At 64.4% G+C, this 217,148-nt stretch carries 234 protein-coding genes and 2 tRNA genes (2 of these 236 only partly in view); 104 read left to right on the top strand and 132 right to left on the bottom strand.

Going from position 1 to position 217,148, the window contains the following annotated elements; genetic code table 11:
• Together ACFPFW_RS02005 and ACFPFW_RS02000 are read right to left on the bottom strand one after the other, a co-directional pair.
• Positions 1–1,352, bottom strand: the 5' portion of a protein-coding gene (locus ACFPFW_RS02005; RefSeq protein WP_114955546.1) for an ArnT family glycosyltransferase. It extends 322 nt beyond the left edge of the window; the window shows 1,352 of its 1,674 coding nt (coding positions 1–1,352); its start codon is at positions 1,350–1,352; its stop codon lies off the left edge, out of view.
• Positions 1,353–1,401: 49 nt separating this feature from the next.
• Entirely contained in the window at positions 1,402–1,590 is a 189-nt protein-coding gene (locus ACFPFW_RS02000; RefSeq protein WP_114955545.1) for a hypothetical protein, read from the bottom strand.
• A 185-nt stretch (positions 1,591–1,775) separates the two neighbouring features.
• On the opposite strand from ACFPFW_RS02000, the gene ACFPFW_RS01995 reads away from it, so the two are divergent.
• Both ACFPFW_RS01995 and ACFPFW_RS01990 read left to right on the top strand, forming a co-directional pair.
• Positions 1,776–1,988 (top strand): cold-shock protein, encoded by a 213-nt coding sequence (locus tag ACFPFW_RS01995; RefSeq protein WP_114955544.1) that lies wholly within the window; start codon positions 1,776–1,778, stop codon positions 1,986–1,988.
• Positions 1,989–2,019: 31 nt separating this feature from the next.
• Positions 2,020–2,625, top strand: coding sequence for a glutathione S-transferase family protein (locus ACFPFW_RS01990; RefSeq protein WP_114955543.1), 606 nt, complete (start codon positions 2,020–2,022; stop codon positions 2,623–2,625).
• 76 nt (positions 2,626–2,701) lie between these two features.
• Here ACFPFW_RS01990 and ACFPFW_RS01985 read toward each other — a convergent pair whose 3' ends face one another.
• From ACFPFW_RS01985 to ACFPFW_RS01975, 3 genes are all read right to left on the bottom strand, one after another.
• Positions 2,702–3,310, bottom strand: coding sequence for an outer membrane protein (locus tag ACFPFW_RS01985; protein WP_162799576.1), 609 nt, complete (start codon positions 3,308–3,310; stop codon positions 2,702–2,704).
• Positions 3,311–3,516: 206 nt separating this feature from the next.
• Positions 3,517–4,155 (bottom strand): outer membrane protein, encoded by a 639-nt coding sequence (locus ACFPFW_RS01980; RefSeq protein WP_114955541.1) that lies wholly within the window; start codon positions 4,153–4,155, stop codon positions 3,517–3,519.
• 192 nt (positions 4,156–4,347) lie between these two features.
• Complete coding sequence (locus tag ACFPFW_RS01975) at positions 4,348–5,004, bottom strand: outer membrane protein (protein WP_114955540.1); 657 nt, start codon at positions 5,002–5,004, stop codon at positions 4,348–4,350.
• A gap of 242 nt (positions 5,005–5,246) precedes the next feature.
• Between ACFPFW_RS01975 and ACFPFW_RS01970 the strand changes: the two genes are divergently transcribed.
• Together ACFPFW_RS01970 and uvrC are read left to right on the top strand one after the other, a co-directional pair.
• Positions 5,247–5,861 carry a LysE family translocator gene (locus tag ACFPFW_RS01970; RefSeq protein WP_114955539.1) on the top strand — a complete coding sequence of 205 codons (615 nt, stop codon included), beginning with the start codon at positions 5,247–5,249 and terminating at the stop codon, positions 5,859–5,861.
• Between the two features lie 70 nt (positions 5,862–5,931).
• Positions 5,932–7,956: an excinuclease ABC subunit UvrC gene (gene uvrC, locus ACFPFW_RS01965; RefSeq protein WP_114955538.1), complete on the top strand. Its 2,025-nt coding sequence runs from the start codon at positions 5,932–5,934 to the stop codon at positions 7,954–7,956.
• On the opposite strand, the gene ACFPFW_RS01960 is transcribed toward uvrC, so the two are convergent.
• Positions 7,953–8,384, bottom strand: coding sequence for an anthrone oxygenase family protein (locus tag ACFPFW_RS01960; RefSeq protein ID WP_379769190.1), 432 nt, complete (start codon positions 8,382–8,384; stop codon positions 7,953–7,955). The genes uvrC and ACFPFW_RS01960 overlap by 4 nt on opposite strands.
• 119 nt (positions 8,385–8,503) lie before the next feature.
• Between ACFPFW_RS01960 and ACFPFW_RS01955 the strand changes: the two genes are divergently transcribed.
• From ACFPFW_RS01955 to ACFPFW_RS01930, 6 genes are all read left to right on the top strand, one after another.
• Positions 8,504–8,938, top strand: a complete 435-nt coding sequence (locus tag ACFPFW_RS01955) for a carboxymuconolactone decarboxylase family protein (protein ID WP_114955608.1) — start codon at positions 8,504–8,506, stop codon at positions 8,936–8,938.
• On the top strand, positions 8,907–9,800 hold the full coding sequence (locus ACFPFW_RS01950; protein ID WP_379769187.1) for a sigma-70 family RNA polymerase sigma factor: 894 nt from the start codon (positions 8,907–8,909) through the stop codon (positions 9,798–9,800). The genes ACFPFW_RS01955 and ACFPFW_RS01950 overlap by 32 nt, the downstream gene beginning before the upstream one ends.
• Positions 9,801–9,873: 73 nt before the next feature.
• Positions 9,874–10,470: a CDP-diacylglycerol--glycerol-3-phosphate 3-phosphatidyltransferase gene (gene pgsA / locus ACFPFW_RS01945; RefSeq protein WP_114955537.1), complete on the top strand. Its 597-nt coding sequence runs from the start codon at positions 9,874–9,876 to the stop codon at positions 10,468–10,470.
• 8 nt (positions 10,471–10,478) lie between these two features.
• Positions 10,479–10,730: a MoaD/ThiS family protein gene (locus ACFPFW_RS01940; RefSeq protein WP_114955536.1), complete on the top strand. Its 252-nt coding sequence runs from the start codon at positions 10,479–10,481 to the stop codon at positions 10,728–10,730.
• A gap of 1 nt (position 10,731) precedes the next feature.
• Complete coding sequence (locus ACFPFW_RS01935; RefSeq protein WP_114955535.1) at positions 10,732–11,178, top strand: molybdenum cofactor biosynthesis protein MoaE; 447 nt, start codon at positions 10,732–10,734, stop codon at positions 11,176–11,178.
• 282 nt (positions 11,179–11,460) lie between these two features.
• Positions 11,461–13,131 carry a methyl-accepting chemotaxis protein gene (locus ACFPFW_RS01930; RefSeq protein WP_114955534.1) on the top strand — a complete coding sequence of 557 codons (1,671 nt, stop codon included), beginning with the start codon at positions 11,461–11,463 and terminating at the stop codon, positions 13,129–13,131.
• A gap of 122 nt (positions 13,132–13,253) precedes the next feature.
• Here ACFPFW_RS01930 and ACFPFW_RS01925 read toward each other — a convergent pair whose 3' ends face one another.
• Positions 13,254–13,652, bottom strand: coding sequence for a RidA family protein (locus ACFPFW_RS01925; protein WP_114955533.1), 399 nt, complete (start codon positions 13,650–13,652; stop codon positions 13,254–13,256).
• A gap of 132 nt (positions 13,653–13,784) precedes the next feature.
• Between ACFPFW_RS01925 and ACFPFW_RS01920 the strand changes: the two genes are divergently transcribed.
• Complete coding sequence (locus ACFPFW_RS01920; protein ID WP_114955532.1) at positions 13,785–14,357, top strand: TetR/AcrR family transcriptional regulator; 573 nt, start codon at positions 13,785–13,787, stop codon at positions 14,355–14,357.
• Positions 14,358–14,445: 88 nt separating this feature from the next.
• Here ACFPFW_RS01920 and ACFPFW_RS01915 read toward each other — a convergent pair whose 3' ends face one another.
• A complete protein-coding gene (locus tag ACFPFW_RS01915) occupies positions 14,446–15,093 on the bottom strand; it encodes a TIGR02594 family protein (RefSeq protein ID WP_114955531.1) in 648 nt (215 codons plus the stop codon).
• A 489-nt stretch (positions 15,094–15,582) separates the two neighbouring features.
• Between ACFPFW_RS01915 and ACFPFW_RS01910 the strand changes: the two genes are divergently transcribed.
• Positions 15,583–15,924 (top strand): hypothetical protein, encoded by a 342-nt coding sequence (locus ACFPFW_RS01910; RefSeq protein ID WP_114955530.1) that lies wholly within the window; start codon positions 15,583–15,585, stop codon positions 15,922–15,924.
• A 9-nt stretch (positions 15,925–15,933) separates the two neighbouring features.
• Here the strand turns inward: ACFPFW_RS01910 and ACFPFW_RS01905 are convergent, their stop codons facing one another.
• Positions 15,934–16,824, bottom strand: a complete 891-nt coding sequence (locus tag ACFPFW_RS01905) for a branched-chain amino acid aminotransferase (RefSeq protein WP_114955529.1) — start codon at positions 16,822–16,824, stop codon at positions 15,934–15,936.
• A 189-nt stretch (positions 16,825–17,013) separates the two neighbouring features.
• Here ACFPFW_RS01905 and ACFPFW_RS01900 point away from each other — a divergent pair, with 189 nt between their 5' ends.
• The 3 genes from ACFPFW_RS01900 to ACFPFW_RS01890 are packed head-to-tail and all read left to right on the top strand — an operon-like array spanning position 17,014 to position 19,561.
• Positions 17,014–17,541: a MarR family winged helix-turn-helix transcriptional regulator gene (locus tag ACFPFW_RS01900; protein ID WP_114955528.1), complete on the top strand. Its 528-nt coding sequence runs from the start codon at positions 17,014–17,016 to the stop codon at positions 17,539–17,541.
• The gene (locus tag ACFPFW_RS01895) at positions 17,538–18,251 is read left to right on the top strand and encodes a response regulator (RefSeq protein WP_114955527.1); all 714 of its coding nucleotides are present in this window, start codon (positions 17,538–17,540) and stop codon (positions 18,249–18,251) included. The genes ACFPFW_RS01900 and ACFPFW_RS01895 overlap by 4 nt, the downstream gene beginning before the upstream one ends.
• On the top strand, positions 18,248–19,561 hold the full coding sequence (locus ACFPFW_RS01890; protein ID WP_114955526.1) for an ATP-binding protein: 1,314 nt from the start codon (positions 18,248–18,250) through the stop codon (positions 19,559–19,561). The genes ACFPFW_RS01895 and ACFPFW_RS01890 overlap by 4 nt, the downstream gene beginning before the upstream one ends.
• Before the next feature lie 12 nt (positions 19,562–19,573).
• Here ACFPFW_RS01890 and ACFPFW_RS01885 read toward each other — a convergent pair whose 3' ends face one another.
• From ACFPFW_RS01885 to ACFPFW_RS01865, 5 genes are all read right to left on the bottom strand, one after another.
• The gene (locus tag ACFPFW_RS01885; protein WP_114955525.1) at positions 19,574–19,930 is read right to left on the bottom strand and encodes a tRNA-binding protein; all 357 of its coding nucleotides are present in this window, start codon (positions 19,928–19,930) and stop codon (positions 19,574–19,576) included.
• A gap of 20 nt (positions 19,931–19,950) precedes the next feature.
• Complete coding sequence (locus ACFPFW_RS01880; protein ID WP_114955524.1) at positions 19,951–20,646, bottom strand: TetR/AcrR family transcriptional regulator; 696 nt, start codon at positions 20,644–20,646, stop codon at positions 19,951–19,953.
• 83 nt (positions 20,647–20,729) lie between these two features.
• Complete coding sequence (proC, locus tag ACFPFW_RS01875) at positions 20,730–21,548, bottom strand: pyrroline-5-carboxylate reductase (RefSeq protein WP_114955523.1); 819 nt, start codon at positions 21,546–21,548, stop codon at positions 20,730–20,732.
• Positions 21,549–21,554: 6 nt separating this feature from the next.
• Positions 21,555–22,055 (bottom strand): type III secretion system chaperone family protein, encoded by a 501-nt coding sequence (locus ACFPFW_RS01870; RefSeq protein ID WP_114955522.1) that lies wholly within the window; start codon positions 22,053–22,055, stop codon positions 21,555–21,557.
• Between the two features lie 179 nt (positions 22,056–22,234).
• Positions 22,235–22,510: an accessory factor UbiK family protein gene (locus tag ACFPFW_RS01865; RefSeq protein ID WP_114955521.1), complete on the bottom strand. Its 276-nt coding sequence runs from the start codon at positions 22,508–22,510 to the stop codon at positions 22,235–22,237.
• A gap of 98 nt (positions 22,511–22,608) precedes the next feature.
• On the opposite strand from ACFPFW_RS01865, the gene lgt reads away from it, so the two are divergent.
• From lgt to nfi, 10 genes are all read left to right on the top strand, one after another.
• Positions 22,609–23,424 carry a prolipoprotein diacylglyceryl transferase gene (gene lgt, locus ACFPFW_RS01860; RefSeq protein WP_114955606.1) on the top strand — a complete coding sequence of 272 codons (816 nt, stop codon included), beginning with the start codon at positions 22,609–22,611 and terminating at the stop codon, positions 23,422–23,424.
• Entirely contained in the window at positions 23,421–24,500 is a 1,080-nt protein-coding gene (locus tag ACFPFW_RS01855) for a class I SAM-dependent methyltransferase (RefSeq protein WP_114955520.1), read from the top strand. Before lgt ends, ACFPFW_RS01855 begins: the two co-directional genes overlap by 4 nt.
• Positions 24,497–25,273 (top strand): peptidoglycan editing factor PgeF, encoded by a 777-nt coding sequence (gene pgeF / locus ACFPFW_RS01850; RefSeq protein WP_114955519.1) that lies wholly within the window; start codon positions 24,497–24,499, stop codon positions 25,271–25,273. The genes ACFPFW_RS01855 and pgeF overlap by 4 nt, the downstream gene beginning before the upstream one ends.
• 142 nt (positions 25,274–25,415) lie before the next feature.
• The gene (locus tag ACFPFW_RS01845) at positions 25,416–26,348 is read left to right on the top strand and encodes a ribose-phosphate pyrophosphokinase (protein WP_114955518.1); all 933 of its coding nucleotides are present in this window, start codon (positions 25,416–25,418) and stop codon (positions 26,346–26,348) included.
• Positions 26,349–26,406: 58 nt separating this feature from the next.
• Entirely contained in the window at positions 26,407–26,661 is a 255-nt protein-coding gene (locus tag ACFPFW_RS01840) for a type II toxin-antitoxin system ParD family antitoxin (protein ID WP_114955517.1), read from the top strand.
• Positions 26,648–26,995: a type II toxin-antitoxin system RelE/ParE family toxin gene (locus tag ACFPFW_RS01835; RefSeq protein ID WP_379769174.1), complete on the top strand. Its 348-nt coding sequence runs from the start codon at positions 26,648–26,650 to the stop codon at positions 26,993–26,995. Before ACFPFW_RS01840 ends, ACFPFW_RS01835 begins: the two co-directional genes overlap by 14 nt.
• A gap of 92 nt (positions 26,996–27,087) precedes the next feature.
• Positions 27,088–27,723 (top strand): 50S ribosomal protein L25/general stress protein Ctc, encoded by a 636-nt coding sequence (locus ACFPFW_RS01830; protein ID WP_114955516.1) that lies wholly within the window; start codon positions 27,088–27,090, stop codon positions 27,721–27,723.
• 15 nt (positions 27,724–27,738) lie between these two features.
• Positions 27,739–28,353: an aminoacyl-tRNA hydrolase gene (gene pth, locus ACFPFW_RS01825; RefSeq protein ID WP_114955515.1), complete on the top strand. Its 615-nt coding sequence runs from the start codon at positions 27,739–27,741 to the stop codon at positions 28,351–28,353.
• Between the two features lie 5 nt (positions 28,354–28,358).
• The gene (gene ychF / locus ACFPFW_RS01820) at positions 28,359–29,456 is read left to right on the top strand and encodes a redox-regulated ATPase YchF (protein ID WP_114955514.1); all 1,098 of its coding nucleotides are present in this window, start codon (positions 28,359–28,361) and stop codon (positions 29,454–29,456) included.
• Positions 29,456–30,121 carry a deoxyribonuclease V gene (gene nfi / locus ACFPFW_RS01815; RefSeq protein ID WP_114955513.1) on the top strand — a complete coding sequence of 222 codons (666 nt, stop codon included), beginning with the start codon at positions 29,456–29,458 and terminating at the stop codon, positions 30,119–30,121. The genes ychF and nfi overlap by 1 nt, the downstream gene beginning before the upstream one ends.
• A gap of 32 nt (positions 30,122–30,153) precedes the next feature.
• On the opposite strand, the gene ACFPFW_RS01810 is transcribed toward nfi, so the two are convergent.
• The 4 genes from ACFPFW_RS01810 to petA all read right to left on the bottom strand — a co-directional run bounded on the left by ACFPFW_RS01810 (position 30,154) and on the right by petA (position 33,570).
• Entirely contained in the window at positions 30,154–30,687 is a 534-nt protein-coding gene (locus ACFPFW_RS01810) for an adenine phosphoribosyltransferase (protein ID WP_114955512.1), read from the bottom strand.
• Between the two features lie 126 nt (positions 30,688–30,813).
• Positions 30,814–31,656 (bottom strand): cytochrome c1, encoded by an 843-nt coding sequence (locus tag ACFPFW_RS01805; protein WP_114955511.1) that lies wholly within the window; start codon positions 31,654–31,656, stop codon positions 30,814–30,816.
• A gap of 32 nt (positions 31,657–31,688) precedes the next feature.
• Positions 31,689–32,969 carry a cytochrome b gene (locus tag ACFPFW_RS01800; protein WP_114955510.1) on the bottom strand — a complete coding sequence of 427 codons (1,281 nt, stop codon included), beginning with the start codon at positions 32,967–32,969 and terminating at the stop codon, positions 31,689–31,691.
• A 34-nt stretch (positions 32,970–33,003) separates the two neighbouring features.
• Positions 33,004–33,570 carry a ubiquinol-cytochrome c reductase iron-sulfur subunit gene (gene petA / locus ACFPFW_RS01795; protein ID WP_379769167.1) on the bottom strand — a complete coding sequence of 189 codons (567 nt, stop codon included), beginning with the start codon at positions 33,568–33,570 and terminating at the stop codon, positions 33,004–33,006.
• Between the two features lie 247 nt (positions 33,571–33,817).
• On the opposite strand from petA, the gene hemF reads away from it, so the two are divergent.
• Positions 33,818–34,687: an oxygen-dependent coproporphyrinogen oxidase gene (gene hemF, locus ACFPFW_RS01790; RefSeq protein ID WP_114955508.1), complete on the top strand. Its 870-nt coding sequence runs from the start codon at positions 33,818–33,820 to the stop codon at positions 34,685–34,687.
• 4 nt (positions 34,688–34,691) lie between these two features.
• On the opposite strand, the gene ACFPFW_RS01785 is transcribed toward hemF, so the two are convergent.
• Genes ACFPFW_RS01785 through ACFPFW_RS01775 form a run of 3 tightly spaced genes read right to left on the bottom strand, consistent with a single transcriptional unit; the run spans position 34,692 to position 36,737 of the window.
• Positions 34,692–35,192, bottom strand: a complete 501-nt coding sequence (locus ACFPFW_RS01785) for a DUF3016 domain-containing protein (protein ID WP_114955507.1) — start codon at positions 35,190–35,192, stop codon at positions 34,692–34,694.
• Between the two features lie 58 nt (positions 35,193–35,250).
• Positions 35,251–36,462: a CCA tRNA nucleotidyltransferase gene (locus tag ACFPFW_RS01780; protein WP_114955506.1), complete on the bottom strand. Its 1,212-nt coding sequence runs from the start codon at positions 36,460–36,462 to the stop codon at positions 35,251–35,253.
• The gene (locus ACFPFW_RS01775) at positions 36,459–36,737 is read right to left on the bottom strand and encodes a DUF6111 family protein (protein ID WP_114955505.1); all 279 of its coding nucleotides are present in this window, start codon (positions 36,735–36,737) and stop codon (positions 36,459–36,461) included. The genes ACFPFW_RS01780 and ACFPFW_RS01775 overlap by 4 nt, the downstream gene beginning before the upstream one ends.
• Positions 36,738–36,941: 204 nt before the next feature.
• On the opposite strand from ACFPFW_RS01775, the gene ACFPFW_RS01770 reads away from it, so the two are divergent.
• From ACFPFW_RS01770 to ACFPFW_RS01750, 5 genes are read left to right on the top strand one after another with little or no spacing between them, the layout of a single operon-like run.
• Positions 36,942–37,946, top strand: coding sequence for an AAA family ATPase (locus ACFPFW_RS01770; protein WP_114955504.1), 1,005 nt, complete (start codon positions 36,942–36,944; stop codon positions 37,944–37,946).
• Positions 37,947–37,954: 8 nt separating this feature from the next.
• On the top strand, positions 37,955–38,869 hold the full coding sequence (locus ACFPFW_RS01765) for a DUF58 domain-containing protein (RefSeq protein ID WP_114955503.1): 915 nt from the start codon (positions 37,955–37,957) through the stop codon (positions 38,867–38,869).
• A complete protein-coding gene (locus ACFPFW_RS01760; RefSeq protein WP_114955502.1) occupies positions 38,866–41,673 on the top strand; it encodes a DUF4159 domain-containing protein in 2,808 nt (935 codons plus the stop codon). The genes ACFPFW_RS01765 and ACFPFW_RS01760 overlap by 4 nt, the downstream gene beginning before the upstream one ends.
• Before the next feature lie 10 nt (positions 41,674–41,683).
• Positions 41,684–43,765 carry a hypothetical protein gene (locus ACFPFW_RS01755; RefSeq protein WP_114955501.1) on the top strand — a complete coding sequence of 694 codons (2,082 nt, stop codon included), beginning with the start codon at positions 41,684–41,686 and terminating at the stop codon, positions 43,763–43,765.
• A gap of 54 nt (positions 43,766–43,819) precedes the next feature.
• A complete protein-coding gene (locus ACFPFW_RS01750; RefSeq protein WP_114955500.1) occupies positions 43,820–44,035 on the top strand; it encodes a hypothetical protein in 216 nt (71 codons plus the stop codon).
• Here ACFPFW_RS01750 and ACFPFW_RS01745 read toward each other — a convergent pair.
• Positions 44,020–44,526, bottom strand: a complete 507-nt coding sequence (locus tag ACFPFW_RS01745) for a GNAT family N-acetyltransferase (RefSeq protein WP_114955499.1) — start codon at positions 44,524–44,526, stop codon at positions 44,020–44,022. The genes ACFPFW_RS01750 and ACFPFW_RS01745 overlap by 16 nt on opposite strands.
• A 284-nt stretch (positions 44,527–44,810) precedes the next feature.
• On the opposite strand from ACFPFW_RS01745, the gene ACFPFW_RS01740 reads away from it, so the two are divergent.
• Positions 44,811–45,764 (top strand): glutathione S-transferase family protein, encoded by a 954-nt coding sequence (locus ACFPFW_RS01740; RefSeq protein WP_114955498.1) that lies wholly within the window; start codon positions 44,811–44,813, stop codon positions 45,762–45,764.
• Here ACFPFW_RS01740 and ACFPFW_RS01735 read toward each other — a convergent pair.
• Positions 45,754–46,233, bottom strand: coding sequence for a YbaK/EbsC family protein (locus ACFPFW_RS01735; protein WP_114955497.1), 480 nt, complete (start codon positions 46,231–46,233; stop codon positions 45,754–45,756). The two genes, ACFPFW_RS01740 and ACFPFW_RS01735, sit on opposite strands and share 11 nt — an antisense overlap.
• Before the next feature lie 122 nt (positions 46,234–46,355).
• On the opposite strand from ACFPFW_RS01735, the gene ACFPFW_RS01730 reads away from it, so the two are divergent.
• Positions 46,356–46,934, top strand: a complete 579-nt coding sequence (locus ACFPFW_RS01730) for a hypothetical protein (RefSeq protein ID WP_379769157.1) — start codon at positions 46,356–46,358, stop codon at positions 46,932–46,934.
• A 12-nt stretch (positions 46,935–46,946) separates the two neighbouring features.
• Here ACFPFW_RS01730 and ACFPFW_RS01725 read toward each other — a convergent pair whose 3' ends face one another.
• Positions 46,947–47,621 carry a class I SAM-dependent methyltransferase gene (locus tag ACFPFW_RS01725; protein WP_114955496.1) on the bottom strand — a complete coding sequence of 225 codons (675 nt, stop codon included), beginning with the start codon at positions 47,619–47,621 and terminating at the stop codon, positions 46,947–46,949.
• Between the two features lie 98 nt (positions 47,622–47,719).
• Entirely contained in the window at positions 47,720–48,658 is a 939-nt protein-coding gene (locus tag ACFPFW_RS01720; protein WP_114955495.1) for a metallophosphoesterase family protein, read from the bottom strand.
• A 74-nt stretch (positions 48,659–48,732) separates the two neighbouring features.
• Here ACFPFW_RS01720 and ACFPFW_RS01715 point away from each other — a divergent pair, with 74 nt between their 5' ends.
• Complete coding sequence (locus ACFPFW_RS01715) at positions 48,733–49,200, top strand: NUDIX domain-containing protein (RefSeq protein ID WP_379769153.1); 468 nt, start codon at positions 48,733–48,735, stop codon at positions 49,198–49,200.
• On the opposite strand, the gene ACFPFW_RS01710 is transcribed toward ACFPFW_RS01715, so the two are convergent.
• Both ACFPFW_RS01710 and ACFPFW_RS01705 read right to left on the bottom strand, forming a co-directional pair.
• Entirely contained in the window at positions 49,201–50,625 is a 1,425-nt protein-coding gene (locus ACFPFW_RS01710) for a UdgX family uracil-DNA binding protein (RefSeq protein WP_114955494.1), read from the bottom strand.
• The gene (locus ACFPFW_RS01705) at positions 50,615–51,838 is read right to left on the bottom strand and encodes a putative DNA modification/repair radical SAM protein (protein WP_114955493.1); all 1,224 of its coding nucleotides are present in this window, start codon (positions 51,836–51,838) and stop codon (positions 50,615–50,617) included. The genes ACFPFW_RS01710 and ACFPFW_RS01705 overlap by 11 nt, the downstream gene beginning before the upstream one ends.
• A gap of 179 nt (positions 51,839–52,017) precedes the next feature.
• Here ACFPFW_RS01705 and ACFPFW_RS01700 point away from each other — a divergent pair, with 179 nt between their 5' ends.
• Together ACFPFW_RS01700 and ACFPFW_RS01695 are read left to right on the top strand one after the other, a co-directional pair.
• Positions 52,018–53,703, top strand: a complete 1,686-nt coding sequence (locus tag ACFPFW_RS01700; protein ID WP_114955492.1) for a methyl-accepting chemotaxis protein — start codon at positions 52,018–52,020, stop codon at positions 53,701–53,703.
• 68 nt (positions 53,704–53,771) lie between these two features.
• Positions 53,772–54,170: an endonuclease domain-containing protein gene (locus ACFPFW_RS01695; protein ID WP_114955491.1), complete on the top strand. Its 399-nt coding sequence runs from the start codon at positions 53,772–53,774 to the stop codon at positions 54,168–54,170.
• A gap of 44 nt (positions 54,171–54,214) precedes the next feature.
• On the opposite strand, the gene glyS is transcribed toward ACFPFW_RS01695, so the two are convergent.
• Complete coding sequence (glyS, locus tag ACFPFW_RS01690) at positions 54,215–56,293, bottom strand: glycine--tRNA ligase subunit beta (RefSeq protein ID WP_114955490.1); 2,079 nt, start codon at positions 56,291–56,293, stop codon at positions 54,215–54,217.
• Positions 56,294–56,485: 192 nt separating this feature from the next.
• Here glyS and ACFPFW_RS01685 point away from each other — a divergent pair, with 192 nt between their 5' ends.
• Positions 56,486–58,021, top strand: a complete 1,536-nt coding sequence (locus ACFPFW_RS01685) for a putative bifunctional diguanylate cyclase/phosphodiesterase (protein WP_162799575.1) — start codon at positions 56,486–56,488, stop codon at positions 58,019–58,021.
• Positions 58,022–58,024: 3 nt separating this feature from the next.
• Here ACFPFW_RS01685 and ACFPFW_RS01680 read toward each other — a convergent pair whose 3' ends face one another.
• Both ACFPFW_RS01680 and ACFPFW_RS01675 read right to left on the bottom strand, forming a co-directional pair.
• The gene (locus tag ACFPFW_RS01680; RefSeq protein WP_114955488.1) at positions 58,025–58,618 is read right to left on the bottom strand and encodes a cysteine hydrolase family protein; all 594 of its coding nucleotides are present in this window, start codon (positions 58,616–58,618) and stop codon (positions 58,025–58,027) included.
• On the bottom strand, positions 58,618–59,559 hold the full coding sequence (locus ACFPFW_RS01675; protein ID WP_114955487.1) for a glycine--tRNA ligase subunit alpha: 942 nt from the start codon (positions 59,557–59,559) through the stop codon (positions 58,618–58,620). Before ACFPFW_RS01675 ends, ACFPFW_RS01680 begins: the two co-directional genes overlap by 1 nt.
• A gap of 167 nt (positions 59,560–59,726) precedes the next feature.
• Here ACFPFW_RS01675 and ACFPFW_RS01670 point away from each other — a divergent pair, with 167 nt between their 5' ends.
• Positions 59,727–60,104 carry a hypothetical protein gene (locus tag ACFPFW_RS01670; RefSeq protein ID WP_114955486.1) on the top strand — a complete coding sequence of 126 codons (378 nt, stop codon included), beginning with the start codon at positions 59,727–59,729 and terminating at the stop codon, positions 60,102–60,104.
• 348 nt (positions 60,105–60,452) lie between these two features.
• Entirely contained in the window at positions 60,453–60,770 is a 318-nt protein-coding gene (locus ACFPFW_RS01665) for a hypothetical protein (protein ID WP_379769145.1), read from the top strand.
• Between the two features lie 53 nt (positions 60,771–60,823).
• Here the strand turns inward: ACFPFW_RS01665 and ACFPFW_RS01660 are convergent, their stop codons facing one another.
• Both ACFPFW_RS01660 and ACFPFW_RS01655 read right to left on the bottom strand, forming a co-directional pair.
• On the bottom strand, positions 60,824–61,543 hold the full coding sequence (locus ACFPFW_RS01660; RefSeq protein WP_162799574.1) for a tRNA1(Val) (adenine(37)-N6)-methyltransferase: 720 nt from the start codon (positions 61,541–61,543) through the stop codon (positions 60,824–60,826).
• The gene (locus tag ACFPFW_RS01655) at positions 61,536–61,766 is read right to left on the bottom strand and encodes a putative signal transducing protein (protein WP_114955484.1); all 231 of its coding nucleotides are present in this window, start codon (positions 61,764–61,766) and stop codon (positions 61,536–61,538) included. The genes ACFPFW_RS01660 and ACFPFW_RS01655 overlap by 8 nt, the downstream gene beginning before the upstream one ends.
• Positions 61,767–61,877: 111 nt before the next feature.
• Here ACFPFW_RS01655 and ACFPFW_RS01650 point away from each other — a divergent pair, with 111 nt between their 5' ends.
• Positions 61,878–62,891 carry a polyprenyl synthetase family protein gene (locus ACFPFW_RS01650; protein WP_379769141.1) on the top strand — a complete coding sequence of 338 codons (1,014 nt, stop codon included), beginning with the start codon at positions 61,878–61,880 and terminating at the stop codon, positions 62,889–62,891.
• Here ACFPFW_RS01650 and ACFPFW_RS01645 read toward each other — a convergent pair.
• From ACFPFW_RS01645 to ACFPFW_RS01635, 3 genes are read right to left on the bottom strand one after another with little or no spacing between them, the layout of a single operon-like run.
• Positions 62,872–63,372: a GNAT family N-acetyltransferase gene (locus ACFPFW_RS01645; protein ID WP_114955483.1), complete on the bottom strand. Its 501-nt coding sequence runs from the start codon at positions 63,370–63,372 to the stop codon at positions 62,872–62,874. The genes ACFPFW_RS01650 and ACFPFW_RS01645 overlap by 20 nt on opposite strands.
• 9 nt (positions 63,373–63,381) lie before the next feature.
• On the bottom strand, positions 63,382–64,254 hold the full coding sequence (locus tag ACFPFW_RS01640) for a 4-(cytidine 5'-diphospho)-2-C-methyl-D-erythritol kinase (protein WP_114955482.1): 873 nt from the start codon (positions 64,252–64,254) through the stop codon (positions 63,382–63,384).
• Positions 64,255–64,278: 24 nt separating this feature from the next.
• Complete coding sequence (locus tag ACFPFW_RS01635) at positions 64,279–66,093, bottom strand: tetratricopeptide repeat protein (protein WP_162799573.1); 1,815 nt, start codon at positions 66,091–66,093, stop codon at positions 64,279–64,281.
• Positions 66,094–66,324: 231 nt separating this feature from the next.
• On the opposite strand from ACFPFW_RS01635, the gene ACFPFW_RS01630 reads away from it, so the two are divergent.
• Positions 66,325–67,170 carry a uracil-DNA glycosylase gene (locus tag ACFPFW_RS01630; RefSeq protein ID WP_114955480.1) on the top strand — a complete coding sequence of 282 codons (846 nt, stop codon included), beginning with the start codon at positions 66,325–66,327 and terminating at the stop codon, positions 67,168–67,170.
• Between the two features lie 21 nt (positions 67,171–67,191).
• Here ACFPFW_RS01630 and ACFPFW_RS01625 read toward each other — a convergent pair whose 3' ends face one another.
• On the bottom strand, positions 67,192–67,902 hold the full coding sequence (locus ACFPFW_RS01625) for a glyoxalase superfamily protein (RefSeq protein ID WP_114955479.1): 711 nt from the start codon (positions 67,900–67,902) through the stop codon (positions 67,192–67,194).
• A gap of 358 nt (positions 67,903–68,260) precedes the next feature.
• Here ACFPFW_RS01625 and ACFPFW_RS01620 point away from each other — a divergent pair, with 358 nt between their 5' ends.
• The 3 genes from ACFPFW_RS01620 to ypfJ all read left to right on the top strand — a co-directional run bounded on the left by ACFPFW_RS01620 (position 68,261) and on the right by ypfJ (position 71,618).
• Positions 68,261–69,670 carry a cytochrome ubiquinol oxidase subunit I gene (locus tag ACFPFW_RS01620; protein ID WP_114955478.1) on the top strand — a complete coding sequence of 470 codons (1,410 nt, stop codon included), beginning with the start codon at positions 68,261–68,263 and terminating at the stop codon, positions 69,668–69,670.
• A 2-nt stretch (positions 69,671–69,672) separates the two neighbouring features.
• Complete coding sequence (cydB, locus tag ACFPFW_RS01615) at positions 69,673–70,680, top strand: cytochrome d ubiquinol oxidase subunit II (RefSeq protein WP_114955477.1); 1,008 nt, start codon at positions 69,673–69,675, stop codon at positions 70,678–70,680.
• A 74-nt stretch (positions 70,681–70,754) separates the two neighbouring features.
• Positions 70,755–71,618, top strand: coding sequence for a KPN_02809 family neutral zinc metallopeptidase (gene ypfJ, locus ACFPFW_RS01610; RefSeq protein ID WP_114955476.1), 864 nt, complete (start codon positions 70,755–70,757; stop codon positions 71,616–71,618).
• Here ypfJ and ACFPFW_RS01605 read toward each other — a convergent pair.
• Together ACFPFW_RS01605 and ACFPFW_RS01600 are read right to left on the bottom strand one after the other, a co-directional pair.
• On the bottom strand, positions 71,615–72,238 hold the full coding sequence (locus tag ACFPFW_RS01605) for a LysE family translocator (RefSeq protein WP_114955475.1): 624 nt from the start codon (positions 72,236–72,238) through the stop codon (positions 71,615–71,617). The two genes, ypfJ and ACFPFW_RS01605, sit on opposite strands and share 4 nt — an antisense overlap.
• Complete coding sequence (locus ACFPFW_RS01600) at positions 72,235–73,305, bottom strand: hypothetical protein (protein WP_162799572.1); 1,071 nt, start codon at positions 73,303–73,305, stop codon at positions 72,235–72,237. Before ACFPFW_RS01600 ends, ACFPFW_RS01605 begins: the two co-directional genes overlap by 4 nt.
• A gap of 99 nt (positions 73,306–73,404) precedes the next feature.
• Here ACFPFW_RS01600 and moaB point away from each other — a divergent pair, with 99 nt between their 5' ends.
• Entirely contained in the window at positions 73,405–73,953 is a 549-nt protein-coding gene (moaB, locus tag ACFPFW_RS01595) for a molybdenum cofactor biosynthesis protein B (protein WP_114955473.1), read from the top strand.
• A gap of 57 nt (positions 73,954–74,010) precedes the next feature.
• Here the strand turns inward: moaB and ACFPFW_RS01590 are convergent, their stop codons facing one another.
• Positions 74,011–74,694 (bottom strand): glycosyltransferase, encoded by a 684-nt coding sequence (locus ACFPFW_RS01590; protein ID WP_162799571.1) that lies wholly within the window; start codon positions 74,692–74,694, stop codon positions 74,011–74,013.
• A 110-nt stretch (positions 74,695–74,804) separates the two neighbouring features.
• On the opposite strand from ACFPFW_RS01590, the gene ACFPFW_RS01585 reads away from it, so the two are divergent.
• Together ACFPFW_RS01585 and ACFPFW_RS01580 are read left to right on the top strand one after the other, a co-directional pair.
• Positions 74,805–75,932 (top strand): PA0069 family radical SAM protein, encoded by a 1,128-nt coding sequence (locus ACFPFW_RS01585; protein WP_379769131.1) that lies wholly within the window; start codon positions 74,805–74,807, stop codon positions 75,930–75,932.
• Between the two features lie 104 nt (positions 75,933–76,036).
• Entirely contained in the window at positions 76,037–76,474 is a 438-nt protein-coding gene (locus ACFPFW_RS01580) for a VOC family protein (RefSeq protein WP_114955602.1), read from the top strand.
• 3 nt (positions 76,475–76,477) lie between these two features.
• Here ACFPFW_RS01580 and ACFPFW_RS01575 read toward each other — a convergent pair whose 3' ends face one another.
• On the bottom strand, positions 76,478–76,834 hold the full coding sequence (locus ACFPFW_RS01575; protein WP_114955470.1) for a PilZ domain-containing protein: 357 nt from the start codon (positions 76,832–76,834) through the stop codon (positions 76,478–76,480).
• A 169-nt stretch (positions 76,835–77,003) separates the two neighbouring features.
• Here ACFPFW_RS01575 and ACFPFW_RS01570 point away from each other — a divergent pair, with 169 nt between their 5' ends.
• Positions 77,004–77,702 (top strand): ribonuclease HII, encoded by a 699-nt coding sequence (locus tag ACFPFW_RS01570; RefSeq protein WP_379769128.1) that lies wholly within the window; start codon positions 77,004–77,006, stop codon positions 77,700–77,702.
• Positions 77,703–77,917: 215 nt separating this feature from the next.
• Here ACFPFW_RS01570 and ACFPFW_RS01565 read toward each other — a convergent pair whose 3' ends face one another.
• The 8 genes from ACFPFW_RS01565 to ACFPFW_RS01530 all read right to left on the bottom strand — a co-directional run bounded on the left by ACFPFW_RS01565 (position 77,918) and on the right by ACFPFW_RS01530 (position 85,622).
• Positions 77,918–78,394, bottom strand: coding sequence for a F0F1 ATP synthase subunit B family protein (locus tag ACFPFW_RS01565; protein ID WP_114955468.1), 477 nt, complete (start codon positions 78,392–78,394; stop codon positions 77,918–77,920).
• A gap of 5 nt (positions 78,395–78,399) precedes the next feature.
• Positions 78,400–79,038: a F0F1 ATP synthase subunit B gene (locus tag ACFPFW_RS01560; RefSeq protein ID WP_114955467.1), complete on the bottom strand. Its 639-nt coding sequence runs from the start codon at positions 79,036–79,038 to the stop codon at positions 78,400–78,402.
• A 74-nt stretch (positions 79,039–79,112) separates the two neighbouring features.
• The gene (locus ACFPFW_RS01555) at positions 79,113–79,340 is read right to left on the bottom strand and encodes a F0F1 ATP synthase subunit C (protein WP_114955466.1); all 228 of its coding nucleotides are present in this window, start codon (positions 79,338–79,340) and stop codon (positions 79,113–79,115) included.
• Positions 79,341–79,399: 59 nt separating this feature from the next.
• On the bottom strand, positions 79,400–80,158 hold the full coding sequence (locus ACFPFW_RS01550) for a F0F1 ATP synthase subunit A (protein WP_114955465.1): 759 nt from the start codon (positions 80,156–80,158) through the stop codon (positions 79,400–79,402).
• An 82-nt stretch (positions 80,159–80,240) separates the two neighbouring features.
• A complete protein-coding gene (locus ACFPFW_RS01545) occupies positions 80,241–80,618 on the bottom strand; it encodes an AtpZ/AtpI family protein (protein WP_114955464.1) in 378 nt (125 codons plus the stop codon).
• 187 nt (positions 80,619–80,805) lie between these two features.
• Entirely contained in the window at positions 80,806–84,246 is a 3,441-nt protein-coding gene (locus ACFPFW_RS01540) for a chromosome segregation SMC family protein (RefSeq protein WP_114955463.1), read from the bottom strand.
• Between the two features lie 52 nt (positions 84,247–84,298).
• Positions 84,299–85,036: a DsbA family protein gene (locus ACFPFW_RS01535; protein WP_114955462.1), complete on the bottom strand. Its 738-nt coding sequence runs from the start codon at positions 85,034–85,036 to the stop codon at positions 84,299–84,301.
• 85 nt (positions 85,037–85,121) lie between these two features.
• Positions 85,122–85,622 carry a DUF721 domain-containing protein gene (locus tag ACFPFW_RS01530; protein ID WP_114955461.1) on the bottom strand — a complete coding sequence of 167 codons (501 nt, stop codon included), beginning with the start codon at positions 85,620–85,622 and terminating at the stop codon, positions 85,122–85,124.
• Between the two features lie 108 nt (positions 85,623–85,730).
• Between ACFPFW_RS01530 and mutY the strand changes: the two genes are divergently transcribed.
• Positions 85,731–86,789, top strand: a complete 1,059-nt coding sequence (gene mutY, locus ACFPFW_RS01525) for an A/G-specific adenine glycosylase (RefSeq protein WP_114955460.1) — start codon at positions 85,731–85,733, stop codon at positions 86,787–86,789.
• Here the strand turns inward: mutY and ACFPFW_RS01520 are convergent.
• The 3 genes from ACFPFW_RS01520 to ACFPFW_RS01510 form a co-directional block, all read right to left on the bottom strand.
• Complete coding sequence (locus ACFPFW_RS01520) at positions 86,786–87,682, bottom strand: cation diffusion facilitator family transporter (protein WP_114955459.1); 897 nt, start codon at positions 87,680–87,682, stop codon at positions 86,786–86,788. The two genes, mutY and ACFPFW_RS01520, sit on opposite strands and share 4 nt — an antisense overlap.
• Before the next feature lie 99 nt (positions 87,683–87,781).
• A complete protein-coding gene (locus ACFPFW_RS01515; RefSeq protein ID WP_114955458.1) occupies positions 87,782–88,915 on the bottom strand; it encodes a site-specific DNA-methyltransferase in 1,134 nt (377 codons plus the stop codon).
• A 105-nt stretch (positions 88,916–89,020) separates the two neighbouring features.
• The gene (locus ACFPFW_RS01510; protein ID WP_114955457.1) at positions 89,021–89,653 is read right to left on the bottom strand and encodes a hypothetical protein; all 633 of its coding nucleotides are present in this window, start codon (positions 89,651–89,653) and stop codon (positions 89,021–89,023) included.
• 93 nt (positions 89,654–89,746) lie between these two features.
• Here ACFPFW_RS01510 and ispH point away from each other — a divergent pair, with 93 nt between their 5' ends.
• The 3 genes from ispH to rnhA all read left to right on the top strand — a co-directional run bounded on the left by ispH (position 89,747) and on the right by rnhA (position 92,276).
• A complete protein-coding gene (gene ispH / locus ACFPFW_RS01505; RefSeq protein ID WP_114955456.1) occupies positions 89,747–90,718 on the top strand; it encodes a 4-hydroxy-3-methylbut-2-enyl diphosphate reductase in 972 nt (323 codons plus the stop codon).
• A 146-nt stretch (positions 90,719–90,864) separates the two neighbouring features.
• Positions 90,865–91,830, top strand: a complete 966-nt coding sequence (locus ACFPFW_RS01500) for a homoserine kinase (protein WP_114955455.1) — start codon at positions 90,865–90,867, stop codon at positions 91,828–91,830.
• Entirely contained in the window at positions 91,827–92,276 is a 450-nt protein-coding gene (gene rnhA / locus ACFPFW_RS01495; RefSeq protein ID WP_114955601.1) for a ribonuclease HI, read from the top strand. The genes ACFPFW_RS01500 and rnhA overlap by 4 nt, the downstream gene beginning before the upstream one ends.
• A 102-nt stretch (positions 92,277–92,378) precedes the next feature.
• Here rnhA and ACFPFW_RS01490 read toward each other — a convergent pair whose 3' ends face one another.
• Together ACFPFW_RS01490 and ACFPFW_RS01485 are read right to left on the bottom strand one after the other, a co-directional pair.
• A complete protein-coding gene (locus ACFPFW_RS01490) occupies positions 92,379–92,864 on the bottom strand; it encodes a peroxiredoxin (RefSeq protein ID WP_114955454.1) in 486 nt (161 codons plus the stop codon).
• A 65-nt stretch (positions 92,865–92,929) separates the two neighbouring features.
• The gene (locus ACFPFW_RS01485) at positions 92,930–93,778 is read right to left on the bottom strand and encodes a protein-disulfide reductase DsbD domain-containing protein (protein WP_162799570.1); all 849 of its coding nucleotides are present in this window, start codon (positions 93,776–93,778) and stop codon (positions 92,930–92,932) included.
• A gap of 114 nt (positions 93,779–93,892) precedes the next feature.
• On the opposite strand from ACFPFW_RS01485, the gene ACFPFW_RS01480 reads away from it, so the two are divergent.
• Complete coding sequence (locus ACFPFW_RS01480; protein WP_114955452.1) at positions 93,893–94,504, top strand: YqgE/AlgH family protein; 612 nt, start codon at positions 93,893–93,895, stop codon at positions 94,502–94,504.
• Between the two features lie 144 nt (positions 94,505–94,648).
• Here the strand turns inward: ACFPFW_RS01480 and ACFPFW_RS01475 are convergent, their stop codons facing one another.
• The 12 genes from ACFPFW_RS01475 to coxB form a co-directional block, all read right to left on the bottom strand.
• Positions 94,649–97,573 (bottom strand): putative bifunctional diguanylate cyclase/phosphodiesterase, encoded by a 2,925-nt coding sequence (locus ACFPFW_RS01475; protein WP_379769114.1) that lies wholly within the window; start codon positions 97,571–97,573, stop codon positions 94,649–94,651.
• A 150-nt stretch (positions 97,574–97,723) separates the two neighbouring features.
• Positions 97,724–98,308: a GNAT family N-acetyltransferase gene (locus ACFPFW_RS01470; protein WP_114955450.1), complete on the bottom strand. Its 585-nt coding sequence runs from the start codon at positions 98,306–98,308 to the stop codon at positions 97,724–97,726.
• A gap of 2 nt (positions 98,309–98,310) precedes the next feature.
• Positions 98,311–99,585: a M16 family metallopeptidase gene (locus ACFPFW_RS01465; protein WP_114955449.1), complete on the bottom strand. Its 1,275-nt coding sequence runs from the start codon at positions 99,583–99,585 to the stop codon at positions 98,311–98,313.
• Positions 99,582–100,997: a threonine synthase gene (gene thrC / locus ACFPFW_RS01460; protein ID WP_114955448.1), complete on the bottom strand. Its 1,416-nt coding sequence runs from the start codon at positions 100,995–100,997 to the stop codon at positions 99,582–99,584. The genes ACFPFW_RS01465 and thrC overlap by 4 nt, the downstream gene beginning before the upstream one ends.
• Before the next feature lie 55 nt (positions 100,998–101,052).
• Complete coding sequence (locus ACFPFW_RS01455; RefSeq protein WP_114955447.1) at positions 101,053–101,775, bottom strand: SURF1 family protein; 723 nt, start codon at positions 101,773–101,775, stop codon at positions 101,053–101,055.
• Positions 101,776–101,786: 11 nt separating this feature from the next.
• Positions 101,787–102,164, bottom strand: a complete 378-nt coding sequence (locus ACFPFW_RS01450; RefSeq protein WP_114955446.1) for a DUF983 domain-containing protein — start codon at positions 102,162–102,164, stop codon at positions 101,787–101,789.
• Positions 102,165–102,318: 154 nt separating this feature from the next.
• Positions 102,319–103,158 (bottom strand): cytochrome c oxidase subunit 3, encoded by an 840-nt coding sequence (locus ACFPFW_RS01445; protein WP_114955445.1) that lies wholly within the window; start codon positions 103,156–103,158, stop codon positions 102,319–102,321.
• Positions 103,159–103,169: 11 nt separating this feature from the next.
• Positions 103,170–103,760, bottom strand: a complete 591-nt coding sequence (locus tag ACFPFW_RS01440) for a cytochrome c oxidase assembly protein (RefSeq protein ID WP_114955444.1) — start codon at positions 103,758–103,760, stop codon at positions 103,170–103,172.
• A 4-nt stretch (positions 103,761–103,764) separates the two neighbouring features.
• On the bottom strand, positions 103,765–103,932 hold the full coding sequence (locus ACFPFW_RS01435) for a hypothetical protein (protein ID WP_379769238.1): 168 nt from the start codon (positions 103,930–103,932) through the stop codon (positions 103,765–103,767).
• Positions 103,929–104,858 (bottom strand): heme o synthase, encoded by a 930-nt coding sequence (locus ACFPFW_RS01430; protein WP_114955443.1) that lies wholly within the window; start codon positions 104,856–104,858, stop codon positions 103,929–103,931. Before ACFPFW_RS01430 ends, ACFPFW_RS01435 begins: the two co-directional genes overlap by 4 nt.
• Before the next feature lie 71 nt (positions 104,859–104,929).
• Positions 104,930–106,537 (bottom strand): cytochrome c oxidase subunit I, encoded by a 1,608-nt coding sequence (gene ctaD / locus ACFPFW_RS01425; RefSeq protein WP_114955442.1) that lies wholly within the window; start codon positions 106,535–106,537, stop codon positions 104,930–104,932.
• 21 nt (positions 106,538–106,558) lie between these two features.
• Positions 106,559–107,473: a cytochrome c oxidase subunit II gene (coxB, locus tag ACFPFW_RS01420; RefSeq protein ID WP_114955441.1), complete on the bottom strand. Its 915-nt coding sequence runs from the start codon at positions 107,471–107,473 to the stop codon at positions 106,559–106,561.
• Between the two features lie 287 nt (positions 107,474–107,760).
• Between coxB and ACFPFW_RS01415 the strand changes: the two genes are divergently transcribed.
• Positions 107,761–108,300, top strand: a complete 540-nt coding sequence (locus ACFPFW_RS01415; RefSeq protein ID WP_114955440.1) for an invasion associated locus B family protein — start codon at positions 107,761–107,763, stop codon at positions 108,298–108,300.
• Between the two features lie 160 nt (positions 108,301–108,460).
• On the opposite strand, the gene rsmD is transcribed toward ACFPFW_RS01415, so the two are convergent.
• Complete coding sequence (rsmD, locus tag ACFPFW_RS01410) at positions 108,461–109,015, bottom strand: 16S rRNA (guanine(966)-N(2))-methyltransferase RsmD (RefSeq protein ID WP_114955439.1); 555 nt, start codon at positions 109,013–109,015, stop codon at positions 108,461–108,463.
• Positions 109,016–109,018: 3 nt separating this feature from the next.
• The gene (locus tag ACFPFW_RS01405) at positions 109,019–110,665 is read right to left on the bottom strand and encodes a pseudouridine synthase (RefSeq protein WP_114955438.1); all 1,647 of its coding nucleotides are present in this window, start codon (positions 110,663–110,665) and stop codon (positions 109,019–109,021) included.
• 71 nt (positions 110,666–110,736) lie between these two features.
• Between ACFPFW_RS01405 and ACFPFW_RS01400 the strand changes: the two genes are divergently transcribed.
• Positions 110,737–111,165 (top strand): nucleoside deaminase, encoded by a 429-nt coding sequence (locus ACFPFW_RS01400; RefSeq protein ID WP_114955437.1) that lies wholly within the window; start codon positions 110,737–110,739, stop codon positions 111,163–111,165.
• A 138-nt stretch (positions 111,166–111,303) separates the two neighbouring features.
• Here ACFPFW_RS01400 and ACFPFW_RS01395 read toward each other — a convergent pair whose 3' ends face one another.
• Together ACFPFW_RS01395 and ACFPFW_RS01390 are read right to left on the bottom strand one after the other, a co-directional pair.
• Entirely contained in the window at positions 111,304–112,164 is an 861-nt protein-coding gene (locus ACFPFW_RS01395) for a patatin-like phospholipase family protein (protein WP_114955436.1), read from the bottom strand.
• Between the two features lie 4 nt (positions 112,165–112,168).
• On the bottom strand, positions 112,169–113,185 hold the full coding sequence (locus ACFPFW_RS01390) for a phosphotransferase family protein (RefSeq protein WP_114955435.1): 1,017 nt from the start codon (positions 113,183–113,185) through the stop codon (positions 112,169–112,171).
• Between the two features lie 218 nt (positions 113,186–113,403).
• Here ACFPFW_RS01390 and modA point away from each other — a divergent pair, with 218 nt between their 5' ends.
• Genes modA through modC form a run of 3 tightly spaced genes read left to right on the top strand, consistent with a single transcriptional unit; the run spans position 113,404 to position 115,941 of the window.
• Positions 113,404–114,162: a molybdate ABC transporter substrate-binding protein gene (modA, locus tag ACFPFW_RS01385; protein WP_114955434.1), complete on the top strand. Its 759-nt coding sequence runs from the start codon at positions 113,404–113,406 to the stop codon at positions 114,160–114,162.
• 10 nt (positions 114,163–114,172) lie between these two features.
• Positions 114,173–114,856, top strand: a complete 684-nt coding sequence (gene modB, locus ACFPFW_RS01380) for a molybdate ABC transporter permease subunit (RefSeq protein WP_114955433.1) — start codon at positions 114,173–114,175, stop codon at positions 114,854–114,856.
• Positions 114,853–115,941, top strand: coding sequence for a molybdenum ABC transporter ATP-binding protein (gene modC / locus ACFPFW_RS01375; RefSeq protein ID WP_114955432.1), 1,089 nt, complete (start codon positions 114,853–114,855; stop codon positions 115,939–115,941). Before modB ends, modC begins: the two co-directional genes overlap by 4 nt.
• Here modC and ACFPFW_RS01370 read toward each other — a convergent pair.
• From ACFPFW_RS01370 to ACFPFW_RS01330, 9 genes are all read right to left on the bottom strand, one after another.
• Complete coding sequence (locus ACFPFW_RS01370; RefSeq protein ID WP_114955431.1) at positions 115,938–116,339, bottom strand: OsmC family protein; 402 nt, start codon at positions 116,337–116,339, stop codon at positions 115,938–115,940. The two genes, modC and ACFPFW_RS01370, sit on opposite strands and share 4 nt — an antisense overlap.
• A 26-nt stretch (positions 116,340–116,365) precedes the next feature.
• Positions 116,366–118,156 carry a DNA mismatch repair endonuclease MutL gene (mutL, locus tag ACFPFW_RS01365; protein WP_114955430.1) on the bottom strand — a complete coding sequence of 597 codons (1,791 nt, stop codon included), beginning with the start codon at positions 118,154–118,156 and terminating at the stop codon, positions 116,366–116,368.
• Positions 118,157–118,222: 66 nt separating this feature from the next.
• Positions 118,223–119,536 carry a glucose-6-phosphate isomerase gene (locus tag ACFPFW_RS01360; protein ID WP_114955429.1) on the bottom strand — a complete coding sequence of 438 codons (1,314 nt, stop codon included), beginning with the start codon at positions 119,534–119,536 and terminating at the stop codon, positions 118,223–118,225.
• A 102-nt stretch (positions 119,537–119,638) separates the two neighbouring features.
• Entirely contained in the window at positions 119,639–121,027 is a 1,389-nt protein-coding gene (locus ACFPFW_RS01355) for a M16 family metallopeptidase (protein WP_379769099.1), read from the bottom strand.
• Positions 121,024–122,385, bottom strand: a complete 1,362-nt coding sequence (locus tag ACFPFW_RS01350) for a M16 family metallopeptidase (RefSeq protein WP_114955599.1) — start codon at positions 122,383–122,385, stop codon at positions 121,024–121,026. Before ACFPFW_RS01350 ends, ACFPFW_RS01355 begins: the two co-directional genes overlap by 4 nt.
• A 114-nt stretch (positions 122,386–122,499) precedes the next feature.
• The gene (locus ACFPFW_RS01345; RefSeq protein ID WP_114955428.1) at positions 122,500–123,132 is read right to left on the bottom strand and encodes a hypothetical protein; all 633 of its coding nucleotides are present in this window, start codon (positions 123,130–123,132) and stop codon (positions 122,500–122,502) included.
• Between the two features lie 46 nt (positions 123,133–123,178).
• Positions 123,179–123,685, bottom strand: coding sequence for a signal peptidase II (lspA, locus tag ACFPFW_RS01340; RefSeq protein ID WP_114955598.1), 507 nt, complete (start codon positions 123,683–123,685; stop codon positions 123,179–123,181).
• On the bottom strand, positions 123,682–126,603 hold the full coding sequence (gene ileS / locus ACFPFW_RS01335; RefSeq protein ID WP_114955427.1) for an isoleucine--tRNA ligase: 2,922 nt from the start codon (positions 126,601–126,603) through the stop codon (positions 123,682–123,684). Before ileS ends, lspA begins: the two co-directional genes overlap by 4 nt.
• A gap of 66 nt (positions 126,604–126,669) precedes the next feature.
• Positions 126,670–127,650, bottom strand: coding sequence for a bifunctional riboflavin kinase/FAD synthetase (locus tag ACFPFW_RS01330; protein ID WP_379769093.1), 981 nt, complete (start codon positions 127,648–127,650; stop codon positions 126,670–126,672).
• Positions 127,651–127,863: 213 nt separating this feature from the next.
• Between ACFPFW_RS01330 and ACFPFW_RS01325 the strand changes: the two genes are divergently transcribed.
• The 3 genes from ACFPFW_RS01325 (at position 127,864) to ACFPFW_RS01315 (ending at position 129,234) form a co-directional block, all read left to right on the top strand.
• Positions 127,864–128,247, top strand: coding sequence for a response regulator (locus ACFPFW_RS01325; RefSeq protein ID WP_114955426.1), 384 nt, complete (start codon positions 127,864–127,866; stop codon positions 128,245–128,247).
• A 39-nt stretch (positions 128,248–128,286) separates the two neighbouring features.
• Positions 128,287–128,928, top strand: a complete 642-nt coding sequence (locus tag ACFPFW_RS01320; RefSeq protein WP_114955425.1) for a protein phosphatase CheZ — start codon at positions 128,287–128,289, stop codon at positions 128,926–128,928.
• Between the two features lie 78 nt (positions 128,929–129,006).
• Positions 129,007–129,234 carry a DUF2093 domain-containing protein gene (locus tag ACFPFW_RS01315; protein ID WP_114955424.1) on the top strand — a complete coding sequence of 76 codons (228 nt, stop codon included), beginning with the start codon at positions 129,007–129,009 and terminating at the stop codon, positions 129,232–129,234.
• Here the strand turns inward: ACFPFW_RS01315 and lpxK are convergent.
• From lpxK to ACFPFW_RS01290, 5 genes are read right to left on the bottom strand one after another with little or no spacing between them, the layout of a single operon-like run.
• On the bottom strand, positions 129,224–130,228 hold the full coding sequence (gene lpxK / locus ACFPFW_RS01310) for a tetraacyldisaccharide 4'-kinase (protein WP_114955423.1): 1,005 nt from the start codon (positions 130,226–130,228) through the stop codon (positions 129,224–129,226). The genes ACFPFW_RS01315 and lpxK overlap by 11 nt on opposite strands.
• Positions 130,215–131,519 (bottom strand): 3-deoxy-D-manno-octulosonic acid transferase, encoded by a 1,305-nt coding sequence (locus ACFPFW_RS01305; RefSeq protein ID WP_114955422.1) that lies wholly within the window; start codon positions 131,517–131,519, stop codon positions 130,215–130,217. Before ACFPFW_RS01305 ends, lpxK begins: the two co-directional genes overlap by 14 nt.
• The gene (locus ACFPFW_RS01300; protein ID WP_114955421.1) at positions 131,512–132,225 is read right to left on the bottom strand and encodes a lysophospholipid acyltransferase family protein; all 714 of its coding nucleotides are present in this window, start codon (positions 132,223–132,225) and stop codon (positions 131,512–131,514) included. The genes ACFPFW_RS01305 and ACFPFW_RS01300 overlap by 8 nt, the downstream gene beginning before the upstream one ends.
• 6 nt (positions 132,226–132,231) lie before the next feature.
• A complete protein-coding gene (locus ACFPFW_RS01295) occupies positions 132,232–132,468 on the bottom strand; it encodes a DUF4170 domain-containing protein (protein ID WP_114955420.1) in 237 nt (78 codons plus the stop codon).
• 10 nt (positions 132,469–132,478) lie between these two features.
• Positions 132,479–133,300 carry a 3'(2'),5'-bisphosphate nucleotidase CysQ gene (locus ACFPFW_RS01290; protein WP_162799569.1) on the bottom strand — a complete coding sequence of 274 codons (822 nt, stop codon included), beginning with the start codon at positions 133,298–133,300 and terminating at the stop codon, positions 132,479–132,481.
• 258 nt (positions 133,301–133,558) lie between these two features.
• On the opposite strand from ACFPFW_RS01290, the gene ACFPFW_RS01285 reads away from it, so the two are divergent.
• Positions 133,559–134,134, top strand: coding sequence for a DUF6101 family protein (locus ACFPFW_RS01285; protein WP_114955418.1), 576 nt, complete (start codon positions 133,559–133,561; stop codon positions 134,132–134,134).
• On the opposite strand, the gene ubiA is transcribed toward ACFPFW_RS01285, so the two are convergent.
• Positions 134,135–135,094 (bottom strand): 4-hydroxybenzoate octaprenyltransferase, encoded by a 960-nt coding sequence (ubiA, locus tag ACFPFW_RS01280; protein WP_379769084.1) that lies wholly within the window; start codon positions 135,092–135,094, stop codon positions 134,135–134,137.
• 97 nt (positions 135,095–135,191) lie between these two features.
• On the opposite strand from ubiA, the gene ACFPFW_RS01275 reads away from it, so the two are divergent.
• The 5 genes from ACFPFW_RS01275 to ACFPFW_RS01255 all read left to right on the top strand — a co-directional run bounded on the left by ACFPFW_RS01275 (position 135,192) and on the right by ACFPFW_RS01255 (position 140,038).
• On the top strand, positions 135,192–136,004 hold the full coding sequence (locus tag ACFPFW_RS01275) for a lytic murein transglycosylase (RefSeq protein ID WP_114955416.1): 813 nt from the start codon (positions 135,192–135,194) through the stop codon (positions 136,002–136,004).
• A gap of 11 nt (positions 136,005–136,015) precedes the next feature.
• Positions 136,016–136,753, top strand: a complete 738-nt coding sequence (locus tag ACFPFW_RS01270) for a 16S rRNA (uracil(1498)-N(3))-methyltransferase (RefSeq protein ID WP_114955415.1) — start codon at positions 136,016–136,018, stop codon at positions 136,751–136,753.
• Positions 136,754–136,899: 146 nt separating this feature from the next.
• Positions 136,900–137,604 carry a L,D-transpeptidase gene (locus ACFPFW_RS01265; RefSeq protein WP_114955414.1) on the top strand — a complete coding sequence of 235 codons (705 nt, stop codon included), beginning with the start codon at positions 136,900–136,902 and terminating at the stop codon, positions 137,602–137,604.
• Positions 137,605–137,668: 64 nt separating this feature from the next.
• Positions 137,669–139,039, top strand: coding sequence for a glutamate--cysteine ligase (locus ACFPFW_RS01260; RefSeq protein WP_114955413.1), 1,371 nt, complete (start codon positions 137,669–137,671; stop codon positions 139,037–139,039).
• An 81-nt stretch (positions 139,040–139,120) separates the two neighbouring features.
• Positions 139,121–140,038 (top strand): DMT family transporter, encoded by a 918-nt coding sequence (locus ACFPFW_RS01255; protein WP_114955412.1) that lies wholly within the window; start codon positions 139,121–139,123, stop codon positions 140,036–140,038.
• Here the strand turns inward: ACFPFW_RS01255 and ACFPFW_RS01250 are convergent, their stop codons facing one another.
• Positions 140,039–140,917 (bottom strand): LysR family transcriptional regulator, encoded by an 879-nt coding sequence (locus tag ACFPFW_RS01250; protein WP_114955596.1) that lies wholly within the window; start codon positions 140,915–140,917, stop codon positions 140,039–140,041.
• A gap of 164 nt (positions 140,918–141,081) precedes the next feature.
• On the opposite strand from ACFPFW_RS01250, the gene ACFPFW_RS01245 reads away from it, so the two are divergent.
• Entirely contained in the window at positions 141,082–141,396 is a 315-nt protein-coding gene (locus ACFPFW_RS01245) for a DUF1127 domain-containing protein (protein ID WP_114955411.1), read from the top strand.
• A gap of 40 nt (positions 141,397–141,436) precedes the next feature.
• Here the strand turns inward: ACFPFW_RS01245 and ACFPFW_RS01240 are convergent, their stop codons facing one another.
• The 5 genes from ACFPFW_RS01240 to ACFPFW_RS01220 all read right to left on the bottom strand — a co-directional run bounded on the left by ACFPFW_RS01240 (position 141,437) and on the right by ACFPFW_RS01220 (position 146,261).
• Positions 141,437–143,278, bottom strand: coding sequence for a monovalent cation:proton antiporter-2 (CPA2) family protein (locus tag ACFPFW_RS01240; protein ID WP_114955410.1), 1,842 nt, complete (start codon positions 143,276–143,278; stop codon positions 141,437–141,439).
• 81 nt (positions 143,279–143,359) lie between these two features.
• Complete coding sequence (purD, locus tag ACFPFW_RS01235; protein WP_114955409.1) at positions 143,360–144,640, bottom strand: phosphoribosylamine--glycine ligase; 1,281 nt, start codon at positions 144,638–144,640, stop codon at positions 143,360–143,362.
• Between the two features lie 89 nt (positions 144,641–144,729).
• Positions 144,730–145,353 carry a DNA-3-methyladenine glycosylase I gene (locus tag ACFPFW_RS01230; protein ID WP_114955408.1) on the bottom strand — a complete coding sequence of 208 codons (624 nt, stop codon included), beginning with the start codon at positions 145,351–145,353 and terminating at the stop codon, positions 144,730–144,732.
• A 3-nt stretch (positions 145,354–145,356) separates the two neighbouring features.
• Positions 145,357–145,644 (bottom strand): YciI family protein, encoded by a 288-nt coding sequence (locus tag ACFPFW_RS01225; protein ID WP_114955407.1) that lies wholly within the window; start codon positions 145,642–145,644, stop codon positions 145,357–145,359.
• A gap of 23 nt (positions 145,645–145,667) precedes the next feature.
• Entirely contained in the window at positions 145,668–146,261 is a 594-nt protein-coding gene (locus ACFPFW_RS01220) for a TetR/AcrR family transcriptional regulator (RefSeq protein WP_114955406.1), read from the bottom strand.
• Positions 146,262–146,389: 128 nt separating this feature from the next.
• On the opposite strand from ACFPFW_RS01220, the gene xseA reads away from it, so the two are divergent.
• Positions 146,390–147,979 (top strand): exodeoxyribonuclease VII large subunit, encoded by a 1,590-nt coding sequence (gene xseA / locus ACFPFW_RS01215; protein WP_114955405.1) that lies wholly within the window; start codon positions 146,390–146,392, stop codon positions 147,977–147,979.
• Here xseA and ACFPFW_RS01210 read toward each other — a convergent pair.
• Both ACFPFW_RS01210 and ACFPFW_RS01205 read right to left on the bottom strand, forming a co-directional pair.
• Positions 147,976–148,842 carry a TIGR01459 family HAD-type hydrolase gene (locus ACFPFW_RS01210; RefSeq protein WP_114955404.1) on the bottom strand — a complete coding sequence of 289 codons (867 nt, stop codon included), beginning with the start codon at positions 148,840–148,842 and terminating at the stop codon, positions 147,976–147,978. The genes xseA and ACFPFW_RS01210 overlap by 4 nt on opposite strands.
• A gap of 40 nt (positions 148,843–148,882) precedes the next feature.
• Positions 148,883–150,253, bottom strand: a complete 1,371-nt coding sequence (locus ACFPFW_RS01205; RefSeq protein ID WP_162799568.1) for an EAL domain-containing protein — start codon at positions 150,251–150,253, stop codon at positions 148,883–148,885.
• 211 nt (positions 150,254–150,464) lie between these two features.
• Here ACFPFW_RS01205 and ACFPFW_RS01200 point away from each other — a divergent pair, with 211 nt between their 5' ends.
• Complete coding sequence (locus ACFPFW_RS01200; protein WP_114955402.1) at positions 150,465–151,877, top strand: sigma 54-interacting transcriptional regulator; 1,413 nt, start codon at positions 150,465–150,467, stop codon at positions 151,875–151,877.
• 158 nt (positions 151,878–152,035) lie between these two features.
• Here the strand turns inward: ACFPFW_RS01200 and ACFPFW_RS01195 are convergent, their stop codons facing one another.
• On the bottom strand, positions 152,036–153,316 hold the full coding sequence (locus ACFPFW_RS01195; RefSeq protein WP_114955401.1) for an MFS transporter: 1,281 nt from the start codon (positions 153,314–153,316) through the stop codon (positions 152,036–152,038).
• Positions 153,317–153,549: 233 nt separating this feature from the next.
• Between ACFPFW_RS01195 and hisS the strand changes: the two genes are divergently transcribed.
• A complete protein-coding gene (gene hisS, locus ACFPFW_RS01190) occupies positions 153,550–155,034 on the top strand; it encodes a histidine--tRNA ligase (protein WP_114955400.1) in 1,485 nt (494 codons plus the stop codon).
• Here hisS and ACFPFW_RS01185 read toward each other — a convergent pair.
• Entirely contained in the window at positions 154,976–155,911 is a 936-nt protein-coding gene (locus ACFPFW_RS01185; RefSeq protein ID WP_114955399.1) for a phosphatase PAP2 family protein, read from the bottom strand. The genes hisS and ACFPFW_RS01185 overlap by 59 nt on opposite strands.
• Positions 155,912–156,146: 235 nt before the next feature.
• Positions 156,147–156,419 carry a hypothetical protein gene (locus ACFPFW_RS01180; RefSeq protein WP_114955595.1) on the bottom strand — a complete coding sequence of 91 codons (273 nt, stop codon included), beginning with the start codon at positions 156,417–156,419 and terminating at the stop codon, positions 156,147–156,149.
• 137 nt (positions 156,420–156,556) lie between these two features.
• Here ACFPFW_RS01180 and ACFPFW_RS01175 point away from each other — a divergent pair, with 137 nt between their 5' ends.
• Genes ACFPFW_RS01175 through ACFPFW_RS01165 form a run of 3 tightly spaced genes read left to right on the top strand, consistent with a single transcriptional unit; the run spans position 156,557 to position 159,317 of the window.
• The gene (locus tag ACFPFW_RS01175; RefSeq protein ID WP_114955594.1) at positions 156,557–157,708 is read left to right on the top strand and encodes an ATP phosphoribosyltransferase regulatory subunit; all 1,152 of its coding nucleotides are present in this window, start codon (positions 156,557–156,559) and stop codon (positions 157,706–157,708) included.
• Positions 157,705–158,685, top strand: a complete 981-nt coding sequence (hisG, locus tag ACFPFW_RS01170) for an ATP phosphoribosyltransferase (protein WP_114955398.1) — start codon at positions 157,705–157,707, stop codon at positions 158,683–158,685. Before ACFPFW_RS01175 ends, hisG begins: the two co-directional genes overlap by 4 nt.
• Complete coding sequence (locus tag ACFPFW_RS01165; protein WP_114955397.1) at positions 158,685–159,317, top strand: MarC family protein; 633 nt, start codon at positions 158,685–158,687, stop codon at positions 159,315–159,317. The genes hisG and ACFPFW_RS01165 overlap by 1 nt, the downstream gene beginning before the upstream one ends.
• Here ACFPFW_RS01165 and ACFPFW_RS01160 read toward each other — a convergent pair.
• The 3 genes from ACFPFW_RS01160 to ACFPFW_RS01150 all read right to left on the bottom strand — a co-directional run bounded on the left by ACFPFW_RS01160 (position 159,314) and on the right by ACFPFW_RS01150 (position 161,511).
• Complete coding sequence (locus ACFPFW_RS01160) at positions 159,314–160,189, bottom strand: dienelactone hydrolase family protein (RefSeq protein WP_114955396.1); 876 nt, start codon at positions 160,187–160,189, stop codon at positions 159,314–159,316. The two genes, ACFPFW_RS01165 and ACFPFW_RS01160, sit on opposite strands and share 4 nt — an antisense overlap.
• A gap of 71 nt (positions 160,190–160,260) precedes the next feature.
• Complete coding sequence (locus ACFPFW_RS01155) at positions 160,261–160,443, bottom strand: DUF1328 domain-containing protein (RefSeq protein WP_114955395.1); 183 nt, start codon at positions 160,441–160,443, stop codon at positions 160,261–160,263.
• A gap of 93 nt (positions 160,444–160,536) precedes the next feature.
• Positions 160,537–161,511: a LysR family transcriptional regulator gene (locus ACFPFW_RS01150; protein WP_114955394.1), complete on the bottom strand. Its 975-nt coding sequence runs from the start codon at positions 161,509–161,511 to the stop codon at positions 160,537–160,539.
• A 110-nt stretch (positions 161,512–161,621) separates the two neighbouring features.
• Here ACFPFW_RS01150 and ACFPFW_RS01145 point away from each other — a divergent pair, with 110 nt between their 5' ends.
• The gene (locus tag ACFPFW_RS01145) at positions 161,622–162,485 is read left to right on the top strand and encodes an NmrA family NAD(P)-binding protein (RefSeq protein ID WP_114955393.1); all 864 of its coding nucleotides are present in this window, start codon (positions 161,622–161,624) and stop codon (positions 162,483–162,485) included.
• Here the strand turns inward: ACFPFW_RS01145 and ACFPFW_RS01140 are convergent.
• From ACFPFW_RS01140 to ACFPFW_RS01115, 6 genes are all read right to left on the bottom strand, one after another.
• The gene (locus tag ACFPFW_RS01140; RefSeq protein WP_114955392.1) at positions 162,482–162,766 is read right to left on the bottom strand and encodes a hypothetical protein; all 285 of its coding nucleotides are present in this window, start codon (positions 162,764–162,766) and stop codon (positions 162,482–162,484) included. The genes ACFPFW_RS01145 and ACFPFW_RS01140 overlap by 4 nt on opposite strands.
• 75 nt (positions 162,767–162,841) lie before the next feature.
• Positions 162,842–163,633 (bottom strand): SDR family oxidoreductase, encoded by a 792-nt coding sequence (locus ACFPFW_RS01135; RefSeq protein ID WP_114955391.1) that lies wholly within the window; start codon positions 163,631–163,633, stop codon positions 162,842–162,844.
• A gap of 120 nt (positions 163,634–163,753) precedes the next feature.
• Positions 163,754–164,047, bottom strand: a complete 294-nt coding sequence (locus ACFPFW_RS01130) for a GYD domain-containing protein (protein ID WP_114955390.1) — start codon at positions 164,045–164,047, stop codon at positions 163,754–163,756.
• A 186-nt stretch (positions 164,048–164,233) separates the two neighbouring features.
• On the bottom strand, positions 164,234–165,880 hold the full coding sequence (groL, locus tag ACFPFW_RS01125) for a chaperonin GroEL (RefSeq protein WP_114955389.1): 1,647 nt from the start codon (positions 165,878–165,880) through the stop codon (positions 164,234–164,236).
• Positions 165,881–165,921: 41 nt separating this feature from the next.
• Complete coding sequence (groES, locus tag ACFPFW_RS01120) at positions 165,922–166,209, bottom strand: co-chaperone GroES (protein WP_114955388.1); 288 nt, start codon at positions 166,207–166,209, stop codon at positions 165,922–165,924.
• 180 nt (positions 166,210–166,389) lie between these two features.
• Positions 166,390–168,162, bottom strand: a complete 1,773-nt coding sequence (locus tag ACFPFW_RS01115) for a glucan ABC transporter ATP-binding protein/ permease (protein ID WP_114955387.1) — start codon at positions 168,160–168,162, stop codon at positions 166,390–166,392.
• Between the two features lie 126 nt (positions 168,163–168,288).
• Here ACFPFW_RS01115 and ACFPFW_RS01110 point away from each other — a divergent pair, with 126 nt between their 5' ends.
• Positions 168,289–170,376, top strand: a complete 2,088-nt coding sequence (locus tag ACFPFW_RS01110) for a methyl-accepting chemotaxis protein (RefSeq protein ID WP_379769059.1) — start codon at positions 168,289–168,291, stop codon at positions 170,374–170,376.
• Between the two features lie 47 nt (positions 170,377–170,423).
• Here ACFPFW_RS01110 and ACFPFW_RS01105 read toward each other — a convergent pair whose 3' ends face one another.
• From ACFPFW_RS01105 to yihA, 7 genes are all read right to left on the bottom strand, one after another.
• Positions 170,424–171,608 (bottom strand): MFS transporter, encoded by a 1,185-nt coding sequence (locus ACFPFW_RS01105; protein ID WP_379769056.1) that lies wholly within the window; start codon positions 171,606–171,608, stop codon positions 170,424–170,426.
• A 92-nt stretch (positions 171,609–171,700) separates the two neighbouring features.
• Positions 171,701–172,177, bottom strand: a complete 477-nt coding sequence (locus tag ACFPFW_RS01100) for a hypothetical protein (protein WP_114955385.1) — start codon at positions 172,175–172,177, stop codon at positions 171,701–171,703.
• Between the two features lie 18 nt (positions 172,178–172,195).
• Positions 172,196–172,696, bottom strand: coding sequence for a GNAT family N-acetyltransferase (locus ACFPFW_RS01095; protein ID WP_162799567.1), 501 nt, complete (start codon positions 172,694–172,696; stop codon positions 172,196–172,198).
• An 86-nt stretch (positions 172,697–172,782) separates the two neighbouring features.
• Entirely contained in the window at positions 172,783–173,484 is a 702-nt protein-coding gene (locus tag ACFPFW_RS01090) for a pyrimidine 5'-nucleotidase (protein ID WP_114955383.1), read from the bottom strand.
• 2 nt (positions 173,485–173,486) lie between these two features.
• Positions 173,487–174,374, bottom strand: coding sequence for an acetylglutamate kinase (gene argB, locus ACFPFW_RS01085; protein ID WP_114955382.1), 888 nt, complete (start codon positions 174,372–174,374; stop codon positions 173,487–173,489).
• A 54-nt stretch (positions 174,375–174,428) separates the two neighbouring features.
• The gene (locus ACFPFW_RS01080) at positions 174,429–174,788 is read right to left on the bottom strand and encodes a DUF423 domain-containing protein (protein ID WP_114955381.1); all 360 of its coding nucleotides are present in this window, start codon (positions 174,786–174,788) and stop codon (positions 174,429–174,431) included.
• A gap of 112 nt (positions 174,789–174,900) precedes the next feature.
• Positions 174,901–175,563: a ribosome biogenesis GTP-binding protein YihA/YsxC gene (yihA, locus tag ACFPFW_RS01075; protein WP_114955592.1), complete on the bottom strand. Its 663-nt coding sequence runs from the start codon at positions 175,561–175,563 to the stop codon at positions 174,901–174,903.
• Between the two features lie 65 nt (positions 175,564–175,628).
• Between yihA and ACFPFW_RS01070 the strand changes: the two genes are divergently transcribed.
• Complete coding sequence (locus ACFPFW_RS01070) at positions 175,629–176,045, top strand: hypothetical protein (protein ID WP_114955380.1); 417 nt, start codon at positions 175,629–175,631, stop codon at positions 176,043–176,045.
• Positions 176,046–176,159: 114 nt separating this feature from the next.
• Here ACFPFW_RS01070 and ACFPFW_RS01065 read toward each other — a convergent pair whose 3' ends face one another.
• Entirely contained in the window at positions 176,160–176,888 is a 729-nt protein-coding gene (locus ACFPFW_RS01065; RefSeq protein ID WP_114955379.1) for a protein phosphatase CheZ, read from the bottom strand.
• Between the two features lie 221 nt (positions 176,889–177,109).
• On the opposite strand from ACFPFW_RS01065, the gene ACFPFW_RS01060 reads away from it, so the two are divergent.
• Entirely contained in the window at positions 177,110–177,862 is a 753-nt protein-coding gene (locus ACFPFW_RS01060; RefSeq protein ID WP_114955378.1) for a L,D-transpeptidase, read from the top strand.
• Between the two features lie 68 nt (positions 177,863–177,930).
• Here ACFPFW_RS01060 and ACFPFW_RS01055 read toward each other — a convergent pair whose 3' ends face one another.
• On the bottom strand, positions 177,931–178,713 hold the full coding sequence (locus ACFPFW_RS01055; protein ID WP_379769046.1) for a DUF2076 domain-containing protein: 783 nt from the start codon (positions 178,711–178,713) through the stop codon (positions 177,931–177,933).
• A gap of 124 nt (positions 178,714–178,837) precedes the next feature.
• On the opposite strand from ACFPFW_RS01055, the gene ACFPFW_RS01050 reads away from it, so the two are divergent.
• On the top strand, positions 178,838–179,263 hold the full coding sequence (locus ACFPFW_RS01050) for a low affinity iron permease family protein (protein ID WP_114955376.1): 426 nt from the start codon (positions 178,838–178,840) through the stop codon (positions 179,261–179,263).
• Between the two features lie 3 nt (positions 179,264–179,266).
• On the opposite strand, the gene thiE is transcribed toward ACFPFW_RS01050, so the two are convergent.
• A complete protein-coding gene (gene thiE, locus ACFPFW_RS01045; protein ID WP_114955375.1) occupies positions 179,267–179,902 on the bottom strand; it encodes a thiamine phosphate synthase in 636 nt (211 codons plus the stop codon).
• Positions 179,903–180,007: 105 nt separating this feature from the next.
• Here thiE and ACFPFW_RS01040 point away from each other — a divergent pair, with 105 nt between their 5' ends.
• From ACFPFW_RS01040 to ACFPFW_RS01030, 3 genes are all read left to right on the top strand, one after another.
• Positions 180,008–180,208: a hypothetical protein gene (locus ACFPFW_RS01040; protein ID WP_379769042.1), complete on the top strand. Its 201-nt coding sequence runs from the start codon at positions 180,008–180,010 to the stop codon at positions 180,206–180,208.
• Positions 180,209–180,297: 89 nt separating this feature from the next.
• Positions 180,298–181,854: a peptidoglycan-binding domain-containing protein gene (locus ACFPFW_RS01035; RefSeq protein WP_114955374.1), complete on the top strand. Its 1,557-nt coding sequence runs from the start codon at positions 180,298–180,300 to the stop codon at positions 181,852–181,854.
• Positions 181,855–181,944: 90 nt separating this feature from the next.
• Positions 181,945–182,310, top strand: a complete 366-nt coding sequence (locus ACFPFW_RS01030; RefSeq protein ID WP_114955373.1) for a hypothetical protein — start codon at positions 181,945–181,947, stop codon at positions 182,308–182,310.
• A gap of 44 nt (positions 182,311–182,354) precedes the next feature.
• Here ACFPFW_RS01030 and ACFPFW_RS01025 read toward each other — a convergent pair whose 3' ends face one another.
• Entirely contained in the window at positions 182,355–182,552 is a 198-nt protein-coding gene (locus ACFPFW_RS01025) for a hypothetical protein (protein WP_114955372.1), read from the bottom strand.
• A 218-nt stretch (positions 182,553–182,770) separates the two neighbouring features.
• On the opposite strand from ACFPFW_RS01025, the gene ACFPFW_RS01020 reads away from it, so the two are divergent.
• From ACFPFW_RS01020 to ACFPFW_RS01010, 3 genes are all read left to right on the top strand, one after another.
• Complete coding sequence (locus ACFPFW_RS01020) at positions 182,771–184,144, top strand: NAD-dependent succinate-semialdehyde dehydrogenase (protein ID WP_114955371.1); 1,374 nt, start codon at positions 182,771–182,773, stop codon at positions 184,142–184,144.
• Between the two features lie 114 nt (positions 184,145–184,258).
• Positions 184,259–185,119: a fumarylacetoacetate hydrolase family protein gene (locus tag ACFPFW_RS01015; RefSeq protein ID WP_114955370.1), complete on the top strand. Its 861-nt coding sequence runs from the start codon at positions 184,259–184,261 to the stop codon at positions 185,117–185,119.
• Between the two features lie 381 nt (positions 185,120–185,500).
• Positions 185,501–185,917 (top strand): hypothetical protein, encoded by a 417-nt coding sequence (locus tag ACFPFW_RS01010; RefSeq protein ID WP_114955369.1) that lies wholly within the window; start codon positions 185,501–185,503, stop codon positions 185,915–185,917.
• A gap of 37 nt (positions 185,918–185,954) precedes the next feature.
• Here the strand turns inward: ACFPFW_RS01010 and ACFPFW_RS01005 are convergent, their stop codons facing one another.
• Positions 185,955–186,173 (bottom strand): hypothetical protein, encoded by a 219-nt coding sequence (locus ACFPFW_RS01005; RefSeq protein ID WP_114955368.1) that lies wholly within the window; start codon positions 186,171–186,173, stop codon positions 185,955–185,957.
• A 225-nt stretch (positions 186,174–186,398) separates the two neighbouring features.
• On the opposite strand from ACFPFW_RS01005, the gene ACFPFW_RS01000 reads away from it, so the two are divergent.
• On the top strand, positions 186,399–187,409 hold the full coding sequence (locus ACFPFW_RS01000) for a hypothetical protein (RefSeq protein WP_162799566.1): 1,011 nt from the start codon (positions 186,399–186,401) through the stop codon (positions 187,407–187,409).
• Positions 187,410–187,429: 20 nt separating this feature from the next.
• On the opposite strand, the gene ACFPFW_RS00995 is transcribed toward ACFPFW_RS01000, so the two are convergent.
• From ACFPFW_RS00995 to ACFPFW_RS00985, 3 genes are all read right to left on the bottom strand, one after another.
• Positions 187,430–187,966: a DUF6680 family protein gene (locus tag ACFPFW_RS00995; RefSeq protein WP_114955366.1), complete on the bottom strand. Its 537-nt coding sequence runs from the start codon at positions 187,964–187,966 to the stop codon at positions 187,430–187,432.
• Positions 187,967–187,968: 2 nt separating this feature from the next.
• Positions 187,969–188,310 (bottom strand): hypothetical protein, encoded by a 342-nt coding sequence (locus ACFPFW_RS00990; protein WP_114955365.1) that lies wholly within the window; start codon positions 188,308–188,310, stop codon positions 187,969–187,971.
• 294 nt (positions 188,311–188,604) lie between these two features.
• Positions 188,605–188,681: transfer RNA gene (locus ACFPFW_RS00985), tRNA-His, on the bottom strand.
• A 186-nt stretch (positions 188,682–188,867) separates the two neighbouring features.
• Between ACFPFW_RS00985 and ACFPFW_RS00980 the strand changes: the two genes are divergently transcribed.
• Entirely contained in the window at positions 188,868–191,339 is a 2,472-nt protein-coding gene (locus ACFPFW_RS00980; RefSeq protein WP_114955364.1) for a PAS domain-containing sensor histidine kinase, read from the top strand.
• Between the two features lie 50 nt (positions 191,340–191,389).
• Here ACFPFW_RS00980 and efp read toward each other — a convergent pair whose 3' ends face one another.
• A complete protein-coding gene (gene efp / locus ACFPFW_RS00975; RefSeq protein ID WP_379769233.1) occupies positions 191,390–191,959 on the bottom strand; it encodes an elongation factor P in 570 nt (189 codons plus the stop codon).
• Positions 191,960–192,038: 79 nt separating this feature from the next.
• On the opposite strand from efp, the gene epmA reads away from it, so the two are divergent.
• Genes epmA through ACFPFW_RS00960 form a run of 3 tightly spaced genes read left to right on the top strand, consistent with a single transcriptional unit; the run spans position 192,039 to position 194,514 of the window.
• On the top strand, positions 192,039–193,196 hold the full coding sequence (gene epmA, locus ACFPFW_RS00970) for an EF-P lysine aminoacylase EpmA (RefSeq protein ID WP_379769032.1): 1,158 nt from the start codon (positions 192,039–192,041) through the stop codon (positions 193,194–193,196).
• Positions 193,193–193,474, top strand: coding sequence for a hypothetical protein (locus tag ACFPFW_RS00965; RefSeq protein WP_114955362.1), 282 nt, complete (start codon positions 193,193–193,195; stop codon positions 193,472–193,474). Before epmA ends, ACFPFW_RS00965 begins: the two co-directional genes overlap by 4 nt.
• A complete protein-coding gene (locus tag ACFPFW_RS00960) occupies positions 193,474–194,514 on the top strand; it encodes a lysine-2,3-aminomutase-like protein (RefSeq protein WP_114955361.1) in 1,041 nt (346 codons plus the stop codon). The genes ACFPFW_RS00965 and ACFPFW_RS00960 overlap by 1 nt, the downstream gene beginning before the upstream one ends.
• A 96-nt stretch (positions 194,515–194,610) precedes the next feature.
• On the opposite strand, the gene ACFPFW_RS00955 is transcribed toward ACFPFW_RS00960, so the two are convergent.
• The 5 genes from ACFPFW_RS00955 to ACFPFW_RS00935 form a co-directional block, all read right to left on the bottom strand.
• Positions 194,611–195,822 (bottom strand): lytic murein transglycosylase, encoded by a 1,212-nt coding sequence (locus ACFPFW_RS00955; protein WP_114955360.1) that lies wholly within the window; start codon positions 195,820–195,822, stop codon positions 194,611–194,613.
• A 77-nt stretch (positions 195,823–195,899) separates the two neighbouring features.
• On the bottom strand, positions 195,900–196,211 hold the full coding sequence (locus ACFPFW_RS00950) for a hypothetical protein (RefSeq protein ID WP_114955359.1): 312 nt from the start codon (positions 196,209–196,211) through the stop codon (positions 195,900–195,902).
• A 1-nt stretch (position 196,212) separates the two neighbouring features.
• Complete coding sequence (locus ACFPFW_RS00945; RefSeq protein ID WP_114955358.1) at positions 196,213–197,280, bottom strand: sensor histidine kinase; 1,068 nt, start codon at positions 197,278–197,280, stop codon at positions 196,213–196,215.
• Entirely contained in the window at positions 197,277–197,708 is a 432-nt protein-coding gene (locus tag ACFPFW_RS00940; RefSeq protein WP_114955357.1) for a response regulator, read from the bottom strand. Before ACFPFW_RS00940 ends, ACFPFW_RS00945 begins: the two co-directional genes overlap by 4 nt.
• Positions 197,708–199,672 (bottom strand): CHASE domain-containing protein, encoded by a 1,965-nt coding sequence (locus ACFPFW_RS00935; RefSeq protein WP_162799565.1) that lies wholly within the window; start codon positions 199,670–199,672, stop codon positions 197,708–197,710. Before ACFPFW_RS00935 ends, ACFPFW_RS00940 begins: the two co-directional genes overlap by 1 nt.
• A 284-nt stretch (positions 199,673–199,956) precedes the next feature.
• Here ACFPFW_RS00935 and ACFPFW_RS00930 point away from each other — a divergent pair, with 284 nt between their 5' ends.
• From ACFPFW_RS00930 to ACFPFW_RS00920, 3 genes are read left to right on the top strand one after another with little or no spacing between them, the layout of a single operon-like run.
• Positions 199,957–200,604, top strand: coding sequence for a MotA/TolQ/ExbB proton channel family protein (locus ACFPFW_RS00930; RefSeq protein WP_379769024.1), 648 nt, complete (start codon positions 199,957–199,959; stop codon positions 200,602–200,604).
• Complete coding sequence (gene tolR, locus ACFPFW_RS00925; protein ID WP_114955354.1) at positions 200,604–201,161, top strand: protein TolR; 558 nt, start codon at positions 200,604–200,606, stop codon at positions 201,159–201,161. Before ACFPFW_RS00930 ends, tolR begins: the two co-directional genes overlap by 1 nt.
• Positions 201,162–201,169: 8 nt before the next feature.
• On the top strand, positions 201,170–202,081 hold the full coding sequence (locus ACFPFW_RS00920) for an energy transducer TonB family protein (protein WP_162799564.1): 912 nt from the start codon (positions 201,170–201,172) through the stop codon (positions 202,079–202,081).
• A gap of 9 nt (positions 202,082–202,090) precedes the next feature.
• On the opposite strand, the gene ACFPFW_RS00915 is transcribed toward ACFPFW_RS00920, so the two are convergent.
• Positions 202,091–202,843, bottom strand: coding sequence for an IS5 family transposase (locus tag ACFPFW_RS00915; protein WP_114955352.1), 753 nt, complete (start codon positions 202,841–202,843; stop codon positions 202,091–202,093).
• Positions 202,844–203,339: 496 nt separating this feature from the next.
• Between ACFPFW_RS00915 and ACFPFW_RS00910 the strand changes: the two genes are divergently transcribed.
• The 5 genes from ACFPFW_RS00910 to ACFPFW_RS00890 all read left to right on the top strand — a co-directional run bounded on the left by ACFPFW_RS00910 (position 203,340) and on the right by ACFPFW_RS00890 (position 207,801).
• On the top strand, positions 203,340–205,562 hold the full coding sequence (locus ACFPFW_RS00910; RefSeq protein WP_114955351.1) for an alpha-glucosidase: 2,223 nt from the start codon (positions 203,340–203,342) through the stop codon (positions 205,560–205,562).
• A gap of 85 nt (positions 205,563–205,647) precedes the next feature.
• The gene (locus ACFPFW_RS00905; protein WP_162799563.1) at positions 205,648–205,812 is read left to right on the top strand and encodes a hypothetical protein; all 165 of its coding nucleotides are present in this window, start codon (positions 205,648–205,650) and stop codon (positions 205,810–205,812) included.
• Positions 205,809–206,018, top strand: coding sequence for a hypothetical protein (locus ACFPFW_RS00900; protein WP_114955350.1), 210 nt, complete (start codon positions 205,809–205,811; stop codon positions 206,016–206,018). The genes ACFPFW_RS00905 and ACFPFW_RS00900 overlap by 4 nt, the downstream gene beginning before the upstream one ends.
• Before the next feature lie 317 nt (positions 206,019–206,335).
• The gene (locus tag ACFPFW_RS00895) at positions 206,336–206,770 is read left to right on the top strand and encodes a c-type cytochrome (RefSeq protein ID WP_114955349.1); all 435 of its coding nucleotides are present in this window, start codon (positions 206,336–206,338) and stop codon (positions 206,768–206,770) included.
• A 95-nt stretch (positions 206,771–206,865) separates the two neighbouring features.
• Entirely contained in the window at positions 206,866–207,801 is a 936-nt protein-coding gene (locus ACFPFW_RS00890; RefSeq protein WP_162799562.1) for a SurA N-terminal domain-containing protein, read from the top strand.
• Positions 207,802–207,804: 3 nt separating this feature from the next.
• Here ACFPFW_RS00890 and ACFPFW_RS00885 read toward each other — a convergent pair whose 3' ends face one another.
• Both ACFPFW_RS00885 and ACFPFW_RS00880 read right to left on the bottom strand, forming a co-directional pair.
• The gene (locus ACFPFW_RS00885; RefSeq protein ID WP_114955347.1) at positions 207,805–208,593 is read right to left on the bottom strand and encodes a hypothetical protein; all 789 of its coding nucleotides are present in this window, start codon (positions 208,591–208,593) and stop codon (positions 207,805–207,807) included.
• Between the two features lie 164 nt (positions 208,594–208,757).
• Positions 208,758–209,066 (bottom strand): TFIIB-type zinc ribbon-containing protein, encoded by a 309-nt coding sequence (locus ACFPFW_RS00880; protein WP_114955589.1) that lies wholly within the window; start codon positions 209,064–209,066, stop codon positions 208,758–208,760.
• Positions 209,067–209,309: 243 nt separating this feature from the next.
• Here ACFPFW_RS00880 and ACFPFW_RS00875 point away from each other — a divergent pair, with 243 nt between their 5' ends.
• Together ACFPFW_RS00875 and ACFPFW_RS00870 are read left to right on the top strand one after the other, a co-directional pair.
• Positions 209,310–210,218: a Tim44 domain-containing protein gene (locus tag ACFPFW_RS00875; RefSeq protein WP_379769017.1), complete on the top strand. Its 909-nt coding sequence runs from the start codon at positions 209,310–209,312 to the stop codon at positions 210,216–210,218.
• Positions 210,219–210,303: 85 nt separating this feature from the next.
• Entirely contained in the window at positions 210,304–210,525 is a 222-nt protein-coding gene (locus tag ACFPFW_RS00870) for a hypothetical protein (RefSeq protein WP_114955345.1), read from the top strand.
• Here ACFPFW_RS00870 and ACFPFW_RS00865 read toward each other — a convergent pair.
• Positions 210,522–211,346 carry a Cof-type HAD-IIB family hydrolase gene (locus tag ACFPFW_RS00865; RefSeq protein WP_114955344.1) on the bottom strand — a complete coding sequence of 275 codons (825 nt, stop codon included), beginning with the start codon at positions 211,344–211,346 and terminating at the stop codon, positions 210,522–210,524. The genes ACFPFW_RS00870 and ACFPFW_RS00865 overlap by 4 nt on opposite strands.
• Before the next feature lie 193 nt (positions 211,347–211,539).
• On the opposite strand from ACFPFW_RS00865, the gene ACFPFW_RS00860 reads away from it, so the two are divergent.
• Entirely contained in the window at positions 211,540–211,968 is a 429-nt protein-coding gene (locus ACFPFW_RS00860) for a hypothetical protein (protein ID WP_379769014.1), read from the top strand.
• Positions 211,969–212,018: 50 nt separating this feature from the next.
• Here ACFPFW_RS00860 and ACFPFW_RS00855 read toward each other — a convergent pair whose 3' ends face one another.
• The 3 genes from ACFPFW_RS00855 to ACFPFW_RS00845 are packed head-to-tail and all read right to left on the bottom strand — an operon-like array spanning position 212,019 to position 215,217.
• Positions 212,019–213,245 carry a hypothetical protein gene (locus ACFPFW_RS00855; RefSeq protein WP_379769011.1) on the bottom strand — a complete coding sequence of 409 codons (1,227 nt, stop codon included), beginning with the start codon at positions 213,243–213,245 and terminating at the stop codon, positions 212,019–212,021.
• Positions 213,246–213,301: 56 nt separating this feature from the next.
• Positions 213,302–213,736: a GtrA family protein gene (locus ACFPFW_RS00850; protein WP_379769008.1), complete on the bottom strand. Its 435-nt coding sequence runs from the start codon at positions 213,734–213,736 to the stop codon at positions 213,302–213,304.
• Complete coding sequence (locus ACFPFW_RS00845; protein WP_114955342.1) at positions 213,736–215,217, bottom strand: UbiA family prenyltransferase; 1,482 nt, start codon at positions 215,215–215,217, stop codon at positions 213,736–213,738. The genes ACFPFW_RS00850 and ACFPFW_RS00845 overlap by 1 nt, the downstream gene beginning before the upstream one ends.
• A 313-nt stretch (positions 215,218–215,530) precedes the next feature.
• On the opposite strand from ACFPFW_RS00845, the gene ACFPFW_RS00840 reads away from it, so the two are divergent.
• From ACFPFW_RS00840 to ACFPFW_RS00830, 3 genes are all read left to right on the top strand, one after another.
• The gene (locus ACFPFW_RS00840; protein ID WP_114955341.1) at positions 215,531–216,598 is read left to right on the top strand and encodes a ketopantoate reductase family protein; all 1,068 of its coding nucleotides are present in this window, start codon (positions 215,531–215,533) and stop codon (positions 216,596–216,598) included.
• A 93-nt stretch (positions 216,599–216,691) separates the two neighbouring features.
• Positions 216,692–216,768 (top strand) — tRNA-Met (locus ACFPFW_RS00835).
• A gap of 35 nt (positions 216,769–216,803) precedes the next feature.
• Positions 216,804–217,148, top strand: the start of a protein-coding gene (locus ACFPFW_RS00830; RefSeq protein WP_114955340.1) for a site-specific integrase. 1,527 nt of this gene lie beyond the right edge of the window; 345 of the gene's 1,872 nt are visible here — the first part of the coding sequence; it begins with the start codon at positions 216,804–216,806; its stop codon lies beyond the right edge, outside the window.

Here is a 217,148-nt window from a genome sequence, read left to right as displayed (position 1 = left end):
GCGATACGCTCCGCGATCGGTCGTCCGAGGTCCGGCTGCGCGATCAGACGAAGCGGCGGGTAGAGCAGGATGACGAGGAGAAGCGGGCCTATCGCCAGAAGGTGAGGCACGGTTTCGGCGCGGCGGCATGCGGACAGCAGATAGCCCGCGATCAGAGCGAGCCCAAACAGACCCAAAAGCAACCCGCCCGCTAGCGAGCTCAGTTGCGCCTCGACCGCCATGCCGAGCGCAACGACGAGGGTCAGCACCGCCGCGACGGCGATGATGCCCCTGTTGGAATATCGGGCAAAGCGTTCCGGCTCGACCGCCGACAGGCCGAGTGCAAGGAGCACCGCGATCACGGGCAGGATCGGCATCAGATAACGCGGATCGACGAAGCCGGCGAAGCTGAACAGGACTGGCACCGCAAGGGACCAGACCATCAGCATCAGGACGACTGGCCGAGGCCGCGATTGCTCCCCTCTCCGCCTCAGCAGGCCAAGGAAAGGGAAGAAGGCGAGGAACGAGCCGATGCAAACCCCCGAATAGCCCGCGAGGGCGATGAGCCATCTCCACGGACTGATGGAGACCTTCTCGGTGACCTGATCGCCAAAGAACTCGCGCGTGAACTCATTGGGATAGGTCCATGCGACCAGCGCGAACCACGAGAGCACGATCGCCAGCGCGGCAAGGATCGGCAGCGGCGACAGGACATGCCTGAGCCTGGAGCGGTCGAAGAAACTCGCATGGACGAGGACGATGCCGACGAGCAGCACCGGCAGAAGGCCCTTGGCCTGCACTGCGAGCGCGATACCGATCCAGCCGGCCCACGGAGCCCATCGCGGAACGGCCTGTCCGTCTGACGTGAAAATCCTGACGAAGCCAAGTGTGGCCAGCATCAGGAAGACGGTCAGCGGAATATCGGGAATGGAATTGACGGTGGCGCGAATGAAGAACGGATTGCCTGCCGTGAGCGCGAGGGCGAATAGCGCGGCCGGCCGGGGCGCGCCGAGGACAAGCGCCAGCGCATAAGTCAACGCGAGGATCGCGGCCGCGCCGAGGACCCAGAAAAAGCGGAAGCCGAACGGATTGATGCCGAAGAGCTCGAAGCCGGCGGCGCCGAACCAGTAAGGCAGGATCGGCTTCTTGAGCCTGACCTCCCCTTCCGGCGTGACCGGGATCAGCCAGTCTCCGGTCTCGACCATATAGGCAGCGGCATAGGCGTAATGACGCTCGTCCGGATATTGCAGGATCGTCGTCGCGCCGTAGGACATCATCACGACGAAATAGACGGCCACCGCGAGAGCCGCCGCCCAATGACGCGTAAGGACCGCGCCAGACGTCTTGGCCTGCGAAGGCGCCCAGTCGACCATGCCGACTGATTGCCAGAGCCATGACGTCAGTTGCGTGACAGCTCGGGGATCAGCCTCGCCCGCCGGCGCTCCGGCGCCGCTTCAGCCATTTGCTGGCGAGCACTCGAACCGCGCCCGTGCGCTGGCCCGACATTTCCAGGTCGGCCATGGCCGGCGGCCTGGCCTTGCTGTCGGCAGCCTTCATCCGCGCGTGCAACTCGCGCAGGATCCTGACAGCTGAATCCAGATCGTAATCCACCCCACACTCCTCAAATACGCGAGGATGTCCGAACTCGGACCGGATCACCTTGCACGCAAAAGCTGAAAATTCCCTGAGCGGCCAGCGATTGGGGTGCCTTGCAAGCGTTTCTCTGAAGAGTTACCAGACGAATTCGATGCGCGCACAGACGCGCACGATGGAAACGCTAAGACTGGGGACACGCAGTGGCACAAGAAGGCACAGTCAAATTCTTCAATTTCGACAAGGGCTATGGCTTCATCAAGCCGGACAGCGGCGGACCGGACGTTTTCGTCCATGTCAGCGCCCTGCACTCGTCGGGGATCAACAATCTGAACGAGGGACAGCGCATCGTGTTCGACGTCGAGCCGGACAAAAAGGGCAAGGGCCCGAAAGCTGTAAACCTCGCAGGCGCATGAGCGGTTGGGGAAGACTGAGGTAAAGAGTTCGATGCTGGTACTGAGGTCTTCCCCCGCTTCGCCGTTCGGCCGCAAGGTCAAGATCGCGGCATCTGTCCTGGGGTTGCGCGATAGAATTGAAATCGTCGCCACCGATACGCTGAATCCGGAAGACTCGATCCGGAGCCAGAACCCGCTCGGTAAGATCCCGACTTTGATCCTCGAAGACGGCGACGTGCTCTACGACAGCCGGGTGATCGTCGAATATCTCGATTACATGGCCGGCGGGAACCGCATCCTCCCGCCCGCTCCCGCTCGCTTCGAGGCGCTGAAACTGCAGGCGCTCGCGGACGGCATCTCGGATGCGGCTCTGCTTCGCGTTTACGAGGGCCGTTTCAGGCCGCCCGAGAAGCACGAGGCGAAATGGGTCGACCATCAGACCGGCAAGGTCGACCGCGGCCTCGGGAGTCTCGAAAAGTGCCCGTTGCCGACGATCACCGTCCTGCCCGACATCGGCGCGATCGCGCTCGCCTGCGCGCTCGGCTATCTCGATCTGCGCGCGCCCGACTGGCGCAAGAGCTATAGCGCCCTGCCCGCCTGGGTCGATGCATTCGAGCGCGCCGTTCCGTCCTTCGGCGAGACGCGGGCACCGGCATAAAAAATCCCGGACCGCGCCGCGCGATCCGGGATTCTGGTACCGAGGCCAGGGTCCCCGCCCGGCTCGGCCCCTCAACTCAGAAGTGGTAGTTCACGCCAAGCTTGAAGGTGTGCATGTCGAGATCGACGTCGCCGATCGGCGCGTAGTTTTCGTCTCCGAGACCCATATAAAGGTACTCGGCCTTGGCGGAGATGTTGTTCCAGACCATGCCTTCCACGCCCACACCCGCAGCCCAGCCAGCATGCACGTTGTCGTCACCGCCACCAGGGCCGTTATATTCGGCGCTGGCCCAGGAGAAGCCGCCGGTCCCATAGACCATGAAGCGGTCGAACGCCCAGCCGATGCGGCCACGCACGGTGGCGAGCCAGTTCACATCGAAGTCGTTGCTCAGGAAATCGTCGCTGATGCCGGCGCCGGAGAAGTCGCCTTCGGCACCGAGGACGACCTGACCGTACTGCCAGTTGCCGCCACCCTGGATACCGCCGAGCACGCCACTCGGATCGACATCGTCGCCGCTGCCGAAGCCGGCACCGATGTGACCGCCGAGATAGAGGCCGCTCCAGTCCTGAGCCGGGGCCGCTGAATAGCCGCCTTCCGCACCATAGTACGGCATGTCGGCAGCGAAGGCCGCCTGGGCGATGAGACCACCGGCGACCGCCGTGGCGACGAAGAGAATGTTACGCATTACCAAGCTCCAGATCCGACGGGGACCGTTCATTCCGGACCTTAAGGATCGGGGGCTTTTCGAATGCTTAACGACGCGTAACCTGAATGAATTGCTTTTTATAGAGTTAGCAGACGGTTACCGAGGCGTTGAAGGCATAAACCATAACGAAAAGGGCCCCGGCATCGCTGCCGGAGCCCTTCTTTCGATCGGGAGATCGATATCGATCAGAAGCGGTAGTTGATGCCGCCGCGAGCGATGTCAGCGTCGAAGCTGACGTTCGACGGCGTCGCGCCGAAGTCCTCGTCGCCGAGATCGACGTGCAGGTATTCGGCCCTTAGAGAGACGTTCTCCGTCACGGCGAATTCGATGCCGGCGCCCGCGGCCCAGCCGACCTGGGTCTGGGAGTCGTCATCGATGCCGTCGTTGTAGTCGACGTCACCGAAGGCAACACCACCGGTGCCGTAGAACAGGACGCGATCGAAGGTCCAACCCACGCGACCACGGATGGTCGACAGCCAGTTCAACTGCGAATCGACGAAGGCCTCGTCGTCCTCGATGCCGGTCCACGAGGCATCGCCTTCGAGACCGACGAGCCACTGGCCGTACTGCCAGTTGTAGCCGATCTGGCCGCCGGCGATGGCGCCGTCAGCGTCGAACTCGCCGACCGTATCGGAGTCGAAGCTACCCCAGCCGAAACCACCATGGGCACCGACGTAGAGGCCGGACCAGTTATAGGCAGTGGGTTCGACGACAGGCGCGACCGCCTGGTAGGGCTGCTCGACCGGCATATCGGCCGCGAAGGCCGCCGGAGCAAAAGCAAGCATGGCGGCACCGGCCGCGAAGGAGGCAAACTTAAAAGACATGTAATGATAACCCCTACTTGTACGCTGCGCTGGTCCCCTTGGAAGACTGCCCCCCGGCGTCCCCCGCAACTCCCCGCGCCAATGCAACTACTAACGCGTTGCCTGTCCTATTCGCCGTGCCCTGCATGTCACACTCAGGCACGGCAGTTTTTTCCGGCGTCACCCCTTCGCCGTAATTCGACCGTGTGACGGTCAGAATTTCAGATTGGCGCCGAAGCGCATGACGTGACCGTCCCACTCATTGTTGGTAGTGGGCGCGGTATCGAACGTCTCTTCCTTGGTGTCGAGGTAGAGATATTCGGCCTTCAGAGAGATGTTCTCGGTCACCGAATGCTCGACGCCGGCGCCGGCCGTCCAGCCCCAGGCAGTCTGATTGTCGGACACGCCGCCCGCCGTGGTTTCGAGACCGGCGGCGACGCCACCCGCGGTGCCGTAGATCAATGTGCGGTCGAACGCATAGCCGACACGGCCGCGCGCCGTCGAGAACCAGTCGAGGCTGGCTGAAGTGGGAACGCCTCCGGTCGAGCCGTCACCATCGATATTCGCGCCCTGGAAATCGCCCTCGACGCCGATGACGACCGAGCCGAACTGTTTGTTGTAGCCGATCTGGAAGCCGCCGAGCGCGCCGTTGCCGTCGAAGTCGCCGGTCGATGGACCGGGCGTGAAGGATTGGAATTCGCCGAGCGCTCCACCGACATTGACGCCGGCATAGATGCCGCTCCAGTCGTGCGCGGCATTGGCGATGGCGACATCGATGGGCTGCACAGCCGGCATGTCAGCCGCGCGCGCGGCTGCCGGCGCAAGCGCCAGGCCAACCAAAGCAGCGATGTAACTTCCACGCACGCTCATCACTCTACTCCGGCTGGACGACGGCACGATCCGTGCCGTTCGTTAGAACGCTCCAGCCCTCGTCCAAGTTCAAAGGGAATCCCCCAAAACTTGTCGGAACCTGCCCTCGCAATGCGCACAAAACGTGGCAAGGCCTTGTTCGCGCGACGCAACGGCGGTGGAGTAATGACTCCGCCGATCCTACATTCCGGTAAACGCGCACCTTTCGATTCGATGCTCGAACGGGCCGCGGAGGAGTTTCGATGGACATTTCGACCGCGCTGGCGTTTGCAGCAGCTTTCCTCGTGTTCGCCGTCAGTCCGGGTCCGGACAATATGACGATCGTTGCCAGGACCATCTCCAACGGAGCAGCATCCGGTATCGCCTACGGAGCGGGTACGGTTGTGGGCATTCTGATCTTCCTGACGCTCGCCGCATTCGGCCTGTCGATCCTTGCCGCCGAGATGGGCACGCTGATGAGTGTCCTGCGCTATGCCGGCGCGGCCTATCTCGTCTGGATCGGTATCAGGCTCTGGACGGCGGAACCGGTCCTTCCCGCTGCGCAGCCGATCGCCGACCGGCGCGGCCTGTTCGCTATGTTCATGACCGGGGTGGCACTCAATCTCGGAAACCCGAAGATGCCGCTGTTCTATGTCGCCTTGCTGCCGAACATGGTGGGCCCTTCGATTACCCTCCAGCAGGTCCTCGTTCTCGCGGCGGTCATCCTTGCCGTCGAGATTTTCGTGGTCGGCGGCCACGTGATCCTTGCCAGCCGCGCGCGCAGACTGCTGCGCAGTCCACATATCGTGCGCCGGGTGAACCGCTCGGCCGGCGGCGTCATGGTCGGCGCTGGCATTGCCGTGGCTGCAAGCCGATAAAGGCAACGAGCGGGTCATTGAAGACCCGCTCGTTCCCAATATGTAGCCGGTCTCGGCGAGACCAAGATTTATGACCGACACCAAGAAGCGCGATCTAGAACCGACCGACATTCTGACCGAGGACGAGGACATTGCGACCGTCGGCGAGGCCGTCGAGGTCGTGGCGGGATTCGACTGGTCGGTGGCTGAACGCGAAGCCGGCGTCCACGGCGTCGAAGTGATCAAGCGCGCCCTGAAAACGCTGCCGAACCGGCCCGGCGTCTACCGGATGATCGATGCCGAAGGTGAAGTCCTCTATGTCGGCAAGGCCCGCAGCCTGAAGAAGCGCGTCGCGAACTATGCGCGCGGCGTCGGGCATACGAACCGCCTCTCCTCGATGATCGCGCTCACCGGCTCGATGGAATTCGTGACCACGGGCACGGAATCCGAGGCGCTGCTGCTCGAAGCCAACATGATCAAGCGGCTGAGGCCGCGCTTCAACGTCCTGATGCGGGACGACAAGAGCTTCGCCTACATCCTCGTCGCCCGCGATCATCCGGCGGCGCGGATCGCCAAGCATCGCGGCGCACGCACGATCAAGGGCGATTATTTCGGCCCCTTCGCCTCGACCGGCGCGGTGAACCGGACCGTGACCGCGCTGCAGAAGGCCTTCCTTCTCCGCTCCTGCTCCGATGCGGTCTACGAGAGCCGGACGCGGCCGTGCCTCCTGTTCCAGATCAAGCGCTGCTCCGGCCCCTGCACCGGCGAGATTGCGCTCGACGATTATAATGGTCTCGTGGACGAGGCCCGCGACTTCCTGTCGGCGAAAAGCCAGGCGGTGCAGAGGCGTCTTGCCGCCTCGATGACCGACGCGGCCGAGCGGATGGATTACGAGACCGCCGCGCGCTACCGCGACCGCCTCTCCGCGCTGTCGGCGGTGCAGTCGCATCAGGGCATCAATCCGCACTCCGTCGAGGAGGCGGACGTCTTCGCGCTGCATCAGGAAGCCGGGCAGACCTGCATCCAGGTGTTCTTCTTCCGCACGTTCCAGAACTGGGGCAATCGCGCCTATTTTCCGAAGGCCGACCGTTCGCTGGAGCCAGCCGAGGTGCTCGGCTCGTTCCTGTCACAGTTCTACGAGGACAAGCCGCCTGCCCGGCTGATCCTGCTGTCGAACGAGGCGGAGGATTCCGACCTCCTGGCCGAGGCGCTGACGATCCGCGCCGGGCACAAGGTCGAAATCCAGGTGCCGAAGCGCGGCGACAAGGTCGACCTCGTCCGGCATGCGCACCAGAACGCCCGCGAGGCGCTCGGCCGCCGCCTGGCCGAAGGCGCGAGCCAGGCGCGGCTGCTCGAAGGCCTTGGACAGGCATTCGGCCTGCCCGCCCCGCCCCGCCGCATCGAGGTCTATGACAACAGTCACATCATGGGCACGGCCGCCGTCGGCGCGATGATCGTGGCTGGGCCGGAAGGCTTCCTGAAGAACCATTATCGCAAGTTCAACATACGCTCCGACGAGATCACGCCCGGCGACGATTTCGGCATGATGAAGGAGGTGCTGATGCGCCGCTTCTCACGCCTGATCAAGGAGAGCCCTCGTGTGGCACCTGACGCGCACAGCGATACGAGCAACGAGGAGCGCGGCGCCGGCGAAACGCCGCCCTGGCCGGACCTCGTCCTGATCGATGGCGGCGCCGGACAGATCGCGGTGGTGCTGGAGATCATGAAGGGGCTCGGCATCACCGACGTCCCGATCGCCGGCATCGCCAAGGGCGTCGATCGCGATGCGGGGCGAGAGGTGTTCCACATTCCCGGTCGCCAGCCGTTCCGGCTGGAACCACGCGATCCCGTCCTCTATTTCGTCCAGCGCCTGCGCGACGAGGCGCACCGCTTCGCCATCGGCACCCACCGGGCGAAGCGCTCGAAGGAATTCGTCCGCTCGCCTCTCGACGAGATCGCGGGGGTCGGGCCCTCAAGGAAGCGCGCGCTGCTCCACCATTTCGGGACGGCGAAGGGCGTGGCGCGAGCGGGGCTCACGGATCTGGAGAAGGTGCCGGGGATCAATCGGGCGACGGCAAAGATCGTCTACGACTTCTTCCATGAGAAGGCAGGTTAGTTCGCCAACGCCCCAATGAATGTCAGCGTGCCAGCGAGACCGAGGAGTGTCCGCATCGCGTGGAGGAGACTCCAGCGCCGGATCAGCGCCCGGCTACCCTCGCCCGCTTCCTCTAGCGGCATAACCATCAGCCGGTTGTTGGTCGGCATGATGACCAGCATCGTCCACGGCCAGGGCAGGAGCATGAAGACGGCGCCGAGCAGAAACAGCCAGTCACCGGTCTGCCACCAGGCAGCCAGGCCGAGCAGAAAGCCGGCTAAGGCGAGCGTCGCCTGCATGGCAAAGCCGCGTTTATAGGCCGGCTTCCACTCCGTGAGCAGCGCGCGATCGTCCAGATGGAGCCGCGCCGGCTGTTCGACGGCGTTGATGTAGATGGCGGCGCCGGTGAAGACGGCGGCGATGGTCAGGGCGAGAAGTCCGGGCAGCATGTCTGATGTCCTCAATCCGCCCGCGGCAGCCTTTAGGCCAAAAATGTTTCCGGGCGATGTCACATCAAGGGGAATCCGCTCGTCACCTCATCGAACCTCCCGTTCGCAAGGACATGACGATGAGTGCAAGACTGAATTTCTATGGCGCCGCTCCGAAGGCGATGGAGACGATGATGAAGCTGAGCCAGGAGGCCAATGCGAGCCTCGAGCACAGCCTCGTCGAATTGGTGAAACTGCGCGCCTCGCAGATCAACGGCTGTGCCTTCTGCATCAAGATGCATACGACCGACGCGCTGAAGGCCGGCGAGAACGTCGACAGGCTGTTCCTGCTCGATGCCTGGCGGGAATCGCATCTCTATACCGACCGCGAACGCGCCGCGCTTGCCTGGACCGAGGCGCTGACTCTGCTGTCCGAGACGAACGCACCGGACGATGTCTACGCAGCGATGAAGGAGCAGTTTTCCGACGAGGAACAGGTTAAGCTGACCCTCCTGATCGGGGTCATCAACACCTGGAACCGCTTTGCCGTTGGATTTCGCTCCGTCCACGCCTGATCTGGAGGCCGCAGAGTTCGACAAGCTCCGGCCGCGGCTGACGCGCATCGCCTATCGAATGCTCGGCTCATGGGCTGAGGCGGAGGATGTGGTGCAGGATGCCTGGATACGCTGGCAGAGGGCCGATCGCAGCACGGTGCGCGAGCCGGCGGCATTTCTCACCCGCACCGTCAGCCGGCTCAGCCTCGACGTGCTGAAAGCCGCCCGCACGGTGCGGGAAACCTATATCGGCCCCTGGCTGCCGGAACCGATACTCGACGAGACACTCGACGACGATGACGGCGACGGCATCACCGGTACGTTGATGCTGGCGCTCGAGCGGCTGTCACCGCTCGAGCGCGCCGCCTTCCTGCTGCATGACGTGTTCGGCATGGGCTTCGACGAGGTGGCGCAGTCGATCGACCGCGAGCCCGCCGCATGCCGGCAACTGGCCGCCCGCGCCCGCGATCATATCCGGGCATCGCGACCACGTTTCCCCGTCAGCGAGCAGCAGGGTCGCGAGATCGCCCAGGCCTTCTTCGCCGCATCCAGGAGCGGCGATGCGTCCATGCTGACGAGCCTGCTCGCCGCGGATGTCGTCACCTATTCGGACGGCGGCGGCAAGGTGAAGGCTGCGATCAATATCCTGAACGGCGCCGATCGGCTGGTTCGTTTCATGGTGGGGCTGTCGCGGAAGGGCAGGATGGATTCAACGTTGCTGCGCGAGGGGTTGATCGACGGCCTGCCCGGCTTCGTCAGTCGCGAGCCCCACGGCGTTCTGCAGACCACCGCGTTCGAGATCGAGGATGGCCGAATCACGGCCGTCTACATCATGCGCAACCCGGACAAGCTGAAACAGGTCAGCCGCTTCCTGCCCAACTGACATTGGTCGAAGGCCAAGCTTTCCCTCCGCCGGACACATTGACGCTATGCCACCCGGCCCCCTATTTGGGCGCATGTCACCGACCGACGCTTCACGTGCCTATGCCTGGGCGCTACCGAACCTCCTGACCTATGCCCGCATCGCGGCGGTTCCGATCGTGGTCGGCTGTCTTCTGTCCCAGAGCGATACCGCGCGCTGGGTCGCGCTCGGACTCTATATCGCCGCCGCGGTCACCGACTATGTCGATGGCTATCTTGCCCGTGCCTGGGGGCAGCAATCGCCGCTCGGGCGCATGCTCGATCCGATCGCCGACAAGCTTCTCGTCTCATCGTGCCTCCTGGCGTTCGCCGCGACCGGCCTGTTCGACAACATCCTCGTCTCGTTCTGGGCGGCCGTCGTCATTCTCTGCCGCGAAATCCTGGTCTCGGGCCTGCGGGAATTCCTGGCCGAGCTGCGCGTCAGCGTGCCCGTGACGCGCCTCGCCAAGTGGAAGACCGCTGCGCAGCTCACGGCCGTCGGCTTCCTCGTCGCCGGCCCTGCGGGCGACCGGGTCATGCCCTATATCAGCGAGGCCGGGCATGTGCTGCTTTGGATCTCGGCGCTGCTGACGCTTTATACCGGCTACGACTACTTCCGAGCCGGGCTGCGTCGCGTGTTCGAAGGCGAGTAAGGACCAAGATGAAACTGCGTTACTTCGCCTGGGTGCGCGAACGCGTCGGACGCGGCGAGGAAGAGCGCGACATCCCGCCGGACGTCGGTTCGATCGCCGATCTCGTCGCCTTCCTGAAGACGCAGGGCGAGGAATACGAGGCGGCGTTCGAGAACGAGCGCGTGGTGCGGGCGGCCATTGACCGTATCCACGTCAAGCCGAACGCGTCGATCCTCGGGGCGCAGGAGATAGCGTTCTTCCCGCCGATGACCGGAGGCTGAGATGGCCGTTCGCCTGCAGAGCGAGCCGTTCGACGCCGGCGCCGAGATCGCGCGGCTGACCAAAGGGCGCACGGATGTCGGCGCGGTCGTATCCTTCACCGGTCTTTGCCGTGCCGATGGCGAGACGGGCGCGATCAGCGCGATGACGCTGGAGCATTTCCCCGGAATGGCGGAAGAGGAGCTCGGCCGCCTGGAGACTCAGGCGCGCGAGCGCTGGCCCCTGCTCGACTGCCTGATCGTGCATCGCTACGGCAGGCTCGTGCCGGGCGACCCGATCGTCCTCGTCATCGCCCTTTCGGGGCACCGGCAAGCGGCCTTCGAGGCGGCAAATTTCCTGATGGACTATCTCAAGACCTCCGCCCCGTTCTGGAAGAACGAGGAGAGCGAGAGTGGATCGCAATGGGTTTCCGCCAAGGTCGAAGATGATCAGCGGCGCAATCTGTGGTAGAATTAAAGTAAAATGGAAACCAAAAAACGAAGATCGAATTTCGATACACGAATCTGTGATGTGTTGCCGGAAATCGGAAATCTTAACCAAGAAACTCCAGCAAAATGACATGCTTAGCGTTGGCGGCGATGCTATAAATATGTCGCAATCACCCATCTTTACGCTCAATTTTCAGTAAATTTGAGTCCCATCAAAATCGACATTAGGGAATTCTTTTCTCACCAAGATGATCTTCGCGACCCGAGAGGCTCTGCGTTCCGGAGCCTGGTTGGGACGAAGCAAATGAAAGTCAGAACGAAAATCCTGAGCATCGTGGCCGTGATGGGTATAGCGGCCGCGGTCATCGCCGGCATGGGTGTCTATGCCACCACCGAATATTCCTCGCGCGTCGGCGATCTCGTCAACGCACAGCAGCGCGCCCAGAACGGCGTCCAGCTGAACCGCCTAGTCACCGCAGTGGTGATGGAATCGCGCGGCATCTATGCCGCCGCTGACGGAAAGGCCGCCGAGCCTTTCGCCAAGAACACCGCAAAACATCTCGCCAACATCGAGAAGCTGTTCGGGGAGTGGCGCCCGCTCGTCGACGCCGACAGCGCGGCCGACTTCGACAAGATGGTCGCCTCCGGCAAGGAGTTCGCCAAGTTCCGCACCGAACTTGCCGAAGAGGGGGTCAAGGATCCCAAGACCGCGAACGCGCTCGGAAACAATGACGCGAACCGCGCCAACCGCGCCGCCTACCAGGCCGACATCGACAAGATCGTCGACAAGGACCAGGCCCGCGCCGACGCGGCAGTCGACGGCATCGAGGCCTTCTCGGCGTCGATCCAGCAGGCCGTGATCGCCACCGCCGTCATGGGCATCCTGCTCGGCATCGCGGTCGGCGCCTATATCGGCACGACGCAGCTCAGCCGTCCGCTGGTCCGCCTGTCGGGTGCGCTCAAGCGCATTGCCGAGGGCGACTATTCGGTCGAAGTGCCGGAGAAGCGCAGCAAGGACGAAGTCGGCGAGATCTGGGGTGTCGTCGGTCAGGTCGTGACCTCGCTGCGCGAGACCGAGGAACTGAAGCGCGCCCAGGCGGAAGCCGAGCAGCGCGCCGAGGACGAAAAGCGCTCGCTGATGAACAAGCTCGCCGACGAGTTCGAGAGCGAAGTTCTGGGCGTCGTCCGCACGGTTTCGACGGCCGCGACCCAGCTGCAGTCGAACGCCACGCAGATGAGCGCGGTCGCCGACGAGACGAGCCGTCAGTCGACGGTCGTCGCGGCTGCCTCCGAACAGGCCACGGCGAATGTCGAGACGGTCGCCAGCGCGGCCGAGGAACTGTCGGCTTCGATCCACGAGATCACGAGCCAGGTTTCCACCGCGGCGGAAGTCGCGAGCCAGGCTTCGGCCCAGGCCTCCAAGACGGCTGAAGTCGTCAGTGGCCTCTCCGCCTCTGCCCAGCGCATCGGCGAAGTGGTCGGCCTGATCTCGGACATCGCGGCGCAGACCAACCTGCTCGCGCTGAACGCCACGATCGAGGCGGCCCGTGCGGGTGACGCCGGTCGAGGCTTCGCGGTCGTCGCCGTCGAGGTGAAGAGCCTTGCCTCACAGACCTCGAAGGCGACCGAGGACATCTCGGCGCAGATCCAGGCCGTGCAGGAAGCGACCTCGAACGTCGTCGACGCGATCAACTCGATCACCGCGACCATCGAACAGGTCAACGGCATCTCCCGCTCGATCGCCAGTGCCATGGATCAGCAGGGCCAGGCGACCACCGAGATCGCCCGCAACGTGGCCCAGGCGGCGGCGGGTACAAGCGAGGTCACGTCGAACATCACCGGCGTCAGCCAGGCGGCTGCCGAGACCGAAACCGTGTCGAGCCAGATCGTCTCGGCCGCGGACCATCTCTCGACCCAGGCGGACTCGCTCCGCACCCAGGTCGACGGCTTCATCCAGCGCGTGCGCGCCGCCTGACGCCGTAGTACCTTCGTCTCAAATCGGGCCGCGCTCCCCCGGGAGCGCGGCTTTTTCTTTAACGCAGCGCCGCGTTCACAGCCATCTCCGCCCTCACCTCAAGTCCCGCGGCCCGCAATCGATCAGGTGGGCTGAGGAAGGCGCGCGACGACCTTGATCTCGAAATCGAAGCCCGCCAGCCAGTTCACTCCCACCGCGGTCCAGTTCGGATAGGGCGGGTCACCGATCGCCTTCAGGCGAACGGCCGTGACCGTCTCGAACTGCGTGGCCGGATCGGTGTGAAAGGTGGTCACGTCGACGACGTCGTCGAACGTGCAACCGGCGGCCTTCAGCACTGCCGCGAGATTGTCGAAGGCAAGCTGGACCTGTTTTTCGAAGACCGGCTCGGGCGACCCGTCTTCGCGGCTGCCGACCTGGCCCGAGACGAACAGAAAGTCGCCCGAGCGGATCGCCGCCGAATATTTGTTGATTTCGTATAGCGCCTGCCTGTCGGCCGGGAAGACCACATCGCGTTTGGGCATGGCTTCACTCCTGTTCGATTGATATACGCCCCGTATGTGGCCATATCGGAACATACGCTCCGTATGTCAACAAGCATACGCCGCGTATGTCGGATGCAGGAGACGGCAGTGGTCGGGAGAACACGTGCGCAGATGGTGGAGGAAACCCGGGTCAAGCTCATTCGGGCCGCCCGGAAGGCTTTCGCGACCAAGGGTTATGCGGCAGCGTCGATGGACGATCTGACCGCCGAAGCTGGCCTGACGCGAGGCGCGCTCTATCACAACTTCGGCGACAAGAAGGGTTTGCTGCAGGCCGTGATCGACCAGATCGACGCGGAAATGGTGGCGCGGCTGCGCGCTGCGCGCGATCGAGCGGAGACCTTATGGCTCGGACTTATCGACGAGAGCATCGCCTATATCGAGATGGCATTGGAGCCGGAGATCCAGCGCATCATGCTGCTGGACGGGCCAGCCGTGCTCGGCGATCCATCGCAATGGCCCAACCAGAATGCGTGCCTTCGCACGACGACCCAAACGATCCAGACGCTCATCGATGAGGGAACGGTCAGGCCGGTGGATGCGGAAGCTGCCGCCCGGCTACTCAATGGAGCGGCGCTCAACGCCTCACTCTGGATTGCCGCAGCCGACGATCCTCACGCCGTCTTTGCAAAGGCTGTTGAGGCTTTTCGACATCTCGCGGCCGGTTTGCTGCAGACCGAGGACTGACGGCAGGACCTCCCAATCCCCCGCATCACCGCCCGCAACCGCGCGGTTGCCGGGGCGAGACGCCCGCCCCGGCTGAAGGGTCCGACGATCAGGCCGGGCGGCGCCAGCCGATGACGCGCGCGGCCGAGTACTGGCCCTTTGAGACCTTGCCGCCACGGCTGTTGCCCGAGATCAGGATCGCCTTGCCGTTGCCGGCCCAGCCGACGAAGTAGCCGACATGGCCCGAACGGCCGCTTTTGCCGCGAGCGAGGATGGCGATATCGCCCGGCTGCGGCGACGAGACCTTCTTGCCATAGCCCAGATACGAACGGGCGAAGTTCGAGCCCGAGCCCGCGCGGCCGGCCTTCTTCTCGATCATGCCAACGAAATTGGCGCACCACAGCGCCCGCATCTTGGTCGGGTTGGTGCCGATGTAACGCTCGGCAAGCTGCACGGCGGCGGCAGCGCGTCCCGACGACTTCTCCGAAAGTGCGGCGCGCTTATCCTCCGCGTGCTTCTTCGACCAGTTGCCGCGGCTGCCATGGCGCTTCTTCGATGAAGCGGCCGGACGTTCGTCTTCCTCATCGGCGCGAGCCTGGGAACGGTCGTCGTCATCGCGATCACGGAACGCCCGTTCTCCATCGGCCCGGGTGTCGAGCGATGCACGGCCTTCGAAGACCGCATTGTCGTTGTTGGCAAAGGAAGGGGAAGCGAACGCGCACAAAGCCACGATCACCGCGAGGAGCGTAACACGCATGACTCTCTCCAGGGGGATCGCCTGCCCCCCGCGGGGCAGGCTTCTAGTTAGGTGGCGCCATATGCACGGAAATTCAGAAAGGTTCCAGCTGCATTGACGTGGTCAGATGTCGCACATCGACAATTATCTGAGAATATCCAATCGTCTTTTTCGATTCGCTATAAGCTTATTGATGATAGTATCAGTACGTACGCATTACAGTTGAATTCGATAATACGTCATTTCTTTGATCACTTACAAACTGGTAATGAAGATGTAGCCTATGTGTTCCCCACATCCTCTACACTCGCCTGCCACACTATCGGCCAATACGTGACGACGACGACATGGATCGTCACATTTCGGCAAGACGATGGTGGTTAACCGCGCACTAATGGGAACGCTCGACCAAGAATTGAATTCAAATGCATGACAGACCGGCACGTGCCGGGGGACGCGCAGCACGGACCTTGCAGGAGTTCATCCGAGGCTCAACGAGGAGGGTTCGGAATGGCCGCGTTGCTGTTGTCATCTGGATTGATCGTCGGAATTCTGGTCGCGGTGCCCGACGATTGCGCGACCGCGAAGGAGGTCGTGGCGGAAACGCAGGGCGAAGCCGCCCGCATCACCGTCATCGACGATCGGGCCGAGCTTCAGCTCGCCCTCGACTTCATGTTCAGGAACAGCAACGCCTCGCCGCCGCCGGCCGAGAGCCTGGTCGTCATCGAGCGGACGACGAACGCGGAGATCGTGATGTTCGAAAGAGGATGCGCGGCGACCAAGGCGATATCGTCGCCGGATCTCGCGGCACGCATGCTGCGCGCCGCGAGGCCCAAGGATGGTTTTATCTGAGGAAATGCCTCAAGCGGCCACGGCAGCCTTCGGCTGAACGGCCGCCGTATAGTCGTTCATCAGCGTCTTCACGATGTCACCGACCTCGAAACGCCAGTCGGCGATCTCGGAGACCGGAGTGACCTCCGCCGCGGTGCCGGTGATGAAGCACTGTTCCATGCTCTCCAGCTCGTCCGGGAAGATCGCGCGCTCGTGGACCGTGATGCCGCGCGCACGGGCCAGATCGACGACCGTGCGGCGGGTGATGCCGTCGAGGAAGCAGTCCGGCGTCGGCGTGTGGATCTCGCCGCCCTTCACGAAGAAGACGTTGGCGCCGGTGCACTCGGCAACCTGCCCGCGATAATCGAGCATCAGCGCGTCGGCGTAGCCCTTCCGCTCGGCCGCATGCTTCGAGAGCGTGCAGATCATGTAGAGGCCGGCGGCCTTGGCCTTGCTCGGGATCGTCGCCGGATCGGGACGGCGCCATTCGGCAAGATCGAGACGAAGGCCCTTCAGGCGCTGCGCGGGATCGAAATAGCTCGGCCATTCCCAGGCGGCGATCGCGAGATGGATCGTGCTGTGCTGGGCAGCGACGGCCATCATTTCCGAACCGCGCCATGCGACCGGCCGGATATAGGCATCGCGGAAGCCCTGCTTGGCCAAGGTCAGCTTGCAGGCCTCGTTGATCTCCTCGACCGAATACGGAATCTCGAAATCGAGGATACGGGCGGATTCCTTCAGGCGCTCGGTATGCTCGGTGAGCTTGAAAATCTCGCCGCCGTAAGCGCGCTCGCCTTCGAATACCGAGCTGGCATAGTGCAGGCCGTGGCTCAGCACATGCAGCTTGGCCTCGCTCCACGGAACGAGTTTACCGTCGTACCAGATATGGCCCGGCCGGTTGTCGAAGGGATCGATAAGCATCCGCGTCTCCTCAAATGGTCAGCCGCATTCGCGGCCATTCAGGGCCCTGTCGTCCACCGGAGAAAGCCGGTATCTACGAAGAATGACCCGCCGCGCGCCCGTATATTATGACTGCGACTATACTGGTCCAGCCGAAGTGCGTCACGCGCGACCATGGCATCATCAGCCGAACCGGGATAATATGTCAACATGGCTGACGTAATTCTGCGTTCGACCAATGTCGAAGCCGGCGCGCATCGAGCCGATGTGCCGAACTTCGAACTGATCGAACTTCTGTTCTTCGCCTATCGCGACTTCGTATCGGAAGCCGACGAGGTTCTGGAGCGCTTCGGCTTCGGCCGTGCACACCATCGCGTGCTGCATTTCGTCAGCCGCAATCCAGACCTGAAAGTCGCCGAACTCCTGAATATCCTGAAGATCACCAAACAGAGCCTGGGGCGCGTGTTGCGGGAATTGGTGGATCAGGGCTTCATCGAAGCGAGCGAGGGCAGTTCCGATCGCCGGCAACGGCTGTTGCGGGCAACCCCCAAGGGCGAGGAACTGGCGCTCGAGCTCTCGATCGCGCAATCGCGTCGGATCAAGCGGGCGCTCGAAGCCTCCGGACCCGGCACGCATGAGGCCGCGGCAAAGTTCCTGGCCGCCATGATCAACCCCGAAGACAGCGGCGACGTCGCGAAACTTGTCCGTTCGCCGAGCATGACGGGGCGGCGTCGGTGAGTGGGAACGGCCAGCGCGGCGGCATTGCGGACGAGGCGCCGCATCTCCTTCTCGTCGACGACGACACCCGTATCCGGTCCCTCCTCTCCCGCTTCCTGTCCGAGAGAGGCTATCGGATCACCAGCGCGGCCTCGGCGCAGGAAGCCCTGGCGAAGCTCGCCGGCCTGTCCTTCGACCTGCTGATCCTCGACGTGATGATGCCTGGACAATCCGGCCTCGACCTGACCAGAGCGGTCCGCAAGCAGTCGCATGTCCCCATTCTCATGCTGACCGCGCTCGGTGACACCAAGGACAGGATCAGCGGCCTCGAAATCGGCGCCGACGACTACATGGCGAAGCCGTTCGATCCGCAGGAACTGGTCCTGCGCATCGCCGGCCTGCTGCGCCGCAGCCAGCCGGCCGCCGGCACGGCCGCGAACGGCGAGGATATCCGCTTCGGCGATTTCAGTTTCCACTCCGGGCGGGGCGAGCTTCGCCGGGGGGATGAGGTGATCCGGCTGACCGAACGCGAGCGGGAACTCCTGAAGATCCTGGCCACCCAACGTGGCGGCGCCGTCTCCCGCCTCGACCTCGCGGGACCGGAGGCGAGCGGCGAACGGGCGGTCGACGTGCAGATCAACCGGCTGCGCCGCAAGATCGAGCAAGACCCCGCCAACCCCCTGCTCCTCCAGACCGTGCGCGGCAGCGGATACAGGCTCCTCGTCGAATGACGCGAAAAGGGGCGAACACCATCCTGCCGAAGGGCCTCTACACCCGTTCGCTGCTGATCATCGTCGTCCCGATGGTTCTCTTGCAGCTGATCCTCGCTCTCGTCTCGATGGAGCGCCATTGGTCGCTCACGACGCACCGCCTGTCGGCTGCCGTGGCCCGCGATATCGGCGCCCTGATCGATCTCGATCAGTCCTCACCCGATCCAAGCGGCCGCAGCACCCTGATCCGGGTGGCGCGCCAGAATCTGTCGTTAGGCGTGCAATTCCTGCCGAGTGGCCCGCTGCCGCCGCCGCGCCGCACGTCGGCGCTCGAACTTCTGGAGCGCGTATTGGCGGACGAGCTTGCCCTCCAGATCAAATATCCGTTCTGGCTCGACGCCTCGAGCGACGACGCAAGGGTGCTGATCAAGCTGCCGAACGACGTCATGCAGATCATGGTTCCGCGCAATCGGGCCTATGCGGCCAATGCCCATATCTTCCTGGTCTGGATGTTCGGCGCTTCGATCGTTCTGCTGACGGTCTCGATCCTGTTCCTGCGCAACCAGATCCGGCCGATCCTTCAACTTGCCGACGCCGCCGAGAATCTCGGCAAGGGCAGAGACGTCGCGCCGTTCCCGGTACGCGGCGCACGCGAGGTGCGGCGCGCGACGGCCGCCTTCTTCGCGATGAAGGACCGCATCGAGCGGCAGATCGAACAGCGGACCTCGATGCTGGCCGGCGTGTCACACGATCTCAGGACCGTGCTGACACGCCTGAGACTGCAGATCGCCCTCCTCCCTCCCCGACCGGAAATCGCGGATCTCGAATCCGACGTTTCCGAAATGGAGCGGATGCTGGAGGGCTATCTGGCCTTCACCAAGGGCGATGCCGAGGAAACCGCGACACCGCTGGACATCCAGGCGGTACTCGCGGAAATCAAGAACGACACCGCGCGCATGGGCAAGAAGGTCTCGGTTTCAATGACTGGCGATCCGGAAATCCTCGCCCGGCCGGATGCCTTGAAACGAGCACTGACCAATCTCGTGACCAATGCCTGCCGCTTCGGCCGACGGGTCGAGGTGAAGGCGACGCATAGCGGGCGGGAACTCGCGATCACGATCGACGACGACGGTCCCGGCATTCCGTCCGACCAGCGGGACGAGGTGTTCCGGCCGTTCGTGCGGCTCGACCACGCTCGGAACCTCGATCATCCCGGGTCCGGACTGGGCCTCGCGATCGCGCGCGATGTGGCGCGGAGCCATGGCGGCGATATCGACCTGTCGGACAGCCCGCTCGGCGGCCTGCGGGCACGATTTCATATCCCGGCGTGAGGGGTGGAGCCCCTAAAACAGGCGTCCGCCGTTCGGGATATCGCGTTCCGGACTGATCAGGATCACCCTGCCCTCGGCATCGGGCAGGCCGAGGGTTAGCACCTGCGACATGAACTTGCCGATCTGGCGCGGCGGGAAGTTCACCACCGCCAGCACCTGACGGCCGACGAGCTGCTCCGCCTCGTAATGGGCGATCTGCGCCGAGGAGCGCTTGATGCCGATCTCCTCGCCGAAGTCGATGCGGAGCTTCCAGGCCGGCTTGCGTGCCTCCGGAAATGCCTCGACGTCAACGACGGTGCCGACCCGGATGTCGACCTTCATGAAATCGGAGAAATCGATCTCGCCCGGACGTGCGTCGCTCTCAGCCATGATGCCCCGATATTGCCCCGTCAGATCGCCGATGTGGCGTCTTCGGTCGTTGCTTCCGTTTCCCGTTTTCTCGGGCGGCGCGCAAGCAGGCTTTCGATCGCACCCCGGAACGGCCGGCAAGCACCGAGAATGACGTCGCCGGTTTCGACCAGGCGTTCGGCATAGCGAAGCTGGCGGTCGAGTTCGCGCATGGTCTTGGGCATGTCGCTATCATCGTCGTCGAGCCAGGTCCTGAGGACGCGCGCGAAGATGACGGCGAGGCCCTGCGCCTTCACCGCGGCCGTCGCGCCGCTCTCCTCGATGCCGGCCGCGGCCAGCATCCACTGCGCCGAATTCGTCTCGACCCTGTTCCAGGCGGAGGCCGCCAGCGGATCGTTCAGCAATCCCTTGCGGGCGCTGCGGATCGCCGCCTTATAGGGTTTCAGCGCATCGAAGCGGCGCATGACGACGTCGAAAAGACGTTCACGCGGCGGCTGGTCTTCGAGGTCGGTCGCGCCCTCGTCACCCTTCAGGACCTGCTGGTCGATCGTGCGTGCGAAGCCTGCCAGGATGGCTCCCTTGGATGGGAACGCCCCTCGGAGTTCGGCGAGCGTCAGGCCCGACCGACTGGCGATCTCGATCAAGGAGACGTCGTTCCAGTCCTTCTCCGCGAGAAGTGCCATCAGGGCGTCGATCGCGCGCTGGTGAACGGAGCCGTTTTCAGGTTTCGAAGCCACGACCGAAATCCTCCTCGGGGGAACTGCACGGACGGATTTTAGGGCCGCCAACGCTGCTGTCCAATAGAAGGATTGGCGGGAGCCTAGCTCCCGAGCTCGCGCGAGCGCTTCGCCGCCGCCTCTACGGCCTTGATCATCAAGGCTTCCATGCCGTCATCGGCCATCAGGACGTCCAGCGCGGCGGCTGTCGTGCCGCCCGGCGAGGTCACATTCTTGCGAAGCACCGCCGGCGGGATGTCAGTCCGGTGGAGAAGCTCCCCCGCACCCGCGACGGTCGCCCGAGCAAGCGTCGCCGCCATGTCGGCTGAGAGGCCGGCGCGCAGGCCGGCATAGGTCAGTGTCTCGGCGAGCAGGAAAACATAGGCCGGACCGGACCCGGAAACGGCGGTAACCGCGTCCATCAGGCTCTCGTCCTCGAGCCAGGCGACCTCGCCGACGGCGGCCATCAGGCTATCGGCGATCTCGCGCTGCGACTGCGCGACCTTGTCATTGGCGACGAGCACGGTGATGCTTCGCCCGACAGCGGCAGGCGTGTTGGGCATGGCGCGGACGACGGCGGCTCCAGCGGGAAGCCCGGCCTCGAGCGTCGCCAAGGTCTTGCCAGCCATCACCGAGATGACGAGCGTCTGGTGGATGTAGGATCGAAGCGTCGGCAGCACCGCATCCGCCATCTGCGGTTTCACCGCGAGGATGATGACCGCCGGCATCGGCATTTCGGTCGGATTCAGCGTCACGCCGGATGCCTCGAGCGAGGCGACCATCTCGGGAGAAGGCTGCGGATCGATGACGTAGGTCGATTTGGGATCGAGGCCGAGATTGATCCAGCCGTCCAGCATGGCTCCGCCCATCTTCCCGGCTCCGACGAGGAGAAGCGGGCCGGGAATCTGCAGCCATTCCGCCATGAAAGGTCAGGCCCGGCCGGCAGTGTCGAAAATAACCGCGTCGAAAGCTTCGCGCGCGCTCTTGCCCGCCCACATCACGAACTGGAATGCCTGGTAGTAGCGCTCGCAGGCATCGGTCGCAGACGACAGCAGGGCCGCGCACTGCCGATCGGTCGCCTCGGCTCCGCCGGCAAGCAGAAGCGCGTGGCGGTAGAGGACGAGGCCCTCGCCGCTCCAGAGGTCGAAATGGCCGACCCACATCTGCTCGTTGACCATGTTGAGCAGGCGCAGGACTTCGGAACGGCGCGCTTCCGGAACCTTCAGATCGAAGGCGCAGGCGATGTGCAGCGCCTCGATGTCGTCCATCCAAGTGATCGAGACGTGATAGTCCGTCCAGCTGCCGCCGACATTGATGGTGATCTCGTCTTCCGCCGAGCGGTCGAACATCCAGTCATTCGTACTGGCCAATTGTTCGATGACATCGACGGGGTTGCCGGCGCGCTCAAGGTCCAATTCGGTCAGGTCCATGGGGCCTCCACCCGGTGGCCGCTCACGCGCCCTAGTCGCACGCCCAACGCCACAAACGCCGCCGAGCGCGATCGACTCGACGCAGAAACACTATATCGCCGGGCGTGTGCCACTGAACACACCCGCAAAGGGCGAACCCCTTCTATCCCGCACAAAATGAAAATCAGAAGACTGCCTTGTTATTCCGGCGAAGAAGGCGTGTTGAGACGCGCGATCTTCTCTTCCAGAGCGGTTACACGGGCCGAGAGGGCCTCAGCCTCGGAGCGGGCGTTCCGAGCCAGTTCGCGCACAGCCTCGAATTCCTCGCGTTTGACGAGGTCGAGATCGCCGAGAATGCGCTCAGCCTGGTTCTTCACGATGGTGTCGATTTCGCGCTTGGCGCTGTCGGCCACACCAATCGCGTCCGTCATGAGGCGGCCGAGACCATCGAACAAGCGGCCAGTCGTCTGGGTCATGGCTGAGCTTTTCCGCCCTTCTAGACAAATGTCAAATGGACATCGCATATCGCCGGTTCAAGGAGAAGAGCGCACTTCGGCGCGTCCACCCCGTCTTCATGCCTCCAATCGCCATTCCGTTCCCCGAGATCGACCCGATCGCCTTCGCTATCGGCCCGTTCGCCGTGCGCTGGTACGCGCTCGCTTATGTCCTCGGGCTGCTGCTCGGCTGGTGGCTGTGCCGCCGCCTCATCCGCGCGCCGCAGCTCTGGGGACGAAAGCCGCCGCTCGACGATGCTGGGCTCGACGACTTCCTCGTCTACATCGCGGTGGGCGTCGTGCTCGGGGGACGACTCGGATACGTGCTGTTCTACAATCTCTCCTACTACATCGAACATCCCACCGAGGCTTTCCGGGTCTGGGAGGGAGGCATGTCCTTCCATGGCGGACTGCTCGGAACGATCCTCGCGATGTGGGTCATGGCCCGGCGGCGCGGGATCGATGTGCGGGAACTGTTCGATCTCGCGGCGGCCGTGGTACCGATCGGCCTGTTCTTCGGCCGTATCGCCAATTTCGTGAACGGCGAACTCTGGGGCCGCGTCACCGACGTACCCTGGGCGATGGTCTTTCCCAATGCCGGACCCGATCCGCGTCATCCGAGCCAGATCTATCAGGCAGGACTGGAGGGTATCGTCCTGTTCGTCGTGATGATGACGCTGGTGCGAAAAGGCGGGTTGAAACGTCCCGGACTTGCAGGTGGCGTGTTCCTGATCGGCTACGGCATCGCCCGTATCATCGGCGAATTCTTCCGGCAGCCGGACGTGCAGATCGGCTTCCTTGCGGGCGGACTGACCATGGGCATGATCCTGTCACTGCCGATGATACTGGTCGGCATCGCCCTCGTCGCAACCGCCCGTGAGCCGGCAAAGGCATGACCCCGGTAGAAGCCGATATCCACCAGCGCATCGCAATCGAGGGGCCGCTTTCGGTCGCTCGGGTGGTGGGTCTCGCGAACGCCCATTATTATGCGACACGCGATCCGCTTGGCGCGACGGGCGACTTCACCACCTCGCCCGAGATCAGCCAGATGTTCGGCGAACTGCTCGGCATCCTCGCCGCCGTGACCTGGTCGGCTATGGGATCGCCGGCCTCGTTCCGGCTGGTCGAACTCGGGCCCGGGCGCGGAACGCTAATGTCCGATGCCCTGCGCGCGGCCGGCATCGTGCCGGGCTTCATCAATGCCGCCTCCGTCCACCTCGTCGAGACGAGCCCCACCTTGCGCGCGGCTCAGGCGAGGACGCTTACCGGTATCGCACCCTCGCTCAGTTGGCATGACGCGGCTGAGGACATCCCCGACGGCCCGCTCATCGTCATCGCCAACGAATTCTTCGATGCGCTACCGATCCAGCAGTTCGTGCGCATCGGGGAAGGCTGGCACGAGCGCGTGGTCGGCCTGACCGGCGAGAAGCTCGCGTTCGGGCTCTCCCCGCAACGCGCCGACGCTCTAGTCCCGTCCGTTCTGCGCGGCATGCCCGCGGGCAGCATGGTCGAGACATCGCCTGCCAGCCTGCAGATCGTGCGGACGCTCGCTTCGCGCATCGCACGCGACAAGGGCGCGGTGATCGTCATCGATTACGGCCATGCCCAGTCCGGCGCAGGCGATACGTTGCAGGCGGTGCGCGACCACCAATTCACCGATGTCCTGACCGATCTCGGCGCAGCGGACCTGACCGCGCATGTCGATTTTTCCGCGCTTGCCGCAGCTGGCCAGGAGACCGGCGTCGACGTGCTGGGGCCGACCACGCAACGCGAATTCCTGTTGCGGATGGGATTGGCAAATCGCGCCGCGATCCTGAAAGAGAAGGCGACGCCCGAGCAGCGCGTCGCGATCGATGCGGCGTTCGACCGGCTGACCGATGCGGAACCGACCGGTATGGGTTCGCTGTTCAAGGTACTCGCGCTGACGTCGGGCCTGCCTCCCCTGCCCGGTTTCGAGGATCTGCCTGAATGAATGCCTCCTTCATCACCGCGCCGTCACTCACTCTCCCGGGCATCCGGCACGCCTTCTTCACCCGTCAGGGCGGCGTGTCGAAGGGTATTTATGCGAGCCTGAATGGTGGACGCGGCTCGAATGACGATCCGAAGGCCGTCATGGAGAACCGGCGGCGGATGACCGAGGCGTTGGGTGTCGAGGAGAACATGCTCGCCACGCCCTACCAGATCCATTCCGCGACAGCGGTGACGGCCCTGGTACCCTGGCTACCCGGAGAAGCCCCGCAGGCGGACGCGGTCGTCACCTCCACGCCCGATCTGGCCGTCGGGATCGGAACCGCCGATTGCGGGCCGATCCTGTTCGCCGATGCGGAAGCGCGCGTGATCGGCGCGGCGCATGCGGGATGGAAGGGCGCGCTCACCGGAGTCCTCGATGCGACCGTCAATGCGATGGAAAAGCTGGGCGCACGACGAGGCAGCATCGCCGTCGTGCTGGGACCCTGCATCCGGCAGAAGAGCTACGAGGTCGGCTCGGAATTCGTCGAGCGCTTCTGCGATGCCGATGGTGAGAACCGTGTTTTCTTCGTTCCATCCGTCAAGGACGGACATTCGATGTTCGATCTCGGCGGCTACATTGTCCGACGCCTGAACCGGACCGAGATCGGCTCTGTCGTCGACCTCGATCTCGACACCTATTCCGACGAGGAGCGGTTCTTCTCGTACCGCCGCACCACCCATCGGGGCGAACCGGACTATGGGCGACTGGTCGCGGCCATTGCACTTTCGTCGTAACCGCAAGGCCACACCCTGTCACAACGCTGCAACAATTAACCGCTGCGGCGAGTGAGACATTGAGCGTGTCGCCCCGCCCTGATAAGAGCCGCTCCAAAGAGAACGGGCCGGCAGACGCGGGCCCCCGGCCTGGGGATTTTCGATGAAGCTCGTCGCGGGCAATTCCAACCGTCCGTTGGCGGAGGCGATTGCTGCCTACCTCCAGACCCCGCTGACCAGAGCCAATGTCCGGCGCTTCGCCGACATGGAGATATTCGTCGAGATCCTGGAGAACGTGCGCGGCGAGGACGTGTTCGTCATTCAGTCGACCTCGTTCCCGGCGAACGACCACCTGATGGAGCTGCTCATCATCATCGATGCGCTCCGCCGCTCCTCGGCCCGCCGCATCACCGCCGTGCTCCCCTATTTCGGCTATGCCCGCCAGGACCGCAAAGCCGGTCCGCGCACGCCGATCTCGGCCAAGCTCGTCGCCAACCTGATCACCAATGCAGGCGCCGACCGAGTCCTCACGCTCGATCTGCACGCCGGCCAGATTCAGGGCTTCTTCGACATTCCGACCGACAACCTGTTCTCGGCGCCGGCGCTCGTCCGCGACATCCAGGAACACATCCCGCTGAAGAACCTCGCGGTGATCTCGCCCGACGTCGGCGGCGTGGTGCGCGCCCGCGCGGTCGCCAAGCGCATCGACGCCTCGCTCGCAATCGTCGACAAGCGCCGCGAGCGCCCGGGCGAGAGCGAGGTGATGAATGTCATCGGCGACGTGAAGGGCAAGACCTGCATCCTCGTAGACGACATCATCGATTCCGGCGGCACACTGGTGAACGCCGCCGAGGCCCTGATCGAACAGGGGGCGGAAGAGGTCCACGCCTATATCACCCACGGCGTGCTTTCGGGCGGCGCGGTCGCCCGCATCACCGCCTCGAAGCTGAAATCGCTTGTCCTGACCGACTCGATCCAGCCGACGGAAGCCGTGCGTGTCGCTCGCAACATCCGTACGGTCTCGATCGCGAGCCTGCTCGGCGAGGCGATCGCCCGCACATCGGAAGAGAAGTCTGTCTCCAGTTTGTTTGACTGAGCGGAATATCAACTTCAGTTGATTATCAGTTTTTGATATTTCCGGATATTGTTCGGGTATGGCATCGAGCTATTCCCTCGGCGAACACTACGAGAAATTGATCCGCGAATTGGTCGATAGCGGGCGTTATGCATCGGCCAGCGAGGTCGTGCGCGACGGACTGCGGCTTGTCGAGGAGCGTGAGGAAACGCGGCAGGTGAAGCTCGAAGCGCTTCGGCGCATGGTCCGGGAAGGCATCGAGAGCGGCTTCGAGGCAGGCCCGTTCGATGTCGAGGAAATCCTGAGGGACGCTCGCAAGCGTGCCGGCCGATAAGTCCGACAGAATTGCGCTGCCCACCAGGCGAGCGCGAACGGATCTTCTGGACATCTGGTCGTTCGTCGCCGCCGACAACATGTCTGCTGCCGATATGCTCATTCGAAAGCTGGTCTCGACGTCCGAGATGCTGGCGGAAAATCCACTCGCCGGACGCCTGAGGTACGATCTCGGGAATGACGTTCGCAGTTTTGCCGTCGGGCGCTACATCGTCTTCTATCGTCCCCATGCGCGAGGCATCGAGGTTCTGAGGTTCTCAGCGGCTACATGGACGTCACGGACGATGCATTCCACTGATCCCCAGCGTTGCTCTCAGCCCCTCCTTCCGCTATAGAACCGCCCGTTCGGCGTCCGACACCCCTGGAGGTGCGCCGGACCTTCTGAGAGGCCGCTCGCGCGGCCTTCTTACATTCTGGAGATACGACTATGTCCGCGACCAAGGTTATCAAGGCCGAAGCGCGCGATCGGGCCGGCAAGGGGGCCGCTCGTGCATTGCGCCGTGAAAACAAGATTCCCGCCGTCATTTACGGCGCCAAGCAGCCTCCCGTCGGCATCACGCTCGACGCCAAGCAGACCACGCTTCTGCTGCATGCAGGCGGTTTCCTGACCACGATCTTCGAGATCGAGGTCGGCGGCAAGAAAGAGCGCGCGATCCCGCGCGACTACCAGGTCGACCCGGTGAAGGACTTCCTGATCCACGTCGATTTCCTCCGCGTCTCGAAGGACTCTGTCGTCCACGTCCAGGTGCCGGTGCACTTCGTGAACGAAGACAAGTCCCCGGGCCTGAAGGCCGGCGGCGTGCTCAACATCGTCGAGCACTCGATCGACCTCACCGTCCCGGCAGAGAAGATCCCGGAATTCATCGAGATCGACCTGACCGGTCTGACGATCGGTGACTCGATCCACATCTCGGCGGTCAAGCTGCCGGAAGGTACGAAGCCGACGAGCCGCGAGGACTTCACCGTCGCGACCATCGCAGCGCCGACCGTCGCCATCGAGGAGCCTGCGGCAGCCGAGGGCGAGGCCGCCCCCGCAGCCGAAGAGCCGAAGAAGGCCGAGTAACAGAAGAGCCGTCACATGCGGCTCTTCGTTGGCCTCGGCAATCCTGGATCCCAATATTCCGGCAACCGCCACAATATCGGATTCATGGCCGTCGATCGCATCGCGCAGCGCTGGGGGTTCAGCCCCTGGCGTTCGCGCTTCCAGGCAGATGCGGCGGACGGAGAGATCGGCGGCGTGAAGACGCTGCTGCTCAAGCCGAAGACCTACATGAATGAGTCGGGCCGCTCGGTTGCCGAGGCGGTCCGTTTCTTCAAGATCGCCCTGCCAGACGTGGTCGTGTTCCACGACGAGCTCGATCTCGCTCCGGCGAAGCTGCGGGTGAAGGCGGGCGGCGGCAATGCGGGCCATAACGGGCTGCGTTCGATCACGCCGGCGATCGGCAACGATTATATCCGGGTACGGATCGGCATCGGCCATCCCGGCATCAAGGATATCGTCCACGCCCACGTGCTCAGCGATTTCGCGAAAGCTGATCGCGAGTGGGTGAATTGTCTTGTCGATGCGATCGCAGACAACGCAGACCTCCTCGCCAAAGGCGACGAGACGGGATTTCAGAACAAAGTGCATCTTGCGCTCAGCGCGGCGGGCTTCTCCGCTCCGAAGCGGCCGGGCGAGCGCCGAGAGGATTAGAGAGAATGGGTTTCAAGTGCGGCATCGTCGGCCTGCCGAACGTCGGCAAGTCGACCCTCTTCAACGCCCTCACGCAGACGGCGGCGGCGCAGGCGGCGAATTATCCGTTCTGCACCATCGAGCCGAATGTCGGTGAAGTGGCCGTTCCGGATCCGCGTCTCGACACCCTGGCCGAGATCGGCGGCTCGGCGCAGATCATCCCGACGCGCCTGACCTTCGTCGACATCGCCGGCCTCGTGCGCGGAGCCTCGCAGGGCGAAGGCCTCGGCAACCAGTTCCTCGCCCATATCCGCGAAGTCGATGCCGTGGCCTATGTGCTGCGCTGCTTCGAGGACGACGACATCACCCATGTCGAAGGAAAGATCGATCCGCTCGCCGATGCGGAAACCGTCGAGACCGAGCTGATGCTGGCCGACCTGGACAGCCTGGAGAAGCGCGTCACCGCGCTCGAGAAGAAGGCTCGCGGCGGCGACAAGGAAGCCAAGGAAAGCCTCGACATCGTCCAGATCGTCCTGCCGCTCCTGCGTGAGGGCAAGCCGGCGCGCATGGCCAAAATCCGCCCGGAGGACCATGCCACGTTCCAGGCCCTCAACCTGCTGACCTCGAAGCCCGTTCTCTATGTCGCCAATGTCGACGAGGCATCGGCCGCGACCGGTAACAAATACTCCGCCGAAGTCGAGCGCCGCGCAAAGGAAGAAGGCGCCGTCGCCGTCGCCATCTCGGCCCGCATCGAGAGCGAGATCGCGGTTCTTCCGCAGGAGGAGCGCGCGGAATACCTCGAAGCGCTCGGCCTCGGCGAAGCTGGCCTCGACCGCCTGATCCGTGCCGGCTACGACCTTCTCGGCCTCGTGACCTATTTCACCGTCGGCCCGAAGGAAGCCCGCGCCTGGACCATCGAGAGGGGCACCAAGGGCCCGGCTGCGGCGGGCGTGATCCATTCGGATTTCGAGAAGGGCTTCATCCGCGCCGAGACGATCGCCTATAACGATTACGTCCAGTTCAAGGGCGAGAGCGGCGCGCGCGATGCCGGCAAGCTCCGGCTCGAGGGCAAGGAATATGTCGTCGCCGACGGCGACGTCCTGCACTTCCGCTTCGCCAACTGATGAAGCTCGAGAGACGGCATAGCTGGTCTCTCTCGCCCAAGGAGGCAATCGCGCTGCAGAACGATCTGAGGCACGAGGTGATCGCCGACCGCCCGCTTGATCTCTCCGCGATCAGGACAGTCGCGGGCGTCGACGTCAGCGTGAAGAACGAGGTCTCGCAGGCGGCGGTCGTGGTGATGACATTCCCGGGCTTCGAGCCGGTGGAAACCGCCCTCGCCCAGCGTCCGACGACGTTCCCCTACGTTCCCGGCCTGCTCTCATTCCGCGAGGGCGAGGTTTTGGTCGAGGCATTCGAGAAGCTCAGGCACACGCCGGACGTCTTCATCTTCGACGGCTCGGGTTATCTGCACCCGCGCAGGGTCGGCATCGCGAGCCATATGGGGTTGTGGCTCGGGGTGCCGACCATCGCCAATGCCAAGAACCGGCTCTGCGGAACCAATCAGGAGTCCGGTCCGGAACGCGGCGCCTGGACGCCGGTCATTGATCGCGGTGAGGTCGTCGGAGCGGCGCTTAGGACGCGCCCGGGCTGCAAGCCGGTCTTCGTCTCGCCGGGACATCTGGCCGACCTCGACACGACGATCGAACTGATCATGGCGACGTCGCCGAAATATCGTCTGCCAGAGCCGATCCGGCGGGCGCATAAGGCGGCCGGCGTATTTGGGTAGCCCCTCTCCTGCGAAGCGGGAGAGGGGAACGCTCAATGCCCCGCGAACGAAACCAGCGACTCAACATGGACGCCGGCCTTGCGCAGGCGCTCCGCTCCGCCGAGCTCCGGCAGGTCGATGACGAAACCCGCTCCGACCAGAACACCACCGAGACGCCGGATGAGATTAAGGCCCGCTTCTGCCGTGCCGCCGGTCGCGATCAGATCGTCGATGACGAGAACCTTCTGGCCCGGCTTGCAGGCGTCGGCGTGTACCTCGACATGGTCGACGCCATATTCGAGCGCATATTCCTGGCTCAGCGTGACGTGGGGCAGCTTGCCCTTCTTGCGGATCGGCACGAAGCCCTTGCCGAGGACATGGGCGACCGCGCCGCCGAGGATGAAGCCACGCGCCTCGATGCCGGCGACGAGGTCGATCTCCTCGCGGCTGAACTTCTCCGCCAGACCGTCAACCGAAAGCTTGAGGCCCTTTGGATGCTGCAGCAGCGTGGTGATGTCGCGGAACATGATGCCCGGCTTGGGGTAGTCCGGAATCGTGCGGATCAGGGCTTCGAGTTCGGAAGACATTGGATCTCTTCAGAGGGGATCGGGCGGGGGCGGCATCATGCTCAGTACGCCCGCCGTGTCAAAGCGCTTTCAGAACCGGACATGAAAACGGGCCCCGCAGGGCCCGTTCGCGACTGGTGGCGAAGATCAGTGAGCGACGTCGCTCCAGACCTTCTTCTTGGTGAAGTACAGCAGGCCGGCGAAGATGATGAGGAAGACCATCACCTGGAAGCCGATGCGCTTGCGGGTTTCGAGATGCGGCTCGGCAGCCCACATCATGAACGCCGAGACGTCGCGCGAATACTGCTCGACCGTGGTCGGCGAGCCGTCCGGATACTCGACCTGGCCGTCGCTGATCGGCTTTGGCATCGCAATCCAGCCGCCCGGGAAATACGGGTTGTAGTGCAGGCCGGTCTGGCCGTGCGAACCCTCCGGCGGCTGATGGTCATAGCCGGTGAGCAGAGCGTGAATGTAGTCCGGGCCGTGCTCCTGGTACTGCAGGACGAGGTCGAGCAGCGACAGCCAGACACCGCGCGAATAGGTGCGGGCCTTGGCCAGTAGCGAGAAGTCCGGCGGATAGGCGCCGCCCTGGGCTGCGCGTGCCGCCTGCTCGTTCGGGAACGGCGACGGGAAGCGATCGGACAGACGGGCCGGGCGCTCGAACATCTCGCCTGCATCGTTCGGACCGTCGGTGACCTTGTATTCGCTCGCGAGCTGACGGACCTGGCCTTCCGAGAATTCCGGACCGCCCTCTTCCATCAGGTTGCGGAACGAGATCAGGTTCATCGAGTGACAGCTGGCACAGACCTCGCGATAGACCTTGAAGCCGCGCTGCAGCTGGCCACGGTCGAAGTGACCCAACGGGCCGCTGAAGCTCCAGCCAGCCTTTTCCGGATGAGCGCCGCCTTCCGCGGCGAGGCTTGGCGTCGCGGCGAACACGGCGATCGCAACGGCTGCCGCTTTCACGGCCTGGACGAGAGCATGCGTCATCGGGCGGGTCCTCGGGGACAGGCGGTCGCGGATCAAGCTCTGCGCTCCGGTGCGGCGGCGCTCGACGACGGCACGACGGAAACGCCGCCATGGTTCGGTCCAAGCACGGCTTCCGTGATCGAGGCCGGCAGCGGGAGTGGTTTCTCGACGAGGCCGAGAACCGGCAGGATCACGAGGAAGTGCAGGAAGTAGTAAGCCGTCAGCAAGCGGCCGACCGTGATGTAGAGGCCCTCGGGCGGGCTCGCGCCGATATAGCCGAGCAGGATGCAGACGACGACGAATATCCAGAAGAAGTAGCGATACAGCGGACGATACTTCGCCGAGCGGACCTTCGCAGTGTCGAGCCAGGGCAGGAAGAACAGCACGATGATGGCGCTGAACATGGCCACCACGCCGCCGAGCTTCGACGGGATGGCACGCAGGATCGCGTAGAACGGCAGGAAGTACCATTCCGGAACAATGTGCGCCGGCGTCTGCAGCGGGTTGGCGCGGATGTAGTTGTCCGCGTGGCCGAGATAGTTCGGCGTGTAGAAGATGAACCAAGCGAAGAAGATGAAGAAGCAGACGACCGCGAAGCCGTCCTTCAGCGTGGCATAGGGCGTGAATGCCACGGTGTCGCTCGTCGATTTCACCTCGACGCCGGTCGGGTTGTTCTGGCCGGTGACATGCAGCGCCCAGATATGCAGGCCGACGACGCCCGCGATCATGAACGGCAGCAGGTAGTGCAGCGAGAAGAAGCGGTTCAGCGTCGGATTATCGACCGAGAAGCCGCCCCACAGCCAGGTGGTGACGTACTCGCCGACGATCGGGATCGCCGAGAAGAGATTGGTGATGACGATGGCGCCCCAGAGCGACATCTGACCCCACGGCAGCACGTACCCCATGAAGCCGGTGGCCATCATCAGCAGGAAGATGACGACGCCCAGCATCCACAGCACCTCACGCGGCGCCTTGTAGGAGCCGTAATAGAGACCACGGAACATGTGGATGTAGACGGCGATGAAGAACATGGACGCGCCGTTGGCGTGCATGTAGCGCAGCAGCCAGCCGTAGTTCACGTCGCGCATGATGTGCTCGACGGAGTTGAAGGCGAGATCGACATGCGGCGTGTAGTGCATGGCGAGCACGACGCCAGTGATGATCTGGACGCCGAGCATGACCGACAGGATGGCGCCGAAGGTCCACCAATAGTTCAGGTTGCGCGGCGTCGGATAGGCGACGAACGAGGAGTGGATCAAGCCGACGATCGGCAGCCGGGCCTCGAACCACTTCAGCACCGGGTTCTGCGGGTTGTAGGTCGAATGTCCGCTCATCGTTATCTCGCCTTGGCGGCCTCGGAGGGCCGGATCAACCGATCCGGATCGTGGTGTCGTTCGTGAAAGCGTACGGCGGGATATGCAGGTTCTCCGGCGCCGGGCCCTTACGGATACGGCCGGCCGTATCGTAGTGCGAGCCGTGGCACGGGCAGAACCAGCCGTCGTAATCGCCGGCCTGACCGAGCGGCACGCAGCCGAGATGGGTACAGGTACCGATCATGATCAGCCACTGCTCCTTGCCGGCGGCGGCACGGTTCTGGTCGGTCGCATCGGCAGTGTCGCCACCGTCGATGTTCGGATTGCGGGCGGCACGATCGACGAGATCGGACAGCGGAACGGCCTTGCCCTCTTCGATCTCCTTCGCCGTGCGGTGACGCACGAAGACCGGGCGGCCGCGCCATTTGACAGTGATGCTCTGACCTTCCGCGATCGGCGCGATGTCGACCTCGGTCGATGCAAGCGCCAGTGTCGAGGCGTCCGGGTTCATCTGGTTGATGAAGGGCCACGCAACGGCACCAGCGCCGACAACAGCCACTGCGCCAGTCGCCAGATAGAGGAAGTCTCGGCGGGTCGGTTCAACCAAGCTCGGCGTCGCCACGTCCGTCACCTCATTCCTGGAGTTTCTGGGTTGCCCTCCCGCAGTCTTCCGACCGACAAGATGAGGCTCGTACGAACGTCGTACGCCCGATGATTTAGCGGGCGTTATTGGCTCGCAGATTGGTATTTGTCCAGAGTGAGGCCTTCCGCACGACACCATGTCGCACGGATTCGTTTGATCGCACGCAAGGCCAAGTCGGCACGGCTTCTATAGAAAGCCTCCGAACGTCGCCAACAACGATGAGAGTATGGATCAGAATTCAACGACTGCCTGGTTCGAGGAACTCCGCGACAGGATCTGCGCGACCTTCGAATCGCTTGAGGACGAGGCAGCGGATGCCCCCGGAAACGAGGGGCTGGGGGCCGGCCGATTCGTCCGTACGCCCTGGCAGCGCACCGACCATGCCGGTCGTCCCGGCGGCGGCGGCATGATGTCGATGATCTCGGGGCGAGTCTTCGAGAAATGCGGCGTCCACTGCTCGACCGTGTTCGGCGAGTTCTCGCCGGAGTTCCGTGGCCAGATTCCCGGCGCCGAGGAGGATCCGCGCTTCTGGGCCTCGGGCATCTCCCTGATCGCCCATCCACGCAATCCGAACGTCCCTGCCGTCCATATGAACACGCGGCATGTGCGGACGACCAAGACCTGGTTCGGCGGCGGCGGCGATCTCACCCCCGTGCTCGACCGGCGCCGCACCCAGGATGATCCGGACACCAAGGATTTCCACACGGCCTTCGAGGCCGCCTGCCGCGCCCATCCGGTCGCCGATTACGAGCGCTACAAGGCTTGGTGCGACGAGTATTTCTGGTTGAAACACAGGAACGAGCCCCGTGGCGTCGGCGGCATCTTCTACGACTGGCTGGATTCGGGAAACTTCGAAGCTGATTTCGCCTTCACCCAGGCCGTCGGCGAAGCGTTCCTCGCGATCTATCCCGAGATCGTGCGGCGTAACATGAATACGCCTTGGACCAAGGCCGATCGCGACGAGCAGCTGGTACGGCGGGGCCGCTACGTCGAATTCAACCTGCTCTACGATCGCGGCACCATTTTCGGCCTGAAGACCGGCGGCAATGTCGATTCGATCCTGTCGTCCATGCCGCCACTGGTGAAGTGGCCCTAGAAAATCAGGCGCGCGGCGGTATGCGATTGAGGAAGCGCTTGCGGAACCAGGTCCGGAGCATGGTCTTCTCGTGGGACAGGCTGTCCGATGAAGAGCGGTATCCGCCCCAGAGATAATTCATGTCGGTGACGCGTTCCTCACCCGCCAGCACCACCCGTCCGCGTTCCAGCAGGCGATAACGGACCTTGATGCTCGGCGGCGTGATGTCGTCGACGATCCTGACGTCGTCGAAGCCACCGCGCAGCCATGGGCGGTATTCTCCGGCGAGGTCGACATTCAGAATCTCGATCTCGGCCCGCTGCCCTGGCGCGAGATATTGATCGCCGAGGCGAACCAGATAGGCCTCGATCTGACGGAGCGCGCCGCTCCCGGTCTTCGGCGTCCGGCGGTCGATATAGCTGGCATCGCTGAACTTGGACGGGTCGGAGAAGCTGACCCGTACGTCGGCATGAGCGGGAACCGATGCCGCCAGCAGGATGGCGGCGATCAAAGCGGGCTTCATCATCGATGCGCCACCTCTCCGGGAAATCGAGACCTGGATGTGGTGTCTGCCCGCTTCGCTGTCAGCCTCTGATCCGCGCGAGTTCGGCGCCGAAATCCATATCGTCCGGGAAACCGGCTGCAATCCAGCGTTCCTCGAGCGCTTTCAAGAGACTGCCCATTTCCGGTCCCTTATCGACGCCCCACCTCGAAAGGTCGGTTCCACCGATCGGAAAGCGCGGCGCGGTCCAGCGCTCCGGCAGCGTGAGACGATCGCGCCAGGCGAAATCCATCGGCGAAGCCCCGGCATCGATCCAGCCGAGCATGACCCTGCCGTCATATGTCGGTGCGCCGAGCCGGTAGAGCAGGACTTTCGATGACGCCTCGCCGCTGGCATCGAACGGCGGTCCGGCCAATGCACGCAGCCTGCCAGCCTCCTCGTTCGACAATCTCAGCCTTTCGCGCAGCCGCTCCGCATCGTCCTCTACGAACAATCCAACAGCGGCGAGCCTGAGAACCGGGTCTGGCCGTCGGCCAAGAATCTGCTCAAGCTCCCACAGGCGGCGCAACCGCGACAGACGCGCAATTCCGCCGGTGACCAGACCGAACAGGCCGGTCTCGGACAAGATGTCAAATGCGTCCGCGGCTCGCCGGGCCGCGAGTGTCTTCAGGAGTTCGACACGAATCCGCTCACGGGACAGGTTGAGCAGACCTTCGCGCTCGGCGATCGCGGCGTGAAGCGCCTCCTCGTCGGGATCGCCGTCCGCGTATCGGGCGAAGAAGCGGAAGAAGCGCAGGATGCGAAGATAATCCTCGCGAATGCGGGTGGTGGCGTCGCCGATGAAGCGGATACGGCGCGCCTCGATGTCGGACTTGCCACCTATGAAGTCATGAACCTGACCCTCGCGGTCGAGGAACAGGCCGTTGATGGTGAAATCGCGCCTTTTGGCGTCCTCTTCCCAATCCCGGCCGAACGCGACCACCGCATGGCGGCCGTCGGTCTCGACGTCGCGGCGCAACGTCGTCACCTCGAACGGGCGTCCGTCGACAACCACCGTGACCGTGCCGTGCTCGATGCCGGTCGGCACCGGTTTGAGCCCAGCCGCCTCGGCGCGGCGGACGATCTCGTCCGGAAGCGCGGTCGTGGCAAGGTCGATCTCGTCCGGAACGGTGCCGAGCAGCGCGTCGCGCACGGCTCCCCCCGCGATGCGGATTTCCTCACCCTGCCCGTCCAGCGCCTCGAACAGCCTGGCGAGATGGCGCTCCGCGAGGACTTGCCGGATGGCGCCCATCATTTCGCCTTGTGACGCGGCTCGAAATGGCCAGGCACCAGAACGCCGTCCTCGTAGCGGGGCGGGACATAGATGGAATCAGGCGGCGCGCCGGTAGGGTCGACGAAGAAGACGAAGCCCCCGAGTGAAAGCGCCGCACCCACGACTGCTGCCCACAGGAGATTTGTGACAGCCCAGGTCGTCTCAGGGTGTCGGCGCTGCTCAAGCTTCAGCCACACATAATAGACAGCAAAGGGCAGTGAAAAGAGCAGGATGCTTGGGATGACGAGGCGGATCATTCGGCTAATTGCCCGTTTTGAATTCACTCTCCGGAGACGAGACCGGGCGTTTCATCATCCTGCCACAGCCACGTTGACGGAATGTATGGGCGTCACGCTCTCGCCCTTTTCGACCCGGCACCATACTCTCAACGTACATGAGCCATGCAAGCCAGACGGGCACTCATGGCGTGGATGTTGCGTAAACTGCATCGAGGAGGCCCGATGAGCCCAACCGCCGAAGCCGAATCCCTGGACGCCATGATCCTCCGCTCTGCGGAAGGCATGATCGACAACGTCACGGCCGCCAAAGCCGCCCTTGGCGAGATCATTTTCGGTCAGGAGACCGTGGTCGAACGGGCGCTCCTGACGGTACTCTGCGGAAGCCACGCGCTGCTCGTGGGCGTTCCGGGCCTTGCCAAGACGAAACTGGTCGAGGCGATGGGCACCGTGCTCGGCATGGATGCCCGCCGCGTTCAGTTCACCCCGGACTTGATGCCCTCCGACATTCTCGGTTCGGAAGTCCTTGAAGAAGGCCAGGGCGGAGCGCGTGCGTTCCGCTTCATCCGTGGCCCGATCTTCGCCCAGCTCCTGATGGCCGACGAGATCAACCGCGCCAGCCCGCGCACCCAGTCGGCGCTGCTGCAGGCGATGCAGGAACACCACGTCACGGTGGCCGGCGCGCGCTACGACCTGCCGGCTCCTTTCCACGTGCTGGCGACGCAGAACCCGCTGGAGCAGGAAGGCACCTATCCCCTGCCCGAGGCGCAGCTCGACCGCTTCCTGATGCAGATCGACGTGGCCTATCCCGGCCGCGCCGAGGAACGCCGCATTCTGCTGGAGACCACGGGCGCCGACGAAGTGAAGCCGCGTACCGTCATGACCGCGGACGACCTTCTTGCCGCCCAGCGGCTGATCCGCCGCCTTCCGGTCGGCGACAGCGTGGTCGACGCGATCCTCGATCTCGTTCGTTCGGCCCGTCCGGAAACCGCCGATCCGGCCATCGCGCCCCTGATCGCCTGGGGTCCCGGCCCGCGCGCCAGCCAGTCGCTGATGCTCGCGGTTCGTGCCCGGGCCTTGCTCGAAGGACGCTTTGCTCCATCTGTCGATGACGTGATTGATCTCGCGGAGCCCGTTCTCAAGCACAGGATGGCGCTCACCTTCGCCGCGCGCGCCGAGGGGCAGACGATCCCCGACGTCGTCAAACGCCTAACGGCGAAGCTCGTCTGAGGAGCGGGATGGTCCAAGTCCGGACGCTCGACCCGACTGAAACCGGAATTGGTCCGCGCCACCGGGGCGGAGCGCTGGAACTGGCCGCCGCGATGCCGAGACTGGTTGTAGCGGCAAGACGCACATCCGCCACCGTCATCCACGGCCTCCATGGACGCCGGCGTTCCGGCACGGGCGAGAATTTCTGGCAATTTCGGCGGTTTGCCTCGGGCGAGTCCGCAAGCCGGGTCGATTGGCGCCGATCCGCACGCGGCGATCATCTCTATGTCCGCGAACAGGAATGGGAAGCAGCGCACACGGTCTGGATCTGGATCGACCGCTCGCGCTCGATGAACTTCAAGTCGAACCTCGCGCAGGATTCGAAAGTCGAGCGCGCGGTTATCCTGGCGCTCGCTCTGGCCGACATCCTCGTGCGCGGCGGCGAACGAGTGGGTTTGCTCGGCCTCGGCGCACCGACGTCGAGCCGGCGCGCGGTCGATATCCTGGCCGAAACCCTGATCCATGCCGGAGCCGACGAGGGCCTGCCACGCCCGGCGGCTTTGTCCCCTCTCTCGGAAGCAGTGCTGATCGGCGACTTCCTCGAACCGGTCGATGAGATCGTCCAGGCGGTCAACGGCATTGCCGGCCGTGGCGCGCGCGGCCACCTGATGGCGATCTCCGATCCTGTCGAAGAAACCTTCCCCTTCTCCGGCCGCACGGAGTTCATCGAGCCCGAGGGCGCCGGCAAATTCACGTTTGGTCGCGCCCAGGATCTCCGCGCCGACTATACCCGCCGCCTCGCGTTGCACCGTGACTCGCTGAGGGATCTGGCCACTCCGATCGGCTGGTCGATCGCCCTGCACCGGACCGATCGCGGCGCCTCCGAAGCTCTCCTCGCTCTCCACGCCCGGCTTGCCGAGCGACCAGAAGGCCTGACCGGATGAGCGCGCTCGGCCTTGCCTTCCTCAGTCCCTGGATGCTGACCGCGCTGCTGGGGCTGCCGGCGCTCTATTGGCTGCTGCGCCTCGTGCCGCCAAGGCCGCGCAAGGTCGATTTCCCGCCGCTCCGGCTCCTGCTCGACATCGTGCCAACCGAGGAGACGGCTGCCCGGACGCCATGGTGGCTGGTGGCGCTGCGGCTCGGTCTGGCCGCGCTGATCATCTTGTTCCTCGCCGGGCCGATCCTGAACCCGGCATCGACCGCCGCGCCGGGCTCCGGACCGCTCCTGTTGCTCGTAGACGACGGCTGGCCGGCCGCTCCCGATTGGGAAGCGCGGATCGCAACCGCTGAAGCCGAACTCACCGCGGCCGAGACCGCGGACCGACCGGTTGCCCTGCTCGGTCTCAGCGGCGAGCCGGCCGATATCGTAGTCGGAACGGCCTCGCAGGCGCGCGATGCCCTGAAGCTGATCACGCCGCAGCCCTTCACCCGCGACCGCACCTCGCATCTTCCCGCGATCTCGCGTTTCGTGGCGGATCATGCGGGCAGCGACGTCACCTGGCTCTCGGACGGGCTTGAAACGGGCAACGGGCGGGGCTTCGCCGACCCGCTATCAAAGCTCGGCAATGACAGCCGCCTCGCCGTCCACGTTCCGCAGAACAGTGCTCGCGCCCTCGCCGCCGCGGACAATGCCCCGGACGCACTGACCGCACGCGTGCTTCGCGCCGAGACGGGTACGGGCGAAACAGGTCTTGTCCGCGCCTTCGACCTTCGCGGACGGCCGCTCGGCGAGACTCGGTACACCTTGGGCGCGAACGAAACCGAAACGAAGGCGCGGCTCGAAATGCCTCTGGAGCTCCGCAACGAAGTCGCCCGTATCGAGCTGACCGATGGCCGCTCGGCCGGCGGCGTGCAGCTTCTCGACGAACGCTGGCGCCGCCGCGCGGTCGGCATCGTCTCGGGCGCGACGTCGGACACCGCGCAGCCTCTGCTCTCCCCGGTCTATTATCTCAGTCGCGCACTCGAACCCTTCGCCGACGTCCGCAATTCATCCGGCGGCTCGCCGTCGGATTCGATCCAGCGCTTCATCGAGGACGGCGTGCCGGTGATCGCGCTCGCCGATGTCGGCACTTTGACGCCGCACGCCAAGGATGCGCTCACGACCTGGGTGCAGAACGGCGGCATGCTTCTCCGCTTCGCCGGAACGCGCCTTGCCGCTGCCGAAGGCGACGACCTCGTCCCGGTTCGGCTGCGTCGCGGCGGCCGTGTGCTCGGCGGCGCACTCGCATGGTCGACCCCCCAGCCGCTCGGCCAGTTCCCGCCGGAAAGCCCGTTCGCCGGCCTGCCCGTGACCGAAGACGTGGTGGTCAACCGACAGGTTCTCGCCGAACCCGACCCGGATCTCGCGAGCCGCACTTGGGCGGTGCTCGGCGACGGCACGCCGCTCGTCACCGCCCGCCACGACGGCCAGGGCCTGCTCGTCCTGTTCCATGTGACGGCCGACACGGTGTGGTCGAACCTGCCGATCTCCGGCCTGTTCGTCGAAATGCTCCGCCGCACCGTTGCGCTCGCGGGCGAGGCGCCACGCACGACCGAAGCAGGCGCCGCCGCAGCCTCCAACGCACCCGCGCCCGAAACTCCCTCGCTGTCCCCGACACGCACCCTCGACGGCTCGGGGGCCTTCCGCGCACCGCCGCCGACCGCACAGCCGGTTCCGGCCACGGGCCTCGCCGCTGCCGACGCCACGCATCCTCCGGGCATCTACGGCCCGCCGGACGGCTTCGTCGCGGTCAACGCGCTGGCGCCCGACGCGAAACTGGCGCGTCTCGACCTCAATGGCATCACCGCTTCCGTGCGCGGCTACGCGAATGTCGAGCCGACCCGGCTCGCGCCCTGGCTTCTGGTCGGCGCGCTGATCGCCTTCCTCGTCGACACGCTCCTCGTCCTGATCCTGTCGGGCAGCCTCCAGCGCATCCGCCGCCGCGGCGCGGTCGCCGGTATTCTGCTCGCGCTGGCCTTCGTAGCCGCCCCGCCCCCGGCCTCGGCGCAGGATGTCAGCCAGAAGGACCTCCAGGCCGCGCTCCGCACGAGCCTCGCCTACATCATCACCGGCGACCGGACGATCGACGAGACCAGTGAAGCCGGACTTCGCGGGCTGAGCCTGCAGCTCTCCCAGCGCACCGCCTTCGAGCCGGGCGATCCGATCGGCGTGGATCCGGCGCGCGACGAGATGGCGTTCTATCCGCTGATCTACTGGCCGGTCGGAGACAATGCCCCGGCACTGTCATCGGAGGCCGTTTCCCGCGTCGATGCCTATATGAAGCGCGGGGGCACGATCCTGTTCGACACGCGCGACGCGATCTATTCGGCGACCGGCTCCGCGCCGGAAAGCAGCCAATCGCTCCGCCGCATCCTGGCCGGGCTCGACATTCCCGAGCTCGAACAGGTTCCGGCCAATCACGTCCTGACCAAGAGCTTCTATCTGCTGCCGGACTTTCCGGGCCGCTACCGCACCGGCCCGCTCTGGGTCGAGGCGCTGCCGACCGCCGAACAGACCGAGAGCGGAGAGGCCGATCCCGTGCGCTCCGGCGACGGCGTCTCGCCGATCCTGATCACCTCGAACGACCTCGCCGGCGCCTGGGCGATCGACGAGCGCGGCCAGCCCATGCTGCCGACCGTGCCATCCGATCCGCGCCAGCGCGAAATGGCCTACCGGGCCGGCATCAACATCGTGATGTACGCCCTGACCGGCAATTACAAAGCCGACCAGGTGCACATCCCCGCTCTGCTCGAACGGCTGGGACAGTGAGGGCCGCGCGATGAATTTCGACCTGTCCTTCTCGCCTCTCGTCCCGTTCTGGCCGCTGGTCGCGCTCGGCGTGGCAGCGTTTCTCGCGTTGATCGCGCTCGCCTGGTTCCGGCCGCGCGGCGCGACGCTCAGGGGCGTTGCGATCGCGCTGCTGTTGCTGGCGGTCTCTAATCCCTCGATCACCCGTCAGGAGCGCGAAGGCCTGCCGAACGTCCTTGCCGTCGTCGTCGACAAGAGCCCGAGCCAGAATCTCGACGGCCGCGACCAGCGCTCCGCCGAGGCACTCGCGGCTATTCAGGAACGCGCCAAGTCACTGACGAACACCGAGATCCGCGTCATCGAGGGCGGCGGGCCGGGTTCCGGTTCCGACGGCACCGAACTCTTCCGCGCACTCTCCGCCGGCATGGCCGACGTCCCGCCGGACCGGGTCGCGGGCGCCATCATGATCACCGATGGCGTGGTCCATGACGTGCCTGAGAACGTCGCCGCGCTCGGCTTCGACGCGCCCGTGCACGGCCTCCTCACCGGCCGTCCGGCGGAGCGCGACCGCCGCATCGTCCTGACCCAGACACCCCGCTTCGGCATCGTCGACAAGACGCAGACGGTCGGCTTCCGCGTCGAGGACACCGGCATCGAGCTACGCGGTTCGATCGGCGTCGTCGCCCGCCGAGACGGCGAGGAGATTTCCCGACTGATCGTGGTGCCCGGCCGCGAGACCACCGTCGAGGTGCCAATCACCCATGCCGGCCCGAACGTCGTCGAGATAGAGGCCGCTCCGGCTGAGAACGAGCTGACGCTGACGAACAACCGCGCCGCGCTTCAGATCGAGGGCGTGCGCGAAAAGCTGCGCGTCCTTCTCGTTTCCGGCGAGCCGCATTCCGGCGAGCGGACCTGGCGCAACCTGCTGAAGGCCGACGCCAATGTCGACCTCGTCCACTTCACCATCCTGCGCCCGCCCGAGAAGCAGGACGGCACGCCGATCAACGAGTTGTCGCTGATCGCTTTCCCGACGCGCGAACTGTTCGTGACGAAGATCTCGGACTTCGACCTGATCATCTTCGACCGCTATGCGCGTCAGGGTATCCTTCCCCTGCTCTACTTCGACAACATCGCGCAATATGTCCGCGAGGGCGGTGCGGTGCTGGTCGCGGCCGGTCCCGATTATGCCGGACCGGGCAGCCTGTCGGAGACTCCGCTCGGCGACGTCCTGCCCGCCGAACCGCTCGGCGGCGTGCTGCAACAGGCCTACAAGCCTCATGTCACCGATCTCGGCAAACGCCATCCCGTGACCCGCGATCTGCCGGGCGATGCGAAGGAGGCTGGCGCCGAGCCGAGCTGGAGCCAGTTCTTCCGCCTGGTCGAGACCCGCCAGCGCGGCGGCCAGTCCCTGATGTCCGGTGCGAATGACGATCCCCTGCTGATCCTGTCACGCGAGGAGGAAGGCCGCGTCGCGCTGTTCCTCTCGGATCATGTCTGGCTATGGGCGCGCGGCTTCGAGGGCGGCGGCCCGCATCTCGATCTGCTGCGTCGCATGGCGCATTGGCTGATGAAGGAACCGGACCTTGAGGAAGAGGCGCTCAGCATGCACGCACGCGGGGGCGCGCTGACCATCGAGCGCCAGACCATGGCCGACAACGCATCGCCGGTGACGCTCACCCTCCCCTCGGGCGCAACTCGGACAGTGACGCTCAATCAATCCGAGCCCGGCCTGTTCACCGCGACTCTCGAAACCGGCGAGATGGGCCTGCATCGCGCCGATGACGGTACGTTCACGGCGCTCGCCAATGTCGGCCCGGTGAATGCGCGTGAATTCCAGGAAATCGCCTCGACGCCCGACCGCTTGCAGCCGATCGCGAACGCGACCGGCGGTTCGGTACGCCGCATCGCCGAGCAGGATGGCTCGATCGAACTGCCCCGCCTCGTCGCCGTCCGTGCCGGCGCGCGCGCGCAGGGTTCGGACTGGATCGGCGTCCGCCAGCCGGAAGCCGAGGTCGTGCGGGGGCTCGACATCTTCCCGATGTTCGCCGGCCTGCTCGGTCTGCTGCTTCTGATCGGCGCCAGCGCCGCCGCCTGGGCGCGCGAAGGCCGCTAGCCGGAACCACCGCGCGCCGATGCGATTTCTTCCTGAGACAACAGGGAGATCAGAATGGCCAAGGCAGTATACGAAATCATCTCGCGCGGCGCCGAGTTCTTCGTGCTGCACGACGGTGACGAAGCCGGCCCCTACATGACCAAGGAAGCGGCGTTCGAAGCCGCGGTTCCGCCCGCGGCGCTCAGCATTCAGGATGGCCTGGCGATCGAGATCTTGGTGCCGGAAGGCATGAAGGACCCGCTCAACGATATGGATCAGGGAGTGCGATAGGCCTCGGCGTCGCCGGACACGCCCTCGAAGGCGCCGGCAACGAGCTCACGGATCAGGACCCGGTTCGGATCGACCGGACCGGGCATCCGCACCCGCCCGGGCGCGATCCGCTTGAAGCCTGAGCGCGCATAGAAGGGTTCGTCACCGACGAGCAGGACCAGCCGGTGGCCTGCTGCCTCAGCCGCAGCCAGCGCCCGGTCCATCAGCGCCGAGCCGATTCCCCGGTTCATGAAGGCCGGCTCGACCGTCAGCGGACCCAGCAGGAGGGCCGGCGTTCCGCCGATCGCGATAGGGCTGACCCGGACCGAGCCGACGAGGAAGGTGCCGACTCGCGCAACGAAGGACAGGTCGTCGATGTGCGGCACGCCTTCCCTGAGTCGGAATGCGCTGCGCGCAAAGCGTCCGGGGCCGAACGCCCGCTCATGAAGCTTTTCAACCGAAGACGCCGCGTCGGGTCCTTCGGTCATGATATCGAGAGGCAAAGAGGTCATGGAAGCAGTTCCCGCGACGGTGCAGAGCGCCGAAAGTCTGCGTCCTGACAGATACTTAGCGGCGAGCAGAGGGGCGCGTCGAAAGGCGCCGGTCACTGGAACGTCGTCGCAGGAGCATCGTTTAATTCCACAAGGAGACCGCGCGCTTATCACGTCGGCTCCCATCAGTCCAGCAACGCAGAATAGGTGGAAGCCACAATCTGGTTGCGCGCAATCTCAAGGCATGCTGGATACGGGAACCTCTCTTTAAAATTGTCCAAAGAACAGAGGCGCAGGGGGCGCTCATGGGTCTGCTCGTCGATGGCGTGTGGCGTGACCAATGGTATGATACGTCCAGTACGGGCGGTCGGTTCGAGCGGGAGGCGGCCCGCTTTCGCAACTGGGTGACCGCGGACGGGAATCCCGGTCCTTCGGGCGAAGGCGGCTTTGCGGCCGAGCCGGGACGATACCACCTGTACGTGTCCTACGCCTGCCCCTGGGCCAGCCGGACCCTGATCTTCCGCGTCCTGAAAAAGCTCGAGAGCGTGATTTCGGTTTCGGTCGTCGATCCCCACATGGGCGAGAACGGCTGGGTATTTGGCGATTTCCCGGGCAGTACGGCCGACGACGTGCTCGGAAAATCGAAGCTGTACGAAGTCTACACGGCCGCGAACCCGACCTATTCCGGCCGCTCGACCGTACCGATCCTCTGGGACAAGAAGCGCGGGACGATCGTTTCCAACGAATCGGCGGACATCATCCGGATGATGAACTCGGCCTTCGATGCCTTCACCGAAGCAAAGACCGACTATTACCCGCCGGTGCTGCGCGACCGGATCGATGCCGTCAACGCATTGGTCTACGACCATATCAACAACGGCGTCTACAAAGCGGGTTTCGCGGCGAACCAGGACACCTATGAAGAGGCTGTCCGCTCGCTGTTCAACGCCCTCGACGAGGTCGAGGCGCGGCTGGCGCGGACGGACTTCCTGGTCGGCAACGATCAGCCGACCGAGGCCGACTGGCGCCTCTTCACGACGCTCGTCCGTTTCGACGCCGTCTATTACGGCCACTTCAAGTGCAATATCCGGCGGCTGTCGGACTACCGGTTCCTGAACGACTACCTGATCCGTCTCTACCGCTGGCCAGGTATCGCCGGTACGGTGAAGTTCGATCACATCAAGACGCACTATTACTGGAGCCACGCGACCATCAATCCGACGCGGATCGTGCCGGTCGGACCCGAGCTCAAGCTTTAAGGTCGAGTTCCTCGGCGAGGGTCGCGGCCTTTAGCCGCCTCGGATCCACGGGAAAGATCGAGTTCGGCGTGCCGGCAGCAGCCCAGACCTCGTCGAAGGTCAGGAGCGTCGGGTCGATATAGGTCGTCAAGCGAGTCGCATGGCCGATCGGTGGGATGCCACCAATCGCATAGCCGGAAATCTCCCTCACCTTTTGCGCGTTCGGGCGGGCCAAAGGCTCGCCGAGATGGGCCGCGACCTTGCCCTCGTCGAGACGATTGCTGCCGGCGACGAGGAAGAGCAACGGTGTACCTGTCTCCCTGCCCTCGAAGATCAGCGATTTGACGATCTGCGCCTCGCTGGTCCCACAGGCGACGGCAGCCTCGGCCGCCGTTCGCGTGCTCTCCGTCATGAGGCGGATCTCGAGATCGAGCCCCGCTTCGCGCGCGGCCGAGGCGACGCGCTGCACGCTTGCCGGCAATTCTTCCATCGTGATCGCACCTCCGCATTCTTCCTGCGGCGAGGACGCGCGGCACGCAAGTATCAGGGCTCTTCCGTTCGCCGCGGAGCGCCGCTAACGTGCCGAAATAGTAACCGCGAGTTAACCAAGCCATGGAGCAGAGTCGCGACGTCTCCGTACCGAGCCTCCGTGAGGCGCTCCGCCGTGCCCGGGCGGAATCGGCAGAACGCAGTGGCGTTCTGGTCGAGCTTCGAACCGTCGAACTCGCCCGTCTCGATCTCCTGAAGGAAAAGCTGGAACCGGTCTTCGCGCAGGTGCCCGACGAGGTCGACCTGTTCGACGCGGCGATCCTGCCGGGGGACCCCGCCCGTCTCTTCGTCGACGTGCTCGGCTTCGTCGAAATGGGCCGCGACAAGCGCACCTATCGCTTCTTCCAGGACAGCCGCTACGGCCGCAAGCTGATCGCCGAAACCGACAGCCTTCCGGGCATGACCCAGGCGATCACCGACTATGTGGCGCGGCGGATGGTCGAGCGCGAAAAGGCTCTGATTTCGGATATCGGCCCGCAGGCGGCGACCGTCGCCGAAACGTATGCCTCGGACGCCGAAGAGACGCCCCGGAAGGTAAAGGGCGGTGTCAGCTCGCTCCTGCTGATGCTTATCCTCGGAATTGGCGTCGCACTGCTGAGCTTCTGGGGCGCGGGCGTTCTCTGGGATGCCGGGATCCGCTAGACTCGCCGTTTCTCACGACCTAAAGGCGACCCAGCCCCGAAACGTGAACCCGGCATAGAACAGACCGACATCGCAAAACCCCGCCTCCCGCAACAAGGCTTCATCCTCTGCGGGAGAAAGGATCGGCAATTGGTCGCCAATAGCTGCAACCGCATTCCTGGCCTTCTCTGCCGGAACACCGGACGCGACCGCGAAGGCGGCATAGCGGTCCAGCCAAAGCGATTTCTCGTCCCCATCCTGGGGAAAGCTATGATGGGCGACGACGAAAGGGGCCCCCGGCCGCAATCGCCGATGGATTTCGACCAAAGTGCGTAGCCGTTCGTTCCTTGGCACGAAATGCAGGGTCAGAAGGCACGTAGCTCCATCGAACGGACCATCGGGCGCACTTTCGATATAACCTTCATGAAGAACAACGCGCGAGGCGAGTGTGCCAAGCGTGTGCCTCGCCAATTCCAGCATTTCGAGCGACGGATCGACCCCGTCGAAACGCCATTGTGGGTGCCAATCGGCGAAAGCCTTCAATTCCAGCCCGCCGCCTGCTCCCAGGACGAGAATGCGAGCATCGTTCTCTACGCGTTCCGCGAGAAGTAGCGCCGCCATTCGTTGCAGATCGTGAAAACCGGGCACGAGACGCACAGGGCCTTCGACATAGCGAGCGACGGCTTCAGGATCAGAGAAAGACGACAATGAATAAATCTCCGGCACGTTCTTCAGTCGGTTCCGCGGCCGCTTTGGAGCATGGATCTATCGCGGCCACTCGCCGTCAGGCTGACGGAGTGCGGACCTTACGCGCTGGCGGCGAGCTGCGGCGGGACGACGACGTGCGGCGTGTCCGTCAGCATGTGGCGGCCCAGTTCCTTGATGCTCCGGTCCAGCGGGTCGAAGCCGCGCGAGATCATCTCGCAGTGCCAATGCCCGGGCTCACCCCAAATACGATAGATATTATAGCCGCCAGGCGCATGCGGGTCTGTCGGCCCAGCCGAGGCTGACGGCACGCCGATCACCGGTACCGGACCATCGCGACCGAGCAGGGTCGTGTGCTCATTGCGATGATTGTGGCCGTGGATGACGAGTTCGGCGCCACTGCGCAGCAGAGCCCGCTTGATACGGCGGGCATCGGTCAGCCGACGGAAGACGTCACCCGTCCCCGTCGGGGGATGATGGATCATGATAACCCGGAACAGCCCCTCCTCGCCGAGCGTCTTCAGCACCTCGGCAAGCTGCCAGCACTGCTCCTTGCCCAAACGCCCCTCGGCCGAATGAAAGCCGGTCGGCACTGCCGAGGAAAGCCCGACGATCGCGACCTTGCCGCGTCTGCGGACATACGGAAAATGCGGCTCGCCTTCGACGCGCTCGCCATCGCCCGCCATGTATTCCGACCAGTGGAGCTGCGGGTGATCGGCCGTGCCACGTACATAGGAATCATGATTGCCGGGAACGAGCGAGACGTGGATCGGATCGCCGAGCGTCTCAAGGAAAGCGCGGGCCGGCGTGAACTCCGCGTCGAGTCCGATGACCGCGAGATCGCCGGTACAGGCGATGTGGTCGGTGTTCTGGGCGAGGATGTCTGCGGTCAGGGCCGCGAGGCAGGCCATGTCGTGACGACCACGGCGGCGCACCCGCCAGTTCGTGTAGCCCAGGAACCGCTTCGAGAAGAGTTCGCGGAATTTAGGCCGGGGCAGCGGCCCGAGATGAGGATCGGACAGATGGGCAAACGTGAACATTTCTGCCAATTACCACAAACCGTGCCAGCCGGTGATGACACGAGACGCCGCGCGGCCTTGCGATAAACTAGATCATGGCTTCGTTTCTTCATCGTATGGCAATGCCGGTCTTCGCCCGCGTGTGGCTCGTCACGCGCGGCCTGACCATGGGCGTGCGCGCGGCGATCTTCGACACCGAGGAGCGCGTCCTCCTCATCCGCCACGGCTATGTGGCTGGCTGGCACATGCCGGGCGGCGGCGTCGAGATTGGCGAAACAGCGCGCGAGGCACTCGAGCGGGAGGCGCTCGAAGAAGCCAATGTCACGTTCACCGGCGATCCGGTGCTGCACGGGATCTTCCACCAGTTCCGCTACAGCAAGCGCGACCATGTCCTAGTCTATGTCGTCCGCGACTTCAGCTGGAATGGTGCGCATCCGCCGAACCGCGAAATCCAGGAATGCCGGTTCTTTCCGCTCGATGCCCTGCCCGCCGACCTCAACCCCGGCACAAGGCGGCGTATCGCCGAAATCATGTACGGCGAGCCGCTCAGCCAGTACTGGTGATCAGGCCGCCTGCAGCGCGTTCCTGACCAGCCTCAGGTCCTCGACGAAGCGGGCATATTCCTCCGCCTTGCGATCGGCATCCGGCACACGGAGCAGGTATGACGGGTGGACGGTGACCAGCGCCCTTGCATCACCGAGCTCCAGGAAGTGGCCTCTGTTCTTGCCGATGGGCATGGCCTTGCCGAATACCGACTGCACCGCAGTCGCGCCCATCGCCACCACGAATTTCGGCCTGATGATCTCGATCTCCTTGTCGAGCCAGGGGTGGCAGGCGCGGATTTCCGGCGTGTTCGGCTTCTGGTGAAGCCTGATCTTGCCGCGCGGCGTGAATTTGAAATGCTTCACCGCATTGGTGATGTAGGCCGTCGCCCGGTCGAGATCGGCCTCCGCCATCGCCTGATCGAACAGCTGGCCTGCCGGACCGACGAACGGCTTGCCTGCCAAATCCTCCTTGTCGCCCGGCTGCTCGCCGACGAAGACGATTTCCGCGTCCGGCGGGCCTTCGCCGAACACGGTCTGCGTCGCCGGCTTCCACAGCGGACACATCCTGCAGTCCTTCGCCTGTTCGCGCAGCTTCTCCAGCGGATCGTTCGATCCGCGCCGACGTGCCCGCGCGGGCTCCACCTCGCGTTGCCGGTTTACCTTCGGCGCCGTCACCGCATGCGCCACCATCTCATCCGTCCTCTTGCGAGCCTCAGCTATCAGGGGGGCAATGAGCGGAGCTTCCGGCAGGTTCCGCCAGTACTTCTGAGGCATCTCCGAGCGCATGGCCTGAACCTTCAGCCGCGCCGGATTGAAGATCGAGGCGTAATAGCTCCGCCAGACATCCTCGACGGCGTCCTCGGACGGCGCCTCGTGGCGGCCGGCGCCCGGGCCAAACGTCAGCTCCCCACTGTCCCAATGCGCGCTAACCTCGGGGCTTAGGATCGACCACAGCATGTTCGGGAAACGCCGCGCGAAGAACGGCGCACCGGCTTCGATGATGTGGTGCTCCGGCTCGAACCAGGCGACGAAGCGCGTCTCCCCCTCCACCGCGACTTCGCGGAAACGGACGAAGGCGTGCATCTTGTGAATGTCGCGGCGGACGTTCTTCGCCATCAGTTCGATACGGGCGACATCCGGATCGACGGAAACCGCCAGCAGGTTCGGTTCCTTCAGCAGCCGCCACAGCAGGCGATAGAGCAGTGCGAAGCGTTCCGGCTCGGAATGCAGGATCGCGGTCTCGGCCAGGTCGACGAAGGCGCGTGGCACATTGAACGTGCCGGTCGGCTCGGGCAGTTGCTCCGGCTCGGCGAACAGGTCCGCCGCCTCCCCCGTCGACCAGACGACCTCTTCCGGCGGCACATGGTTGAGCGCCAGCCGCCGGGCCGCCCCGCGCCAGCCCGCGAAATCAGTCTGTCCGTTCAATGCGATGCTAAGCGGCATTACCGAAGAACGAGAGCTGGGCGGGTTCGGGTTTCACCAGGCGATGAAGATCGCTCCGATCGATCAACCGGGTCGGCCGGTGGTCGGGAAGGACAATGAACGGAAGCGCCGTCTTCAACGGCACCCGCAGCCGGCCGAGATCGTCCGCCCGGATGGCGCGGACCCTGCGAACGGTCAGGATGCGGTCGACCGTCTTGATGCCGAAGCCCGGCACGCGCAGCAATTCTTCGCGGCTCGCCGTGTTCACATCGAGCGGAAAGCGGTCACGGTGGCGGAGCGCCCAGGCGAGCTTCGGGTCCATGTCGAGCGGCAGCATGCCGGCCGTACCCGAAAACATTTCGCCGACATCGAAGCCGTAGAAGCGCATCAGCCAGTCGCCCTGATAGAGCCGATGCTCCCGCATCAAAGGTGGGGCTGCGAGCGGCAGAGCGGATGACGCATCCGGGATTGGGCTGAAGGCCGAATAATAGACGCGCTTGAGGCCGTAGGAGCCGTAGAGATTTGCGCTCGTCTTCAGGATGTCGCTATCGGTCGCGGCATCGGCGCCGACGATCATCTGCGTCGACTGACCGGCCGGGGCGAATTTGGGAGCTTTCTTCTCGCTCGCCGCCTCCTCGATCTTCACGCGCATCCGGCCCATCGAGAGGCGGATGGCGCGGACATCCTTTTCCGGCGCGAAACGGGTGACGCTCTCCTCGCTCGGCAGTTCGATGTTGATCGACAGCCGGTCGGCCCATCTGCCGGCATCCGCGAGCAGGCGCTCATCGGCATCAGGGATCGTCTTCAGATGGATGTAGCCGCGAAAGCCGTGCTCCTCGCGCAGCCGCCGCGCGACCTCGACGATCTTCTCCATCGTGTAGTCGGGCGAGCGGATGATGCCCGACGAGAGGAACAGGCCTTCGATGTAATTCCGCCGGTAGAAATCGAGCGTCAGCCGGACGATCTCCTCCACCGTGAAGCGGGCGCGCGGCACGTTCGACGAGGCGCGGTTGACGCAATAGAGGCAGTCGAACGCGCAGGCGTTCGTCATCAGGATCTTGAGCAGCGAAATGCAGCGGCCGTCCGGCGCGTAGGAATGGCAGATGCCCATTCCCTCGGTCGAGCCGATGCCGGCCTTGCCCTTCGAATCACGCTTCTCGGTGCCGCTCGATGCGCAGGAGGCGTCGTATTTCGCGGCGTCGGCGAGAATTTCAAGCTTGCGTCGGATGTCCATCGAACCCTCGTCGATGGCTTATAATGTTCTTTATTTGTTCTGCAATCGAAAGAGCAAAACGATTTCGTGAACCGAGCACCCGACTTCACTCTTGATTCAGCACAATTCGATAGCTTGCCCAGCGACATCAGGCGCCTGGCGGGAATGGCGTCTCCTCGAAGGTCAAAGGGGTCGGGACGATGACTTTCAAAAACATCTCCATTCTGAAGAAAATCGCTGCGGTCGTGCTGGTCATGAGCGTGACCGCGGGCGTGATCGCGCTCGTCGGCAGCCGTCAGATCATCGCCTCGCAGGAGGCGATGCGACTCGTCGGCACGAAGGAAGAATCCGCACGCGAGGCGATGGACCTCCGCGTAGACATCATCGCGATCAGCCGCATGACCTATCAACTCGCTTCGCGCCCGGACAAATCGGCGGACTTCCAGACCGAGGCCGACAAGCGCATGGGCGAGATGCTGGCACGCTTCCCCAAGCTCGAATCGACGGCGGACGCGAACGAAATCGGGCTTCTCAAGAACGTCCGCGACTCGCTCGGCACCTATTTCGAATCCATCCAGTGGATGCTGCGGGTCGCCAAGGCGTCGGGCATGGCAAACCAGACGGCGATGATCGGCGCGCTCAACAAGGCGCTCGACCAGCAGAAGGCCGTGACCGACCGGGTCAAGGAATACTCGACCTACTCGGCCAAGGCGCTCAACGACCAGCGCGAGGCGGCGTTCGCGGCCGGCGACCGCTCGATGCTGCTGCAGGCGCTGACGGCGCTCGGCGGTGTCCTGCTCGGCGCACTCGTCAGCGTGCTCGTCGCCCGCTACGGCATCATCCGCCCGGTCCACCAGCTGACGAACGCGATGAACAAGCTCGCCGAGGGCGAACTCGATACGGAAGTCGGCGACACCAGCCGCCGCGACGAGATCGGCCAGATGACCCGCGCTCTGCAGGTGTTCAAGGACGGCCTGATCGAGGCCAGGCGCCTTGAGAACGAGGCCAAGGCCCGCGAGGCCGAGACCGAGGCGGAGAAGAAAGAGATGATGGCGGAGCTCGCCACCAGCTTCACCTCGAAGGTCGGCGACATGATCGGCGCCCTCTCGGCGGCGGCTGTCGAGCTCGAAGCGACCGCCGCGACCATGTCGACCTCGGCCGACGCGACGAGCCGCGAGACGGTCTCACTGGCCGGCACCGCGTCCCACACCTCCGAGAACGTGCAGACCGTCGCTGGCGCGACTGAGGAACTGGCCTCCAGCGCGTCGGAGATCGGTCATCGCGTGTCCGAGACCGCGCGCCTCGCCCAGGCGGCTGTCGAGCGCGTCCACCGCACCGATTCCGATGTGAAGCTGCTTGCCGATGGCGCCCAGAAGATCGACGACGTCGTCCGTCTCATCACCGACATCGCCGGCCAGACCAACCTCCTCGCCCTCAACGCCACGATCGAGGCCGCTCGCGCGGGCGAGGCCGGCAGGGGCTTCGCGGTCGTCGCGCAGGAGGTGAAGAGCCTCGCCGGACAGACCGCCAAGGCGACCGACGAAATCGCCGGACAGGTGGCGAACCTGCAGCAGGCGACGGCCGCGGTCGTCGACACGATCCGCGAGATCGGCGCCGCGATCGAGCAGATGCACGAGGCGGCGGCCTCGGTCTCGATCGCCGTCCAGCAGCAGCAGTCGGCGACGCAGGAAATCGCCCGCAACGTCGCGGAGGCCGCGAACGGCACCGACACGGTGACGTCGAGCCTCGCCGAGGTCCGCGAACACGCTGAAGCCGCCGGCAGCGGCGCATCACAGGTGCTGACCGCGGCGCGCGAACTGGCGCGCAATGCCAACGGCCTTCAGACCACGATCGACGGCTTCATCAGCGGCATTCGGGCGGCGTGATGTGAGGCGCTGAGACCTTCTCCCCGACGAGGGAGAAGGTCGACTCGCTGCGATACGCAGCGAGCGGGATGAGGGGGACGGTGCCACAAGATCAGCGCCCACCGAAAACACTCAAGCGCGCCAGGAAAATGCGGCGCGAGCCGACCCTTGCCGAACAGAAACTATGGCTTCCGCTGCGCGATCGGAGGCTGGCCGGTTTCAAGTTTCGACGGCAAATGCCGATCGGACCGTTCATCGCGGACTTCATCTGCCAACGACCGAAGATCGTTCTGGAAGCGGATGGCGGTCAGCATGCCGAATCCGCGACCGAGGACGCCCGCGATCGTTGGTTTCGTCTGTCTGGATATGAAGTCGTCCGCTACTGGAACAACGATATTCTTCAGAATGGCGAGGGAGTTCTGATCGATCTGCTCGGCAGGCTCGAAGCGCTGAATTCCGCCGAGACGTCCCCCTCAACCCGCTCGTGATCTGCGATCACGAGTCGACCTTCTCCCTCGTAGGGGAGAAGGCATCACCCCTCGATCTTCGAGAAGTCCGCCACGGCGCGGGTTGCGGCGCGGAGCTTGGCCAGCAGCTTCAGCCTGTTGTGGCGCAGCGCCGGCTGGTCGGCGTTGACCGTCACCTTGTCGAAGAAGGCGTCGACCGGGGCGCGGAGCTCCGACAGCGCCTGCATCGCTTCCTCGAACGCCTCGCGGTGGACGGCGTCGAGCGCGGCCGTCTCGGCACGTTCCAGAGCGACGATCAGATCGCTTTCCTCGACCTCGCGGACGAGGCTCGGATCCGGCGCGGCGTCGAACGCGCCCTCGCCGTCCTTCTTCTCCTCGATACGAAGGATGTTTGTGGCGCGCTTGTAGCCGGCGAGGAGGTTCTTGCCATCGTCGGTGCCGAGGAAGGCGGCCAGCGCCTCGACGCGGCGGACGATGAGGACGAGATCGTCCTGATTGCCGAGCGAGAAGACGGCATCGACGAGATCGTGGCGCGCGCCTTGCTCGCGAAGCTGAACTTTCAGGCGGTCGGCGAAGAAAGCGAGGAGGTCAGGCGAAAGGCCGGCTTTCGCATCGATCTTGAGGAAACCGTCGAGAACGAGATCGATGACCGTCAGAAGGTTTGCGCGAAGTGCGTTGTCGAGAACGATGCGGATCACGCCGAGAGCTGCACGGCGCAGCGCGAAAGGATCCTTGGAGCCGGTCGGCTTCTCGTCGATCGCCCAGAAGCCGACCAGCGTGTCGAGCTTGTCGGCCAGAGCGACTGCGATCGACACCGGCCGCGTAGGCACGCGGTCGCCGAGGCCCGCCGGCTTGTAATGCTCCTCGATCGCGGCGGCGACGGAATCGTCCTCGCCCTGCAGCAGCGCCAGCTTGTGGCCAGTTAGGCCCTGAACTTCGGGGAACTCACCTACCGTCTCCGTGACGAGATCGGCTTTCGCCAGGCGCGCGGCGCGTTCGGCCTTGTCCGGATCGGCGCCGACGAGCGGCGCGATCTCGCGGGCGAGTTTGGCGATGCGCTCGACGCGCTCATGCTGGGTGCCGAGCTTTTCGTGGAAGACGATGCTTTCGAGCTTCTTCGCGCGCTCCTCCAGCGGGACCTTCTTGTCGGTCTCCCAGAAGAACTTCGCGTCCGACAGACGCGCGCGAACCACACGCTGATTGCCAGCGACCACCGCCTTGCCGCCATCCGACGCCTCGATGTTCGAGATCAAGATGAACTTGTTGGCCAGCCTCTCGCCCTTCTTGAGGACGAAGCATTTCTGGTTGGCGCGGATCGTGGTGCGGATGACCTCGTCCGGCACGTCGAGAAAGCTTTCGTCGAAATCGCCCGTCAGTACGACCGGCCATTCGACGAGGCCGGAGACCTCGTGCAGCAGCGCCTCGTCCTCGACCAGTTCGAGGCCGTTGGCGAGCGCCAGATCGCGCGCGTCGGCGAGGATGATCTCCCGGCGGCGCTCGGGATCGAGGACGATCTTCGCCTTCTCCAGCGACGGCACGTAATCGTCGAAGCGCTTCACCGTGATCTCGCCCGGGGCGAGGAAGCGATGACCCTGCGTGACGTTGCCGGAGGCGATGCCGTCGACGTCGAACGGCACGATCTCGGGGTCCTCGTTATGAGTGCCGAACGTGCAGACGATGCTCTGCAGCGGCCGAACCCAGCGGAGCGTTCCCGAACCCCATTTCATGCTCTTCGGCCAGGGGAATGCGCGGATCGTGGCGGGGACAATCTCGGCGACGATCTCGGGCGTCGCACGACCCGGCTTCTCGGTGATGGCGATGTAGAAATCGCCCTTCGGGTCGTGCTGCACCCTGGCCTGGTTGATCGACGACAGACCGGCGGCTTTCAGGAAGCCTGAGAGCGCCTGTTCCGGCGCGCCGACGCGCGGGCCCTTGCGCTCTTCCTTGCGGTCGGGCGCCCTGCCCGGCAGTCCCTGCACCGTCAGTGCCAGGCGGCGTGGCGTCGCAAAGGCCTTGGCACCCTCATAGGTCAGGCCGGCTTCGACCAGCGCGTCGGTGACGAGCTTTTTCAGGTCGTCGGCGGCGCGCGCCTGCATGCGGGCGGGGATTTCTTCGGAGAGGAGTTCGAGCAGAAGGTCAGGCATGGCCGGGAGGGATACAGAGCGTCGCGCGGCCTGTCGAGCGGAAGACCCGCGCGGTTGTGGTCGAACGTGATCCGCAAGTTCACGGTTTATCAGAGTTTCGACCGTAACCAGTGGAGGGAGAACGGATTTCAGGCAATGCCTCAGCGACCTTTCATTGCCACCTTCAATACGGTGCTGAGTTCAAGAGTGTTTATGATCGTCATGGCATTCCTCGTTTTTGCTGGGCTCACCGCCCTCGTACTCGTCGGCCTGGAAGTCGACCTGCTCCAACATTTCCGCGACCGGTCTCCGCTTCAGGACATGTTGGAGATCGAGGAGATCCTGCTGATCACCGGCCTGCTCGTGGTCAGCCTCCTCGCCTTCGCCGGCCGCCGCCTCTATCTGCAGAAGCTGGAAATCCGCCGCCGCGAGGCCGCCGAGCGCTATGCGCTGGACCTCGCCTTTCATGATCCGCTGACCGGCCTTCCGAACCGCCGAAACTTCCTGGAACTGGTCGATGCAGCACTCGCGGAGCCGCCGCGCGGCGACAACGTCCACGCCGTCATGCTGCTCGACCTCAACTCCTTTAAGGCGGTCAACGACGTCCACGGCCACCCGGCGGGCGACGAGCTCCTGATCGAGATCGGCAAGGCGCTCAATCGCGAACTCTCCGGCCAGGCAGAGATCGCGCGTCTCGGCGGCGATGAATTCGCGGTCGTCGCCAAGGACATCGATGGCGCCAACGCCGCCGCCAGCATCGGCCGCCGCATCATCGCGTTGCTCGACCAGCCGATCCGCACTCGCACCGGCGAGCATCGCGTCGGCACCGGCATCGGCGTCGCGATCGCGCCGAAGGACGGCACCGATCGGGCCGAACTGATCCGCAAGGCGGACGTCGCGCTCTATCGCGCCAAGGCTGAGGGCACGTCCTTCCTGTCCTTCTTCGAGGAGGCGATGGACGCGCGCATGCACGAGCGCGCCTTCGTCGAGACCGAACTGCGCGAGGCGCTCGCCTCCAGCGGCATCGTCCCGGTCTACCAGCCGAACGTCGATCTCACGACGAACAAGATCACGGGCTTCGAAGTCGTGCCGCACTGGCGGCATCCCTATCTCGGCGAGATCGGCTCGCAGCGCTTCCTGCCGGTTGCCGAGGATTCCGGATTGATCCGCGAACTGACGGACCAGCTCCTGCGTCGCGCCTGCCTCGACGCGCTCTCCTGGCCGGACACCACGATCCTCTCGTTCCGTCTGGCCGACGCTGTGATGCGCGATCACGGCCTGCCGCTGCGTATCCTCGGCATTCTCGGCGACACGCGCTTCCGCCCTGCCCGGCTGGAAATCGCCATCGGCGAGGCCGCCCTGATGCGGAACATGAAGGAAAGCCGCCGCCTGCTCGCGCCGCTGCGCGAGGCCGGGATCAAGCTGGCGCTCGCCGATTTCGGCACGAGCTATGCCTCGATCTGGCACCTGCGGGATTTGCACTTCGACAAGCTGAAGATCGACCGCAGCTTCATCCAGGATCTCGACCAGAACCCGAACAGCGCCGTCGTGGTGAAGACCATCCTCGGAATGGGCAAGGGTCTCGGCATCGCGATCAGCGCCAGCGGCATCGGCCAGTCCGAGCAGCGCGACAAGCTGAAGAGCGAGGGCCTGATCGAGGGCCAAGGCGATCTGTTTGGCCGCGGCCTCACATCCGGCGAGGCGAGCAAGCTCGTCAGTTCCCGCACGCCGCTGCTCGCGAGCGCCTGACGCTCAGGCGATATCCTTGGTCAGGGCGATCGCGGCGAAGCGATCGGCCAGCGCGGCGAGACTCGCGCGCTGAACCTCGGCCGCCGGGATCGGCGGTCCGCCCATCGGATCTGGCAGATCGCGGGTCGCGGTCGCATCGGCAATCACTGTCGCCCGGATGCCGAAATCGAGCGCGACACGGGCCGTCGTCGAGATGCACAAATGCGTCATGAAACCGGCGAGGAGGATCGATTTCCGACCCTTGTTGACGATGCGGTCGCGCAGATGAGTGTCGACGAAGGCGTTCGGCAGCTTCTTCTTCGCAACCGACTCAGCGCCGACCGGTGCCGCCCTCTCGGCGAACTTGAAGCCGTCCGTCTCCGGGTCGAACAGTTTTCCCGCCTGCCCGACATGCTGGATATGGATGATCGGCGCTTGCAGGAAACGCGCGGCCTCCAGCAACTCGGCGATGCGGTCGAGTGCTGCATCGACACCGACGAGCGGCACCTGGCCGGTGACGTACTCGTTCTGCGCATCGACGACGACGAGCACGCTGTCGAGCAGACTGCCGGCGCCGGGATTTGAGTTGGAGAGCTGCAAAAGCGTCTTCGGCTGCATCACGCGGCGGCTCCGCCCTCACCCGTCCTCAGCCAGGCTTCGCCACACGCCTTCGCGAGTTCACGCACCCGCAGGATGTAGCTCTGACGCTCGGTGACCGAGATCACGCCGCGTGCGTCCAGCAGGTTGAAGCGATGGCTCGCCTTGATGCACTGGTCGTAGGCGGGCAGGACACATTTGTGGACCTTGTCGTACTCGCCCGCGGCCGCGCCCTTTTCGAGCAGTGAACGGCATTCCTTTTCCGCGTCGCGGAAGTGCTGCATCAGCATTTCCGTGTCGGCGTATTCGAAATTGTGCCGGGAGTATTCTTCCTCGGCCTGCTTGAAAACGTCGCCATAAGTGACCTTATCGGCGCCTTCCAGGCCATTGAAATTCAAATCGAAACCGTTGTCGACGCCCTGCAGGTACATCGCCAGTCGCTCGAGGCCGTAGGTCAGCTCGCCCGACACCGGAGTGCATTCCACGCCGGCGACCTGCTGGAAATAGGTGAACTGCGACACTTCCATGCCGTCGCACCAGCACTCCCAGCCGAGCCCCCAGGCGCCGAGCGTCGGGCTCTCCCAGTCGTCCTCGACGAAGCGGATGTCGTGCAGCTTCGAATCGATGCCGATCGCGGCGAGCGATTCGAGATAGAGCTCCTGCAGGTTCGGCGGGTTCGGCTTCAGGATGACCTGGAACTGGTAATAGTGCTGGAACCGGTTCGGGTTCTCGCCGTAGCGCCCGTCCTTCGGCCGCCGCGACGGCTGGACATAGGCGGCGTTCCACCGCTTCGGACCCAGGGCCCGCAACGTCGTCGCCGGATGGAACGTGCCCGCGCCGACTTCCATATCGTAGGGCTGCAGGATGACGCAGCCCCGCTCCGCCCAGAAGGTCTGGAGCGCGAGAATCAATCCCTGGAATGAGCGCGTGGGGCTAAGCGGACCGGAAACGGTATCGGGCATTTCTGACTGTTCGAATGAGGAGGCGGGCAACCTAGCCATCGTCCCCGGCATCGGCAAGCAGTGTCACCCTGGTAATAATTTTTAAACCATATCGAACCGGATCGGATGCGGTCGCGACCCATGGACAAGCCGCCGGGATGGCGGACCGAAATCCAAGGAGAGTGACAATGTCGAAGTTCGTGACGCGTTCCAATCTTTCCCGGAGCATCCAGGCTTTCGCCGTGGCGGCCGTTCTCGTGACCGGCATGTCGGCGACAATCAGCGCCATGTCCGGTGACCAGGCCCAGGCGGCAGCGGCCGGCGGTGGCCGAGGCGGCGGTGGCGGTGGTGGTGGCGGCTCGGCCGGTGGCGGAGGCAAGGGTGGCGGCGGCGACGGCAGCGATGGTCCGAAGATTTGCCTCACCAATTGCGCGATCACGGAGATCAACCTGCCGACCTATCCGAACCCGAAGCCGCGGCTGAAGCCGGTCAAGATCGAGCGCAATTGCAGCACCTACCGGGTCGAATACGGCCGTCCGGTCTGCAAGGACGACACCCGCTTCTGACATCGCATGGCGACCATCATCGAGACGGTCGCCATTCACCGCTTTGGCGATCCCGGCGCAGAACCGGGGCGCCTTTGCCTTCGCGGGAGCGAACCATCTCCAGTTCGCGATTCACTCGTCTCCATTCGCGCCGGATGAGCGCGCCTCCGATCGTTGCGGCAAGTGCCGCCGTTGCTATCTGAATAATCCGCATCGGGACCTCCACGGAGGATATCGTTCACCACGGGATTGGCGGCAACCCCGCGATGAACGGCAGATGAATGGCGATCTCAGAACGCGTTCAGGCCCAGCGATCTAACCTCCCATCATCAGCGAGCACATTGCGGCTCGCGAAAAGGGAGAGATCGCATGTTTCGGAAGCTTGTACTTGCCGCCGCAGCCGTGGTCGCACTCGGCGCCGGCATCGCGTCAGCCCCGGCACCTGCCGCAGCCCAGGTCGGGTTTGGCATCCACGTCGGCCCTGATTACGGCTACGGCCGCGGCTATGGTCGCGGTTACGGCTATGGCCACGGCTATTATCCGCACCGGCGCTACTACGCACCGCGGTATCGCCACTACCCGCAGTACTACTCGCGCGGCCGCGACTGCGAACGCGTGGTGGTCCGCAAGAAGATCCGCGGCGAGTGGCGCCGGGTCGTGGAACGCCGCTGCTATCGCGGCTGGTAAATCGACCTCGGCAATGAGAAAGGGCGCCCTCGCGGCGCTCTTTCTTTTTGGAGTTAGAGCTCGATCGGCGCCGCCTCGCGATGAGCGGCGAGACCCTCCTCGCCCGTCAAGATGAGCGGCGGCGCGACTGTCAGCGGGGCACGGCTACCCTTGATCCCCCGAACGAGCAGCCGCACCGCGTCCGCCATCTCGTCGGCGTGCACGAATCTCAGTTTCAGATCGCCGAACCGTCCGACCAGCGCCGCGAGAATGTCCTGAATGGCGTCCGGACGGTGGATGAGCGTGAATGTCCCTCCCGGTTTCAGGATGCGAGCGGCCGCCCGGCTCCAGGTTTCAAGCAGGTCCGGCGAAGCTGTCCGTGCGCGCGCGGTCGTGGGATCCGGAGACGCGCGGCCCGACGACGGATGGAACGGCGGATTGGACAGGACATGGTCGACGGCGTTCGCGAGATCAGAGGAGTCGGACTTTCCGAGATCGATCGCGTCGAGAAGCCTGACATCCGCGACAATCCCGTTTCGCTCGGCGTTCGAGCGCGCGAGTTCGGCAAGATTCTGCTCGATTTCGACCAAGGTCAGACGGCAGTCGCGTATGCGGGAAACCAGCGCCAATCCCGCCGTACCGACACCGGCGCCGAGATCAAGGACATGGTCGCCCGCATGAGCGGGGACGGCGGCCGCCAGAAGAATGGCATCGGTTCCGGCACGATGGCCTCGCGCCGGCTGCAACAGACGAAGGCGTCCTCCGAGTATCGCATCGTCGGTGTGATCAGACACGGGATGGCCTGAGTTCGTCGCCAAGGCCATTGCGGGTCAAGATAACCCGCGCCCAGGCGGCCTTGTCGTCGGCGACGAGAACGCGGCGGGGGATGACGCCGAGCGAGCCCTCCAGCACGCTCATATTGCCGTCCAGCACCATGTGCGCGATCCCCTCGCCATTCAGCAATGACTGGACGAACGACAGCAGAACTGCGTCATTGGTGCGCAACACTTCATCCATCAAACGCGCTCCTCTCCCGCTATACGTAAGTCTTCATGACCATTCTGCCCTTGCCGACTTGCTCTGGTGCTGCATATGGTCCGGGCCAAGAATTCGTAGGAAGGGCATCTGGTGGGATTGGTCATACCGCTCGACGAGCGCGGTCGCGACGACGGCATTGACGCCCTCTCGGCTCTCGTCCAATCGGATCTCGAACGGGTCAATCAGTTGATCCTGTCCCGGACAGGCTCCGACGTCCAGATGATCCCGGAAGTCGCGAACCATCTGATCTCCTCCGGCGGCAAGCGCCTGCGGCCGCTGTTGACCTTGGCCTCAGCGAAACTCGTGGGCTATTCCGGTGAAGGCCATATCCGCCTCGCCGCCGCCGTCGAATTCATGCATACGGCGACCCTGCTCCATGACGACGTCGTCGATGCCAGCGAAATGCGGCGCGGCAAGCTCGCGGCCCGAATGCTCTGGGGCAATGAAGCGAGCGTTCTCGTCGGCGACTTCCTGCTCGGCCAAGCCTTCAAGATGATGGTCGAGGTCGGCTCGCTGTCCTGCCTCGACATTCTCTCGACGGCGGCCACGGTCATCGCCGAAGGCGAGGTCATGCAGCTCGTCGCGGCGAAGAACATCGCGACGACCGAGGATGAATATCTCGCCGTCATTCGCGGCAAGACGGCTGCGCTGTTCGCCGCCGCCTGCGAGGTCGGGCCGGCCCTGGTCGGCAGCTCCAAGGCGGAGCAGGCGGCGTGCCGATCCTACGGCGCCAATCTCGGCATAGCCTTCCAGCTCGTCGACGACGCGCTGGACTATGGCGGTCGCGAAGCCAAGCTCGGCAAGAAGGTCGGCGATGACCTCCGCGAAGGCAAGATCACCCTTCCCGTCATCTTCGCGGTGCGGCGCGGGACGAATGGCGAGCGCGAATTCTGGAAGCGCACGCTGGAGGCCGGTGAGATCGACGACGACTCGCTGGAAACCGCGATCGACCTGTTGCAGCGGCACGGCGCGATCGACGAGACCTTCGCCCGCGCCCGCCATTACGGCGCGATCGCCCGTGACGCCCTCGCTTTGTTCCCGGACGGTCAGGCGAAGTCGGCCATGCTGGACGCGGTGAGCTTCGTCACGAGCCGCGCCCACTGAACGGACGGTCCAGGCGATACACATAGCAATCGTCGTCGCCGAACGTGCGGCGATCCACGCGGACGAAGCCAAGCCGCTCGTAGAAGCGGTGTGCCCGCTCGTTCGAGACGAGAGGATCGATCAGGATCGCGTCGACCGCTGGATCGGCGAAACAATGCTCGGTGGCAAGCCGCATCATCCGGGTGCCGAAGCCCTTGCTGAGATCGGCCTCTTCGCCGATCCAGATATCGATGCAGCGAAAGCCGTCCTCTATGGCGCCCCAATAGCGATCGTCGTCCCGGGTGGGGTCCAGAATTTCCATGAAACCGATCGGACGTCCGTCGAGCTCGGCAATCAGTAGTTCGCAGCCCTGTCCCTGACGACGCAGTTCCTCGTCCCAGTCGATCGGCGCGTCGTCGCCCCTCGCCGCGATGACGTGGGGCTGGCTGTGCCAATGGCGCAGCACCGGCAGATCCGCGATCGTGACGAGGCGGAGGTGCATGCGGCGATCCTATCGCAGCACGGTCGGCTTCACCCACCAGTCTGGATGGGCGGCGCTGATCGCCTTTGCCGCCGCGCTCGCATCGCGGCAATTCTCGAACAGACCGAACACCGTCGATCCCGATCCCGACATTCGCGCAAAACGGCAGGCTGGCGCATTGCGCACCGCCGAAATGACCGTGGCAATTTCCGGAGCAACTTTCTGCGCCGGCGGCTCCAGGTCATTCACATCGCTATCGAAATAGCGGATGAGGCCGGCAAGATCGGTTCCCTCCGGAAGTGCCGTGGCTGCCCCCTTGGATGGCCCGGACGCACCGCGCTCCAGACCCAGCGCGCCGAATACGGCAGGCGTCGCGACGTGGATACCAGGGTTGACGAGCACCGACATCAATGGCGGCAGCGGCACCGGCGGGCCGACTTCGTCGCCCCGACCTCGGAAGATGCGGGCGGTCGGCGTCAGGCACACGGGAATGTCCGAGCCGGTCGCAGCGGCCGCTTCCAGAACGCGCGGATCGGACACCGCGATTTCGTTCAACTCGGTGAGCAGGCGTAGTGCGGTTGCGGCGTCGGATGATCCGCCGCCGACACCCGCGCCAACGGGCAATCGCTTCTTCAGCGTGAAGGCGCCGAGCTTCAGGCCCGGAACGCGTTCGGCCAGCGCCCTCGCGGCGCGGATGATCAGATTGTCGCTATCGGGCCCAGCGGCTTCGGCCGTCGGACCGTCGACCGTCAGTCCAAGCGGTCCCGACGGATCGAGCGAAACGAGGTCATGCACGCCCGCGAAGGCGCACAGGCTTTCGAGTTCGTGAAAGCCGTCAGCCCTGCGACCAAGAACGCGCAAGGTCAGATTGATCTTCGCGGGCGCCCGCGATGTCCGGATCACGCCAGCCCCCAGTCGATCGTGCGTTCAGTTCGCCTCGGCCGGCTTGCCGGGCGTGGCTTCCGCACGATCGTCGGTCTTAGGGCGCGGAGCGTCCTGCTGTGAAGGCTGGGCTCGCTCGGCGGCCTTCCTGGCCTCCATCTCCCGCTCTACCGGCTCGAGACCTTCGGTGATCTTGCGCTCGATCGGGCCGCGCTTGTCGTCGTCGATCTCGAGCGTCAGGGCATGCAGCCACTGGAACTTGGCTTCGAGTTTGCGGTCCGTCTTCCAGTAGACGTCGCCCAGATGATCGTTGATCTCCCAGGACTGCGGCTTCAGCTCGACGGCGCGCTCAAGCTCTTCCGTCGCGTCGTCGTAGCGGGCGAGCTTGTAATAGGCCCAGCCCAGACTATCGACGATATCGCCGTCGTTCGGGCGCAGCTCGACCGCCTTGCGGATGAGATCGAGACCCTTCTCGGGGCTGACGCTGCGGTCCACCCAGGAATAGCCGAGATAGTTGAGGACGACCGGCTGTTCGGGATCGAGCTTGGCGGCCTGGATGAGATCCGGCTCGGCGTTCTTCCAGTCCTTCGCCGCGTCATAGGCAACGCCGCGGGCGAAATAGAGCGACCAGTCCGATTTCTTCGGTTCGCCGGAAGCGTCGATCGCCTGCGTGAATATCTTGGCGGCTTCCACATATGACTTCTGGCGATGGAGAATGTTCGCCAAAGCGACGATCGCGTCGACGTCCTTCGGATTCTTCGAGACGATATCGCGAAGCTTTGCCTCGGCATCGGACGTGCGGTCGGCCATCGCCAGATTGGCAGCGATACGAATGCCTATATCGTCCTTGAAGGCCGAGTTCTGCGGAATGCGCTCATAGGCCGCTATGGCCTCATCGTGCTGGCCGATCGTCTCCAGAAGGTCGGCGAGAGTCAGCAGCGCGAATTCATGATCGGGCTCAAGGTAGAGCGCGAGATTCAGGTAGATGAGGCCGATCTCGGCCGATTCGCCGCGATTGGCGAGCTGACCGAAGCCGAACAGCGCTTCCGTAACGCCATCGCGCGCGTTTTGCGCGGCCGGCGGCAGCTTCTCGCCCTTCTCGAGCGCGGCGATGCTGTTGGCGAGGCGCTCGTTGCGGGTCATCCGCTGAGCGAGGGTCTTGTAGACCTCGATCGCTTCCTTTGTTTTCCCGTCATTGGCCAGAGCGCGGGCATAGGCGTCGACGACGACGAAGCTCGAATCGTTGAGCTTGTAGGCCGAGGCAAGACGGCGCTCGGCCTCCGCCTTGTTGTTCGTGGTGCCGGCGATGAGGCCGGCATGAAGATCGCGGAACATCTCGGCGAGTTCATTGCCGCTCAGCGTGTCAGCGGTTTTGAGCGCGCGGCTGACATCGCCCGAGCCCTGCCAGGCCCAGGCCGAGACGAGAGTCGCCACGACATCCGGGATCGGCCCCTTCGGCGATTGACCGAGCTGGGTGCGGGCCGCCACGAACTGCTTGCCCTTGATCGCCTTGATCGCAAGCGCAAGGCGCGCCAGGCGGTTGTTCGGATCGGTGGAACCCACACGTTCGGCGAGGCTCATCGCCTGCTCGACATCGCCCGCCGCGAGAACGGTGCGGAACGTGCGGTCGAGAAGTTCCTGGTCCTTCGGATCGGCGCGGAGTGCCGCGCGAAGATAGACTGAGGCGGAGGTCAGATCGCGAAGATCGGCGGCGGTTCGGCCGGCGAGGTAATTGCCCACAGGCGACGTCATGGAAGCCTGTTTGGTGGCCTCCGTGGCATCGGTGTTCGCCAAAGCGGCAGAGGCGCTATTCGCCACGAGCGCGGCACAGACAAGTCCAAACAGGAAATCGCGTCTCACGAACCGCCTCATCGTAGGGGACCGGAAGCAAACCAAGCACGGTTTGCGCCGAAGGTCGCGGCAAATATTGGTCCGAAATCGCCTTCTATCGCCGCAGGGCGGTGCTTCCAAGCGCCAAGCAGTGGATATTTCGGATTACACGAGACTGTGAGTCCAACAGATCGGCATGGCGGGAATGGGGCCGTGCCGAACCTCTGTGATTCCTGTGGCGATCCGCGCTACAGAGAAGACATGCTGAACGGCGAACCGGACATTCGGGACAACGCGGCCGAGCTCCTCGCCTGGTACGCGGAAATGGGCGTCGACATCGCCCTCGCGGACGAACCGCAGGACCGTTTCGCCGAGGCACCGCCGCAGTCCACATCGGCAAGCACCACATCCTCCGAACGGGCTCTGCCCGGGATCGACAAGCCTGCGCAAACGAGACCGACCGCGTCGCCTCCATCCATGGCGGCGCTGACGAAATCGCAGGACGCCGCGGTTCAGGACGCCCGTGAGGCGGCGCGAAGCGCGAAGACGCTCGACGAATTGCGCGCCATCCTAGAGACATATGAGGGCGTGGGCCTGCGCCGGACCGCGACGCGTCTCGTCTTCAGCGACGGAAACCCCCAATCCCGGGTGATGTTCGTAGGTGAGGCGCCAGGCAAGGACGAGGACCGGGAAGGCCTCGCTTTCGTCGGTCGCGCGGGGCAATTGCTCGACCGCATGCTGCATGCGATCGGCCTCGACCGGAAGGCCGCCTATATCGCCAACGTCATTCCGTGGCGTCCGCCCGGCAACCGAACGCCGACGCCGCAGGAAACCCAGCTCTGCCTGCCGTTCATCCAGAGGCAGATCGAACTCGCGAATCCGGATTTCCTGGTCCTGCTCGGCGGCTCCGCAGCGGCGGCTCTGACCGGGTCGAAGGATGGAATTCTAAGACTGCGCGGCCGCTGGATGGATTACGAGACCGGGACGAGAACGATTCGGGCGCTCGCGACTCTCCACCCCGCCTATCTTCTCCGCACGCCGTCACAGAAGAAACTTGCCTGGCGAGACCTGAGATCGCTGAAGGCAGAGCTGGACGCGAACGCATGAAGCGCCCGCGCCCGCTGTGCGTCAGCCTGCGGAGACCTGGGTAAAGCCGAGATTGGTCGGACGTTCGGGATAGGTGCGCCTGCCAGCCATCGCCTGCTCGTCCGCCTCAACGAGCTCGACGTTGCGCGCCAGGACACAGCCCGTGCCGTACAGATAGAATCCGAAATGCACGCTTTCGGCATCGTCCGGAACATCGAGAATGATCTCGCGGCGTGTCCAGTCGTGGCTGCCCTTGAGAGAACCGTCGGCGCGGGGCCCCTCCATGTTGTCGAAGCGCAGCGTATTGCCCGGTCCACGGTCGATCCGCATCCACAACGTGCCCGAGCCGCGCACATCCTCCGTCTTCAGCTCGGCGCTCAGCCGCAGGTTCATCCCCCGGAAGCCCGTAGCCTGGATGCTCTGCATCAGGGTGCCGAATCCACCCCTCCCCGCCGGCTCCTCCATGGAGAGCGAGCGGATGATCGCTGGAGATCCCGGCATGTCCGGATCGACGCCCATCTCGTAAAGCTCCGGCCGGGAACCGGACACGATCCAGCCGTCCGGAAGACGCAGGCTGCTGGTGTTCGCTGCCGACGCGGTCTCGATACGGGCGGACAGGACGTGCCAGTTTTCGCAGTCGAACTGCCGGGCGACGAGTTCGAGACATTCGCTGTGGGACAGTTCGATACGCTTCTTGCCAAGACCCTGCCGAAGCGCCTTGGCCATGATCTTGGCGTCGCGGAATGTACGCATGGTTCAACCTCTCTGCTGCAGGCGAACCGATAGGGTCAGTGCTCGCATTGCCGACAGGTCCGCCCGAGGCAAAGGGGGAAACCAGCTTGAGAATCATGCATTCGCCATTCCCCGAAGGGCGCGAGCGACAGGCTGCACGGGCCTGTCGAATATTGAGCAAAACCGCCGAGCGGCTGTCAACGACCGCTGAAATCATATCCAACGACAATGGGTTGGATCGGCAGACTGGATCGCCGCGTCGGCCAAAGCGCCGCGCGCGGACACGCCGCGCGGCCCCATGTCATTGATTGTAGTCATTCAACAGAGCAAGCTGCGGGCGTAAGCTTACCGGACGCATCAAGCCTCGGAGGCCCAGGCGATGGATCTCGATCCCGTCCTGCTCGCGCGTATCCAGTTCGCGTTCACGATCTCGTTCCACATCATCTTTCCAGCATTCACGATTGGGCTCTCCGCCTTTATCACGGTGCTGCTATGCCTGTGGCTGAAAACCGACGACGAGAAATTCCACCGACTGGCCCGGTTCTGGACCAAGATCTTCGCAGTTTCGTTCGCCATGGGCGTCGTGTCGGGCATCGTGCTGAGCTACCAGTTCGGTACGAACTGGAGCCGCTTCTCCGAATTCTCCGGCAACGTCATCGGGCCGCTGATCGGCTACGAGGTACTCACCGCCTTTTATCTGGAGGCGACTTTCCTCGGCATCATGCTGTTCGGCTGGAACCGCGTACCGCCATGGCTGCTGACCCTTTCTTCGGGCTTGGTCGCGATAGGCACCGCGACCTCAGCCTTCTGGATCCTGTCCGCGAACAGCTGGATGCAGACCCCGACCGGTCACGAGATCAGGAACGGCATCGCATTCCCGGTCGACTGGATCGAGATCATCTTCAATCCGAGCTTCCCGTTCCGTTTCGCGCACATGGTAACGGCCGCCTACCTCACCACAGCGGTCGTGGTGCTCGCAGTCGGCGCCCGGCATCTCCTCGCCGGCAAGCATATCGAGGAAGCCAAGACCATGCTGCGCATGGCGGTTGGCATGATCGCCATCACCGCGCCGCTGCAGCTCTTCATCGGCGACCAGCACGGCCTGAACACGCTGGAGCACCAGCCGATCAAGGTCGCGGCGATGGAAGGCCGCTGGGACAGCAATGACGAGGGCGACCTCATCCTCTTCGGCATCCCGGACCAGAACGCCGAGAAGAATCATTTCGAGATCGCTGTGCCCCATCTCGGCTCGCTGCTGCTGACCCACACCTTGGACGGCAAATATGCCGGCCTGAAGGACGTGCCGCCGGAGAACCGGCCCCCGGTCGCCAATGTGTTCTTCATGTTCCGGCTGATGGTCGGCATCGGCCTGCTGCTGATCGCGACGGGGCTGGTCGGCGCGTTCCTTCTCTGGAAGCGGCGCCTGTTCGAGACCCTGTGGTATCTGAAGTCGGTCTCGTACATGTGGCCGCTCGGGTTCATCGCGATCCTCGCGGGCTGGATGGTCACCGAGCAGGGCCGCCAGCCCTATCTGGTCTATGGCCTGCTCCGCACAGCCGACGGCATTTCGCCGGTGCCCGGAGCGAGCGTGCTCGGCACCCTCATCCTGTTCGTCTTCGTCTACGGCATCGTGTTCGCGATGGGCGTCTATTACATCAACCGCCTGATCGCGAAGGGACCCGGAGGCGCTGCCGCCGACCCGCCGGACGGCGTGCCGAACCGGCCGCTCTCGGCCGCCGAGGACGCGACCCGCGAAGCCACCGGCAAGCACGTCAATCAGGGAGCCTGACCATGGAATGGTATCTCCCCGTCATCTGGGCCGGCCTGATCGGCACCGCCGTCGCGATGTATGTCCTGCTCGACGGCTTTGACCTCGGGCTCGGCATCCTCTTCCCGTTCACCCGGAAGGAAGCCGACCGCGACGTGATGATGAACTCGGTCGCGCCGTTCTGGGACGGCAACGAAACCTGGCTGGTGCTGGGCGGCGGCGGCCTCTGGGTCGCCTTCCCGAAGGCCTACGCGATCATCATGCCGGCCTTCTACCTGCCGATGATCATCATGCTGCTGGCCCTTGTCTTCCGCGGCGTCTCGTTCGAGTTTCGCTGGGTGGCGAAGCCCGACCACTGGCACTGGGATCTTGCGTTCAACGCCGGCTCGACCATCGCCGCCTTCATGCAGGGCATCATCCTCGGCGGCCTGATCCAGGGCGTGAATGTCGTGGACGGCCAATATGCCGGCGGCGCCTTCGACTGGCTGACGCCATTTTCGGTCCTCACGGGGGTCGCCGTCGTCGCGGGCTACGCACTGCTCGGCGCGACCTGGCTCGTCATGCGGACCAGCGGTCCCGCCCACGATCTCGGACGCAAGATGGCGCCTGCCCTGCTCGTCATCGTCCTGCTCGGCATGGCGATCGTCAGCGCGTGGACCCCCTATTCGGTACCTCGCATCGCCGAGCGCTGGTTCAGCCTGCCAAACTTTTATTTCCTCTGGCCGGTGCCGACACTCGTGGCTGTCGTCGCGCTCCTCATCCTTCGCTGGTTGAAAAGTGGGCACGACGCGCTTCCCTTTGTCGGGACGATCCTCCTCTTCCTCCTCTGCTATGCTGGCCTCGTCGTCTCGACCGTGCCTTATCTGGTTCCGCCGCACCTGACCTTCTGGGACACGGCCGCCGCACCGGAGTCACAAATCTTCCTTCTTATCGGAACCTTGTTCCTGCTGCCGATGGTTCTGGGCTACACGGTCTTCGTGTACTGGACCTTCCGTGGCAGGATCGTGCATGGCGAGGGTGGCTACCACTGACGTCCCTCGCCGGGTGAACCGGATGCCGTCCGCCGCGTTCTTTCCATCGGCGGTCAGGCTTGAGAGGAAACGTCATGCGCTGGGGTGATCTTCGGGAAAGCGAGAACATCGAGGATCGCCGCGGTTCGGGCGGCGGCGGTTTCCGGATGGGCGGTGCCGGCGGTATCGGCATCGGCGGTCTGATCATTGTCGGCCTGCTCTCCTGGGCGACCGGCCTCGATCCGCGCCTCATCCTCGGCGGCCTCGAAATGGTCCAGGGTGGCGGCCAGAGCCGGCAGGTTGAAGGCACCGACGGCACGCCGAAGGACGAGATCGGCAAATTTGTCGCCGCGATCCTCGGCTCGACCGAGGACGTCTGGGGCGACATTTTCAAGCAGAATGGCCAGACCTATCAGCAGCCGCGCCTCGTCCTCTATAGCGGCGCGACACAGACCGCTTGCGGCATGGGCCAGTCGGCGATGGGTCCGTTCTACTGCCCCCCGGACCGGCGCGTTTATCTCGACACGAGCTTCTTCCGCGAGATGGAGCAGCGCTTCAACTCGCCGGGCGACTTCGCCTCGGCCTATGTCATCGCGCATGAGGTCGGCCATCACGTCCAGAACCTGCTCGGCATCCTGCCGCGCGTGAGCCAGGAGCGCGAACGGTCGTCGCCGGTAGAGGCCAACCAGCTTTCGGTGCGCCTCGAATTGCAGGCCGACTGCTTCGCGGGTGTCTGGGCGGCGCGTTCCAAGAAGTCGCTCGAGCCGGGCGATATCGAGGAAGCGCTGAACGCCGCGACCGCGATCGGCGACGACAGGCTTCAGCGCCAGTCACAGGGGCGCGTCGTGCCGGACAGCTTCACCCATGGCTCGTCCGCGCAGCGCGTGCGCTGGTTCAAGACCGGTTTCGACGCAGGCCAGGTTCGGGCCTGCAATACGTTCGCGGCGCAACAGCTTTAACGAGCTGACAAAGCGAGCTTTACGCCGAAGCCGATGAAGACCGTGCCCGTGAGCCGGTCCAGGAAGGCGATCACCTTCGGCCGCCGGAGCGCGCGGCCGAGCGGGCGCGTTGCGACGATCAGGAGCGCGCACCAGATAAGCCCAAGCGCGATGTGGATCAGCGCGAGCAGCAGCGTATACGGCGCGACAGCGACACCCTGCGGCACGAATTGCGGCAGGAACGACACGTAGAACACGCCGACCTTCGGATTGAGCAGATTGCCGAACAGGCCGCGCCAGAACCAGGCGAAGCGGCCGCTGCCGGTTTCACCGCTTTCGTTCACGAGATGGCGGCGCGGGCTGAAGAATAGCTGCACGCCGAGCCATACGAGATATCCCGCGCCGAGCCAGGTCAGAACCTCATAGGCGGCCGGCGAGGTGACGATCAGTGCGCCCAGCCCGAGCGCCACCGCGATGCCCCAGAACAGACAGCCCAGATTGATGCCGAGCGCACCCATTGTCGCCTGCCGCGTGCCCTCGACGGTCGCGGCGCGGAGGACGAGTGCGGAGTCGACGCCGGGCGTGATCGTAAGAAGGCTGGCGGCGGCGAGATAAGCGAGAAGCGATGCGGTGATCGTCATGCAGGTTCGGTACGGTTCACGGCACGCACTCTCCGCCGCCGACGCGAAAAACGCCAGACGCCGCGCGTCAGCATCATGCCGATGAGGCTGGCGAACCAGCCGATGAAGGCGAACAGATTTTCGATGATGACGGCCATGATCCGCACGCCCTGCTTGAACGCACGCAGGCTGGTCCGCCCGGTGAGTTCGACCACGCCGCGCGTCGATTTCCCGAAGCGCGTCGACAGCCGCGCGAGATCGGAAAGCTCCTCGGGGGACTTCGCATATTTCAGCAGGCGCACCGTCTCGGCAGGTCCGGCGATATCGTTGATATGCCGCGCGTCGCCGAGCATGCGGGCGAGACTTCCGGTGGAGGCACGGCGAACCGCGACGGAGGCCGCATCTCGAACGGCAGCATTGTCGAAGGTCGCGGCGGCGCGGAGCATGCCGCCAAGCTCGCCGAAATCGACCGCCTGCCGCACGGCCCGGCCGACGGCAACGCCGAGTTCGGCGGTCAATGTTCCGGCACGGCGTGCCGCCTTGAACAGCGAGATGCCGATCTTCGCAGGTGCGCCCAGACCGCCGGTGGCGACGGTCGCGCCGGTGGCCGCGAGGCCGACCGTCGCGAGACCGAGCATCAGTTCGTCGTAAGGCCGGCCCGAGATCATCAGCCCGCCTTCCTGGATGATGTCGCGAACATCGCCCACGACGGTAAAGTCGGAGGCGGTCGCCCCGGCCAGCCCGGCGATCGATGTGCCCTCCCCAGTGATGAACGACGTGCCGAACTCCATCGCGCCGCGCTCGGCGGCTGCAGTCGGCTGTTCGGCGGCTTCGACGCGGTCGATCAGTTCTTTCCTGATCGGCCGGTGCATTTCGAGACCGAGATCGACATACATCCGCGCGTCCTCGACATCGTTTCGCGCGAGCGCCGCCTCGATCTTCTCCTCGATTGCCTGCTGGGTGACCTTCTCGTTCAGCTCGCGCTGGATTGCCTCCTCCGGCTCAAGCGGAACTTCCGCCTCGGTGAGCACCATCGCGCCCAGTATCAGAGCGCTGAGGAACAGGGCCCCCCAAAGTAGTCTTCCCAAGCAATATCCTCCTGCCGCTAAAACGCGGACGTCAGGCTTCGGGTCCAAGCCATTGAGAAAGCGCGCGCGGGCTGCCATCTAGCTGCAACGGAGATCCCCATGTCGCGCATCGACGAAAGCCGCCCCTTCATCCCCCTCAAGATCGCTGTGCTCACCGTATCGGATACGCGTGGCCTGGAGGATGACAAGTCCGGAAACACGCTCGCCGAGCGATTGACCGGAGCGGGCCACGTGCTCGCCGACCGGGCCATCGTGCCGGACGAGACCGAGACGATCCGCGCCAAGGTTTCGGGTTGGATCGCCGATTCCGGCGTCGACGTGGTCATCACCACCGGCGGAACCGGTTTCACCGGGCGCGACGTCACGCCGGAAGCGCTGGAACCTTTATTCGAGAAGCGCATGGACGGCTTCTCGACCATTTTCCACCAAATCTCATTCCAGAAAATCGGGGTCTCGACCGTCCAATCACGGGCGACGGCCGGGGTTGCCGGCGGGACGTTCATCTTCGCGCTTCCGGGCTCCCCCGGCGCCTGCCGCGACGCCTGGGACGGCATCCTGCAAAGCCAGCTCGATTACCGTTCCGTGCCCTGCAATTTCGTCGAGATTGCGCCCCGGCTCGACGAGCACCTGAAACGGAAGAAAGGCTGATTCCCCTCTCCCGTTTATTTTCGAGTCGTCCTCTTCCGTAAACGGGAGAGGGTGGGGCTAGCCGTAGAGGCGCCCGACCAGGCTGGCCGGAACGCGCAACGCCAGCAGCCCGGACGAGATCAGCCGCCGCGCTCCATGGCCGAGATCGGCGGCATCCGCCGCGGCCGGCGAAATGAACAGGCTGGAGCGGAGCCGCACCATGCGACCACGGCCAATCCGGCGGGCGAGATCGACATATTCGACGGCCGGGATCTGCCGGAAGCCGCCGATCTTCGAATAGAACGCGCGGTGGATGAGGAGGCCGTGACGGCCGGCAGGCTGAGCCGAGAGCGAGCGGCGGATCGCGCCCGGCAATTCGCGAAGGAAACCGCGCGGCTCGCCAACGACCAATTTGAACACGGCAGCGCGATTATGGACCGAATCCTGCCGCTCCGCCCGTTCGATGAACTGGCGCGCCTCGCGGAACCAGCCCTCCTCCATCTCCGCGCCCGGAGAGAGGAACATCAACCAGGGCCCCTTGGCCGCTTGGGTGCCGATTGAAAGCCGCTGCTCGCGCGGCAACGGGCCCTTGATGAAGGTGCAGCCAGAACCCTCCGCGATGACGCGCGTCCCGTCGGTCGAACCGCCATCGACGACGATGACTTCCCGGACCGACCCGTCGGCGGCAGCCGAAACGAGCGAACCGAGAGTACCGACGAGTGCCTCCTCGTCGTTAAGTGTCGGGATCACAACGCTGATCATCGGCGTTCGCTCTACAGCACCTTGAGGAAAATGAGAACTTTTCCTTCGTCGCATGGGAACACTTGCTTATTTGTTCCTGTTTTGTTCATATGTGGCACAGAGGCTCTCCCATGGCGAATCCAGCACGCACACTGAGCTACGAGACAGAGAAGACTACAGAGACCAGACCCGGTGTGACGGCCGAACGCCGACGCGGCAGAGGCGCCGTGACCAATTCGGTCGGCCGGTTCGAGCCATATTCCCGTTCGCTGGAGGACGACGGCTGGGACAGCCTCGGCGACCTGCCACCATTCAAGACGGACATCTCGTTCGAGGCGGTGCGGAAGATCATTACCCGCAATCAATCCCCGGACATCTCCTTCGACCGCTCGATCAATCCCTATCGCGGCTGCGAGCACGGCTGCGTCTATTGCTTCGCCCGGCCGACGCATTCCTATCTCGGCCTGTCGCCGGGGCTCGATTTCGAGACCAGGCTGACGGTGAAGCCGAACGCGGCCGAGCTTCTGGAAAAGGAGTTGGCGCACCCGGGCTATCAGGTCAGGACCATGGCACTCGGGACGAACACCGATCCTTACCAGCCCATCGAGCGCGAGCACCGCATCACCCGTTCTGTGCTCGAAGTTCTGGCGAAGACCAAGCATCCGGTCGGGATCGTGACCAAATCGGCGCTTGTGACACGCGACATCGACATCCTCGCGCCGATGGCGGCTGAAGGACTGGTGCGGGTCGCCGTCTCGATCACGTCGCTGGACGCCGACCTCGCGCGGACGCTCGAACCCCGCGCGCCAACACCGTCGCGGCGGCTGGAAACCGTCCGCCAGCTTACGGAGGCCGGGATTCCGACGACCGTGATGACGGCACCGATCATTCCCGCGCTGAACGACGAGGAGATCGAGCGCCTGCTCGATGCCGCGAAGGGGGCGGGCGCGACAAGTGCTGGCTATGTGCTGCTGCGCCTGCCCTACGAGATCAAGGACCTGTTTCAGGAATGGCTGGCCGAGCACCGACCCGACCGGCTGAACCATGTGATGAGCCTGGTGAAGTCGACGCGCGGCGGAAAGGCCTATCAGGCGGAATGGGGTAAGCGGATGATCGGCGACGGCGTCTATGCCTGGACGATCGGTAGACGCTTCGAGCTCGCGACCAAGCGGCTCGGGCTGAACCAGAACAGGACATCCTTGCGCAAGGACCTGTTCACGCCGCCGGCCCGAAAGGGCGAGCAATTGGCGCTGTTCTGATGGGAAGCGTGCTGATTTCGACGCCGATGCGGGATGGGAGACGCGAAGTCGCCCCTGGGCGCACGATACGACCGCATGGTCGTCGCAGCGAAGGACGAATGGTGATGGAACCGAGGATAAGCCTGATTACTCTGGGTGTCGGCGATGTCGCGACGGCGACCGCGTTCTACGAGCGGATCGGCTTCAAGCGATCCGGCGAGGGCAATGCGGAGGTGTCGTTCTTCCAGTTGAACGGCGGTCTCGTCCTCGCCCTTTGGGGTCGCGAGCATCTCGCCGCGGATATGGGGTCTGACATTCGCGAGGCCGGCTTCAGCGGCGTGAGCCTGGCGCACAATACTCGCTCGGCACTAGAGGTGGATCGTCTGGTCGCGGCCTTCGTCGCTGCCGGCGGGCGGCTTCTGAAGGCGCCGGAAAGGACCTTCTGGGGCGGCTATTCCGGCTATGTCGCCGACCCCGAGGGACATGTCTGGGAGATCGCCCACAATCCGTTCTGGGAGCTGGACGAGACTGGCGGCGTCAAACTGCCGGCCCGCGTAGGTTGAAGATCAGTCGAAGTAGGAAGTGACGATTCGGCGCTCGAGATCCGCTTTCTCAACCTCCAACCGCTTCACGCGGCGGGCAAGAGCGAGATCGGCGGGCTGCTCGGTCCGCTCCTGCTTCAGGAATTCGACACCCATCATATTGTCGCGCTGCCAGATCACGCGGGTGCGGAAATTCTCGCGACGGTGCGGGATGTTGAGGTCGAACTCACGCGGCATCGGAACCGGATGATCGAAGACGATCCGGGCGCCAGCCGGGGTGATGTTCCTGACAACGCATTCGTGGGCAGACGACAGCCGGTGAAGGGAAATCTGTCCGCCAAGAAGGCTCGGATAGCGTACGTGCTGGCGCCGATCCTGCATCTTCGTCTCCTATTATGGCCACAACTCCTGACTGTACTACTATCGTCTAAGATGGAAGGTGCAATCGGAACCCGCCATTAACGTAAATTCGTGTGGCTCGTTTGCCCTCCCGACTCGGCGCCGGCCATGCGAAAAGGGGCGGATGCCTCCTCGCCGCGAAAAGCACGCAATGCCCGCTATCCTGCTGAAGCCCGACTTCAAGTGGGAGAAAGCGGCGATGCGTGACGGCTGCCAGATTGTAGCCGGAGTGGACGAAGCGGGACGCGGCCCTCTGGCCGGGCCCGTCGTTGCAGCGGCCGTGATCCTCAATCCGTCGCGTATTCCGAAGGGGCTCGACGATTCGAAGGTTCTCACGCCTGACGCCCGCGACGTGCTCTACGAGAAGATCATGGCAAGCGCCGAGGTCTCTGTCGTCTCCGCGTGCCCGCAGAGAATAGATCGCGACGACATCCGCAAGGCGACGCTCTGGGCGATGTGCCGGGCCGTCGCCGCGCTTCCGCGCGAGCCGCATCGCGTATTCGTGGATGGAAGGGAATTCCCGGACGGTCTTCCCTGCCCGGCCGAAGCCGTGGTCGACGGCGACGCCAAGCTGGTGTCGATCGCCGCCGCTTCGATCATTGCCAAGGTCACACGTGACCGGATGATGCGTCGGCTCGGATTGTCGGTGACGGGATACGGGTTCGAGCGCCATGTCGGCTATTCGACCCGGGAGCACAAGGAAGCACTGGTTCGGCTTGGACCGACGGTTCATCACCGCCGGAGCTTTGCCCCGGTACGGCTCGCGCTGGAAATGCGCGATGGCGGTGCCGACGGCGCGACGGCAGGCCTCCTCATGCTGGAAGAGACACGCGTCGACGCCGCCGAGTAGCGCCTAGCTGAGGAAACCCGTCAGCCAGAGCACGAGAATGATCGGAAGCGGGATTCCGATCAGCCACAAAAGTCCGCCCTTCATCATGGTGTGTTGCCTCCATTTTTCATGGAGAAGGAATGTTTTGGCGGGGCCAGGGTTCCACCGAACCAAAATGCAAAAGGCCGCCCGGAGGCGGCCTTTGATGTGCACTCGGATGTGAACCCTTGTGAACTTCAGTGCAGCTTGGCGCGGACTTCCTTGAGCCCCGAGGTGACGAGATCGTCGGCCTTGGCGGTCTTCTTCAGGATTTCGCCGGCAGCCTTGACGGCGGCATCGGCGGCGACCGCGCGAACCTCGGCGAGGGCCTGCTGTTCGGCCTGGGCGATCTTGGTCTCGGCCATCTTGGTGCGGCGGGCGACGAAGTCCTCGGCCTTGGCCTTGGCTTCGGCGGCGAGACGCTCGGCCTCGGCCTTGGCGGTCGCGACGATCGTCTCGGCTTCGCTCTCGGCTTCCTTGCGCTTGCGCTCGTACTCAGCGAGCACGCGCTGCGCTTCCTCGCGAAGCGCCTTGGCCTCGTTGAGGTCGTCGGCGATCTGCTTGGTGCGGGCGTCGAGACCACGCAGGATGGTCTTGTGACCGCCTGCGTAGAGGACGATGCCGACGAAGACCACGAAGGCGACGGCGACCCAGAATTCAGCCGTTTGCAGCATCGGGCTTAGCCTTTCAGGCTGACATCGACGGCGCTCTCGACGTCCTTGGCGGACGGCTCGGTGCCGGAGAGGCGGGCGACGATTGCGGAGGCCGCATCGACCGCGATGGAACGGACATTCGCCAAGGCCTGGGTCTTGGTGTCCGCGATCTGCTTCTCGGCCGCGATCAGGCGGTCGGTCAGTTGAGCTTCGATCGTCTTGCGCTGTGCGTCGGCCTCGGCATTGACCTTGTCGCGAGTTTCGGTCGCGATGGTCTGCGCCTTGGAACGCGCGCTCGCGAGCGAGGCCTCATAGGAGGCTATCGCCGCGTCGGTCTCTTCCTTCGACTTCTGTGCCTCGGCGAGATCGTTGTCGATCCGCGTCTGGCGGTCCTCCATGATCGAGCCGATGCGCGGCAGCGCGACCTTGCTCATCAGTACGTAGAGCAGCACGAAGGCGATCGCGAGCCACAGGAGCTGCGACGGGAAGGTCTGCGCGTCGAAGGGCGGGAAGTGCGAGCCGTCGGCCTCGCCGTGCGGCGTGGCGATTTCAACACCGGTCTGGCCGGCGTGAGGATCGTTCGAACCGACGCCGTGCGGCTGTCCCGCAGGCGTTTCAGCCTGCGCGATGACGTAAGCGACGGTCGGACCGGAGATCTCGGACATGGTTTCCGCTTTCCCGAGGAATGAGACTAGCGCGCCGGCCGCTCTTTAGTAGCGGCCGGATGCGGTTGGTGTCGTCAGGCCACGAACAGCAGAACGAGCGCAACGACGAGCGAGAAGATGCCGAGTCCTTCCGCGAGCGCCGCGCCGATGAACGCGCGAGCGAACTGGCCGTCGGCAGCCGACGGGTTACGCAGCGCGCCCGAGAGGAAGTTGGCGAAAATGTTGCCGACGCCGATGGCAGCGAGGCCCATGCCGAAGGTGGCGAGACCGGCGCCCAGGAACTTAGCGGCTTCCGCTTCCATTATGATCTCCTGTCAATTTCGTACTGTGTTGGTTGGACTGTGTGGCGCTCCGCCCCAGGTCAGTGACCCGGATGCAGGGCGTCGTTGAGGTAGATGCAGGTCAGGACCGTGAAGACGTAGGCCTGCAGGAAGGCGACGAGAAATTCGAGGGCAGTCAGCGCGACGACCATCGACAGCGGCAGAACCGCGCCGAGAGCGCCGGCGACACCGGCCGATCCCATCATGACGATGAAGCCTGCGAACACCTTCATGGCGATGTGGCCGGCCAGCATGTTGGCGAAGAGACGCAGCGACAGGCTGATCGGGCGCGACAGGAAGGAGATCACCTCGATGATCACCATGAAGGGCAGCAGGAAAGCCGGCACGCCCGACGGGACGAAGAGGTGGAGGAAGTGCGTTCCGTGACGGAAGAAGCCGTAGAGGATCACCGTGCCGATGACGATCGCCGCAAGCGCGGCCGTCACGATCAGATGGCTCGTCACCGTGAAGGCGTACGGCACCATGCCGAGGAAATTCGCGGTGAACACGAAGATGAACAGCGAGAACACCAGCGGGAAGAACTTCATCCCCTCGGTGCCGGCCGTCGACCTGATCGTCGAGGCGACGAACTCGTATGAGATCTCCGCCAGATTCTGCCAGCGGCCCGGAACCAAAGCGCGGCTCGACGTGGCCGAGGTCAGGAAGAAGAAGACCAGCGCGACGATGCCGAACATGAACGCCGCGGAATTGGTGAAGGCGATCGGGAATTCGCCGACATGGCCGAAGTCGACGATCTTTTGGATCTCGAACTGATGGATCGGATCGATCTCAGTCGCCATCGCCGTTCGCTGCCCTCGTTTGTGCGACGCCGGACGGCGCCTGCCCCGAATTCACATGTCGCCGGACGGCGACAGCCCAATCTCACGCGCCGCCAGGCGGCGTCTTTTTCCCGGTCTCGCCCGCGGCCCGCATCATGTTCATCACCCCGGCACCGAAGCCGAGAAGAAGCAACACGATCATCGCCCACGGCGCGGTGCCGAAGAGATGGTCGATCGCCCAGCCAAGACCCGCGCCAACCAGAACTCCGGCGACGAACTCGCTCCCGAGACGGAAGGCGAGCGTCATACCGGCGGTGGCGGAGGTCCGATCGGGGATCGAGGCCTTTTCTTCCGCTTCCTTTTCCGCGCGAACCCGCTTGAGTTCGGCGTCGAGACCGCGAAGCCTGCCGGAGAGTTCGGTATCAGCGGTTGTCGGCCCCGGCTCGCCGTCTTGACCGTCCGTCGTTTTGCGGTCGTTCATCTTGCGAGCCTGGCTTAGACCAAGAGAGGTCGCCCTCCCCCCTGAAACCGCGCGCACCTTAGTTTCGCCCCTATGGGGTGTCAAGGATTCGGCCGACAGTATTAAGTATTTGGTATATCTATATATTTGCGGCTTGTGGACGCTCTGTCGCAGGCCCTTTTTGCGACCTTCGTCGAAGGAGGGCCCTCTAGACCGCCTCACGGAGGCGTTCGGCGGCCTCCAGATCGACCGAAACGAGCTGGCTGACGCCTCGTTCCGCCATGGTAACACCGAACAGCCGGTCCATTCGGCTCATCGTCACCGGATTATGGGTGACGACCAGGAAGCGGGTATCGGTATCGCCGCGCATGGCTTCCAGCAAGTCGCAAAAACGCTCGACATTGGCGTCGTCGAGAGGCGCGTCGACCTCGTCCAGAACGCAGAGCGGCGCCGGATTCGTGAGGAAGATCGCGAAGATCAGCGCCATTGCCGTCAGCGCCTGCTCGCCGCCCGATAGCAGCGACAAAGTCTGCGGACGCTTGCCCGGCGGACGGGCGATGACTTCGAGACCGGCTTCCAGAGGATCGTCCGACTCGATCAGTTCGAGCTTCGCCTCGCCGCCGCCGAAAAGCGTGGCGAACAGCCGGACGAAGTGAGCGTTCACGGCATCGAAGGCCGTGCTCAGGCGGTCGCGGCCCTCGCGGTTCAGCGACTGGATACCCTGTCGGAGACGCTTGATCGCCTCGATCAGGTCGTCGCGCTCGGCGACCAGTCCGTCATATGCTTGCTGGACTTCGGTCAATTCGTCCTCGGCGCGCAGGTTCACCGCGCCCAAACGATCGCGATCGCTCTTCAGCCTCGCGAGATCGTTGGACAATGTCTCAAGCGGCTGCGGATCGCTCGCGGCGGAGCGCGCGGCGATATCCGGATCTTCCTCGGTCGCCTCGATGAAGCGGCGGCGAGCCTCGGCCAGACGTTCGTTCGCGGCATCGCGCCTTGTTTCCTCGCGGGCCAGCGAGGCGCGTCGATCGCCGAGCGCCCGGATGGCATCGCGGGCGGCGGTATCGGCCGAATTCTTCTTCGATTCGCCCTCGGCCAGCCGGTCCGCCGCGGCCTTCGCGGCGATCTCGGCCTCGCCCATGGTCAGCATCAATGTTCGACGTTTGGCGGCCGTGGCCTCCGGCACGTCATCGAGCGCGGCACGCTCGGTCTCGGCGGCGATGCGGCGTTCTTCCATCTTGGCGAGACGGTCGTCGGCGCCCTGGAGACGGGTTTCCCAGGAAGCACGGTCGCGGGCGATGGCTTCGCGTTGACGAACGCGGCCCTCACGCTCGCGGGCAAGCGCCGTCTGCGCGGCGCGGGCATCGCCGGCGATGGTCCGCTCGCGCTCGACGGAAATCCTGAGACGGTCGCGCTCGCCTTCGAGATCAGCAGCGGGGGTAAGGGCCGACAGTGCGGCCTCCGCCTCGGCAAGGCGCTGCTGCGCCTCGGCGGCATCAGTCGAGACGCGGGCTCGCTGTTCGACCACGGAGGTGCGTCGCGCCTCGTACTTCGCGATCTGCCGCTCGGCATCGGCGGCGCGTTCACGTAGGGAATCAAAGGTTCTACGCGCGTTGCGGACGGCATCCCTCGCCGCCTGCTCCTCGCGGGTGGCCGCAGCCACAATGGTCTGCGCCTTTTCCGCTTCCGCTTTGCGGACGACCATCTGGTCGATGGCGACGAGGAGCTGCTGCTCCAGTTCCTTGAGCCGGTTCCGGCCGGCGAGGCGGCGCGCAGCCGGCGTCTCGGATTCGGCGGTGGCGACAAAGCCGTCCCAACGCCAGAGATCGCCTTCGACCGAGACGAGCCGCTGGCCCGGCGACAGCCTGGACTGCAGGCGCCTGGCGTCGGCGCGGGCAACGATGCCGATTTGCGCGAGGCGGCGGGCCAAAGCAGGCGGTACGTCGACAACGGACGAAAGGGGCGTCGCGCCATCGGGCAGCGCGGGATCGGTATCGAACAAATCCATCTGGCCCCAATGGATCGGGGCGGAAGTATCGTCCGGAACCGTCAGGTCTTCGCCGAGCGCGGCGGCAAGCGCGGCCTCGTATCCCGGTTTCACCGAGACCTTGTCGATGACCGGCGGCCATAGCTTCTTGGTCTCTACGTCGAGGACCTTGGAGAGGGTGCGCGCCTCCACTTCATAGCGGCGAAGCTCGGATTCGGCGGTCTGGAACGCGCCGCGAGCCTGCTGCTCGCGCTCGCGGGCGGCCGCCAGCGCGATTTCCGAGGCCGCTGCCGTGGCTTCGGTCTCGGCCACCTTTGCCGATGCCGCTTCCGCCTCAGCGGCGATGCCGGCAAGATCGGTCGGCGGCGTGGCCTCGATCTGGGCCGCTTCGGCGTCGAGCTTCTGGAGTTCGGCGCTGAGACGGGCGGCGCGAGAGGACGCGTCGTTGCGGGCTCGGCTCAGCGTATCGCGTTCGGCGGTGCGTGCGGCAAGCGCGGCATTGGCCTCTGCCAGAGCGGCTTCCAGGGCGGCAAGCGATTCCCCGACTTCGGCGACGCGCTTCGTCGCGGCCGCTTCGCGGTCTTCGGCTTGTGCCTCGTCGGCATCGAGCGCGGCGACGTCGGCCTCGAAGCGGGCAAGAGTCGCGGCGGCATCGTCGGCCAGCGACTTCTCGCGCTCGCGGTCGTCGTCCAGTTGGGCGATCTGGCGGATGAGATGGGCGAGCCGCTCGCGCGCCTGCTTCTCCTCGCGGTCGAGATCCTCTCCGGCGCGGCGGATGCGCTCCAGCGCGGCGGAGGCCGCGGCTGACGCATCGCGAAGCGTGGGGAGTTCATGAGCCGCAACGGCCTCGATGCGCGCCGCCTCGCCCTGGGTGAGCGTCGCCGTCGCAAGCTGACGTTCGGCCTCCTGCACCGCCCTCACCGCTTCGTCCCGCTCGGCAATCGCCTCGGCTACGGCGCGAGCCAGAGTGAGCGATTCGAGACGGCGGATGTCGGCGGAAAGCTGCCGGTAGCGGACGGCCTGACGGGCCTGGCGCTTCAGGCCCTCGAGCTGAGTCTGCATCCGGCCAAGGACGTCCTCGACCCGGTCGAGGTTCTGCTCGGCGGCGCGAAGCTTCAGCTCGGATTCATGGCGGCGGGCATGGAGACCCGCGATGCCGGCGGCTTCTTCCAGAACGCGGCGGCGCGCTTCCGGCCGGGCATTGATGATCTCGCCGATCTGACCCTGTCGAACGAGGGCCGGAGAGCGCGCGCCGGTCGAGGCATCGGCGAAGAGGAGCTGAACGTCGCGGGCGCGGACCTCGCGGCCGTTGACGCGGTAGGTCGAGCCCTTGTCGCGCTCGATGCGGCGCGAAATCTCCAGCTCTTCCTGCTCGGTGAAGGGCGCGGGCGCGAGCCGATTTGAATTGTCGAGGGCGATGACGACTTCGGCGGTGTTGCGCGACGGGCGGCCGCCGGAGCCCGCGAAGATGACGTCGTTCATCTCCGCCGCGCGCAGCGCCTTGTGGGAGCTCTCGCCCATCGCCCAGCGCAAGGCTTCGACGAGATTGGACTTGCCGCAGCCATTCGGTCCCACAACGCCGGTCAGGCCGGGCTGGATGACCAGCTCCGACGCATCGACGAAGGACTTGAAACCGACCAGCCTAAGGCGCGTGAGCTTCATGCCTGGCCCTTGCCTGCGGCGCCCGCTCCGCGCCGCACGCGGGTCAGAGGCCTCAGCTTCTCAGAAGGGGCTCGAGTTCCTTGTCGAGCTCCTCGATGGTCATCGCACCGCGCTTGACCTTGCCGTTGATGAAGAAGGTCGGCGTCGAGGAGACGCCGAGCTTCTCGGCCGCGCGCTGGCGAACAGCCATCACGCTGTCCAGCAGCTGCTGATTCGACAAGCAAGAATCGAGCGATTCCTGTGTGAAGCCAACCTGCTTGCCGAAGCCCTGGATCCAGTCGAACGGATTGGCCGCCTTCATCAGCTCTTCCTGCTTGTTGAAGAAGGCTTCGAGGATCGGGAAGTACTTACCGTCGCCGCCGCAGCGGGCGAGCATGAAACCGGCGGTCGCGTAGTTGTCCAGCGGGAACTCGCGGAAGATGAAGCGCACCTTGCCGGTGTCGATGTAGCGCTTCTTGAGTTCAGGATAGGTCGTCTCGTGGAAATGCGCGCAGTGCGGGCAGGTCAGCGAGGCGTATTCGATGATGGTGATCGGCGCATTCGCATCGCCGACCGCCTGATCCGGCAGCGGCCCCGGAGCCATCAGGTCCTGGGTACTGGTCGTCGAGGCGTCGGCCTCCTGGGCCGGCACGGACGAAGCGGCCGGCGTGCTGTTCGAGGAGGCGTCGTCCGAGGAATCGCTCGTGACGCTGGAGGAGATCGGGTTCTGGTTGCCGAACTGCGAATACAGCACCACGCCCGCGACCAGGACGACTGCCGCGAGAACCGCGAACAGAATGGAACGCTTCATTTCGATCTCTCCCGGCGCGAGCCGTCCGAATGGATTTTGAGAACCTTGCCAACGCTGGAAATGTGGCAAGTTTACGCCTTTTGGATCACCTTCGACCGCTTCCAGCAACAGCCTTGCCTAGCCTGACCAGCGCATCGGCGAGCCGCGCATCCTCGAAACCCTCTGCCGCTGCAACGATCCGCTTCTCCGTCGAGGGCGAAAGCACGGGATCGCGGCGCGGAGCAGCGCGGCGTTCGGACACGGGCCCCTGCTTGATGCGGAGGGTGGCGACGCAGGCCCAGCCGAAATAGCGGTTGATCCGTTCCAGCAGAACCGGAGTCTGCATCTGCAATTCGAGCGCGAAGGCGCTTTCGACCTGGACCATCAAAGTGGCGGGCAGACGAGGCGCGCTTGTGTCCTTCGGCTGCTTCGGCCAGGCGAGCTTGATCGGCCGCGAGCGGGCGGCAAGTTCCGGTCCGGCGATCTCGCGCCAACGCTGTATGACCTCCGTGCCGGCAAAGCCCTGCGCCGCGAAGGCATCGCCGAGGGCCTTGGGCACGAGCTCGCCGAGCGAATGGGTGCGGCGTTTCTTCTGATTGGCGGACATGCCGCCATTGCGGCCTGCCGGGGCCTCCGGGTCAAGCTCGGGGTGACGTGCATGTGGATTTCGCAGGTTTGAGGCCGCTGGTCGTTTCGGGATGCTACAAGCGGACGAATGGCGCTCGCTGAAAACCTGACCCCTGCAAAGCCCGATCCGGCCGGCCTGCTCGCCTGGTACGACCGGCACCGCCGCCGCCTGCCCTGGCGCGCCGGACCGGGCGAACGCGCCGATCCTTATCGCGTCTGGCTGTCCGAGATCATGCTGCAGCAGACCACCGTGGTCGCGGCAGGCCCTTACTTTCTCAAGTTCCTCGACCGATTCCCGGACGTCCGGGCGCTTGCCGCCGCGCCGCTCGACGATGTGCTGAGGCTGTGGGCGGGGCTCGGCTATTACGCCCGGGCGCGCAATCTGCATGCCTGCGCCAAGGCCGTGGTCGAGCGGCATGGCGGCATGTTTCCCGACAGCGAGGATGCGCTTCTCGATCTGCCCGGCATCGGCGCCTACACCGCAGCCGCGATTTCAGCCATCGCCTTCGACCGTAGGGCGACCGTGGTCGACGGAAATGTCGAACGGGTGGTCACCCGCCTGTACGCCATCGAGGACGAACTGCCGCGCGCGAAGGCGATCATCAAAAAGTACGCCGAGCCGCTGACGCCGTCGAACCGCCCCGGCGATTTCGCCCAGGCCATGATGGATCTCGGCGCGACGATCTGCACTCCGAAGAAGCCCGCCTGCACGCTGTGCCCGTGGATTGATCCCTGCGAAGCGCGGAAGCTTGGATTGCAGGAGACCTTTCCGCGCAAGGCGGCGAAGGCGGAACGCCCCTCGAGGACCGGCGTCGCCTTCTTCGTCCGGCGGGCGGATGGTGCCGTCCTGTTGCGCCGGAGGCCGGAAAAAGGACTGCTCGGCGGGATGGTCGAGCTTCCGGGATCGGAGTGGGCGACAAAATTCGATGGCGATGCCGCGATGCTCAAGGCGCCTCTGAAGGCTTCCTGGTGCTCGAAGGGAAGCGTCACCCACGTCTTCACGCATTTTGCGCTGGAACTTCGCGTCTTCGCGGCAGCCGTTCCGATTACGACAGCGGCGCCAGCGGGCTGCTGGTGGTCGGACGAGGTCGACGAGGAAGCCTTGCCGAATGTAATGCGGAAGGCCGTCGAGGCGGGACGTGCCTAGAGCACCACGATTCCCTGATGCTTGGCCTTGTCCTCGGGCTCGACATGGATCGTGACGGTGATGTCCTCGATCTTGCCCTTCAGCGCCCGCTCGATCCGGTCGCAGATGTCGTGCGCGAACGAGACTGTCATGTCGCCGGCGACGACGAGGTGGAAGTCGACGAAAGTCGCCCTGCCCGCCTGCCGGGTCCGGATATCGTGCGCCTCGATGGCGCCCTCGGCTTCGGTCGCGATGATCGACTTGATGGCGTCGAGAGTGACTGGGGGAACGGCCTCGTCCATCAGGCCACCGACCGATTCCCTCATTAGCTTCCAGCCCATCCAGATGATGTTGATTGCGACGAAGCCGGCGAGGATCGGATCGAGCAGCGGCATGTCGAAGACGATCGCGCCCACGAGACCGACGAAGACGCCCGCCGACGTGACGACGTCCGTCATCAGATGGCCGCCATCGGCAGTGAGCGCGGGCGAGCGATGCTTACGGCCGGTGCGTATGAGCAGCAGCGCCCAGAAGGCATTGATCGTCGTCGCCACGAGATTGACGGTCAGCCCCTGCCAGGGCGCATTCAAGGGGCGCGGGTCGAGGAAACCCAGATAGGCCTGGTGCAGAATCGAAATCGCGGCGAGCACGATCAGCACGCCCTCGAGAACCGCCGAGAGATATTCCGCCTTGTGATGTCCATAGGGATGGTTCTGGTCGGCCGGCTGATAGCTGAACCAGAGCGCACCGAGCGCCGCGAACGCCGTCACCACATTGATGATACTCTCGAGCGCATCGGAATAGAGCGCGACTGAGCCGGTCATCCAGAACGCGAGCAGCTTCAGCCCGAGCACGATCAGGCTGACGGCGATGCTGCCGAAGGCGATCCGGAAGAGAAGCGGGTTCGAAGACATGCCGAGCCGGTAGGCCGGGAAAGGTCCGGCCGGCTCGCGATAACCGCCTCCGGGGCGGCAAACAACAGCTATGATTGCAGTTGCGAAGCGTTAGCGCGTTCAGGCGCTCAAACCGGCCATTTCTTCACGGATAACAGCGCGGAAGCTGTCGATCGGCGCGAGCCCCTTGGCCGTTTCGACGTGCCAGTAGGTCCAGCCATTGCAGGCCTCGGCCTCCTGGGCGAGCGCGCCCATTTTATGGATAGAGCCGATCGCCCTGCCGAAAGCGACCGTGCCGTCGGCGCGGACCGAAGCTTCGACGCGGCGTTTCGAATCCGTGAGGACCGCGCCGGGCGCGATCAGGCCCCGTTCAATGACGGTTGAAAATGCGACGCGGGGCGCCTCGCGCTTGGCCGGGAGTTCCGCCAGTGCCTCGTCCGGGAGGGTCTCGACTCCGGCGAGGCGGTCGCGAGACGCCGCCGCGTATTCAAGATCCCGCTCGATCGCAACGCATGAGCGGCCAAAACGCTTCGACACGGCGGCTGTGGTGCCGGAACCCGAAAACGGGTCGAGCACGACATCGCCGCGCTTGCTCGACGCCATCAGCACCCGCGCGATCAGCGCCTCGGGCTTCTGCGTCGGATGAACCTTGCGGCCGTCCTTGCCCTTCAGCCTCTCCCCACCCGTGCAGATCGGCAGCAGCCAATCGGAGCGGAGCTGAAGGTCTTCGTTGCCGGCCTTCATCGCCTCGTAGTTGAAAGTGTACTTGGCTTCCGCCGAGCGCGCAGCCCAGATCATGGTCTCATGCGCATTCGTGAACCGCCGGCCGCGAAAATTCGGCATCGGGTTGTTCTTGCGCCACACAACGTCGTTGAGGATCCAGAAGCCGAGATCCTGGAGGATCGCGCCGACGCGGAAGATGTTGTGGTAGGAACCGATGACCCAGAGCGAGGCGTTCGGCTTCATCACGCGGCGCGCGGCGAGCAGCCAGGCTCGGGTGAAATTGTCGTAGGCGTCGAAGCTCGCGAACTGGTCCCACTCGTCATCGACGGCGTCGACGAGGCTGTGATCGGGACGGTGCAGCGTGCCCTGCAGCTGAAGATTGTACGGGGGATCGGCGAAGACGAGATCGACCGAACCGGCCGGCAGCTTCTCCATTTCGGCGATGCAATCGCCCTGGATAATCCGGCTTTCCGGGATGTCCATCCCAGGCACAATATGGTGTGCCTGGGTACGCATTACTGAACTGGACATTCAAGGATCTCGACGCGTGACCAACGCGGAGAACTTGAATGATCAACCTTAAGCCCCTGCTAAAATTCAGGGTTAACAGAACGTTAGAGTCACCTTCGGCGCCCGTCAGAACTGTGCCGTCTTCGCCTTATTGTCGTAGCCGATGGCGAAGCTCCAATCCCTCAGCCGGCCCTGCGGCATCGGCACGGAACCGACCTCCTCGACATAGGTGAAGCCGACGCTGGTCTGGCCTTCCGGGATCGCCATCGGGATGACGCCGGACTTCTTGAGCACGACCGCGCCGAAATTGTCCTTGACGACGTAATTCACCGGCACGTTGACGTTGACCCCCGGTTTCCCCAGCGGTCCCAGCGCGATCCGACCGGAGATACCGATGCGAATACCGGCCTCCACTCCAAGATCGACGCACTCACGCACGAGCTTGTCGAAGCGCGCCTGATAGCGGACGGCGAGCGGATTGTTCTCCTGCCCCTTGTCGTAGAGCGTATAGGCGGCGGCGCCCGAAATGACGTCGACCTTCGGACAATAGATGTACTGCTTCGGAGCTTGCTTCTGCGGTGCGGCTTCGGGATTGGTCCTGTTCAGGAACAGCATATCCAGCCACCTGTTACGCTTCTCGGGCGTCGGCGCCGCCGCATTCTCCTGCGGCGCGCCCTGAGCATGAGCAATTGGCGCGGCGAGCAGACCGGCGATCAACGCCAATGCGAAACGCCTCTCGAATTGCCGGAAAGCCACCATATCTAACGCTCCTGCCTCCGCCGAAAGAGTAACCGTGCCCTTATGCGCGAGCCCTCGCGACCTTGACAAGAGCGACCCGAAAACGGCACTGACATGACCATGACGACTGAGAAGCCTCCCCTAAAGGTCCTGCTCTGCGCGCCGCGCGGTTTCTGCGCCGGCGTCGTCCGTGCGATCGATGTGGTGGAGAAGGCCCTCAACCTCTACGGCGCGCCGGTCTATGTGCGCCACGAGATCGTCCATAACAAATACGTAGTCGAAAGCCTGAAGCGTAAAGGCGCGATCTTCGTCGAGGAACTCGACGAGGTTCCGGACGAGACCCAGGCTCCAGTCATCTTCTCGGCGCACGGCGTGGCCAAGACCATTCCCGCCGAAGCCGAGCGCCGCAATTTCCAGATCCTCGACGCGACCTGCCCGCTGGTGACCAAGGTCCATCGCGAGGCCGAGATCCACTACAAGCGCGGCAAGGAGATCATCCTGATCGGCCATGCCGGCCATCCGGAGGTTGTCGGCACGATCGGCCAGTTGCCCGACGGCGCGGTCAAGCTCGTGCAGACGGTCGAGGACGTCGAGGCTTTCGTTCCGGACGATCCGGACAAGCTCGCCTTCGTCACCCAGACGACCCTGTCGGTCGAGGAGACGTCGGGCATCATCGACGCGCTGAAGCGCCGGTTCCCGAATATCACCGTGCCGCACAAGGAAGACATCTGCTACGCGACGACGAACCGTCAGGAAGCGGTGAAGCAGATCGCGCATGAATGTGATGCCTTCATCACCGTCGGTTCGCCGAACTCGTCGAATTCGCAGCGCCTGCGTGAAGTCGCCGAACAGCGCGGCTGCCCGGTTTCGCGCCTCGTCGACGGCGCCCACCAGATCGATTGGGCGGAGTTCGAAGGCATCCGGACGCTGGGCGTCTCCGCCGGCGCCTCGGCTCCGGAAGTCCTCGTCGAGCAGATCATCGACGCCTTCGCCGAACGCTTCACGGTCGAGGTCGAGACCGTCGCCGCGATCGAAGAGAACATGTTCTTCCCGCTGCCGCGTCCGCTTCGTGGCGCCGCGGCCTGACGGCTGCCCTTCCCGGCTGCGGCTTCGCGGCTGGGGCAAAGTCCATCCCAAGGTTTGACGCTTCGCGCACCGCCCGGTAACACCCGTGACCGGGGCGGAGCACTGCGGGGCGCCCTTCCCGCGCAATCACGAGCCGACGCAAGGACATGGCCGTCTATACCGAAGTGCGGGAAGACGATCTCGCCGGATTTGTCCGCGGATACGACATCGGCGCGCATCTGAGCTGCAAGGGCATCGCGGAAGGCGTCGAGAACTCGAACTTCCTGCTGCGCACCGAGGCCGGCACCTACATCCTGACGCTCTACGAGAAGCGCGTCCGCAAGGACGATCTGCCTTTCTTCCTGCGCCTGATGGAGCATTGCGCCGAACACGGCATCGCCTGCCCGCTGCCGCTGAAGAACCGCCAGGGTCAGATTCTTGGCGAGCTCGCCGGCCGGCCAGCCGCGATCGTCACCTTCCTCGATGGCATTTCCCGCAAGCGCCCGGCGGTCGAGCACTGCGCGCAGGTCGGCGATTCGCTCGCCCGCCTCCACAACGTCGCTTGGGAATTCCCGATGTGTCGCGACAATGCGCTGAGCATTGCGGGTTGGCACGCTCTGGCCGCAACCGCCGACGGCCGCGCTGACGAGGTTCGCGAGGGCCTCGGCGAGACGATCCGGGACGAACTCGCCTTCCTCGACGCGGCTTGGCCGAAGGGCTTGCCGCATGGTGTCATCCACGCCGATCTCTTCCCGGACAACGTGCTCTTCCTCGACGGCCGCGCACCGGGGCTGATCGACTTCTATTTCGCCTGCAACGATCTCCTCGCCTACGATCTGGCGATCTGCCTGAATGCCTGGTGCTTCGAGCCGGACAATTCCTACAACGCCACCAAAGGCCGGGCGCTGATCTCCGCCTACAATGCGGCGCGGCCGCTGACGGCGGAAGAGATCGCGGCGCTGCCTACGCTCGCCCGTGGTTCCGCCCTGCGCTTCCTGCTGACGCGCCTCGTCGACTGGCTGTCGGTCCCGCCCGGTGCGCTGGTGAAACCGCACGATCCGCTGGAATACTGGCGCAAACTCCGCTTCCACCAAACCGTGAAGTCGATCGCCGATTACGGGTGGACGCCTTGAGCGCCCGCGTCCAGATCTGGACCGACGGTGCCTGCTCGGGAAATCCGGGACCAGGCGGCTGGGGCGCGATCCTTCGCTATGGTGAGAGCGACAAGGAGCTTCGCGGCGGCGAGGCGCTGACCACGAACAATCGGATGGAGCTTCTGGCGGCCATCCGCGCGCTGGAAGCCCTCACTCGTCCCTGTGCGGTCGACGTACATACCGACAGCCAGTATCTGCGCGGCGGCGTCACCGGCTGGCTGCAGGGCTGGAAGCGCAACGGCTGGAAGACGGCGGACAAGAAGCAGGTGAAGAACCAGGACCTCTGGCAGGAGCTCGACAAGCTGATCGCCAGGCACGATGTGGCCTGGCACTGGGTCAAGGGTCATGCCGGCCATGACGAGAACGAGCGGGCGGACGAACTGGCCCGCGAAGGCATGGCGCCGTTCAAGGCGGCGCGGGGGTAACCCCCTCAGCGGGTGAGGGATATGCCCTCTCGATAGGCCTTACCCCTCACCCGGTCGCGGCTCCGCCGCGACTCGACCTCTCCCCTTGGGAGAGGCAAGAACTCACAGATGCTGAAGAACGTTCTCGGCCTTGGACTTGTCGGTCTTCGGCGGAGCGTCTTCCACATCGATCCACTTCACCACGCCGTCCTCGACGATCGCGGCATAACGCTGCGAGCGGATGCCGAGACCGGCCTTGCCCAGATCGATGTCGAGACCCATCGCCTTGGCGAAATCGGCCGAACCGTCGGCGAGCGCCTCAATTTTGCCCTCGGCGCCCGAAGCCTTGATCCAGGCGTCCTGAACGAAGACGTCGTTGACGCCGGTCACGATGATCGTGTCGACGCCCTTGGCCTTCAGCGCATCGTAGTTCTGGACGTAGCTCGGCAGGTGGTTCTTGTGGCAGGACGGCGTGAACGCGCCCGGAACTGCGAACAGCACGACCTTCTTGCCCTTGAAGACCTCGTCCGTGGTCTTTTTGGCCGGGCCCTCCGGGCCCATCACCGCAAAGGTGGCTTCGGGTATCTTGTCGCCGGCTTTGATCGCCATGATTGGCCTCACTGTGTCTTCTTGGGATGGGGCGGGACCGCACGAAAGTGCGGCGTGAAGCTTACTTAAGGCGTCAACGATGACCCGTCGAGGGCGATACGGGTCGCGATTGCGCGATTGCCGGATACGGCCACGAGATCGACGAACGAGGGCTTGGCAGACGCACGCCAGCTGACGCGGAAGCGGCGGATGTTTTCCGCGTTCGCGTCCGCTTGAAGTGGCTGGACCTGACCCGCACCACCTGCATCGGCGAATAATTCCGTTATTTCCAAGCCACTTGCATGGTTAACATGAACTTCAAGTGAAGGCTGAGCCGGATCGCGATCGACTTTTGCGAACGACAGGTCGCCCCCCTGCCCGACCCCGACCGGTGTCGGTACACGGCTTTCGAAGCCGGTGACTTGGGCTGCCGCCAGAGCATCGACGGGACTGCTTCCGGAGACCGGCAAAGCAAGCTCGGCATGCGCCGGCACGCAGAGTTCCTTGCAGAGGCCGAAGTCCAGCGTCAGCTTCAGATCAACCTGTTTCCCGGCATCGGCCGGCTTGATGACGACCGGCAGGACGACCGTTCCCGAATAGCCGGCGGCCTCCGATTTCCCGTCCATGAATGTCTTCGGCACAGGCCATAGCACTCGGACTTCGGCGAGATTTTCCGATCCGGCCCAGTCGAAGCGCGGCGCCATTCCGGAGGCACCGGGATTACTCCAATAGGTCTTCCAGCCGGGCTCCAGCCGGATCTCGATCCCTGCCCGAAGCGAGCCATCGGCGGCGGGCTTTCCCACAACGAGGCGAACTTTGCCGCCGTTGTCCTCCGCCCAGGGCGAAACCCCCGCACCAGCCAGAACGATTTCCATAGGCGCGAAGAGGAACAGTGCAGCGACCGCAGCCGTTAGCACAGTACGACGGTTGATCATGAGGCGGCCCTTACCACGAAACAGATGGCGGGCCTGCCACAAGAACGTGAGTAATGGATCATGGCCGATTGGGATGCCTTTCAAAGCGCACATATCATGCCTACACTCGTAGGTATGATTCCGGCAGGATCGAGATCAGTGTCCGGGGAAGGTTATCTCGACGGTCAATTGATCGTCGCGATGCCCGGGATGTTGGACGATCGCTTCTCCCGCTCTGTCATCTATCTCTGCGCCCATTCTGCTGAAGGAGCGATGGGTATCATCGTCAATCAGCTGGCGCCAAATCTCAATTTCCACGATCTGCTTGTCCAGCTCGACGTCATTCCCGAGAACGACTCGATCCGCCTTCCCGCCAATGCCGACACAATATCGGTGCTCAAGGGAGGCCCGGTCGAAACGGGGCGCGGCTTCGTCCTGCACTCGGCCGACTTCTTCATCGAGAATTCGACGCTGCCGATCGACGAAAGCATCTCGCTGACCGCAACTCTCGACATCTTGAAGGCGATCGCGAGCGGCGAAGGGCCGACCTCGGCCGTGCTCGCGCTCGGCTATGCCGGCTGGGCGCCGGGGCAGCTCGAAACCGAGATTCAGGCGAATGGCTGGCTCAACTGCCCCGCGGACTCGCAGCTGATCTTCCATACGCCCGTCGAGAGCCGCTACGAGCGCGCGTTGCGCAAGATCGGGATCGATCCGGCCATGCTGTCGTCGGTGGCAGGCCACGCCTAGTACGTCCCCTGGACAAGTACGCAAAGCGCACGCCGATCCGGGGTCCAGCGCATCAGTGCGCCGCAGGCGCTCTATAGCTAAAGTTCGGCTTCGCCGCGAGGAACGCTGGGTCCCGGTTCTCGCGACGGGCTTCGCCCGCGCGCACTAGGACGAAGACGAAGCCTGCGGGCGCGCCACGTTCATCATGGCGCGGCGGACGCTCGACATCGGCGACGACGCCTCGGGCACGATGCCGAGCAGCTTCTCTGCCGCTTCCGCCGTCATCGGATCGCCAAAGGCCGTGCCCTGAGCGAACTGGCAGCCGAGGTGGTAGAGCTCGACCGCATCGGAATCCGTCTCGGCACCTTCTGCGATAACGTCGAGGCCGAGTTCTCGGCCGAGCTGGATCATCGAGCGCAGGATCGCGACGCGGTGCATCTTGCTCTGCTGGCGCAGGAAGCTGCGGTCCATCTTCACGACGTCGAAGGCGAAACGCTCGAGATAGGCCAGGCTCGCATGGCCGGTGCCGAAATCGTCGAGCGCGAGGCCGACACCGAGATCGCGCAGCTTCTCCAGCATATAGGAGGCGCGCTCGGGATTCTGGATGACGAGGTTCTCGGACAGTTCGAGCTTCAGCGAGCCGCGCGCGAGGACAGTGCGCGAGAGGACGGTCTTCACGTCCTGGATTAGATCCTGACGCTCGAACTGCTTGCCCGGCAGGCCTACCGTCACGAACAGCGGCGGCTCGACCGGCACCTTGCGCTGCCAGAGCGACAGCTGCCTCGACGCGCGGTCCAGCGCGAACAGGCTGAAATCGACGATGAGCCCGGTCTCCTCGGCGATCGCCAGGAATTCGGCGGCGGGGCGGCGGCTGTAGCGCGGGTGATCCCAGCGCAGCACCGCCTCGAAGCCGACAATATGGCGGTCTTCCAGGCGCACGATCGGCTGATAGAGGACGCGAAGCTCCTCGCGCTCCAGCGCGCGGCGAAGCTCGCCCTCGACCAGAAGCCGGTCGGTCTTCGCCGTCCGCATGGTCGGCTTGAAGATCTCGATATGATCGCCGCCGAGCCGCTTGGCGTGGAACATCGCGACCTCGGCATTGCGGACGAGGTCCTCGCAAGTGATCGGTGTCCTCGGTTCGGACATCGCCAGACCGATCGATCCGGTGATGACGATATCGCGGCCGGAGAAGCTGATCGGCGATGAGATCGTCTTACGCACGGTATCGGCGAAAGCCGAAATGCGCGGCCCTTCCCGCTCGGAGAGCAGCAGGATGCCGAACTGGTCGCCACCGAGACGAGCCAGCACGTCCTGGGCGCGGAGATGACGGCCGAGGCGGCGGACGAGTGTCAGGAGCAGCGTGTCGCCAACGGTCAGACCGACGCTCTCGTTGATCTTCTTGAAGCCGTCGAGATTGATAATGAGGATCGTCGGGCGAACCCTCTCGTCGGCTGCAGCAAAGGACAGCGCGCTCTCGACGCGATCAAGGAAGAGACGGCGGTTCGGCAGGCCGGTGAGGTTGTCGTGCACCGCATTGTGCAGCAGGCGTTCCTCGGAAGCCTTGGAATCGGTGATGTCGATCAGGGTTCCGACGCAGCGGGTGACTTCGCCATGCGCGGCGATGACCGGGCGGACGCGCAGAAGCATCCAGTGGTAATGGCCGTCCTGCGCGCGGAAGCGGAACTGCTCCGAGATCTTGCCGCGCCGTTCGGTGACGATCATGTCGAGCGCGGCGCGAAACCGGTCACGGTCGGCCGGGTGTAGCACGTCGAGCCAGGTCGCTGCCGAACCGTGGAGGTCGCCCTTCTTCAGGCCGAGCAGATGCTCGAATTCCGGGGTGACATGAATCTTGTCGGCCGACACGTCCCAGTCCCAGACGAGATCGCCCGAGCCGGTGACCGCGAGAGCACGGCGTTCGAGATCGGAACCGAGACCATGGGCCAGACCCGCGCCCGCGAAGGCATGCTGCATGACGGTGAAACCTATCAGCAGCACGATCAGGACGAGGCCGCCGACGAGGGCCGGCGCGACCATGTCGTTCTGCAGCACGCCAGATACGGTGAAGCCCGCCGCGGCCACCCAGGCCAGCAGCAGGAACCAGGTCGGGATGAGCATGACCGCGCGGTCAAAATTGTGCAGCGCCAGCCAGACCACGACGCCGAAGCCGAGAACGGCGACGAGGACGAGCGAGATACGCGCGATGCCGGCCGCAACCGGCGCGTCGATCAGCGCGATGCCGACGAGGGCGCATAGACCGATCAGCCAGACGCCCGCGATATGGGCGAAGCGGACGTGCCAGCGATTGAGATTGAGGTAAGCGACGAGGAAGACGATGAGCGTCGCCGCAAGCGTGGCCTCGGCGCCCGCACGGTAGACGTGGTCCTCGCCGACGCCGAGATTGAAGATCTTGTGCCAGAAGCCGAAATCGATCGACAGCCAGCAGAGCACCGCCCAGGCCAGCGCGCCGGAGGCCGGGAACATGGTCGAACCCTTGACCACGAAGACGATGGTCAGAATCAGCGCCATCAGGCCGGAAATACCGATGACAATGCCCTTGTAGAGGGTCAGGTCGTTGACGCTGTCCTTGTAGGAATCCGGGTCCCACAGATGGAGTTGAGGCAAGGTCGGCGACGACAGCTCGGCCACGAAGGTGACGGTCGCGCCGGGGTCGAGCGTGATCAGGAAGATGTCGGCGTCGCTGCTTGGCTCGCGCTCCGGACGGAAACCCTGGCTCGCGGTGACGTCGACGATGCGGCGCGAGCCGAGGTCCGGCCAGATCACGCCCGAGCCGACGAGCCGGTAATGCGGCGCGACGAGCACCCGGTCGATCTGGTCGTCCGAGGTGTTGGTCAGTGCGAACAGCGCCCAATTGGTCCGGCCCTCCGCGTGGCCGCGCACCTCGATACGGCGCACGACGCCGTCGGCACCCGGCGCCGTCGTCACCTGGACGCGATCGCCCTCGCTGGTGAACCGTTCGACGACGCGCGTCAGATCGATCGCGCCGCGATCGGGTGGCACGACAATCGGCTCCAGCGCGGCGGCGGGGCCGCCGGCGGCAAACACGCCGAACAGGATGAGGAGGGCGCACACGGCCCTCCGGACGAGATTCAAAACGCCAATCTCCCCTGATTCACGGCCCGCACGAACTCGCAAACCGTGAACCCCCTTCGCGGCACAACGCACCACGTAACTTCCGTAGCCCCAGGCCGAACGCTCGGCAAGCTGGCGCATCCCGCCAGATCAGCGCAACCCATCGTCCCTGAGAAGGGCAAAAAGAAGATGGTCCTGCCAAATTCCATCAATACACAGATATTGGCGCGCATAACCCTCGCGGACGAAGCCGACTTTCTCCAGAAGCCGGATCGAGGCGGTATTCGTCGGCAGGCAGGCGGCCTCGATGCGGCGAAGCGCCAGGCGGTCGAAAACAAACGGAACGACGGCACGCACGGCAGCCGTCATGTGACCCTTGCCGGCGAACTGCTCGCCCATCCAGTAACCGAGAGTACAGGACTGGGCGACACCGCGGCGGATGTTGGAAAGTGTCAGCCCGCCGAGCAGAAGGCTGGATTCGCTGCCGAAGACGAAGAAGCAATACGCGCTGTCGGAACGACGCTCGTCGGCATAACGGCGCAGGCGACGGCGGAAGGCCGAACGGGTCAGGTCGTCGGCGGGCCAAATCGGCTCCCAAGGTTTCAGGAAGGCACGGGACCGCCCGCGCAAATCCGACCATTCCTCGAAATCACCTCCGGCCGGCGGGCGCAACGTCACCCCCTCGCCTCTCAGAACCGGCTCCTGTTCGTCGGAGAGTGCCCGGAGGAAGGCCATGGTCAGGCAGCGTAGGCTGGAGCGCCGAGGCGCTCGGAAATCCGCTCAGGCGGCATCAGCCTGGAGATCGGGCCGACCGCTGCAAGCGCCGGCCGGGCCGAAATCGTCTCCAGTCCGACGCGGCGAACATCCTCGACGGTCACGGCATCGAGCAGCGCGAGAATCTCTTCTCCCGGCACGGGACGGCCGAGAACGAGGATCTGCCGTGACAGACGCTCGGACCGCGAGGTCGGCTGCTCGCGGGCGAGTTCGAGGCTCATCCGCATCTGTGCCTTCGCACGGGCGATCTCGCGCTCCGTCGTATTTTGCGCGGCTCCGGCAAGTTCGTCGAGCGTGACCGGCATCAATTCATCGAGGTCATCCTCGCCGGTTCCGGCATAGATGCCGAACAGGCCGGTGTCCGAGAACGCCCAATGGAAGGCCTGGATCGAATAGACGAGGCCCCGCTTCTCACGGACCTCCTGGAACAGGCGGGAGGACATGCCGCCGCCGAGCACGTTGGCGAATATCTGGAGCGCGAATGCATCGTCGTCGGCCATCGCCTTGCCCGGGAAGGCCAAAACCAGATGAGCCTGCTCGTCGTCCCGCTTCTGGCGGATATCGCCGCCGGTCCACTGCGCGAGCGGGGCGTGCGGGCCGGCCTCGCTTCCGAGATCACCGAGAAGGTCGCCGGCGAGTTTGACGATCTCCTCATGGTTCACGGCACCGGCCGCGGTGACGACACCGCGCGGCGCCCGATAATGGCGGCCGAGAAATCCGCTGATCGCCGCCCGATCGAGCGCCTTCACCGATTTCGGCGTACCGAGGATCGGACGGCCGAGGGCCTGTCCACCATACGCCACCGTCTGGACGAGGTCGTGGACGAGGTCTTCCGGCGTGTCCTCGACCGCGCCGATCTCCTGAAGGATGACGCCCTTCTCGCGAGCGAGTTCGTCTTCCGCAAACAGCGGCTGGGTCAGGATGTCCGACAGCATGTCGAGCGCCAGCGGAATGTCCGCCTTCAGCACCCGTGCGTCGTATGAAGTCTGCTCGACGCCGGTCGCGGCGTTGAGATCGCCGCCGACCTCCTCGATCTCCTCGGCGATCTGGATCGCGGTGCGCCGCTTCGTGCCCTTGAAGGCCATGTGTTCGAGGAGATGAGCAAGGCCGTGCTCGCTCTCCGCCTCGCTACGCGCGCCCGCGCCGAAGGTGACGCTGACGGCGGCGGTGCCGATGCCCGTCATCGTATCGGTGGCGACGGTCAGTCCATTCGAGAGGACGGTGACTTCGACGCTCACACGACCTCCAGAGAGGCGCGCGATTTCTCGGCGACGAAAGCCTGGATCGTGACGAGATCGTTGGGCAACACGGTCATCCGCTCGGCGCCCTGCATGATGTGGGCGACATGCTCCGGCAGGTCGGGATGCTCGCCCGTCGCCGCAATCACGGCGTCGGGGAACTTCGCCGGGTGCGCGGTGCCGAGAACGACGCGCGGCACTTCCGGATCGCCGGCAAGACGCTGCGAGACCGATAAGGCGACCGCCGTGTGCGGATCGGAAAGATAACCACTCTCGCGCAGCAGACGGCGCATCGTCTCGGACGTCTCCGTCTCGTTCGCCCGTCCGGCGTCGAACTCGCCACGAATGGCGGCGAGCGGCGTATTGCCTAGCGTAAAAGCACCGGCCTGGCCGAGCGAGGCCATGTGGCGGCGCACGGCAGCGGGATCGCGACCCTCGGCCTCGAAGACGAGACGTTCGAAGTTCGACGAGACCTGGATGTCCATGCTGGGCGAGGTCGTCGGATGGACGCCCTTCACCTCGCAGCGGCCTGTCTCGATGGTGCGGGCGAGGATGTCGTTCGAATTGGTGGCGACGACCAGGCGCTCGATCGGCAGGCCCATTCGCTTGGCGACCCAGCCGGCGAAGACATCGCCGAAATTGCCTGTCGGAACGACGAACGAAACAGGGCGATGCGGGGCGCCGAGCGCGACCGCCGAGGTGAAGTAGTAGACCACCTGGGCGAGGATGCGCGCCCAGTTGATCGAATTGACCGCCGCAAGCTTCTGGCCGTCACGGAAACGGTGGTCGTTGAACATTGCCTTCACGAGCGCCTGACAGTCGTCGAAGTTCCCTTCGACCGCCACGGCGTGAACGTTCGGTGCATCGACCGTCGTCATCTGGCGGCGCTGGACGTCCGAAACGCGGCCGTGCGGGAACAGGATGATGACATCGACCCGCTCGCAGGTGCGGAACGCCTCGATGGCCGCGCCGCCGGTATCGCCCGAAGTGGCGCCGACAATCGTCGCCCGCTCACCGCGCAGCATCAGCGCACGGTCCATCATCCGCGCCAAGAGCTGCATCGCCACGTCCTTGAAGGCCAGGGTCGGGCCGTGGAAGAGCTCGAGCACGAAGCTGTTCGTGCCGGTCTGGACAAGCGGCGCCACCGCCGGATGACGGAAATTGGCATAGGCTTCGTCGATCATCGAGCGAAGGTCGGCCGGCGCGAAGGCATCGCCGACGAAGGGCGAGATCACGGCCTCGGCGACTGCCGCATAGGGCGCGCCGGCAAAGCTTTCGATGGTTTCAGCGGAGAGATGCGGCCATTCGGACGGCACATAGAGTCCGCCATCGCGGGCGAGGCCGGCCAGAAGGACATCCAGAAAGCCCAGTTCGGGCGCTTCGCCGCGAGTCGAGACGTAAGACGGGTTCATCACTCTTCCCGAGGAGATCGTTGCAACCTAGTAGCGCTACAGGGGTGAGGCAAGTTCATGAGGCCGCGCGACGACGGCGGCTCCACAGGAGGCCGGCCATCACTGCGACCAGACTGGCGGCGAGGCCATACCAGGTCAGCGCATATTCCCAATGCCGATTGGGGAAGCTCATGCGGGTTTCCCCCGCCTGCGGCAGGCCACCCGGCGGCGTCTCCAGTGCGTCGATAGTGAACGGCGCGGCATCGAAGCTCATCCCGGCCGAGATCGCCGCTGCATCCCGGGCGTAGAAAAGGCTCTTGGCCGGAAAATCGTCGGGCGTGAACATATTCCGCTCCTCTGGGCCGCGTAGCAGGCCCCGAATCTCGACCTCGCCGTTGGTCTGCGCGACCTTCATCTCCGGGTGATCCAGCGGGATGAAGCCGCGATTGACGATGACATTGCCGCCGCCGTCGATCTGGAGCGGCGTCATCACCCAATAGCCAGGCCCTTCGAGCTTGCCCTTGGGGTCGCTGAGGAGCGTGTAGACATAGGCCTCGCGATCGTACCAGAAGCGGCCCTTCAGCGTGACCGGCCGGTATTCCCATTCGGAAAGGTCGAGATTCTTCCATTCCGCCAGCGGAGGCAGCGCGGCGGGCGGCTCGGCAACGCGCTGCTGGACCGTCGCGATCAGCGCTTCCTTCCAGTGAAGGCGCGCCAATTGCCAGGTGCCGAGACCGATCAGGATCGCGAATGCGACCAATGCGGCGAGGCCGGGAATGAGGATGGAACGCTGCTGCATGGGCAAGAGGTCTAACCCTCCCAGCGCCCTTCCGCGGCTTTGTTGCGGTATTGCAGGCAGATCAGCACGCCTTTGAGCACGCGGAGCAGTCCGCCGCACACGACGATCAGGAGCGGGAGCGATACGACGATGTGTACCCACATCGGCGGCTCATAGGTGAATTCGAGCCAGAGCGCAAAACCGAGCACGACGAAGCCGGCGATCATGATGACGAACACCGCCGGACCGTCGCCGGAATCGGCGAAGGCGTAGTCCAGGCCGCAGGCGTCGCAGGCCGGTGGAACGTCGATGAAGTTCTTGAAGAGATGGCCGCGCCCGCAGCGGGGGCACTTGCCCGGCAGCCCGGCCGAAATTGGCGAGACGGGCGGATAGTAATCGTCGTCGGTCATTTCAGTCTCCCCTCTCCCGTTCACGGGAGAGGACGACTCGCGAAGCGTGCGGGTGAGGGCATGATTACAGCGATGAGCATCGTGCTTGCCCTCACCTCGGTTGCCTGACGGCAACTCGACCCTCTCCCGCTTCGCAGGAGAGGGAAATCACGCATCAATGGCCGCCAGCGACCGGGCCGCCATAGCCCCAGACGTAGATCGCGGCGAACAGAAAGAGCCAGACCACGTCGACGAAGTGCCAGTACCAGGCAGCGGCTTCGAAGCCGAAATGCTGCTTCGGGGTGAAGTCGCCCTTGTAGAGGCGGAGCAGGCAGACCGCGAGCATGATCGTACCGACGATGACGTGGAAGCCGTGGAAGCCGGTCGCCATGAAGAAGGTCGCGCCGTAGATGCTGCCGCCGAAGCTGAACTGGGCGTGGCTGTACTCATAGGCCTGCAGCATGCTGAACAGCACGCCGAGACCGCAGGTGATCCAGAGTGCCTGCTTGGCGCCATCGCGGTCGCCATGGACGATCGCGTGGTGCGCCCAGGTGACGGTCGTGCCCGAGGTGAGCAGGATCAGGGTGTTGAGCAGCGGCAGGTGCCACGGATCGAAGGTCGCGACATTCTGGGGCGGCCAGTGACCGCCGGTGAAGGCGGTGCGGGCGACCTGATGCGGATCACTCGGGAACAGCGCGACGTCGAAATAGGCCCAGAACCAGGCGACGAAGAACATCACCTCGGAGGCGATGAACAGCATCATGCCGTAGCGATGGGTGAGCTGAACGACGCGGGTGTGGTAGCCAGCATTGGCCTCGTTGCGGACGTCAACCCACCACATCGCCATCACATAGAGCGTGAAGAGGAAGCCCGGCAGGATCCACCACGCCGCGCCGCCATGCATGTAATGGATGCCGCCAAGGGCGAAGATGAACACAGCGACCGTGCCGAGGATCGGCCACGGGCTCGGATCCACCATGTGGTAGTCGTGATGCTTGACGTGGGCGTCGGCCATCTCTTGCTCCGTCAGAGTTTCGGCGCCGCGGCGGCGCCGGCGACAGACGCCGGCGGCTTGGCTGCGAAGAAGGTATAGGACAGTGTGATCGTGTTCACGCCGTTCAGTGTCGCATCTTCCGCGATCGACGGATCGATGAAGAACTGAACGGGCATATCGAGTTCCTCGCCGGCCTTCAGACGCTGCTCGGTGAAGCAGAAGCAGGCGATTTTGGCGAAGTAGCCGCCGGTGACTTCCGGAGTGACGTTATAGGAGGCGGTGCCCCAACCGTCCTCGCCGCGATTCCGGGCGCGGTAGAAGGCGATCGCGGTCTCGCCGACCTTGACCTTCATCTGGCGCTGGACAGGCTGGAAATCCCAATTCAGGCCAGGAGCGACGGTGCCGTCGAAGCGGACGATGATCTCGCGTTCCAGGACATTGCCCGGCGCCTGTTCGCGAACGACGGTCGCCCCGCCGAAGCCGGTAACGCGGCAGAACATGTCGTAGAGCGGAACGGCGGCGAATGAAGCGCCGACCATGCAGGCGACGAACACGCCGCACGCTGCCGCGACGCGCAAATGGCGGCGGTCAGGTGCGGAGGTGTTGCCGGGCTCGGTCGTCATCGCGTCACAACGCCCGGTCGGCGACACCGCCGCCGAGCTTGAAGATCGTCAGCACGTAGAACAGTACGACGAGGCCGAACAGCACGACCGCGATCGCCGTATTGCGATTGCGACGGCGGCGCTTCTGTTCCTCGGTGAGGACGATGCCCTTCTCTTCCTCGGCCATGATCATGCACCGAACCCGCCCAGGGTCGCTTCGCCGAGCAGCGTGGCGAACAGGACGAAGAGATAGAGGATGGAAAATGCGAAGAGCTGGCGAGCCGCGGTCGCGGCCTGCGTTCCCTCGCGCTCGCGCCAGACGCGGATCGCGAGCAGGAGGAACAGCGCGCCCGACGCGATCGAGACCACACCGTAGGCCATGCCGCCGAAGCCCATGATCCACGGCACGACGCCGAGCGGCGCCAGTAGGATCGAATAGATCAGGATCTGGCGGCGTGTCTCGCTCTCGCCCGCGACGACCGGCAGCATCGGCACGCCGGCCTTGGCGTAGTCGCCGGACTTCAGCAGGGCCAGCGCCCAGAAATGGGGGGGCGTCCAGAAGAAGATGATGAGGAAGAGGACGATGCTCTCGAGGCTGACATTGCCCGTCACCGCAGCCCAGCCGACCATTGGCGGGAATGCGCCGGCCGCGCCGCCGATGACGATGTTCTGCGCCGTCCAGCGCTTCAGCCAGATCGTATAGATGACGACGTAGAAGAAGATCGTGAAGGCGAGGAGCGCCGCCGCCTGCCAGTTGGCGACGAGGTAGAGCACGATCACCGAGCCGACCGACAGGACCATACCGAAGGCTAGAGCCTCGCCGGGCTGCATGCGGCCTGCCGGCACCGGACGGCCGCGCGTGCGGGTCATCAGGGCGTCGATGTCGGCATCCCACCACATGTTCAGGGCGCCGGAGGCGCCGGCGCCGATGGCGATGCAGAGCAGCGCGAGGGCGCCAACCACCGGATGCATATGGCCCGGCGCCAGAACCATGCCGACCAGAGCCGTGAAAACGACGAGCGACATCACCCGCGGCTTCAGCAGGGCAACGAAATCGCGCACCTCTGCCCGGCTGGGCTCGGCATAGGCCGTGGTGATCTGTTCGTTGGCGAGGCTCATCGCTCGTTACTGTCCTGGGTCTGTAACCAACCGGCCGGAGCTTTGCCCCGGCCGGTCATTGTCCTGGCGTCTCAGCGGATCTGAGGCAGCGTCGAGAACTGGTGGAACGGAGGCGGCGACGACAACGTCCATTCCAGCGTGGTCGCACCCTCGCCCCACGGATTGTCGCCGGCCGGCACCTTGCGGGCGAACGCATGGAAAACGCCGAAGAGGAAGATCAGCACGGCGAAGCCGGAGATGTACGAGCCGATCGACGACACGAAGTTCCAACCGGCGAATGCGTCCGGATAGTCGACGTAGCGGCGCGGCATGCCGGCAAGGCCGAGGAAGTGCTGCGGGAAGAAGACTAGGTTCACGCCGATGAACGTGACCCAGAAGTGCAGCTTGCCGATCTTCTCGGAGTACATGTAGCCGAACATCTTCGGGAACCAGTAGTACCAGCCGGCGAAGATGGCGAACACGGCGCCGAGCGACAGCACGTAGTGGAAGTGCGCCACCACGTAATAGGTGTCGTGCAGCGCGCGGTCGATGCCGGCGTTCGAGAGCACGACGCCTGTGACGCCGCCGACCGTGAACAGGAAGATGAAGCCCATCGCCCACAGCATCGGCGTGCGGAACGAGATCGAGCCGCCCCACATCGTGGCGATCCACGAGAAGATCTTCACGCCGGTCGGGACCGCGATGACCATGGTCGCGAAGACGAAATAGGCCTGCGCGTTCACCGAGATGCCGGTCGTGTACATGTGGTGCGCCCACACCACGAAGCCGACGACGCCGATCGCGACCATGGCGTAGGCCATGCCGAGATAGCCGAACACCGGCTTGCGCGAGAAGGTCGCGACGATATGGCTGACGATGCCGAAGGCCGGCAGGATCAGGATGTACACTTCCGGGTGACCGAAGAACCAGAACAGGTGCTGGAACAGGATCGGATCGCCGCCGCCGTCCGGCGCGAAGAACGCCGTGCCGAAGTTACGGTCGGTCAGCAGCATGGTGATCGCGCCGGCGAGAACCGGAAGCGACAGCAGCAGCAGGAACGACGTGACCAGCACCGACCAGGCGAACAGCGGCATCTTGTGCAGCGTCATGCCCGGGGCGCGCATGTTGAAAATCGTCGTGATCAGGTTGATCGCGCCGAGGATCGACGAAGCGCCCGCGATGTGGAGCGACAGGATCGCGTAATCCATTGCCGGACCAGGCTGACCCGAGGTCGAGAGCGGCGGATAGATCGTCCAGCCCCCGCCGACGCCGTTCGAACCCGCCGGGCCCGGAACGAACATCGAGATGACCAGGAGCGCGATCGCCGGCAGGAGAAGCCAGAACGCGATGTTGTTGATGCGCGGGAACGCGGTGTCCGGCGCGCCGATCATGATCGGCACGAAGTAGTTGCCGAAACCGCCAATCAGCGCCGGCATGACCATGAAGAAGATCATGATCAGCGCGTGGCCGGTCGTGAACACGTTGAACATGTGCGGATCGGAGAAGAGCTGCATCCCCGGTTCCTGCAGCTCGGCACGAATGGCGACCGAAAGGGCGCCGCCCAGGATCCCCGCGCAGACCGCGAAGATCAGGTACATGATGCCGATGTCTTTGTGGTTGGTCGAATACGCCCAGCGCTTCCACCCGGTCGGATGATCGTGCTCGGTGTGCTCGTGATGGGCGGTAGCGCTGGTCGCCATGATTTTATCTTTTCCCGCTGATTACCGCGCCGCCGGGGTCGCGTCCGCGACGACGAAGGTCGGAGGATTCATTGCGAACTTCTGACGGGCCTGAGAAACCCAGGCCTGGTAGTCGGCATCGTTCACGACGCGGACCGCGATCGGCATGAAGGCGTGGTCCTTACCGCAAAGCTCCGAGCACTGGCCATAATAGACGCCTTCGCGCTCGGCCTTAAACCAAGTTTCGTTGAGGCGTCCCGGAACGGCGTCGACCTTGATGCCGAAGCTCGGGATCGCAAAGGCGTGGATCACGTCGGCGCCGGTCACCTGGACGCGGACGACCTTGTTGATCGGAACGACGACCTCGTTGTCCACCGCGAGAAGGGCGATTTGGCCCTCCTTCAGATCCTTGCGCTGGATCATCAGTGCATCGAAGCCGAAATCGACATTGCCGGTCGCGGCGGCCGGAGCGGCATGGGCGGCGCCCGCGGCTGCTGGAGCGGCGGCCGGCGCCTCGGCGGTCTGGTATTCGACACTCCAGAACCACTGCTTGCCGGTGACCTTCAGCGTCAGGTCCGCTTTCGGCATGTCGTACTGGGCGTAGAGCAGCCGGAACGACGGAATGGCGATGATGACGAGGATCAGAACCGGAGCGATCGTCCAGACGACTTCGAGCAGGACGTGATGCGTGGTCCTCGACGGGATCGGGTTGGCCTTTTCGTTGAACCTGATCGCGCAGATGGCGAGCAGGGCGAGGACGAAGAGGACGACGATCGCGATGATGACGTTGATGAACGTGCCGAATTCGTGGATGCGCTCCGCGATCGGGGTCACGGCGCCCTGGAAGTTGATCTGCCACGGCGAAGGATGGCCGGTATCGGCCAGCGCGGGGGCTGCGGCGAGCGCGAGGAACGAACCTGCGAGGAGCCCGGAGGCAAGACCGAGGCGGGACGACATTTCGGGGGCGCTCTCCTGAGAGGCGATTAGCCTAAAGTCGACCCGGAAACAGCCCGAGTCCGACCGGTTGTGGTTCAAACATAAAGGCGGTTTGCCCGCAACTTTGGGGCAGTTCCAGTCTATGCGGCATATGGGCGCGAAACCAAGCCTCCATCAAACAGTCGGGCTACTGCTCCGAAGATGCCTGATTCGCCTGCCCTTGACTCGCCACCCCCGCATGGTAGGCGGACAGTAATTCCAGTGTCCCGAGCGGCGGAATCGCCCTCTGTCGGAGCGTCTATAAAGCAATGACCGGCTCTTTCCGCCGTCTGTTCGGCAAGCCTTCGCGGATCGCGACCATCGCGCTCGCCGCAATCCTCGCAGCCGGCCCGACGGCCGCATTCTACCCCGCTTCCGCCCAGGGCACGGTGAAGGCGACCCATGGCGACTGGCAGGTGCGATGCGACACGCCTCCGGGCGCGAAGGGCGAGCAATGCGCCCTCGTCCAATCGGTAACCGCCGAGGATCGCCCGAATGTCGGTCTCTCCATCATCATCCTGAAGACAGCGGATAATAAGAGCCGTCTCCTGCGCGTGCTCGCTCCGCTCGGCGTCCTTCTCCCTGCGGGCCTCGGTCTGCGCATCGACGACGCCGAGATCGGCCGCGCCGGCTTCGTCCGCTGCCTGCCGGACGGCTGCGTCGCTGAAGTCGTGCTCGACGACACGCTGATCGGGAAGATCCGGAACGGCAAGAGCGCCGTGTTCATCATCTTCCAGACGCCGGAAGAAGGCATCGGCATCCCGGTTTCGCTGAACGGGTTTGGGGCGGGCTTCGATTCGCTGAAGTGATTTTTCCCCTCTCCTGCGAAGCGGGAGAGGGTCGAGTGCGTGCCAACGCACCGGGGTGAGGGCCAGCACGACATCCTTTGGTCTCCGGCTTGACCGGAGGATCCAGCCAAACCGCAAGGGGCCCCATGGGTCCTCCGGTCAAGCCGGAGGACGACGGCAATCAAACGAAGCGCATAAACACGAGTTGCGCTTCGCCGTAGTTCCGGGTCTCGATCAGTTCGAACCCCTCTGGCACCGCGAATTCCACATCGCCCGCCTCCTCGACCACGACCAGCGCGTCTGGCTTGATCCAGCCACCCTCGCGGGCCGAGGCGAGTGCCTTTTCTCCCAGACCCTTGCCATAGGGTGGGTCGGCGAAAACCAGATCGAACGGTTCGTTCGGATGGGCCGGGCCGAGCCTTGTCGCGTCTCGTCGGAAGATGCGGCTCGTGCCGGCCACTCCCAACATCTCGACATTGCCGCGCAGAAGCCCCCTCGCCTCCACGCCGTCCTCGACGAACAGCGCGAACGCCGCTCCGCGCGATAGCGCCTCCAGGCCGAGCGCCCCGGTCCCGGCGAAAAGATCGAGCACCCGCCCATCGCCGACCGGGTCGCCATAGGAATGGACGAGCACGTTGAAGAGCGTCTCGCGGAGCCGGTCGGAGGTCGGCCGAACGCGATAGGTCTTGGGCGCCTTCAGCGCCTGCCCGCGAAACCGGCCGGCAATGATGCGCATGGATCAGCCGCGTGAACGAGGCTTGCCGCCACTGGGCCTTCCGCCGGAAGGATGTCCACCCTGCGGACGGCCACCGCCGCCGGGGCGCCCTCCGGGACGACCGCCGTGCGGGCGATCTCCGCGCGGCGGGCCGCCTTGCGACCTGTCTCCTTGCGGCCTGTCTCCGCGCGGCGGACCGGAACGCTGCGGCCGGGCGCCGAAGCCGGGCTTGTCGCCTCCCCGCCCCTTGCCACCGGCGGGCCGGGCTTCGCGATCTCGCGGTGGACCTCGGCGTTCCTCCCGTTGAGGGCGCTCGCCTGCGGGACGCTCTTCCCGAGCACGGAACGGCCGTTCGCCGCGTGGAGCGCGTTCATCACGATCTTGACGAGGACGAGACTGGCGGTCCTTCGGCGGGCCGCGACGTTCTCCACGCTCTCCGTCCGGTCGATCTGGCCGGGTACGGAACACGCGAGCGCGATTGCCATCCGGACGCGGCTCCATCTCCCGCTCCTTCCGCTCGCGCGGCGGACGCGCCAGCTGCCCTGACGGGAGATCATCGCCACGCACGCGTGAGACGGCCGAGCGCGTACGCGGCCGCTCGCCGTCGCGGGGACGAGGCGGACGACGGTCGTCGCGCATCGGGCGATCGTCACGCTGCCGTGCTGGACGCCCAGCATCGTCCCGACGGTCATCGCGGCCACGGGCCGGACGCTCACGAACGGGCTTCGCCGGCTTTTCCTTCTCGATGCGCTCGATCAGTACGCGTCGCCCACGGCGATCCGTAACGACACCTGCCCGGCGGCGTTCTTCTCCCGCGGCCGGCTCCGCGCGCCGACTGCGCGGGGCGCGTTTCGGCTCCGGCTTCGTGCGGTCGACGATCGGTCCGGAGAAGTCGCAATTCGCCTCGTCCGCCAGCCCGCCAAGCTGGTCGCGCAAGTAGCGGGTGCGGATTTCCTCGACCTGACCCTCGGCCATCTCGCCCAGCTGAAACGGTCCGAACGAGATGCGGATCAGCCGGTTCACCTGCAGTCCAAGATGCTCCAGAACCTTGCGGACTTCGCGGTTCTTGCCTTCGCGCAGGCCGAGTGTCAGCCAGGCATTGTCTCCCTGCTGGCGATCGATCACCGCCTCGATCGGACCATAGCTGAACCCCTCGATCTCGATGCCCTTATAGAGCGCCGATAGCTTGTCCGGCGTCACCTCGCCGAATGCGCGGACGCGATAGCGACGAAGCCATCCCGTGTCCGGGTGGCCGAGCACGCGGGCGAGGCCGCCGTCATTGGTCAGCAGCAGCAGGCCCTCGGTGTTGATATCGAGGCGGCCGACCGAGACCACGCGGGGCAGTTCGTCCGGCAGGACGTCGAACACGGTCGGGCGGCCTTCGGGATCGCGGGCGGTCGTCACCAGCCCGCGCGGCTTGTGGTAGAGCCACAGACGCGTGCGCTCGCGCGCGGGAAGCGGCTCGCCGTCGACGGTGACGCGGTCGCGCGGGCCGACCGTGGTCGCGGGATTGTCGATCACCTCGCCGTTCAGCGCGACGCGACCGGCGGCGATCCAGGCTTCGGCGTCGCGGCGCGAGGTCAGCCCCGCCCGTGCAATGACTTTGGCGATCCGGGCACGATCCGCATCGTGCGCATCGGCGGCCGGCAGGTTATCTTCGTTGTCGATCATGCGCTCGCCTATCATGGGAGGGCTGAGAGGCGAAGCGGAAGATTGCCATCTTGACGATAACGAACGAGTTCATGGCGCGGGCGCTCGATGAAGCCGAGGCCGCGGCCCGGCGCGGCGAGGTGCCGATCGGCGCCGTGCTCGTGCGCGACGGCGAGATCGTCGCCGCCGACGGCAACCGGCCGCGCGAACTGAACGACCCTACTGCCCATGCCGAAATGCTGGTCATCCGCGCGGGGGCTGCGAAGCTCGGCTCCGAGCGGCTGATCGGCTGCGATCTCTGGGTGACGCTCGAGCCCTGCCCGATGTGCGCGGCGGCGATCTCGTTCGCCCGGATACGGCGGCTCTACTACGGCGCCGACGACCCGAAGGGCGGCGCCGTCGTCAGCGGGGGAAGGCTGTATTCCCTGCCGACCTGCCATCATGCGCCGGAGGTCTATGGGGGATTTGGGGAGACGGCGTCGGCGGAATTGTTGAGGGAGTTTTTTCGGGAACGGCGGTAGTCCCCTGTCCTGCGTAGCGGGAGAGGGTCGAGTCGCGGTCACGCGACCGGGGTGAGGGCCAGCACGATGCTCGTTGCTGCAATCATGCCTTCACCCGCTCGCTTCGCGAGTCGAACTCTCCCGCAAACGGGAGAGGCATTACGCCAGCACCTTCTCCAGCGCCCGCTTCAGCTCATCCTTGCAGGGCTCGCCGGCCTTCAGGATCGCCGGCGCCTTGAAGAAATCGAGCACACGATAGATGCCGACCGGCGGGCGGATAGTGATGTCGGGTGGACGGCGGGCGATCTTCGATTGCGCGATGACGCTCTGCAGGATCTGGAGCGAACCGAACATCGCCTCCCAGGGATCGGGGACCGGCTTGGTCGGAACCGGCAGGCCCCCGATGACATCGGCTGCGACCACTACATCTCCGTGATCGAAGAGAAGATCGAACGGCAAGGGATTGACCGCGCCGCCATCGATCAGAACGCGACCCTCGTGGACGACGGGCCGTATCAGTCCGGGGATTGCTGCGGAACCCGCAACCGCCGGCTGGATCGGGCCGGTCCGGAAAACCGCCTCGCATCGGGCATGGAAGTCCGTCGCCACCACCGATAGCGGGATTTCAAGATCCTCGAACCGCATGGTCAGCCCCTCCGGCATGAGGAGCGGCAGCAGGACCTCGGCGTCTATCAGCATGGGATTGCCGCCGCCCGCGACGAGGCGGGTGAAACGGCCGACACGGGCTTCGAAGAGCCGGGCGATGATTTTCCGCCGGTCCTTGAGCTTGCCGATGAAGTCGTTGCGGATCGTCTTCGCCGGCAGGCCGGAGGCGTACGCCCAGCCGAAAATCGCGCCGATCGAGGTTCCCGCGATGGCAGCGGGCCTGATTCCGAGTTCGTCGAGGGCTTCAAGAACGAGGACGTGAGCCAGCCCGCGGGCACCGCCGCCGCCCAGCGCGACGGCGATCCGGGGCGTGGAGGATGCCCGTTCCAGAACTGCCGTTACCCCAGATTCCATCCCGTCATGTCGCTCCGGCGCGGCGGGCGAATGCCCAGGCCATCGCGGAAAGCGGGGCAAGCGCCGCAAGCGCCCGGCCCTTGGAAACGCCCGGCTGCGGCACGACGATGCCCTGCAAAGCCGCCATGCGGAACAGATTATAGGCGAAATAGGTCTCGAAGTTAGGGATAGTCTTCAACCCGACCCGCTTGGCGTATTCGCCGGCATAGGCTTCGAGCGTGGGAATGCCGAGTTCGGCGAAGTCGTTCTGAGTGAAGGCCCGGCCGCCCACACCGCCCGCGCCCAGCTTGATCCAGGCCATGAAGTGGTAGACCGCGTCGGCAATCGGATCGCCGAGACCGGCCTGATGCCAGTCGATGACGGCGATGACCTTCGGCTCGGTGGTGTCGAAGATGACGTTGTCGATGCGGAAATCGCCATGGATCAAACGGGGCGGCCGATCGGGAGGCAGATGGCCCGGCAGCCAGGCCGCGACGCGGTCCATGTCGGCGAAGCCGGTGACGCCGCTCGCCTTGTAACGGACGATCGCCCGGTCCACCTGCTCGGCGACATAGTTGCGGCCCGTCCCCAGATCGATCGCAAGGACGCGCGGCTCGATCGCATGCAGCCTAGCCAGGGTCGCGTTCACATCGTCGTATATGCGAGCCCGTTCTTCGTTACCGAGGCCCGGCAGCGCCGGATCCTCGAACGATCGTCCCTCGACGAACTCCGACATGTAGAAGACGGTACCGGTCAGCTTTTCGTGGTCGCAGTAGAGAAGCGGCCGAGGGACGGGAAACCCCTTCTGATGCAGAGCGGCAACGATCCTGAACTCGCGTTCGAGCCCGGCCGCGCGACGCATGACGAAGCGGGTGTCGGGCGTCGAGACGATGAAGGTCGACAGCGATTCAGCGCGCGCGGGATGGATCGTCACCGGGCCGCGAAAGCCGGGCAAGGTACGGCCAAGATAGGTTTCGAACTGGCTGAGGTCGACGTCGAGCAGCCAGCCAGTCGGATCGACCGCGTCCTTAACCTCGGACATCTCGCCCCCAGACCTTTCCCCGAGCGCGACACATCAGCACCCTGAGGCGCTGAAGCGGAAGCCCTTCCCAAAGTTTTGCTCCGAATTCCTCTGAAGTCACCTGATGATTGATCTGCAAACAGCGGCCTTCCACTTCGAGGAAACTTTCCGCTATATACGAGCGCATATGACGTACCGCGACGCGACGTATCATCCGAGCCGATAGAGTGGAGAGCACCATGAACTTCGTGAAAGCCCTGACGACTGCGGCCGGCCTGTTCGCTGCCGCTCTGGTCGTGACGCCGGTCAGCGCCGCCGAGACCAATGTCGCGGTCGCCGCCAACTTCACCGACGCGGCCAAGGAGATCGCTGCCGCGTTCAAGACCAAGACCGGCCATGACGCCGTGCTGAGCTTCGGCTCCTCCGGCCAGCTGTACACCCAGATCACCCAGGACGCGCCGTTCCAGATCCTGCTCTCGGCCGATTCCGAACGTCCAAAGAAGGCCGTCGATGACGGGTTCGGCGTCGCCGACAGCCGCTTCACCTATGCCGTCGGCAAGCTCGTCCTGTGGAGCAAGGATGCCGCGTTCGTGAAGGGCGAGGACACGCTCAAGACCGGCTCCTTCACCAAGATCTCGATCGCCAACCCGACCGCCGCCCCCTACGGCGCCGCCGCGATCGAAGCCATGAAGGCGCTGAACCTCTATCCGACGCTCGAGCCTAAGATCGTCCAGGGCAACAGCATCGCCCAGGCGTTCCAGTTCATCGATTCCGCCAATGCTGAACTCGGCTTCGTCGCGCTCTCGCAGGTCCAGGGCAAGGGCGGTTCGCAGTGGCTCGTCCCGCAGAGCCTCTACAAGCCGATCCTCCAGGACGCCGTGCTCCTCAAGAAGGGCGCGGACAACGAGGTCGCCAGGGCGTTCATCGCTTTCCTCAAGGGTCCGGAAGCTAAGGCGATCATCCAGAAGTTCGGCTACGCTCTCGACGTGAAGAGCTGAGTCTGAAGCATTGGAATTACCTCCTGAGGTCTGGACGGCGGTTCGGTTGACGGTCGAACTCGCCACCACCGCGACGATCATACTGCTGATCATCGGCACGCCGATCGCGTGGTGGCTGGCGCGTTCGAAAGCCGCCTGGAAGGAAATGGTGGGAGCGATCGTCGCTTTGCCCCTCGTCCTGCCGCCGACGGTCCTCGGTTTCTACCTTCTCGTCACGCTGGGTCCCTCGGGACCCGGCGGGGCTCTCGCCAGCCTATGGGGGGCCCGCACTTTGGCCTTCACCTTCGAGGGCCTCGTCATCGGCTCGGTCGTCTATTCCATGCCGTTCGTCGTCCAGCCGGTGCGCAACGCCTTCGAGGCGATGGGCGAACGGCCGCTCGAAGTCGCGGCGACGCTCCGCGCCTCTCCATGGAAGACGTTCTGGACCGTCGCGGTCCCCCTCGCCCGCCCCGGCTTCCTCACCGGCGCGGTGCTCGGCTTCGCTCATTGCGTCGGCGAGTTCGGCATCGTGCTGATGGTCGGCGGCAATATTCCGAACGAGACCAAGGTGCTGTCGGTCGCGATCTACGATTATGTCGAGACTATGCAGTGGCGCGAGGCGAACATCCTTGCCGCCGGCATGGTCGTATTCGCCTTCTCGGTCGTCCTCGCCATGACGACGCTTGAAAAACGCACGGCCCGTATCGGCGAATGACCAGCACGATCTCCGTCGCATTCCGCGGGCGCCTCGGACGCTTCGACCTCGATGCCGCCTTCGACGCGCCGTCGAGAGGCGTGACCGCTTTGTTCGGGCCGTCCGGCTGCGGCAAGACCACGGTGCTGCGCTGCGTCGCCGGCCTTCAGTTTCTGCCGGAGAGTCGATGCTTGGTGAACGGCGGCACCTGGCAGGACGATTCCGTCTTTTTGCGTCCCCATTTGCGCCCTGTCGGCTACGTCTTCCAGGAGGCGAGCCTGTTCCCACATATGACCGTGCGGAAGAACCTCCTCTACGGCGCACCGAAGGACGGACCGAAAGAGATCGCCTTCGACGAGGTGATCGAACTCTTCAAGATCGGCCACCTCCTCGATCGCGCCCCGCGCAATCTCTCCGGCGGCGAACGTCAGCGCGTCGCGCTCGGCCGAGCGCTTCTCACTCAGCCGAAACTCCTCCTGATGGACGAGCCGCTCTCGGCGCTCGACCGCCAGACCAAGGAGGAGATCCTGCCTTTCCTGGAAAGGCTGCATGAGAGCCTGTCGATCCCGGTCCTCTACGTCACCCACGATATGAGCGAGGTCGAGCGGCTTGCCGACCACCTCGTCCTGATGAAGGCGGGGCGTGTCGTGGCGTCGGGTCCATTGGGAGAGCTGCAGAGCGATCCCGACTTTCCACTCGCGGCGTCACGCGAGGCTGCGGTCAGTATCGAAGCGATCGTCGATTCCTACGACGCGTCCTACGGTCTCGCCGCGCTTAGCGTGGCCGGCGGATGCTTCGTCGTTCCGACCGCGAGTGCCAAGCCTGGCGAAAGACGCCGCCTGACCATTTCCGCGGGAGATGTCAGCCTTGCCCGGCACGCTCCGGGCGAGAGCACGATCCTGAACGTGCTGCCGGCCCGCATCGTCTCGGTCATCCCCCACGAACACCAGATGGTGGCGGTGCTGGCCCTGGGTACGGACGGAACCGGGGCGCGCCTGCTCGCGCGGGTCACCCGGCGGTCATGGGAACATCTCGGCCTCGCCGAAGGTGTCGTCGTCCACGCTCAGGTCAAGGGCGTGGCGCTCGCGGCGCCCGCCCCGGACTAGCTCTCGATCGCGACCGGGATGCCCTGTCGCAGCGAGTTCGCGACCATGCATGCCGCCTTGGCCTTTGCGATGACGGCCTGCGGATCCGAGCCGTCCATTGTCTCGCATTGGACGACCATGGTCGCATTCGTCGTCAGCAGCGGCTCGCCTTCCATATCGACCCGGACACTGACCGCGATTTTGCCCAGCGCGACGCCCATAGTGTGTGCCGTGTAGCGAAGGTCGTTGCAGAAGCAGCCGCCGATTGCGAGCGCCAGCAATTGTGCGCCGTTGAAGCCGAGCCCAAGCCCGCCGGCCTTACCGTCGGGACGGTCCACGGTGATCGTATGACCGGCGGCCCAGCCCATTGCCGCTTCCGTGCCGTCGACACTTCTGAGGTCAACATTTACCGACGCCATGTTCTCTCCTCTTCGACGGGAGAAGGCTAGCGCCGCTGGAACAGCTTCTCCAGATCGGCGAGCGACAAAGTCACGAAGGTCGGGCGGCCGTGATTGCACTGGCCGGCCAAGGGTTCGTCCTCGATCTGACGGAGAAGTGAGTCCATCTCTTCTGGTTTCAGCCGCCGCCCGGCACGGATCGAGTGATGGCAGGCGAAGGTAGATGCCAGCCGGTCGAGGCGGTCCGACAGCGGCAGCGCCGCTCCCCATTCAGCGAGGCCGTCGGCGAGATCACGGATCAGGGCGGTGACATTGAAGTCGCCGAGCGCGGCCGGGGTCTCGCGGACCAGCACCGCACCCTGCCCGAACGCCTCGACGACAAGGCCGAGCCTCGCGAGATCGTCAGCGGCAGCGACCACGCGGGATGCCTCGTCGGGCGCTAGTTCGATGACATCGGGAACGAGCAGGATCTGCGATTGCGAAGAGCCTGCGCGGCGCTTCAGCCGCTCGTAGACCAGACGCTCATGGGCGGCGTGCATGTCGACGAGGACGATGCCGTTCTCCGTCTGGGCGAGGATGTAGGTGTCGTGGAGCTGCGCCTTCGCCGCTCCCAGCGGCAGCGCCTCCTGCTCGGGAGCGACGACTGCATCCGCGCGGGCGTCGGCCGAAGGCTGGACCTCGAACGTGGTCTGCCTCGGCTCGGCGAAGCCGAAAGCCTGGGCGACCGGTTCCGGCGCGAGCGCCAGCGACCCGAAGGTCGGGGCCGACGACGGCCAGCTCTGGGGACGCTGTGGCGCCCGGAAGGCGGAGGTCGCAAAGCGCGCACCTGTCGTTGCCACGCGCAGGCCGCCAGCGTCGATAGCGTTGCGCAAAGCCGAGATCAGCAGCGCGCGGATATGACCGGAATCACGGAAGCGCACCTCCGCCTTAGCCGGATGGACGTTGACGTCGACATCGCGCGGATCGACATCGAGGAAGAGCGCCACGACTGCATGCCGGTCGCGCGGCATGAGGTCCGAATAGGCGCCGCGCAGCGCCCCGATCAGCAGACGGTCCTTCACCGGGCGTTTGTTGACGACGAATATCTGATGCGCGGCGGTGGCGCGGTGATAGGTCGGCACGCCCGCGAAGCCGGATAGCCGGAAGCCTTCGCGCTCGGCCAGCACCGGGACCGCATTGGCACCGAAATCTCTGCCGAGAACATCCGACAGTCGCGCCCGGATGCCGTCATCGGTCGAGGACTGGGCGGCGAAGCGCAGCGCGCGGCCGTCGAGGTCGAGCGCGATGTCAGTCCCGGGATGAGCGGCGGCGAGACGGCGGACGATCTCGGCGACGGCCTCGTTCTCCGCCCGCTCGGTCTTGAGGAACTTCAGCCGGGCCGGCAGAGCCGCAAACAGGCCCTCGACGGAGAGGCGCGTGCCTTCCGGATGCGCCGCGGGGCCGACATCGCCGAGACGGCCATTCTCGACGACGAGTTGGGAGGCATGGGCATCGTCGCGCCGCCGCGAGGTCAAGGTCATCCGCGAGACGGACGCAATCGACGGCAGCGCCTCTCCGCGGAAGCCGAGATGGCGGATATCGAGGAGGTCGTCCGACGGCAGCTTCGAGGTCGCGTGGCGTTCGACCGCGAGCGGCAGGTCGTCCGGCGCCATGCCCGAGCCGTTATCAGTGACGCGGATGAGGTCCTTGCCGCCGGCCTTCAGGACGATCTCGATCCGGGTCGCACCGGCGTCGAGCGCGTTCTCGACGAGTTCCTTCACGACGCTCGCCGGACGTTCGACGACCTCGCCCGCGGCGATGCGGTTAGCGAGAGTCTCGGGAAGGCGGCGGATGGTCATGATTCGACAAAGATCGCGGCCCCGTGGGGCCGGATCAAGTCATGCCTGAACTCAGCTGTGGAGCGATCAGCCTTCGCCGAGATATTTCTTCGCGAGGATCTTGCCCTCTTCGACCGCCGGCTGGTCGAAGGCGTTCACGCCGATCAGCCGCGCGGTGATGATCGTTTCCAGCATGAACTGCATCAGGAATGTGCCAAGCGCGCGCTCGTTCAGCTCCGGTATGTAGATCGTGCGGGTCGGGCGACCATTCTTCGCAAGCGTGTCGGCTGTCGCGCGGCCTTCGGCGGCGGCGAAATCGCCGACTGTCTTGTTCGCAAACACCGGTTCGCCGACTCGCGCCGCGAGTTCCGGATCGAGCTTCGGTCCCTTACCCGCGAAGCCGACGGTGACGACCGTGAACAGCTTGTCGCGCGGACCGCCGAGATGGAGCTGGAGCTGGCTGTGCTGGTCGACCGGTCCGAGCGCGCGGACCGGCGTCGTGCCCTTGCCGTCCTTGCCGAGGCTTTCTGACCAGAGCTGCACCCACCACGCGGCGGTGCGCTCCAGGCGATCGGCGTAGGACATCATTACCGAGACGTTCTTGCCGGCATCAGCCGCGCAAGCGGCGAGCGTGGCACCGATCGCCGCCGGCACGTCCTTCGGTTCGGCACCGTCGAGGATCGGCTTCAGTGCATCCATGAAGCCGTTGCGAACGGCGGCGATATCGAGACCCGCGGCCGCAGCTGGCAGGAGGCCGACATTGGTCGCAACCGAATAGCGGCCGCCGACGCCGGTGTCATGTTCGAGGAATGTCACACCGTAGGGCTCCAGCAGAGCACGAAGCTCGTTCTTCTTGCCGGCTTCGGGCTCTGACAGGCCAAGGAAATGACGGGCGAGATGGTCGCCATGACCATTGGCTTGCAGCAGCGAGATCGTCGCCATGACCTGGGTGAGGGTCTCGCCGGTACCGCCGGATTTCGAGACGGCCATGAACCGCGAGGTTTCGAGCGGCAGCTTGGCGAACAGCTTGTCGAGCGTGATCGGATCCAGGTTATCCAGGAAGTGGAGACGCGGGCCGTCGCGGAGAACGCCGAGGCCGGGCACGTTGTAGTCGGCCAGTTGCGCCAGCGCCTGCGAGCCAAGGCTTGAACCGCCGGTGCCATAGAAGATGAGATCCGTCGCGCCTTCGGCGAAGGTCTTCGCCGCGCTTTCGATCGCCGCGACGTCGTCCGTCTTGCCGGCATAGCCGAGGAGCGCGAGCTCCTTGTTCGCATGCGCCGAGCGAACCCAGTCCAACGCCTCGCGACTCTGTTCGAGCTTGGCGTGGAAGGCCGCATCGTCGATGCCGCCCTCCCCGATCTTGGAAACGAGGGCGCGGTCGTACGTCTGGACGAGAGACATGATTGCCATTCCGTGAGGCTGATTTGGTGAGCCTAACGCAAAAGCATGGCAAGAGAACAACGGTTCCCGTATGGGGGCGGCTTTTACCGCGCCCCTTTGCCGCTAGCGGATTGCGCCGGAGGGGAGCGCCTTCGGCACGACGTCCTGTTGATCATCCGTGAGCGGTGCAGCGGAGCCACGGCCCGATGCGAGCTCGGGCTTGCCGACCGCGACAACCAGGAGATCACCATCGCCGAGAATGCGGGCGGCGACGCGCTTTACATCTTCGACCGTCACCGCATTCACCAGCGCGTTGCGCTTCTCGATGTAGTCGATCGGTAGCCGGTTGAGCTGGATGGCCTTGAGACCGCGCGCGATCTTGACCGAGGAGTCGAAATTCAGCGCATAGGAGCCGGTCAGGTATTTCTGCGCCTTCGCCAACTCGTCCGCCGTCGGGCCTTCCTTGGCGAAGCCGGCGATCTGAGCCTCGATGATGTCGATGGCGTCACCCGCGCGGTCGTTGCGCGTCGCGACGCCGCCGCCGAACACGCCCGAGCGCTCCATCGGATCGAGATAGGAATAGACGGAATAAGCGAGGCCCCGCTTCTCGCGGACCTCGTTGAACAGACGTGAGGTGAAGGTACCGCCGCCGATGATGTGGTTCATCACGACGGCCGGGATGTAATCGGGATCCTCGCGGACGAGACCGGGACGGCCGAAGATGAGCGTCGTCTGCGGCACATCCATCGTAACGACTTCGGTGTGACCCACCTTCCCCGGCCACGTTTCCGGCACAGGCTTCAGCTTCGGTTCGGCCGGCAGAGCGCCGAAAATCTTGTCCAGCGCCGGGCCAAGCGTCGCGGCATCGATTGCTCCGACCACCGAAACGACGAGGTTCGAGCGGGCGAAATTCCTGGCGCGATAGCCCGTGAGATCGTCGCGCGTGATCGCCTCGACGGTCTCTTCGGTGCCAATCGCGCGCAGGCCGTAGGGATGGTCCGGAAACGCCAACTGCGACCACATCTCGTGCGCGACGTCGCCGGGATCGGTTGAATCGCGGCGGATGCGGGCGAGCGTCTGGGCGCGGATGCGCTCGATCGACTCGGCGTCGAGCCGCGCCTCGTTGACGGCAAGACGTACGAGCTCAAACGCCTCGTCGCGCTTTTCCGACAACGTCTTCAGGCTGCCGTCGAAACTGTCGCGAGAGGCGTTGAAGTGCAGTTCGACCGCGCTCTCCTCCAACTTTTGTTGGAAGGTCTGGGCGTCGAGCGAACCCGCTCCCTCGTCCAGAAGGCCGGACAGCAGGTTCGCGGTTCCGGCTCGCGCCGGCTCGTCCTGGGCGGAACCGCCGCGGAACGCGAATTCGAAGGAAATCAGCGGAACCGTGTTCTCCTCGACCAGCCAGGCCTCAATGCCGCCAGGAGAGACGATGCGCTGAATCTTGGCGGCCGCGGTGGCCGTATCAATGATCATGAAACCCATGGCGATAGAGAACAGTACTTCGCGGATCACAACGCGCTTCCGGGAGACCCGGATGCGGATTCGAGCAGTCCGGTGACCGACTGGCGGGTGACGAGAGCGGACTTCGCGGCTTCGACGACCTGTTCGGCCGTGACTGCCTTGATGCGCTCCGGCCAGGCGATGACGTCCTCGACGCTCATGCCGGTCGTCAGCGCCGCGCCGAAGGTGCGGGCCATCGAGGCCTGGCTGTCGAGGTCGTAGATCGTCTCCGCGACGAGACGGGTCTTGGCGCGGTCGAGTTCTTCCTTGGTCACGCCCTCGGCGACGAGTTTGGTGATGACGGCGTCAATGCCAGCTTCGGACTGCGCGAGTGAAACCCCCGGACGCGGCAGCGCATAGACTGCGAAACGGCTCTCATCGAGCGACGTGCCGCCGTAATAGGCGCCGGCGGAGGCGGCGATTCCCTGCTCGACGACAAGCGAACGATAGAGGCGGCTGGTCGAACCGCCGCCGAGAACGACGGCAAGCACGTCGAGCGCGTAAGCCTCCTCGCCCTTCGCGGTCCGGTAGGACGGAGCGAGGTAGACGCGGCTGACGGAAGGCTGGCGGACGCGCACATCGGCGAGTTCGACCCGGCGGGCAGCGCGCTGTTCAGGCTCGCGCGGACGATCGCGCACCGGCGGCTCGGCGCGACGCTCGATCTTCGCATAGGTCTCGGCGGCCAGCGCCTTCACCTCTGCGGCATCGACATCGCCGGCGACGATCAGGATCGCATTGTTCGGGGTGTAGTACTTCTCGTAGAACGCGATCGCGTCCTGCCGGGTCAGGCCCTGGATCTCATGATCCCAGCCGATGATCGGCAGACCATAGGGATGATTCATCCACAGAGCGGCGGAGGTCGCCTCGGACAGCTGCGCGGACGGATCGGAATCCGTGCGCGAGCGGCGCTCCTCGAGAATGACGTCGCGCTCGGGCAGCACTACCTCGTCCGAGAGAACGAGATTGGTCATGCGGTCCGCCTCGAACTCCATGACCGTCTTCAGCGCTTCCTTCGGAACGCGCTGGTAATAGGCCGTGTAGTCGTAGGACGTGAAGGCGTTCTCCTGGCCACCGAGCTCGGAAACGGTGTTCGAGAATTCGCCGGCCGGATGTTTCTTCGTGCCCTTGAACATCAGATGTTCGAGGAAATGGGCGAGACCCGACTTTCCACGGACTTCATCGGCGGAACCGACGCGGTACCACACCATGTGAGTCGCGACGGGCGCACGGCGATCCGGCACCACCACGACGTCCATACCGTTTGCCAGGGAGAAGGTCTCGACCTCGGGGCCCGCCTTCGCGGTTTGCGCCAGGGCACCGGATCCGAAGGCCGCGCCAACCAGCGCGGCGCCAAGCGACAATTCAATCATTCTGATGGGACGCTTCCTCAAATCGCGGCCGTCATTGCGGCGGACGTCCGGCATGATCGCCGGACCGTCATCATATGGTCAAATCCGTCCCGTCTGAAAGGTGCGCGGCCGATCTCAGTCGAACGGGTTGAGTTTCGACAGCCAGCTGCCGCTCTTCTTCATCTTCTTCTCACGCTCGCTCATGCCGGCTTCATAGGGCTGTGCCGGCGACGCGACGCGATAACCAGGCGGCGGATCGGACAGCCGCTTGCGCTCCGGCTCGACCGTTGGCAGCGGCGTAACAGCATCCGCGGTGGCCGTCTTGGTCCTGGAGGTGGCCTTCAACTGCGCCGGCGTCATCTTCGAGTCTTTGATCTCGCCGAGCGTCTTGTAGTCGTTATTCGTGCCCGAGCGGCGATGTTCGCGGAGTTCCTCGACCGACAGGCGTTCCGACAGATCCTTGTCGGGCGTCGCTCGCGCCCTCTCGTCGGCGAGTTCCTTCATGACGTCCGGATCGGCCGGCCAATTAGTGGCGCCGACAGGCTGATCGGTCTCAGGCGGAGGCAGTGCGGTCAAGGAAGGCGGAATGACCAGAGGCGCGCGCTCGTTATAGTCGGCCTTCACCGGATCGCGTTCCTGGATGCCGATGTCCTGCATCAGTTCCTTGAGGGACTGCGCCTCCGCAGGCACTACCGAAAGGCACGACGCCGCAACGACCGCGAGCGCGGTACCACGAATGATCTCAGACGACTTCAACGCAAATTGCATAGGCATAGGTCCCGTCAATGCACGCCAGCCCGGCGCCGCACCACCTTCATTCGACAGTCGTGGGCTGTTTCGCCTCGTCCGACCGGTCGCCCCGCCGGAGCGCACCATATAGCAGGAGCACGACGCCGACAACGATCGCCGCATCCGCGATGTTGAAGACGTACCATTCGTACCCGAAGCCGTAGAGAAGCACGAAATCGGCGACCGCGCCGTAGACGCTACGGTCGATCGCATTGCCGATGGCTCCGCCGAGAATCAGTCCCATAGCGAACGCGGCGAGACCCGAGGTTTCCTTCCGCAGCCAGACGACGAGAACCACGGCCGCGACGATCGACAGCACGATCAGCATCCAGCGGCCGAAATCGGTGCTCTGCTGGAACAGCCCATAGCTGACCCCCCTGTTCCAGACCATCACGAGGTCGAGGAACGGCAGGACCGGAACCCGGCCGCGATCCGGCAGGCCGTACTCAAAAAGAATCCACAGCTTCGACGCCTGGTCGGCGACGAGGGTGATCGCCGCCGTGATCAGGCCGAGGCGGAGGCCAGACGTCATGCCGCCTGCGCCGCCTGCCATTCGCGCATCGCTTCCGCGTCGCGCAGCGTCAGATCGGGGAATTCCGGATCGCGGCCGACCTCGGGAGAGATCTTCCACGAGCGGGCGCATTTGCGGCCCTCGGCCAGACGCGGTTCGACCGCGATGCCCGGAGCATCGTCGAGCGTGAACGCACCGGCGGGAGCCGCACCATTCGCAACCTTGGCGTCGGAGGTGATGCAGACCTCGGCGAGATCGACATCGGCCAGAGCCGAGCGAAGAGCGGCATCATCAATGTAAACGACCGGAGCCGCCTCGAGCGAGGAGCCCATGCGCTTGGCGGCGCGCTCGATTTCCAGCGCGCCGGTCACGACGCGGCGGACGCGGCGGACCTTCTCCCATTTCTCTTCCAGCTCATCATTCCGCCAGGAATCGGAGACCTCGGCGAAGGTCTCCAGATGCACCGACACATCCTCGCCCGGATGACGGAGCAGCCAAGCCTCTTCCGTGGTGAACGGGATCAGCGGCGCGAGCCAGCGGATGATGCGGTCGAACAGGATGTCGATGACCGTCAGCGCCGCCCGGCGCTTCACCGAGGAGATCGGATCGCAGTAGAGCGCGTCCTTGCGGACGTCGAAGTAGAAGGCCGACAGGTCGGCGGTCGCGAACTGCATGATCGCCGCGAAGACGCGCTTGAAGTCGTAGCCGTCATAGCCCTCGCGGACCGCCTGCCCGACCTCCCAGAGGCGGTGCAGCATCAGCCGCTCCAGCTCCGGCATGTCCTTCAGCTCGACCCGGTCACTCTCGCGGAAATGGCCGAGCGCGCCGAGCATCCAGCGCAGCGTGTTGCGGAGCTTGCGGTAGGTATCGACCGAGGTCTTCAGGATTTCCGCGCCGATGCGGAGATCGTCCGAGTAATCCGAAGCGGCCACCCACAGGCGAAGGATGTCGGCGCCGGACTGCTTGATCACGTCCTGCGGCGAGACGACGTTGCCGAGCGACTTCGACATCTTGCGGCCCTGCTCGTCGAGCGCGAAGCCGTGCGTCAACAGGCTGTCGTAGGGTGCGCGCCCGCGGGTGCCACAGGCTTCGAGCAGCGAGGAATGGAACCAGCCGCGATGCTGGTCGGAGCCCTCGAGATACATGTCGGCCGGCCATTTGAGTTCCGGATCGCCTTCGAGAACGAAGGCGTGCGTGGAGCCCGAGTCGAACCAGACGTCGAGAATGTCGTCGACCTTCTCGAAATCCTCGGCGGCATAGTCGTTGCCGAGAAAGCGGGCGCCGGTCGTATCGGAGAACCAGGCATCGGCGCCTTCGGCCTCGAACGCCTTGACGATGCGCGCGTTGACGGCCTCGTCCTTGAGGACCTCTCCGGTCTTCTTGTTGACGAAGACAGCGATCGGCACACCCCAGGCGCGCTGGCGCGAGATGACCCAGTCCGGACGCGCCTCGATCATGCCGCGCAGACGGTTTTCGCCCTGCGGCGGGTAGAAATCGGTGTCGCTGATCGCCTTGAGCGCGCGGGCCCGCAGCGTGTCCGCTACCCCGCCTTCGAGCTCGCGATCCATCGCGATGAACCATTGCGGCGTGTTGCGGAAGATCAAAGGCGCCTTGGAGCGCCAGGAATGCGGATACTGATGGCGCAGCCGGCCGCGGCCGAGCAGGCCGTTGGCGGCGATCAGCGCGTCGATGACAGCCTTGTTGGCCTGGCCTTCCTTGCCCTTTTCATCGAGGACTCGAACGCCCGCCGGCCCGAAGACCGGCACGTTCGGAAAGTAGGAGCCGTCGGGCTGGACGGTGTGCGGAACATCGGCGTCGATGCCGAGCGAGACGAGATAAGGACGCGATTTGGTCCAGAGGCCGTAGTCGTCGGCACCGTGGCCGGGTGCGACGTGAACGAAGCCGGTACCGGTGTCGGCGGTGACGAAATCGCCCAACAGGACGGGTACCTTGAAGGCGAAGCCCTGTGCATGCAGCGGATGATTGAGAACCAGCTTCGCGAGTTCGGCGGCCTCGACCGAGCGAACCCGCTTTACGTCCTCGATGCGACCGGCCTTGAAGGCGGTCTCCGCCAAATCGTCGGCCAGCAGGATGCGGTCGCCGGGCTTGCTCCAATTGTCGTCCGGAGCGGCAGTGACTTCATAGAGGCCATAGGAAATCGTCGGCGAATAGGCGACGGCGCGGTTGCCCGGGATGGTCCAGGGCGTCGTCGTCCAGATGACGACGGAGGCGCCTTTCAGGTCGTCCGAACCGACAAGCACCGGGAACTTCACGAAGATCGTGTGGCTCGTATGTTCCTGATATTCAACCTCGGCCTCGGCGAGCGCAGTTTTCTCGACGATCGACCACATCACCGGCTTCGAGCCGCGATATAGCTGGCTGGAGGTCGCGAACTTCAGAAGCTCGCCGACGATCACCGCTTCTGAGCGGAAATCCATCGTCTTATACGGACGGCCCCAATCGCCGACGACTCCCAGACGCTGGAATTCCTCGCTCTGGATGCCGACCCATTTGTCGGCATAGGCGCGGCATTCGCGGCGGAAGTCGACGGTCGGCACCTCGTCCTTGTTCTTGCCGGCGGCGCGGTATTCTTCCTCGATCCGCCATTCGATCGGCAGGCCGTGGCAATCCCAGCCGGGGACATACGGCGAGTCAAAACCGGCCATCTGCTTGGAACGGATCACGAGGTCCTTCAGGATCTTGTTGACGGCGTGGCCGATATGGAGATGGCCGTTCGCATAGGGTGGGCCGTCGTGCAGGACGAATTTCGGCCGGCCGGCCGCGCTCAAGCGCAGGCGCTGGTAGAGACCCATCTTCGACCAGCGCGCAAGAAGGTCGGGCTCCCGCTTCGGCAATTCCGCGCGCATCGCGAAATCGGTCTTCGGCAGAAAAAGGGTCTCGGAATAGTCGCGCGTCGGCGCCGTAACGGTATCGTTCATGAGCCTAAAGGGTCTGGAGTGCGCGCGTTCTACCAAGGCGACGCGCAAGGGGAAAGCATTTCTCCCCTAGCCGATGGCACTGGGTGCGAGAGGATCGACGGGACCTGAGAGAAGGCGGCGCGCCGTGATCGCGTCGCGATGCATCTGCGAGACCAACGCATCGACATTCTCGAACGTCTCTTCGCCGCGCAGACGCGCGACGAATTCGACGCCGAGGGTCTTGCCGTAAAGGTCGCCCTGGAAATCGAAAATATAGCTTTCGAGTAGCGGCGGCGCGTTCTCGTGGAATTGCGGGCGGCGGCCGAAGCTCGCGACCGCATCGCGGATCGGACCGTCGAACGTCACCCGGACCGCGTAGACACCCTGCGCGAGCGGTGTTTCCGGCGGAAGCGCGATATTTGCAGTGGGATAGCCGAGGTGCCGGCCTCTCTTGTCGCCGTGCGCGACCTCGCCCATGACGAACCAGCGATGGCCCAGTTTCCGATTGGCCTCCTGGATCTCGCCCGCCGACAGCAAGGCCCTGATCGAGCTCGACGAGACTGGCGCGGTGTCGCCGAAGGGCGAAACGACCTCCACGCCGAAGGCATAGCGGGCCGCGGCGTCCTGCAGGAAAGCGGGAGAGCCTCCCCTCCCCTTGCCGAAATGGAAGTCCCAGCCGACGACGACGGTCTCCGCTTCCAGCCCGTTCACAAGAATGTCAGCGACGAATTCTTCGGCCGTCAGTGCCGCAAGTCCGGCATCGAAAGCCAGTTCGACCATTCCCTCCAGCGCTTCATGCGACAGCAGCAACCTCTTCTCGCGCGCGGGGGTCAGCCGGGGGATCGGCTGGTCGGGCCGGAAGAAAGATCGCGGATGCGGCTCGAACGTCAGCGCAACCGCCGGGCCTCCCGCACGGATCGCCGCGGCCCTCGCCGCGGCCAAAACCGCTTTATGTCCAAGGTGAACGCCGTCGAAATTACCGATGGCGACCGCACCACCCTTCAGCTGGGCGGGAATGCCGTCGAGCCCGCGTTGAAGGCGGAATCCTGGGGCGAGCGGCACATTCACAGGGAGTTGTCCTCGGGGGTTCGCATGCGGGCGAAACCTGCCGCCGCCCTCGCCCAAAGGCAAGGCGGCCAGAATGCGCAGTTCATTTCGAAGAAGCTTCGCTAGTTAACCGGATATTCAACCGATGGCCTGTATTTCACCTGATGACGGACCAACGCGTGTCCGATTTGAACGCCAGGCGATGTCTTCGCCTGCCTGCTGGGGGTTTTAAGCATGGCTGTCGATCACTCGATGCCGATCCTCGTCGTCGACGACTACAAGACGATGATTCGCATCATCCGCAATCTGCTGAAGCAGATCGGTTTCGACGAAGTGGATGAGGCCGCGGACGGTTCCGAGGCGCTCGGCAAGATGCGCGAGAAGAAATACGGCCTCGTGATCTCCGACTGGAACATGGAGCCGATGACCGGCTACGAGCTCCTGAAGGAAGTCCGCGCGGACGAAAAGCTTCAGCGCACTCCGTTCATCATGGTCACCGCCGAATCGAAGACGGAAAACGTCATCGCGGCGAAGAAGGCCGGTGTGAACAACTACATCGTCAAGCCGTTCAACGCCCAGACGCTCAAATCGAAGATCGACGCCGTCTTCGGGGATTAACCGCCGGCGAAGACCGGCTCGCATACAAGGAAGAGCACCATGACCAAGGCGAAGCAGGCCCATTTCAACAAGATGGCCGTCTATGCGGAAAGCAAAGCCGGCACCGAGCCTACCTTCGCCGATGTCATGAAGCTCGCCTCCCTTGCGGCCGAAAGCATGGATGCGTTCTCCCAGAGCATGGACGCGACCACCTATCGCGAACTGCGCGAGATCGCCCGCTACATCGAGACGATGAAGCAGGAGATCGGCATGTTTCAGGCCAATGACCTGAAGGAAAGCCGCATCCCTGCCGCAGGCCAGGAACTCGACGCGGTCGTGAAGGCGACCGAGGACGCGACCAACACCATCATGTCGAGCGCCGAGGCGCTGATGGGCGCCGAGTGCACGGACCTCAAGGCCTATCAGGCGCTGGTGAATGACCACGTCATGAAGATCTTCGAGGCCTGCTCGTTCCAGGACATTACGGGACAGCGCGTCGCGAAGGTCGTCGAGACCCTTCAGATGATCGAGAACCGAGTCGGCCGCTTCGCCGAGGCGGTGAACGCCCGCGACGTCACCGGCTTCCTCGACGAGCGTGAAGCCAAGCGCGCCAAGCGTGCCGAGGAGCTTCTCCTCAACGGCCCCCAGCTGGCGGGCAAGGCGATCGACCAGTCCAAGGTCGACGATCTCTTCGGAAAGTAGACTTTCCATCAGCGGCATGGCGTCCCGGGCCTGCGCGCGCTATCTATGCGCGCAGGAAACGAGACCTTCTAAGCCGCAATGAACCAGCACGAACGCATGCGCCCCTCGAACGAGGCCGAAGTCCGCTACATGGACGGCGACTTTCGTGTGCTGAAGCCCGGTTCGTTCGTCCGCTGCGCCGTCACCGGCGAGAAGATCCCTCTCGACGAGCTTCGATATTGGTCGGCCGAGCGGCAGGAGGCCTACGCCTCCCCCGAGATCGCCGTGAAACGGCTCCTCGACCTCGGCCTTCTTCCTAGGGCCTGAGTACATCTGAGATCTGAACCGCCAGGGCATCGCCGTCCTCAAAGACGAGCGCCACCGGCAGGACGCGACTGCGGCGCGCGAGTTCACGGACAGACGCATCCGCCGCGCCGCTGAGCCGGACCATGTCCTTCTCTGTGGTGACGAGCGTCAGCTGAGCCCGTTCGGCGGCCATGAGGAGCGCCCTGGCTTCATGCGCGGTGAAGCGGTGATGATCGCCGAAGGCGGTGAGTTGGACCACGTCGGCGCCGACAGAGCGAAGGGTATCGGCGAATTTATCGGGGCGGCCTATTCCGGCGAAGGCCAGCACATCCAATCCCCGGAGCCCGGCGGCCGCTCGACGATCCGGTTCCAGGCTCCCACGATGAATGGCAAGGCCTCGGCCCGCGGCGGCACTTGCGACCCGTTCGCCGGCCGCGCCTTTTCCGATCAGCACGAGCCCCTGCGCGCGAGCTAGCTGTTCGTCGAGAGGTGCGCGCAGCGGGCCTGCGGGGACGCACAGGCCGTTACCCACCCCGGAGCCGCCATCAACCACAAGAAGCGACAGGTCTTTCGAGAGCGACGGGTTCTGAAAGCCATCATCCATCACGATGACGTCGCCGAGACTCGCAGCAAGAGCAGCGCCTTCGAGCCGGTCACCCGAGACAATCGCCGGAGCGTACCTAGCCAGCAGGAGCGGTTCGTCACCGACATCGACTGATCCGTGGCGTGCGGGATCGACCTGAACCGGACCCGCCAGACGGCCGCCATAACCGCGGCTCAGGAACACCGGACGGCGGCCGTTTCTCTTCAGAATGCCCGCTACCGCTATGGCGGTCGGTGTCTTGCCGGCGCCACCGGCCACGGGATTTCCGACGCAGATGACGGGGATGTCGGCGCGCCCTCCCCGCTCGGCCAGACGACGAGCGGTGATCACACCAATGATCGATCCCAGAGGCTCAAGAAACCTGGCCAGATTGGTCGGGCGGTCGCGCCACCACCAATCAGGAGCGCGCATGGGCCCGGGTGAGGTTGAATTGCAGCAGATAAGGCTCGATCGCGGTCAGGGTCCGCTCCAGGGCGCCGCTCTGCCGGACCATGACCTGCTTGGCCGCCCGGCGCATCAGTTCGCGTGTCGCGGTGTCGCCGAGCAGCTTGCCGACAGTCGCGGCCAGCTGGCTCCCATCCTGGACCTCGATCGCTCCTTTTTCGGTATCGAGCGCGGGATAGATGTCGGCGAAGTTCCCGACATGCGGGCCATGGACGATAGGAACGCCGATCTTTGCCGCCTCGATGGGATTCTGGCCGCCGTGCTCGACGAGCGATCCACCCACGAAGGCGACATCGGCCAGTCGATAAAAAAGGCCGAGCTCGCCGATCGTATCGGCAACGAAGATGTCGGTGTTCCAGTCCGGTACGGTATGCCGCGAGCGCAAGGTCACGTGAAGCCCGAACCGTTCGAGCGATTGGGCGATCTCATCAGCCCTCTCGGGGTGGCGCGGAACGATGATCGTCAGGAGGTTGTGCGCCTTCTTCCGGTTGGTCGCGTGCACCGCGGCGATGATCTCTTCCTCGCCCGGATGGGTGCTGGCGGCGACGAAGACGGGGCGGCCGAAGACCGCATCCCGCAGCGGTCTGAGCAAAGCGGGAGCGGCGGGCGGCGGTGGGACATCGAACTTCAGATTGCCTGCGTTCTCGACACGGGGCGCACCGAGCGAGGCAAGCCTCTGGGCGTCCGCCTCACTTTGCGCCAGGCAAAGATCGACGCCGTCAAGCAGCGCCCTGATCGCCCGTCCCGCGCGCTGCCAGCGCCGATAGGATCTCAGCGAGATCCGCGCATTGGCGATCACCACCGGGATCGACCTCTCCTTCGCTTCCCAAAGGAGGCTCGGCCACAGTTCGGATTCGGTGAAAACGATCAGCTCGGGTTTCCAGTGATCGTAGAAGCGGCGGGCGAATGCCGGAACATCGAGGGGAACGAACTGATGGATGGCTTCGGCCGGCAGCCTGACCGCCGCCAGGCGAGCAGAGGTGACGGTACCTGTCGTAACGAGAAGATTGAAACCTCGCTCGACGAGAGCCTCAACCAGCGGAAGAACCGACACGAATTCGCCGACGCTCGCGGCATGAACCCAGATCAGCGGTCCAATGGGCCGGGCGCGACTGGCGCGACCCTTTCGCTCTCCGAGCCGCCCGGCCATCTCCTTGCCGCGCTTCTGCCGGGTGTGGAGCACGCCGAGCGCGGCCAAAGGCCCGCCGATGGTCAGCAGGCTCGTGTAAGCACGAAGCAGAAGCGGTTGGTCAGCCATCTCGGCTTTGCCAGGGAGTACCTCCAGCAAGCTGGTAGGCTCTTGCATGAACGCGATCAAGCGCTTGTCCGACTTCGATGCGCTTTGCCTCGAGTTCGGCCTCGTCTGCGTCGGCGGGGACGTCGATCCGATCGCCGAGGACGATGCTGCCGCGATTGAAAGGCAGGCTGAGCGTGGCGCGGTCCCAGGAATTGAACTGGATCCGACGGCGCGTGACGACCGCCAGCGGGTAGATCGGCCTGCCCGACAATTTGGCGAGCGCGACGATGCCCTGCCCGACCACGCCGCCGATCTTCGGCACGTCGGCCGTCAGCGAGACCGAATTGCCTTCCTTCAGCGTGCGAATCAGTAGGCGCAGCGCCTGCATGCCGCCGCGCTTGATGAGCTTCCTCTGGGTGCCCGAGCCGCCTGCTCCGCGGATGAGGTTGAAGCCGAGCTTCCGCAGCGCCACGGCGTTGATCTCGCCATCCGCATGGCGGGCGACCAGCGCGCTCATCGGCCACTCACGTGGCCAGGCGATCGACGTGAACACGTGCTGGCCGTGCCAGAGAGCCATGATCACGGGGAGTTCAGGCCCGAGTTCGGCCCGGATATCGGCAGGCTCTACCTTCCAGCGCGTGGTCTTTTCGACGAAGCGCACATAGGCGGCGAACAGGGTACCCCCCGCCTCCAGAATCTCGGGTCGGCGTCCAAGCGTCTTCAGCATTGGAAATCAGGCCGTCGGGTCCAGCAACCGGTGCAGATGGACCACGAAATAGCGCATGTGAGCGTTGTCGACGCTAGCCTGAGCCTTGGCTTTCCAGGCCGCGTGCGCCGTCCGGTAGTTCGGATAGATGCCAACGATGTCGAGCTTGTCGAGGTCACGGAACGTAACGCCTGACAGGTCATCGATCTCGCCACCGAAGACGAGATGGAGAAGTTGCGGGATTTCGGTTGCTTGTTCGCTCATCGGAATTCAGTCAGGCCCAGGTTTGGGGCCGCTCGGCGGCCCGGCTCAGCGCCGCTCGTATAGACGCATTTAGCGGTTCCGTCGCGCCTATCAGCGGCTGATGAACCGGCGCGGGCAGATTGTAGGACGGCGTGCTGCCGTCGAGTTCGACGAGGCGCCCGCCGGATTCGTGCAGAATTAGGTCGGCGGCGGCGATATCCCAATCCTTCGAACGCGTGGAGGCGACAGCGGCATCGACGCGGTGCGCGGCGACGTTCGCCATGCGATAGGCCAGGGCATAGACGTAAGGGGCACGGGTCACCTGGATTCCAACGTTTGCCAAGTCCTCGATCATTGAACGAGGGCCGACGATCTCGGCGCCGGTCAGCGACGGCCTCTCCGAAGCACGGATGACATGGCCGTTCAGATAGGCGCCGTCATTGGCGATGGCGGTGAAGAGTTCGTCGCGGGTCGGGTTGTAGATGATGCCGAGCGTCGGTCGGCCTGCCTCGACGAGCGCGATCGAGATGACCCAGACGGGAACACCCTCGACGAAGGCTCTCGTGCCGTCGATCGGATCGACGATCCAGATTTTGTCCCGATCGAGCCGGTCGGGTGTATCGACCGTCTCCTCGGAGAGCCAGCCGATGTCGCGGTCGAGATCGGTCAGCCGTTCACGCAGGAAACCGTCGACGCGGATATCAGCCTCGGTGACGATAGAGGTGTCGCCCTTGACCCAGCGCTTCGCGCCGTCGCGGGCGTAGCCCAGCGCAATCTCGCCGGCCTCGCGGATGATCGCGCCGACCGCCGTCTGGAATCCGACGAGCTGGTCGCGAGTGAGGCCGTCCGGCAATGAGAGCTCCAATTGAAGGTGAGAGACGGGAGTTAGCCCGCACGGACCAATCCGGCAAGTGCCGCGCCTGCCCCGCGTTCACAGGTCATTCATTCTGAACGTAAAGCTATTCTTAGTCGCTTGGAAAAGCATTTTATACCAACGAACTAAGTCAGTTTCGCTTAACCAGTTCCCTTAAGAGCTTTTCGACCGGGAAGAAGCAAAATCCTCTCGAACAACGGGCCACCAAGCAACGAGTTGGCTCCTCGAGAGGGTTTCGTGAGGCATCAGACAGAGATCAACCAGACTGCCGCGAATGTTCGCGACGAAAGACTGGATCCAAGGGCGCTTCCTCTACGCTTTACCTGCGCGGATGCGGCCGCCGATCATGGCCGCCGCTCGGTCACCCTGGACAGCGAACGCGTTCTCCTGATGCGTCGCCTCGGTGCGGTCGCGATGAACGTGGCGCTTCCGGTGACGAGCTATCGCGGTATCGCTCTCCGCATCGTTCCGGGCGAGCGCGAGGAAGACGACCGCGTCGCGGTCAGCCTCGTCCATCGCGACCGCGATTTCGACATCCCGCTCTATGAGGCGAGCGACGACGAGGACGTCATCGCCGAATGGCGCCTCTGGGGCACCACGCTCGGCCTGCCGCTCCTCATCGAGGGCATGGACGGACATCTGGTCGCCGCCGACAAGCGTATCGGCGCACTCACAGTCGATCGCCCGCGTCCGCGCCGTCGCCATGCGCTGCTGAGTGGCCGCCGCCCGCGTTTCCTGACGCGCCGCCGGATGACCCATCTGCCGATGGTGCCGTTCGTGCATCTGGACGAACGCGAAATCTTTCCGGGCTGATCAGAAAGCCCGGATCGCCGCGTCCACCACCAATCCCGCGAAGAAGATCAAGCCGGCCGGGCTGTTCGATTTGAACAGGGCCAGGCACTGTTTCGGATCGGACGGGCGCAGAACCACGATCTGTCGTCCTAGATGAAATGCGAAGGCGCCCAGCCCCAGATAGCTCGCCGTACCCGCCTCCGCCGCAAACAGTGCGACGGCAATCAGAACGGCCGTGGACGCATAGAAGCCCCAGAGCCACGACTTCACCTGTCCGCCGAACAGGCGCGCGGTCGAGTGGACGCCGACAAGGGCGTCGTCCTCGATGTCCTGCAACGCATAGATCGTGTCGTAACCGATCACCCAGGCCATCGCGGCCAGATAGAGCAGCAGCGGCGCCGGCCCCAGGCCTGCGAATACCGCCGCCCAGCCCATCAGCGCTCCCCAGCCGAAGCAGATGCCGAGATTGACCTGCGGCCACCAAGTGATCCGCTTCATGAACGGATAGGTGATGACCGGCAGGACCGACGCCATCCCGAGCACGATTGTGAACAGGTTGAACTGGACGAGGACCAGAAGTCCGACCACGAGCTGGAGCGCGAGGAATGCGGCCGCTTTTTTTGTCGTGGTCTGGCCCGACGGCAGCGGCCGGCTCGCGGTGCGGGCGACCTTGGCGTCGATGTCACGGTCGACGATGTCGTTCCAGGTGCAGCCAGCCCCGCGCATCGCGAATGCGCCGATGAAGAACAGGACGACGTGCCAAGGGTTCGGCATGGTCCCGGCCGCCACGGCGGCGAGACCAGCGCTCCAGGCACACGGCCAGAACAGGAGCCAGGCCCCGATCGGCCGGTCCCATCGCGCCAGCCGCGCGAAGGGCTTCAACCAGTCCGGCGCGTAGCGATCAACCCAGTTCCCGGCGGGAGCATCGGCGACGGTTTGTGCATGCAGGCTGACCATGGGGCCGATTAGCCTCAGGCGCATGTTCACCGCAAGTATGATCGTGAACAGATGTCGCCGCCCCTAGCGATACACGCGAAAATGCGTATCGTCGCGGCGGTTTCAGCCTAGGAGAGCACATATGCGGCTCGGCATTCGATATCTGGTTGCGTTGGTCTTTGCGTCCCTCTTTGCGGCGCCGGCCCTGGCCCTTCAATGCGTGCCGCCGAGCGGCTTCCAGGGCTTCGTCGAACAGTTCAAGGCCGATGCCGCCAGGCAGGGTGTCGGCTCTCGCGGGCTGAGCGTGCTGAACGGCGTGAAGTACGACGCGGCCGTCATCGCCTACGATCACAAGGTGCGCGCGAGCTTCAAGGGCAGCTTCGAGCAGTTCGCGGCGAAGCGCGTTACCGCTGGCCGCGTCTCCAAGGCGAAGGCCTATCTCAAGTCCCATGCCGATCTCTTCAAGCGCATCGAGGCGCAGTTCGGCGTTCCCGGTCCCGTTATCGTCGCGATCTGGGCGATGGAGACAGACTTCGGCGCCGTGGTCGGCGGCAAGCCAATCGTCAATGGCCTTGCCTCGCTCGCATCCGACTGCCGCCGCCCTGACCTCTTCCAGCGCGAACTACTCGCGGTGATGCAGATCGTCGATCGCGGCGACCTTTCTATCGCCGAACTTCGCGGGGCGGGCCATGGCGAGATCGGCCAGACCCAGTTCCTCCCCTCGTCCTATCTGAAGTTCGCGGTCGATTTCGACGGCAACGGCAAGAAGGACCTGATCCGCAGCCAGGCCGACGTTCTTGCCTCGACCGCAAATTATCTGCGCGGCTATGGCTGGCAGAAGGGCGGCGGCTGGCAGGAAGGCTCCGCCAATTTCGCGGTGCTCGCCGGCTGGAACAAATCGCCGAACTACCAGAGGGCGATCTCGCTGTTCGCCACCAAAGTCTCGGGCGGCTGACCCTCGACACGATGGCGAAGTATGATTTTTCGGCGCCGCGCCTCCATGTGGACCTGCCACTGGGGGCCGGCGCCGAAGTGGTTCTGAACGACGACCGGACGAACTATCTCCGCAATGTCCTGCGGCTGACGGCCGGCCAGTCTATCCTGCTGTTCAACGGCCGCGACGGCGAATGGCGGGCCGAGATCGTCGAGATCGCGAAGAAACGCACGACGACCGTCGCCCGCGAGCAGACCCGCGCCCAGACGCCCTTGACCGATGTCTGGTATCTGTTCGCGCCGCTGAAGCACGCGCGGCTGGACTACATGATGCAGAAGGCCGTCGAGATGGGTGCCTCGCGGCTCGTCCCGGTCATCACCCGCCGGACGCAGGTTGCACGGGTCAATCTCGACCGTATGCATGCCAATGCCGTCGAGGCCGCCGAGCAGTGCGGCATTCTCGGCCTGCCCGAGATCGACGAACCGATCGCGCTCGAAAAGCTGCTCGGCAACTGGGACGCGCAGCGGCGGCTTGTCTTCTGCGACGAAGAGGCGGAGGAAGCCGATCCGATGGCGGCTCTCCGGCCCGCCAAAGGTGCGCCAATCGCAGTCGTCATCGGCCCCGAGGGCGGGTTCGACGACAAGGAGCGCGAGCACCTGCTTCGCGTGCCCGGCGTGATCCGCATTTCTCTCGGCCCGCGTGTGTTGCGTGCGGACACCGCCGCCGTGGCAGCTTTAGCGCTCGTACAGGCTGCTATAGAGAGCACTTAGACTTTCGCTTAAGTTGCCGCGCGGCAACACAACCCGGATTCTACACTCCGAGAAGCGGGTTTTCTCTGGTTCAAGACAGCCGCATCACTGTATTCATGAGCCTCAAACGCCGTCGTTTGAGTCGGCGACGAAAGGTTCTGACTGCGATGACCGATACTCCTGAATTCGGAGCTCTGAGCCGCCGCGCATTCGTTGCCGGCCTGCCGCTCTTCCTTGCCGCCTGCCAGACCGCCGGCGGTTCGCCGACCGCTTCGGGCACGGCCAGCACCAAGATCGCGACCGCGGTGACCGGGTCCACGCCGGTCGTGAACGGCTACGGCGCGATCACGACGGAACCTTTCCCCATCGCCGCCATCAACACGAAGAACCTGGATCCGCGCTTCCTTCGGCAGGAAGTTTCGAACCCGACCCGGGAGAAGCCGGGCACCATCGTGGTCGATACGGCCAACAAATTCCTGTACCTCGTGCAGGATAACGGGACGGCCAGGCGCTATGGCGTCGGTGTCGGCCGCGAGGGCTTCGCCTGGAACGGCCGGGCGATCATCGACCGCAAGCAGGAATGGCCGAAATGGCATCCGCCGAAGGAGATGCAGCTGCGCGATCCAGAAGCAGCGAAGTGGCCCGAAGGCATGCCGGGCGGCATCGGCAACCCGCTCGGTCCGCGCGCGCTGTACCTCGCCCAGAACGGCAAGGACACCTACTTCCGCATCCACGGCACGACACAGCCGAACTCGATCGGCAAGGCTATGTCCTCGGGCTGCATCCGCATGCTGAACCAGGACATCATCGACCTCTACAACCGCGTGCCGATCGGCACCGAGGTCGTGGTCATCCAGTCGGGCATCGCCTGAGGCCCTCTGGACGTGATCGCCGCGAACGCATAGGTCTCTCGCCCCAACCTGCGCGAAAGACCTTATGGCCCGCGACCAGATCGATATGACGCCCATCGAATCACGCGACGAGCTCGTCGCGTGGTTCGAGGCGGGCGAGAAGCCGGAAGCCGATTTCCGCATCGGCACCGAGCACGAAAAAGTCCCCTTCCGCAAAGGCGAGAATACCCCGGTCCCCTACGAGGGCGACCGAGGCATCCGCGCGCTCCTCGAGGGCATGCGCGAACTGCTGGGCTGGGAGCCGATTATGGAGAACGGCCACATCATCGGCCTTCTCGATGTGACCGGCGGCGGCGCGATCTCTCTGGAACCCGGCGGCCAGTTCGAGCTCTCCGGCGCGCCGCTCAAGACGCTGCACGGAACCTGCCGCGAGCTTCACGCCCACCTGGCGCAGGTCCGCGAAGTCGCCGAGCCGCTCGGCATCGGCTTCCTGTCGGTCGGCATGAGCCCGAAATGGACTCGCGCCGAGACGCCGGTCATGCCCAAGCGCCGCTACGAGATCATGGCCGGCTATATGCCGAAGGTCGGCTCGATGGGGCTCGACATGATGTTCCGCACCGCGACGGTGCAGGTGAACCTCGATTTCGCCTCGGAAGCGGACATGGTGCAGAAGCTCCGCACCAGCGTGGCGCTGCAACCCATCGCGACAGCCCTCTTCGCCAATTCGCCCTTCACCGACGGCAAGCCGAACGGCCTGTTGTCGATGCGCTCGCAGATTTGGCTCGATACCGATGCCGACCGCACCGGAATGCTGCCCTGGGCATTCGAGGATGGCATGGGCTATGAGGCCTATGTCGACTACGCGCTCGACGTGCCGATGTATTTCGTCAAGCGCGGCGACCACTACCACGACGTCACCGGCGCCTCGTTTCGCGATCTTCTCGCCGGCAAGCTTGAACAGCTGCCGGGCGAGCGCGCCACATTGTCCGACTGGGCGAACCATCTGACGACGATCTTCCCCGAGGTCCGCGCCAAGCGTTACCTCGAAATGCGTGGCGCCGATGTCGGCCGGACCAGCAAGATCTGTTCGCTGTCGGCGCTCTGGGTCGGCCTGCTCTACGATCAGGCGAGCCTCGATGGCGCCTGGGACCTCGTGAAGGACTGGACGACCGAGGAACGCGAGACGCTACGCCGCGACGTGCCGAAGCTCGGCCTGTCCGCCCGCATCCGCAATCGCAGCGTCCGTGAAGTCGCCAGGGACGTGCTCGAACTGTCCCGTGCCGGCCTCGCCGCGCGGAAGAACGAGAATGGATTGGGGGACGACGAGTCGATCTTCATCTCGGCGCTCGACCAGGTCGTCGAGGGCGGCCGCACCAACGCCGAGGACATGCTGGCGCGCTGGCGCGGCCCCTGGGCGCGTTCGATCGACCCAATCTTCTTCGAGGAAGCCTACTGAGATTTCACCCATCACATCGGTGAATAGTCTCGATCACGAACACTCGTTTGCCTTGTTGCCGCCTTCGGCGGCAAATGGCGCATGAGTTCGGACAGCGTTTCCGCGGAGTTGAGCCGGTCCGATTTTGGCCGCGCTGAGTGGGGACTTGCATTTCTCGTCCTCTTCGCCTGGAGCACGAGCTGGATCGCCCTGCACTGGCAACTGGGCGAGGTCGCACCCGAGATTTCGATCGTCTGGCGCTTCGTCGTGGCCGGCCTATTCATGGTCGGCTGGTGCCTCGTCACCGGCGAGCGCCTCCGGGGCTTCTCGGCTCGCGATCACCTGATCTTCGCGGTGCTCGGCGCGACTCTCTTCTCTACGAACTTCGCGCTGTTCTATCATGCTGGCCTGTCGCTCGTGTCCGGCATGCTATCGGTCGTCTTCGCGCTGGCGGCGCCCGGAAACGTGATCATGCAGTCGGTGGTGATGCGCCGGCCGGTGGCATGGACGGTCGCTCTCGGCTCGATGATAGGCGTGCTCGGCGTCGCGACCCTCTTCGCGCCGGAGTTTCTCGCCCATGGCATCGGCCATGGGACCGGCCTCGTCCTCGCGGCGCTCGGCACGCTCGTCTTCTGCACCGGTAATTTCGTCTCGACGCGGGTTCAGGCGCGCGGCATCCCCCTCGCCTCCGCGACCGCATGGGGCATGATCTACGGCGCGGCGGGGCTCGCCCTCACCTCATGGCTGCGCGGCATCCCGTTCGATATCGAATGGACGCCCGCCTATCTCGGCTCGCTGGTCTATCTGGCTCTGATCTCGTCCGTCATCGCCTTCATGTCCTATCTGTCGCTGCTGAGACGGATAGGACCCGCGCGCGCGGGCTATCTGACCGTTCTGTTCCCGGTCTTCGCGCTGATGATCTCGGCCCTGCTCGAGGGCTATCAATGGACCGCCTGGTCGTTCGCCGGCATCGCGGCCGTCGCCATCGGCAATGTACTGGTGCTCTGGCGGAAGAGCTGACTATTCCGCGGCCATCACCGTTTCGGACAGGTTATCGAGGCTGTCGACGATATGGTCGGCCAGCGCCTCGCGCACCGGGCTGGTGTCGTGCTGCGAGCGCAGCAGCGCGATCTTGATCGGCGGCAGCGGCGGATAGCCGTCCGCCGCACCGAGCACGCGCATTCCGGGCCGGAGCGAGGATTCAGCCGATACCGATACGGCGAGACCGGCGAGCACCGCGGCGCACAGCGCGGTAGAATTCTGGCTGGCATAAAGAACGCGATGGGGACGCTGCTGTCCGTCGAGGCGCTCGATCGCGAGATTGCGCCAGGCGCAGACGGTACCCAGCGCCAGCGGCACCGGCGTCTCCTCATGCGCGCAACCGCGCTGGGAGGTCACCCAGTATAGCTGCTCCTGCCGGATCGGCTGAGCGTCGGCGACGATGCCGGTATGGGTGATGATGGCAAGATCGAGCGCGCCGGTGGTGATGCGGTCAATCAGCGTCAGCGAGGGCTCGCAGACCACGGTGACTTCCGCTCGCGGGTTGGAGCGGGAGAAGCGGGCGAGGATCTCCGGCAGGAAACGATCGGCATAATCGTCCGGCACGCCGAGGCGGACATGGCCGGAAAGATCGGCGTCCGTCAGCGCGCTTATCGCCTCTCCCGAGAGTTTGACGATGCGGCGGGCATATTCGAGCAGCCTTTCGCCGTCTTCGGTCAGCCTGCTCTGCCGTCCGTCGCGGGAAAAGAGCGGCTTACCGATCCGCTCCTCCAACCGCTTCATCTGCATCGAAACCGCGGACTGCGTCTTGAAAACGATGTCCGCCGCGCGGGTGAAAGAGCCCGTATCTGCAATCGCGACAAAGGTTTTCAGCTGGTCGACATCAAGAAGAGCGCTCATCGCCATCTCCATCATGAATGCTGATGGATAGCATTAAAACTATTCGTTTCACTTATCAATGGTGGAGGAGCATCTAGGTGGTGTGGGAGAGCACCGGCCAAATCGGGTGGCGGTTGGAACGGCTCCCCACGAAAACAGGCAGAAGCCACGGAAAGGAGTACACCATGGCACACGAAGTTTACTCGCAGTCTGGGGTCTCCGCAGGTCCGACCTCATCCTTCCTGCGCGATCTCTTCCTCATCGCACGCGCGGTGGTCGTCGCACTCTACAACCGCTATCAGGCGGGAAAAGCCCTGTCCGGTTTCGACGAGCGTATGCTCTCCGATATCGGCCTGCGCCAGGAAGACCTGAATTCCGCCTTCGCCGAACCGTTCTGGCGAGATCCCACGCGCCGGCTCTCCGTGCTCGCGGTCGAACGCCGCGTCGCGACGCGCCATGTCCGCGCGGCTGAACGGCAAGCCTCCGAGCTCATCCATTGAAGCTCTGAGAGCTCATTGAATTTCCTAAAAAGGCGGGCCTCTAGCCCGCCTTTTTCGCAAGTTCCTCGATCGCCTGCGCGGCTTCCGAATTGAGCGCGATCGCCTCGTGTTCCGCCTCGAGCAATGGCTCGGACTGCAATTCCGTCTGATGAAGCAGATCGGCTCCGGCATCGACGCCCTGAGCGCGCTGCAGTTCCAACCGCGCGATGTCGCGGCGCCTCACATCGATCTCGACGGCGGCGACGCGATCCTCCGGGAAGCCGAGCGCGCGCAGTGTTGCGTGGCCGAACTTCATCGAGCTCTCGAATGTCTCGCGGATCTCGAACTCGATGTTCTTTTCCATCAGCGCCAACGAATGCGCCCGGTCGAAGGAGCGGACGAGCACCTTCGCCAACGGGAAATGCTGCTTCACCAGGTCGACGACCTTCAGCGAGAGGTTCGGGTTCTCGATGCAGACGAGGATCACCCGCGCCTCGGCGGCACCCGCCGCCCTGAGTACGTCCACGCGCGTGCCGTCACCGTAATAGACCTTGAAGCCAAACCGGGCCGCCGTGCGGATGCCGTCGGAATCGCGATCTATGAGCGTGGTCTCGATCCCCTCGGTCAGCAGGAACTGCGCCGCCATCTGGCCGAAGCGGCCGAAGCCGATGACGAGGGCGGTACGGCCGGTGCCGTCGAGGTCGGTCGCATGATCGATGCCTGCATGCTGGTCCGGCCGCGGCAGGCTGCGGGCAAGCCGTTCGACGCCCGCGATCAACGGCGGGCCGACGATCATCGACAGAACGCCGAGCGCGACGACGAGCTGGCCGACATCGGAATGGATCAGGCGTGTCGCGACGACGAGCGGGATCAGGACGAAGGCGAATTCGGAGGCCGGGGCGAGGAGCGAGGCGACGCGCAGCGCATCCGGATTGGACGAGCCGGCCATCCGCACGACCGCGCCGGCGACAGCCATCTTGATCGCGATGAGAACGACAAGAGAAATGCCTAGATAGGGCCAGGCGCCGGCGACGACATGGATGTTCAGGCTCATGCCGACGCCCATGAAGAACAGCGCCAGCAGCAGACTGCGGAACGGCGCGACGTTGATCTCAAGCTCGTGGCGATAGCTCGATTCGGCGAGCAGCAGGCCGGCGAGGAATGCGCCGAGCGCCATCGAGAGACCTACGGCTTCCGAACCGATCGCCGCGCCGAAGACGAGCAGCAGTGCGGCGGCGATCATGACCTCGTGGCCGCCATTGCGGGCGATGAAGCGCAGGATCGGGTCGATCAGGAACCGGCCGGCGACGACGATCGCCGACAGCATGAACAATGCCGCGGCGACCTTGATGATGATCGAGGACGGGTCGGCAAAATTCTCGCCGGTCGCGAGCGCCGGGATCAGCGCGAAGGCCGGGACGATGGCAAGGTCCTGCGCCAGCAGGACGGAGAAGGTGCGTTGGCCATAGGCACGCGTGAGATGGCCGCGCTCGTCGAGGATGCGGGTGGCGACGGCGGTCGACGACAGCGACAGCGCGAAGCCGACCGCGAGCGCCGCGCCCGGACTGAACCCCGTCAGATAGGCCGCAAGCGACAGCCCGCCCGTCGTCACGAGAAGCTGCGCGACACCGAGGCCGACGATGTCGCGCCTCATGTCGAGAAGCCGCGACAGTTCGAGTTCGAGGCCGATCAGGAAGAGAAGCAGGACAACGCCGAGTTCGGCGATGCGGAGCGTCCCTTCGGCGTCCTTGAAAATCGCAAGGCCGCTGGGACCGATAAAAATGCCGGCGACGAGATAGCCGACGATGGCGCCGAGGCCGAGCCTGTTGAACAGAGGCGGCGCGACGACTGCAGCCGCGAGAAAAATGATGATTTCGAAAGGAAGCGCCGAGCCGTGGTCCATCAAATCTCGCAGACGGCCGGCGTTTGGGAACACCGACGATCCGCAATTATGCGTGCTTCTACCGGTGTGTCGTCAACCGGTTCAGCCTTGCGTACCGGACTTTAGCGCCCTCCAGCCGATGTCGCGGCGGCAGAAGCCTTCCGGCCAGTCGATCAGATCGACCGCCTCATAGGCGCGTTCACGCGCGGTGATGAAGTCCGGTCCGGTCGCGGTGACGTTGAGCACGCGTCCGCCTGCCGCCTGGAGCACGCCGTTTTTCTCTCGCGTGCCCGCCTGGAAGACCGTCACGCCGTCGACGCTCCCAGCCTTGTCGAGGTCTTGGATTTCCGAGCCCTTCGACACATCGCCCGGATAGCCCTTTGTCGCCATCACCACGGTGATCGCGGGTTCCGACGCCCATTCCGCCTTGATCCTGTTGAGCGAGCCGTTGACGGCGGCCGACAGGATTTCCAGAAGATCGCCTTTGAGGCGCGTCATCAGCACCTGGCATTCCGGATCGCCGAAACGGACATTGTACTCGACGAGCTTCGGTCCCTCCGGCGTCATCATCAGCCCGGCATAGAGGATGCCCCGGAACGGGTTGCCGAGCGTCTTCATCGCCTTCGCCGTCGGGCGGACGATCTCGTCCAGCGCGCGCTTTTCCAGTTCGGGCGTGAAGATCGGCGCGGGCGAATAGGCGCCCATGCCGCCGGTGTTCGGCCCCTCGTCGCCGTCGAAGGCGCGCTTGTGATCCTGCGCGCTGCCGAAGGGCAGCACCTTGTCGCCGTCGACGAGGCAGAAATAGCTGACCTCCTCGCCGGTCATGAATTCCTCGATGACAATGCTCTCGCCGGCCGCGCCGAGCCCGCCCTCGAACATCATGTCGACGGCGGCGAGCGCCTCTTCGAGCGTCATCGCGACGACGACGCCCTTGCCGGCGGCGAGACCGTCGGCTTTGACGACGATCGGCGCGCCCTGCTGGCGGATGTAATGCTTAGCGCCCGCCGGCTCGACGAAGCTGCGATGCCGCGCGGTCGGGATGTCGTAGGTGGCGCAGAGTTCCTTGGTGTAGGCCTTCGAGCCTTCGAGCTGCGCGGCAGCCTTGCGCGGGCCGAAAGCCGGGATGCGGGCGGCCTCCAGATCGTCGACTAGGCCCGCGACCAGCGGCACTTCCGGGCCGACGACGACGAGGTCGACCTCTTTGTCGAGGCAGAAGCGGATGACCGCCTCGTGGTCCGTGACATCGACGGAAACCAGTTCGGCATGCTGAGCCACGCCCGGATTGCCCGGCGCGGCATAGAGCCTGGTCAGCCTGGGGCTCTGGGCGAGTTTCCATGCAAGAGCGTGCTCGCGACCGCCCGAGCCAATGAGAAGGACCTTCATGGGCATCTCTCATAGCCGCCGCGCGCTGCCACGCAAACTGAGGCGATGCATTTTCCCCGTCCTCGCCTTCGCGGACAATGTTTCCCTATCTACCCAATGCCCACCTGCACCGGCCGCCAGAAACTTGCCCGGGCGCGTTCGGCCTCTACCCGAATCGCGCGGTTTTCGGCGTGGTCGTTAATGAGACCCATAGCCTGCATGAAGGCATGGACGGTGGTTGGGCCGACGAATTTCCAGCCGCGCTTCTTGAGGTCCTTCGACAGGGCAATCGACGCCGGTGAGATCGAAGCAGTCTGCGGCTTCACCAGTTCTACGGCGGCCGGCTCGTAACGCCAGATATAGGCGGCCAGCGAGCCTTCCTCTTTTACAAGGTCCTGCGCCCGTTTTGCGTTGTTGAGGACGGCTTCGATTTTGCCGCGATGCCGAACGATGCCCTCGTCGCGCAGCAGGTGCCCGACATCCCTCTCGGTGAAGCGCGCGATCCGCACGAAATCGAAATCATGGAAAGCGGCGCGGAAATTCGCGCGCTTGGCGAGGATGGTGCGCCAGCTCAGGCCCGACTGGAAACCTTCCAGGCAGAGCTTCTCGAACAGACGGTGATCGTCATCGACCGGAAAGCCCCATTCGGTGTCATGATAGACGAAGAACTCTGGTGCGGCGGCGCACCAGCGGCAGCGGGGCCTGCCGTCCGGGCCGGGGATCGTCGCGCTCATGGATCAGGCCCGCAGAAAGGCCAATCGTTCATCGGTCCGGTTCGGCGCGATCTCGAGGATTTCGGAGCTCACCACATTCTCGGCGACGAAGGGATCCTCGTCCATGCGGGTCTGAAGATCGGACCGTGATGTGTTGTGGGCGAGGATCGCGCCGCCCAAGTCGGGCTTGAGGCTTCCGGCAAGGAGGAACACACCATCGTCGAAACCGCGTTTCAGCCAGGCAATGTGCCCGTCCATGAACTGCGGCGCCTGCGCCTTATTGGAGGAAAATCTCAGCGATACGACAAACATCGGCTCTTTCCCTGACAGTCGACTCAGACGCTGTTACGATGCCCGCCACTTGCCGATTGCTGTGCATCCAACCAGTCGTACATCTGCTCAACCTCCCGCCGGATGAAGTCCTCGTCCCGGAAAGCGTTGGCCAGACTGGCGACGCCCTGGCTGCGGGCGAGGAGATGCAGCGCCAGCGCATCGGCTTCCGCCGCGCGGCCGAGCTGTTCGAACTGGCGGCATAACCAGTCGCGGAACAGGTTGAAGATCCGGCTCGCCGCGCCCTGCGCGACGTGGTCGAGCTTCGCAAGCTCGTTGCACAGCGTGCCGACCGGGCAGCCATGCCGCATGATCTTCGTTCGGTTCTGGATCAGGATATTGATGAAGCCACGGATGCGATCGGTAGGATGGGCACCCCCCGCCTCCCACTGGTCGAGCATGCTGCGGGTATTGGCCAGACGGAGCTCAATGACCGCATCGAGAATCTCGTCCTTGGTCCTGAAGTGATAGTAGAAATTGCCGCGTGAAATCTTCACGGCGCCGGCAATGTCCGCGAACGACGTATGCTCATAACCTTGCTCGTAGAAGAGCCGATCGGCGGCCTCCACGATGTGTTCGCGTGTCGTTTTGCTGCTCACGATATCGCAACTCTAGGGCAGTCGTCCTATTTTGAACTTTAGGACGGTTGACCTAATCGCGTCAAGTCGATCAGGATGCAGCAGATGCTGCTACTGTCATCCGCCCCCGGCCGCGTATAAAATCCCTCATGTCCAATACGGATTCGGCTCCCTCCAACGCCCCGGAGATCACGGTCTCCGAACTCTCCGCCAACCTGAAGCGCACCGTCGAGGATGCGTTCGGCTATGTGCGCGTGCGCGGCGAAATCTCCGGATATCGCGGCCCGCACTCCTCCGGCCACGCTTATTTTTGCCTGAAGGACGAAAACGCTCGCCTCGACGCAGTCGTCTGGAAGAGCAATTTCTCGCGGCTGAAGTTCAAGCCCGAAGAGGGCATGGAGGTCGTCGCCACCGGCAAGATCACGACTTTCGCGGGCAAGTCCTCCTACCAGATCGTCATCGAGAGCCTGGCTCCGGCCGGCGTTGGCGCTCTGATGGCGTTGCTGGAAGAGCGGCGAAAGAAACTGGCGGCCGAAGGCCTGTTCGATGCCAGCCGCAAACGGCCGATCCCGTTCCTGCCGGAGGTCGTCGGCGTCGTCACCTCTCCGACCGGCGCGGTCATCCGCGACATCCTCCACCGCCTCTCCGACCGCTTTCCGCGCCGCGTTCTCGTCTGGCCGGTGCGCGTCCAGGGCGATACCAGCGCAGCGGAGGTCGCGGCAGGCATTCGCGGCTTCAATGCGCTGCCGAAGGACGGGCCGATCCCGCGCCCGGACGTGCTGATCGTTGCGCGCGGCGGCGGCAGCCTCGAAGATCTCTGGAGCTTCAATGAGGAGATCGTCGTTCGGGCGGCGGCCGAAAGCGCAATCCCGCTGATCTCCGCCGTCGGCCACGAGACTGACACGACGCTCATCGACCACGCCGCCGACCGGCGCGCGCCGACGCCCACTGCTTCGGCCGAGATGGCGGTGCCGGTACGTACCGAACTCCTCGCGAATGTCGGGACCTGCGGCGCCCGGCTGATCGGTGGCCTTGGCCGCTTCGTCCAAGGGCGCCGAACCGAACTTCGGTCTGCCGCCCGCGCGCTCGCGACGCCGGAGGCACTCCTCGCGGGGCCGCGCCAGAAGCTCGATGCGCTGTCGTCTCGTCTCGGACCGGCGCTCGTCGCGCATGAGAGGACGAAGCGCATTGCGTTCTCGAATGTCGCCGCACGGCTTCAGAAAGGCGTGCTGACCGCTCGGCTGGATCGCTGCGGCGAACGTGTGGAGACTCTTGCGGACCGCAAGAACCGGGCGCTCCGCACGAACACGCGAACCTGGCATCGCCGCTTCGATGTGTCGGCCAATCGCCTGGTTCCTAACCTGCCGAAGCGCAACATCGCCGATGCGCGCAAGCACTACGCGGTCCCCGCCGACCGGCTGAAGCCTGCCCTTCCGCAGCGCCTCATCGGCGATGCGCAGCGACGACTCGACAACGCATTCGGCCTGCTTCGCGCCTATTCATACCAAGGCGTGCTCGATCGCGGGTTCGCATTGGTACTCGACCAGTCGAACCAGCCCATTCGCTCGGCGGGTGCGGTCGCTCCCGGCGACGCGCTGACACTGAAATTCAAGGATGGTGAAGTCGCGGCCACGGCTGGAAACGATGCGGCGCCGCAGCCCGCGCCACCGCGCGCCAAGCCCGCCGCGCAGAAGCCCGAGCCGCGCCTCGCCTCGAAGCAGGACGACCTGTTCGACTAAAGCTCCCAGGCCAGGCGGTGCGACCAGCCGACCGGCTTCGGATCGGCAGGCGTAAGGATCTCGTGGAAGTCGTCATGACGCGGCGGATGGCCGATCTTTTCGGCGTGGATGCCGCCGGTCATGAACAGGCAGTCGATCCCGAACATGTTCGCCCCCGCGACATCGGTGATCATGCTGTCGCCGATCATCAGGATGCGATTCTTCGGCGTGGTCTTGCCGCGCAGTTCGGCGGCGATGCGCATCGCCTGCTCATAAATGATCGGGAACGGCTTGCCGATGTGCATCACCCGGCCGCCGATCTCCTCGTAGACGTCGGCAATCGCGCCCGCGCACCAGATCAGCTTGCTGCCCCGCTCCACGACGCGGTCGGGATTGGCGCAGATCATCTCGACCGAATGATCCAGCAGTTCCTTCATCCGGCCGCGATAATCGTCCGGTGTCTCGACATCGTCGTCGTCGAGGCCGGTCACGACCGTGACTTCCGCGTCCGCCGGACCGACCAATTCGAAGCCATCGAACATCGGCACGTCGCGCGGAGGACCGACGTGGTGGAGGCGCCTGACGCCTCGCCTCTCGATCTCCATCCGGGTCACATCGCCGGACGTCACGATTCCGTCCCATGCCGAGCGCGAGACGCCGTATCCGGCGAGCTGCGGAATGACGTCGGGGCTCGGGCGTGGCGCGTTCGAGACGAGAACGACGGTGCCGCCCGCTTCGCGATAGCGGGTCAGCGCCTCGGACGCCGTCGGCCAGGCATGCACGCCGTTATGGAGCACGCCCCACACATCCGAGAAGATGACGTCGTAGCGATCGGCGAGAGTAGCGAGGCCGGAGCCGGGCGGCAGGAGAATGGTTTCGGTCATGGCCCCGGAGGTGGCCTACCGTGACGCCGAAATCAAGCGATCAGACGCGCCGCACGATCGAACGGAAAGGCTGATGCGGCTGCACGCCGGGACGCGCAGCCGGCGTCGTGAAGGCAGGAGTCCTGGCGCTGGCCAGAGCCTCACCGTCGGCGAAGACCTCCGGACGCACCGGACGCGGCGTGCCGAAGACGGTGCCCTGGGCGGCACGCACGTCGATGTCGAGCAGGTCGGCCACCTTCTGCTCGGTGTCGACATTGTCGGCGATGACCAGGATGTTGTTGCGGCGGCAGACATTCGGCAAGTCGGCCGGATGGATGGAGGACTCGGCGGCGGCGTCTTCGTCGATCAGGAGATCGGCCGCGATACGAACCACGCGAATGCCGAATTCGTTGAGCGCCTTCGCGTCCAGCGAAAGGTTCGTCACGCCGGTCAAGACGAAGCGGAAACCCTTCTCCGACAAAGTCGCCAGCATCTCGGCCTCGACGCCACCGAAGCTATGCAGGGCCTCCTGCGAGAAGCCGAGCATCAGATGGGACGAGAGATCTGCATTGGCGTCGAGGCGGCGTGCGATTTCGGTCGCGAAGACATCGCCACGGAACGTCTCGGCTGCGAGATTGACGAACAATGTCAGTTCGCGTTCGCGCGCCTTCAGCCGCCGGGCGACCCGGAGGCTGCGGTCGAGCACGAAGGTGTCGAGCATTGGCAGCAGCCCGGTCGCGCGCGTGTCGGGCACGAAATCTGCCGGGCCGATCAAAGTACCGTCGGCGTCTCGCAGATACGGCAGGGTGTCGTAGTGAATCACACGGCGCTGCGGCAGCATCGCGATCGGGCTGAGATGAAGCTCGATCCCCTCGCCTTCGATCGCCTTGCGGACCTTGCGGCCGACGTCCTGATTGACCGGGCGGAATTCCGGCAGCGGCGCGCGGGCGACACTGGCCTGCGGAGCGGGAGCCGGTGTCGAGATCACGGGCGCATGGATCTCCACACGCGGGACCGGTTCATGGCGCATCGGTTCGCGCGCGAGCGCCGGCGGCGGAGCAGCGGCATGGGTCGTCGCATCGGCCCATAGCTGCTCGTGCAATTCGACCTGTTCGGCGAGGGCTCGGACGAGATTTCCGAGATCGGAGACTTCCCGCTCCAGCCCCTGATTGTTGCGCTTCAGCGCCTCCGGCAGGATCTGCTCGAGCCGGGCGAAGCGCTGATCGATCATGTGAAGGCGAGCGGACAAAGTGCTGACCCGCTCCTCGACGTCGAAGAGGCGGAGCGGCGCGTTCTTCTGCGATCCCGTGAGGATGCGCACGACAAGCGCGACCACGCCCAAACCGGCGAGCCCGCCCGCGACGCCGAACGGCACCGAAATTCCCAATCCTAAAATGAGGATAGCCGCCAGCGACGCCGCGATTGCCGCCATGCAAAATGCGATAAAGAGCGGCCCGGTTCTCAGCATCAGCCCGTCAAGCGTGAATTGACCGACTATGCACAGATTCGCGCCTTTCCCGCCAATGCTCTGCCATCACTTGCCCACAATCTGGGAGGGCAAAGTTCAGGTTTCATTTACCCTGTGTCGTCAAGCTCATCCCCGATTGAATTTGCGGCCGTGTGGCCGGATGCGGGAGTTCTGGATGGGCTTTGCTGCGGGACCATTCGGGTCGGCGCGGAGACGGATTCTGGTCGCCGAGCGTGATCCGGCCGTCGCACGTCCTATCGCGGCCGCCCTCGCAGCCGAGATCGTCAATTCCGAAGTCGAGATCACCGATACGATCGCAACCGCTGAAGCGCGTCTTCGCGGCTCGACATTCTCGGCCGTGGTCGTCGGTCTCGATCTGGCGACCGATGCGCTCGAGCGTCTGCGCCCGCTGGTGCGGGGGCCGATGGTCTCGACCGGAATGGGCTCGATGACGCTCGCGGTCGATGCGATGCGGCGCGGCTCCGACGATTTCCTGATGCGGCCGTTCGCGCCGCGCGTCCTCACCCAGCGCCTTCTCGCGCGGATGAACGAGAAGCCTATCATCGCCGAACCATGCCCTGCCGCTCCGGCGGGCTTCGACGGCTTCATCGGCTCGTCCTCGGCGATGCGCCAGGTGTTCGCGCAGATCGATCGTGTGGCGGGTTCGAAGGCGCCCGTCTTCGTCACCGGCGAGAGCGGCACCGGCAAGGAACTCGCGGCGCAGGCCGTCCATAATCGTTCGGGCCGCTCCGGATCGTTCATCGCGCTGAACTGCGGCGCGATCCCGAAAGACCTGATCGAGAGCGAAATCTTCGGTCATGTTCGCGGCGCCTTCACCGGCGCCGTAGAGGATCATGCCGGCGCGGCCGAACTCGCGAATGGCGGCACTCTGTTTCTGGACGAAATCTGCGAGATGGATTTCGCGCTACAGGCGAAGCTGCTCCGCTTCGTGCAGACTGGCGAGGTCCGGCGGGTCGGCGGCGCGAAGGCGAAGAAGGTCGATGTGCGCTTCGTCTGCGCGACCAATCGCGATCCGAAAGCGGAAGTCGCGGCGGGGCGTTTCCGCGAGGACCTGTTCTACCGGCTCCATGTGCTGCCGGTTCAGTTGCCGCCGCTGCGCTCGCGCGGCGAGGACGCGATGATCCTGGCGCGGACTTTCCTGACGCGCCTGGCGCGTGAGGAGCAGCGGGATTTCACCGGCTTCGACCCGCTCGCCGAACGTATGATCGCGTCCTATTCCTGGCCCGGAAACGTGCGGGAACTGGAGAGCGCGCTTCGCCGCGTCGTGGTGCTGAACGATGGCGGCCAGGTCACCGCCGACATGCTGCCGGACGAAATCTCGGCGGCGGTTCTCGGCCGTCCAATGATGTCCGGCAAGATCGTCAGCCAGGCCCCGGTCTCGCTGCCGGTCACGGGCGACGAGCGGAAGATCCTGCCGATGTGGGTGCAGGAACAGCGGATCATCGAGAACGCGCTGTCGGCGTTCGGCGGCAATATCGCGAAAGCCGCCGCAGCGCTGGAGATCAATCCCTCGACGATTTACCGCAAGCGCCAGAGTTGGGCGCAGCAGACCAGCGCGGCGGAGTAATCTTACCCTCTCCCCCACGAGGGAGAGGGTCGAGAGCGCGTAGCGCTCCGGGGTGAGGGGGACCTCTCCACGAATTCTGAGCTTGGGGAGACGTCCCCCTCATCCCGCTCGCAATCTCACGATTGCGAGTCGACCTTCTCCCTCGTCGGGGAGAAGGCTCAGACGCCGCGCCTCCACAAATACACCGCCGTCGCAAAACCAAGCGTGCAGATCGCCAGCATGTAATGCGCCGGAGCGAGCTTGTCGGCCTGCATCATCAAAGTCACGAACATCGGAGTCAGGCCGCCGAAGATCGCGTAGGCGACGTTGTAGGAGAAGGACAGGCCGGTGAAGCGCACTGCCGCCGGGAACGACTTCACCATCACGTAGGGAACCGCGCCGATCGTGCCGACAAGCAGGCCGACCAGCCCATAAAGCGGGAACAGCAGGTCCGGACGCGTGAACATCAGCGTGTAGAAGGCATAGCAGACGGTGGCGAGCGCGACCGTTCCCACGAGGAAGAAGCGCCCCGCGCCGACACGGTCGACGATGGCGCCGGCCAGCACGCAGCCGATCGACAGCGTGAAAGTCGCGATAGAATTCGCCTGGAGCGAGGTCAGCGCGTCGAAACCATAGACCTTCTGCAGGAAGGTCGGGGTCATCAGGATGACGACGACGATCGCGGCCGACAGCAGCCAGGTCATCAGCATGGAGACGACGATGCCGACCGGATGGCGGTGGACCACGACCTTCAGCGGGACTTCCGACGAGAGCGCCTTGGCACGCTTCATTTCGAGGAAGATCGGGGTCTCTTCCAGCCAGCGGCGGAGATAGACCGCGACCAAGCCGAACAGGCCGCCAAGCAGGAACGGGATGCGCCAGGCGAAATCGTGGATGTCGGCCGAGGTATAGGCGGTGTTGAGTGCCGTCGCGACCAGCGAGCCGAGCAGGATGCCCGCCGTCAGACCGCAGGTCAGCGTTCCGCAGGCATAGCCGACATGGCGCTCCGGCACATGCTCGGAGACGAAGGTCCAGGCGCCGGGCACTTCGCCACCGATGGCCGCGCCCTGTAGGATGCGGAACAGCAGGAGAAGGATCGGCGCCGCGATGCCGATCGAGGCATAGGTCGGCAGGAAGCCGATGCCGAGCGTCGACAGCGCCATCAGGAAGATCGACAGCGTGAACATGCGCTTGCGGCCGAACAGGTCGCCGAAATGCGCCATGATGATGCCGCCGAGAGGACGGGCGAGATAGCCGGCGGCGAAGATGCCGAAGGTCTGGAACTGGCGAACCCAGTCCGGCACGTCCGGCGGGAAGAACAGATTGCCCAGCACCGCGACGAAGAAGACGAAGATGATGAAGTCGTAGAATTCGAGCGCGCCGCCGAGAGCCGCGAGGGCCAGCGTGCGGTAGTCGCGGCCCATCAGCGCGCGCGACGGTGCGAGGGAGATGTCGGTCATCGAATGGTCTCTGCGCCGTGCGGACGCGGCGTTTTCGTTGGTTCTTCTCGGGTTGGGCGGAGGGTTTAGACCCATCGGCCCCGCAGGGAAAGTGGGTCGAAGGGCGGAGTTATCGATCAGCCGTCGTCCTCCGGCTTGTCCTACGTGGCCAAGCGCGTGTCCGGGGCGCGAAGCGGCCCGGGACACGGGAGCCCCTTGCCCCTGCCCCGTCCTCACGCTAACCAGCCGCCACCATGTCAGACAACAAATCCGACCGCCTGAAGGCCCGCCTCGCGCGCGGCTTCGGAGACCGCGGCCCCGCCGAACTCGCCGCCACGCGCCAGATGGTCGAGACCATCCGCCAGACCTATGAGCTCTGGGGCTTCGAGGCGCTCGAAACGCCGTTCATCGAATACACCGACGCGCTCGGCAAATTCCTGCCCGATCTCGACCGTCCGAACGAGGGCGTGTTCTCGTTCCAGGACGACGACGAGCAATGGCTGTCGCTCCGGTACGACCTGACGGCACCGCTGGCCCGCTACGTGGCCGAGAACTGGGACCGCGTGCCGAAGCCGTTCCGAAGCTATCGGTTCGGCCCGGTGTTCCGAAACGAGAAGCCCGGCCCCGGCCGCTTCCGGCAGTTTTTGCAGTTCGACGCGGACACGGTCGGTTCAGGCTCCGTGATGGCCGATGCCGAGATGTGCATGATGGCCGCCGATACGCTCGAAGCGCTGGGCATACCGCGCGGCAGCTACGCGATTAAGGTCAATAATCGAAAGGTGCTCGACGGTGTCATGGAGGCCATCGGCCTCGGCGGCGACGAGGGTGCCGGACGCCGCCTGACCGTGCTGCGCGCCATCGACAAACTGGACAAGTTCCCGGTCGAGGAAATCGCGAAGCTGCTCGGCAAGGGTCGTCTCGACGAAAGTGGCGACTTCACCAAGGGCGCGGACCTCGATCTCGCCTCGATCGACCGCGTGATCAAGTTCACGGGCTGGCTCGATCACGGCGTCGGCTCGTCGAATACGACGCTCGTGAACTTCGAGGCGGCCGTCGGCAATTCCGAACTCGGTCTCGAAGGCGTGCGCGAACTCGCGGAGATCGCAGCGATCGTGGAGTCGTCGGGCTATGCCGATCGCATTCGCATCGATCCCTCCGTGGTGCGCGGCCTCGAATACTACACCGGCCCGGTCTACGAGGCCGAGCTGACCTTCGAGGTGAAGGACGAGGACGGCAAGCCGATCCGCTTCGGTTCGGTTGGCGGCGGCGGGCGCTATGACGGCCTTGTCGCGCGCTTCCGTGGCGAGCCCGCTCCGGCGACCGGCTTCTCGATCGGCGTCTCGCGGCTGCAGGCCGCGCTCCAGGCCCTCGGCAAGGGCGCGGCGGAGCCGGCAGGCCCAGTCGTCGTTCTGGTCATGGACAAAGAGCGCACCGGCGACTACCTCGCGCTGGCCCGCTCTCTCCGCGAGGCCGGCATCCCGGCCGAAATCTATCTCGGCTCTTCGGGCATGAACGCCCAGATGAAATATGCCGACCGCCGCCGGTCGCCGGTCGCCGTCATCCAGGGCTCGAACGAGAAGGAAGCCGGCGAGGTGACCGTGAAGGACCTCGTTCTCGGCAAGGAGATGTCGAAGAAGATCGAGGACCGCGCTGCGTGGACCGAGGCCCGCGCGGGACAGGTCACCGTGCCGGAAGCGAAGCTCGTCGAGACCGTGCGGGAGATGCTGGCGCGGTACTGAGAAGTTCGCCCGCAAACGACTTTCCGAGCTTCGCCGCGACCAGCGAACCCTGATTGTCGAACCGGAAGACCAGCCGGTGACGCGCGAGCTTGCGCGCCAGCAGCCACGACACCAGAGCACCGAGCGCACAGCCGGCGACGACGTCCGAGGGATAGTGCGCTCCGGTCGCCAGCCGCGCGAAGGCGATCCAGAAACCAGCGGTGATGCAGGCGACGCGCAGGCGCGGCATCAGCAGCGCGACCGCGACGGCGAAGGCCATGATCGAGGTCGAGTGGCCGGACGGGAAGCTCGCCCAGCTCGCATTCGAGGATAGGAAGTTGAAGGATAGCGAGCCGACGTCGGCGAACTCGCTCGGTCGAGCGCGGCCGATCGCATATTTCAGCGCAGCCGCGACGACACCCGCGAACGCGACCGAAACGAAGACATAGGTCGCCGTCGCGGCGCGAAGCCAATGATGGCGGCATTTGCGCGGGCATGTCGCGCGAAGATCGCGCACAAGGCTGAGCAGGACGAAGGCGGCGCAACCCATCAGCGTCCACTCGCACTTCCCGATTTCGTTAAAGAGCCGGAAGGCCGGCATCAGGGCCTTCGGGATCGAGCTCTGCCAGGCCTTCAGCTGAGGATCGAGGACCAGCATGATCAGGCCGAGCACGGTGGCGAAAGCCGCCAGCGCGTTGACGATGCGGCAGGTGTCGTAGGGGATCAGGCGGAAGCGGGGGTCGCGGCTCCGCTCGCGCAGGAAGGAACGGGCGCGGCCGGCATTACGGGCGACATGGCCGGAACAGGCACGGAGGCTGCCGCGGAACGCATCCGCCGCCTGCATTCCAAGCGCCTTCGGTGAGACCGAAGACGGCGCACCCCAGACGCCATCGCTCATGCCAACCCCCAGCCAGCAATCACCGATCTGCCATAGGGCCCAGGGGGTGACGGACTCGTGACGGTTGCGAGCTCGGGCTGTGGATTCGCGGGAAGTGTGTCCCGGGCACGCGGAGCGTGAGCCCGGGACACATACTTCCGCAGCGACATTAAGATGGCGGGCTGCGAACGCCGGAAGAAATCATCTGCGCGGGGGCTATGGGTCCCGGGCTCGCTTCGCGCCCCGGGACACGCTTTCACAGAAGCCGCACCGCCTCGGCCACGTCCTCATCAGCAACGAATGACATCGCCTTCGAGATCTTCGCAGCGCGCGTCTTATGGCCCTTGCGCATCACCAGGATCACCGTCTCCGCTCCGCCGGCGCAGGCGGGATCGCCGCAGTCAATCTGACTGACTGTGACGGCATCGTCCTCACCGAGCTGAAGCACGGTGCGGACCTGCCCGGCGATGTGCCTGGAGGTAATGGCGGTTTCGCTGTCGCGGCGGCGGCCGAGGCTGAAGAGACCCATGGCGCGATTTGGTAGCGCCGTCAGCGCCGGAGCGCCAGCCGCCTTTCGATCGACCATTCGTCATGTTGGCGAAAAGCCCTCGCCTAGCGCGCGCGACATTGCTAGACAGCGCCGACCTGACATTCGGCCATCCCTCAATGCCCTCGCCCGCCAGCCAGAAAGCCGCCCAGCTCGTCGCGATTCTCGCGAAGAACGGCTATGCGCGCGTCGAGCCGCCGATCCTGCAGCCGGCCGCGGCCTTCATCGACGTTTCCGGCGAGGACCTGCGCCGCCGCATGTTCCTGACGGCGGACGCCGAGGGCAACGAGCTTTGCCTGCGTCCCGATCTGACGATCCCGACCGCGCGCCAGCACATCGAGGCCGGCAGGCCCGAGGCGGAGGCCGCCTATTGCTATCTCGGCCCGGTGTTCCGCCACCGCGAACAGGGCGGTGGCGAATTCCTGCAGGCCGGGATGGAGATCTTCGGCCGCAAGGACCGCGAGGCCGCCGATGCCGAAATCCTCGCCCGCTCGGCCGAGGCGCTCGAATTCTACGGCGTGGAGGGCATTGAGCTGAGGCTCGGAGACCGCGCGCTGTTCAACGCCTTCATCGACGCGCTGGAAATTCCCGCGCCGTGGCGCCGCCGCCTGGTGCGCGACGTGGCGCGCCAAGGCGGGCTCGGCCGCGATCTCGCGAGCCTTGCCCCCTCCCCGGTCGGAAACGGCGACCACACCGCCTTCCTTGCCGCACTCGACGGCGCGGACCCGAAAGCGGCGAAGGCCGTGGTCGAGGACATGCTGTCGATCGCGGGCATCAGCCAGGTCGGCGGGCGGACCGCGGGCGACATCGCCGAGCGCTTCCTCGAACAGGCACGGCTGCGCGCCTCGGCCTCGCTGCCGGAGCCGACGCATGAGGCGCTGACCGCCTTCCTAACCATCGAGAGCGACCCCGTCACGGCGATCGGCGAGATCCGCGCGCTGCTCGTCGAGGCGCGACTGTCGGGTGCGATCTCGGCATCCGACGACCGCGAGCTTCGCCAGGCGCTCGACTCGTTCGAGAAGCGAAACGAGGAAATGGCGGAGCGCGGTCTCGACGTGGCAGGCATGAGCTTCGCCACCTCATTCGGCCGCCAGCTCGATTACTACACTGGCCTCACCTTCGAATTCCGCGTGCCGCGCCTGAAGGGCATGGGCGCGCTGATCGGCGGCGGCCGCTACGACAACCTGCTGCAGACCCTTGGCGCCGCGGCCCCGGTGCCGGCGGTCGGCTGCGCCATCTTCGTCGAGCGCATCGAGGAGGCCGCGGCATGAGCGACGAACCGCTGCTTCTTGCCGTACCGTCCAAGGGCCGGCTCCAGGAAAACGCCTTCGCCTTCTTTGCCCAAGCCGGCCTGCCGCTGATGCAGCCGCGCGGCTCGCGCGACTATCGCGGCACGGTCGCGGGGCTTCCATCGGCGCGGGTGCTGTTCCTCTCGGCCTCGGAGATCGCCAAGGAACTGAGCCTCGGCAACGTCCATCTCGGCGTGACCGGCGAGGACCTGATCCGTGAACAGGTTCCGCAGGCCGACACGCGGGTGCTTCTCCTCGCGCCGCTCGGCTTCGGTCCCGCCTCGGTGGTCATCGCCGTGCCGCAGGCCTGGATCGACGTCCGCACCATGGCCGACCTCGACGATGTCGCGACGCGCTTCCGCAGCCGCCTCGGCCGGCCGCTGCGCGTGGCGACGAAATACATCACGCTGACGCGAAGCTTCTTCGCGCAGAACGGGCTCGGCGATTACCGCATCGTCGAGAGCCTCGGCGCGACCGAGGGCGCGCCAGCTTCCGGCACGGCCGACGTCATCGTCGACATCACGACGACGGGTTCGACTCTCGCCGCCAACGCGCTGAAGGTTCTGGACGACGGTCTGATCCTGAAGAGCGAGGCCAATCTGGTCGCCTCGCTCCGCGCCGACTGGAACCCCACCGCCCTCTCCGCCGCCCGCGCGATCCTGGCACGCCTCGGCGCCGCCGCCCGCGCCCGCGCGGTGCAGGAGGTGAAGGCCCTGCCGAAGGGCGATCGGGCAATGATCGTGAAACTCGCGGGCGAGCAGTTCGGAGCCGTCGCCCCGTTTGGCATATCGGCCGATGGTCCGCTCGTCCTGCACGTGCCAAAGTCGGCGATCTATCCCATTGCGGACTGGCTGATGGCGCAGGGTGCGGACACCGTTGCGACGACGGACCTCGACGACGTGTTCCAGTCGACAAACCCGCTCAACGAGCGCCTGCTGGCGGCGCTCGGCCCGCGTTGATGCTCGCGGTCCTTCAGGACAAGTTCAGCGAATTCCTCACCCTCGCGGTGGTCATCGACCCACTCGGTTCACTGCCCGTCTTTCTCGCCGTCGCCGCGATGCGGCCGCCGGAAGAGCGGCGGACGGTCGCCGTACATGCGGTGCTCGTCGCCTTCTTCGTGCTTCTGTTCTTCATCGTCGGCGGGCAATTCATCCTGGCCGGCATGGGCGTGCCGCTGACCGCCTTCCAGATCTCTGGCGGCATCGTGCTGTTCCTGTTCGCGCTTAGCATGATCTTCGGCCCGTCGGAGGTCGCGGAGGACGAGAACCTCGCCAAGCAGTCGCCACGGCAGGCGGCGGTGTTCCCACTCGCGATCCCGGCGATCGCCAGTCCAGGCGCAATGCTCGCTGTCGTCCTGCTGACCGACGATTCACGGCACCGCATCGATGATCAGGCGCTGACCGTGATCGTGCTGATCGTCGTTCTCCTGATTCAGCTCGGCCTGTTCCTCGTCGCCGAGAAGATTGAGAATCTGATCGGTACGGCAGGCACGAGTGTGATCAGCCGCGTTATGGGCACGATCCTCGCCGCCGTCGCCGTCAGCGAGGTTCTCGACGGCCTGTCGACCTGGCTTAACCTGCCGCTGCCTTAACCGGCCGGCGGCTCTCCCGCGTATTTCTTCAGGAAGGTGACGGTGCGGCCCCAGGCGAGGTCGGCCGCCGCCTTGTCGTAGCGGGTGGCGTTGGTGTCGTTATTGAAGGCATGATTGACACCATCGTAGACGAATATCTCGAAGGTCTTGCCCTGGTCGGTCAGCGCCTTCCTGTAAGCCTCCATGCCGGCATTTATGCGCTCGTCGAGCCCAGCGTAGTGGAGCAGGAGCGGCGCCTTAATCGCCGAAACCTTGTCGGCTGGAATCTGCATCCCGTAATAGGCGACACCGGCGTCGAGCTCCGGCGACGCGGCGGCCAGTTCATTGACCTTGCCGCCGCCCCAGCAGAAGCCGACCGCGCCGACCTTGCCGGTCGACATCGGGTGGGCCTTCAGGAAGGTGACACAGGCCACGAGCTGGGCAACGGTATCCTCGGATTTCAGCTTGGCGATCTTGTCACGCGCCTCGTCCTCATTGGTCGGCGTGCCGCCGGCGAGCGTCAGGAGGTCCGGCGCGAAGGCAAGGAAGCCCTCAAGCGCGATACGGCGGGTCACGTCCTCGATATGCGGATTGAGACCGCGGTTCTCATGGATGACGATGACGGCCGGACGCTTGGCGTCGGCGCCCTTGAGGCGAACCAGATAGCCGGAGATGGCGCCGCCCGGCGCGGGATAGGAGACGCGGCGGGTCTCGATGCGCTCGTCTTCCGGCGCGACGATGGCCGCCTGAGCGTAATTGTTGGTGAGGACCGGAAGCAGAGCGGTCGCGGCGGCGGTGGAACCCGCCAGCCGTCCGAGGCCGTCCATAAACTCCCGGCGCGAGATTTGGCCGTGCGTGAAGCGGTCGTAGAGATCGATGATCCGCTGGTCCATTGAGGTTCTCCGTCGTCACAGCAAAAAGCCCGCACTGGTGATGCGGGCTTTCTGATTAGGAGCAAACTGTGTCAGGCAATCGGCGGGCCGGTACGGCCGCGCATGAAGCCGAACACGGCCGACAGCACGAACAGAACGATCGCGATGAAGAAAATGACCTTCGCGATCTCGATCGCCGTGCCGGCAAGACCACCGAAACCGAACGCCGCCGCGATCAGCGCAACGATGAGAAAGGTGAGAGCCCAGCCGAGCATGGTGTTACCTCCTGGTTGAGCGCGCGATTACTCACGCGGACGTTGCCTCGGAAGAAACGGACCTTTCGATCCGTTCCGTCATGACAAGCAAACTCACGACAGGGAGGCGTGGTTCCTCAATATGTTGGGGTATTCGGCGAAGGGAACGTCAATCGCGGTCTCTGTTTCGACGAGCCGCGACTGCACGAAATCGATGAAGGCCCGCACTTTTGCCGGCGGCAGATGGCGCGAGGGATAGAGCGCGTAAAGCGGGAAACTGTCGCCGAGCCAGTTCGGCAGAACCTCGACCAGCGCGCCCTGGTCGATGAGGTGCTGCACGCCGATCGCCTTGACCCGCGCTATGCCGACGCCGCCGAGGCATGCCCCGAGCATGGTGCCGAACTCGGCGACCATCAGCCGGCCGCTCGTCTTCACCTGAACCACCTTTTTTCCTCGCCGGAACTGCCATTCCCCGATCGGCTGCCCGGTCAGCGAGTCGCGAACCTGAATGCAGGTGTGCCTCGCGAGATCGGAAGGTTCGCCCGGTATGCCGCGAGCCGCGAGATAGGCAGGCGAGGCGACCGTGATGGTGCGGGTGTCGAGCAGCTTGCGCGAGACGAGCGAGGATTCCGGCGGCGTGCCGAAACGGACCGCGATGTCGAACCCCTCGCCGACGAGATCGCCCAACTGGTCGCGCGCCACGAGCTCGAGCGACAGGTCGGGGTAGAGCGACAGGAAATCGGCGATGTGCGGCGTGAACAGGAGGCGCGAGAAGAATGCGTCGACATTGACGCGCAGCCGGCCACGCACCGCGACCGACGAACCGGACGTGACCGTCACCGCGTCCTCGATGCCAGTCAGCAGCGGCGCGATCTCCGAATAGAGCTTCCTGCCTTCGTCGGTCAGCGCGACGGCGCGCGTGGTGCGATCAAGAAGGCGGACACCGACGCGGCCCTCCAGCCGCGAGACCGCGCGGCTGACGCCGGATCGCGACAGGCCGAGCGCATCGGCGGCTCGCGCGAAGCTGCCGCCTTCGACGATCGCGGCGAGCACGCCAACGTTCGAGATCACGCGCCCATCGAATGCCATGGCTGAATATCCGGTGATTATCAATCACCAAAGATATGACTTAATGGCACTCACGGCAACGATCACTCGCGCGTTAGTTTCCCGCAACGTCTCAACGCGAGAGAGAAATCATGTACGCGATCACTGGAATCACCGGCAATGTCGGCGGCGAACTCGCCCGCACCCTGCTCGCCGCTGGCAAGCCCCTCCGCGCCGTCGTGCGCGATGCGAAGAAGGGCGAGGAATGGGCAAAGCTCGGCTGCGAGATCGCGCTGGCCGAGATGGAGGATGCGGCGGCGCTCACCGAAGCCTTCCATGGCGCCGAAGCCGTTTTCATCCTGCCGCCGCCCTGCTTCGATCCCGAACCCGGTTATCCGGAAGCGCGCGCCGTGATCGACAGCGTCGTGACCGCGCTGAAGGCGGCGAAGCCCGGCCGGGTGCTCTGCCTGTCGACCGTCGGCGCCGATGCGGTGGAGGACAATCTCCTGTCGCAGCGGACCTTGATGGAGGACGCCCTGCGCGAGCTTCCGATGCCGGTCACCTTCCTGCGGCCGGGCTGGTTCATCGACAACGCGGCCTGGGACGTGGCCTCGGCGCGCGAGACCGGCATGATCCAGAGCTTCCTCACCCCGCTCGACAAGGCGTTCCCGATGGTCGCCGCGAAGGATGTCGGCTGGGTTTCGGCGGACCTCATTCAGCAGGAATGGACAGGCCTCCGCGTTTTCGACCTGCAAGGCCCCCGCCGCGTCTCACCGAACGACATCGCCAACGCATTCGCGAAGGCGTTCGGCAAGCCAGTACGCACCGAACCGGTGCCGCGCGAGACCTGGGAGGAGCTGTTCCGCTCGCAGGGCATGAAGCATCCCCTGCCCCGCATCCGCATGCTGGATGGCTTCAACGAAGGCTGGATCGACTTCGCCAACGAGGGTCGCGAAGCCATCAGGGGCAAGGTCGGCGTCGACGAGGTGATCGCCGCGCTCGTCGGTGGGGGCTAGCGTCCGCGTCCCGCCTTCTCGCCGAAATGAAAGCCGACGATCGCGGCGACGAAACCGACGATTGGCGGCAGCACCATTTCGAGCGTGGCGCGCAAGGTCGTCATCCGGATCGTATCCGCCGAGCAGTTGGCGTTCGCATCGAACCCGCACAGGCCGGCCGTGACGATGCCCATGATCGTCACCGAGCCGACCATGACGAGCAGCGTGATGACGAGCGCGAAGACGATGAGTTCGCGGAGATCGCGGCGCGGAGGATCAGGCTCTTTTTCGGGAGCAGGCATTGAGGGCGTTCGCTTTCAGTTCGACTTGTTTAAGCGATAGTGGGCACCAGAGCGGCAATGTCGGTTTCGTCACGGCTAGAGCAGACCGCGCGCAATGCCGCCGTCGACGCTGATCGTCTGGCCGGTGACATAGCTCGCGAGCGGGCTGCAGAGCCAGACGATCATTGTCGCGATCTCATCCGGCTGCGCGAAGCGGCCAAGGGGAATATCCTTGGCGAATTCCTGCAGCACCTCTTCGCGCGTCGAGCCGCGCTCGGCGGCGAGCATGTCGGCGCGGTTCGTCCAGAGCGAGGTCAGCGTGCGCCCGGGCGCGATCGTATTGATGCGGATGTTCCTGTCCGCGAGTTCAAGCGCGAGCGTCTTGGTGAGGCCGATCAGGCCGGCCTTGTGGACATTCGAGACGACCTGATGCTGGTACGGCATCTTCGCGCCGGCGCCGCTCATCGTGATGATCGCAGGGTTCGACCCCTTCTCCAGATAAGGCAGCAGCGAGCGGATGGCGCGCACCGTCGACAGGATGTTGAAGGTGTAGTTGTCGAGCCAGGCCTGATCGTCGAGTGCCGAGAAATCGGCGCGGACGCTGCCGCCGACGGCCGCGACGAGCACGTCGAGCGCGCCCCAGCGGGCGTCGACCGTTTCGGCCAGCACAGCGCCCGCTTCCGGCCGGGTGACATCGCAGACGAGCTGGCCCGGCACCGTGGCGCGCTCGGCGTGGATCATCTCCGCCGCGGCGAGGAGGTTCTTTTCGGAGCGCGAGGCGATGACGACGTCGGCGCCCTCGCCGATCATCAACGACGCCGCTGCTCTGCCGATGCCGTCGCTGCCGCCGACGACCAGTACGCGGCGCTTGCCATATCCGAGATCCACTACGCCCTCCCCAAGCATTGTTATGGCTTGAGGCCGGCAGACGAACGGGTCCGTGCGAACTCAAGGTCCGCGACTATACCGAAACGTTGTCCAAACGAACCCGCTTTGCGGCTGCCGTTCCTAGCCGAGGGAGCGGAATAGCTCCCTGTAGGTGGGCTCGGGAAACGCCTTCAGGGTTTCCGTCCTGACATTGCCCTGCATGCCAAGCTTCAGGGTAAAACGGGCCGCGGCTTCATCGTCGGGCGCCTCATAGACAACGACCATGTCGTAGTGACCCATCGTCATGAAGAAGGTTTTGATCTCCCCGCCAAGATCGGCGAGCGCCTTCTTCGCGACGTCGAGACGTGCGGGCGATTCCGAAACCTTGCGCACGCCCTGTTCGGTCCAGTTGGCAAGCATGATGTAGGTCGCCATGGCACACCGCCTTTCCGATCGGCAGGTGTCACGTCGATCCATCGAGCGGAATGGGATGCGCTTGAGCGACGGCCTCCTGCCATCTTCAGTATAGCGCACCCGCACCCGCTCGACCCTGGATAGCGGACAAAAGAAAAGGGCGCGGCCGAAGCCGCGCCCTTCGTATTCTGAGCCGTGGAGGCTGGATCAGAAGTCCATGCCGCCCATGCCGCCCATGCCACCGCCCGGCATGCCAGCCGGACCGGCATCGCGCTTCGGCGCGTCGGCAACCATGGCTTCCGTGGTGATGAGCAGGGCCGCGACCGAAGCCGCGTCCTGGAGCGCCGTGCGGACCACCTTGACCGGGTCGACGATGCCGAACTCGATCATGTCACCGTACTTCTCGTTCTGGGCGTCGAAGCCGAAGGTGGCCGAGGAGTTCTCCAGCACCTTGCCGACCACGATCGAGCCCTCGACACCGGCGTTCTCGACGATCTGGCGGATCGGAGCTTCCAGCGCGCGCTGGACGATCTTGATACCGGCCTGGATGTCGGGGTTGGTGTTGGTGAGGCCGTCGATCGACTTGCGAGCACGGAGCAGCGCGATGCCGCCGCCGGGAACGATGCCTTCCTCAACCGCGGCGCGGGTCGCGTTGAGCGCGTCATCGACGCGGTCCTTGCGCTCCTTGACTTCGACTTCCGTCGAGCCGCCGACGCGGATGACGGCGACGCCGCCCGCAAGCTTGGCGAGACGCTCCTGGAGCTTCTCACGGTCGTAGTCCGAGGTGGTCTCCTCGATCTGCGCCTTGATCTGACCGACGCGGCCTTCGATGTCCGACTTCTGGCCGGCACCGTCGACGATCGTGGTCTTTTCCTTCTCGATCACGACCTTCTTGGCGCGGCCGAGCATCTGCAGCGTGACGTTCTCGAGCTTGATGCCGAGGTCTTCCGAGATGACCTGACCGCCGGTCAGGATCGCGATGTCCTCGAGCATGGCCTTGCGGCGATCGCCGAAGCCCGGAGCCTTGACGGCCGCGACCTTGAGACCGCCACGGAGCTTGTTGACGACGAGCGTGGCCAGAGCCTCGCCCTCGACGTCCTCAGCGATGATGATCAGCGGACGCGAGGACTGCACGACGGCCTCGAGGACCGGGAGCATGGCCTGCAGGCCCGAGAGCTTCTTCTCGTGGATGAGGATGAAGGGATCTTCGAGATCCGCAATCATCTTCTCGGCATTGGTGATGAAGTACGGCGAGAGGTAGCCGCGGTCGAACTGCATGCCTTCGACGACTTCGAGTTCGGTCTCGGCGGTCTTGGCTTCCTCGACCGTGATGACGCCCTCGTTGCCGACCTTCTGCATCGCGGAAGCGATCATCTGGCCGATTTCGGTCTCGCCGTTGGCGGAGATCGTGCCGACCTGGGCGACTTCGTCAGACGAATTGATCTTCTTGGCCGACGACTTCAGGTGAGCGATGACAGCGGCGACAGCCGTGTCGACGCCGCGCTTCAGATCCATCGGGTTCATGCCGGCGGCAACGGACTTGGCGCCTTCCTTGACGATCGCCTGGGCGAGAACCGTCGCAGTCGTCGTGCCGTCGCCGGCGATGTCGTTGGTCTTCGAGGCTACTTCGCGCACCATCTGGGCGCCCATGTTCTCGAACTTGTCCTCGAGCTCGATCTCCTTGGCGACGGTGACGCCGTCCTTGGTGATACGGGGAGCGCCGAACGACTTGTCGATCACGACGTTGCGGCCCTTCGGACCGAGCGTCACCTTGACGGCGTTGGCGAGGATGTCGACGCCGCGGAGCATCTTCTCACGCGCGTCGGCGGAAAAACGTACGTCTTTCGCTGCCATGTCTGTCTTCCTTATCTAGAAAATTGCGGGAGAAAGGGGTCTCAGGCGATGATGCCGAGGATGTCGCTTTCCTTCATGATCAGCAGCTCTTCACCGTCGATCTTGACTTCAGTGCCCGACCACTTGCCGAACAGGATCTTGTCGCCGGCCTTCACGTCCAGCGGGACGAGCTTGCCGGCTTCATCGCGGGCGCCGGAACCGACGGCCACGATCTCGCCCTCCTGGGGCTTCTCCTTGGCGGTGTCGGGGATGATGATGCCGCCCTTGGTCTTCTCTTCGGCGGTCAGGCGGCGAACGACCACGCGGTCGTGCAGCGGACGAAACGTCATCGGGTTTTATCCTTCAGGTTTTGGCCCAGGGCCGACCTATGCAAACTGAGGCTGTTAGCAGTCCCACTTAAGGAGTGCTAAAGCCGCGCAGGAGGTAGGCGGGAGCCTTTAGCTTGTCAAGAACGCCGGACGCTAAATCGCGAGTCCGGTTAATCGCGCTTTGGCGGCGAGATCATGGCGTCAGCCGATTTCCGCCTTATCTTCGCTCGGAACCGAGAATGCGGCGGCGGCGACCATACTCGCGAAAAGCCCACCTTTTGCGACAAGCGCATCGTAGCCGCCCTGTTCGGCAAGCTTGCCGTCCTCCAGCACGATGATGCGATCGGCAGAGCGGACGGTCGACAGCCGGTGGGCGATGACGAAGGTGGTGCGGCCCTCCCGGAGACGATCAAGCGCCGCCTGGACGCGGGCCTCGGTTGCGACGTCGAGTGCGGAGGTCGCCTCGTCGAGGATCAGGATCGGCGAATTTTTTAGGAGCGCGCGGGCGACGGCGATGCGCTGGCGCTCGCCACCCGACAGCCCCTGCCCGCGCTCGCCGACCATGGTCCGGTAGCCTTCCTGTTTCCTCGCGATGAAATCGTGCGCCTCCGCGAGCCTGGCCGCGGCCTCGATCTCGGCATCACTGGCGTCGAGGCGGCCCATGCGGATGTTCTCGGCGATCGAGCGGTTGAACAGTCCGGCATCCTGGAAGACGACGGCGATGGCGGCGTGCAGCGAGGCGAGCGTGACGTCGCTGATGTCCTGGCCATCGATGAAGATGCGGCCGGATTGCGGGTCCCATGCACGCTGGAGGAGCGCGAGCGTGGTCGATTTGCCGGACCCGGTCGGGCCGACAAGGGCGACGGTCTCGCCGGGGCGGGCCTCGAAGGTCAGGCCCTTCAGGCCGCCCGAACCGGTCGGATAGCGGAACGTGACGTCGTCGAACACGACATGACCGCCGAGCAGTGCAAGCGGCGTCGCGCCCCGTTTCTCGGGCGGTCCGGGGCGTTCGTCCATGATCTCGAAAAACTGGACGAGCTGCGGGCCGCGAAAGAACACGCTCATCACGAAACCAGTCATCTGATCGAGCCGGCCGATCAGCATGTTCGAGAAGCCCACGAAGGAGACGATCTCGCCGACCGTCGTGCCCTCCGTCTCGCGCAACATGGCGCCGAGGGCGAAGATGGCGACGATCGAGAGCGAGGACGCGGCGCGGGTCAGCACACTCATCACCGCCCACCAGTTCAGCACTGGATATTGCGTCTCGAGCAGGCTCGCGAGCGAACGGCGGATATTCGCCAGTTCCGTCGGCACTGCGAGGAAGCTCTGCAGCACCGAGACATTGCCGAAGAGATCGCCCACCCGGCCGGAAATGTCGCTGAACCGCGCCTCGACCTCAGCCTGCCCGCCGGAGGTCCGGCGGACGACCAGCGCGTTGACGCAAACGTAGACGACCATCAGCGCCAGCAGGAGGAGCGCGAGCTTCCAGTTCATCCAGAACGCGATCGGGATGAGGACGAAGAGCGAGACGAGACTGGTGAAGTGCTCGCGCAGGATCGACAGCCAGAGCACGAACATGGAATCGACGCCGACCGTCATCACCCGCATCAGCTGGCCCGAACGGGCCTCGGTGTGAAATGAGGCCGGAAGGGTCAGGACATGTTCGAGATAGGCGGCCATGGTCGCGAGACGTCGGCGATGGCACAGCCGGTCGGCGAGAAGCGCGACGACGAGGCCGAACAGAAAGGCGCCGAAGCCAGCCCCGGCCCACAGCAGGATAAGGTGGAAGCTCGGCGTGCCGGCGGTCATCGCGTCGATCGCGCGGCCGAACAGGACGGGCTCGGCGACCTGCAGCGCCGCGATTACGAAACCCGAGAGAATGAGGGCAATCGTGCGTCCGCGCTCGGCGAGGAGCAGACCGAAAGCGCGGCCATAGGCGGCGAAGGTTCGGCGGATTTCGGAGCGGTTGGCCATTCGGATCAAGCTAACGCCTGAGACAGGGCGCCGCAGCAGAAATCTCTTATGGCAAAGCGGTAGTTAACTCGGAAATTACAATCAGAACCATACACATAGAGCGGTAATGCCGGGGGGTTTTCCGTGATGCGTATGCGTTCCCTTTCGCTGAAGACGTCCGTCTTCGGCGGTGTCGCTCTTGCCGGCGTGTTCGGCGCCACGGCCTTCTTCCTCGATCGCCAGATCAGTTCCTCTATCGAGACGGAGACCTACGCTCTCCAGTCGGAAACCCTGAAGAACCAGGTCCGGGCGGTGCGCAGCCGGCTCGACCTCGCCGAGAAGACGGCCGACGATATCGCCAACGCGGTGACCGCGCTCAACAAGGCAGGCGTAAAGGATCGCGACCAGCACGATGCGATGCTCAAGAAGATCCTGGCGCAGAACCCGCAGTTGATCGGCGTCTGGACCGGCTGGGAGCCGAACGCCTTCGACGGCCGCGACGCCGAATTCGCCAACCAGGCGCCGAAGCACGACGCGACCGGCCGCTTCGTCCCCTATTGGCACCGTGGCAAGGGTTATCCATCGCGCGAAGTCCTGGTCGGCTACGACGCCCAGACCTCTGACGGCGACTATTACCAGCAGCCGAAGAAGCAGAACCGCTCTGTCGCGATCGAGCCCTATCTCTACCCGGTCAACGGCAAGGACGTGACGATGATGTCCTTCGGCGTGCCGATGGTCATCGACGGCAAATATGTCGGCACCGCCGGCGTCGACATCGATCTCGGCCCGCTCGGGGCCGACCTCTCGAACGTGAAGCCGTTCGGCACCGGCTATGTCGCCGTCGTCTCCTCGTCCGGCCTGGTCGTCGCCCACCCGGACCTCGCCGCCTCGGTGAAGCCGATGGACAAGACCGACGGTCCCATCGCCGAGGTCGCCAAGCAGGCAATGGCGAATGGTGCCGGAGCGGAACTGGAAGCCGTCGGCCGCGACGGCGCTGTGTGGCGCTATATGGCCCAGCCTTTCGCCGCCGGTGCGACGAAGGAGAACTGGACGCTCGTCACCGCCGTGCCGGTCGCGACTTTGACCGCCACGGTGACGGAAGCCCGCGAAACGCTGATCGGTTTGAGTGGACTCGCCATCCTGATCGCCTGCGGCGTAATCTTCGCGCTGCTCCGCACCATGGTCGGCCGTCCGCTTCGCTCGCTCGGCAAGACGCTCGACCAGATGGCCGGAGGCGATTACGAGGCCGAGGTCCCGGAAGCCGTCCGCGCGGACGAGATCGGCGATATCGGTAAATCGGTCATCGCATTCCGCGACGGCCTGAAGGCCAAGGCACTGGAGGAGTCGCAGCTCCGTGCCGCCGCTCGCGCCCGAAGTGAGGAAGAGCGCAAGACAGAACTCGGCCGCTTCGTCGGCGAATTCCAGTCGGCCATCGGAGGCATTATCGGCATCGTTTCCTCGGCCGCGACTGAGACCGAAGCCGCCGCGCAGACGCTGTCTGATACCGCCGGCAAGGCCTCGAACCAGTCGATCGCCGCCTCGGATTCGACCCAGCGCACGACCAGCAACGTGCAGACGGTCGCCGCCGCAAGCGAGGAACTCGCCTCGTCGATCACGGAGATCGCCCGACAGGTCACACATTCGAGTGAAATGGCCGGCCGCGCCGTCGAAGAGGCCGAACGCACCAATGCCCGCATCGCGGCGCTTGCCGAGGCCAGCCAGAAGGTCGGCGACGTGGTCGGCCTGATTCAGGCGATCGCCGCCCAGACCAACCTTCTCGCGCTCAACGCCACGATCGAGGCGGCGCGTGCCGGCGAGAGTGGGCGCGGCTTCGCGGTGGTGGCGAACGAGGTCAAGAACCTCGCCGCCCAGACCGCCAAGGCCACCGACGAGATCGCCACGCAGATAACCGCGATCCAAACCCAGACACAGGATTCAGTCGAGGCGATCCGCCATATCGGCGAAACCATCCGCCAGATGGACGGCGTCGCCAATGCGATCGCGGCGGCCGTCGAGGAACAAGGTGCCGCGACCGGCGAGATTTCGCACAACGTCCAGAACGCGGCGCGCGAAGCCGATGAGGTCGCCCACAACATCGAGGGCGTCACCCGCGCGACGCACGAGACCGGCGCCGCCGCGTCGCAGCTTCTCGGCACAGCCGGCGAACTGGCCCGCCAGTCGGTTGCGCTGCAGCGAGAGGTGGAGGCTTTCGTCAGCCGAGTTCAGGCGGCGTAAAAACTGGACGTACGTACAAGCGAAAGGCGCGGCTCCGCCGCGCCTTTTCATTTCTCGGTGGCGTAGAAGGCGAGCGCTGCGAGCGGCATGGCCATTCCGATAATGCAGATGCCCGGCCAGCCAAAGGCTGAATAGACCGGGCTCGCGATCGCCGATCCGACGGCACCGCCGAGGAAGAAGATCGCGATGTAGATGCCGTTGATCCGGCTGCGCATATGCGGGTTGAGCCCATAGATCGCGCGCTGGCCGATGACCATGTTGCCCTGCACGCCAAGATCGATGCCGATGCCTGCAACCACGAGCGCGGCGAGCGAGCCCCAGGTACCGAACAGGCAGAGCGCGAAACCGGCGAAGACGAGGAACATCGACAGGCCGGTTCCGGTCTTGCTCCAGCCTCGATCGGCAGCGCGACCGGCAATCGGAGCCGCCAGAGCGCCCGCCGCGCCGGCAAGCGCAAAGAGCGCGATGCCGCGCTGGCCGAGGCCGAAGGTGTCGCTCGCGAGTTCGAGCGGCACGGCCGTCCAGAACAGGGTGAAGGTCGCGAACATCGCCGTCTGATAGGCGGTGCGGCGCTGCAGGACCGGGCTGTCGCGCAGGATCGTCCAGAGCGAGGCGATCAGCTTGCCATATGGCAGAGGCGCGGCCGGATGGCGCTCCGGCAGCATCTGGAACAGGAAGCCGCCGAGCACGACCATCATCCCGATCGCCAGAACGAACATGCCGCGCCAGCCGAAATCGGCGGCGACGAGGCTGGCGAGCGGACGGGCGAGCAGGATGCCGACCAGAAGCCCGCTCATGATATTGCCGACGACGCGGCCGCGCGCGGCGTCCGTCGCCATGTGAGCCGCGATCGGGATGACCATCTGGCAGGCGCTGGCGGTCAGACCGATCAGGAAGGCGGAGACGAGAAAGACGATTGCATTCGGAACGAGCGCTGCCAGCGCCAGCGAAAAGATGTTGGCGGCGATGGCGATCAGGATCAGCCGGCGGTTCCGCAGGACGTCGCCGAGCGGGACGAGGAAGAACAGGCCGAGCGCATAGCCGACCTGGGTCAAGGTCACGACGAAGCTCGCGGTGCTCTCCGAGAGCCCCACATCCGGGCCGATCAGCGCGATCAGCGGCTGGGCGTAATAGAGATTGGCGGCCAGGATCCCGCAGGCCGCGGCCATGAGGAATGTCATGCCGCCGGAAATGCCGTGCGGATGCGCTGCTGCCACGGTATCTGTCGTCATTGAAAATCTCGAAGATCGCCGGCGAAGACGTTGCACGGCCTCGGTGATTTAGGAACGCGGATGCCGTGTCTCAAGGCAGACGAAGGTCGCAGTCAGTACGTCCGCGTCAGCCACTCCGTCTGCGGGCGGCGATAGGCGAAGACCTTCGCGTCGCGGGCGAGCGCGAGCGCAGTTTCCTGGATCTCGTCGTTGAAGTCGGAGATCTTCACCCGGTCGCGCAGTCGGAAAAAGGCCGCAAGAAGGTCAGCGGGCGCCCCCAGCACCGCCTGTTCGATGATCGGATCGGAGATGATCTCGCCGCGCCTTGTGTGGATCGCCTCGGCGAACTGGGCGACGGCGAGCGCGCCCGCGATCTCCGTCACCTCGCGCTGCTGGCGCACAATGGACCACGCGTAAACGGCGCCCGAGAGGACGATCTGCGCGGCGACGAGGATCGACAGGCTGATAGTCGCGGCGGCCTTGAAAGCCGGTTCGCCCTGGTAAAGCAGGAAGATGCAGAACGCGGCCAACAGCATTGCCGCGACCAAAGTGGCCGCCATGAAGAGCTGGGCGCCCAGGCGAAATCTCATGACCGTCGGAGACTCAGTCTACAGGTCGCGACGATAAACATATTCGCGGCTGTTGGAGGCGTCGCCAAGCTCGCGCTCCTCGCGTCCACGGATAAAGCCGTTCTTCTCGTAGAAGCGGTGTCCGGACACGAAGCGGGTGTCGGTCCACAGCACGATGCCCTTGCTGCCCCTGCTCCGTGCGAAATCGAGCGCCTTGCCGAACAGCACATCGGCAAGGCCGCTGCCGCGCCTGCTCTTGTGAAGGTAGAACTTGAATAGCTCGTCGATGCCGGGCTCGCCGCTCCGCACGATGGCGATGCTGCCGATGATCTCGCGGCCGTCCTCGAGAACCCAGAGACGACCACCCATATTCCGGTAGTTCGTGGCCGCCCGGGCGAGTTCGGGGAATTCCTCATCGAGGAAGACGAGGTCCGGATATTCGGCGAAGACGCCGGCGATCAGATCGCGTATGCCGCGCCCGTCCTCGTCCCGCGCTTCCCGGAGGACGACCTCAGTATGAAAATCGAGATTTGTGGACATGGGCCTGCGCGGCGATCCGAGTCGGGAACCCGACATCCCATGCGATGACCGTACGGTCAAATCGACGAGATGGAAGAGGCGGAGTGCTAGGCCGCGCGCTCGTGCATCAACCCGACGAGAAAGCCCGCCAGATCGTCCGTGACATGGTCGACGTGCGGGCCCTGCTCGCTGTCCTCGGCGTGCATCGCGCGCTCTTCGACATCGCCATCGCGCGGGACGACGAGCACGGTCGTCATGCCGAGTGCATGCGGCACAGCGAGATTGCGAGCGAGGTCCTCGAACATCGCCGAGCGCGACGGGTCGACGCCCAGATGGGCGACGAAGCGGTCGTAGGCCTGCCACTCGGGCTTCGGAATGAAGTCTGCCTGCGCGACGTCGAAGATGTCGTGGAAGAGATCGCCGAGACCAAGCGAATTGGCGCAGCGCTCGGCATGGCCGCGCGAGCCGTTGGTCAGCACATACCGCTTGCCCGGCAGAGCGGCGATCGCGTCCTTCAGCGCCGGGTCCGGGATCAGGCGTTCATGCGAGACGTCGTGGACGAAATCCATGAAGGCATGGGGATCGACGCCGTCGACTTCCATCAGGCCGCGCAGGCTGGTGCCGTAACGGCGGTAATAGTTCTTCTGCAGAGCCCGCGCCGACATGCCGTCGATGCCGAAGCGGTCGGCGATAAACATCATCATCCGCTGGTCGATCAGTTCGAACAGGCGGCAGGACGGCGGATACAGCGTGTTGTCGAGGTCGAACACCCAGGTGTCGACATGCTCGAAACCGCGCACCGTCGCCATCGTCAGCGCGTGACCAGCGTGCCGGCGCCGTGGTCGGTCAGAAGTTCGAGCAGGACGATGTGCGGCACCTTGCCGTCGAGGATGACGACGCCGTCGACGCCGCGCTCCAGCGCGTCCATGCAGGTCTCGACCTTCGGGATCATGCCGCCTGTGATGGTGCCATCGGCGATGCGGCGGCGAGCCTGGTCGATCGACATCTTAGTGATCAGCTGCTTTTCCTTGTCGAGCACACCGGAGACGTCGGTGAGGAAGAGCAGGCGGCGGGCGCGCACCGAGCCGGCGATGGCGCCTGCGAAGGTGTCGGCGTTGACGTTCAGCGTCTCGCCCCAGCGCGATGTCGCGACCGGCGCCACAACCGGGATGAGATCGGACTTCGAGGCGAGTTCGAGCACGGTCGGATCGACCGATTCCGGTTCACCGACAAAGCCGAGATCGACATCGTCGCCGAGACCCGGCGAACTGGCCTTCATCAGCGGCGCGAGCTTCCGCGCTGTGACCATGTTGCCGTCCTTGCCGCTGAGGCCGATGGCACGGCCGCCGGCAGCGTTGATCGCGGCCACGATTTGCTTGTTGACGAGGCCGAGCACCATCTCGACCACTTCCATGGTCGCGCCGTCGGTGATGCGCAGGCCGTCGTGGAACTTGCTCTCGATGTTGAGTCGCTTGAGCATCGAGCCGATCTGCGGACCGCCGCCATGAACGACGATCGGATGCAGGCCGGCAAGCTTCAGCATGACCACGTCGCGGGCAAAATCGCGCGCCGCGTGCTCCTCGCCCATCGCGTGGCCGCCATACTTCACGACGACGGTGGCGTCATCGTAGCGCTGCAGCTGCGGAAGGGCCTCGGCGAGGATGCGCGCGCGGTCGAGGGGCGAAACGTCAGTGGCCATAAGGTGCACCCGGAAAGAAAAGCCCGTCGCTTCTAGCGGCTCGGGCGCGAAGGCTCAACGCCGCAAAAGGATACCCGCAACGACGATGACGGCCCAGCCGGCGATCATCATCGTGCCGCCCGTCGGCGCGGCCATCGGGAACAGTGCGGTCCCCTTGTAAAATCGCATCGCCAGATCGCCCGCGAACAAGGCCGCGCCGACCAGAAGGACTAGCCCACCGAGATTGAGCGTCAGCCCGCCCGGGCCGGACGCACGGCCGAACAAGCCGATGGCGAGTAAAGCCGGCGCATGGAACAGAAGCATCGACGATGCAGAGCCGAGCGAGGTCGCTCCGGCCGTGTGGGAAGCGACGGCCGCGAGCGAAACGCCGAGCGCGCCGAAGACGCCGGCGACGATGATGAAGAACTGACTCATATGGTTCTCCAATTACCCGTCCCTCAAGCCCGGGCCTGACCCGGGCATTCAGAAGCCACACCGCCGCACTGGATTGCCGGGTCGAGCCCGGCAATGAGGGCGCAGCTGGGGACTAGGCCCTTTCCGCGATCAACCGGACAATTGCCGCCTTAAGGTCGGCGAGTCCCTCACCTTCCTTCGATGAGGTCACGATTATCTCCGGATACGCCGCGGGGCGACGCGCCAAAGCGGCGCGGACTTCATCGAGCCTCGTCTCCCGATCGCCTTTCTTCACCTGATCCCATTTGGTCAGCACGACCTGGTAGGACACCGCGGTCTTGTCGAGGAGATCGAGCACCGGGGTGTCCGTGTTCTTCACGCCATGGCGGCTATCGATCAGAACGTAGACGCGGCCGAGATTGGTGCGCCCGCGCAGATAATCGAGGACGAGGCGCGTCCAGGCCCGGACCTTGGCTTCCGGCGCCTCAGCGAAACCATAACCCGGCATGTCGACCATGGTCAGCCGCGTGCCGATGCGGAAGAAGTTGAGTTCCTGGGTGCGGCCCGGCGTGTTGGACACCTTGGCCAGGGTCTTCCTGCCGGTGAGCGCGTTGACGAGGCTCGATTTGCCAACATTCGAGCGCCCGGCGAAGGCGATCTCGACGGTCTCGATCGGCGGCAATCCATCGATCGCGACGGCGCCCTTCATGAAGGTGGCCTCGCCCGCGAACAGCAGACGCCCTTCTTCACGGTAGAGCTCATCCTGCTTCTTTTCGTCTTCGGTCAAATCGGTCATCTGTGTGGGATGACGGCCGGGGCGCGCGGCGTCAACCATTCTTGCCAGCGGAGCCCTCGACCGTGATGTCCGTTCGCCTTGCCGTTTTCGCTTTCGTCGCCTCGATCGTGGGCGCCAACATCGCCTCCGCGCAGGCGGTCGACGACCTCGTCGGCAAATGGGGCCTCGCCTCCTACTGGAAGCCGGAAGACGCGGCGAAGGCGCCCGGATGGGCCAAGGCGACCTGCGGTTCGCCCTATACGATCACGAAGAGTTCGACCGGCAATCTGATGATCCACATCGCCGACGATCCTGCTCAGAAGGAAGTGAAATTGTCGGGCAAGAAGCTCGTCCCGGTCGATACCAAGGTCGCGGGCGGTGCGGCCAAGCACGAACGGACGATCACGAGGTTTGAAGCGGGGAAGAGCTTCGAACTGACGTGGAGCAATCCCGGCGTCGGATCGCGCTACGGGATCAACGTCTATGTGAAGTGCGGGAAGTGACGGCCTCATCCTGAGCCGGCCGCGCAGCGGCCGTGTCGAAGGATCGACACGAACTCGGAGTGCGTGGCCATCCTTCGACACGGGCCTCTGGCCCGACTCAGGATGAGGATTTGATCAATCGAACAGCGCGTCGATGTCGTCCTGCGAGGCGCGACCTTCTTCGCCGGCCAAGCCCGGGCCGTTGAGAAGGGCGCGGTCGCCTTCCGGCGCGTCCGGCAGATCCGGGGTGATGTCGCGGAATTTCTCCATGCCGCCCCAGATCTCAATCATCCGGTCGATGCGGTCTTCGATGAAGGTGAGCGTCGATACCACCTTGGTGATGCGCTGGCCGGTGAGATCCTGGAAGTTGCAGGCTTCGAAGATGCGGACCACCTTCTCCTGAATTTCAGAACCCATTCCCCGCACCCGGGCCGTCTTAGCCGAGGACTGGATGGTCAGGGCGTGATCGTCGATCATTTCCGCGGCTTCGAGTATCTGCTGCGTCGCCGTTTCGGTGCCCGACACGATAGCGTCGAGTTCACCCGTGACGCGGGCCATCTGGGCGGTCTCGAAGCTCGAGCCGTGCAGCGTGGCGATCTCGAGCTTGGTCCGCTGGATCGCTTCCTGGATGGCATCGAGCTCCGCCTTCATCTGGAAGGCTTCGCTGATTTCCTTTTTGAACAGCGAGATCGCGTCGTTCGAAATCTCCGCCGCGGGCTTCATCATGGCCCGGAGCGTCTGAAGCTCCGACATCAGTTCGGCGTGCCGCATAACGCTCGCATGGGAGTCGTTGGCGCCAACTGGGAAATACTCGCCATTCATCATGGCTTCGATACGAAACGGCTTACGCGCTTTACTGGTCATGAGTTCGCCCCACACACTCGGGGCAAGCCTAGCGGCCAAGACTTAAGAAGCGGTCAAAAAGTCGAAGCTTCGCCTTAATCACTCCCTAACCATAAGAGGAAGTTTCCCTTTCGCAGGACTCGCAACCGACTGAGGGGAAACGACGTTCACGAAGGTTTGCCCAATCCGGCATATCGTGCCGGTTATAGTCGCTGCTCCTGCGAGAAGGATAACGGACCGTCATGCGTATCGCACGTGCAATCCTCACCTTCGCGGCTCTGACTGCCGCAGTTCCCGCCTCGGCCCAGACCTATTCGGACCTGTACGCACGAGAGATCGCCCGCCAGCCTTATTATGAGGTTCAGAGGGTGCCGCGTTATGCGCCGCCGCGGACCGTCTACCAGCGCCGGGCGCTGTTCGACGATGACGACGATCGCGGCCTCTTCAGCAACCGCCGCCGCATGCAGGCCGACCCCTATCGCCGCCAGCAGGCCGTCGTTCCCGGCATTTCCCGTGCTCCCGCGGCCGCCGCGCCAATCCGCCGCCAGATTCCGGCCGAGTTCCGCAGGCAGACCGTGTCGTACACCGGCACCGAAGCGCCCGGCACGATCATCATCAATTCCTCCCAGCGCATGCTCTATCTCGTCCAGGGTGACGGCACGGCGATCCGCTACGGCATCGGCGTCGGCCGCGAGGGCTTCGGCTGGAGCGGCACCGAGAAGATCACAGCCAAGCGCGAATGGCCGAAATGGTATCCGCCGGCGGAGATGCTCGCCCGCCGTCCCGATCTGCCGAAGATGATGGAGGGAGGCCCGAACAATCCGCTCGGCGCCCGCGCGATGTATCTCGGCTCGACGCTCTACCGTATCCACGGCTCGAACGAGCCCTGGACGATCGGTCAGGCGGTCTCGTCCGGCTGCTTCCGCATGACCAACGAGGACGTCCAGGATCTCTACGATCGCGTTCCGATCGGCGCAACGGTGAAAGTCATCTAGCTAAACACTCTTTTCAAAGCAAAACGGCGCGCCAATGGCGCGCCGTCTTCGTTTCTGATCGAGCCTCGTCAGGCCCAGCCGTTGTCGTCGCCGCCATCGTCCCAGTCGCCGTCATCGTCATGCGAGGCGAGGTCCTTTTCGTCTTGGTCGGCATCCTGATTGTTCTCCGAACCGCCGCGACCCGTCAGCCAGTCGAAGAAGCCGCCGCCACCTCCGCCTTCATTGCCCGCGTCGGCCGTGCTCTGATCGCCGACATCGCCGAGTCCGGCTTCCTGGCCGAGCGCATTCGAACCCTGATCGGGTTGCTGGGCAGCGCCGCCGAGACCGGCGGCCGATGCCGCGCCCGACGCAGCCGAAGATGTCGCCTCGCCGCCCGCGCCTAGCAACGACTTGGCCGCCTCGGCGACCAGCATGCCGCCGGCGACGCCCATCGCTACCTGGCCGGCTCCGGCGAGGAATCCGCCTCCACCACCCATGCCCATGCGCTGCTGCTGCGGCGCTCCGAACGTCCGGTCGCCATAGGCCGGCTGCTCATAGCCTTGACCGGAGGACGGCGAACCGCCCCGCTGCCATGGGCTGGGAGCCCCCATCGCACCGGGTTGGCGATATTCGGCGTAACGCTCGTCCTCGTCTTGAGGCGCGCGCCGTTCGAGTTCCTCGATCCGGCGGCTGGCGAGTTCGAGCGCCTGGTTCTGCGCGATGATCGTCTGCGCCATCGTGTACACCGCGTTCGGCGCACGACGCAGTTCCTGGCCGAGCAGTTCCTGCACCTCGCGGTCGCGGGGCTGGCCTTCGGCGTCACGAAGCCGGTCGAACAGCTCCATGATCAACTGGCGTTCCTGAGCCTGCATCGTCGTGTCCTCCATAGGAGTGTCTCGCCAAGTATCTGGTGGCCTCTGCGGCGGAAAGAAGACCGGCGAAACGAAAGTGCTTTCACGGAGTTGTTTGTCGCAGTGTACGGAACGGACCTTCGAGATGACGATCTCAGAGACTTTCAGCAAAGCGGCCAACAAAGTCGCTTATTGGACGGGCCGACCGACGACGTTCGCAGCCTGTGTGGGAATCATTATTCTCTGGGCAATTATCGGCCCTCTGTTCGGCTTCTCAGACACCTGGCAGCTAATCATCAATACCGGTACGACGATCATCACCTTCCTGATGGTGTTCCTGATCCAGAACACCCAAAATCGTGACGGCCTGGCGATCCAGACCAAGCTCGACGAGCTGATCCGCGTCAGCTCGGCGCAAAACCGCTTCGTCGGCATCGAGAAGCTGACCGACGAGGAACTGGAGGAACTCCGCGCCAAATGCGAGGCGCGGGCGAAGAGCGAGGAAGCCGACGAGGTGGTCGAGGGCGTGAATGAGGACGTCCGGAAGAAGATCGCCGCAAGTATCGGCTGATGCTCAGCGGGCCGAGGCGATCTCCGCGGCCAGAACGCGCGCTGCCGCCTCCGGATCTGATGCGCCGCAGATCGCCGAAACCACCGCGACGCCCTGAACGCCGGTGCGGATGACCGGTGCCGCATGTTCGGCCTCGATACCACCGATACCGACGATCGGCAGGCTGGTCAGCGCCCGCACGGCGGCGATGCCCTCGGCGCCGATCGCCGCGCCGGCATTGGCCTTGGTAGATGTCACGCGATACGGACCGACGCCCAGATAGTCGACCGCATCGAGATCCTCGCGCGAGGCGGCGAATTCGGCGGGGCTGCCTACCGACAGACCCAGGATCATATCCGGGCCCCCGATCTCTCGCGCCTCGAAGGCGCGGATATCGTCCTGTCCGAGATGCACGCCGTCGGCGGCGGCGGCGATGGCGACATCGATGCGGTCGTTGATGATCAGCGGAATTCCACGGGGCCTGAGCACGGCCAGCAATGCGCGGGCATCCTCGACCAAAGCGCGGCCGTCGGCGGCCGGGTCGCGCAGCTGGACGATGGTGACGCCGCCGCGGATGGCCGCCTCGACGGTCGAGAGAAGATCGCCAGAGCGGCAGGCAGGCCGTCCTGCGACGAGGTAGAGCGAAAGATCGAAGAGCATCAGCGCGGAGCTTTAGAGATCGCTCTCCGAACCCGCAAGCGGACGCTGAACCTCCTGCCCTCGGGAACGTTCTTCCATCAGATGTCCGATAACGGAGCGCGACAGATGACCGAGGCAGAACTGAAGCACCACGCAGACGAGACCGACGCAAAGGCGCATTACCGAAAGGAGAAGCGCGAGGAGAAGGCGCATGAGAAGGCTGTCGAGGACACCTTCCCGGCAAGCGATCCTCCGGCAACCTCGCAGCCCGGTCACGGTATTACAAAAAGCGAAAAATTGCCGGATCCTGTCAAACGAAAGGCTTGAGTGATTAAGCCGCTGTCCGCCTCAGCTTTGACTGTGGCGGACGACGCGGCGGCTGCTAATCTCGCATCGTCGCTTACGAGACGGCGCCGATGAGATTCTTGCCGCTTGCCTTCCTGCTCGCCGTCGCGAGCGCTCCCGTAATAGCCCAGGACAAACCGCCGGCCCCGGAGCCGCTGCCGACGGCGATCGTCCTCGCGGTGCAGGACGCGCTGATCTGGACCGGCGATTTCGACGGCATCGCCGACGGCAAGCCTGGCCCCGCCTTTGCCGCGGCGGTGAAACAGTTCCAGACGCGCGAGGCAAAGCCTGTCACCGGCACACCGACGCCGGGCGATATGTGGCGGCTGTCGCAGATCGTCGACGAGGCGAAGAAGTCGGCGGACTGGCGGCTTGAGATCGACGGCCCGAACGATGTCGTCCTCGGCCTTCCGCGAGGCCTCCTCCCGGATGCTTCGCGTAACGCGGAGGGTCGGCACTTTCAGAGTTCCGACGGCACCGCCCAGCTCCAGATATTCAAGGCGAAGGGCGATCTAGCTTCGGTCCACGCGGCGGCTAAAGGCAAGGCCGGGCGCGCGGTGAACCGGGCGGAGCTGAAAGGCGGCCGTTCGCTCGTCGCCGGAACGGACGGTCAGTCGGGCTTCGTCGATTTCGCCACTGGCCCGAAGGGCAAGGTGAAGGGCTTCCGCCTTACATATCCCGTCGGCCAGATCGGCCGTTTCGTGCCGGCAGCGATCGCGATCTCGAACAATTTCTACGCCGACCCGACCGCCAGGCCAAGCGAGAAGGCGCCGCGCGCCGCGCCGAGCTTCGACGGAGCGTTCAACGCACCGGAGAAGGGCCGGCTCTACCCCTTCGCGACCGTGACCGCGCAGGAGCCGCAGGCGCAGATCACGCTCGGGCCAGTCTCCGCCCGTCTGACCGCGAGGAAGGTGGAAGATCCGGACATGGCGGACTTCTTCGACCCCATCCTGGAAATCCAGGTCGAAGGACAGGCCGTCCTGACGGTCGAAGACAAGGACCGGCAGACGCAGGACGCCGGTGTCCGTGCCGTCGAACTCGATCCGACGAATGGACTACCGGAAGTCCTGCTGACGACCTTCACCGGCGGCGCGCATTGCTGCACGACGCTGACGATCTTCACCGTCCGCACGGACGGCAGCTGGGCGCGGGTGGACGCCGGCGATTACGACGGCGCGCCGGATTTCCCGCAGGATGTGGACGGCGATGGCCGCTACGAAATCGTCGCGCCGGACAATGCTTTCTATTACGCCTTCGACTGCTATGCCTGTTCCTATGCGCCCGACAAGATCGAGCGGCTCGACGGCGATACGCTGAACGACGTTTCGGCGCGGCCGGAATTCCGCAAGGTGTTCGCGCAATGGCTGCCCCCGACATGGGCCTATGCCTGGGCCGAGGGTGCGGTGAGCGGCAACGGTTTCCTGCCGGCGCTGGTCGCGGCGTCGCGGCGGATCGGCGAGAGCGAGGACGCCTGGACCTTCCTCAAGGCGCATTACGACAAGAACAACGACACCGGCATCGAGGGCTGCTCCTTCCCACTCGGCGACAACGGCTGTCCGCCGGACAAGATCGTGAAGCGCACCTATCCCGAAGCGGTCGAAACATTTCTGCGTGAACAAGGCTATTGAGCTGGGATTACAGCTCAGGACAACCTTTGCGGTAACATAATCGCTCCGTATCACTTTTCCCGCCCGGACCGCCGGGCTGGAGAATCGTAAATGAAGCAAATGCTCCTACCGGCCGTCGTCTGTGCCGGTGTCATGTTTGGCGGGGCGACCACGGCTTCCGCGCAGGGCATCTATATCGGCCCCGGCGGCGCCGGTCCGGACTACGGCTATTACCCGCCGCCACCTCCCCCGCCGCGCTATTACGGCCCGCCGCCGCGTTACTATGGAGGAGGCCCGGCCTTTCGCATTGATCGGGGCGAAGCCGTCCGGATCGCCCGCCGCAACGGCCTCGAACGCATCTACGACGTTGACCGGAGCGGCCCGAACTGGGTCGTGCGCGGCGAAAACTATCGCGGTCGCGATCTGTCGGTCTGGGTGAATTCCTACAATGGCGACGTCAGCATCTCGCGCCGCTGACGCACCCGAAACGAAAAGCCCGCCCAGGCGGGCTTTTCCATGTCTCAGTTCTGCTGCGCCGCCATCTGCTGGCGCTTGAACTTGCGAGACTGTATCTGCCAGGCGGCGCCGAACGCTTCGGCTCGTGTGCCGAACGGGCCGGCCACCCTCTCCTGTTCCGCCCAAGTTTCCCATTTGCCGTCGTCCCGCAGGACGACGCGATGACCATTAGCGTGGAAGATTCGCGATCCATTCGTTGTCATGCGCCAAAGATCGGAGCCGAAGGCTGAATCGTCAATAATTCGACGTGAGGCTGCTGTAGAATGTCGCAGGGTGTGGGAAGGATGGTACAGCTGGGCCAGTTCGGGCGCGCTGGAACAAGGTCCGCGTCGAACGATGCGGGCCTCCCTCACCCCCGACCTGTTCAACTATCATCGCCTGAATGCGCGCGGCTCAGCCGCGAACAAGGAAAGGTGAGTTCATGTTTGTGTCGATCAACCCGGCCAATGGTCTTGAACTGGCGCGATACGAAACGCATTCGGCGGCCGGGGTCGACCAGGCTCTCGACCAGGCCGTCGCCGCCCAGAAGGAATGGCGCCGGCAGAAACTGACCGTTCGCTCGGCGACGCTGCGTCGGGTCGCATCAGTCCTGCGCCTGAAGAAGGAAGACCTCGCCCGCCTGATCACTCAGGAGATGGGCAAGCCGATCGTCGAGGCCGAGGGCGAAATCGAAAAGTGCGCCTGGACGTGCGAGTTCTATGCCGAGCACGCGCCGCGCTTCCTCTGCGACGAGATCGTGCCGAGCAACGCAACGGAAAGCCGCGTGGTCTTCGACCCGCTCGGCGTCGTGCTCGCGGTGATGCCGTGGAACTACCCATTCTGGCAGTTCTTCCGGTTCTTCGCTCCGGCCATGGCCGCCGGCAACGGCGCCGTGCTGAAGCATGCCTCTAACGTGCCGGGCTGCGCGCTCGCGATCGAGAATGTCCTCAAGGAGGCGGGCGTGCCGACCGGACTTTCTCGATCCCTGCTGGTCGAATCGTCCCGGGTCGCAGCCCTCATCGCCGATCCGCGGATCGCAGCCGTCACGCTGACCGGCTCGACGCCGGTTGGCGCCGCGGTTGCTGCCGAGGCCGGCAAGCATCTCAAGAAACAGGTTCTCGAACTTGGCGGCACCGACCCCTTCATTGTGCTGGCCGATGCCGACATCGAGCTGGCCGCGCAGGTCGGCGCGCGTGCCCGCTTCCAGAATGTCGGACAGAGCTGCATCGCCGCGAAGCGCTTCATCGTCGACGAAAGCGTCGCCGATACCTTCGTCGCCGCGCTGACGAAGCAGGTTGCTGCCCTGAAGGTTGGCGATCCGATGGACCGCAGCACCCAGATCGGTCCGATCGCCCGCGCGGACCTGCGCGATGGCCTGCACAAACAGGTGGAACAGTCTCTGTCGGAAGGCGCGGCGGTGCTGCTCGGCGGCAAGGCGATCGATGGCCCCGGAGCCTTCTACGCACCGACGCTCCTCGATCATGTGAAGAGCGACATGACGGCATGCCGCGAGGAGATCTTTGGACCGGTGGCGCCGATTGTCCGCGTCCGGGACACCGACACCGCGATCGCGGTTGCAAACGACACGGAATACGGCCTCGGTGCCGCTCTGTGGACCCGCGACATCGCTCGCGCGCATGTCCTCTCGCACGAGATCGAGGCCGGCGCGGTCTTCATCAACGGCATGGTCGCATCGGACGCCCGCATCCCGTTCGGCGGCATCAAGAAGTCCGGTTACGGGCGCGAACTCGGCGAGTTCGGCATCAGGGAATTCACGAACATCAAGACCGTCTGGGTGGGGCCTGCGCAAGTTTGAGCGGTCCCACCTTGTTCCCTACCTCTTCATCCCACAGTCCGCGCTCCCTGCAGCGCACGATTGCCGCGCCTCGGCGGCTATGCTCGCACCCAAACGAAAAGAGAAAAACGCCCCATGCATTTCGCGACATACCGGACATCAACCGGAGAGAAAGTCGGCGTAGTCCAGGCCGACGCCGTATTCGCCCTTAGCGATCTCGTCTCCGACGCACCCGAAGACATGATCGGCGTCATCAAGGCCGGGGCGGAACTCCTGGCGAAGGTCAAGGCGGCCCTGCCGCGCCAGGGAGTCGGCATCCCGCTCGCCTCGGTCGAACTCCTGCCGCCCGTGCCACGGCCGGGCAAAGTGCTTTGCCTCGGATTGAATTATGCACTTCACGCCAAGGAGGGCGGAAATCCGATCCCGGATTATCCATCCCTCTTCATCCGGCTCCAATCGACGCTAGTGGCGCCCAATGCCCCGATCATCCGGCCGACGGTGTCGGAGGAGCTCGATTACGAGTGCGAACTGACGATCGTAATCGGCAAGACCGCCCACGACGTGCCCGAAGAGCAGGCACTCGACTACGTCTTCGGCTACACGATCATGAACGACGTCTCGGTGCGTGACTTCCAGCGCAAGACGACCCAGTGGACGGCGGGCAAGAATTTCGATGGAACGGGGCCGTTGGGGCCGGTCATCGCAACGGCGGACTCCCTGCCCCCGGGCGCGCGCGGCCTGAGGATTTCCACGCGCCTCAACGGCACGACCATGCAGGACAGCGACACGTCTGACATGATCTTCAGCGTCGCTCGGACCGTATCCCTGCTCTCGCAAATCACTACGCTGGAACCCGGCGACGTCATTGCGACGGGAACGCCTTCGGGCGTGGGCTACGCGCGCAAGCCGCCGGTATGGATGAAGCCAGGCGACGTGGTCGAGGTGGAAGTCGAGGGTATTGGCGTCCTGAGAAACCCGGTCGCGGAAGCTTCCTAGCGCGGAGGTCTGCCGAGGCTATTGGAAGCCGCTGAAGCCGTCCCAGCAGAGTTTGACGCCGATCGTCAGCATCAGCACGTACACGATGCGGTAGAAATGTTCGGTCGATACGGCGCGCACGAGGAGCACGCCCAGCCATGTCTCCGCCGTTGTGCGGCGCGACCCTCGGGCTAAGTGCTTGAGGAAAAATGGTACAGCTACCCCGGCTCGAACGGGGGACCCCCAGATCCACAATCTTAAGGGATCTGACACATCTGACGACGAAACCCCTTAGAAGCTCTTGAGTTGTTTAGCCCCCGGCGCCCTCAAAATTGACGGCGAAACTGCAGTTGAGTGTGCTTTTGTCGAGCACACTCCGAGCACACTGAGAGGCTGAGAGTAATGACTGAATGGCATGATGCGGCCGTGCGGGACTTTGAAACGGGTGACTTCTCCTATGGCGACCTCGCCCTGAAGTACGGCCGGAGCGAATCGACGTTGATGAAGCTCATGAAGCGTCGAGAAGCTCATCGCGGAGAAGGAAACCGCCGACGCGGCGGGCGGAAAAGGTTCGGCGAACAAAAGCCGATTAGCCCGCTTCACTACGGCGTCGGCGTGCAGATCGGAATGTACCGAGCTTTAGAACAAGCGAACGTCTCGGAAATTGGAGAGAGGCTCAACACAAGCCGAATCACGGCCTCATCGATGGAGAAGGGCTTCCACGATTTCACCCTCACCGAGCTGATCGGCATAGCGACGATGATTGGTACAGATCTAATCGATCTGGTCAGTACCAGGACTCATCAGATCAAGAGCTAAGGTCGGCGGAAGGAGCCGCCAGGCTCCTTCCCCCAATTCAATGCATCAACGTACCGACCGCGCGTTCGTATTTGGCCAACATCTGGTTCGCCACCTCAGGGACCGGAATCCCATCTAAGCGTAGTGCGGCAATACCGCTGGCGACTCTGAACATCATCGTGCCTAAACTCGGAAAATCTTTATCATCATAATGCAAATCTATTTCTGTGCACACCTCCCAGAGGAGGTCACTTATAATATGAAGATGATCTTTCATTACCTTTCCTGCCTTGTCTTTTCTAGGTGACAATTTCCGCCGAACTCATCGGGCCGAGGCGATACTTAGTCGCGCTGCGTTTCCGATGGAATACGTCAGGCGCAGCTGTCGAACATAGTTCCTAGGGAAGAAAGACGGGTCCGGGCCAGACTGACGGTCCTTAACAGAGCGGAGACTCGACACAGATTTTCGACCGTGAAATGGTCCCATAAAATGGGGGGAACGATGGCCAAGGAAGATATTGAACCCACGCAACAATCGCTCGAACGCATCCAGGCCTTTGATGTGGCCTCTTTACCCCGCCTTGAGCGCCTTGGTGAAGCTCTCAACTTTTTGGAAGCGGTTGAACCAGCCTCTCGTCTTGTTGCATTATTCCGGCAGTTTCCCTCGCAATACTTAGGAGAACTCTCCGAGACACACCTGAGTAAGCTAAAATCTGCCGCGGATGCGACCTATAGTCGGCTCGAAGAGATCGTCACGTTTGACCCTAAGACAGCGCAAGATCCTTACAGCCTCAGAACTTCCCTCATCTCAAAGCTTGAATCCTCTTATGATACTACCTTCGATCAAGTTGCCCCGCTGATCGCTTACGGAGCCTCACGGCTTCGAGATTTCAGTGCATTGGAAGCTGAAGCGCGCAGCTCGATGCAAGCGTCTAAGGATTTGGCAGCCAAGACTTCCGAGGATCTCCGAAGCTTGCGCGAGGAGGCGGACCGGATTCTATCCGACGTCAGGAAGGTTGCCCTCGAGCAAGGTGTTGCTCAGCAAGCGACGTACTTCAAGGATGAAAGCGACCGCCACGATGCTGACGCAGCGACTTGGCGCTGGCAGACCATTTACGTTGCAGTCGGCCTCGCCACTTTTGCCGTACTGTCGACGTTCTTACACAAGATACCTTGGTTGGCCGATGGGGGCCCTTACGCAATGGCGCAGCTTGCGATTAGCAAGGTGCTTGTGTTCGGCGTTATCGCTTACATGCTTTTTCTGGCAGCTCGTAATTTTCTGTCTCACAAGCACAACGCCATCATCAACCGGCATCGCTACAATGCACTTCTGACCTTTACTGCGTTAGCAGACGCAGCAAAGAGCGAGGAGCGGAGGGATGTGGTGCTGAACTATGCGGCGGCGTGTATCTTTGCCCCACAAGACACCGGTTATACGAAAGGCGGCGGCGCCCCAGACCTTCCGACGGGCCTAGTCGCGAGCATCCCGAAAATGGCGACTTCGGCTCCGTGACAATACCGGATTCGAATTGGTCAGGGGGGCGGAGGTGGGAACATCTGTCCCGGAGCATTCGGAGGGCGGATACTGACCGGAAGCGGTTGTTGACCTGTGAGCACGTTGATCGCGAGCGTACGGATCATTCGCACGGCGCTTTCGTCATTCTCCCAGCCAACCGGACCGTAGGAAAGCTTCTCGATATCCTTCTTATCGAATTTATAGTTTAGATCGGACGCGATCGCGTGAATAAGCTCCACGAATAGATCATCCCTCGTTTCCACGAAGCGCTTCCCGGCGCCATCTCCCTGTGGGAAGTCCTGGGACAGATGATCTCGATACCTCTTGTATGCATCTATGACTGACCTCTTCCCAAAGAACTCCATTTGGATCAGATTCAAGGCACCAACATGCTCAAATGACAGACGCAATGGCCGCGTCTTCATAAGGGCTTCCAATATATCACTACGACGGCGGATATTTTCTTTTCGATTATCTCGCCAACGGGTGATCAACACCGCTAGGAGTGGGCCCACAATAATCGCGACGATGTTCACTACGTCCATCGCGGTCATGGTTAGATCCAATCCCTTAGCTTTTGAAATCGTGCATTGATCGTGCCGCTAGGCGTTTGAATCGTGACAACACGCCCGTCGGCGAAGTGCAGCGGTAGTTCAAGTGGGAATTCGACTCTCAAGGGCTGATTGGTGTTTGATACACCCGTGATGAGACTCGTGCCTGCCGGGATCACATAAACGATTCGGCCCGTGATGTTGCCAGCCGCTTCATCGACTTGGTAGCTGCCGTCGTAGTGCATCCCACCGATATCAGTACCCAGGATCACACCGCTTTTGAAAACGAACATACCTACGCTGTTACCAGCCAGACCGGTAAAAAACGCGCTGTAGAAGCCGTCCATCTTTAGCCTCGGAATCGACATTCCAGTTGCTGAATGAACGCCTAAGTTGTCTGCTTAGGTCAAGCTCACGTCGAACACACTCAGCCATCTTCGTGCAAAAATTGGATCGGAACGTGCGACCAAGGAATGTCTCGTCTTTAGAGAACAAACCATTGTTAAAATTTAGCTTTTTCTGTTTTCCGGCACACGGACTCCCAGATTTTGGCGCAAAAGCACACTGGAGCACACTCGGAGCCACAGACAACCCGAGCGCTGCAGCTCACACCCGCTAAGCTATTGATATTTAAGAATAAATGGTACAGCTACCCCGGCTCGAACGGGGGACCCCCAGATCCACAATCTGGTGCTCTAACCAACTGAGCTATAGCTGCACACGTCTGGTCGACGGGGTCTACGTAGGAGAAATCGTCTCTGACGGCAAGACCGTGATGCGTCATCGCGATCCCTGTTGATATTAACTCTCAAACGAATCAACCGGTGCGTAGGCTCCGCGTCGCATGGACCCTGTTTTGGCGATGCTCTAGTCAATTAAGGGTTCATTAACGCTCGCGGACCTGATGACCGACGCGCCGACGATATCAAATCTCGCCGACCACCCGCGCATCGCGGCGTTCGCGGATTCGACTGCCCCGGCGTTTGCCGTGTCGGCCGAAAGCGCGGAGCTGATCTGGGCCAATCCCGCCGCCGAGACTTTGTTCGGCCACGACGGGATGAGCACCGCACTGAGCGATCAGATCGCGCTCGTCCTTCCCTTCGTCCGCCGTACCGAGCAGCCGAGCCCGCTTAGCCTGCGGCTCAACGGCAGCAACAGCCTCTCGCCCTGCCATGCGGAATTGCTCGAGGGCGTCGATGGCGGGCCGGCCGTGCTGTTCAGCGCCGACGTCGCGAACGAGATCGAAGCGGTGCCTGAGGCCAGCGAAGCGGTGCGCGCGGAGCCGGTCCACCTTCCGTCCCGCTTCGTCTGGCAGTCGGACCAGAACGGTCAATTGGTTCTGCTCTCCGACGAGATCGCCGCCGCGCTCGATCATGACCTGACTTTGGTCGGCCGGACCTGGAACGACCTCTGCTCGGAATTCGATATCGACAAGGCCGGAAAGCTGGCTTCGGCGCTGACCCGGCGCGATACCTGGAGCGGCGTCAGCGTCGACTGGCCACTCGGCCGGACGCGCCGCGTCCCCGCTGAACTCGCCGGCCTACCGGTGTTCGATCGCGAGCGCACCTTCCTCGGTTTCCGCGGCTTCGCCGTCATTCGCGGCGAGGAGTTCGATGCCATCGAGGTCAGGGCTGAGGCAGCGACCGGCGATCCGGAGCAGGCTGAAACGGAAACCGTTCGGGCCGAGCAGGAAGTCCTGCCGCACGAGGAGCGCCATGAACCGCCGCCGCTCCTGCCTTCGCCGATCCTGCCGTTCCGCCAGCCGCTCCGACCGGGGTTGAAGCCGAGCGAACACAATGCGTTCCAGGAGATCGGCCGAGCGCTGGGCGACCGCGGGACGCCTTCTCCGCCGGCCGAGGCGAAGCGCATCTCGTCGGCTTCGGTATCCTGGCCTGCCCCTCAGCCGGCGAACCAGGCCACCGCTTCTGAACCTTCCGCCCCAACGGCATCCGACGATGATGCGCTGCGCGTCCTCGGCGAATTGCCGAGCGGCATCGTCATCCACCGGCTCGGCACGCCGCTGTTCGCCAACAAGGCGTTCCTCGCAATGGCAGGCATGCCCGCGGTCGAGGATCTCGCGCTACATGGGCTCGACAGATTGTTCGAGGAACGTGCCGACGCGCCGGGCAAGCTCAATCTCCGCTCGGCCAATGGCACCGTGCAGCCGGTCCAGAGCGTCCTGAAGACGACGCGCTGGGAAGGTGCCGCCGCGAGCCTGCTCGTCGTCACCCCGGAACCGCAGCTTCCTTCCGGCGGCGCCGAAACGGCGAACGAGCGCGAACTGCGCTCGATCCTCGACACCGCGACCGACGGCGTCATCGTGGTTGATCGCAACGGCCGCATCGCCTCCGCGAACCGCAGCGCCGAGGCGCTGTTTGGTTACGAGGCCGCCGAGCTCGAGGGCCGAAGCTTCACCCTGCTTTTCTCGGCCGAAAGCCACCGCGCCGCGCTCGATTACCTCGACGGGCTGCAGTCGAACGGCGTCGCCTCGGTGCTGAACGACGGCCGCGAGGTCGTCGGCGTTGCCCGCAAGGGCGGCGCGATCCCGCTGTTCATGACGCTCGGGCGGATTGGTGGTGGCGAGCCGAAATTCTGCGCCGTCCTCAAGGATTTGACGCAGTTCAAGAAGACGGAAGAGGAACTACGCACTGCCAAGGAACAGGCGGAGCGTGCGAACGCCCACAAGTCCGACTTCCTGGCCCGCATCAGCCACGAAATCCGTACCCCGCTCAATGCAATCCTCGGTTTTACCGAAGTGATGATGGAGGAGCGGTTCGGCCCCGTCGGCGGCGCCCGCTACAAAGAGTACCTGAAGGACATCCACGAGTCCGGCAGCCACATCATCAGCCTGGTCAACGACCTGCTCGACCTCGCCAAGATCGAGGCTGGGAAGCTCGACCTGTCGTTCAACTCGGTGAACCTCAATGAAGTGGTCTCGGGTGCCGTCTCGCTGATGCAGCCGCAGGCGAACCAGAACCGCGTGATCATCCGCACCAGCGTCGCGCCACGAATGCCGAACGTGGTCGGCGATCTCCGCAGCCTGAAGCAGATCGCGCTCAATCTCGTCTCGAACGCTGTGAAGTACACGCCCGCCGGCGGCCAGGTCATCGTCTCGACCGCGATCACCGATCTCGGCCAGGCGGTGATCAGGGTGCGCGATACCGGCCTCGGCATGAACGAGGCGGAGATCGCGGCGGCGCTCGAACCATTCCGCCAGCTCGCGCCCGCAAGCGGCCGGGGCGGCAGCGGGCTCGGCCTGCCGCTGACTAAGGCGCTGGTCGAGGCGAACCGCGCCACCTTCGCGATCCAGAGCGCGGTCGGGACCGGCACCTTGGTCGAGGTCATCTTCCCGCCGACCCGCGTCCTCGCGGAATGAAAAAGCCCCGCCGAAGCGGGGCTGTTCCAAACTCTCGAAAGACCGGACGATCAGTCCTTCGCGCGCTCGACATAGGAGCCGTCCGAGGTCTGGATGACTACACGGGTGCCGGCCGAGACGTGCGGCGGCACAGCCGTGCGGACGCCGTTCGACAGGATCGCCGGCTTATAGGACGAGGAGGCCGTCTGCCCCTTCATCGCCGGCTCGGTCTCGACGATCTCGAGCGTGACGCGCTGCGGCAGTTCGACTGTCAGCGGCACGCCGTTGTGGGTCGAAAGCATGACGGTCATGCCTTCCTGCAGGTAAGGCGCGGCATCGCCGACGACATCCGGCGGAACCGCGGTCTGCTCGTAGGTCTCCGGGTTCATGAAGTGGAAGCCTTCACCATCCTGGTAGAGAAAGGTGTAGTCACGGTCCTCGACGAAGGCGCGCTCGACCTGCTCCGTCGTGCGGTAGCGCTCGGACACCTTCACGCCGTCGGAGATGCGGCGCATGTCGAGCTGCGTGACCGGCGTGCCCTTGCCGGGATGGATGTTTTCGGCGGTCAGGATGACGTAGAGGCGGCCATCCATGTCGACGACATTGCCTTTGCGGAGCGAGCTGGCGATAACCTTCACGATTGTCCTCAATGATTGCTTGGCGAGCGCGCGCCGTGTCGGGCGCCCGTGTCGCACACTTTTCCGCTGTGAGAAACCCCCGATGACCGATGCCTCGCCCTGGTGGGACAAAGGCCGTCATGCCGACCGTCGCCCCTTCCTGAAGGAGCGCGGCCGGATCAAGGCTCGTTTGCGAGCCGAATTCGCGGCCGATGGCTTTACCGAGATCGAGGCGGGCGTGCTGCAGACCTCGCCGGGCAACGAGGCGCATCTGCACGGCTTCGCGACGGAAATCGTGGATCCCGGCGTATTCCCTTTCCCCAGCGGAGAGAGGGCGAGGCCGCGAAGCGGTCCGGGTGAGGGGCAGCCCGGTATTGATGATGTTTTCTCATCACCCCGACCCTCTCCCCGCTGGGGAGAGGGAGAAGGGCGCAGGCCGCTCTATCTCCACACCTCTCCTGAATTCGCGGCGAAGAAACTGCTCGCGGCAGGCGAGGAGAAGATCTTCGATTTCGCCCGCGTCTTTCGAAATCGCGAGCGCGGCGCACTGCACCATCCCGAGTTCACGATGCTGGAATGGTATCGCACCGGCGAACCATACGAGGCCCTGTTCGAGGATTGCGCGAAGATCGTCCGGCTGGCGGCGGAGACGACAGGCCTCTCGACTTTCCTGTTCCGGGATCGCGTGGCGGACGCTCTTGCCGAGCCAGAGCGCGTGACGGTCGCCGACGCGTTCCGGCACTTTGCCGGCATCGACCTCTTCACCTCGATCGAGGCATCGGGCGCGACGGACCGCGATCATCTCGCGGGGAGTGCGAGAGCCGCCGGCATCCGCGTGGCCGACGACGATGTCTGGGCCGACATCTTCAGCCGCGTCCTGGTTGAGAAGGTCGAGCCGCATCTCGGCATCGGCCGCCCAACGATCCTGTGCGAATATCCCGTCGCGGAGGCGGCCCTCGCCCGGCCGTTGAAATTCGATCCGCGCGTCGCCGAGCGTTTCGAGCTCTATATCTGCGGCGTCGAGCTCGCGAACGGCTTCGGCGAACTCACCGATGCCGGAGAACAGCGGCGGCGTTTCGAGGTTGAGATGGCGGAGAAGGAGCGCGTCTATGGCGAACACTATCCGATCGACGAGGATTTTCTCGCCGCCCTGTTCCATATGCCGGAAGCCTGCGGCTGCGCGCTCGGCTTCGACCGGCTGGTCATGCTGGCGACGGGAGCGAGCCGTATCGAGCAGGTGATCTGGACGCCGGTGCCGTGATCGACGAAAGCCAACTGAAACTGCTGTTCATCAGCATTCCGGAAGACGACCATCTTGTTTGCGAGGTCAGCTATCGAGACGTGTTCGTCTGTGAGCTTCACATCGTTCCGCATGACGAAAGACCGGAAGATTTCACCGTTCATGTCGAGTTTCTGGCGCAATCTCCCTTCGTAGACTCGCTTCCCGTGGACGACTTCGTTCAATTGCTGACCTTTGCAAAGGAGCTCTACGTCATGAGGCTTCTGCAAGGCCCCAACCCGTTCGAAATGGCAGGGTGATGAACGCGCCTATTCGAACCATCCGCGATCTCGTCTCGGCCGGCCTCGTCCGGGCCGAACACGCTCCTGCGTTGAACGAAGTCGTCGCCCGCTACGCCGTCGCGATTCCGCCCGCCCTCGCGGCGCTGATCGACCCGAACGACCCGAACGATCCCCTCGCCCGGCAATACGTCCCCGACGAAGCCGAACTCGTGACGCTGCCGGAAGAGCGCGCCGACCCTATCGGCGATCTCGATCATTCCCCCGTCGAGGGCGTAGTCCACCGCTATCCTGACCGCGTTCTGCTGAAGCCGGTCCATGTCTGCCCGGTCTATTGCCGCTTCTGCTTCCGCCGCGAAATGGTCGGGCCGGAAGGCATGGGCACGATGTCGGCAGAGGCGCTGGAGAAGGCGCTCGGCTATATCGCGGCACACCCCGAAATCTGGGAGGTTATCCTCACCGGCGGCGATCCCCTCGTGCTTGCTCCGCGCCGCCTCGCCGCGATCATGGCCGGGCTCGACAAGATCCCGCATGTGAAGGTGGTGCGCGTACATACACGCCTGCCGATCGCCGATCCCGAGGCGGTCGACGCGGAACTGATCGGGGCGCTGCGCTCGACCAGGACGGTCTTCATTGGCGTCCACGCCAACCATCCGCGCGAACTGACCGAGGCCGCTCGCTCGGCGCTGTCACAGTTGGCCGATGCGGGGTTCCCGCTCGTCAGCCAGACCGTGCTACTGAAGGGCGTCAACGACGATCCCGAGACGATGGCGGCACTGATGCGCGGCTTCGTCGAGAGCCGCGTGCGCCCATATTACCTGCACCATCCGGATCTCGCGCCCGGCACCGCGCGCTTTCGGGTCTCAATCGAGGAAGGTCGGGCGCTGATGCGGGCTCTGCGCGGCCACATCTCGGGCCTCTGCATGCCGACCTATGTGCTCGACATCCCCGGCGGCCATGGCAAATCGCCGATCGGCCCGGACTATGTCGGCGATGGCGAGGTCGAGGACTTTCGGGGCGGGCGGCATGCGTATCCGCCGTTTAATTCAGCCTCATCCTGAGCGGGGCGCAAAGCGCCCGTGTCGAAGGATCGTCAGGAACTCTGAGCTTGCGACGATCCTTCGACACGCGAGCTGCGCTCGCGGCTCAGGATGAGGTTATTTCCCCGCCTGAAGGGCCTGAAGCAGCTCCGTGCTCGGATAGGAATCGGCCGGCTGACGCAGCCGCAACTGTTCCTTCTTGATCGCCGCGCGGGTACCCGCACCGATGATGCCGTCGATCTTGCCGACGTCGTAGCCCTTCTGCTGCAGGAGCTGCTGCACCTGCTTCACGCCGGCGACGTCGAGGTCGGGCGTGCCGTCGCCTTTCGACATCGGGGCCGCGCCCTCGAGCCTCGTCGCGAGATAGGCGGCGGTGATCGAATAGGTCAGCGACTGGTTCCACGTCAGGTAGACGTTCTTGAAGTTCGGATAGGCCAGGAAAGCCGGGCCGTGGCGGCCCATCGGCAGGAGCATTGAGGAATTCGGACCGGTGATCGGCTTGCCGTCAGCGCGCGTCACGCCCCATTGCGTCCACTGCTCCGGCGGATGCTCGGTGGAGAGGTCCGCCTGATCCCACGGCACATTTGGCGAGACCTTCACCTCGACAAGCCACGGCTCATCGGCTTTCCAGCCGAGCGACTTGAGGTAGTTCGCGGCCGAGCCGAGCGCGTCGGCATCCGACTTGATCAGGTTGATGTGGCCGTCGCCGTCGAAGTCGACGCCGAAATCGATGTAGCGCGTCGGCAGGAACTGGAACTGGCCGAGTTCGCCCGCGAACGGCCCGCGCATCTCGGCACGCGTCAGGTCGCCACGATCGATGATCTTGAGCAGCGCGAAAAGCTGAGGGCGGAACAGTTCGGGGCGCTTGCAGTCATAGGCGAGCGTCGCGACCGAGCGAACGGTGTCCCCACTGCCGAGGAAGCCGCCGAAATCGGTTTCGAGACCCCAGAACGCCGTCAGCACGCCCGCCGGCACACCGTACTCTTCCTTGATTCGCTCGAAGACCGTCGCATGCGAATTGATCTTTGCCTTGCCGGCCTGCAGGCGGTTGTTGTTGGCCATGCGGTCCGAGAACTGCACGAAGTTCTGCGCGAACACGCCTTGCCCGCCATGGTCCTTGCCCACGGTCGCCTGATCGTATGTGACCCCAGCGAGGCCGGCATCGATCGCTTTCTGGGAGATGCCCTGCTCCAGAGCCTCCTTCCTGACGTCGCCGAGCCAGGCTTCGAAGCTCTTGCCGCCCTGGCAGGCCGCGTTCTGGGAGAACGCCACGGCAGGCGCTCCGATCGTCAGTGCCGCCGTGAGAATGCCCGCCAGAATCCGCTGCATGTTTTCCGCCCTCGTTGAAAGTGCGCGGGAGTTTGCGGAGGAGAGTGGCGAGGTCAAGGCCGGTCGCTACGGATGCGTCAGAGAACCTCGATGATCTGCACCCGGACGACGATCACATCCTGCCGGAACCTTTGTTCCATCTGGCGCCGGTAATCGCGCCACCATGGCCGGTCGAGCACCTCCGACATCACCTCGAAGACGATGATGTCGTCATGGGTGAAGTCTTCGCCCTCATCCGCCCAGGAACCCTCGGCCGGCGAGCGGGTATAGGCGGTGAGGCCGCCCCAGCGTTCGCGCAGTTCGCGTCGGACTCGCTGATATTCGGAGGGGCCGAACGGGCGGCCGTGATTGTCGCTGAGCGGCAGGAGTATCTGGATCAGATAGGCCATGTCACGACTGGACGATGCGGAGCATCACGCGCGTGCCGCGATGCTCGCGGTCGAATTCCATGGGTCCGCCGAGTGCGCGGGCCATGGAATGAATGATCCTGGTTCCGAGGCCGGTGCCCGTCGCGCTGCCGCCCTGCCCGCTCCAGCCGATCCCCTCGTCCTCGACGCACAGGATGTGGCAGCCCTCGCCGGTCTTCAGCGTGACCCGGATCGGCCCGCTCCGCCCGTCGGGATAGGCGTATTTGTAGGCGTTGGTGACGAGCTCGGTGACGATCATGCCGAGAGACACCACCTGGTCGGTCGGCAGCAGCAATTGCACCGCCTCGACCGTGATCTGATGAATCCGCCCGTCGCCCTGCAGGGCGCCGCGCAATTCCTCGATCAAACCTTCCAGATAGGTGCCGACCTCGACGAAGCGGACGTCTTCGGAGGTGTAGAGGCGGCGGTGGATCTGGCCGATCGCCGCGATGCGCCCTTGCGTCTCGGTCAGGGCATCGCGCGCCGCGGCGTCGCTCACGGCGGCCGTCTGCATGCTGACGAGAGACGAAACGAGCTGCAGCGAGTTCGCGACGCGGTGATTAACCTCCCGCAACAGCAGTTCGGCGCGGTCGCGCCCGAGGCGAACCTGCCGCTCCGCCTCTTCCTTCTCGCGCTGGAGCTGGCGCTGCTGCACGGCTTGAAGGACGGCGCTGCGCAGGAGTTCGAGGAAGATGCCCTCGACGTCCTTGATCACATAATCCGTCGCTCCGGCTTTGAGCGCCGCCACCGCGATACGGCTCTCATCGGCGCCGGTGACGTAGATCACCGGCGGAGCGTCCGGAAGCTGCTGGATCTCCTCGAGCGTTTCGAGGCCGTCCTTGCCGGGCATGAAATGGTCCAGCGTGACGACATCGAAGCGTTCCTCGCGAAGCCTGGCCAGCCCCTCGTCGCCGTTCGAGGCGAAGCCGACCTCGAAACCATGCCGCGTCAGGGCCCGTTCGACCAACCGGCGCAGACCGGCGTCGTCATCGACATAGAGAACCCGGATGCCGCCGGGTACCGCGCCCGGACTGGCCGTGTCGTCGCTCATTCGGCGTCGGGAACCTGGATCACGGAGAGGAACAGACCGAGCTGGCGGATCGCCTGCGCGAAGGTTTCGTAGTCGACCGGCTTGGTGATGTAGACGTTGCAGCCGAGATCGTAGCAGCGCTGGATCTCGACCTTGTCGTCGGTGGTCGTCAGCACCACGACCGGCGCGCGGCGAAGATGCTCGTCCGCCTTGATCTTGGCCAGAATGTCGGTGCCGCTCATGTCCGGCAGGTTCAGGTCGAGCAGGACCAGGAACGGGCCGTGCGCGCGGTTGCCGGTATCAAGCAGGTGTTCGAGCGCCGCCGTGCCGCTGACGAAATGGCGGACCTCGTTGTTCACCCCGGCGCGGCGGATATTGCGCTCGATCAGGCGGGCATGGCCCTCGTCGTCTTCGATCATGATGATCGTGACGGGCTTCTGGTTGGGCATCAGGCAGTCCCCTCTGTCGTTGCCTTCAAGGTTTTCGGCAGTGTGACGCGGAAGGTTGACCCTTCCCCAAGCGTGGATTTGACGGTGATGTTGCCGCCCAGGCGGCGCACCAGCGCACGAACATGGGCGAGGCCGATGCCCTCGCCCGGACGATCCTGTGTCCCCGCGCGGCGGAACAGGTCGAAGATGCGGCTATGATCGGCGGGCGCGATGCCACGCCCATTGTCCTCGACGGTGATCGCCACCATGCCGCCCTCGACCCCGCCGCGGACCCTTATCTGGCCCGGACGGTCCGGTGCAAGATATTTGACCGCATTCTCGATGAGATTGCTGAACACCTGCTCGACCGCGAGGCGATCGCTGACGATCTCCGGCAACTCCCCGATCTCGACTGTCGCGCCGACTTCCGCGGTCTGGTGCTGGATCGAGCGGCTGATGGTGTGCAGCAGTTCGTTCATCTTGAGCGGCTCGGGCGAGAGCACGCGGCGGCCCTCGCGCGACAGGCGAAGGATCGCATTGATCAGCCGGTCCATCTTGGCGGTCGAGGAGCGAATGAATTCGATCGATTCCGGCAGGTCGACCTCGATCGCGCTCTTTGCGTCCTTGTTCTCCAGCTCGGGATTCTTCGCGACCGCCTCGCTGTAGAACTTCGCGATCTCGGTCCGGGCTATGTCGAGCTCGCTTGTGAACCCCATGACGTTGACGAGCGGCGATCTCAGATCGTGGCTGACGATATAGGCGAAGCGCTGGATCTCCTGGTTCGCCTCCTGGAGATCGGCCGTCCGCACTGCGACGATGGTCTCCAGATTACGGTTGAGGCTCTCCAGCGCGCCATGCGCGGTTTCGAGTTGCGCGGTGCGTTCCTCGACGCGGTCCTCAAGGCTGAGATTGAGCTCGTGGAGTTGCTCCTGCGCCTTCTCGGCTGCCTGCGTCGCGCTCGCCTGCGCCCAGCCGGCCGCGAAAAGTATGAAGGTCGTCAGCAGACCACCGGCGGCGATGAACGGAATGATCGCCCGGTTGCTGTCGCGGACGAAGAAGTCCGTGTTGCGCATCACAATCGTCCACTGCCGGCCTGCAGCGTCGAGCGTCTTCGTCGCCGAATAATCTGCATCGGGAGCGCCCTGGGTGGACGAGCGATAAAGCAGCTTCTCCTCGTCAACCGATGGACCGTCATAGACCGCGTAATCGATTTCGGATTCGCGCCCGCGCAATTCGAATGCCTTGGCGAACAATTCCGGAGCGCGGAACGGACTGTAGATCCAGCCGCTTGCGGTAGCGCGGCGCTCTTCCACCGTCGCCGGGACAGCCCCGTTCGGTGTTGCGTAAAGCGGTACGAAAATCTGAAAGCCGGGCTGTGGATTCTGGTTGGTTCTCTCCCCGAGCATGACCTTGGCCGTCGTCGCCCGGATCGTGGTCTCGGTCGCCTGCTGCATCGCCGCGAGCCGGTTCGGCTCCGTCGCCATGTCGAAGCCGATCGCGGAATGGTTCCTCTGGTCTTCCGGTAGGAGGAAGACGATCGGCGCGTAGAAATCGCGGTCGCCCTCCGGCCATATGCGAAAATCACTATCGATCGATGTCCGCACCCGGGCGGCGAAGACGTCCCGCTCGGCAAGGGGCACCCGGGCAATGTAGCCCATGCCCTGCACGCCGGGATAAAGCTCGGTGAGCCTCAACCGGTCGAAGTAGGATTTGAACTCGCCCGCAGTCACCTCGCCAGATGCCGCGAAGAACCCCGCCATACCGCGCAGCAGTGCGACATAGGTGTCGATGCGGTCCGACACGGCGCCCGCCCGTTCCTCTGTGATCGCGGCGAATCTGGCCTGCTCGGCCTCGCGGACCAGACTTCGAAGCTGGATGACCGCCAGCGCCGTGCAGAACAGCCCGGCGATCAGAATGAGGATGGGAAGGCCAGCGCGCGAAGGGGACAGACGAGAAAAGCGCACGGGAAGCTCGACTGAAGCCATGGAGCGATCTTCTAGAGAAAGCATCCGCGAAAGGCGAGAGGTTGAAACATTGCTTTAAAATGGAAGTTCATTGCCTTGGCACCACAGGCTCTACCGGTACGAAGATTTCAGCCAATACATCATTGTAATTGTTCTAATTTCAATCGGTCGATTAAGTGTTGACTTTGAGTTTGGTGGGTGGTGGAACCGTTTCCAGCCACCTCGTTGCGGAGAGTGTGCGCGAATATTCCTAGTCATATTTCGACAGATCGAGCGAAATGACCGAAGCACATGATCTCTCTTTCATGGCCTTGTTTCTTCAGGCCGATGTCATCGTCAAGAGCGTCATGGTTCTCTTGGCGGCAGCTTCCGTTGTTTGCTGGGCGATCATCTTCGAAAAGATTGTGCGTCTGGGTGGCGTGAAGCGCCAGGTCGGTCGTTTCGAGCGCGCTAATCGCAACGGCGAGAATTTGCAGAAGATCAAAGGCGATCTGCCGCAGAGCGTCATCGCTGCCGGCTTCGAAGCCTGGCATGACCGTGATCCGGAGGAGTCCCGCTCGGAGCGCCGCGAACGCATCGAACGTGCGATGAAGGCGGCGCTCGTCGCTCGCCTCCGCAAGATGGAACGCGGTTTACCCTTCCTCGCCACTATCGGCTCGTCCGCCCCGTTCATTGGCCTGTTCGGCACGGTGTGGGGCATCATGAACTCGTTCTCGGCCATCGCGCAGAGTCAGGACACGAGCCTCGCAGTCGTCGCCCCAGGCATCGCGGAGGCCCTGTTCGCCACCGCTATCGGCCTGGTCGCCGCCATCCCGTCGGTGATGGCCTACAACAAGTTCTCGACCGACCTCGCCCGCATCGGCCAGCGCACCAGCGCCGTGATCGGCGATCTCGGCAATCGGCTGGCGCGTGATTCCGGCCATCTGCACGCTCGTACCGCGGCGGCTGAATAATGGGCGCGTCCCTCGGCGGCGGAAGCGGCTGGGATACCGAGGACGGCGAATTCCGTCCGGTGTCCGACATCAACGTCACGCCGCTCGTCGACGTGATGCTGGTTCTCCTGATCATCTTCATGGTTGCCGCCCCGATGATGACGGTCGGCGTGCCGGTCCAGCTTCCGAAGACAGCGGCGGCCAAGCCCGCCGAGGAGAAGAAGCCGACGGTCGTCTCGATCGACAAGGACGGCAAGGTCTTCCTCGCGGAAGAGGAGATCCCCAATGACGAGGCCCTGCTCTCGCGGCTGACCACGCTCGCCAATGAGGACAAGGAACAGGTCGTCCTGGTACGCGGCGACCGGACGATCCCCTATGGCCGGATCATGGAAATCATGGGCCAGGTGTCGAATGCCGGCTTCCTCAAGGTCTCGCTGATCGCCGAAGCCGCGAAGGGGTTGCCGGGTCCGCCCGCGCCGGGCGCCCCTGCCCCTGCCGAAGCGCCCGCATCTCCCGCACCGGTGGCACCCGCTGCTCCCACTCCGGCCGCGCCGGGAGCAGCAAGCCGGACTCCGTGAGCGTATCGGTGCAACCGCTCGATCATCAGCCCATCCGCGCGGCGACGCTGCAGGCGATCCAGGATGCCGCCGACGCGGCCGACCGGCGCGTGGCCATCGTCGGCCTCGTCGCGGCCTTGGCGCTGCATGCTTCGCTGGGCATCGGCTTCCTGAACTGGGAGCCGGAGGAGCAGATCGCACCGCCCGGCGACATGATGATCACGATCGACCTGTCGCCCGCGGCGCTCGCCACCGCCAGCCAGAACGCCGGCGAAAGCGCCGAGAGCGCTCCGGAAGTCGCGACCCCGCCGGAGAAGGTTGAAGAGGAGACGACCGAGGAAACCCCGCCGGAGCCGACGCCGCCCGAGCCGGAAAAGGTCGACGAGCCGCCGCCAGAACCGCTACCGCCCGAGCCGACGCCGCCGGAACCCACGCCTCCCGAGCCGCTGCCACCGGAACCAACGCCGAATCCGGCGACCGTGGAAACTCCCCCTGTCGAGGCGCCAAAGGTCGAGAGCGCACCCGTCATCGTCGCACCTCCCAAGGCAGCGCCGCCGAAAAAGGCGGTCCAGAAGCCGAAGAAGAAGACGCCGCCCCCGCAGGCGGCGACACAGGCAGGCGCGACCAGCACGCAACGCAGCGACATTGCGGGCAGCGGCGCGAGCGCGAGCCCGACGGAGATCGCGCGCTACACCGGAAGAGTCCGGGCAGCGATCGAACGCAACAAGCGAAGCCCCGCCGGAAGTCCGAGCGGCAGCGTGAACCTGTCCTTCACGGTCACCGCGTCGGGCGCGGTCACGGGTCTGAGAGTCTCGGGTTCTTCGGGCAGTGCGGTACTCGACAACGCCGCGCGCCAAGCGGTAGCCGGCGCAAACATTCCTCCGATCCCGGAGAGCCTGCCACGCTCGTTCAGCATCGGCGTGGCTATCCGCTTCCAATAAACGAAAGAACTAGGGCGTGGACTCATAAGTGCGCAGCCATAGCTGGATTGATGCGAGCTTGACGGAGGCAAGGTAGTTGGCGGCGAGCTTGTCGTAGCGGGTAGCGATACGGCGGCACTGCTTGATCTTGAAGAATCGCTCGACCAGGTTGCGCGCCCGGTAAAGGTAAGGGCTGAAGCAGATCGGCTCTTTGCGATTTCGTTTGGGTGGGATGTTTGCCCACGCGCCCTTCTGGCTGGCGAGCTCCCTGATCCAGTCGGCGTCATATCCGCGATCTGCCAGCAACATTGTTCCTTGATGCAATCCGGTCAGGAGCAGCGAACATAGCCTGTTGTCGTGAGCTCCGCCGGGCGTCAGGCCGAGGCCCACCGGCAGGCCATCGGCGTCCACGACCGCGTGAATCTTGCTGGTCAGTCCGCCTCGTGAACGACCCACGTGTTGCTCGCGATTGCCGACGATACAGGCGCCGTGCTGGTGCACGCGCACTACCGATGTGTCAATCATTTGTACCGCTGCGTCATGAGCAGCGGCGACGGCATTCATAATGCGGTCCCAGACACCCGCCCGGCGCCAGCGAACGAAGCGATTGTAACAGGTGGTATAGGGGCCGAAGCTCTCCGGCAGATCGCGCCACGGCGCGCCTGATCGCAAAACGATGCCATTGAGAATGCGCCGGTCGTCGACTCGAGGGACGCCGCGTGGCTTGTTCGGGAGCATCGGCCTGATGACGCTCCATTCGTAGTCGCTGAGTTCATACCGCATGATTCGTGCTCCTCTTGGGAGCTTGGAATCACATCTATGCGATGGCACTCAATGCGGGATCCCCAACTTCCGGAATCTGCGCAACTGCGGACTGTACGCAAAGCCAGCTGGACGGGGATTCTTGACCCTAAGCGGACGTCAAATTCAAATGGCTGTGACGAGCACCCGCCGCGCACACATCCTCATGGAGCTCTTAGCAAACCATACGTCGCCGCGAAGACTGGAAGGGTTTCTTTGGGGGCTGGCTGGGCCTGGATCTAGGACACCTCCGAGGCCTCCGTGTGCGCCGCCCTGAGTGGTTTCGGGCCTCATGTGTCTGGGCGTTTATGCCGGCCGACCTAGGACCGCGCCGATCCGGCACGCTTGAAAATACAAGCATTGACAGTGTGACGGTTCCGGAGAGTGTGGGCCTGCTGCTTGCCCGCTGAGAAGGGCACTTGCCCGCGCAGCCTGAAAACCTCCACGAGTTTTCCAGACTCATAGAGGGGGACACGCCATGGATATTAAGCGCAGGGACTTGTTCACCGGTGGGTTGGCCGGTGCGGCGCTCGTCGCACTGCCGCAACGTGCTGCAGCGGCGGTTGACACTGGGATGAACTATCCTGTCGGCGACTTCGTTCTAAGTCGGACTGAGAAGGGGCTGAGCGTCACGCACAAGCAGACTCCAGATCGCGTCCTCTGGGCGACGCAGTCGAGGGGAAATTTCCTCGCTGCCGAGGAAGCGTCGGCGGCAGTGACAGAAGTCGGTTCGCCAGAAGGCACCTTCAAAATCAACGACACGGTGACGACCCGATATGAATCCCCGACGATCGATGACATTCAGGTCGCGGGAAGCGCGGCGACGGTCTCTGGGACGATATCGGGCCCGGCCGATAGCGTCGCATATACGCTCGTCTTCAGTGCGGTTTCGCCGACCCACCTGCAGTTCGCGATCAAGCTCACGGGCGACAAATCGTCTTCACTGAACAGGGTCGTCTTGGCTATCGACTCATCGAAGGATGAGGCCATTTTCGGCTGCGGGTCCCAGCTGACTTACTTCAATCAAAAAGGAAAGCTCGTCCCGATCCTTGTGCAGGAGCATGGCATCGGGAGAGGCAAACCCATTGTGACCGAACTGGTCAACCTATTGGACTACGACAGCGGTGGAACGCCCTTCCACACGGGGAAGCCGGTCCCGTACATCATGACAAGCCGCCTTCGCTGCATATTTCTGGAGGACTACGAATACAGTGAGTTCGACATGCGCAAGGCGGACGCCATCCAGATCAAGATCTGGTCTGGCAAGATGTCTGGTCGCATCCTCTACGGCAAGACACCAGTCGACCTACTCGAAGCGTACACCGAGTACACGGGCCGCATGCGAAAGCTGCCGGAGTGGGTCCACAGCGGCATTATCCTCGGCATTATGGGCGGCACCGACAAAGTGCGCGAGCGGATCCAGCGCACGAAGGATGCTGGTGTTCCGGTCGCTGGCCTTTGGCTTCAGGATTGGGTTGGAACGCATCCGACGAGTGCGGGAACGCAGCTCTTCTGGAACTGGTTTCTGGATGAAGCCTACTACCCTGGTTGGCGGCAGCTAGTCGACGACATCGCCAAGGACGGAGGCAAGATTCTCACCTACATCAACCCGTTCCTTGCAACCATCGAAGGTCACGACCAGCTTTTCCAAGAGGGTAAGGCGAAGGGGTATCTGGTCCAGCACGCGGATGGATCTCCATACCTCATCAAGAATGCCAATTTCATGGTCGGGATGATCGATCTGAGTAATCCGGCAACACGCTCCTGGATCAAAAATGTCATGAAGACGAACATGGTTGGGACTGGCGCCGGCGGATGGATGAATGACTTCGGCGAGGCCCTGCCTCTGGATGCAAAGCTGTACGGCGGTGCGGATCCCTGGGTGTGGCACAACAAATTTCCAGAAGAGTGGCAACGCCTAAGCCGAGAGGTCATCGACGAGACCGGTCACGGCGACGAGATGGTTTTCTTTTCTCGCTCCGGTTACACGCGAAGCCCGGGCATCTCGACGCTGTTTTGGCTCGGTGATCAGCTAATGACCTGGGACGAGTATGACGGCATCAAAACGGCACTGGTCGGAATATTGTCAGGCGGCATATCGGGCTTCAGCATGATGCACAGCGACATCGGCGGGTACGTGGCCCTGAAGCTGGACATCGCCGGGAAAGAGATACCGATCATCAATCGGACGCCAGAATTGATGATGCGGTGGATGGAGCTCAACGCATTCACCGCGGTGATGCGCACGCAGGAAGGGATAACACCGAACCTTTCGATAGAGGCGGATAGCACGCCAGAGATGCTGGAGCATCTCCGCCTTTGCGGGGCGATCTATCGTGCTCTCACCCCCTATCGAAAGTCTCTCGTGGATGAGGCCAACGGGCGGGGCCTTCCATTGGTCCGCCACCTCTTCCTGCATTATCCAGATGATCCCAACACGCATGACATTCGCTACCAGTTTCTCCTTGGCGAAGACCTCATGGTGGCGCCGGTTCTCGATAAGGGCGCCGATTCCGTTGAGGTCTACTTTCCGACAGGAAGTGCTTGGAACGATGCATGGACAGGGAAAGACGCGGGTCAGCCAGGAGAGTGGGCTCGCATGCCTGCGCCGCTCGGGAAGCCCGCCGTGTTCATACGGAAGGGTTCTCCCGACGCTACGGCTCTCGCGACGTACCTTAAGGACGCAACCGCCGCGAACTGATGTTGGGAAGGCAAGCGCGGCGGCACCTAGGCCCGGCCAATCGCCGGGGCTTATTCTTTCCATCCGTCCTCTGAATCCGCCGCTCGTGCGGAGCTGGAGCGTCAGGGCGCGAAGGCGTGGCACGACCTACGGACTGCCATACGATCCGAACGCTCTGTCGGAAGAGGATGATGAAGTGCCGCGCGGCGCGATCGTCCAGTTCGTCAGCGCCAGGGCTATGGCGACGCTCGAATTCCTCCAGCAAGAGTGAATCAACGTGGCAATTTCATCGGCGCCGGCCGCGAGCGTGACCGGATCATCGGGCGGCACGAGGAAGGGGCGCCTTTCACCATTCCGAGGGAGCCGGTTAGACGGCGCATCCACGGCACCCAGACGTTCAATGTGCTTTGCGGCGGCGAGTACTTCTTCATGCCGAGCATATCTGCATTGAAGTGGCTCACGAACCTGAACGGATGAAGGAGGCTGACGATATCCGATCACGTTGACGGTCCGTGGTCGATTGGCGAGATCGCGGCCGACGGATCCGTTCTATCTTCGATGCAACCAGTTGGGCGCAACCCGCTTTTGGCGCTCAACGGAAGTGCTCTCGGCTTGCGGCGGCTTCCGGAGACAATCAGGAAGCGGACTCTCGGGCGGCCGATGGCCAGCGAACTTAATGAGTTCACGGCCTAGTCCGCCTGACCGTATCGTGAGCAGGAAGGTTTGACCGCGTCTTCGTTCTCGAACAATTCCAGCATAGGGTGCGCCGCATCGTTCCCGTTCGGAGATGTCCGATGCGTCGTATGCTTGCCCTGGCCGCGTTTTCCGCTCTCGCTTTGTCCGCAGGTGCGGTTCTGGCCCAGGATCCCATCTCCGCGCGCGAACCGACAATGAAGAACATCGGCCGCGCCTTCGGCGCCATCAACCGGATGAACCGCGGCCAGGATTCGTTCGACGCGGCCAAGGCGACAGAGGCGTTCCACACGATCTCTGCCAACGCGAAGACCTTCTCGACCCTGTTCCCCGACAGCGCGAAGACCGGCGACAAGAACGCCAGGCCGGAAATCTGGACCCAGAAGACCGATTTCGACGCACGCGTGAAGAAGCTCGCCGCGGATGCCGAGGCCGCCGCCACGGCCACCGCGAAGGGAGAAGCGGATTTTAAAACGTCATTTGCCGCGGTTCAGCCGCAATGCGGCGGTTGTCACCAGGTCTATCGCAACGAATGATGCGCCCGCCGCGGCAGCGTCGCGGAATTGCCAAAATGAAGAGGATGTTGCATCTCGTTCGTGCGCCGTGTGCCGCAACCCGAGAGAGAGCATTCATGCGCGTTCCAATTTTCTTCAAGATGCGCTCGCCGACCATCGCTGCGATCATCCTCGCCGCCCTCTTCGGCTGGCAGGCGCCGGCAACGGCCCAGACCCGGATCGTTGCGATCGTCAACGGCACGCCGATCACCTCGACGGCCGTGGCCGAGCAGAAGGCTTTCGTCCGCCTGACGCAGAAAAAGCAGATGACGGACAAGGAGGCGCTCGCCGTGCTTGTCGACCAGACGCTCGTCCAGCAGGAAGCCAAGCGCCGCACGGTCACCGTGTCGGACAGCGACGTCGACCAGCGCTTCAACGGCCTGGCCGCGAGCAACAAGATGACACCCGACCAACTGGGTCAGGGCCTCGCCCAAGCGGGGACCAGCGCCCGCACCTTCAAGGAAAACATCCGCACGCAGCTGATACAGCGCCGGCTGGTCAACTTCCGGATCCGCGCGAGCTCCGGCATCGCCGAGAAGGATATCGCCGCCGAGATCACCGAGCGGAAGCAGAAGGGCGAGGCTGCAAACGACGTCTACACGCTCCAGCAGATCCTTTTCGTAACACCGGCCAATCCGCCGCCCGCCGTCGTGGCGCAGCGAAAGAAGGAAGCCGAGACGCTCCGCACGCGGATTCAGAGCTGCGATCAGGGAGCGGAATTCGCCAGAAGCCTTCGCGACGTCGCGGTCAAGGAAAAGATCACGCGTCAGTCCAGCCAGATGGGCGACGCGTTCCGCCAGCAGGTGCAGGCGTTGAAGGTCGGGCAGGCCACCGCTCCGGACCTCAGCAGCGTCGGCGTCGAGATCGTGATGATCTGCGGCAAGCAGAGCGTCCAAGACGACACCGCGCTTCGCCAGGAAATCACGAACGAGCTCGCAGGCGAGGCCAGCAAGGGCGAGACCGAGAAGATGATGACCGAGCTCCGCCAGAAGGCGCTGATCGAATATCGTTGACGGTCAGCGTGGCCTGATCGACAGGCGAAAGCCGCTGTAGAGCGATGGATCGCCTCCGACAGGCAGTTGATAGCCGACGTCGGCGTTGAGGCTGCCCCTGAAATCGCTGGTCCCGATCCGGCCGAATTCGGCCGAGGTGCTGACCTTCGGCTCGAAGCTCATCGAGGTCGTCGCGTCGTCCGTCACGCTAAGACGCGGGGCGATCTCCGATCCAACGCGAACGCCGTCATAAGGCTGCGTGACCCTGCGGACGCCCGCGAAGGCACTGACATTCTCGCCGCTCCCGCTGCGCTCGTAGGTCCCGGCCGCGGCACCTCCGACGAACATTCCCGACTGGACGGCGCTGGCGCCCCTTTCCGCCTTGAGTTCCCAGTTCAGCCGGGACTGGGCCTCGGGATCGCCGGGCTGGACCATCTCGGTCGAAAGCTGAACCGGAGTGTCGGCTCCCTTCACCCTGACGCCGACGCTGCGGTCGGGCGCGAGAGCGAAAGGATTGGTGCGGTCCGGATGAAAATCGAAACCGCCGCCGATCAATTCGGAATTGATCGGCCTCCGCGCCAACGAGGGTAGCGGCGCGGAGCGAATCGTACCCGTCACTTCGGGAGGCGCGGACATCGCATCGCGATAACTCTGCTCGATCCCGTCGCAGAGCAGCTTCAGTTCGGGCGTGATCTTTCTGTCGTCGCAACTCATCGCCGGCGGCTCGGAGACATCCGGAGCATCCTGCGCGTACGCCGGAACCGCCGACGCGAGCGCAACGGCGGTGCAAAATGCCAGTCGGATGTCGAGCATCAGGCCTCCGGTTCGTCGCTGACGTCCTTGGAGTGCGGGCTAGGGCCGCCGTTCGAAACGGCGCATTCCGAATTTACGGACGTGCCCTGAATCGCTCAACCTGGCCAAACGGAATAGCGGAGTTGCATCCGTGAGTTACAGCGCGCTGGAAGCTTCGTTCGTTTTCAGTCGAAATCGAACAGATCCCCAAGAAACGACTTTTTCTTGCGGTGTCCATAGCGCGGGTCATGGTGCTGCTGGTGACGGCGATCATAGTTGCGGTCGTCATCATAGTGCCGCTGCTGGGGCGGCGGAGGTGGCGGCGCGAAGGTCGCCTGCGGCGCCGGAGCCGCCTGCCCGCCCGCCGCACGCTCGATGATCTTGTCCAATTCACCACGGTCGAGCCAGACGCCACGGCATTGCGGGCAATAGTCGATCTCGATGCCCTGGCGATCCGTCATTACGAGTTCCGCACTGTCGATCGGACACTTCATCGGCTTCATCTCCCTCATTCAACTCAAAACTAGGCGCGGAACGTGGAGAGTTTTGACCCCCAGACAATCAGTAAAACTACGGCAAGCCGTTCGAAAACGGATGAAATTTTGGAAAGGTTCGGAGGAACGCGCTCGCCTGCGAACACAAAGCTACCTATATGTTGCTTCGCCCGGCTTTGGGAGTTGCGAGGAAACATGAAACGCGTTTCTGGTATTGTGAGTGCCCTTATTTTGGCGGCGAGCATGAGCCTGATTGCCATGGATCATGCCGACGCCCGCAGGAGCGGCAGCTTCGGCAGCCGTGGCACGCGGACCTTCCAGGCGCCGGCGCCGACGCAGACGGCTCCCACGACGGCGCCGATCGAGCGTTCGATGTCGCCGCGCACGCAGACGAACAACCCCGCCGCGATGAACCAGCCTGCGGCCGCCAACGCCCAGCGCCCCGGCGGCATGTTCGGCGGCGGCTTCGCCGGATCGATGATGCGCGGCCTTCTGATCGGCGGTGTGATCGGCCTGCTGCTGGGTCACGGCTTCGGCGGCCTTGCCGGCATGCTCGGCCTGATCCTGCAGATCGGTCTCGCGATGATCGTTGCCACCTTGATCATGCGCTGGCTTGCCAATCGCCAGTCGCGTCCGGCCGAAGCCTCCGCGCGTTCGCCGCAGCCGGCAACGGCGACGGGACCCCAGCATTCCGCCTACGAGTACAACGGTGCCGGCTCGTCCGCTCCGATGGGCTCGGGCTTCGCCTCCGAGGCGCAGGTCGAACAGGCCGATCTCGACCGCTTCGAGCAAATGCTGAACGAGGTGCAGTCCGCCTATAGCCGCGAGGACTATGCCGCGCTGCGCAGCCGCACGACGCCGGAGGTCATGTCGTACATGGCCGAGGAGCTCGGACAGAACGCGACGTCTGGCGTCCGCAACGAGGTCTCGGACATCAAGCTCCTGCAGGGCGATGTGTCGGAGACCTGGCGTGAAGGCGACGATCAGTACGCCACGGTGGCCATGCGCTATGAAAGCCGGGATGTCATGCGCGACCGCACGACCAACGACGTCGTCTCGGGCGACATGGATTTGACCGAAGCGACCGAGCTCTGGACGTTCGTGCGCTCGCGCAATTCCGACTGGAAACTGTCTGCGATCCAGGAAGTCTGATCGCACTATTGATAAGGCCGGGGGACTTGCGCGCCCCCGGCCTATGATCCCAATATCGTCGCGCTCAGCTCGCAACGGTGTGCCGATGGATCACGCTCAGACGCAGCTTACGCTTTTCATGGATGAGCCGCCGGCGCTCGAACCGGCCAATGACACCGGGGTCGTCGCGCCGTGGGAGGCGCTCGACATGGTGCTGAGCCAGCCCGATCCGGGATGGCAACTCGTCGCCCCTCGAATGGAAATGCACGTCCGCCGTCGGGACGGCATCGAGCACACCCTGATCATCGCGGTGCCGCGCTCGCTTTAGCGAGCCGGTAGCTTGTTGAGGATGAAGCGGTCGATGGCCGCGGCAACGCCGTCCTCGTCGTTCGACGCCGTAACGTAATTGGCCGCCTGCCTGACGGCGTCCGGCGCCTGCCCCATCGCGATCGAAAGCCCCGCCCTCGCGAACATCGGCAGGTCGTTGGCCATGTCGCCGATCACCGCGACTTCCGAAAGCGGCACTCCGGCCGCCTTGGCCAGCGCGACGACGCCGTCGCCCTTGTTGGCCGGAACCGCGGTGACGTCCAGGAAGTAGGCCTGCGACCGGGCGGCCGTGGCTCGCGCGCCGACCAGCGCCTTCACCTTTTCCTCGACCGCCTTCAGCAAATCGTGGTCGTCGCTGACGCCGACGATCTTGTCGACGTCCTTGGTCAGCGATGTGAGGTCGAATCCCAAGGTCGGCTGCACGCTCGCCGACAGGATCTCCCGTGGGACATGAGGATTGCCGGTGGAGCGCGCATACCAGAGCCCGTGCGCGAAAAGCCAGGGCTCGACACCGGCCTCGTCCAGCGCGGCCACCACCATCGAAACCACCTCCGGCTCAAGCCTCACCGCGAACTGAACCGCTCCGTCCCTCGAGAAGATCGTCCCGCCGTTGAAAGCCCCGAGCGGCCGCTCGATCTCGAGCTCGTCGGCGATCCACTGGATGCCGCTCGGCGGCCTGGCGCTGATGAGGGTGGCGCTGATGCCCGCCTCGCGCAGCCGGCGGAAGCCGGCGATGTTCACATCTGACAGGCTCTTGTCGTAATGGACGAGCGTGCCATCGACGTCGGAGATGAGAAGGCGGATGGGCGGTGCGGCTGACATCGTTCCAGCCTAGGACATTGATGTGACGCGCGCGACTACCCCATCGTTGGATGCCGATCGATCAATTTGAGCTGGATCGCAACCTTGAAGGCGTTCACGATCTCCCGTGCGACTACTGGCGTACCGCAACGAACGGAATCGTCAGCAATCCGCGCAAGCTCTGGCGGCCCGCCGGACAAGGGAGAACGAAAGAATGGCAAAACGCTTTCTGAAAGCCATGCAGGCGCCCGTCCTTGGCGCGATGATCCTATCGAGCGCAGCGCTGGGCTTGCCCGCGGCTGCATTCGCCGCGCCGATCAGCCAGACACGGATCGACATCTCGACGATTACTCCGACCGACCTGACGCGCGCACAGCACGTCGTTCGCCGTCCCGTCAGGCGACCGCCCGTCGTGGTCCGTCCCGGCCGTCCAGGTGTCGGCCGCCCGGTCGTCGTAGCGCCGCGCCGCTGGGCGCGTCCGGGCCATTACCGCTGGCGTCCTGGCGGAGCCATCGCCGCCGGAGCTGCGCTTGGCTTCGTGGCCGCCTCGGCCGCCTATTGGTCGCGCCCACCGGCGCCCGGAATGTGCTGGTACTATACGAGCCCGAGCCGCCGCAGCGGCTTCTGGGACTACTGCCCGTAGGACTTGGCCTCGACGGCCTCTTCGAAAGCCCCGCCCTTCCGGCGGGGTTTTCAGTTCGCGAGCACACCGCCGAGCGCGATCATGCTCAGGGTCACGCCCATCGAATAGGCGATCAGGATCGACAGCGGCGCCGCATATTCCGCTTTGACGCCGCGCACGAGGAAGACGAGCAGGACCGGCAGCCAGTCGAGCGCATAGCGCTGCGCGCTGTACTGGGAGAATCCGTTGGAGTGGTAGAACAAAGTCAGTCCGAGGATCACGCCGACCGTCGCGATCCCGAACAGGAAGGCCCGGTTCCAACGCGCGAGGAATGCGAGCAGCAGGACAGGCGTCACCAGGAAGAGCGAGGCGCCGTTGACGTCGAAGCCGGACAGTTCCGTCATATATCGCCCGGCGAACTCCACGTGCGGGCCGGCGATGAACATGTAGATGGCATTGAACAGCAGGTACTGGCTCGAGAAGATGCCGAGTTCCTGCACCCGCAGCCGCAGGAACAAGGCGGCGTCGCCTGCCTCGTTCAGCGCGGCTGGGAAAATGTACGAATAGCCGGTCTCGAGCGGCGAGCCGAAGCGGGCGTAGTTGTAGGCGAAGTAGACGCAGAGCGCCAAAACGGGCGCCACGGCCAAGGCAAATGCCCGCCTGATCGCCGCCCAGTCGATCCTGAACAGCGGCGTCTTCTCATCGAGCAGCAGCACATAGAGGAACGGCAAATAGAGGATCGTCATCTGGCGGCAGAGGAATGCCAGCCCGATGAAGAGGCCGGCCAGAAGTGCGTTCCGCCGGAACAGCGCGCTATAGATCGCGGCGGTCGCGAACAGGAAACCCCAGACCTGCGCGAAGAACCAGACATGGTCGCCTCGCAGCGCGACGAAGGCGAGCGGCGTCGCGAATAGGATCGCCAGCACCGTCAGGATCGATAGATCGCGCGAGCCAGTCTCGCGCGCGGCGATCCGCCACCACATCCATCCCGTCGCGGCGAATGCCGCCAGCACGAGCGGCATGAAGAAGTGGAAGCCGGCGCCGAACAAAGCCACGAACGGCAGCGCGATCACACCCGGCAGCGGCGGGAAGATGATGTAGGTGCGGCCCTCGACGTTCGCGCAATCGGCGTCGAAGCAATGGTCGGCGTCGAAGCGGCCGTTCAGCCAGCCCTCGGCGAGCAGCGCATAGGAATTGCTCTGCGGCGCTTCGCGTAGGACCGCCAGGGCGAAAACCGCGACAAATGCCAGGACGAGACCCGCAAGCGCCCCTGAGATCACCACCCGACGAGCCGTCACTGAAGTCTCCATTGAGCGCCGACAGCGTCGAAGTAGCCGAGGCGGGTGAAGGACGCCTAAACGGCGGCTGCGCGGCGCGCTCCACGGAAGGTCAGGAGCTTGTGGCCGAAGAAATTGACCACCGCTCCGACGCCGATGGCAAAGCCATGCGCCAGCCCCTCGCGCATGAATTCCGGCCAGGTGCTGCCGGACTGCAGACCGAGGAAAAGATCGGTCAGAACGAGGACGACCACCGCGCCGACGAGATTGACCCCGAGGAAGGTCAGGCTCTGTTCGAGCAGCGTTCGCGACGATCCCGGAAAGACGTATGTGCGGTAGAGCGTGAAGCCGACGCCCATTCCGATCATGTAGGCGACGAGCACGGCCGCCGGAAACGGCATGACCAGCGACAGCGGAAACCGGACGATCCAGTTGACCGCCGCCGCGAAACCGCCGAGCAGCAGGAAGCGGAACACCTGGTTCGCCATCAGCGCGGTGATCCGGCTTTTCATCACAGCGTCCAGCCCAGCACGAACGCTCCCGCCATCAGGCCGCCCAGGCCGAGGCTGATCGGATCGCGGATCGCGAACGCCACCGGATCGTCGTTCAACTGCTCGCGATGGCACAGCAGCCAGATGCGCGACACCCACATGAACAGGGCCGCTGGGAACACCCAGAGGAACAGCGGCTGACGATAGAATTCGGCGTTGTAGACGTCGTTCATGATGTAGAGGACCATGATCGTGATCGCTGCCATTGCGGTCGATACGCCCATCGCCACCACCATTCCCGCGTCCGATCCGAGATAGCCGCGCCCGCTGACCGAGGAGCGGCCATTGGCGACGCTCTTCTGGATCTCGGTCTGGCGCTTGGCGAAGGACAGCGAGGTGAACAGGAACATCGAGAAGACGAGCAGCCACGGCGACGGCACCGCAGAAACGGCCGCGATGCCGATGCCGAGACGTAGCGTGAACAGCGCCGCCAAGGTGAAGGCGTCGACGATAGGCTGGCGCTTCAGGTAGAATGAATAGGCCAGCGTGGTGACCATATACGCCGCGACCAGGCCGAACGTGGCCAGCCCCAGCGAGGCCGCCGCGACAAGTCCTCCGCCGATCAGCACCGCCGCCGCCGGAACGCCGTGCTTGATCCGAAGCGCCCCCGAGGCGAGCGGCCGGTTGCGCTTGGTCCAGTGGATGCGGTCGTCGCGGAGATCGAACAGATCGTTCAGCAGATAGGTGCCGGACGCCATCATCGAGATCGCGGCGAAAGCGACCAGAGCCTGCGCCAGGGCCAGCGGATCGGTCGCGAGGCCGGACAGGACGAGCGGCACGAAGACCAATGCGTTCTTTGCCCATTGATGGGCGCGGACAGCCCTGAGCCATCCACGTACGCCGAGCCGAGGACGAATGAACTCGGCCTCAACCGGCTTTCCCAGCGCACGTGCCTTGCGTGTCGTATCGTACGAGGCGCCGGCCAGAACGATGGATTGCGACACCGCCCAGACGTCGAGGTCGGACCGGCTATCGCCGGCATAGGCGAAGCCATCCGGAAAGCGCTCGACGAGCACAGCGGCCTTGTTCACGCCCTTCAGATTGCTGATGCCATCGCTGGCGATGACGAAATCGACGAAATCGAACCGACGACCCAACCGTTTGGCCAGAAGCTCGTCGGCCGCGGTGGCGAGGCCGACCTTGCGGCCGTTCGCATGCGCGTCCCGCGCATAGGCGACCAGATCCTCGTTGAGAGGCAGGTTCTCGACGTCGAGCGGCACACTCTCGCTGAGCTTGCGCTTGAGGACGGCCTTCCCCTGGAACAGCCATCCGACGAGATTGAAGATGCGAAGCGGGTTGGCCTTCAGGCAGGCGATCGCCGTCTCATGCAGCATGTCCGTGCGCAAAAGCGCGTCGTCGACATCGAGCACGAGCGGGACGGCCGCCTCGGATCCGGAGATCTGCGAACGGTCTTCGACCCGGACACGCGGCAAAGCACCCATGATTTCAGTTCCCTCGCCGTTCGCAAACCGCACGGGCGCAGCAAACTGAAATCAGAAAACACTCAAATACGCGATAAACTTCACGAATTATGGTTATTACTGAAAATAACCATGTCAGTTTTTAGCTATTGTTAACCGAATGATCTCGGGATCCGAGATCAACTACTTGAGCGGACACTGGCGGCTCAGTCCTCCCTCTTCCGGAGCTGCACGTCTCAGTAATGGTGGGAACCAGCCGGCTGGCGATTGCAGACCCCGTTTCCCCGCGCTAATTTGAATGCAAAATTCATAATTCACTTAGCGGAGGAAGAGGATGGCCGGTTACGATACGATGATCTTCGGAGCGTCCTACGGGTCGCTTCTTGCGACGAAGCTGGCGATGGCGGGCCACAACGTGACCCTCGTCTGCGTCCCGAGCGAGGCCGAGATCATCAATTCCGAGGGCACGAAAGTCCGCATGCCGGTTCGCGGTTCCTCGAAACAGGTCGAGATTTCCTCGCTGGGCCTCCCCGGACGCATCTCCGCGGCCACGCCCTCGGACGTGAACCCAGCCGACTTCGATCTTGTCGGCCTGGCAATGCAGGAGCCGCAATATCGTGCGCCCGGCGTCCGCGAGCTTCTCGATGCGGCGGCGCGCGCGAAGGTGCCGTGCATGTCGATCATGAACATGCCGCCTTTGCCCTATCTCAAGCGCATCAAGACCCTCGACCACCACAGGCTGATGCACTGCTTCACCGACCCGACCGTGTGGGAACATTTCGATCCCGCGCTCGTCACTTTGTGCAGCCCCGATCCGCAGGGTTTCCGGCCGCCCGAGGAAAAGCCGAACGTGCTGCAGGTCACCCTGCCGACCAACTTCAAGGTCGCCCGCTTCGATTCCGACGAACACACCGCGATGCTGAGACGGATGCAGGACGACATCGAGGCCATTCGCTACGAGACCGAGGACGGTCCCGTCGAGCTGCCGGTGAAGCTGAAGCTGCATGATTCCATCTTCGTGCCTCTCGCGAAGTGGGCGATGCTGCTGACCGGCAATTACCGCTGTGTGCAGCCCCAGGAGGCCCGCTCGATCCGCGACGCCGTGCATTCGGACATCGGGGAATCGCGCGAGATCTATGAATGGGTGCAGAAGGTCTGCATCGGCCTCGGCGCCTCGCCGGACGACATGGTGCCGTTCGAGAAATACGCGAACGCCGCCCTCGGCCTGCTGAAGCCGTCGTCCGCCGCGCGCGCTCTGTTCGCCGGCGCGCCCAACATCGAGCGCGTCGACCGTCTGGTCCAGGCAGCGGGCGAACGCCTCGGCATGCGCCACCCCTCGATCGACCGGACCGTCGCCCTCGTTGACGACCGCCTGGCGATGAACCGCCAGAAGGCGGCTTAGTCGCTCTCCCGAACATGCATCGCCAGAGGCCGGGTTTAGTGAACCGACTTCGCTTGACTTGACCTCGGCGGCGCACCTATATCGCGCGGACGTGGCGGGGTAGCTCAGCTGGTTAGAGCAGCGGAATCATAATCCGCGTGTCGGGGGTTCGAGTCCCTCCCTCGCTACCACATCTCTTCTAAGTCGTTGATCCGGAAGAAAACCCTTGAAAATCAAGGGGTGCTTGGCTGCGGCCGGTACAATTTCCTGGTACAAAAAAGACATGGAAGACGACGTGGCCAAGCTTCGATATCTCGACCGATCCGGGGGCCAACTTCGCCTTCGACGAGCCATTCCAAAACATCTTCAAGAGCTCGCCGGCGCCAAGAATTTCGTCCAACGCCTGAACGGCTGCTCGGCTGCTGAGCTCAAGAGAGCAGCTCATCGATTTGCTGCCGAAACTGATGAAGCCTTGCGAGTTCTGGGCGCTAAAATGTTGACGGCGCAAACTGCTGAACCGCTTCCTCGTTCTAGCCCTATTTCCCTGTCCTCCTCGCAGGCTGAAGCCATC

The sequence above is a fragment of the Flaviflagellibacter deserti genome (assembly GCF_042652085.1).
Lineage (GTDB): Bacteria > Pseudomonadota > Alphaproteobacteria > Rhizobiales > Methylopilaceae > Flaviflagellibacter > Flaviflagellibacter deserti.
This window is presented reverse-complemented; position numbering and strand designations above follow the sequence as displayed.

Excerpts from the sequence above, each read along its gene's own strand:
- ACFPFW_RS01990 (WP_114955543.1), top strand. The coding sequence starts at position 2,020 with ATGCTGGTACTGAGGTCTTCCCCCGCTTCGCCGTTCGGCCGCAAGGTC.
- ACFPFW_RS01985 (WP_162799576.1), bottom strand. The coding sequence starts at position 3,310 with ATGCGTAACATTCTCTTCGTCGCCACGGCGGTCGCCGGTGGTCTCATC.
- ACFPFW_RS01980 (WP_114955541.1), bottom strand. The coding sequence starts at position 4,155 with ATGTCTTTTAAGTTTGCCTCCTTCGCGGCCGGTGCCGCCATGCTTGCT.
- ACFPFW_RS01975 (WP_114955540.1), bottom strand. The coding sequence starts at position 5,004 with ATGAGCGTGCGTGGAAGTTACATCGCTGCTTTGGTTGGCCTGGCGCTT.
- ACFPFW_RS01970 (WP_114955539.1), top strand. The coding sequence starts at position 5,247 with ATGGACATTTCGACCGCGCTGGCGTTTGCAGCAGCTTTCCTCGTGTTC.
- uvrC (WP_114955538.1), top strand. The coding sequence starts at position 5,932 with ATGACCGACACCAAGAAGCGCGATCTAGAACCGACCGACATTCTGACC.
- ACFPFW_RS01960 (WP_379769190.1), bottom strand. The coding sequence starts at position 8,384 with ATGCTGCCCGGACTTCTCGCCCTGACCATCGCCGCCGTCTTCACCGGC.
- ACFPFW_RS01955 (WP_114955608.1), top strand. The coding sequence starts at position 8,504 with ATGAGTGCAAGACTGAATTTCTATGGCGCCGCTCCGAAGGCGATGGAG.
- pgsA (WP_114955537.1), top strand. The coding sequence starts at position 9,874 with ATGTCACCGACCGACGCTTCACGTGCCTATGCCTGGGCGCTACCGAAC.
- ACFPFW_RS01940 (WP_114955536.1), top strand. The coding sequence starts at position 10,479 with ATGAAACTGCGTTACTTCGCCTGGGTGCGCGAACGCGTCGGACGCGGC.
- ACFPFW_RS01935 (WP_114955535.1), top strand. The coding sequence starts at position 10,732 with ATGGCCGTTCGCCTGCAGAGCGAGCCGTTCGACGCCGGCGCCGAGATC.
- ACFPFW_RS01930 (WP_114955534.1), top strand. The coding sequence starts at position 11,461 with ATGAAAGTCAGAACGAAAATCCTGAGCATCGTGGCCGTGATGGGTATA.
- ACFPFW_RS01925 (WP_114955533.1), bottom strand. The coding sequence starts at position 13,652 with ATGCCCAAACGCGATGTGGTCTTCCCGGCCGACAGGCAGGCGCTATAC.
- ACFPFW_RS01920 (WP_114955532.1), top strand. The coding sequence starts at position 13,785 with ATGGTGGAGGAAACCCGGGTCAAGCTCATTCGGGCCGCCCGGAAGGCT.
- ACFPFW_RS01915 (WP_114955531.1), bottom strand. The coding sequence starts at position 15,093 with ATGCGTGTTACGCTCCTCGCGGTGATCGTGGCTTTGTGCGCGTTCGCT.
- ACFPFW_RS01910 (WP_114955530.1), top strand. The coding sequence starts at position 15,583 with ATGGCCGCGTTGCTGTTGTCATCTGGATTGATCGTCGGAATTCTGGTC.
- ACFPFW_RS01905 (WP_114955529.1), bottom strand. The coding sequence starts at position 16,824 with ATGCTTATCGATCCCTTCGACAACCGGCCGGGCCATATCTGGTACGAC.
- ACFPFW_RS01900 (WP_114955528.1), top strand. The coding sequence starts at position 17,014 with ATGGCTGACGTAATTCTGCGTTCGACCAATGTCGAAGCCGGCGCGCAT.
- ACFPFW_RS01890 (WP_114955526.1), top strand. The coding sequence starts at position 18,248 with ATGACGCGAAAAGGGGCGAACACCATCCTGCCGAAGGGCCTCTACACC.
- ACFPFW_RS01885 (WP_114955525.1), bottom strand. The coding sequence starts at position 19,930 with ATGGCTGAGAGCGACGCACGTCCGGGCGAGATCGATTTCTCCGATTTC.
- proC (WP_114955523.1), bottom strand. The coding sequence starts at position 21,548 with ATGGCGGAATGGCTGCAGATTCCCGGCCCGCTTCTCCTCGTCGGAGCC.
- ACFPFW_RS01870 (WP_114955522.1), bottom strand. The coding sequence starts at position 22,055 with ATGGACCTGACCGAATTGGACCTTGAGCGCGCCGGCAACCCCGTCGAT.
- ACFPFW_RS01865 (WP_114955521.1), bottom strand. The coding sequence starts at position 22,510 with ATGACCCAGACGACTGGCCGCTTGTTCGATGGTCTCGGCCGCCTCATG.
- lgt (WP_114955606.1), top strand. The coding sequence starts at position 22,609 with ATGCCTCCAATCGCCATTCCGTTCCCCGAGATCGACCCGATCGCCTTC.
- ACFPFW_RS01855 (WP_114955520.1), top strand. The coding sequence starts at position 23,421 with ATGACCCCGGTAGAAGCCGATATCCACCAGCGCATCGCAATCGAGGGG.
- pgeF (WP_114955519.1), top strand. The coding sequence starts at position 24,497 with ATGAATGCCTCCTTCATCACCGCGCCGTCACTCACTCTCCCGGGCATC.
- ACFPFW_RS01845 (WP_114955518.1), top strand. The coding sequence starts at position 25,416 with ATGAAGCTCGTCGCGGGCAATTCCAACCGTCCGTTGGCGGAGGCGATT.
- ACFPFW_RS01840 (WP_114955517.1), top strand. The coding sequence starts at position 26,407 with ATGGCATCGAGCTATTCCCTCGGCGAACACTACGAGAAATTGATCCGC.
- ACFPFW_RS01830 (WP_114955516.1), top strand. The coding sequence starts at position 27,088 with ATGTCCGCGACCAAGGTTATCAAGGCCGAAGCGCGCGATCGGGCCGGC.
- pth (WP_114955515.1), top strand. The coding sequence starts at position 27,739 with ATGCGGCTCTTCGTTGGCCTCGGCAATCCTGGATCCCAATATTCCGGC.
- ychF (WP_114955514.1), top strand. The coding sequence starts at position 28,359 with ATGGGTTTCAAGTGCGGCATCGTCGGCCTGCCGAACGTCGGCAAGTCG.
- nfi (WP_114955513.1), top strand. The coding sequence starts at position 29,456 with ATGAAGCTCGAGAGACGGCATAGCTGGTCTCTCTCGCCCAAGGAGGCA.
- ACFPFW_RS01810 (WP_114955512.1), bottom strand. The coding sequence starts at position 30,687 with ATGTCTTCCGAACTCGAAGCCCTGATCCGCACGATTCCGGACTACCCC.
- ACFPFW_RS01805 (WP_114955511.1), bottom strand. The coding sequence starts at position 31,656 with ATGACGCATGCTCTCGTCCAGGCCGTGAAAGCGGCAGCCGTTGCGATC.
- ACFPFW_RS01800 (WP_114955510.1), bottom strand. The coding sequence starts at position 32,969 with ATGAGCGGACATTCGACCTACAACCCGCAGAACCCGGTGCTGAAGTGG.
- hemF (WP_114955508.1), top strand. The coding sequence starts at position 33,818 with ATGGATCAGAATTCAACGACTGCCTGGTTCGAGGAACTCCGCGACAGG.
- ACFPFW_RS01785 (WP_114955507.1), bottom strand. The coding sequence starts at position 35,192 with ATGATGAAGCCCGCTTTGATCGCCGCCATCCTGCTGGCGGCATCGGTT.
- ACFPFW_RS01780 (WP_114955506.1), bottom strand. The coding sequence starts at position 36,462 with ATGATGGGCGCCATCCGGCAAGTCCTCGCGGAGCGCCATCTCGCCAGG.
- ACFPFW_RS01775 (WP_114955505.1), bottom strand. The coding sequence starts at position 36,737 with ATGATCCGCCTCGTCATCCCAAGCATCCTGCTCTTTTCACTGCCCTTT.
- ACFPFW_RS01770 (WP_114955504.1), top strand. The coding sequence starts at position 36,942 with ATGAGCCCAACCGCCGAAGCCGAATCCCTGGACGCCATGATCCTCCGC.
- ACFPFW_RS01765 (WP_114955503.1), top strand. The coding sequence starts at position 37,955 with ATGGTCCAAGTCCGGACGCTCGACCCGACTGAAACCGGAATTGGTCCG.
- ACFPFW_RS01760 (WP_114955502.1), top strand. The coding sequence starts at position 38,866 with ATGAGCGCGCTCGGCCTTGCCTTCCTCAGTCCCTGGATGCTGACCGCG.
- ACFPFW_RS01755 (WP_114955501.1), top strand. The coding sequence starts at position 41,684 with ATGAATTTCGACCTGTCCTTCTCGCCTCTCGTCCCGTTCTGGCCGCTG.
- ACFPFW_RS01750 (WP_114955500.1), top strand. The coding sequence starts at position 43,820 with ATGGCCAAGGCAGTATACGAAATCATCTCGCGCGGCGCCGAGTTCTTC.
- ACFPFW_RS01745 (WP_114955499.1), bottom strand. The coding sequence starts at position 44,526 with ATGACCTCTTTGCCTCTCGATATCATGACCGAAGGACCCGACGCGGCG.
- ACFPFW_RS01740 (WP_114955498.1), top strand. The coding sequence starts at position 44,811 with ATGGGTCTGCTCGTCGATGGCGTGTGGCGTGACCAATGGTATGATACG.
- ACFPFW_RS01735 (WP_114955497.1), bottom strand. The coding sequence starts at position 46,233 with ATGGAAGAATTGCCGGCAAGCGTGCAGCGCGTCGCCTCGGCCGCGCGC.
- ACFPFW_RS01730 (WP_379769157.1), top strand. The coding sequence starts at position 46,356 with ATGGAGCAGAGTCGCGACGTCTCCGTACCGAGCCTCCGTGAGGCGCTC.
- ACFPFW_RS01720 (WP_114955495.1), bottom strand. The coding sequence starts at position 48,658 with ATGTTCACGTTTGCCCATCTGTCCGATCCTCATCTCGGGCCGCTGCCC.
- ACFPFW_RS01715 (WP_379769153.1), top strand. The coding sequence starts at position 48,733 with ATGGCTTCGTTTCTTCATCGTATGGCAATGCCGGTCTTCGCCCGCGTG.
- ACFPFW_RS01710 (WP_114955494.1), bottom strand. The coding sequence starts at position 50,625 with ATGCCGCTTAGCATCGCATTGAACGGACAGACTGATTTCGCGGGCTGG.
- ACFPFW_RS01705 (WP_114955493.1), bottom strand. The coding sequence starts at position 51,838 with ATGGACATCCGACGCAAGCTTGAAATTCTCGCCGACGCCGCGAAATAC.
- ACFPFW_RS01700 (WP_114955492.1), top strand. The coding sequence starts at position 52,018 with ATGACTTTCAAAAACATCTCCATTCTGAAGAAAATCGCTGCGGTCGTG.
- ACFPFW_RS01695 (WP_114955491.1), top strand. The coding sequence starts at position 53,772 with ATGAGGGGGACGGTGCCACAAGATCAGCGCCCACCGAAAACACTCAAG.
- glyS (WP_114955490.1), bottom strand. The coding sequence starts at position 56,293 with ATGCCTGACCTTCTGCTCGAACTCCTCTCCGAAGAAATCCCCGCCCGC.
- ACFPFW_RS01685 (WP_162799575.1), top strand. The coding sequence starts at position 56,486 with ATGATCGTCATGGCATTCCTCGTTTTTGCTGGGCTCACCGCCCTCGTA.
- ACFPFW_RS01680 (WP_114955488.1), bottom strand. The coding sequence starts at position 58,618 with ATGCAGCCGAAGACGCTTTTGCAGCTCTCCAACTCAAATCCCGGCGCC.
- ACFPFW_RS01675 (WP_114955487.1), bottom strand. The coding sequence starts at position 59,559 with ATGCCCGATACCGTTTCCGGTCCGCTTAGCCCCACGCGCTCATTCCAG.
- ACFPFW_RS01670 (WP_114955486.1), top strand. The coding sequence starts at position 59,727 with ATGTCGAAGTTCGTGACGCGTTCCAATCTTTCCCGGAGCATCCAGGCT.
- ACFPFW_RS01665 (WP_379769145.1), top strand. The coding sequence starts at position 60,453 with ATGTTTCGGAAGCTTGTACTTGCCGCCGCAGCCGTGGTCGCACTCGGC.
- ACFPFW_RS01655 (WP_114955484.1), bottom strand. The coding sequence starts at position 61,766 with ATGGATGAAGTGTTGCGCACCAATGACGCAGTTCTGCTGTCGTTCGTC.
- ACFPFW_RS01645 (WP_114955483.1), bottom strand. The coding sequence starts at position 63,372 with ATGCACCTCCGCCTCGTCACGATCGCGGATCTGCCGGTGCTGCGCCAT.
- ACFPFW_RS01630 (WP_114955480.1), top strand. The coding sequence starts at position 66,325 with ATGCTGAACGGCGAACCGGACATTCGGGACAACGCGGCCGAGCTCCTC.
- ACFPFW_RS01625 (WP_114955479.1), bottom strand. The coding sequence starts at position 67,902 with ATGCGTACATTCCGCGACGCCAAGATCATGGCCAAGGCGCTTCGGCAG.
- ACFPFW_RS01620 (WP_114955478.1), top strand. The coding sequence starts at position 68,261 with ATGGATCTCGATCCCGTCCTGCTCGCGCGTATCCAGTTCGCGTTCACG.
- cydB (WP_114955477.1), top strand. The coding sequence starts at position 69,673 with ATGGAATGGTATCTCCCCGTCATCTGGGCCGGCCTGATCGGCACCGCC.
- ypfJ (WP_114955476.1), top strand. The coding sequence starts at position 70,755 with ATGCGCTGGGGTGATCTTCGGGAAAGCGAGAACATCGAGGATCGCCGC.
- ACFPFW_RS01605 (WP_114955475.1), bottom strand. The coding sequence starts at position 72,238 with ATGACGATCACCGCATCGCTTCTCGCTTATCTCGCCGCCGCCAGCCTT.
- moaB (WP_114955473.1), top strand. The coding sequence starts at position 73,405 with ATGTCGCGCATCGACGAAAGCCGCCCCTTCATCCCCCTCAAGATCGCT.
- ACFPFW_RS01590 (WP_162799571.1), bottom strand. The coding sequence starts at position 74,694 with ATGATCAGCGTTGTGATCCCGACACTTAACGACGAGGAGGCACTCGTC.
- ACFPFW_RS01585 (WP_379769131.1), top strand. The coding sequence starts at position 74,805 with ATGGCGAATCCAGCACGCACACTGAGCTACGAGACAGAGAAGACTACA.
- ACFPFW_RS01580 (WP_114955602.1), top strand. The coding sequence starts at position 76,037 with ATGGAACCGAGGATAAGCCTGATTACTCTGGGTGTCGGCGATGTCGCG.
- ACFPFW_RS01575 (WP_114955470.1), bottom strand. The coding sequence starts at position 76,834 with ATGCAGGATCGGCGCCAGCACGTACGCTATCCGAGCCTTCTTGGCGGA.
- ACFPFW_RS01570 (WP_379769128.1), top strand. The coding sequence starts at position 77,004 with ATGCCCGCTATCCTGCTGAAGCCCGACTTCAAGTGGGAGAAAGCGGCG.
- ACFPFW_RS01565 (WP_114955468.1), bottom strand. The coding sequence starts at position 78,394 with ATGCTGCAAACGGCTGAATTCTGGGTCGCCGTCGCCTTCGTGGTCTTC.
- ACFPFW_RS01560 (WP_114955467.1), bottom strand. The coding sequence starts at position 79,038 with ATGTCCGAGATCTCCGGTCCGACCGTCGCTTACGTCATCGCGCAGGCT.
- ACFPFW_RS01555 (WP_114955466.1), bottom strand. The coding sequence starts at position 79,340 with ATGGAAGCGGAAGCCGCTAAGTTCCTGGGCGCCGGTCTCGCCACCTTC.
- ACFPFW_RS01550 (WP_114955465.1), bottom strand. The coding sequence starts at position 80,158 with ATGGCGACTGAGATCGATCCGATCCATCAGTTCGAGATCCAAAAGATC.
- ACFPFW_RS01545 (WP_114955464.1), bottom strand. The coding sequence starts at position 80,618 with ATGAACGACCGCAAAACGACGGACGGTCAAGACGGCGAGCCGGGGCCG.
- ACFPFW_RS01540 (WP_114955463.1), bottom strand. The coding sequence starts at position 84,246 with ATGAAGCTCACGCGCCTTAGGCTGGTCGGTTTCAAGTCCTTCGTCGAT.
- ACFPFW_RS01535 (WP_114955462.1), bottom strand. The coding sequence starts at position 85,036 with ATGAAGCGTTCCATTCTGTTCGCGGTTCTCGCGGCAGTCGTCCTGGTC.
- ACFPFW_RS01530 (WP_114955461.1), bottom strand. The coding sequence starts at position 85,622 with ATGTCCGCCAATCAGAAGAAACGCCGCACCCATTCGCTCGGCGAGCTC.
- mutY (WP_114955460.1), top strand. The coding sequence starts at position 85,731 with ATGGCGCTCGCTGAAAACCTGACCCCTGCAAAGCCCGATCCGGCCGGC.
- ACFPFW_RS01520 (WP_114955459.1), bottom strand. The coding sequence starts at position 87,682 with ATGTCTTCGAACCCGCTTCTCTTCCGGATCGCCTTCGGCAGCATCGCC.
- ACFPFW_RS01515 (WP_114955458.1), bottom strand. The coding sequence starts at position 88,915 with ATGTCCAGTTCAGTAATGCGTACCCAGGCACACCATATTGTGCCTGGG.
- ACFPFW_RS01510 (WP_114955457.1), bottom strand. The coding sequence starts at position 89,653 with ATGGTGGCTTTCCGGCAATTCGAGAGGCGTTTCGCATTGGCGTTGATC.
- ispH (WP_114955456.1), top strand. The coding sequence starts at position 89,747 with ATGACCATGACGACTGAGAAGCCTCCCCTAAAGGTCCTGCTCTGCGCG.
- ACFPFW_RS01500 (WP_114955455.1), top strand. The coding sequence starts at position 90,865 with ATGGCCGTCTATACCGAAGTGCGGGAAGACGATCTCGCCGGATTTGTC.
- ACFPFW_RS01490 (WP_114955454.1), bottom strand. The coding sequence starts at position 92,864 with ATGGCGATCAAAGCCGGCGACAAGATACCCGAAGCCACCTTTGCGGTG.
- ACFPFW_RS01485 (WP_162799570.1), bottom strand. The coding sequence starts at position 93,778 with ATGATCAACCGTCGTACTGTGCTAACGGCTGCGGTCGCTGCACTGTTC.
- ACFPFW_RS01480 (WP_114955452.1), top strand. The coding sequence starts at position 93,893 with ATGATTCCGGCAGGATCGAGATCAGTGTCCGGGGAAGGTTATCTCGAC.
- ACFPFW_RS01470 (WP_114955450.1), bottom strand. The coding sequence starts at position 98,308 with ATGGCCTTCCTCCGGGCACTCTCCGACGAACAGGAGCCGGTTCTGAGA.
- thrC (WP_114955448.1), bottom strand. The coding sequence starts at position 100,997 with ATGAACCCGTCTTACGTCTCGACTCGCGGCGAAGCGCCCGAACTGGGC.
- ACFPFW_RS01455 (WP_114955447.1), bottom strand. The coding sequence starts at position 101,775 with ATGCAGCAGCGTTCCATCCTCATTCCCGGCCTCGCCGCATTGGTCGCA.
- ACFPFW_RS01450 (WP_114955446.1), bottom strand. The coding sequence starts at position 102,164 with ATGACCGACGACGATTACTATCCGCCCGTCTCGCCAATTTCGGCCGGG.
- ACFPFW_RS01445 (WP_114955445.1), bottom strand. The coding sequence starts at position 103,158 with ATGGCCGACGCCCACGTCAAGCATCACGACTACCACATGGTGGATCCG.
- ACFPFW_RS01440 (WP_114955444.1), bottom strand. The coding sequence starts at position 103,760 with ATGACGACCGAGCCCGGCAACACCTCCGCACCTGACCGCCGCCATTTG.
- ACFPFW_RS01435 (WP_379769238.1), bottom strand. The coding sequence starts at position 103,932 with ATGATCATGGCCGAGGAAGAGAAGGGCATCGTCCTCACCGAGGAACAG.
- ACFPFW_RS01430 (WP_114955443.1), bottom strand. The coding sequence starts at position 104,858 with ATGAGCCTCGCCAACGAACAGATCACCACGGCCTATGCCGAGCCCAGC.
- ctaD (WP_114955442.1), bottom strand. The coding sequence starts at position 106,537 with ATGGCGACCAGCGCTACCGCCCATCACGAGCACACCGAGCACGATCAT.
- coxB (WP_114955441.1), bottom strand. The coding sequence starts at position 107,473 with ATGTCGTCCCGCCTCGGTCTTGCCTCCGGGCTCCTCGCAGGTTCGTTC.
- ACFPFW_RS01415 (WP_114955440.1), top strand. The coding sequence starts at position 107,761 with ATGACCGGCTCTTTCCGCCGTCTGTTCGGCAAGCCTTCGCGGATCGCG.
- rsmD (WP_114955439.1), bottom strand. The coding sequence starts at position 109,015 with ATGCGCATCATTGCCGGCCGGTTTCGCGGGCAGGCGCTGAAGGCGCCC.
- ACFPFW_RS01405 (WP_114955438.1), bottom strand. The coding sequence starts at position 110,665 with ATGATCGACAACGAAGATAACCTGCCGGCCGCCGATGCGCACGATGCG.
- ACFPFW_RS01400 (WP_114955437.1), top strand. The coding sequence starts at position 110,737 with ATGGCGCGGGCGCTCGATGAAGCCGAGGCCGCGGCCCGGCGCGGCGAG.
- ACFPFW_RS01395 (WP_114955436.1), bottom strand. The coding sequence starts at position 112,164 with ATGGAATCTGGGGTAACGGCAGTTCTGGAACGGGCATCCTCCACGCCC.
- ACFPFW_RS01390 (WP_114955435.1), bottom strand. The coding sequence starts at position 113,185 with ATGTCCGAGGTTAAGGACGCGGTCGATCCGACTGGCTGGCTGCTCGAC.
- modA (WP_114955434.1), top strand. The coding sequence starts at position 113,404 with ATGAACTTCGTGAAAGCCCTGACGACTGCGGCCGGCCTGTTCGCTGCC.
- modC (WP_114955432.1), top strand. The coding sequence starts at position 114,853 with ATGACCAGCACGATCTCCGTCGCATTCCGCGGGCGCCTCGGACGCTTC.
- ACFPFW_RS01370 (WP_114955431.1), bottom strand. The coding sequence starts at position 116,339 with ATGGCGTCGGTAAATGTTGACCTCAGAAGTGTCGACGGCACGGAAGCG.
- mutL (WP_114955430.1), bottom strand. The coding sequence starts at position 118,156 with ATGACCATCCGCCGCCTTCCCGAGACTCTCGCTAACCGCATCGCCGCG.
- ACFPFW_RS01360 (WP_114955429.1), bottom strand. The coding sequence starts at position 119,536 with ATGTCTCTCGTCCAGACGTACGACCGCGCCCTCGTTTCCAAGATCGGG.
- ACFPFW_RS01350 (WP_114955599.1), bottom strand. The coding sequence starts at position 122,385 with ATGATTGAATTGTCGCTTGGCGCCGCGCTGGTTGGCGCGGCCTTCGGA.
- ACFPFW_RS01345 (WP_114955428.1), bottom strand. The coding sequence starts at position 123,132 with ATGCAATTTGCGTTGAAGTCGTCTGAGATCATTCGTGGTACCGCGCTC.
- lspA (WP_114955598.1), bottom strand. The coding sequence starts at position 123,685 with ATGACGTCTGGCCTCCGCCTCGGCCTGATCACGGCGGCGATCACCCTC.
- ileS (WP_114955427.1), bottom strand. The coding sequence starts at position 126,603 with ATGAACGATACCGTTACGGCGCCGACGCGCGACTATTCCGAGACCCTT.
- ACFPFW_RS01325 (WP_114955426.1), top strand. The coding sequence starts at position 127,864 with ATGGCTGTCGATCACTCGATGCCGATCCTCGTCGTCGACGACTACAAG.
- ACFPFW_RS01320 (WP_114955425.1), top strand. The coding sequence starts at position 128,287 with ATGACCAAGGCGAAGCAGGCCCATTTCAACAAGATGGCCGTCTATGCG.
- ACFPFW_RS01315 (WP_114955424.1), top strand. The coding sequence starts at position 129,007 with ATGAACCAGCACGAACGCATGCGCCCCTCGAACGAGGCCGAAGTCCGC.
- lpxK (WP_114955423.1), bottom strand. The coding sequence starts at position 130,228 with ATGCGCGCTCCTGATTGGTGGTGGCGCGACCGCCCGACCAATCTGGCC.
- ACFPFW_RS01305 (WP_114955422.1), bottom strand. The coding sequence starts at position 131,519 with ATGGCTGACCAACCGCTTCTGCTTCGTGCTTACACGAGCCTGCTGACC.
- ACFPFW_RS01300 (WP_114955421.1), bottom strand. The coding sequence starts at position 132,225 with ATGCTGAAGACGCTTGGACGCCGACCCGAGATTCTGGAGGCGGGGGGT.
- ACFPFW_RS01295 (WP_114955420.1), bottom strand. The coding sequence starts at position 132,468 with ATGAGCGAACAAGCAACCGAAATCCCGCAACTTCTCCATCTCGTCTTC.
- ubiA (WP_379769084.1), bottom strand. The coding sequence starts at position 135,094 with ATGCGCCTGAGGCTAATCGGCCCCATGGTCAGCCTGCATGCACAAACC.
- ACFPFW_RS01275 (WP_114955416.1), top strand. The coding sequence starts at position 135,192 with ATGCGGCTCGGCATTCGATATCTGGTTGCGTTGGTCTTTGCGTCCCTC.
- ACFPFW_RS01270 (WP_114955415.1), top strand. The coding sequence starts at position 136,016 with ATGGCGAAGTATGATTTTTCGGCGCCGCGCCTCCATGTGGACCTGCCA.
- ACFPFW_RS01265 (WP_114955414.1), top strand. The coding sequence starts at position 136,900 with ATGACCGATACTCCTGAATTCGGAGCTCTGAGCCGCCGCGCATTCGTT.
- ACFPFW_RS01260 (WP_114955413.1), top strand. The coding sequence starts at position 137,669 with ATGGCCCGCGACCAGATCGATATGACGCCCATCGAATCACGCGACGAG.
- ACFPFW_RS01255 (WP_114955412.1), top strand. The coding sequence starts at position 139,121 with ATGAGTTCGGACAGCGTTTCCGCGGAGTTGAGCCGGTCCGATTTTGGC.
- ACFPFW_RS01250 (WP_114955596.1), bottom strand. The coding sequence starts at position 140,917 with ATGAGCGCTCTTCTTGATGTCGACCAGCTGAAAACCTTTGTCGCGATT.
- ACFPFW_RS01245 (WP_114955411.1), top strand. The coding sequence starts at position 141,082 with ATGGCACACGAAGTTTACTCGCAGTCTGGGGTCTCCGCAGGTCCGACC.
- ACFPFW_RS01240 (WP_114955410.1), bottom strand. The coding sequence starts at position 143,278 with ATGGACCACGGCTCGGCGCTTCCTTTCGAAATCATCATTTTTCTCGCG.
- purD (WP_114955409.1), bottom strand. The coding sequence starts at position 144,640 with ATGAAGGTCCTTCTCATTGGCTCGGGCGGTCGCGAGCACGCTCTTGCA.
- ACFPFW_RS01230 (WP_114955408.1), bottom strand. The coding sequence starts at position 145,353 with ATGAGCGCGACGATCCCCGGCCCGGACGGCAGGCCCCGCTGCCGCTGG.
- ACFPFW_RS01225 (WP_114955407.1), bottom strand. The coding sequence starts at position 145,644 with ATGTTTGTCGTATCGCTGAGATTTTCCTCCAATAAGGCGCAGGCGCCG.
- xseA (WP_114955405.1), top strand. The coding sequence starts at position 146,390 with ATGTCCAATACGGATTCGGCTCCCTCCAACGCCCCGGAGATCACGGTC.
- ACFPFW_RS01210 (WP_114955404.1), bottom strand. The coding sequence starts at position 148,842 with ATGACCGAAACCATTCTCCTGCCGCCCGGCTCCGGCCTCGCTACTCTC.
- ACFPFW_RS01205 (WP_162799568.1), bottom strand. The coding sequence starts at position 150,253 with ATGGCGGCAATCGCGGCGTCGCTGGCGGCTATCCTCATTTTAGGATTG.
- ACFPFW_RS01200 (WP_114955402.1), top strand. The coding sequence starts at position 150,465 with ATGGGCTTTGCTGCGGGACCATTCGGGTCGGCGCGGAGACGGATTCTG.
- ACFPFW_RS01195 (WP_114955401.1), bottom strand. The coding sequence starts at position 153,316 with ATGACCGACATCTCCCTCGCACCGTCGCGCGCGCTGATGGGCCGCGAC.
- hisS (WP_114955400.1), top strand. The coding sequence starts at position 153,550 with ATGTCAGACAACAAATCCGACCGCCTGAAGGCCCGCCTCGCGCGCGGC.
- ACFPFW_RS01185 (WP_114955399.1), bottom strand. The coding sequence starts at position 155,911 with ATGAGCGATGGCGTCTGGGGTGCGCCGTCTTCGGTCTCACCGAAGGCG.
- ACFPFW_RS01180 (WP_114955595.1), bottom strand. The coding sequence starts at position 156,419 with ATGGGTCTCTTCAGCCTCGGCCGCCGCCGCGACAGCGAAACCGCCATT.
- ACFPFW_RS01175 (WP_114955594.1), top strand. The coding sequence starts at position 156,557 with ATGCCCTCGCCCGCCAGCCAGAAAGCCGCCCAGCTCGTCGCGATTCTC.
- hisG (WP_114955398.1), top strand. The coding sequence starts at position 157,705 with ATGAGCGACGAACCGCTGCTTCTTGCCGTACCGTCCAAGGGCCGGCTC.
- ACFPFW_RS01165 (WP_114955397.1), top strand. The coding sequence starts at position 158,685 with ATGCTCGCGGTCCTTCAGGACAAGTTCAGCGAATTCCTCACCCTCGCG.
- ACFPFW_RS01160 (WP_114955396.1), bottom strand. The coding sequence starts at position 160,189 with ATGGACCAGCGGATCATCGATCTCTACGACCGCTTCACGCACGGCCAA.
- ACFPFW_RS01155 (WP_114955395.1), bottom strand. The coding sequence starts at position 160,443 with ATGCTCGGCTGGGCTCTCACCTTTCTCATCGTTGCGCTGATCGCGGCG.
- ACFPFW_RS01150 (WP_114955394.1), bottom strand. The coding sequence starts at position 161,511 with ATGGCATTCGATGGGCGCGTGATCTCGAACGTTGGCGTGCTCGCCGCG.
- ACFPFW_RS01145 (WP_114955393.1), top strand. The coding sequence starts at position 161,622 with ATGTACGCGATCACTGGAATCACCGGCAATGTCGGCGGCGAACTCGCC.
- ACFPFW_RS01140 (WP_114955392.1), bottom strand. The coding sequence starts at position 162,766 with ATGCCTGCTCCCGAAAAAGAGCCTGATCCTCCGCGCCGCGATCTCCGC.
- ACFPFW_RS01130 (WP_114955390.1), bottom strand. The coding sequence starts at position 164,047 with ATGGCGACCTACATCATGCTTGCCAACTGGACCGAACAGGGCGTGCGC.
- groL (WP_114955389.1), bottom strand. The coding sequence starts at position 165,880 with ATGGCAGCGAAAGACGTACGTTTTTCCGCCGACGCGCGTGAGAAGATG.
- groES (WP_114955388.1), bottom strand. The coding sequence starts at position 166,209 with ATGACGTTTCGTCCGCTGCACGACCGCGTGGTCGTTCGCCGCCTGACC.
- ACFPFW_RS01115 (WP_114955387.1), bottom strand. The coding sequence starts at position 168,162 with ATGGCCAACCGCTCCGAAATCCGCCGAACCTTCGCCGCCTATGGCCGC.
- ACFPFW_RS01110 (WP_379769059.1), top strand. The coding sequence starts at position 168,289 with ATGCGTATGCGTTCCCTTTCGCTGAAGACGTCCGTCTTCGGCGGTGTC.
- ACFPFW_RS01105 (WP_379769056.1), bottom strand. The coding sequence starts at position 171,608 with ATGACGACAGATACCGTGGCAGCAGCGCATCCGCACGGCATTTCCGGC.
- ACFPFW_RS01100 (WP_114955385.1), bottom strand. The coding sequence starts at position 172,177 with ATGAGATTTCGCCTGGGCGCCCAGCTCTTCATGGCGGCCACTTTGGTC.
- ACFPFW_RS01095 (WP_162799567.1), bottom strand. The coding sequence starts at position 172,696 with ATGTCCACAAATCTCGATTTTCATACTGAGGTCGTCCTCCGGGAAGCG.
- ACFPFW_RS01090 (WP_114955383.1), bottom strand. The coding sequence starts at position 173,484 with ATGGCGACGGTGCGCGGTTTCGAGCATGTCGACACCTGGGTGTTCGAC.
- argB (WP_114955382.1), bottom strand. The coding sequence starts at position 174,374 with ATGGCCACTGACGTTTCGCCCCTCGACCGCGCGCGCATCCTCGCCGAG.
- ACFPFW_RS01080 (WP_114955381.1), bottom strand. The coding sequence starts at position 174,788 with ATGAGTCAGTTCTTCATCATCGTCGCCGGCGTCTTCGGCGCGCTCGGC.
- yihA (WP_114955592.1), bottom strand. The coding sequence starts at position 175,563 with ATGACCGATTTGACCGAAGACGAAAAGAAGCAGGATGAGCTCTACCGT.
- ACFPFW_RS01070 (WP_114955380.1), top strand. The coding sequence starts at position 175,629 with ATGTCCGTTCGCCTTGCCGTTTTCGCTTTCGTCGCCTCGATCGTGGGC.
- ACFPFW_RS01065 (WP_114955379.1), bottom strand. The coding sequence starts at position 176,888 with ATGACCAGTAAAGCGCGTAAGCCGTTTCGTATCGAAGCCATGATGAAT.
- ACFPFW_RS01060 (WP_114955378.1), top strand. The coding sequence starts at position 177,110 with ATGCGTATCGCACGTGCAATCCTCACCTTCGCGGCTCTGACTGCCGCA.
- ACFPFW_RS01055 (WP_379769046.1), bottom strand. The coding sequence starts at position 178,713 with ATGCAGGCTCAGGAACGCCAGTTGATCATGGAGCTGTTCGACCGGCTT.
- ACFPFW_RS01050 (WP_114955376.1), top strand. The coding sequence starts at position 178,838 with ATGACGATCTCAGAGACTTTCAGCAAAGCGGCCAACAAAGTCGCTTAT.
- thiE (WP_114955375.1), bottom strand. The coding sequence starts at position 179,902 with ATGCTCTTCGATCTTTCGCTCTACCTCGTCGCAGGACGGCCTGCCTGC.
- ACFPFW_RS01040 (WP_379769042.1), top strand. The coding sequence starts at position 180,008 with ATGACCGAGGCAGAACTGAAGCACCACGCAGACGAGACCGACGCAAAG.
- ACFPFW_RS01035 (WP_114955374.1), top strand. The coding sequence starts at position 180,298 with ATGAGATTCTTGCCGCTTGCCTTCCTGCTCGCCGTCGCGAGCGCTCCC.
- ACFPFW_RS01030 (WP_114955373.1), top strand. The coding sequence starts at position 181,945 with ATGAAGCAAATGCTCCTACCGGCCGTCGTCTGTGCCGGTGTCATGTTT.
- ACFPFW_RS01025 (WP_114955372.1), bottom strand. The coding sequence starts at position 182,552 with ATGACAACGAATGGATCGCGAATCTTCCACGCTAATGGTCATCGCGTC.
- ACFPFW_RS01020 (WP_114955371.1), top strand. The coding sequence starts at position 182,771 with ATGTTTGTGTCGATCAACCCGGCCAATGGTCTTGAACTGGCGCGATAC.
- ACFPFW_RS01015 (WP_114955370.1), top strand. The coding sequence starts at position 184,259 with ATGCATTTCGCGACATACCGGACATCAACCGGAGAGAAAGTCGGCGTA.
- ACFPFW_RS01010 (WP_114955369.1), top strand. The coding sequence starts at position 185,501 with ATGACTGAATGGCATGATGCGGCCGTGCGGGACTTTGAAACGGGTGAC.
- ACFPFW_RS01005 (WP_114955368.1), bottom strand. The coding sequence starts at position 186,173 with ATGAAAGATCATCTTCATATTATAAGTGACCTCCTCTGGGAGGTGTGC.
- ACFPFW_RS01000 (WP_162799566.1), top strand. The coding sequence starts at position 186,399 with ATGGCCAAGGAAGATATTGAACCCACGCAACAATCGCTCGAACGCATC.
- ACFPFW_RS00995 (WP_114955366.1), bottom strand. The coding sequence starts at position 187,966 with ATGACCGCGATGGACGTAGTGAACATCGTCGCGATTATTGTGGGCCCA.
- ACFPFW_RS00990 (WP_114955365.1), bottom strand. The coding sequence starts at position 188,310 with ATGGACGGCTTCTACAGCGCGTTTTTTACCGGTCTGGCTGGTAACAGC.
- ACFPFW_RS00980 (WP_114955364.1), top strand. The coding sequence starts at position 188,868 with ATGACCGACGCGCCGACGATATCAAATCTCGCCGACCACCCGCGCATC.
- epmA (WP_379769032.1), top strand. The coding sequence starts at position 192,039 with ATGACCGATGCCTCGCCCTGGTGGGACAAAGGCCGTCATGCCGACCGT.
- ACFPFW_RS00960 (WP_114955361.1), top strand. The coding sequence starts at position 193,474 with ATGAACGCGCCTATTCGAACCATCCGCGATCTCGTCTCGGCCGGCCTC.
- ACFPFW_RS00955 (WP_114955360.1), bottom strand. The coding sequence starts at position 195,822 with ATGCAGCGGATTCTGGCGGGCATTCTCACGGCGGCACTGACGATCGGA.
- ACFPFW_RS00950 (WP_114955359.1), bottom strand. The coding sequence starts at position 196,211 with ATGGCCTATCTGATCCAGATACTCCTGCCGCTCAGCGACAATCACGGC.
- ACFPFW_RS00945 (WP_114955358.1), bottom strand. The coding sequence starts at position 197,280 with ATGAGCGACGACACGGCCAGTCCGGGCGCGGTACCCGGCGGCATCCGG.
- ACFPFW_RS00940 (WP_114955357.1), bottom strand. The coding sequence starts at position 197,708 with ATGCCCAACCAGAAGCCCGTCACGATCATCATGATCGAAGACGACGAG.
- ACFPFW_RS00935 (WP_162799565.1), bottom strand. The coding sequence starts at position 199,672 with ATGGCTTCAGTCGAGCTTCCCGTGCGCTTTTCTCGTCTGTCCCCTTCG.
- ACFPFW_RS00930 (WP_379769024.1), top strand. The coding sequence starts at position 199,957 with ATGGCCTTGTTTCTTCAGGCCGATGTCATCGTCAAGAGCGTCATGGTT.
- tolR (WP_114955354.1), top strand. The coding sequence starts at position 200,604 with ATGGGCGCGTCCCTCGGCGGCGGAAGCGGCTGGGATACCGAGGACGGC.
- ACFPFW_RS00915 (WP_114955352.1), bottom strand. The coding sequence starts at position 202,843 with ATGCGGTATGAACTCAGCGACTACGAATGGAGCGTCATCAGGCCGATG.
- ACFPFW_RS00910 (WP_114955351.1), top strand. The coding sequence starts at position 203,340 with ATGGATATTAAGCGCAGGGACTTGTTCACCGGTGGGTTGGCCGGTGCG.
- ACFPFW_RS00895 (WP_114955349.1), top strand. The coding sequence starts at position 206,336 with ATGCGTCGTATGCTTGCCCTGGCCGCGTTTTCCGCTCTCGCTTTGTCC.
- ACFPFW_RS00890 (WP_162799562.1), top strand. The coding sequence starts at position 206,866 with ATGCGCGTTCCAATTTTCTTCAAGATGCGCTCGCCGACCATCGCTGCG.
- ACFPFW_RS00885 (WP_114955347.1), bottom strand. The coding sequence starts at position 208,593 with ATGCTCGACATCCGACTGGCATTTTGCACCGCCGTTGCGCTCGCGTCG.
- ACFPFW_RS00880 (WP_114955589.1), bottom strand. The coding sequence starts at position 209,066 with ATGAAGTGTCCGATCGACAGTGCGGAACTCGTAATGACGGATCGCCAG.
- ACFPFW_RS00875 (WP_379769017.1), top strand. The coding sequence starts at position 209,310 with ATGAGCCTGATTGCCATGGATCATGCCGACGCCCGCAGGAGCGGCAGC.
- ACFPFW_RS00870 (WP_114955345.1), top strand. The coding sequence starts at position 210,304 with ATGGATCACGCTCAGACGCAGCTTACGCTTTTCATGGATGAGCCGCCG.
- ACFPFW_RS00865 (WP_114955344.1), bottom strand. The coding sequence starts at position 211,346 with ATGTCAGCCGCACCGCCCATCCGCCTTCTCATCTCCGACGTCGATGGC.
- ACFPFW_RS00860 (WP_379769014.1), top strand. The coding sequence starts at position 211,540 with ATGGCAAAACGCTTTCTGAAAGCCATGCAGGCGCCCGTCCTTGGCGCG.
- ACFPFW_RS00850 (WP_379769008.1), bottom strand. The coding sequence starts at position 213,736 with ATGAAAAGCCGGATCACCGCGCTGATGGCGAACCAGGTGTTCCGCTTC.
- ACFPFW_RS00845 (WP_114955342.1), bottom strand. The coding sequence starts at position 215,217 with ATGGGTGCTTTGCCGCGTGTCCGGGTCGAAGACCGTTCGCAGATCTCC.
- ACFPFW_RS00840 (WP_114955341.1), top strand. The coding sequence starts at position 215,531 with ATGGCCGGTTACGATACGATGATCTTCGGAGCGTCCTACGGGTCGCTT.